The organism is Pseudomonas sp. CLCA07 (genome assembly GCF_053615335.1).
Genome location: NZ_CM132131.1, coordinates 4,065,753 through 4,295,269, shown reverse-complemented (window position 1 = coordinate 4,295,269; position 229,517 = coordinate 4,065,753). Strand labels below are relative to the sequence as shown.

Here is a 229,517-nt window from a genome sequence, read left to right as displayed (position 1 = left end):
CACGCTCAAAACTCGCTCCTTCCTTATTTCACACCATCCATCTTCCCCCGCCACAACCGGTTCCTCCACGCCATCATCCAAGCAAACCAAGCCTGGTTCTGCGCTCAGGACCTGGGACGTTTGATGGGCCGCCCGCTGGACCAAAGACTCACCCAAAAACTCGATCCCGATCAGCGCCGATATATCTGGCTGCTGAAAAACGGCAAACCGGTCGAATCACTCATGGTCAGCGAGTCCGGAATGTACGCTCTGCTGGTTCACCATTTCGTCCCGGAAAACCGCAACCTGCGCCAATGGCTGAGTAACGAAGTCATTCCTACGCTACGAGACACGAACGCGCCATCAGTGGAAAACATCCCGAGTCTGAGTTCGCTGCAATGGGGCGGGCTCTCGGTGCCGCTACTGCACTGGCAACATTCGGCGTGGATTAAATGGCGGGACATGCCGGATCTGGTGCAAGCACAGCGACCATTCCCGATCATGGGCACCTGCCGCTGAAGGTAGGATGAATCGGCGGGGATGCTTGGAAGGTTAGTCGGTCAACGGGTTTGCCCCGGTGCCACCAATGGCAGCGGGGCACTCATTGCATTTCGAAATACATCCCCTCCTCCCGTTCTTCGTTCGCCCGCTAAGGTTTCTTCAAACCAATGCAAAGCGATCGGTTGACGAACAAGCCAGTAAGACCTAGGGTGTTTACGTCGTTTACAACGTATACATTTCAAGGAAAGCCGCCATGGCCTCGCCCGTTTTGTCTTTTCGAGTTGAAGAAACGCTCGCCCAACAGCTTGATAGTCTGGCAGCGGCGACCGATCGCGACCGTCAGTACCATCTCAAGCGTGCATTAGTTCGATATGTAGAAGCCGAGTCATGGCATCTGCAAGCCATAAGCGACGGCATAAAAGACGCCGACGCAGGAAAACTCACCGATCTGGATGCCGTAAAGGCTAAGTGGGCAAAACGTGCCGAGCGTAGTACTGACTGAAAAAGCGGAAAGTGACCTTGATTCTATTCATGAGTATTACCAAGGTGCACTTGGTGCTGATGCCGCATTGGAGGTCATAGCGATTTTTCTACAATCCTTCAACCAACTGGAGCAGTTTCCAGGGTCAGGAAGGCCTTCAGTAGTACCGGATGTACGTGAATTGGTATTCGGTCGTTATCCATTCATTGCTCCCTATCGATTGATGCATGGCCAGATACAGGTACTGCGTGTTCTGCACCAGCGGGCAGAGCGATCGCAAAATTGGTAATCAGCGACATTCAGCCGCAACACTATCGCGGCGGCTGAACGTCGTACCTCCTTAAAACCGAGAAACACTGCGCATCGCATCCACCAGATACCGCATCGCAATCCGGTCGCTCTCCGACAGCTCTCGATACCGTTCCAACAACTTCATTTCATCCGGACTGAGCCGGCGCCTTCGCCGCCCGCTTGCCAAGCAAGGAAGGATTCCTAACATTTCGGTGATGCCTTGTACTTTTGTCATCGACGATGTCCTTCTATAAGCACGAGAAAACTTCAAAAACCGCATCGCCCTCTCCTTTTTGTTTGTCGCCGGCCTTAAGGGCAGAAGCCGGTCATGAGCACAGAATAGGAACATTCCCGGCGCTGAAAAGCGTTTTTTAGAGTAATTAGTCAAAAAAAGCACAAATGCCCTATAAATCAGAAAGTACTGTCGGAAAACTTAACCGACATTTCTTGTTTCATTGCCGAACTGTCAAAGTGCTATCCATCAATTTTTGTCTGCAATCGAACGGTTTAAGCTATCTGGCATCTGTTTAAAGTCCGTTGCGTTTGGTCGAAGGCATGTCCGAACCGTTATTTTTGATCCAGTACGTGCCAGGAACGGCGCGGGATTGCTCACGACAGGTTGTACTTATGCACCGCAGGAATTTGCTCAAAGCGTCCATGGCCATCGCGGCCTATACCGGTTTGTCGGCCACCGGACTGCTGGCCGCCCGTGCCTGGGCGGGCAACGATACGGCGGATGGCGTGGCCCAGGCGTTCGATTTCGAAGCGCTGAAGATTCAGGCCAAGCAACTCGCCAGCAATCGCTATCAGGACACCAAGCAGGTGCTGCCGCCGACGCTGGCGACCATGACGCCGCAGAATTTCAACGCGATCCGCTACGACGCGAATCATTCGCTGTGGAAGGATTTGAACGGTCAGCTGGACGTGCAGTTTTTCCACGTCGGCATGGGCTTTAAGCAGCCGGTGCGCATGTACAGTGTCGACCCCAAGACGCGTCAGGCGCGGGAGGTGCATTTCCGCCCTTCCCTGTTCAACTATGAAAAAACCACGGTCGACACTAAACAGCTCACGGGCGACCTGGGGTTTTCCGGGTTCAAGCTGTTCAAGGCCCCGGAGCTGGACAGGCACGATGTGTTGTCCTTCCTCGGCGCGAGTTATTTCCGTGCGGTGGATAACACCGGGCAGTACGGTCTGTCGGCGCGCGGGCTGGCGATTGATACGTATGGCAAGAAGCGTGAGGAGTTTCCGGACTTCACCAAGTTCTGGTTCGAGACGCCGGACAAAGACAGCACCCGCTTTGTGGTCTATGCCCTGCTGGATTCGCCGAGCGCCACCGGTGCTTACCGTTTCGACATCGATTGCCAGGCCAACCAGGTCGTCATGGGGGTCGATGCCCATATCAACGCGCGTACCGCCATCGAGCAACTGGGCATCGCGCCGATGACCAGCATGTTCAGCTGCGGCACCCACGAGCGGCGCATGTGCGACACCATTCACCCACAGATCCACGACTCGGATCGTCTGGCAATGTGGCGCGGTAACGGCGAGTGGATCTGCCGTCCGCTGAACAACCCGGCGACCCTGCAATTCAATGCCTTCGCCGACACCGATCCGAAAGGTTTCGGCCTGGTGCAGACCGACCATGAGTTCGCCAGCTATCAAGACACGGTCGACTGGTACAGCAAGCGCCCGAGCCTGTGGGTAGAACCTACAACCGCGTGGGGCGAAGGCTCTATCGATCTGCTGGAGATTCCTACAACCGGCGAGACGCTGGATAACATCGTCGCGTTCTGGACCCCGAAAAAACCGGTCGCGGCCGGGGATTCCCTGAATTACGGCTACAAGCTCTACTGGAGCGCGCTGCCACCGGTCGGCACGCCGCTGGCGCGGGTCAATGCGACCCGTTCGGGCATGGGCGGCTTCACCGAGGGCTGGGCGCCGGGCGAGCATTACCCGGAGGTCTGGGCGCGACGCTTTGCCGTGGACTTCACCGGTGGCGGTCTGGATCGCTTGCCGGAAGGGGCCGGGATTGAGCCGGTGGTGACGTGCTCGAACGGGCAGGTGAAAGACTTCAACGTCCTGGTGCTGGATGACATCAAGGGTTATCGCATTACCTTCGACTGGTTCCCGACCAATGACAGCGTGGAGCCGGTGGAGTTGCGGTTGTTCATTCGTACCAATGACCGGACGTTGAGTGAGACCTGGTTGTATCAGTATTTTCCGCCGGCGCCGGATAAGCGTAAGTACACCTGACAGTTATTGGGCGCCTGAACTGGCCCCTTCGCGGGCAAGCCCGCTCCCACATTTGACCGCATTCCACTGTGGGAGCGGCGGTGCGACAATTCGACTTGCCCGCGAAGGCGGCGTGATAGACAACAAAAATCCCGGCACAAAAACACAAAAGCCCCAATCACAACGATCGGGGCTTTTTGTTTTCACAGCCTCATTCAGTCACGCAAATCCGACTCATGTATCGGCTGTTCCCGATGCGTCGCTCGCTGGTACTGCGCTGGCCAGATAGCCTTGCGCCCACCCAGATCATCATCGGCATGCAGCGGCCAATACGGATCGCGCAACAGTTCTCGCGCCAGGAAGATGATGTCTGCCTGGCACGTGCGCAAGATGTGTTCGGCCTGGGCCGGCTCTGTAATCATGCCGACCGTGCCAGTGGCAATGCCCGACTCCTTGCGCACACGCTCAGCGAAGCGGGTTTGATAACCGGGACCTGTCGGAATTTCGGCATTGGCCGCGGTACCGCCTGACGAAACGTCGATCAAGTCCACGCCCAACGCTTGGAGGCGGCGCGCCAGCTCCACGGTTTCATCCGGGTTCCAGCCGTCTTCCACCCAATCGGTGGCCGACACCCGCACGAACAGCGGCAGCTCTTCAGGCCACACCGCACGCACCGCTTCGGTAACTTGCAGCACCAGCCGAATACGGTTCTCGAACGAACCGCCATATTGATCGCGCCGCTGATTGCTCAGGGGCGACAGAAATTGATGCAGCAGGTAACCGTGGGCGGCGTGTATTTCGACCACTTTGAAACCAGCTGACAGTGCGCGCTTGGCCGAGTCAACAAAGGCCTGAACGACCTCAGCGATCTCGCTTTCATCGAGTTGCCGTGGGTGGGTGTGCTGCGGGTCAAAGGCAATCGTCGACGGGCCCACCGGCACCCAACCGCCGTCTTCGGGTTTAACGCTGCCATGTTTGCCGAGCCACGGCCGATGGGTGCTGGCTTTACGCCCGGCGTGCGCCAACTGGATGCCGGCCACAGCGCCCTGAGCGGCGATAAAACGCGTAATGCGTTGCAGGGGTTCGATCTGTTCGTCGTTCCACAGGCCGAGGTCCTGGGCGGTGATGCGCCCGTCGGCGGTGACCGCCGTGGCTTCGGTAAACACCAGGCCGGCGCCGCCGACCGCGCGACTGCCGAGGTGGACAAGGTGCCAGTCATTGGCCAGCCCATCGACGCTGGAGTACTGGCACATTGGGGATACCGCGATACGGTTGAGAAGGGTCAATTGACGCAGGGTATAGGGTTCAAGCAGCAGACTCATGGGTCACCTCTCGTATCAGTGGGCAGGCTCCAGGGTTCTGTTTGAAAAGTCGACGAGTGACAGGAAAAAGGCGCAGCACCCGCCCCCGCGGGCAAAAAATTCGACAAGACGTCACAAGGATAATCAAGCAGTGATTAGAGCCTAGTCGACATCGGGGAGATGAGGGAGGGTTCCGGGGATAATTGGCGTCAGGACGATCGCTATCGCGGGCAAGCCTTGCTCCTGTAGGAGCAAGGCTTGCCCGCGATGGGGTCAACGCGGTTCGATGTGGGCAATCATCAGCTGCACGGTTTCGTTACCGCGAAACTCGTTGAGGTCGAGTTTGTAGGCCAATTCCACCCACTTGATCGTCGGGTTCGGCCAGATTTCGCGGTCGATGCCGAAGGCGATACCGTCCAGTTTCACCGAACCGCATTCGCTCTTCAGCACCACTTTCAGGTGTCGTTCGCCGACGACACGCTGTTCAACCAACTGGAACACGCCATGGAACAACGGCTCCGGGAAGTGCTGCCCCCACGGACCGGCATGACGCAGGGCACGGGCCAGTTCGAGGTGGAACTCTTCAACCGCCAGCGTGCCGTCCGACAGCAGGCGCCCGGTCAGGTCTTCTTCGCGCAATTGCCGACGCACTTCCGCATCAAAGGCTTCGGCGAACAACGGAAAATTCGCTTCCGGCAATGTCAGGCCCGCCGCCATGGCGTGGCCACCATATTTGCTGATCAGGTTGGGATGCTGCGCCGCCACCACGCTCAACGCGTCGCGAATGTGGAACCCCTGAACCGAACGCCCCGAGCCCTTGAGCATGCCATCACCAGCATCGGCAAAGGCGATGGTCGGCCGGAAATAGCGCTCTTTCATACGCGAAGCGAGGATACCGATGACACCTTGGTGCCACTCGGGATCAAACAGGCACAAACCGAATGGCATCGACTCGACCGGCAAATCCTTCAGTTGCGCCAGCGCTTCACGCTGCATGCCCTGCTCGATGGATTTGCGGTCCTGGTTCATACCGTCGAGTTGCACAGCCATTTCCCGCGCCAGCCCCGCGTCTTCAGTGAGCAGACACTCGATGCCCAGGCTCATGTCGTCCAGGCGTCCTGCAGCGTTCAGGCGCGGGCCGACAATGAAGCCCAAATCAGTGGAAGTAATGCGAGCATGGTCACGTTTGGCCACTTCAAGGATTGCTTTGATCCCCGCTCGCGCACGTCCGGCGCGAATCCGCTCCAGGCCTTGGTGCACCAGAATCCGGTTGTTGGCATCCAGCGGCACCACGTCAGCGACGCTGCCCAGTGCTACCAGGTCCAGCAACTCGCCAATGTTCGGCTGCGGCGTGCTCTCGTACCAGCCGAGGCTGCGCAAACGCGCGCGAAGCGCCATCAGCACATAGAAAATCACCCCGACGCCGGCCAGCGCCTTGCTCGGGAAGTCACACCCTGGCTGGTTAGGGTTGACGATGGCGTCGGCCAGCGGCAGTTCGTCACCGGGCAAGTGATGGTCGGTGACCAGCACCTTAAGACCATGTTTCTTCGCCGCAGCGACACCTTCGACACTGGAAATACCGTTGTCCACGGTGATCAGCAATTGCGGAGTGCGAGTCAACGCCACTTCGACGATTTCCGGCGTCAGGCCGTAGCCGTACTCAAACCGGTTCGGCACCAGATAGTCGACATGAGCCGCGCCCAACAGGCGCAATCCCAACACGCCCACGGTACTGGCCGTCGCACCATCGGCGTCAAAGTCGCCGACAATCAGAATCCGCTGCCGCTGATCCAACGCCGTCACCAGCAGATCCACGGCGGCATCAATGCCCTTGAGTTGCTGGTACGGAATCAGCCGCGCCAGGCTCTTGTCCAGTTCAGCCTCGGTCAGTACGCCCCGCGCCGCGTACAGGCGGGTCAGCAGCGGCGGCAGATCACCGAGAAATGGCAGAGTGTCGGGCAACAGGCGAGGTTCGATGCGCATGGGGTGACAGGTGCTTCTCTTGAATACGTAGGATAAAACCGGATGAAACGGGCTCGCAGCGAATAATCAGCCGCGTTCGCCGCTCAACCATTGCAACTGGACTTCGTGCTGACCACGGTCGTCGGTGACGAAAATCGTCCCTTCGCTGATCATCACGTCCCACTTGATCACCCGTGGCATGTCTTTGGCCAGGGTTTCCAGGATGTCCTGCGGCACGGCTGCGATGTGCACGTTTTTCAGGTTTTTGATGGCAGGGATCACTTTGGTTTCCCAAACGCGCAGGCTGCCGTAGGCCAGCAGGCTGGTGCGTTCGGTGCGACGCGAGCACCAGGTCAGTCGATCGGCGTCTGGCTGGCCGACTTCGATCCAGTGCAGGACGCGGTCGTCCAGGCTCTTTTCCCACAAGGCGGGTTCATCCACGTCTGACAGACCACGGCCGAATGACAGTTGCTCGTTGTACCAGAAGGCATAGGCCAGCAGCCGCACGGTCATGCGCTCTTCGGTTTCCGAAGGGTGACGGGCAATGGTCTGCTTCACGCTCTCGTAAACGCTGCGGTCGAGGTCGGTGAGGTTCAGTTCAAACTTGTAGGTCGTGGACGGCTGGGCCATGAACGGGCTTCTTGATACGAGGAAAGGCGGCAAGTCTAACCGATGCTGTAGGCAATCATCGAACTGAAGGCGTTTCTGCTTGGTCGTCTGACGTTCGGCTATGTTAAAACGGCGTATTCGCTCAGCCTTTGTCCTACAGGATCCCGCATGCCACTCTCCGGAAAACCACTCTCAGGTCTGAAAGTCATTGAATTGGGTACGTTGATCGCCGGGCCGTTTGCCTCGCGCATTTGCGGCGAGTTTGGCGCCGAAGTGATCAAGATCGAATCCCCCGACGGCGGCGATCCGTTGCGCAAATGGCGAAAAATGTATGAGGGCACCTCGCTATGGTGGTTCGTTCAGGCGCGTAACAAAAAGTCGCTGACCCTGAACCTGAAACACCCCGACGGCCTGACGATTCTGAAAAAACTGCTCAGTGAAGCGGACATCCTGATCGAGAATTTTCGTCCTGGCGTGCTGGAAAAGCTCGGCCTGGGCTGGGAAGTCCTGCACGCGCTGAACCCGAAACTGGTGATGGTGCGCCTCTCCGGTTTCGGTCAGACCGGGCCGATGAAAGATCAGCCAGGGTTTGGCGCCGTCGGTGAATCCATGGGCGGCCTGCGCTACATCACTGGGTTCGAGGATCGGCCACCGGTGCGCACCGGGATTTCCATCGGCGACTCGATTGCGGCGCTCTGGGGTGTCATAGGCGCGCTGATGGCCCTGCGTCATCGCGAAGTGAACGGCGGCCTCGGCCAAGTGGTCGACGTGGCGCTGTACGAAGCGATCTTCGCGATGATGGAAAGCATGGTGCCGGAGTTCGATGTGTTTGGTTTTATTCGCGAACGCACCGGTAACATCATGCCGGGCATTACGCCCTCCTCGATCCACACCAGCGCCGATGGCAAACATGTGCAGATCGGCGCCAATGGCGATGCGATTTTCAAACGGTTCATGCTGATCATCGGCCGCGAAGACCTGGCCAATGACCCGGTGCTGGCCAGCAACGACGGGCGTGACAGCCGCCGCGACGAGATTTATGGCGTGATCGACCGCTGGGTCAACTCGCTGCCGCTGGACACGGTCATCGAACAATTGAATCAGGCCGACGTGCCGGCCAGCCGGATTTTCAGCGCCGAAGACATGTTCAGCGATCCACAGTACCTGGCCCGGGAAATGTTCCTGCAGGCCAAGCTTCCGGATGGCAAAGATTTCAAAATGCCGGGCATTGTGCCGAAACTCTCAGAGACACCCGGCACTTCAGAATGGGTCGGGCCGCAACTGGGTGAGCACAACGCACAGGTGCTCCAGGAACTTGGCTATGACGCGCTGCAAATCGCACAGTTGCGCAAAGACGGGGCTATCTAAGGTGATGCGTTGACTATCCGATTCGTGGCACAGGCCGGGCGATTAGCCAAATGCAGGCAAAAAGAAACCCCGAGAAGTGGGGAGACGACTCGGGGTCAAACGTGGCCTACATAAAGACCCGTAGCAGCAAGCTACAAGCACCGGAGCACAATGCTTGATCTTGCTATTACGGGGTCTGACTGACCCTGGCGCAGGAAGGTTCCCACAAAAGTCACTTCAATTTCGTCTGGCCAGGATTTTGTCCTGGGCCGCATTGCGCAACGCCGCGATGACACAGGGCTCCAGCCGTCCTTCGGCAATGAGCACGTCGCGGTGCAATCCATCGACGACGTCGGTCAGCAGACGTTTGTCAGTCAGCTGAGCCTGATTGAAGACCCGTTCGACGACAATCGCGCCCGTCGTATTCTTCAGTGTCACCAGGCATTCACTGCGGGCACCCGACGGGGTCAGCGTGACCTGATAGGGGCTCAGCGCCTCACCGAGCAATAGACTGATACTTTCCATCTCGATCACCACTCAATAGTCCGAAAACAAAGTGCCTGGGGCCTGCTCACAATTAATGACCACTGGCCCGAGAAGAAAGTTCTGGATTTCAGGTGCAGGCGCGTCGGCGCCTCTGGTTGATAGAGCATGCACGTCGAAGATGACAAGGAGAAAACAACGGCTTCACTCTCCTCTTCGCCGACTTCTGTCGGTCCAGCCCCCCAATAAACCTCGCAATTGGCCGTCGGCGCTGTAGAACGGCACCGTCCATTGGTAAACGTTTCTGACGCCATTGTGGAACATCAATTGACGTTCAATGAATTGGGGCTTGCGCGTGGCAAGTTGGGCGATAAATTCGGCATGCAACTGTTCGGCGGTCGCTTTGGGCAGAAGGTCGAGTTCGATCAACTGTCGCCCCTGAACCTGATCGAAACGGGTCGACAAGCCTTCTTCATAACTCTTGTTGCACATGACCATCCGCCCTTCCAGATCACGCACAAACATCGGATCGGGCATCGCGTCCATCAACGCGTGCTGGAAGGCCAGTTGATCGCTGAGACTTTTCTCGGCCTTCAGTCGTTGCTGGATCAACACCGCCAGACGTCGATTCCAGAGCAAGGACAACAGGCCGAACACGCTGACGATGCAAACGCCCCAGCAACCCCACTGGGTGAACCGTTGCCAGGCAGTCGGCGCACGCACCGGGCCGATTCCGTTGAGCCACTTCAAGCGAATGGCGCGCAACTCGGCAGGCGGAAACGCCTCAAGCGCCTTGTTGAGGATGCTCAGCAACTGCGGCTGACCTTTGCGTATCGTCAGGTAGTCCGCTTCCCATTTGCCCTCAATCGTACGCCCCACCTTAAGTTGCCCCAATGGAAAGAGCTGCGCGCCGGTTTCGTTTTCGATGGTCGCGTAAGCTTCGCCGCTCTCGACCAGCGCCCGGGCCTCGGCATACGTTTTGACCGAACGCAGCTCGATGGATGGATAGTCACGACGAATCATCGACTCCAGCGCGTGCCTGGCCGGCAGCACCAGCACCCTTTTCATCAGTTGCTCCAGAGACTGGACCTCAGGCACTCCCGCCTGCCCGACGAACACCCACCCCGCCCCACCGAATGCATGACTGAAATCCAGGAACGTCTTGCGCTCGTCGTTCATCGCCAGTGTGGTGCTCATGTCCGCCGCGCCACTCTCCAGTCTTTCAAGCAACTGGGCGTTGGAGAACGACTCTTCGTGGACAAACTGCAACCCCGTCATCGCACTGATGCGGTTGAGGACATCATTGTTCAAACCGCTCCATTGACCGTGCTCATCCTTGAACAGATACAACGGGTATTGCGTGGACGCGACGATAACTTGGGGGTGTTCGGCCATCCATTTTTTTTCTTGGGCATCCAGCTCAATCATCGCGCCAATGACAGATCCCTTTGCCTCTGGAATCGCCAATTGTGCTGACAGCGCCGTTTGAACCAAGCCGATGGCACTGACTAAAAACACCCAGCACACGGCTGGTTTGAACCCTCTACAAAACCGCATTGCCACTTCCTTCGTGATCAACTCACCCTTTCCTCATGGGTGAAAACGCGACAAGTGTGGCATGCAGAAATGAGAAAGCCCGTCAGGAGACGGGCTTCAAAATGTGACAGCTTTTACCGGTTACAGGGGCTTGCCGCGGTTGCCATGCTGACTGACAAAGGCCTGCACGGCTTTCAGGTCGTTTGGCAACACGGTGCAACGCTCATCTCTCTCAAACAAATCAGAAAGATGTACAGGGAGCTCAAGCGCTTTTCCTACGCCAGCCTTCTCCACTGCGTCCGGGAATTTGACCGGATGCGCCGTGCCGAGGATCACCATTGGAATATCCAGACTGCGACGGCACTCGCGCGCAGCCTTCACGCCGATAGCGGTGTGCGGATCCAGCAGCTCGCCGGTTTGCTCGTACACTTCGGCGATGGTTTCGCAGGTTTGCACGTCGTCCACGGCCAGCGAATCAAACAGTTTGCGGGCTTCGGTCCAGCGCTCCTCTTCGACGCTGAAACCGCCGCCCTGCTTGAAGCTGTCCATCAGCCCGGCAATCGCCGCGCCGTTGCGACCGTGCAGGTCGAACAGCAGTCGTTCGAAGTTCGACGACACCATGATGTCCATCGACGGCGACAGCGTGGCGTGCAGGGTTTCCTTGACGTACTGATTGCCGCTCATGAAGCGGTGCAGGATGTCGTTGCGGTTGGTGGCGACGATCAACTGGTTGATCGGCAGGCCCATGTTGCGCGCCAGGTAACCGGCGAAGATGTCGCCGAAGTTGCCGGTTGGCACCGAGAAGGATACCGAACGCGCCGGGCCACCCAATTGCAGCGATGCGTGGAAGTAGTAGACGATCTGGGCCATGATCCGCGCCCAGTTGATCGAGTTCACCGCGACCAGACGCGTGCCTTTGAGGAAGCTCTGATCGGCGAAGCTCGCCTTGACCATTTCCTGGCAGTCATCGAAGTTGCCTTCGATGGCGATGTTGTGGATGTTCTCGCCGAAAATGGTGGTCATCTGCCGACGCTGCACTTCGGACACGCGGTTGTGCGGGTGCAGGATGAAGATGTCGACGTTTTCGCAATGCTTGCAGCCTTCGATGGCGGCCGAACCGGTATCACCGGAAGTAGCGCCGACAATCACCACACGCTCGCCGCGCTTTTCCAGCACGTAGTCGAGCAGGCGACCGAGCAGTTGCAGGGCGAAGTCTTTAAACGCCAGGGTCGGGCCGTGGAACAGCTCCAGCACCCATTCGTTGCCGTTCAACTGACGCAGTGGCGCGACGGCGTTGTGCGAGAACACACCGTACGTTTCTTCGAGAATCTTTTTGAAATCGGCATCGGGAATGCTGCCGGTCACGAACGGGCGCATCACCCGGAAGGCCAGTTCGTGATACGGCAGGCCAGCCCAGGAAGCGATTTCTTCCTGGGTGAAACGTGGCAGGTTTTCCGGGACGTACAAACCGCCGTCGGTGGCGAGACCGGCCAGCAGGACATCTTCGAAATTCAGGGCCGGTGCCTGGCCGCGGGTACTGATATAACGCATGACTGGCTCCAATGGACAGTGTTCGAAAACCCGGGCGCTATAACAACGCCCGGTGAACAAAAACGACTTAGTTCAGGTGCTCGACGCGGATCCGTACAACCGGACCGACAACACCGGTCAACGCTTCAAGGGCGGCAATCGCGTCGTTCATGTGCTGTTCCAGCACACGATGAGTCAGCAGGATCATCGGCACCAGACCGTCATGCTCTTCCACTTCTTTCTGCATGATCGATTCGATGTTGATGCCACGCTCCGACAGGATGCTCGCCACCTGGGCCAACACGCCCGGATGGTCCTTGGCCTGAATGCGCAGGTAGTAGGCGCTTTCGCAGGATTCGATCGGCAGGATCGGGTGCGCCGACAGCGAATCCGGCTGGAAAGCCAAGTGCGGTACGCGGTTTTCCGGGTCGGATGTCATGGCGCGAACCACGTCCACCAGGTCGGCGATCACCGACGAAGCGGTTGGCTCCATGCCAGCACCCGCGCCGTAGAACAACGTCGAACCGGCAGCGTCGCCATTGACCATGACCGCATTCATCACGCCGTTGACGTTGGCGATCAGGCGATCGGCCGGGATCAGCGTCGGGTGTACGCGCAGTTCGATACCGGCCGCAGTGCTGCGTGCCACACCAAGGTGCTTGATGCGGTAGCCCAGCGCTTCGGCGTAGTTCACGTCAGCGGTGGTCAGCTTGGTGATGCCTTCGGTGTAGGCCTTGTCGAATTGCAGCGGGATACCGAACGCAATGGAGGCCAGGATCGTCAGCTTGTGGGCTGCGTCGATGCCTTCAACGTCGAAGGTCGGATCGGCTTCGGCGTAACCCAGGGCTTGCGCCTCGGCCAGCACGTCTTCGAAGGTTCGGCCCTTTTCACGCATTTCGGTGAGGATGAAGTTGCCGGTGCCATTGATGATCCCGGCGACCCAGTTGATGCGGTTGGCAGACAGGCCTTCACGGATCGCCTTGATCACCGGAATGCCGCCGGCCACAGCCGCTTCGAACGCCACAATCACGCCTTTCTCGCGAGCCTTGGCGAAAATTTCATTACCGTGAACGGCAATCAGTGCCTTGTTCGCGGTGACCACATGCTTGCCATTCTCGATGGCCTTGAGTACCAGCTCGCGGGCAACGGTGTAGCCGCCCATCAGCTCTATAACGATGTCGATCTCAGGGTTCGTGGCCACTTCGAAGACATCGTTGGTAATCGCAATACCGGTCGTCTGGAACTGAGGCTTTGGCGTGCGCATGGCAATTTGTGCCACTTCGATTCCACGCCCGGCACGACGAGCAATTTCCTCGGCGTTGCGCTGAAGTACGTTGAAGGTACCGCCACCGACGGTTCCTAACCCACAGATGCCTACTTTGACCGGTTTCACTGTGAACTCCCCATAAAACGGCCGACTCAAGGTCGGCCGTGAAAACAACCGCGTGCTCGCGGTTCCCTATTAATGGCCCGGCGATAATGCTGCCGGACCATGATCGTCAATGGCTGACCGTGACGATACGAATTTACTTCGCGCTCAGTGCCAGTTTGGCGACTTGTGGCGCAGGCTGGTAGCCCGGAATGACCTGACCGTCGGCCAAAACGATGGCCGGTGTGCCGTTCACGCCAATCGACTGACCGAGGGCGAACTGCTTGGAAACCGGGTTATCGCACTTGGCGGCCTTGATTTCCTTGCCATCGACCATTTTGTCCATGGCCGCTTTCTTGTCTTTCGAGCACCAGACCGCTTGCAGCTGTTCGTCACCCGGCGAGCCCAGGCCCTGGCGCGGGAACGCGACATAACGTACTTCGATGCCGCGCTTGTTCAGCTCAGGCACTTCGGCGTGCAGTTTGTGGCAGTACGGGCAGGTGGTGTCGGTGAACACGGTGATGTGCGACTTGGTTTCGCCGATGGCTGGATACACCACGGTTTCCGCGACAGGAATGTCATTGACCAGTTTGGAAACGCCCAGGCGTTCGGTCTTCTCGGTCAGGTTGACCGGTTTACCATCCTTGAGCTGGAACAGGTAGCCCTGAACCACGTACTGGCCGTCGGCGCTGGCATACAACACGCGGCTGCCCTTGAGTTTGACTTCGTACATCCCTGGCAGCGGGCTGGCCGTGATGGTTTCGACAGGCACGTCGAGCTGGAGGTTTTCCAGGCTTTTACGAATGGCTTTGTCGGCCGCGTCATCGGCGACGGCAAAGGTGCTGACCAACGCAATGGCAGCGGCGGCGAAAATCTGGGTCAGACGCATGAGAACTCCTGAAGGCGGACAAATGAAACGATCAGAACGCCCGTACCGAAACACCGGGTCATAACCGCCCATCGTGCAAACCGACAAAGCCTACCACATAAGGCCCGTGTGGCGAGGGGGCTTGTCGGGTCGCCGCACCGCCCCGTTCGGCTGCGCAGCAGTCGTCCTGCGGTCTATTTTCCAGGTCGAAATAGCCAAGATGGGGCTGCTTCGCAACCCAACGGGGCGGTGCGGCGTTCCGACAAGCCCCCTCACCACAGGTCGGTATTCCATTTGAAGAACTGTATCAACCGCGCGGGTGGTGTTTTGCATGCAGATCCTGCAAGCGTGCACGAGCGACGTGAGTGTAGATCTGGGTCGTGGACAAATCGCTGTGGCCAAGCAGCATTTGCACCACGCGCAAGTCGGCGCCGTGGTTGAGCAGGTGCGTCGCAAAAGCGTGGCGCAAGGTGTGCGGCGACAGCGACTTGCTGATCCCGGCGACCTTGGCCTGGTGCTTGATGCGATGCCAGAAGGTCTGGCGGGTCATCTGCTCGCCGCGCAGACTGGGGAACAGTACATCGCTGGGACGCCCGCCGAGCAACTCTCCACGGGCGTCGCGCATGTAGCGCTCGACCCAGACAATCGCCTCCTCACCCATCGGCACCAGCCGCTCCTTGCTGCCCTTGCCCATCACCCTGAGCACACCTTGGCGCAAATTGACCTGTTCCAGCGTCAGGCTGATCAGCTCTGTCACTCGCAAACCACAGGCATAAAGCACTTCGAGCATGGCCCGGTCACGCTGGCCGATGGCTTCACTCAAATCCGGTGCCTTGAGCAAGGCTTCAACGTCTGCTTCCGACAGGGATTTTGGCAACGGCCTACCTAGCTGAGGCATGTCAACGCGCAAGGTCGGATCGACGGCGATCAACTTTTCCCGCAGCAAGTAGCGATAGAACCCACGCACACCCGAGAGGAATCGCGCCGTGGAACGGGGTTTGTAGTTCTGCTCCAGACGCCAGGCCAGGTGATCGAGGATCAATTCCCGTCCGGCGTTGACCAGTTCCAACCCCTTCTCCTGCAGCCAGCCGTTGAACAAGGCCAGGTCGCTGCGATAGGCATCGCGAGTGTTGTCGGAAAGGCCTTTTTCCAGCCAGAGGGCGTCGAGGAATTGGTCTATCAGTGGGTGATCAATGGCAGGCATAAAGGCTCAGGCAAGGCAGGGAACGACTGAAAAGTGACTGACAGTCTTTCATAGCACGCGCACTCGCGGAACCATTGCCGGCATAAATCGCAGGCAACAAAAAAGCAGCCCGTAGGCTGCTTTTTTCTGCATCGGAAGCTGGACTTAAGCCAGTTTTTCCTTGATGCGAGCTGCTTTACCGGACAGGTCACGCAGGTAGTACAGCTTGGCTTTACGTACGTCACCGCGACGTTTAACGGCCATGCTGTCGATTTGCGGGCTGTAGGTCTGGAAAGTACGCTCTACGCCAACACCGTTGGAGATTTTACGAACGGTGAAAGCACTGTTTACGCCGCGGTTACGCTTGGCGATAACAACACCTTCGAACGCTTGCAGACGCGAACGGTCGCCTTCCTTCACTTTCACCTGAACGACAATGGTGTCGCCCGGGGCAAAGGTAGGGATCTCTTTGGTCATCTGCTCTGCTTCGAGTGCAAGGATGATTTTGTTAGTCATGCTGTGCTCCTAAGGTAAATCGTCGGATCTACCATCGATACGTTGTTAACTATCGTCCCGCTCGCGGATGTATTCCTCGAGCAGCTTCTTCTCTTCTCCAGAAAGCGAGCGGCTTTCCAGAAGATCGGCGCGTCGTTCAAAGGTCCTACCAAGGGACTGCTGTAAACGCCAACGCCGGATATGCGCGTGATTGCCACTTAGCAACACGTCGGGAACACGCTGATCCGCATACACCTCCGGTCGGGTGTAGTGCGGGCAATCCAGCAGACCATCCGTAAAGGAATCTTCCTCGGCGGAGTCCGCATGCCCTAAAGCTCCAGGCAGCAGTCGTGTAACCGCATCGATCAGGACCATCGCCGGCAGCTCGCCGCCAGACAGTACATAGTCGCCAATCGACCACTCTTCATCGACATGAGTATCTATAAAACGCTCGTCAATGCCTTCATAGCGGCCGGCAATCAGGATCAATGCATCCAGATTCGCCAACTCGCGCACCGCCGACTGAGTCAGTTGACGGCCTTGGGGGGACAGGTAAATTACCTTCGCCGCCTCCCCGGCTGCTGCCTTGGCCTGAACCAGTGCATCTTCCAGGGGCTTGATCTTCATCACCATGCCCGGACCACCGCCAAATGGGCGATCATCCACAGTGTGATGTCGATCCGTCGTGTAGTCTCGCGGGTTCCAACAGGTGAGCTGCAAGAGCCCCTGTTTCACCGCCCGACTGGTGATGCCGTACTCGCTGATGGCGGAGAACATCTCGGGAAACAAACTGATCACTTCTACGCGCAAGTTAGCCACGCTTAGAAGTCCGCGTCCCAATCCACCTTCATCTCGCCTGCGGCCAGATCGACAGCCAACACGCATTGTTCCGTATAGGGCAACAGGCGTTCGCGATCATCCAGGCTGCCAGCGCAAGGCTTGACCACCATTACATCATTGGCGCCGGTTTCCAGAAGATGATCGATTTTCCCGAGCAGTTGCCCGAGTTGATCAATAACCTTCAGACCTTCCAGCTGGTACCAGTAGTACTCGCCGTCGGTCAATTCAGGGAACAGGTTGCGCGGCACACAGATCTCATAACCGGCCAGAAGACGTGCTTCTTCACGATCATCAAGACCTTTGAGCTTTGCGACCAGGAACTTGTCGTTCCCACGTCCGCTGACCAGCTCGACCTGTTTCACATTGCCTTCGCGCTTGAGCGTCCAGGTTTTGTACTGCAACAGGTTTTCAGTCGGATCAGTAAAGGAATACACCTTCACTTCGCCGCGAACGCCATGAACCGAATAAATTTTGCCGATAACGATCAAATCATCAGCAACAGCTGGCGTCGCGTTCATATTGCTCAGGCCGCAGCCTTAGCCGCGTCCTTCAACAACTGAGCAACACGCTCAGAAGGTTGTGCACCAACGCTCAGCCAGTAGGCTACGCGCTCTTGGTTCACGGACAGACGGACTTCTTGACCACGAGCAACAGGGTTGAAGAAACCAACCTGTTCCTTGTGCGAACCGTCGCGCGGGTTGCGGCTGTCGGTTACGGTCAAGTGGTAAAACGGGCGCTTTTTGGAGCCGCCAAGGGCAAGACGGATTGTTAGCATGTGAACATCGTTCCTGTAGTCGGTGCTGCAAATCTAAAGGCACAGCGGGCATAGGTGCCCGAAAGGCCGCATATTCTAAGGAATATCCGGACTTTTGCAAATGTCTTTTTCCGGCGGCCTATCGGACGCCATCCAGATTTGCTATAGAGCCGTCGTTGAAAACGGCCAGTCAGCTCCCGCCAAGTGCGGGTTTGCTGGAGATCCCACATTGCTGTGGTACTGCGCCGACATCACTGGCGGCGCGGATTCTTTACATTTTCGGCATGCCGCCGCCGGGCAACATACCGCCCATGCCGCGCATCATTTTGGCCATTCCGCCTTTGGCGGAGAATTTCTTCATCATCTTCTGCATCTGCTTGTGCTGCTTGATCAAGCGACCGATGTCCTGCACCTGAGTGCCGGAACCCATGGCGATCCGGCGCTTGCGCGAACCGCTGATCATCTCAGGGTCGCGGCGCTCGGCCGGGGTCATGGAGTTGATGATGGCTTCCATCTGCTTGAATTGCTTTTCTGCCGCACCCTGGGCATTGCCCATCTGCGCCAGGTTCACACCGCCCATGTTCGGCAGTTTGTCCATGAGCCCGCCGAGGCCGCCCATGTTCTTCATTTGTTGCAACTGATCGCGGAAGTCTTCGAGGTCGAAGCCCTTGCCCTTCTTCAGTTTCTTGGCCAGTTTGTCGGCCTTGTCTTTGTCGAGGGTCGCTTCGGCTTGTTCGATCAGACTAAGGACGTCGCCCATGCCGAGGATGCGCGAAGCAATACGCTCAGGGTGGAACGGATCAAGCGCTTCGCTCTTCTCGCCCATACCGATGAACTTGATCGGCTTGCCGGTGATGGCGCGAACCGACAGGGCGGCACCACCACGGGCATCGCCGTCGACCTTGGTCAGAATCACGCCGGTCAGCGGCAGCGCATCACCAAACGCCTTGGCGGTGTTGGCGGCGTCCTGACCGGTCATGGCGTCAACCACGAACAGGGTTTCGACCGGGTTGATTGCGGCATGCAGCGCCTTGATCTCGCCCATCATCTCTTCGTCGATGTGCAAACGACCGGCGGTATCGACGATGACCACGTCGATGAATTTCAGTTTTGCTTCTTTAATAGCCGCTTGCGCGATGTCGACCGGCTTCTGGCTCAGGTCAGACGGGAAGAAGGTAACACCGACTTCACCGGCGAGCATTTCCAGCTGTTTGATGGCCGCTGGACGGTAAACGTCCGCCGACACGACCATGACCGACTTCTTCTTGCGCTCTTTCAGGAAGCGCGCAAGCTTGCCGGCGGTGGTGGTTTTACCCGCACCCTGCAAACCGGCCATCAGGATCACGGCAGGTGGAACGGCGCTCAGGTTCAGGTCTTCGTTGGCCGCGCCCATCAGGCTTTCGAGCTCGGCCTGGACGATCTTCACAAAGGCCTGGCCCGGCGTCAGGCTGCGCGACACCTCGGTGCCGACAGCGCGTTCCTTGACCGAATTGACGAAGTCTTTGACCACTGGCAAGGCGACGTCGGCTTCGAGCAACGCCATGCGCACTTCACGCAGGGTGTCTTTGATGTTGTCTTCGGTCAGCTTGGCCTTGCCGGTGACATGGCGCAGCGTCTGCGAGAGACGGTCGGTTAAGTTTTCAAACATTGCGCGATCCTTTCAGGCCCTGTGTAGACCGGGATAATGGCGGCCCAGACCGGAATAAACATGTGCTCGGCGAGCCTGCGGCGTGGGCAGGTCGCGGATTATAGCGAAGACTGCGTCTGGCGGACACCTCACACTTTCGTGCAGCGGGGGTTCTATGCCAAACTCAGCGCCTTTCGGGCTTGCCTAACAGGATTTATGCTCCCCTTGTCACCCAGTTTGCTTACCACTCTCGCCGCCGCCTGCTTATATGCCGCTGCGACTCTTTATCAGGGCTCTCGTCTGGCCACCGGCGCCAAGGCGAACAAGCGCCTGCTGGTCACGCTCGGCGTTCTGGCTGTCCTGGCTCACAGCGCCAGCCTGTTCACCTACCTGCTGACGCCGATCGGCCTGGGCCTGGACTTTTTCAGCGCCGCCAGTCTGATTGCCGCCGCAGTCATCGCGCTGACCCTGCTGGCCTGCTCGCGAATCCCGGTGGAAAACCTGCTGATATTGCTGTTCCCGCTGGGGGCCACGACCGTGCTGTTGGCGCAGTTCGCCCCGGCCGGCACCGTACAGATCATCGACGAAGAGCCGGGCATCCTCGCCCATATCCTCTTGTCGATCCTCGCTTACGGCATGTTCACCATTGCGGTGTTCCAGGCGTTGCTGCTGCTGATTCAGGACCATCAGCTCAAGCACAAACATCCCTCAGGGCTGATCAAGAACTTCCCGCCGCTGCAAACCATGGAAAGCCTGCTGTTCGGTTTCCTGTGGGCCGGCTGGACCCTGCTATCGTTGTCATTGATCTCCGGCTGGCTGTTTGTCGACAACCTGTTCGCCCAGCACCTGATGCATAAAACCTTGCTGGCGTGCCTGGCCTGGATTGTCTTCAGTGTGCTGCTGTGGGGTCGTAACCGTCTCGGCTGGCGCGGACACAAGGCAATTCGCTGGACCCTGGCCGGTTTCTGCCTGCTGATGCTGGCGTATTTCGGCAGCAAGCTGGTTCGTGAATACATCCTGCATATCTGACGAGCGGCATTAATGGACGACTTGCCCCTAGGGCCGATGCTCGCGGTATTGGCCCTGCTGATTTTATGGTCGGGGCTGTTTACCGCCATCGAAGTGGCACAACAGCAGTTGCTGGCCCAGCGGACTGCCTCGCGTTCGAGCGACAAGCCGGTGGCGAAGCTGAGCTTTCCACTCAACAGCCTGATCTTCTGCAATACCCTGTGCCGTGCGCTGGTCATGGTCATCAGCACGTTGCTGGCGATTTTCACCTGGGCGGGCAACGGCCCATGGATCGCCTGCGCTGGCGCCGGCGCCGCGCTTCTGGTGTTCGCCGACTACCTGCCGCGCACCCTCGCCTCTCGCTATCCTGATGCGGTGCTGAACCTGGGCAACACCTTGCTCGGCGCGCCACTGAAAATCATCTACCCGGCCGCCTGGCTACTCAATGGCTTCAGCCAGTTGCTGATGCGACCGTTCGCCCGCAAAGTCAAAGTGGTGCAGCAGAGCGAAGACGAAACACCGGCGGATCGGCACGACGATCAGGACCATAGCGTCTGCCGCCCGCACCCGCTGTCCGGCATTCACGCGCTGGACAACATCACGGTCAACGACATTCTGGTGCCACGCAGTGACGTCGACGGCATCAACCTCGACGACCCGATTGAAGAAATCATCGAGCAATTGCGCCACAACAAACGCACGCGCCTGCCGGTATTCCACAGCGACATCAACCAGGTCGAAGCGGTCCTCAACACCCGATACATCCGTCACTTGCTGCCCGATGCCAGCCTGACGATGGAAGCGCTACGGGCGGCCAGCCATGACCCTTATTTCGTCCCGGAAAGCACTCCGCTGCAGCTGCAATTGCTGAATTTTCACAAGCAGCAGCGACGTTTGGGCATGGTGGTCGACGAGTACGGCGAAGTGCTCGGTATCGTCACCCTGGAAGACATTCTTGAAGAAATCGTCGGCGAATTCGAAAGCCAGCACAGCCTGGACAACCCGCACATCCATCCGCAAGCCGACGGGCGCCTGGTAATCGAGGGTGCGGCGTCGATTCGCGAACTGAACAAGAGCCTGGGCTGGCATCTGCCCAGCGATGGCCCGAAAACCCTTAACGGATTGGTGACCGAAGCCCTTGAGACGATTCCGGACAGCGCGGTATGCCTGAAGATCGGTCGTTATCGCCTGGAAATTCTGGAGACCGAAGACAATCGCGTCACGCGGGTGCTGATCTGGCATACCAGCTCAGTTCCAGTCGTCATCTAAAGCCCCCTCACCACAAAAGCCATCGCCAGCTCATGGCCCCTTGTTCAATCGTTAGGCACCTTCCTATAATCGGGGCGCTTACCCAAGCCCCGCCTCACTCCAGTGCCACCCGCACTCCGCAGCAAAACCCACATCCCTGGGTGTTCTACCATAATAATTCGCTCCACTGGGGCACATGACTGTCAGGGATAACCGCATGACGACCAGCACGACTTATACCGAAACCACGCCCGCGCAACCGACGAACTCCGCCACCCGGGTGGCCACTGCGAGTTTCATCGGCACCGCCATCGAATTTTACGATTTCTACGTCTACGCCACCGCAGCAGCGCTGGTGATCGGGCCGGTGTTCTTTCCGCAGACCTCCGGCACCGCCCAAATGTTGTCGGCGTTCCTCACCTTCGGCATCGCCTTTCTTGCACGACCGCTGGGTTCAGCGCTGTTCGGTCATTTCGGAGACCGCATCGGGCGAAAATCGACCCTCGTCGCCTCGCTGCTGCTGATGGGCGTCTGCACCACGCTGATCGGCGTATTGCCGGGTTACGACAGCATTGGCGCCTGGGCACCGATCCTGCTTTGTGTGCTGCGCTTTGGCCAGGGCCTGGGGCTGGGCGGTGAATGGGGTGGTGCGGCGCTGCTGGCCACGGAGAACGCGCCCAAAGGCAAACGCGCCTGGTTCGGCATGTTCCCGCAGCTTGGTCCTTCGATTGGCTTTCTGGCGGCAAACGGTCTGTTCCTGACCCTCGCAATGATGCTGAATGACGAACAATTCCGCTCATGGGGCTGGCGGATTCCATTCCTGCTCAGTGCCGTACTGGTGATGGTCGGGTTGTACGTGCGCCTCAAGCTCCACGAAACCCCGGTGTTCGCCAATGCCATGGCTCGCCAGGAACGGGTGAAAATCCCGCTGGTCGAGCTGTTCAGCCAATACTGGGCACCGATGCTGCTGGGGGCCGGCTCGATGGTAGTGTGCTATGCGCTGTTCTATATCTCGACAGTGTTTTCGCTGAGCTATGGCGTGTCGACCCTCGGCTACACCCGTGAAACCTTCCTCGCCTTACTGTGCTTCGCGGTGCTATTCATGGCCGCCGCAACGCCATTGTCGGCGTGGGCCAGCGACCGTTACGGGCGCAAACCGGTGTTGATCATCGGTGGCGTGCTGGCGATTTTGTCCGGGTTCTTGATGGAACCGCTGCTGACCCAAGGTTCGACCTGGGGCGTGGCGCTGTTCCTGTGCATCGAGTTGTTTCTGATGGGCGTGACGTTTGCGCCGATGGGTGCGTTGCTGCCGGAGCTGTTTCCGACCCATGTTCGCTATACCGGCGCATCGGCTGCGTACAACCTGGGCGGGATCGTCGGGGCCTCGGCGGCGCCGTTCTTCGCGCAGAAACTGGTGGCGATGGGTGGTTTGAGTTATGTCGGCGGGTATGTGTCGGTGGCGGCGGTGCTGAGTTTGATTGCGGTGCTGTGTCTGAAGGAGACGCGTCACAACGATTTGAATCGGGTGGCCTGACAGACCGCCATCGCGGGCAAGTCGAATCGTCGCACCGCCGGCTCCTACAGGGATCGAATGCGGTCCCTGTAGGAGCCGGCGGTGCGACGATTCGACTTGCCCGCGAAGGCCGCGCCTCGGTTACAGCTCTACAACAACAGCCTGAGAAGCACGGGTAGCCTTGGCGCGAGCCAATTCAATCGATTCATCCCGCGCCAACGTCACACCCATCCGGCGCTGACCATTCACCTCTGGCTTGCCAAACAGACGCAACGCTGTGTCCGGCTCGCTCAACGCAGCACCCAGGTTGGCGAAAGCGGTCTGGGTCGACTGACCTTCCACCAGAATTACCGCTGAAGCCGAAGGCCCGAACTGGCGGATCAACGGAATCGGCAGACCCAGAATCGCCCGCGCGTGCAGCGCGAATTGCGACAGGTCCTGGGAAATCAGGGTCACCAGACCAGTGTCATGCGGGCGCGGCGAGACTTCGCTGAACCACACCTGATCACCTTTGATGAACAACTCGACACCAAACAAACCACGACCGCCCAACGCCTCGGTGACAGCTTTGGCCACGCGCTCGGACTCAGCCAAAGCAATCGGGCTCATGGCTTGTGGCTGCCAGGATTCCTGATAATCGCCCTTCTCCTGACGGTGACCGACCGGCGCACAGAACGTGGTGCCGCCGACATGACGCACGGTCAGCAGGGTGATTTCGTAATCGAAGTCGATGAAGCCTTCGATGATCACACGCCCTTTACCGGCGCGACCGCCCTCTTGCGCGTAGTCCCACGCGGTTTTGACGTCATCGGCGCTGCGCAACAGGCTCTGGCCTTTGCCCGAGGAACTCATCACCGGCTTGACCACGCATGGGAAACCAAGGTCTTCGACGGCTTTGCTGTAATCCTCGAAAGTATCGGCGAAGTGGTATGGCGAGGTCGGCAGGTCCAGCTCTTCGGCGGCCAGGCGACGGATGCCTTCGCGGTTCATGGTCAGCTGTGCAGCCCGCGCGGTCGGAATCACGGTGAAGCCTTCAGCTTCCAGTTCGACCAGGGTGGCGGTGGCGATGGCTTCGATTTCCGGCACGATGAAGTGCGGCTTCTCGGCTTCGATCACGGCACGCAGGGCGGCGCCGTCGAGCATGTTGATCACGTGGCTGCGATGGGCGACTTGCATGGCCGGCGCGTTGGCATAACGATCCACGGCAATCACTTCAACGCCCAAGCGTTGCAGCTCGATCACCACTTCCTTGCCCAACTCACCACAGCCACACAGCAATACGCGGGTCGCGGTCGGCGACAATGGAGTTCCGATACGGGTCATCTCAGGTCCTCAAGAAGCGGATCATCGAGGGAAGCGCGCTTCCCATGGGGAGAAAGCGCGGCATTTTACATGAACCAGAGGGTTTGGCTTCAGCTGACGAGGGCCTGTTTGCGCAAGCGCCAGGCCATGATCAGCCACACGGCGGTCACGCCAGCGAACTTTGAACCCATCGCGGTGAGAATCACGCCCGGGGTGAAGGCGTCGATCATGCCGAAGAAGATGAAGGTATCGAGGGGGATGCTCAGCGCCGAACTTATCCACAGACGATCGTGCAACGGGCGTTTGGTGATGCTGAACACCAGCCAGTCGATGCACTCGGACACCGCGAACGCCGTGGCGCTGGCCAACGCGATGGACGGATCGGAGGTGACGTAGGACAACACCAACGCGGCCAGCATAGCTGCGATGGCGCCGTGGCCGAAGCGGGTCTGCACCATGTCGCGGAGCACGAACACCAGACCACCCCAGGCCGACCAGATGATGTCCAGGTGCGGGGCGGTGGAAAAGGCGTAGTTGATCAGCACGACGCTGCTGATGTAGGCGATCAGGAAGAGCATGGGGCGTGGGGATACCTGTCAATTTGGCGCACAGGGTACTTCATCCTGGGCTCACAATTAAGGATCACTGAGAACCTGTGGCGAGGGGGCTTGCCCCCGTTGCGCTGCTAAGCAGCGCTAAAACCAGTAATTGCATTCGGCCTGATTCACCGCGACTACTGATTTCACGACTGCTGCGCAGCCGAACGGGGGCAAGCCCCCTCACCACAAAAGCATCATTAGCTCAGGAATCGGTTTTTGAGGGCAGCATCCAGATCAACCCGCTGGATTTGGCACGCTCATGACACAACCCCAACACCTTACGGCGCTCTTCGTTGTCCATTCGGCTCCAACGGGTGATCTCTTCCACCGTGCGCTGACACCCGGTGCAAATGTCATCGTCATCCAATGCGCAAATATTCACGCAGGGCGATGGCACCGGTCGTTCAATGGCGCTCATTCTTCCTGCTCGACCAGATCACGGGCATAGCGCTGCGAGTTATGCACATAGTGGGCGGCACTGGCCTCCAGCATCTTTTTCTGCGGCTCAGTCAGTTCACGCACCACTTTGCCCGGCGAGCCCATGACCAGCGAACCATCGGGAATCTCCTTGCCTTCGCCAATCAGCGAATTGGCGCCGATGATGCAGTTTTTGCCAATTTTCGCGCCGTTCAGAATGACCGCGTTTATACCGATCAAGCTGTAATCACCCACGGTGCAGCCATGCAGCATGGCGTTATGGCCAATGGTCACGCCGGTGCCGATGGTCAGCGGGTAGCCCATGTCGGTGTGCATCACCGTGCCGTCCTGAACATTGCTGTTCTTGCCGATCAGGATCAGTTCGTTATCGCCCCGCAGCACGGCGTTGAACCAGACATTGGCGCCCTCTTCCAGTTTGACCTTGCCCACCAGCACAGCATTGGGTGCGACCCAGCTCTGCGGATGGGTTTCGACGCGGGCGTCGCCCAGGCGATATTTCATTCTTGTTGTCCTCAAGGCCAGGCAGGCTCATACACAGCACGGTTCACGCCATACGAACGATGGCTTCAGGTGTTGATAAAACTCTTGGGCGGTTGATGCAGGCTGATTTTCGCGTCATAGAGCAGGTTTATCAACTCGACGATCATAATCGCCGTCAGGCCCCAGATTTTGAATTCACCATAACGGTAACTTGGCACGTACCAGCTACGGCCCTGGTAATCGATGCGATGGGTGTGTTCGCGCGGGTCCTTGCGGAAGAATTCCAGCGGTACACTGAAGACGGCAGCTATCTCGGCATCGTTGGCCCGATACTCGACAAAATCCGGAATCACCCCGACATAAGGCGTGACCTTGATGCCGTGCAATGAGATCAGCGGGCTAAGCGGGCCGATCACTTCAACCAGACCTGGCGGCAGGCCGATTTCTTCTTCGGCCTCACGTAGCGCGGTGAAAATCAGGTCGGGGTCCTCGGGATCGCGACGACCGCCGGGAAAGGCCACTTCACCACCATGGGTCGAGAGCCCGCTGGCGCGCAGCGTCAGAACCAGTTCCGGTTCATCACTGCGAGTGATGGGCACCAATACCGCGGCTTCAGGGAAACGTTTGTCGGTTTCCAGTGTGCGTGGAGTGTGGTTGCTTACTCGATGCAGTAGCTCGTCCAGCATGAGACTTCTCGATTTATTAGCCGTAGGGTCTGTTGACGTTTACTGACGACCGCGTTGCGCGCCAACGCGGCTCGCCAGCAAACGTCAACAGACCCTATGCATCATGCACCAATCGAACCGACCGCCCAACCCCATAACCACTGCATGTCGCTAAACGACAACTTGCCGACAGACACCGCCGCACGCCAAGATAGGCGCAGCATTCAGGAACCCAAGCATGAAATTTTGCAGTCAGTGCGGCAACCCGGTGACCCAGCGCATTCCCGAAGGCGATTCGCGCCTGCGATTTGTCTGCGACAGCTGCCATACGATTCACTACCAGAACCCCAACATCGTCGCCGGTTGTGTTGCAACCTGGGGCTCGAAAGTGTTGCTGTGTCGACGCGCCATAGAGCCGCGGCTCGGTTACTGGACCCTGCCTGCCGGTTTCATGGAAAACGGTGAAACCATCGAGCAGGCGGCCATCCGCGAAACCGCCGAAGAAGCCTGCGCCCGGGTACGCAACCTGAGTATCTATACGTTGATCGACGTGCCGCACATTAGCCAGGTGCACGTATTCTTTCGCGCAGAGCTGGCGGACCTGGACTTTTCAGCCGGGCCTGAAAGCCTGGAAGTGCAGCTTTTCGAAGAAGCCGACATCCCTTGGTCCGACCTGGCTTTCCGCACGGTGGGCCGTACCCTAGAATGCTTCTTTGCTGACCGGAAGACCGAGGTCTACCCCGTGCGGTCCGAATCGATCCCGCCGCTGGCTCAGCATGCCATCACTTAAAACATCTATAACTAAAATAGCCGACACCTCTAGGGATATCGTTTCAATGCGCTGGTTGCTTGCCGTGTTTTGCTTGTCGTTCATTGCCATGTCACAGGCTTCCGTTGCGGAAACCCTGAATGGCAGAGCCATCGAAAAAATCCTGATCCTGAAATCCGCCCACCAATTGCAATTGATCAATGACGGCAAGCCGCTCAAGACCTATCGCATATCCTTGGGCAAGCGTCCCCAAGGCCCAAAACTGATGGAGGGTGACAAGCGCACGCCAGAAGGCCTCTATTGGGTGGACTGGCGCAAGGTTAGCGACCGCTTCAATCTGGCGATGCACATCTCCTACCCGAACATCAGCGACTCCGCCCGTTCGCGCCGAGAGGGTGTCGAGCCCGGGGGTATGATCATGATCCACGGTACGCCGGACACCGAGGAAAACCCTGAAAACCTGTTCCACACCCTGGACTGGACCGACGGCTGCATCGCCATGCGCAACATGGACATGCGCGAAGTCTGGAACCTGGTGCCGGACGGCACGATGATTGAAATCCGCCCGTAACACCCCGCTCTCTGGCAAAGGGGCTTTTGTGGCGAGGGGGCTTGCCCCCGTTGCGCTGCGAAGCAGTGCTAAAACCTGCAATTGCATTCTGTCTGGCTCATTGAGTTTGCAAATTTTGCGACTGCTGCGCAGCCGGACGGGGGCAAGCCCCCTCACCACAAATCACTACCTTCGGTCGCCAGCAAAAAATAATTTCAAAAGATCGCAGCCTGTGACTACGCCTGCCGGGGTGATACCAATTCCCCGCGCAAGCGTCACCGCAGACTGCGATCTTTGCGTTCAAAACCCCCATCGTTAATACCACTTCAATCCACCACCCTATAAGCCCGCTCATCAGGACGGGCTTGTGCACGCCTACAGCAAAGTACTGGCATTGACATGGTATTTAAGTGGTATTAGTTTCGCCCCACAACCGGGCGACAACAATCCTACATCCGCATCGGACCAAAACTACATGAACGACCTCCAGGCCCTACGCCCTGACGACACCCAACCCACGCCGTTGTACCTGCAACTGGCGCGTAATCTGGAAGCCGCGATCCATGCCGGCCAATGGAAAGCCGAGCAAGCGATGCCCTCGGAGCGCAATCTTAGTGAATTGCTGGGCATCTCCCGCGTCACCGCACGCAAAGCACTGGAAGTTCTGTTCGAACAAGGCCTGATCCGTCGCAATCAAGGTTCCGGCACCTTCATTACCCCTCGCCTGGAACAACCACTGTCGCGGCTCTCGGGCTTCAGCGAAATGCTCCGGCTCAAAGGCTTCGTTCCCGGCTCGCAATGGCTGGAACGTGAGATCACCCCGCCGACCCACGAAGAACTGATTCGCCTGGGCCTCTCGCCCAACGACAAGGTCGCGCGCCTCAAACGCCTGCGCAAAGCCGACGACACCGTAATGGCCATCGAGATGAGCACCCTGCCCGCATCGATCATTCCCAAGCCGCAAGCCGTGGGCGACTCCCTCTACGAATACCTCGATGGCATCGGCAAACCGGTCGTCCGCGCGTTGCAACACATCCAGGCGATCAACGCCTCGGACGAGTTCGCCTCTTTGGTCGGCATCGCCCCCGGCACCGCCATGCTGCTGATGACCAGGGTCGGCTACCTGGAAGACAACACCCCCATCGAAGTCACCGATACCTATTGCCGCAACGATTACTACGACTTTGTGGCAGAGCTGCGCCGCTAAATGAGAGAGCTGATCATGTCCGAAGACAACATCTTCACAACCCACGGCTGGGTTCGCGGCCGGCTGATTCACGAGCACGGTAAAGTCGTGTCGATCGAAGGTGCGCCCTGCGATCCGTTGGAAAACGATTTGCCTTACCTGCTGCCGGGTTTCATCGACCTGCACGTACATGGCGGCGGTGGCAAAGACATCATGGAAGGCGCCACTGCCTTCGAGACCATCACCAAAACCCACGTGCGCTTCGGAACCACCTCGCTGCTGGCGACCACCATGACTGCGCCGAGCGAAGAGATTTCCAGCGTGCTCAAAGCGGTCGGCGAGTTCTGTGAGCAGCGCCCGACCGGCAGCGCCCGCGTGCTCGGCGTGCACCTGGAAGGCCCGTACATCAACCCCGGCAAACTCGGCGCCCAGCCGAACTTCGCCCACACCGCATTGATGGCTGAGGTCGAAGAATACCTGGCGCTGGCACCCATCCGGGTGATCACAATTGCCCCGGAAATCGCGGGGCATGACGCTCTGATCCGCGCCCTCAGCGCTCGCGGCGTGCGCATGCAGATCGGCCATACCCTCGGCAGTTACGAGGAAGGCGTCGCTGCGCTGGCGGCCGGCGCCAGCAGTTTCACTCACCTCTACAACGCCATGAGCCCGCTGCATCACCGCGAGCCGGGCATCGTCGGCGCAGCACTGGCCCACGCCAAATACGCCGAGCTGATCCCGGACTTGCTCCACGTACACCCCGGCGCAATCCGCGTGGCCCTGCGCTCGATCCCTTGCCTGTATTGCGTCACCGATTCCACCGCCGCCGCCGGCATGCCGGACGGTGAATACAAGCTCGGCAGCCACACCGTGACCAAATGCCTGGGCGGTGTGCGCTTGCCCGACGGCACGCTGGCCGGCAGCACCCTGACCATGGATCAGGCATTGCGCAATCTGGTGAAAATCGGTTTGCCGATCAGCGAAGCCTCGCAGCGTCTTTCTCAATTCCCCGCCGATTACCTCGGCCTTCAAGAACGCGGCCGCCTCACCCCCGGCAGCTGGGCCGACTGCGTACGGCTGGATCGCTCACTCACACTGACCGCTGTCATGGTCGAAGGAGAAGACATTGACTTCAAAAATGCTTGAAGAGGCGCTGTCCTCGTTTGAGGCCGTGCAAGCCCAGCTGCAACAGCTCAACCCACAGATGATCGAGATCGCCGGACGCCTGCGTCGTCAGCCGCCGCAAGTGGTCATGACCGTCGCGCGCGGCAGCTCCGATCATGCCGCCAGTTACTTCGCTTACCTGACCATGCAACTGCTGGGCATTCCGGTGGCGTCGTTGCCGATGTCGGTGGTGACCATGCAGCAAGCGCCGTTGAAGGTCAGTGGCCAAGTGGTGTTCGCCTTCTCGCAATCCGGACAAAGTCCCGACCTGGTGAACAGCCTGCGCCTGCTGCGCAAACGCGGCGCCTTGAGCATTTCCATGGTCAACGCCGAAGGTTCGCCATTGGAAGCGGCGTGTGAATTCAGCCTGCCGCTGTTGGCTGGCACCGAAAGCAGCGTCGCCGCGACCAAAAGTTTTATCGCGACGCTTAGCGCCAGTGCCCGCCTGATCGCGCACTGGAAAGACGATGTCGAAATGCTGGAAGCGAGCAACGCCCTGCCGGAAGGTCTGCGTGATGCGGCGCAGCAGGACTGGAGCGCAGCCATCGACGCCCTGCGCGACTGCCAGCGCCTGATGGTGATCGGTCGTGGCGCCGGTTTCGCCATCGCCCAGGAAGCTGCGCTGAAGTTCAAGGAGACCTCGGCGATTCAGGCTGAAGCGTTCAGCAGCGCCGAAGTCCGCCACGGCCCGATGGCATTGATCGACGAAAACTATCCACTGCTGATCTTCGCCCCACGCGGTGCCGAGCAGGCCGGTTTGTTGAGCCTCGCCGCCGACATGCGCCAACGCGGTGCCCGGGTGTTGCTGGCAGCACCCGATGACATCGCCGAACGCGACCTCACCCTGACCCGCGCCGAACACCCGGCCCTTGATCCGATCCTGGCGATCCAGAGCTTCTATGTCATGGCCGCCGGTTTAGCGGTCGCCCGTGGAATGGACCCGGATCATCCCCGGCACTTGAGCAAAGTCACGCGCACCCACTAATCGAACGGCAAACGAATTACCCCGTAGCAGCTGTCGAGTGTAACGAGGCTGCGATCTTTTGATCCTGCTTTGAACCGATCGCAGCCTCGTTGCACTCGACAGCTGCTACAGGGCCAGTTGATCCGAACTGTTGTTTTTTAATGAGACCGAGCCATGCATAACAACAATAAAGAGCTGACCCTCAGCGCCCCGCTCAGCGGCCCGGTGCTCACGCTCGCCAAAGTCCCGGACCCGGTGTTCGCCAGCGGCGCCATGGGCGACGGGATCGCCATCGACCCGCTGAACGACACCCTTCACGCACCCTGCGCCGGCGTGGTGGTCCATGTGGCCCGGACCGGACACGCGATCACCTTGCGCGCCGACAACGGTGCCGAACTGCTGCTGCATCTGGGCCTCGACACGGTCGAGTTGCAGGGCGAAGGCTTCTCGATGTTGGTCAAGGAAGGCGCGCGAGTCAGCAATGGCCAGCCGCTGTTGCGCTATGACCTGGACAAGGTTGCGCAGCAGTGCAAAAGCCTGGTCAGCCTGATGATCCTGACCAACAGCGAGGATTTTCAAGCGCGGCCGATCACCCTCAAATCGGTGAAGGTCGGCGAGCCGCTGCTGCACATCATTCGGCGATTGGCACCCGGTGCGCAGGCTGACGCGGTGCCCTCGGGCGAAGAAATCGTCGGCCATGTGTGCATCGCCCATCGGGGTGGTTTGCATGCCCGGCCAGCGGCGCTGATCCGGCAAACGGCACAAGGTTTCAAAAGCAAATCGCACCTGCACTTCGCCGGCAAATCGGCGAGCTGTGACAGCTTGATCGGCTTGATGGCGCTGGCCGTCGGCGAACAGGACGAAGTGCAAGTCAGCAGCCGGGGACCGGATGCCGAAGCGGCACTGCAAGCGTTGCTGCTGGCCTTGTCCACGGCGCTGGCCGAAGACAACCACGCAGGCGCTCCCACACCGAGTGTCCATCGCCATCGAGCGCCCGAAGCCGGCGTGCTGCACGGTGTTTGCGCCGCACCAGGGTTGGTCGCCGGGCCGTTGTTCCGGTTGAACGCGATCAGCCTGCCGGTGGACGCCGGCCACCACGATCCCGAGCAACAACTGCTAGCCCTCGAGACTGCGCTGAATGTCGTTCGCAGCGACATCGGCCACACGCTGGCCCAGGCCAAGAAGCACAAGAACACTGACGAAGAGGCGATCTTCGCTGCACACCTCGCCTTGCTCGAAGACCCGGCACTGCTGGACGCGGCGAACACCTCCATCGACCAAGGCAAGGCCGCGACTCACGCCTGGAGCCAGTCGATCGACGCACAGTGCGAGGTCCTCCAGCAACTGGGCAGCCCGTTGCTGGCCGAACGCGCCAACGATCTGCGCGACCTCAAACAACGCGTGTTGCGCGCCCTGCTCGGCGAAACCTGGCATTACGACGTACCGGCGGGCGCCATCGTCGCCGCGCATGAACTGACCCCTTCCGATCTGTTGCAACTGAGCCAGCAAGGCGTCGCCGGGTTGTGCATGGCCGAGGGCGGCGCGACGTCCCACGTGGCGATTCTTGCCCGCGGCAAAGGTCTGCCATGCATGGTGGCGCTGGGTTCGACATTGCTTGCGCAACCGCAAGGCCAGGCGATGGTGCTGGACGCCGATGGCGGTCGCCTCGAACTGGCACCGACCACCGAACGCCTGGCTCAAGTGCACCAGGCACAGCTCGACCATCAACAACGTCGCGCCGAGCAACAGGCTCAGGCCCATACCCCGGCGTTGACCCGCGACGGTGTACAGATCGAAGTGGCCGCCAATGTTGCGTCCAGCGCTGAAGCCGCCGACGCACTGGCCAATGGCGCCGATGGCGTCGGTCTGCTGCGTACCGAGTTTCTGTTTGTCGACCGCCACACCGCGCCGGACGAAGAAGAACAACGGATCGCCTATCAAGCCGTACTCGATGCCATGGGCGATAAGTCGGTGATCATCCGCACCATCGATGTCGGCGGCGACAAGCAACTCGACTATTTACCCCTGCCGGCCGAGGCCAATCCGGTGCTCGGCTTGCGCGGCATTCGCCTCGCTCAAGTCCGCCCGGAATTACTCGATCAGCAATTGCGCGCGCTGCTGCATGTCAGCCCGCTGTCGCGTTGTCGCATCCTGTTGCCGATGGTCACTGAGGTCGACGAACTGCTGCACATCCGCCGACGCCTTGATGCGCTGTGTTCTGAGCTCGGTGTCAGTGAGCGACCGGAACTGGGGGTGATGATCGAAGTTCCGGCCGCGGCGTTGCTGGCCGAGCAGTTGGCAGAACACGCGGACTTCCTGTCCATCGGTACCAACGATTTGTCCCAGTACACCCTGGCCATGGATCGCGACCACGCCGGTCTCGCTTCGCGCGTCGACGCCCTGCATCCGGCGCTGCTGCGGCTGATTGCGCAAACCTGCGCCGGGGCGGCGGTGCATCAGCGCTGGGTCGGCGTCTGCGGCGCACTCGCCTCCGACCCGCTGGCCACGCCTGTATTGATTGGCCTGGGCGTGCGCGAGTTGTCGGTCAGCCCGGTGCAAATCGGTGAAATCAAAGACCGGGTCCGTCATTTGGACGCCAATGAATGCCGACGCATCAGCCACGACCTGCTCAAGTTGAGCAGCGCGGCGGCCGTGCGTCACGCCTGTCATCAGCAATGGCCTCTGAGCTGAAGAACAACTACAGCTCTAAAACAAAAAGAACACAGGGAAAACCGCCATGTACCAACTTTTCATCGAGGGCCTGCAACGCCTCGGCCGCGCACTGATGCTGCCGATCGCGATCCTGCCTATTGCCGGGTTGCTGCTGCGTCTGGGCGATACCGATTTGCTGAACATCGCGATCATCCACGATGCCGGCCAGGTGATCTTCGCCAACCTGGCGATGATTTTCGCCATCGGCATCGCGGTTGGTTTCGCCAAGGACAACAACGGCACCGCAGGCCTGGCCGGGGTGATTGGTTACCTGGTGATGATTTCCACGCTCAAGGTGCTGGATGCGAGCATCAACATGGGCATGCTTGCCGGGATCGTCAGCGGCTTGATGGCCGGCGCGCTGTACAACCGCTTCAAGGACATCAAGCTGCCGGAATACCTGGCGTTCTTCGGCGGCCGGCGCTTCGTGCCGATTGTTACCGGGTTTGCCGCTGTCGGGCTTGGCGTGGTGTTCGGTCTGATCTGGCCGCCGATCCAGCAAGGCATCAACAGCTTCGGCGCGCTGATGATGGAGAGCGGCAGCATCGGCGCTTTCGTCTTCGGTGTGCTCAACCGCCTGCTGATCGTCACTGGCCTGCATCACATCATCAACAACATGGCGTGGTTCGTCTTCGGTAACTTCACCGACCCGACTACGGGTGCACTGGTGACCGGCGATATCTCACGCTACTTTGCCGGCGACCCCAAGGGCGGCCAATTCACCACCGGCATGTTCCCGATGATGCTCTTCGGCCTGCCCGCCGCGTGCCTGGCGATGTACCGCAACGCACTGCCGGAACGGCGCAAGGTCATGGGCGGGATCTTCCTGTCGATGGCGCTCACCTCGTTCCTTACCGGCGTGACCGAACCCGTCGAATTCGCTTTCATGTTCCTCGCGCCATTGCTCTTTTTACTGCATGCGCTGCTGACGGGCCTGTCGATGGCAATCACCAATGCGCTGAACATCCATCTGGGGTTCACCTTCTCCGGCGGTTTCATCGACATGATTCTCGGCTGGGGCAAGTCCACCAATGGCTGGTTGGTGGTGCCCGTCGGACTGGCCTATGCGGTGATCTACTACGTGGTGTTCGACTTCTGCATTCGCCGCTTCAACCTCAAGACGCCAGGACGTGAAGAGGTGTCTGCCGGCGAGAAAGTCGTGGTCAATGAAAACGAACGGGCCGGGGCGTATATCAAGGCCTTGGGCGGTGCGCACAACTTGATCACCGTCGGGGCCTGCACCACGCGGTTGCGGTTGGACATGGTGGATCGCAACAAGGCAAACGATGCCGAATTGAAAGCATTAGGCGCGATGGCTGTAGTACGTCCGGGCAAGGGTGGGAGTTTGCAGGTGGTAGTCGGGCCGATGGCGGACAGCATTGCCGATGAAATTCGACTGGCAATGCCCGCGTTGGGGCGCGCCATTGTGTCTTCCCCTGCTGCTGTGATCGATGCGCCGAAACCTGCTGCGGTAGCCATTCCGGAAGCGCAGCAATGGCTGAATGCGCTGGGCGGTGGAGAGAACGTATTGAAGATGGACTGCATCGCCATGACCCGGATTCGGTTGCAACTGGCGGATGGCAAGGCGTTATCGGAATGTGATTTGAAGGCGCTGGGGTGTCAGGGTGTCAGTCAGTTGGAGGGTGGTATTTGGCACTTGCTGATTGGAGACAAAGCCGCGAATTTGAGCGATGCACTGGAAGCGATGGTGAATCGCAGCGAGGTGAGTGCCAAAGTTTAAATCGTTGGCGCCTGATAGTCAGTCTTCGCTGGCAAGCCAGCTCCTACAGTAGATCGGTGTACACCCGCCGTTCTTCACCACTCATCAGGCCGAGCGTTAGCTCGCCTGCAGCTTTTGATCTTGATCCACCCGCCCCTTCGGGAGGCTGAGTGGAGGTGTTCATCCGGGGAGTGGCGCGCAGCGCCGTTCGACGCAGTCGAACACGCTGCATGTAGGTCGTAGCGAAGCAGACCGGAGGGCAGTGTCCCCGGATGGATACCGAAGCGAAGGAACGCCGAGCCTTAGCGAGGGGCCGGACGCTCGGGGCGAGCCTTTTTTTGCTTACTTTTTTTTGGCGTTTGAAAAAAAAGTGAGTCGCCGTAAGGGCGAAACCCTAAGTGGCCGTTACCGCAGAAATGGATATGTACTCAGTCAACAACAGCATGGTCGGCCCGAAGGCCGCCATCGCAGGCAACAAAAAACCCGCTGAACGCAAATTCAGCGGGTTTTTCATTTCAGCAGTCAGGAAGATCAGAAGTCTTCCAACCGCCACACCTCGTAAGCCGGCGTCTCATAGGGATGGCTCTCTTTCAAAGCCACCACCACCGCCCGAATCAACTCATCGCTGACCACCAACTCAACCTTCCATTCCTCAACCTGCTCGACCTGTCCAGCTTCACCAATGAACGGCTGACTGCCGTCCAACGGGCGAAACTGGCCCAGGCCCAACACCTGCCAGGCGCAATGGTCGTAGGCGCAGATCCGTCCGCCACCGGCGGCGAATACGGCACTCTTGACCTGTTCTACATGACTGGCCGGAACAAAAAAACTGAGCTTGTACACAGCTGTCAGTTAACCCAGACGCGAGCGTTACGGAACATACGCATCCACGGCGCGTCTTCGTTCCAGTCTTCCGAACGCCACGAGTTCTGCACCGCGCGGAACACACGTTCCGGGTGCGGCATCATGATCGTTACGCGACCGTCGCGGCTGGTCAAACCGGTGATCCCGCGCGGCGAGCCATTCGGGTTGGCCGGGTATTTTTCGGTGACCTTACCGTGGTTGTCGACGAAACGCATCGCCACGCAACCCGACAGATCGGCTTCCAGCAGTGCTTCTTCGCTGGCGAATTCGGCATGGCCTTCACCGTGAGCGATGGCGATTGGCATGCGCGAACCGGCCATGCCTTGCAGGAAGATCGAGTTCGACTCCTGGACCTGCACCATCGCCACGCGCGCTTCGAACTGCTCGGAGCGGTTACGCACGAAGTGCGGCCAGAACTCGCTGCCCGGAATCAGCTCGTGCAGGTTGGACATCATCTGGCAACCGTTGCACACGCCGAGGGTGAAGCTGTCGTTACGTTCGAAGAAGCCCTGGAACGCATCGCGAGCGCGGCTGTTGAACAGCGCGGACTTGGCCCAGCCTTCGCCGGCACCGAGCACGTCGCCGTAGGAGAAACCACCGCACGCCACCAGACCTTTGAAGTCGTTCAGGTCGACACGGCCGGCCAGAATGTCGCTCATGTGCACGTCGATTGCGTTGAAACCAGCGCGATCGAACGCGGCCGCCATTTCCACCTGACCGTTGACGCCCTGCTCACGCAGTACGGCAACCTGTGGGCGGATGCCTTTTTTGATGTAAGGCGCGGCAACGTCCTGGTTGACGTCGAAGCTCAGCTTGACGCTCAGACCCGGGTTGTCTTCTTCCAGCAGCACGTCGAACTCTTGTTCGGCGCAGTCGGCGTTGTCACGCAGACGCTGGATCTGGTAGCTGGTTTCAGCCCACTGACGTTGCAGCAGACGACGCTGACCTTCGAACACGGTTTCGCCGTTGAAGGTGATGTTGATCTGGCCGTTGTTCATCGGCTGACCGACCACCGACACGCACTCGCCCAGACCGGCAGCGCTGAATTGCGCCAGGATGTCCGGCGTGGAGTCCTGACGAACCTGAATCACGGCGCCCAGTTCTTCGTTGAACAGAATCGCGGCGATGTCGGCAGAGGTTTCCGCGAGACCATCGAGGTTCAGGCTCAGACCGCAGTGGCCGGCGAAGGCCATTTCCACCACGCTGGTCAGCAGACCACCGTCGGAACGGTCGTGGTACGCCAGCAGGTGACCGTCGGCATTCAGGCCCTGGATCACCGCAAAGAAGGCTTTGAGGTCTTCGGAATCATCAACGTCCGGCGCTTGCGAGCCGAGCTTGCCGTGCACCTGGGCCAGGATCGAGGCGCCCATGCGGTTTTGACCACGGCCCAGATCGATCAGGATCAGGTCGGTGGTGCCCTTGTCCATGCGCAGTTCCGGGGTCAGGGTCTGACGGATGTCAGCCACTGGCGCGAAACCGGTCACGATCAGGGACATCGGCGAGGTCACGGTCTTGTCGACGCCTTCGTCGTTCCAGCGCGTGGCCATGGACATGGAGTCCTTGCCCACCGGAATGGTGATGCCCAGCTCAGGGCACAGCTCCATGCCGACCGCTTTCACGGTGTCGTACAGACGCGCGTCTTCACCCGGGTGACCGGCAGCGGACATCCAGTTGGCCGACAGTTTGATGTCGGAGATCTTGTTGATGCGCGAAGCCGCGATGTTGGTCAGGGTTTCGCCGATGGCCATGCGGCCCGACGCCGGAGCGTCCAGCAGCGCCAGCGGAGTGCGCTCGCCCATGGCCATGGCTTCACCGGTGTACACGTCGAAACTGGTGGCGGTGACGGCAACGTCGGCTACCGGAACCTGCCACGGGCCGACCATTTGGTCACGGGCCACGAGGCCGGTGATGGTGCGGTCGCCGATGGTGATCAGGAAGCTCTTGCTCGCCACGGCCGGGTGATGCAGAACGCGCTCTACGCAATCTGCAATCTCAAGCGTCGACGGATCGAAATCGTCGCCCAGTTCGTTTTCACGAACGGCCGAACGGTGCATGCGCGGGGCTTTGCCCAGCAGCACTTCCAGCGGCATGTCCACCGGGCTGTTGCCGAAGTGGCTGTCGGTGACGGTCAGTTGCGGCTCGGCAGTGGCTTCGCCGACGACAGCAAACGGGCAGCGCTCACGTTCGCAGATCGCCTGGAAGCGTTCGAAGTCTGCCGGGCCGACTGCCAGAACGTAGCGTTCCTGGGATTCGTTACTCCAGATTTCGTGCGGGGCCATGCCCGGCTCGTCGTTTGGAATGTTGCGCAGTTCAAAGCGGCCACCACGGTTGCCGTCGTTGACCAGTTCCGGGAAGGCGTTGGACAGACCACCCGCGCCGACGTCGTGGATGAAGCTGATCGGGTTTTTATCACCCAACTGCCAGCAACGGTCGATGACTTCCTGGCAGCGACGTTCCATCTCAGGGTTTTCGCGCTGTACGGAAGCGAAGTCCAGGTCCGCCGAACTGGTGCCGGTGGCCATGGAGGAAGCGGCGCCGCCGCCCAGACCGATCAGCATCGCCGGGCCGCCCAGCACGATCAGCTTGGAGCCAACAGTGATCTCGCCTTTTTGTACGTGTTCGGCACGGATGTTACCCATGCCGCCGGCCAGCATGATCGGCTTGTGGTAACCGCGAACTTCGTCGCCACGCGGGGTGGTGATCGACTGTTCGAAGGTACGGAAATAACCGGTCAGGGCCGGACGACCGAATTCGTTGTTGAACGCGGCGCCACCCAATGGGCCTTCGATCATGATGTCCAGCGCGGTCACGATGCGCTCAGGCTTGCCGTACGGCACTTCCCACGGCTGTTCGAAGCCCGGGATTTGCAGGTTGGACACGGTGAAACCGGTCAGCCCAGCCTTTGGCTTGGCGCCACGGCCGGTCGCGCCTTCGTCACGAATCTCACCGCCACTGCCAGTGGATGCACCCGGGAACGGGGCAATCGCGGTCGGGTGGTTGTGGGTTTCGACTTTCATCAGAATGTGCACCGGTTCCTGCACCGCGCCGTACTGGCGGGTTTCAGGGTCCGGGAAGAAACGGCCGGCGACGTTACCGACGATCACCGAAGCGTTGTCCTTATAAGCCGACAGAACGCCTTCGCTGTGCATCACGTAGGTGTTCTTGATCATGCCGAACAGGCTTTTTTCCTGACTCTGACCGTCGATGTCCCAACTGGCGTTGAAAATCTTGTGACGGCAGTGCTCGGAGTTCGCCTGGGCGAACATCATCAGTTCGATGTCGTGCGGGTTGCGCTTCAAGCCGACGAAGGCGTTGACCAGGTAGTCGATTTCGTCTTCGGCCAGGGCCAGGCCCAGCTCGGTGTTGGCTTTTTCCAGCGCGGCGCGGCCGCCACCCAACACGTCGATCGCAGTCAACGGCTTCGGTTCGGCGTGGCTGAACAGGCCGGCGGCTTGTTCAAGGTTGGCCAGAACGATCTGCGTCATGCGGTCGTGCAAGGTGTCGGAAATCAGCTGTGCCTGGGCGTCGCTGAACTGGCCGGCGACGTAGAACGCAATGCCGCGCTCCAGGCGCTGGATCTTGCTCAGGCCACAGTTGCGGGCGATGTCGCTCGCTTTACTGGACCACGGCGAGATGGTGCCGAAACGCGGCAACACCAGGAACAGACGACCGGTCGGCTCTTGTACCGGAACACTTGGGCCGTACTTCAGAAGGCGCGCGAGCACCTGCTGTTCGTCGCCGGTCAGGACGCCGGTAACTTCGGCGAAGTGAGCGAATTCAGCATACAAGCCGCTGACAGCCGGGACCTTCTGGCTCAGTTGCTCAAGGAGTTTGCTGTGGCGAAAGGCAGAAAGGGCAGGAGCGCCGCGCAGGATCAACATCTTCGGGACAGCCTCGGGAGGGGTGTGCTTTGAGGCCGTGCATTCTAGCCTAAACCGCCCGCGACATCACCCGAAACGGTACAGGCGGCTGCACCTGGATGTCGGACCGCAGATCCGGGCCTGAAAACGGCACTCAAAAAGGGTTATTTTTTTCGCTCAAAAAATGCTGTCAAGGCCCATTCCTGCGGGCTCTGGAGCGCTTTTCAATTGCCTAGCAGACAAGCCCTTCTCTGTCGAGATATGGCGCTCGTGGTCCTTTGCGTATACTGCGCAGATGTTTTCCCCAACGGCTTTGCGTCCGCGGTACGCCAAATGGCTGATCGCAACCGGACTCTTCCTGCTGCTCAATGGCTGTGTTGATAAACCCAACACGCTGGAGCGCGTAAAGGAGGATGGCGTGCTGCGCGTGGTTACCCGAAACAGCCCCGCCACCTACTTTCAGGATCGCAACGGTGAAACCGGATTCGAATACGAACTGGTGAAGCGCTTCGCCGACGATCTGGGGGTGGAACTCAAGATCGAGACTGCCGACAACCTCGACGACCTGTACAGCCAGGTCGGCAAGCCTAACGGTCCGGTATTGGCTGCGGCCGGCCTGGTCGGCAGCGAAGAACGTAAAAAGCAGGTCAGGTTTTCCCACTCCTACCTGGAAGTCACCCCTCAGATCATCTACCGCAACGGCCAATCGCGGCCAACCGACGCCGGTGATCTGGTCGGCAAGAAGATCATGGTGCTCAAAGGCAGCACCCACGCCGAACAGTTGGCAGAACTGAAAAAGAAATACCCTGGCATTGAGTATGAAGAATCCGACGCGGTTGAAGTCGTCGACCTGCTGCGCATGGTCGATGAAGGCCAGATCGATCTGACCCTCGTCGACTCCAACGAAGTCGCGATGAACCAAGTGTACTTCACCAACATACGGGTCGCCTTCGACCTCGGCGACGCCAGCAACCAGAGCTGGGCCGTGGCCGCTGGCGAAGACAACAGCCTGCTCAACGAAATCAACGACTACCTCGACAAGGTGCAGAAAAACGGCACCCTGCAGCGCCTCAAAGACCGCTATTACGGGCATGTAGACGTTCTCGGCTACATGGGCGCCACCACTTTCGCCCAGCACTTGCAGCAGCGCCTGCCCAAGTACGAACAGCACTTCAAGGCATACGCAAAGAAAGAAAAAGTCGACTGGCGCCTGCTGGCAGCAATCGGTTATCAGGAATCGTTGTGGCAACCGGCGGTCACGTCCAAGACCGGCGTGCGCGGCCTGATGATGCTGACCCAGAACACTGCGCAGGCGATGGGTGTGTCCAACCGCCTCGACCCCAAGCAAAGCATCATGGGTGGGGCCAAGTACCTGGCCTATATCAAAGATCAACTGGACGAGTCGATTCAGGAGCCGGATCGCACCTGGTTTGCCCTGGCGGCTTACAACGTCGGCACCGGTCACCTGGATGACGCGCGAAAACTGGCGACGAAGGAAGGACTGAACCCTGACAAGTGGCTGGACGTGAAGAAAATGCTGCCGCGCCTGTCAGAGAAAAAGTGGTACAGCAAGACGCGTTATGGCTACGCCCGGGGCGGCGAGCCAGTGCATTTCGTGGCGAACATCCGTCGTTACTACGACATCCTGACGTGGGTCACGCAGCCACAGCTTGAAGGTGACCAGGTGGCCGAAGGCAATCTGCATGTGCCGGGGATCGACAAGTCGAAACCGGCTCAAGAACCCGCGCCGCTCTAACAGGAACACCTAAATCGAATGTGGGAGCGAGCTTGCTCGCGATAGCTTTCTTACAGTCAATATCTTCGTTGAATGTTAAGACGCCATCGCGGGCAAGCCCGCTCCCACAGGGTTTTGTGTTTGCTCTTTAAGCTTTTGCGGCGGCCAGGATCAGTGCTTTCATTTCAGACACCGCCGACTTGAAGCCGACAAACAACGCATGCGCCACCAGCGCATGGCCGATGTTCAGTTCATTGATGCCTTTGATTGCCGCCACAGCTTCTACGTTGTGGTAATGCAACCCGTGTCCGGCATTGACGATCAGCCCTTGAGCCAAACCGAACGCTACGCCATCGGCTACACGCTTGAGCTCTTCAGCCACATCCGTCGGCGTCTCGGCATCGGCGTAACGACCAGTGTGAAGCTCGATGGCAGGCGCACCGACGCGGCGGGACGCTTCGATCTGCCGCTCATCCGCGTCGATGAACAGCGACACTTCGCAGCCAATCTTCGACAAGCGATCTACGGCGGCTTTGATCCGCGCTTCCTGCCCTGCCACGTCCAGGCCACCTTCAGTGGTCAGTTCCTGACGGGTTTCCGGGACCAGGCAAATGTGCGCCGGGCGGATGCGTTCAGCGAACACCATCATTTCTTCGGTAACACCCATTTCGAAGTTCATGCGGGTTTGCAGCACGTCCTTGAGCAACAGAACGTCGCGTTCCTGGATGTGCCGACGGTCTTCGCGCAAATGCACGGTGATGCCGTCAGCGCCCGCCTCTTCCGCGTCCAGTGCTGCCTTGACCGGATCCGGATAGCGAGTGCCCCGGGCCTGACGCAGGGTGGCAACGTGGTCGATGTTCACGCCAAGAAGAATGCGATTGCTGGTGGTCACGGAAGCGCTCCTGAAGAGGGGAAAGTTCGGAGCACAGCATACCCTATGGCTTTCGAAACAACTCTCGGGAAACCAACGGACGACCACCCAGATGCACAGCCAATGCTTGACGCATCAGACGCTTGGCGGCGGACAACGCCCCGGTCGCAGTCCAGTCGGCATCGGCCATGGCCAACAGCTCGGCACCATTGAACAGTCCGGGTTGCAGCAGATAGACCTGCTCCAGGCCAGCATCCACCTGCAAACGGTAGAGACCGTCCGGGGCGATGGGCTCGCCGTGGATGTCCGTGGTCAGAGCAAAACCGTAACCGAGGTCGTCTAGCAAGCGCCATTCGAAAGAGCGCAACAACGGCTCCAGCGGACGGCCTTCGGCCAGTGCGAGCAAGGTGGCGGCGTAGTGGTCGAACACGGCGGGGTGCGGGTCTTCGGAGGGCAGCAGACGGATCAGCAGTTCATTAAGGTAGAGACCGCTAAACAATGCCTCACCGCTGAGCCAGGTTGAAACACCGGCGGCTTCCATCCGCCCGACGTTCTTCAATTCACCGCGCCCCCGGAACTCGACTTCCAGGGGTACGAACGGCCGCGCCAATGTCCCGGCCTTACCCCGCGCACTGCGCAACACCGCCCGCAGCCGACCTTGCGGCGTGAGGAAATCCACCAACGCACTGTTTTCGCGGTAGGCGCGACTGTGGAGCACGTAGGCGAGTTGGGCGGTAGGGGTTTGAGACATGGAAGTCAGGGTACTCAATGGCAGCGCGCAGTCTTGCATACAACCCAAAACAATGTGGGAGCGAGCCTGCTCGCGAAAGCGGTGTGACAGTCAACATCAATGCTGAATGTTACAACCTCTTCGCGAGCAGGCTCGCTCCCACAAGGGTTTTTCAGTGTATCGGGAGCCGGGGTTTACAGGTCGCCGTAACCCAACGAACGCAATGCACGTTCGTCATCGGACCAGCCACCTTTCACTTTCACCCAGAGGTTGAGCATGATCTTGGAGTCGAACAGCAGCTCCATGTCCTTGCGCGCCTCGGTGCCGATACGCTTGATGCGCTCGCCCTTGTCGCCAATGATGATTTTCTTCTGGCCGTCACGTTCAACGAGGATCAAGGCATGGATGTGCAGGGTTTTGCCCTGCTGCTTGAACTCTTCGATTTCCACGGTGATCTGGTACGGCAGCTCGGCGCCCATCTGGCGCATGATTTTCTCGCGCACCAGTTCAGCGGCGAGGAAGCGGCTGCTGCGGTCGGTGATCTGGTCTTCCGGGAAGAAGTGATCGTTTTCCGGCAGGTAACCGGCAATCACACGCTCCAGCGCTTCGAGGTTGTGCCCGTGCTGGGCCGAGATCGGCATGATCTGCGCGTTCGGCAGCTGCTCCTGCAACCAGGTCAGGTGCGGCATCAGTTCGGCTTTGTCTTCGATGCGATCAGTCTTGTTCAGCGCCACGATCAACGGACCGGTCACGTACTGGACGCGCTCGAGGACCATCTGGTCTTCGTCAGTCCACTTGGTGCGGTCAACGACGAAGATCACCACGTCAACGTCTTTCAACGCCGCCGACGCAGTCTTGTTCATGTAACGGTTCAGCGCTTTTTCGCCACCCTTGTGCATGCCCGGGGTATCGACGTAGATCGCCTGCACGGCACCTTCGGTCTTGATGCCCAGCATGTTGTGACGGGTGGTTTGCGGTTTGCGCGAGGTGATCGCCAGTTTCTGACCCAGGATGTGGTTCAGCAGCGTGGACTTGCCCACGTTGGGACGGCCGACGATGGCAACATAGCCACAGCGAGTTGCAGTTGAATCAGTCATTGCCATTCTCCACACCCAGGGCAATCAGTGCTGCGGCGGCCGCTACCTGTTCGGCAATACGACGACTCACACCCTGACCTCGGCTTTTTTCATTCAGTAAGGTGATTTCACATTCGACGAAGAACGTCCGGCAATGCGGCTCACCCTGGATATCCACCACTTCGTAACGTGGCAGCTCACAACCACGCGATTGCAGAAATTCCTGCAGGCGGGTTTTTGGATCTTTGTTGGTGTCGACCAATGTCAGGCCTTCGAACTCACCGGCCAGCCAGGCCAGCACGCGCTCGCGCGCCATGTCCATACCGGCATCGAGGTAGATCGCACCAATCAGCGCTTCCAGGGCATCGGCCAGAATCGACTCGCGACGAAAACCGCCGCTTTTCAGTTCACCGGAGCCCAGGCGCAAGTAGTCGCCCAGATCAAAACCGCGGGCCAGTACGGCCAGGGTCTCGCCTTTCACCAGGCGCGCGCGCAAACGCGACAACTGGCCTTCACGCGCCAGCGGGAAGCGATCGAACAGCGCCTCGCCAGCGACGAAATTAAGGATGGCATCACCGAGGAATTCCAGGCGTTCGTTGTTACGCCCGGCAAAGCTGCGGTGAGTCAGGGCCAGGACCATCAGTTCCTGATCCTTGAAGGTGTAGCCGAGCTGACGCTCGAGACGGCTTAAGGAGACGCTCACGGTTTACCCACGCTGAGTTCGTGGTTGGATTCCACCGCCATCGCCGAGAGTCGGCGCAGGCCTGGGACAATTAACGCTGTGTTCAAAAATAACGTCCTGAATATCATTGGCTTCATGCTTGCGGTACCGATTGTGTCGGTTCCAGAAAAGCATTCGGCGCTGTGTTCAACAGCGCCGTGTGTGATTACTTGATCAGGCCAACCCGCGAAAAATTCGGCAGGTGACTGAGTTTAGGTTCCGGCCAGCTCATCCAGACTGCGAAGGCCTTGCCGACGATATTCTTGTCGGGAACCATGCCCAGCAGATCTTTGGGAATACTTGGATCATCCCAAAAGCGACTGTCGTTGGAGTTGTCGCGGTTGTCGCCCATCATGAAGTAGTGCCCGGCCGGCACGGTCCACGAATGATCCGGGGTCGCGCGATAGCGGCTCATTTCCTTGCGGATCAGGTGCTCGGCAGCGCCGAGTTTTTCCTTATAAAGCTCAGCACTGCCCAACGTGCCCGGCTCGGAGCCGACCATCTGTTCAGCAATCGACTCGCCGTTGACGAACAGACGCTTGTCAGCGGTATAACGAATCTTGTCACCCGGCAGGCCCACGACTCGCTTGATGTAGTTGACGTTCGGATCGCTCGGGTAGCGGAACACCATCACATCGCCGCGTTGTGGATCACCCACTTCGATGACTTTCTTGTCGATCACCGGCAGGCGGATCCCGTAAGAAAACTTGTTCACCAAAATGAAGTCGCCAACATCCAGGGTCGGTTTCATCGAGCCGGAAGGAATCTGGAACGGTTCCACCAGGAACGAACGCAGAACCAGCACGATGAACAACACCGGGAAGAACGACTTGCCGTACTCGACCAGCAGCGGCTCTTTGTTCAGTTTCTCGACCACCACCACATCAGGCTGGCTGACGCTGCCCTGATAGGAGGCAATGGCAGCACGCCGACGCGGTGCCAGAAAAACCAGATCAAGCAACGCCAACAGGCCGCAGACGAACACGGCGATGACCAGCAACAGCGGGAAATTTAGTGACATAGGACCTAACTATCCAACCTGAGCACTGCAAGGAAGGCTTCTTGTGGAATTTCCACGTTGCCGACTTGCTTCATGCGTTTTTTACCGGCCTTTTGCTTTTCAAGCAGTTTCTTCTTACGGCTAACGTCACCGCCGTAGCATTTGGCCAATACGTTCTTTCTGAGTGCCTTGACGGAGGTTCGCGCAATGATCTGCCCGCCAATGGCGGCCTGGATCGCGACATCGAACATCTGGCGCGGAATCAGTTCTTTCATCTTCTCGGTCAACTGGCGACCTTTGTAGTGCGCGTTATCCTTGTGCACGATCAGCGCCAGGGCGTCGACCTTGTCACCGTTGATCAGCACGTCCAGTTTCACCAGACTAGCCGATTGATAACGGTCGAAATGGTAATCCAGCGACGCATAACCACGGCTGGTCGATTTCAGACGGTCGAAGAAGTCCAGGACCACTTCGTTCATCGGCAAATCGTAGGTCACCTGAACCTGGGAACCGAGGAACAACATGTCGTGCTGCACGCCACGCTTTTCGATGCACAGGGTAATGACGTTGCCCAGGTGCTCTTGCGGCACAAGAATATTGGCCCGCACGATCGGCTCACGCATGTCTTCGATTGAGGACAGGTCTGGAAGCTTCGACGGGTTATCGACGTAAATTGTTTCACCGGTTTTCAGCAACAGCTCAAAAATTACTGTCGGCGCTGTGGTGATCAGGTCCAGGTCGTACTCGCGCTCCAGGCGCTCCTGGATAATCTCCATGTGCAGCATGCCGAGGAACCCGCAACGGAAACCGAAGCCCAGGGCGTCGGAGCTTTCCGGGGTGTACTGCAGGGACGAGTCATTGAGCGTGAGCTTTTGCAGGGCCTCACGGAAGTCTTCGAAGTCGTCGGAGCTGACCGGGAACAGACCGGCGTAGACCTGCGGCTGAATGCGCTTGAACCCTGGCAACACGTCGACGTCTGGCGTCGAACTCAAGGTCAGGGTATCGCCCACTGGCGCACCGTGAATGTCCTTGATGCTGGCAATGATGAAGCCCACTTCACCGGCCTTCAGGTCAGCGGTAGGGGTGTGTTTCGGGTTGAATACACCGACGCTGTCCACCAGGTGGATCTTGCCGGTGGATTTGACCAGGATCTTGTCGCCCTTCTTCACACGACCGTGGCGCACGCGTACCAGGGAAACAACGCCCAGGTAGTTGTCGAACCACGAATCGATGATCAACGCTTGTAGCGGATCTTCGTAGTTGCCAGTCGGTGCAGGAATGGTGGCGACCAGCCGCTCGAGCACTTCATCGACGCCCAGACCGGTCTTGGCAGAGCACTCGACCGCGTCGGTGGCATCGATGCCGATGATTTTTTCGATTTCTTCTTTAACGCGGTCCGGATCGGCCTGTGGCAGGTCGATCTTGTTCAGGACCGGCATGACTTCCAGGCCCTGCTCGATCGCCGTGTAGCAGTTGGCAACCGACTGCGCTTCAACGCCCTGACCGGCATCGACCACCAGCAAAGCACCCTCACAGGCCGCCAGCGACCGGCTGACTTCGTAGGTGAAGTCAACGTGGCCGGGGGTATCAATGAAGTTCAGCTGGTACTTGATGCCATCGCGAGCGGTGTAATAAAGGGTGACGCTGTGGGCCTTGATGGTGATCCCGCGTTCACGCTCCAGGTCCATGGAGTCCAGCACCTGGGCTTCCATTTCGCGCTCGGCAAGGCCGCCGCACATCTGGATGAATCGATCAGCCAGCGTCGACTTGCCATGGTCAATGTGGGCGATGATGGAGAAATTGCGGATATGACTCAAATCACTCACGGATCAACACTCAAAAAGGCTGCAGGCATAGCCCGCCGAAAAATAGCCGGGAATTGTACCTGATCCACGGCGCAAGCGTCACGTTTGCAGGTCAGACGGCAGGTACAAAAACGCCCCGGTCTTGCGACAGGGGCGTTTTGAGTGACCGGCAAGGTCAGGAAAAACCCTTAATCAGCCGGCCCGGCGCAACAGCCAGACACCGGCCAGGGCACAAACACCAGCCGGAATGAGCACCGCAAACAGCGGCGAGAAACCGAACACCAGGCTCGAAGGCCCCAGCAAATCCTGAACGATACGGAAGGTGAAGCCCACCAGAACGCCGGTGAACACACGCTGACCGAGGGTCACGGAGCGCAAGGGACCAAAGATGAAGGAAATCGCCATCAGTACCAGCGCGGCAGTTACCAGGGGCTGCAACACCTTGACCCAAAACGCCAGCCAGTAGCGGCCATTGCTCAGGCCCTGGTCTGCCAGATAGTGGATGTAATTCCACAGACCGCTGATTGACAGCGACTCAGGCGCCATTACCACGGTGTCCAGCAACTGAGGGCTCAGGGCAATTTCCCAACGCTCGACAGGAGTGACGACCACTTCGGTGCTCTTGTCATGGAACACCGTGGTCGTGACGTCGCTGAGTTGCCAGTGATCCTTGTCGAACTCGGCACGCTTGGCAAAGCTTGACGACAGCATGTGTCGCTCTTTGTCGAAGCGATAGCGGGTCACGCCATACAGAAGTCCATTGGGCTGCACGGAGTTAACGTGAATGAACTCGTCACCCTGGCGGTGCCAAAGGCCGTGTTTGGCGCTTTGCGCATCGCCACTGCCCTGAGCCAGCGAGCGATTGGCCTGAGCAGTGACTTCGGTGGCCGGCGCAACGTATTCGCCGATCAGCACCCCCACTAACATCAGGATCAGCATCGGCTTCATGACCGCCCAGACGATTCGACCGATCGACACGCCGGCGGCGCGCATGATGGTCAGCTCACTGTTGCTGGCCAGACTGCCGAGGCCAATCAGGCATCCGATCAGTGCCGCCATTGGCAACATGTCGTAAAGACGGCGCGGGGCCGTCAGCAAGACGTAACTGGACGCATCCAACAGGGTATAGGTGTCGCTGACTTCGCTCATCTCGTCGATGAAGGCGAACAGCGTCGCCAGGCCGAGAATGATCCCCAGTACCGCCAGGATCGCCATGAATACGCTGCTACCGATGTAGCGATCGAGCTTAACCACGAGCCACCTCCAGCGCACTGCGGCGACTCGCCATCTTCAAGCGCAACGGCTCCCAGTAAAGCAGCCCGAGACCGATGATCAGAAACAACCCATGAACCCACCATAACCCCAGGGCAGGCGGGATCTTGCCCTTATCGAGGGCGCCGCGGGCGGCAATCAGGATGGTCAGGTAAATCATATAAAGAAGAATCGCCGGCAGCAGCTTGAGGAAACGGCCCTGGCGCGGGTTGACCCGCGACAACGGCACCGCCATCAGGGTCACGATGAACACCAGCAACGGCAAGGACAGACGCCATTGCAGTTCAGCGCGCAGGCGAGTGTCGTTGCTGTCGATCAAGGTACGAGTGCTCATTGCATCACGATCAGTCACTTCGTCACTGACATCCGGTTTTGGCAGCAATACCCCGTACTCGTCGTATTTGATCGCCCGATAGTCAGCCTGCCCTGGATTACCGTCATATCGATAACCGTTGTCGAGAATCAGGTAGCGGTTGCCGTCCGGACGAATTTCCTGGCGACCCTTCTCGGCCACCAGCACGGAAATCCCGCGATCTTTCTGGTCGGAGTTAATATTTTTTTGCGAAATGAACACACCCGCCAGATTGATGCGGTCATCGGTCAGTTGCTCGGTATAGGTCACACGAGTCCCATCACGCAACGCCTGGAAGCGACCCGGCTCCAAGGTATCGAACTCGGTGAGCGCATCCTGTTTGTTCAGCAGCAGCTGGAACTGATTGGCACCTTGTGGCGCCAGGCTCAGGCTCAGCCAGGCCACGACCAGCGCAACCAGCGTGGCCGGAAACAGGGTAATGACAAACAAACGCTGCTGGCTCATACCGGTGGCCGACAGCACGGTCATTTCGCTTTCGAGGTACAGGCGACCGTACGCCAGCAGGATCCCGAGAAACAGGCCCAGTGGCAGGATCAGTTGCAGGAAACCCGGCAGACGGAAGCCCATGATCAGGAACAGCGAGCCCGGATCCAGCAGGCCCGCGGCCGCCTGGGCAAGGTATTTGATGAAGCGACCGCTCATGATGATGACCAGCAGCACGGCGCTGACTGCGCTCAAGGTCAACAGGACTTCGCGGGACAGATATCGGAAGACGATCAAACCAGAGACTCCAGGGTTGTCAGGCTTAGGCGGCCAAACAAGCAAACGTATCAGACAGCCCGCAGGGCAGAGCTGCCGAAAAAGATGGCGCATTATCCTGTGATTGGGTGCACCTGTCACTGCGCATACTCAAGCTGACGGTCAATGCGCTGAAGATCGTACAACCGAGGGTTGTCAGGCGCAGGGAGCGAGGTTCAAACTGCGGCCTTTGTCGTGGGCCGTGACCTGCGTCTTTCTATTTATATAAGCAAGCGTCTGTGCGTCGCCGTTTTGCCCACGCACGTTGACCATTATTCAGGGACCCGGACATGGAACTGGTTGTAAAAAGCGTTAGCCCAGAAACGTTGAAGACCGCCACTCTGGTCGTCGCCGTCGGCGAAGGCCGCAAGCTCGGCGCCGTGGCCAGACAACTGGACGAACTGAGTGGCGGCGCCATCAGTGCAGTGCTCAAGCGCGGCGACCTCGCCGGCAAGGTTGGCCAGAGTCTGTTGCTGCATAGCTTGCCGAACCTCAAGGCTGAACGCGTTCTGCTGGTAGGCGTGGGCAAGGATGAAGAACTCGGCGACCGTCCGTTCCGCAAAATCATTGCCAGCGTACTCAACACCCTCAAAGGCCTGGGCGGCAGCGATGCGGTACTGGCGCTGGATGAAGTCGTGGTCAAAGGCCGCGACAGCTATGGCAAAACCCGCCTGCTGGCGGAAACCCTGGTGGACGGTGAATACACCTTCGACCAGTTCAAGAGCCAAAAAGCCGAACCTCGCACCCTGAAGAAAGTCACCCTGCTGACCATCAAGGCTGCACAGGCTGAAGTCGAGCGCGCCGTGGCCCACGCCTCCGCTATTGCCAACGGCATGGCCTTTACCCGCAACCTGGGCAATCTGCCGCCGAACATCTGCCACCCGACATTCCTCGGCGAACAAGCGAAGAACCTCGGTAAAGAATTCAAAACCCTGAAAGTCGAAGTCCTTGACGAAAAGAAGATCAAGGATCTGGGCATGGGTTCGTTCTACGCCGTCGGCCAGGGCAGCGCCCAGCCGCCACGCCTGATCGTCATGCAATACAACGGCGGCAAGAAATCCGAGAAGCCGTACGCACTGGTCGGCAAAGGCATTACCTTTGACACCGGCGGCATCAGCCTGAAGCCGGGCGCCGGCATGGATGAAATGAAGTACGACATGGGCGGCGCTGCCAGCGTGTTCGGCACCCTGCGTGCCGTGCTTGAGCTGAAACTGCCGATCAACCTGGTGTGCATCCTGGCCTGCGCCGAGAACATGCCGAGCGGCAACGCTTCGCGCCCGGGCGACATCGTCACCACCATGAGCGGCCAGACCGTGGAAATCCTCAACACCGACGCCGAAGGCCGTCTGGTGCTGTGCGACGCCCTGACCTACTCCGAGCGCTTCAAGCCGCAAGCCGTGATCGATATTGCCACCCTGACCGGTGCTTGCGTCGTAGCCTTGGGTTCCCACACTTCGGGCCTGCTGGGCAACAACGATGAACTGATCGGCCAACTGCTGAGCGCCGGCCAAACGGCTGACGACCGCGCCTGGCAACTGCCGTTGTTCGACGAATACCAGGAGCAACTGGACAGCCCGTTCGCCGACATCGCCAACATTGGTGGCCCGAAAGCCGGCACCATCACCGCCGCCTGCTTCCTGTCACGCTTCACCAAGAACCTGAACTGGGCGCACCTGGACATCGCCGGTACCGCATGGACCAGCGGCGGCAAAGACAAGGGCGCCACTGGCCGTCCTGTGCCATTGCTGACCCAATACCTGCTGGACCGCGCCAAAGCCTGAAACCGATGACCTGGGGCGGCGTCACTTTCGGGTGACGCCGTTTCTGGCTCAGGAACCGCAATGACCAAAGTCGACTTCTACATCCTGCCCAGCGCCGATCCTTCGGCACGGCTGGATTTCGCCTGCAAGCTCACCGAAAAAGCCTGGCGTATGGGCCACCGCATTTACCTGCATTGCAGCGATGCCGCTCAGCGACAGGATCTCGATGCCCGCTTGTGGGCCTTCAAGGGCGAAAGCTTCGTGCCTCATGGCCCTGCCGAAAGCGAACCAGACGGTCTGATCGTCCTGGGTCTTGGCGATGACTGCGGTCAGCACCAGGATTTGCTGGTCAATCTCGACCTGAAAGTCCCGACATTTGCCAAACAATTCGCCCGCGTGGCGGAAGTGGTAGTAGAAGATCCGACGATTCGTGCGGCTGCGCGGGAGAGTTTCCGTTTCTACCGCGAACAGGGCTATCCTCTGCAAGACCACCGTTTACAGCGACTCTGAGCATTCCGATGGACACTCCGAAACCGCAACAACAGTCCGCGCACTTACTGGACGACCTCGAGTCGATCCGCCAACTGCTCGGCGATGACAACCTGCAACCACCGCTGCTGACCGACACGGTCATCGACGGTGACCAGGAACAGATTCCCATGTTGTTCGAGGCTGTCGGCAATGCGCCGCAGCCGGTCGAACCGACACCGCCACCCGCCCCTGCCGCGCAACCTTCGCCGGAACCCGGCAAAGGCCCCGACGCCCTGCTGCATCTGGACAGCGAACTGCGCGCCGCCGCGTTATTGATCATGCAAGACGTGATTGATGACTTCGCCCCGCACATCGAAACTGAAATCAAACGTCGCCTTGATGCGCGGATGGAGCGATTGCTCAGCCAATACGAATAACCCCGCCCCTCTGTGGAGGCAGGCTTCTGTGGCGAGGGGGCTTGCCCCCGTTCGGCTGCGAAGCAGTCGTAAAACCTGAGCATGCGGTCCGCCAGACACACCACGCTGGCAGGTTTCAGGGCCGCTTCGCGACCCAACGGGGGTAAACCCCCTCGCCACAGTCGCCCTGCGCCCCATGCCCCGCTATACTTGCCGGCTTTTCCTGAATAAATGCCAATAGGGTCCCGCCGCGCATGGATAAGACCTACCAGCCGCACGCCATTGAAGCTTCCTGGTACAACACCTGGGAGTCAGAGAATTACTTCGCCCCGCAAGGCGCGGGCGAGTCCTACACCATCATGATCCCGCCGCCGAACGTCACCGGCAGCCTGCACATGGGTCACGGTTTCAACAACGCGATCATGGACGCCCTGATCCGTTTCCGCCGCATGCAGGGTCGCAACACCCTGTGGCAGCCGGGCACAGACCACGCCGGTATCGCCACGCAAATGCTGGTGGAGCGCCAACTGGAAGCCAAAGGCCAGAGCCGCCACGACCTGGGTCGCGAGAAGTTTCTCGAGAAAATCTGGGAATGGAAAGATGAATCCGGCGGCAACATCAGCCGTCAGATCCGTCGCCTCGGCTCGTCCGTAGACTGGAGCCGTGAGCGCTTCACCATGGATGACGGCCTCTCGGAATCCGTGAAAGAAGCCTTCGTGCGCCTGCATGAAGACGGCCTGATCTACCGCGGCAAGCGTCTGGTCAACTGGGACACCAAGCTGCACACAGCGATTTCCGACCTTGAAGTGGAAAACCACGACGAGAAAGGTTTCCTGTGGAACCTCAAATACCCGCTGGCCGACGGCGTAAAAACCGCGGAAGGCAATGACTACCTGATCGTCGCGACCACTCGCCCGGAAACCATGCTCGGCGACGCCGCCGTGGCCGTTAACCCGAACGATGAACGCTACAAAGCCCTGATCGGCAAATTTGTCGAGCTGCCGCTGGTTGGCCGCCGCATCCCGATTATCGCCGACGATTACTGCGACCCTGAATTCGGCACCGGCTGCGTGAAAATCACCCCGGCCCACGATTTCAACGACTACGAAGTCGGCAAGCGCCACAACCTGCCGCTGCTGAACATCTTCGACAAGAATGCTGTCGTGCTGCCGGCCTGCCAGGTGTTCAACCTCGACGGCACGCTCAACGAAAGCATCGACGGCAAGATCCCGGTCGAATACGCCGGCCTCGACCGTTTCGAAGCCCGTAAACAAATTGTTGCTGCATTCGACACCACGGGCCTGCTGATCAGCGTCAATGATCACGCGCTGAAAGTGCCGAAAGGCGACCGCTCCGGCACGATCATCGAGCCGTGGCTGACCGACCAGTGGTACGTGTCGACCAAACCATTGGCCGAACCTGCGATTGCTGCCGTTGAAGACGGCCGCATCCAGTTCGTGCCTAAACAGTACGAAAACATGTATTTCTCGTGGATGCGCGACATCCAGGATTGGTGCATCAGCCGTCAGTTGTGGTGGGGCCACCGGATTCCGGCCTGGTACGACGAGTCGGGCAAAGTCTACGTCGGTCGCGACGAAGCCGAAGTGCGTGCCAAGAACAACCTCGGCCCGGACGTTGCGCTGCAACAGGACAACGACGTTCTCGACACCTGGTTCAGTTCGGGCCTGTGGACCTTCTCCACACTTGGCTGGCCTGAGCAGACCGAATTCCTGAAGAAATTCCACTCCACCGACGTGCTGGTGACCGGTTTCGACATCATTTTCTTCTGGGTTGCCCGGATGATCATGCTCACTATGCACTTGGTGAAGAACGAAGACGGCACACCGCAGGTTCCGTTCAAGACCGTCTATGTTCACGGCCTGGTGCGTGATGGCCTGGGCCAGAAGATGTCCAAGTCCAAGGGCAACGTCCTGGACCCGCTGGACATCATCGACGGCATCGAACTGGAAGATCTGGTGCAGAAACGCACCTCCGGCATGATGCAGCCGAAACTGGCGAAGAAGATCGAGAAGCAGACCCGCGACGAGTTCGCCGACGGTATCGCCAGCTATGGCACCGACGCCCTGCGTTTCACCTTCTGCTCGCTGGCGTCCACCGGTCGTGACATCAAGTTCGACATGGGCCGCGTCGAAGGCTATCGCAACTTCTGCAACAAGATCTGGAACGCCGCGCGTTATGTTCTGGACAAGGGTGAAGACTGCGGCCAGAACGGCGAAGCCTACGAACTGTCCCTGGCGGATCGCTGGATCATCTCGCAGCTGCAACGCACTGAAGCCGAAGTGACCCGTCAACTCGACCAGTTCCGTTTCGACCTGGCGGCACAAGCCTTGTACGAGTTCATCTGGAACCAGTATTGCGACTGGTACCTGGAACTCTCAAAGCCTGTGCTGTGGGACGAAAACGCGCCGGTCGAGCGTCAGCGCGGCACCCGCCGTACGCTGGTTCGGGTACTGGAAGTTGCGTTGCGCCTGGCGCACCCGTTCATGCCGTTCATCACCGAAGAAATCTGGCAGCGCATCGCGCCGCTGGCCGGTATCGAAGGCAAGACGATCATGCTACAACCTTGGCCAGTGGCCAACGAAGCGCGCATCGATCAGGGCGCCGAAGACGACATCGAATGGCTCAAGGGCCTGATGCTCGGCACGCGTAATATCCGTGGCGAAATGAACATCGGTCCGGGCAAGCCGCTGAACCTGTTCCTGAAAAACGTCAGCGCCGAAGACCAGCGTCGCCTCACCGAGAACGAAGCCCTGTTGAAGAAACTGGCTCGTCTCGAATCGATCACTGTGTTGGCTGCCGGCGAAGAAGCACCGCTGTCCGCCACCGCACTGGTCGGCGAGATGGAAGTGCTGGTGCCGATGGCCGGCCTGATCGACAAGGACGCCGAACTGGCGCGCCTGGACAAGGAAATCCTGCGCTTGCAGGGCGAAGTTCAGCGTGTGGGTGGCAAGCTGTCCAACGCTGGTTTCGTGGACAAGGCCCCGGCCGAAGTCATCGAGAAAGAACGTGCCAAACTGGCCGAGGCCGAACAGGCTTTGGGCAAGCTGGCCGAGCAACATGCGCGGATTGCCAGCCTGTAACGGCGAACCGCAATGAAAACGGGAGGCTCTGGTGGCCTCCCTTTTTTATGCCCGTCACTTTATAACTAACAACGACAATCCCTGTAGGAGCCGAGCTTGCTCGCGATGGCGGCTGAACATTCGACATTGATGTAGCCTGAGCGTCCGCCATCGCGAGCAAGCTCGGCTCCCACAGGGATCTGTGTCGCTTCTGATATTGCGTTCCCAAGAGCTGGATGTGGGACAATACCCGCCACTTTTAGCCATACCCGAATCGACCACGCCCATGAACGCCCCCCGCACACCAAGACCTGCGCGCAAAAAGCCTGACACCGCCACCCCGGCCAAAGCCGTGGAGCCGCGTGAAAAGGCCAGCCTGCACCCGCGCAATCGCCATCAGGGTCGTTACGACTTCCCGGCACTGATCAAAACCACGCCGGAACTGGCGAAGTTCGTGATCATCAATCCGTACGGCAAGGAAAGCATCGACTTCGCCAGCCCCGACGCAGTACGGGTGTTCAACCGGGCGTTGCTCAAGTCGTTTTACGGCATCGCACATTGGGACATCCCGGCTGATTACCTTTGCCCGCCCGTTCCTGGTCGTGCCGACTACGTGCACTTCCTCGCCGACCTGCTGGCCAGCGTCAACGATGGCGAAATCCCTCGCGGCGCGCCGGTCAAGGTGCTCGACATCGGCATGGGCGCCAACTGCGTCTATCCGCTGATCGGCTATAGCGATTACCGCTGGCACTTCCTCGGCTCGGAAATCGACCCGACGGCCGTCGCCGCCGCCAAAGCCATCGTGCAGTCCAACGGGCTGAACAAAGCCATCCAGTTGCGCCAGCAAAGTAATCCCAAGCACATTCTGCTGGGCCTGCTCGAGCCGGGCGAACGTTTTGACCTGACCATGTGCAATCCGCCGTTCCACGCCTCGATGGACGAAGCGACCAAGGGCAGTGAGCGTAAATGGCGTGCTCTGGGCCGTGCCGACCCGAAACGCAAACTGCCGGTGCTGAACTTCGGCGGTCAATCGGCTGAGTTGTGGTGTGAAGGTGGTGAAGCGCGGTTTGTGACGCAATTGATCGCCGAGAGTGCGCACTTCCAGCACAAAGTGCTGTGGTTCAGTACCCTCGTGTCGAAAGCCTCTAACTTGCCTGCGATCCAGACAGCCTTGAAAAAGGCTGGCGTGCTGGAAAGTCAGGTGGTGGAAATGTCCCAAGGCCAGAAGCAAAGCCGCTTCGTCGCGTGGACTTTCCAGACCAAATCCGAGCAACAGGTCTGGCGCGAACGCTGGGCCCGCAAAAGCTGAGTAACTGCTGACAAGCCAAATTTCTGAGCGCTGAAATCCCTGTAGGAGCGGCGGTGTTTGAAGAATTTATGGCACAAAAAAACCGTGCCCGGATTGCTCCGGAGCACGGTTTTTTTTAACAAGTCTTACTTGTTAACAGCGTCGGTCAGGCCTTTGGCCACAACCAGCTTGATAACTTTCTTGGCAGCGATTTCGATGGCAGCGCCAGTCGAAGGGTTACGGCCAGTACGGGCAGGACGCTCAGTCACTTTCAGTTTGCCGATACCTGGCAGAGTGATTTCGCCGCCGTTTTCCAGCTGATCAGCAACGATTTGGCCCAGTTGGTCCAGAGCGTTACGCGCGGTGGTTTTTGGCGCGTCGATAGCTTCAGCGATGTCGGCGATCAGTTGGTCTTTAGTAAGAGCCATGTAGTGTTCCTTCCCTATCAAATTCATGTGGATTGCAGAGTGCAGTGTCAGCCATCGAGCCCGATCTTCTGGATCTGGCACCCTCGGCCAATAACCACTGGATCGGGGTTATAGATACCGAAATCAGGGTTTGGTTCGACCTGACAAATGCTGAATGCACGCTTAACGCAGTGACTTCGCGTAAGACGGGGCAAAACTAGCACAGAGACGGGGAAATATCCGCCTCTAGCTACCCATTTGGTCAGCTTTATTGCTCTAAATCGGGAAAAAAACGCATAAGCACCGTCGGTCGCCCGGGATTTGCCCTTCATGCCGCGCCAAAACCAGTGGTTGCGGTACACTTGGCACTTTTTCGGGGAGCACGCCCTCCTCTCTTCATTCAGCCGAGAAGCCCATGCCGATCCGTCATTGCATCGTCCACCTGATCGACAAAAAACCCGACGGCACGCCAGCAGTTCTTCACGCCCGCGACTCTGAACTGGCCGAGTCGAGCGCCATCGAGAACATGCTTGCCGACCTCAACGAGAGTTACAACGCCAAACAAGGCAAGGCCTGGGGATTTTTCCATGCCGAATCAGGGGCGCACCCGTTCAGCGGCTGGCTGAAGGAGTACTTCGAGGGCGGCAAGGATTTCACGGCGTTCAGCCGGGTAGCGGTGGAACATCTGCAAAAGCTGATGGAAGAGTCGAACCTCTCAGTGGGCGGCCACGTGCTGTTCGCCCATTACCAGCAGGGCATGACCGATTACCTGGCCATCGCCCTCCTGCACCACAGTGAAGGCGTTGCAGTGACCGATCAACTGGACGTGACCCCGTCCCGGCATCTGGATCTGGGCCAGTTGCACTTGGCGGCGCGGATCAACGTTTCCGAGTGGCAGAACAACAAGCAGTCCAAGCAGTACATTTCGTTCATCAAAGGCAAGAACGGGAAAAAGGTTTCGGAGTATTTCCGCGACTTCATCGGTTGCCAGGAAGGCGTCGACGGCCCCGGCGAAACCCGCACCCTGCTCAAGGCGTTCAGCGACTTCGTTGAAAGCGAAGACCTGCCGGAAGAGTCCGCCCGCGAGAAAACCAAAACCCTGGTCGATTACGCCAGCAGCCAGGCCAAGCTCGGCGAGCCCATGGGCCTGGAAGAACTCTCGGAGCTGATCGACGAAGAACGCCCGAAAGCGTTCTACGATCACATCCGCAACAAGGATTACGGCCTGTCCCCGGAAATTCCGGCGGACAAACGCACCCTGAATCAATTCCGTCGCTTCACTGGCCGCGCCGAAGGCCTGTCCATCAGCTTTGAAGCGCACCTGTTGGGCTCGAAGATCGAGTACGACGAAGAAGCCGGCACGCTGATCATCAAGGGCCTGCCGACGCAGTTGACCGATCAACTCAAGCGACGCAACTGATGCTGAACGGCATCCTGAAGAAATTCCTGCTGATCTTGCTGGTGGTCGTGGTTTATCAGAACTGGGGCAAGATCGAGCGGGTGTTCAACCCTTCACAAGTGGTGTCAGAGCAGACACAGGCCAAGGCCAACGTCGTGCTCTACGCGACGGACTGGTGCGGCTACTGCAAACTGACCCGACGTTTTCTCGATCAGAAAGGCATTCCGTACAAGGAATTTGATATCGAGAAAGATACCGAGGCGCGCACGGCTTATGAAGCGCTGGGTGGTGGCGGGATTCCGATCCTCGACGTGAACGGCACGCTGATGCGCGGGTATGACCCGGACGCAATCCTCGCCGCCCTGTAGGAGCCGGGCTTGCCCGCGATGGCCGCGACCCGGTGTAACCGTCACACCGTGTAATCGTTCATCGCGGGCAAGTCGGATCGCCGCACCGCATGCTCCTACAGGAGTGGGGTTCAGTGTTTTTCGATACGGAATCCAAAGCGCGGAAAGTGCACATGCACCACGCCGCCGCGCTCGTCTTCACGGCGCAGAATCAGTTCTTCGCTGCCCGCGAACAGCAACTCGCCCGCCACCGGATCAACGCCATAATCGGTTGCGGCAATCACCACCTGCTGGCCAGCCTCAAAGCCATTTGGCTCGTCGAACTGCTCATCCGGCAATGCGGCCGGTGTGGCATTGCGGGCCACCTCCAGCGCCTCCTCAGACGTCATCTCGCTGGACGCACCGTGACCGAAGCCCATCACCCGACCCAACCACGCCGAAACCGCTGGATAAGCATCAACCAGCGGTGAAGTCACCGGCGTCGCTTTGAGGAACCACAATGGATGGGCCAGTGCGAAGTCAGCAATCGACGGCTCGCCAAACAGGAAGTCACCCTCCTCGCGCTGTAGCTGCTGTTCCAGCCGCGCCATGATCGTCGGCCATTGATGCTTGGCCTGCTCGGCGGACAACTTGGTAGCGCTGCCACCGCTGAACAGTCCAGCGCGGTCGGCGAGGAACGCCTTGATCGCTTCTGGCGGCAAATTGCCGAAGCGCACAGCGATCGATTCCGGCTGAAATACCAGGCTGACTGCATGTTGGAACACCACCGAATCAGCCCAGGCAGCGAAGGTCGCGGCAATCATTTCCTGACCTTCCGGGAAAAACGCTGGCAGGGCTTTTTCCTGCTCCAAGCGATGGGCGATCAATGACGTGTCGCAGTAAATATCCGCGCCAATCTGCAACACAGGCGTTTTGCGGTAGCCGCCAGTCAGGGCTGTCAGATCGGGTTTTGGCATCACCGGCGAGATTTTCACCGAGCGCCAGGACAGACCTTTGAAACCCAACAGCAGGCGAGCCTTTTCAGCAAAAGGGGACGTCGGGTAATGATGGAGAATCAACTCAGACATGCTCGGCTCCGCCGCACGGACTAGGAATCCGCAGCTTAGCGCGCAATCGGCAAGCGGCCTACAGATCTGCCTGATGGGCACTTATCAGTCAGGTTGATAAGCCCGCGGCGGCACTCGCCACCAGACACTCCTTGGCGCTTTTCTTGAGTTTTTTGATCAGGCGCTCCTGACGCAGCGCTTCACTTTTGTCGCGGCAGACTTCGGTGTAAACCAGGGCCACGGCAGGGCTGGAGAGGAAAAACCGCGCGCCCTTGCCGCTCTGGTGACAGGCGAAGCGGCGCACGGGATCGTCGCTGATCCCGCAGTAGAGCGAGCCATTGGCCGCGCGCACCAGGTAGACGAACCAGGGTTTGCTGACGGGCAGCGCGGGTTCGGCGGCAATGTCGGAAGATTCGCTCAGGGTGTTCACGTAACGATCAAGGCTTGTAGGAAACAAGCCGCGATCTTATCAGCGACTGGCCTGGAATGCCTTCAGCCCCTTCAAGGCTTGAGCGCGAACGGCGTTTCTGACCAGTGGCGTCCACCCCAGAATCAGCCCTTTGAAACCCAGCGCCTGCCGGGACCAGGTCCACAGGTCGAAGCTATCGTGATGCTCGCAAATCTTGCCATCGCGAAACACAAAACGCGCCTGAATGTCGTTGATCACCGTGTTGCCGGTCTGGCTGAACAGATACGTCGCGACCCAATGCGCACCACCCGTGCGCTCGTCGGCCCGCACGTTATCGAACGTCAGGGAAAAATCCTTCGCCCGAGTGGTAAGCATGCGCCACATGTCGCCGGCGTCACGGCCGCGCAGTTCACCGAAGGCCGGATCACTGAACACCACATCGTCGGTGTAGCAGGCGCTCATGGCTTCGGCATCCAGGCGCTGGAACGCTTGATAGAACAGGGTGATCAACGCGCTATGGGCATCACTCATGGGCAGACTCCCTGTGCTTGCAACAATGACTTCGTAAGATTGCCTGCACGATAGTCTGCGACGGTGCGAAACACTATCGACATTCGTGGGCCGAATACCGACAGTGCGGGGGCATCAGACTTTTTCGCTTTCGACTTGAACGTACAGCGAACGTCCGGCGCCGAGGCCGGCGATGATTGCACTGAGGCCGATCACACCGAAGATCCAGCCCACCGCTGTCCAGCCGCCGGTCCAGTCATGCACGATACCGACCGCGAACGGTCCCATCGACGCCAGGGTGTAGCCGAAGCCCTGGGCCATGCTCGACAGGTTGGCCGCGACATGAGAATCGCGCGAACGCAGCACGATCAAAGTCAGCGCCAGGCTGAACGTAGCGCCCTGCCCCAGACCGAGCAGAATCGCCCAGCCCCAAAGGCCTTCAATCGGCGCATAAAGACAGCCGAACAATCCGCCGAGGGTCAACAACATGACCACGACAATGGCCAACCGCTGATCCTTGCCGCGTGTCGCCAGCCAAGGCGCCACGAGTGAACTGGCCAACTGGACGATAACCGAACCGGACAACACCAGACCGGCCTGAGTCGGTGTCAGACCGCGACCAATCAGGATCGACGGCAACCAGCCAAACACGATGTAGGCCAGGGACGATTGCAGGCCCATGTACAAGGTCACTTGCCAGGCCAGCGGATCGCGCAACAGTCCGCGAACGCGGTACGCGACGTTGTGCGAGCCGTGCTTCTGTCCACCCACTTGCGGCAGCCAGAAGATCGCCGCGATCAGCGCCGGCAGCCCCCAGAAGCCCAGGCCCATCGCCCAGCTCTTGTCGAAATGTTCACTCAGCGGCACGGTTGCACCGGCAGCCATCGCGGCGCCCAGACACAACGCCATGGTGTAGACACCGGTCATGGTGCCGGCCTGTTTCGGGAAGTCGCGCTTGACGATGCCCGGCAACAACACACCGATCACACCGATGCTCGCACCCGCCAGCACGCTACCGGCAAACAAGCCGATCTCGCCAAACGAACTGCGCAAAATGATCCCGCCCGCCAGCGTCAACAAAATCCCCAACACCACCCGCTCTGCGCCAAAACGGCGCGCCAGCACCGGAGCCAATGGCGCGAACAAGCCTAGGCACAACACCGGCAATGTCGTCAGCAAACCGGCTTGCGCAGCCGACAAACCGAGGGTCTTTGAGATCTCGCTGAGCATCGGCGCCATGCTCGACAGTGCCGGGCGCAGGTTCAACGCCACCAAAATCAGGCCCAGCAACAACAGCCATGGTCGGCGCAGCAGCGGGTGGCTCTGCTGGACCTGTTCGTCATCAGCCTCGGCGTCGATCAGCAGCTCTTCGAGCTCCGCCGTGCGCTTGGACGGAGTGAGGTTGCGATCGCTGCTGGACATGGATTTCTCGGTTTCAAGGTTCATTGATCAACTGCCTCGACAGGGCTTTGGCCCGTTCCGGGTCCCGTTGCTCGACGGCATCCAGCAGTTCGATGTGCAGGTCGAACACTTCCTGGCGTCGCGGAGTGATATTCAAGGTCTGGCGCAATTGCGCGCCAACGACGCTGGAAAAATAGCGGTACAGCTCGCTGAGCGTCGGGTTGTGCGCGGCGTCCACCAGACGGCGGTGAAACACCAGATCGCAGGCGATGTAACTGTCGAGATCGCCGTGGTAGTGACTGCCGCTCACGCCGAGCGCTTCGCGCAAGGCCACCAGGTCTTCATCGGTTCGGCGCAATGCCGCGAGGCCGATGGCTTCGACTTCAAGGATGTGCCGAGTCTCTCGGGCCTGCTCGTGGGAGCAGCGCGACAGCGCTTTCAGGGTGTCCAGCGGATCGATCACGGCCCGCAGGTAGCTGCCGTCGCCCTGACGGATTTCGATCAACCCGGAAAACGCCAACACGCGCATGGCTTCGCGCACGGTGTTACGGCTGATGCCCAACTCGGTCGCCAGTTCCGGCTCGGTAGGCAAACGCTGGCCGACGACCCAGACGCCTTTATTGATGCGCAGGCGCAGCTGGTCCAGCGCTTGGTCGACCAAGGATCGCTTAGTCAATGGAGAAATGTCTGACATGGAATTCGCCCTTTCATCCAATCATAGGATGAATTTTCTGACATGTTAGTCAGCTTCGTGTAGGACGGCAACCACCTACCGTCTAAGGGCAGGAAAAGGAGCGGGATTTTCGATTGGTCAAAATTACCCTTTAAGGGTAATTTTAGGGACAGGGCTTATGGTTTCTTATGGAAAAGAACACACCCCACTATGACTTGGCGGTGGTCAAGGCAGAGGTCTTGCGCCTTGGGGCATCTGCATTCACTAGCGCGGCCAAAACAAGCGGCAGAAAAATTGGCTTGAGCCTTACAGAGATGCAAGAGGTCATCTTTGAGCTACGTAGCAAGATGCTCTACAAGTCGATGACTACCTACGCCGACCATCGAGTATGGCAAGACGTTTACCACCTCTATTCACACGGTCTGGAGATTTACATCAAGGTGACTTACCGCCCCGGCGGTGGCCCTCCAGTAATCTCCTTCAAGGAGAAAAACCAATGAAGACTCAACAGTGCGTCAGCTGTGGCGAGCTAGAAGGAATGACACATTTTGAGGGGCGCGGCGAAACCTTGAGCGTCAAAGGTATGGAGCGCCGCATTGATGACTTGTCCGGCTGGGAATGCCAGATGTGCGGCGAGGTCGAACTCGACGCCAGTTGCTCAGAGCGTCATTCAAACGCAGGTGATGAACTGGTCATTGCCGGCAGGCAGATGATCGGTGCAGAGATGAAACGTATTCGCCGCAAGCTGCACCTATCGCAAAAAGACGCAGTGCTGCTGTTGTCCGGTGGCGGGCATAACGCGTTCTCCCGGTACGAGCGCGGTGAAATACTCCCGCCGAAGGCGTTGGTACTGCTGATGCGCCTGCTTGACCGGTATCCGTATTTGCTCGCCGACGCACACGTCTTGAGTGAAGGCGCGGATTTGAGGGGTTTCAAAGAGACCGTGCACAAAGAGCACGAAACACTCACGGTTTCCTGACCTAAAAAACCGAGGCAAAAATAAACCCGGTGCCAGGCCGGGTTTATTTACTACGGGTCAGCTTGGCATCAATGCAAAATCTGGCTCAGGAACATCTTGGTCCGCTCATTCTGCGGGTTATCGAAGAAGTCGTTCGGCGCCGCCTGCTCGACGATTTCGCCCTTGTCCATGAAGATCACGCGGTTGGCCACGGTCCGGGCGAAGCCCATTTCGTGGGTCACGCAGAGCATGGTCATGCCGTCTTCAGCCAGGCCGATCATGGTGTCCAGCACCTCTTTCACCATCTCGGGGTCGAGTGCCGAAGTCGGTTCGTCGAATAGCATGATTTTCGGCTTCATGCACAACGCGCGGGCAATCGCCACACGCTGTTGCTGGCCACCGGACAGTTGCCCCGGGAATTTATGCGCCTGCTCCGGAATGCGTACGCGCTCCAGGTAATGCATGGCGATTTCCTCGGCCTGACGCTTGGGCATTTTACGTACCCACATCGGCGCCAAGGTGCAGTTCTGCAGGATGGACAGGTGCGGGAACAGGTTGAAGTGCTGGAACACCATGCCGACTTCACGGCGGACCGATTCGATCTGCTTGAGGTCGTTGGTCAGCTCCACGCCATCGACCACGATGCGGCCCTGCTGGTGTTCTTCCAGGCGATTGAGGCAGCGAATGGTGGTGGATTTACCCGAACCTGACGGGCCGCACAGCACGATACGCTCGCCCTGTTTGACGTTCAGGTTGATGTCTTTCAATACGTGGAACTGGCCGTACCACTTGTTGACGCCCTGCATCTGAATAATGCCTTCAGGGCTCGCAGGCTTTTTGATTGCTTCGCTCATTACAGAACTCCTAACGCTTGTGGCCAGTGTCGAGCTTGCGTTCCAGATGCATGGAATAGCGCGACATACCAAAACAGAAAATCCAGAACACCAGGGCCGCGAACACATAGCCTTCAGTGGCCATGCCCAACCATTTCGGGTCGGCAGCAGCTTGTTTGACACTGTTGAGCAAGTCGAACAGGCCGATGATGATCACCAGGCTTGTGTCCTTGAACAGCGCGATGAAGGTGTTGACGATGCCAGGGATTACCAGCTTCAGGGCTTGCGGCAGAATCACCAGGCCCATGCTGCGCCAGTAACCGAGGCCCATCGCTGCAGCCGCTTCGTACTGACCTTTTGGAATCGCTTGCAGACCACCGCGCACCACTTCGGCCACGTAGGCCGACTGGAACAGGATCACGCCGATCAGCGCCCGCAGCAATTTGTCGAAGTTCATGCCTTCGGGCAGGAACAACGGCAACATCACCGACGACATGAACAGCACCGTGATCAACGGCACACCGCGCCAGAATTCGATAAAGGTCACGCAGACCACTCGAATTGCCGGCATGTTCGAACGACGGCCCAACGCCAGGACAATACCCAGCGGCAGAGCGCCAGCGATACCGACAGTCGCAATCACCAGGGTCAGCATCAGGCCGCCCCACTGGCTGGTCGCCACGGCGCTCAAGCCAAACACGCCGCCGTGCAGCAAGCACCAGGAAATGATCGGGTACAGCACCAGAAAGCTCAGGCCATAGACCGCTTTATGGTGAAAGCGCGAGATGAACAGGGGTGCCACGCCGATGACTGCCAGCCACACGGTCAGGTCCACGCGCCAGCGCAGATCCGGCGGGTAGTAGCCGTACATGAACTGGCCGAAACGCTGTTGGATGAACACCCAGCAGGCGCCCTCCTTGGTGCAGTCGGTCTGGCTGGTGCCAACCCAATTGGCATCGAGGATCGCCCAATGCAAGATCGGCGGGACAACCAGGTAAATCAGGTAGAACGCAAACAGGGTCAGCAGGGTGTTGAGCCAGCTGGAGAACATGTTGGCGCGCATCCACGCCACGACACCGATGCTGCGGTTCGGTGGCGGCATGTCAGGTTTGAAAGTATGTGTGCTCATGCGCTTTTCCTTACCGCTCGATCAGCGCAATGCGCTTGTTGTACCAGTTCATCAGCAGGGAAATGCTGATACTGATCGCCAGGTACACGCTCATGGTGATCGCAATCACCTCGATCGCCTGCCCGGTCTGGTTCAGCACCGTACCGGCAAACAACGAAACCATTTCCGGATAACCGATACCGGCCGCCAGCGAGGAGTTCTTCGCCAGGTTCAGGTATTGGCTGGTCAGCGGTGGAATGATCACGCGCAGCGCTTGCGGGATGATGACCTTGCGCAGGGTTGGACCGTTGCGCAGGCCGAGCGAATGGGCCGCTTCGGTCTGGCCGTGGCTGACCGACTTGATGCCCGAGCGCACGATCTCGGCGATGAACGCCGCGGTGTACACCGTCAAGGCCAGGGTCAATGCCAGCAGTTCGGGAATCAGCACCCAGCCACCAACGAAGTTGAAGCCTTGCAGCTTCGGCATTTCCCAGTGCAACGGCGCGCCGAAGATCAAGGCGCACAGCGCAGGGATCACCAGAAACAGTGCCAGACCAACCCAGAACTTGTGGAACGGCACGCCCGTCGCTTCGAAGCGTTTGGTCGCCCAGCGGCTCATCAGCACGATGGCGACAATGGCCACAACGATGCTGACCACAAACGGCCAGAAACCGTCCGCTACCAACGCTGCGGGCATGTTCAGACCGCGGCTGCTGACAAAGAAGGTGTCGCCGAAGTTATGGCTGTTGCGCGGCCCCGGCATGGTCAGGAACACCGCGAAGTACCAGAACAGGATTTGCAGCAGCGGCGGAATGTTGCGGAAGACTTCCACATAAACAGTTGCCAGCTTGGCGATGATCCAGTTCTTCGACAGCCGTGACACACCGACGATGAACCCGAGGATCGTCGCCAGGATCACGCCGATGAAGGTCACCAGCAGGGTGTTTAGCAGGCCGATGACAAACACCCGGGCATAGCTGTCCGATTCGGTGTAGTCGATCAGGGTTTGAGCGATGCCGAAACCGGCACTGCGCTCCAGAAAGTCGAAACCGGAGGTAATGCCCCGGTGTTGGAGGTTGGTCTGCGTGTTGTCGAACAGATACCAGCCCATCGAGACCACCGCCACAATGGTGATGATCTGAAATACCCACGCACGCACTTTGGGATCGCTGAGGCTGAGCCTCTGCTTTGGTGCGCCGATTGAATTTTGCATGAAGTGCCCCGGATGTAATGGAACAGAACATCACCCGGCGGTTGGCCCGCCGGGTGATAGAACCATCAGCGCACTGGTGGTGCGTATTGAATGCCGCCAGCGTTCCACAAGGCGTTCAGCCCGCGGTCGATTTCCAGCGGAGTGTTCTTGCCGAGGTTTTTCTCAAACACTTCGCCATAGTTGCCGACTTGCTTGACGATCTGGACGACCCAGTCCTTTTTCACTTTCAGGTCTTTGCCGTATTCGCCATCGGTACCCAGCAGACGGGCAACGTCAGGGTTCTTGGTGGACTTGGCTTCAGCTTCGACGTTCTTCGAAGTGATGCCTGCCTCTTCAGCGTTGAGCATGGCGTAGCCAACCCAGCGCGCGATAGCCAGCCACTCGTCGTCGCCATTACGCACGACCGGGCCCAGAGGCTCCTTGGAAATGGTTTCCGGCAGTACCACGTAATCCTTCGGCGAGGCCAGCTTGCTGCGCTGGGCGAACAGCTGGGACTTGTCGGAAGTCAGAACGTCGCAACGACCGGATTCCAGCGACTTGGCGCTTTCGTCGGAGGTGTCGAAAGTGATCGGGGTGTATTTCAGACCATTGCCGCGGAAGTAGTCGGAAACGTTCAGCTCGGTGGTGGTACCGGCCTGGATGCAGATGGTTGCACCGTCCAGTTCCTTGGCACTCTTCACGCCCAGCTTGTTGTTAACCAGGAAGCCGATGCCGTCGTAGTAAGTGATAAAGCCAGGAAACTTCAGGCCCATGCCCGAGTCACGAGAGCTGGTCATGGTGGTGTTGCGCGACAGAATGTCGATTTCGCCCGACTGCAGCGCGGTGAAACGCTCTTTGGCGTTCAACTGACTGAATTTGACTTTGGTCGCGTCGCCGAAAACGGCAGCCGCTACAGCACGGCAATAGTCAGCATCGATGCCAACGATCTTGCCGGTGGAGTCCGGAACCGAGAAACCCGGCAGACCGTCACTCACACCACACTGTACGAAACCTTTTTTCTGCACTGCATCCAGGGTTGCACCCGCCTGAGCGAACCCGCTGACACCGAGTACTGCGGCTGCAGTCACGATAGCCAGGGTGGATTTCAACATCTTCATTCAAACCTCCAGTTTTGCTCTTGTTGTGTCGGAGCTGAATCCTGCCGCACCCTTTTGAGGCGTAATCGACCCTTATTGATTTTTTTTAGGGTCAACCGGCGTAGGACCTGCGCTATGAGTCTAGTAGGAGAAAATCCACATCATGGATAACTCACTTCTCACCAATCGGCCGAACGGGCGGTAGCCCTTTCACGTTCGCGAAGCCCGTAACGGCCACTGGCGAACATCCATCACCGGATTCTTTGCTATCCCGCGGTCAGCAGTACACTGATAGTGTTACCGCAAGGCGCGAGATGGGTTGCACCGTTTCCCCTTAGCAAAGCCCGTACCAGACCGCTTGCTGAAGCAATTGCGCGACAGGTCAATAGCAAAACTTGTAGCCTTGCGACATCTTATTAACAGATCAACCAGACGCGTACTCGGGTCTCGCACCCAATGAGAGAGCGCGCGCACAACATTGGAGCAGCCATGACCGAGCCCCTTATTCTTCACCCCGTAAAGCCCGCAGATGCTTGCGTTGTATGGCTTCACGGCTTGGGTGCCGATCGTTACGACTTCCTGCCAGTCGCCGAAGCCTTGCAGGAAACCCTGCTGAGCACCCGCTTCGTTCTCCCGCAGGCACCGACTCGCGCGGTCACCATTAATGGTGGCTACGAGATGCCGAGCTGGTACGACATATTGGCCATGAGCCCGGCGCGAGCGATCAACCGCGATCAGCTGGAAGCGTCCGCGCAGCGGGTCTTGGATTTGATCGAAGAGCAGAAGGCCAGCGGAATAGACGCCTCGCGGATATTTCTGGCAGGTTTTTCCCAGGGCGGTGCCGTGGTGTTGCACACCGCATTCCTGAAATGGCAGGGGCCACTGGGTGGCGTACTTGCCCTCTCCACTTATGCCCCGACGTTCAGCGATCAGCTTGAGCTTTCCGCCAGCCAGCAGCGTATTCCGGTGCTGTCCTTGCACGGTCAATACGATGACGTGGTGCAAAACTCCATGGGCCGCTCTGCCTATGAGCATTTGAAGCAGCGTGGTGTCACCGCGACATGGCAGGAATACCCAATGGGCCACGAAGTGTTACCCGAAGAGATTCGCGACATCGGCGTCTGGCTTGCCGAGCGTTTGCGTTAACTGTGATGCGAAACGCAGCCCATTGATCATCCCACTACGCCGCGCCCGATTCTTGCATTACACTGGCCGGCGTACATTCCTTAACCAATTGATGAGATGACCGTGCTCAAAGCACTCAAGAAAATGTTCGGTAAAAGCGAGACTGAGCAGCTCGCGCCAGTTCCCAGCGCTCCGTCTCATACCCCCAGCCACCGCACCGACGGTAATCAGCCTGGCCGGACCGCAACCGCAGCGGTACCGAAACACGAGCCGATGACCACACCGGCCAACCAACCAGCCCCGGTCGTTGCCTCTGAACAGCCGCGCAGCGAAGCGCCGAAACCGGCAAAACCGCGTCGCGAACCCAAGCCCAAGGCACCTGTCACCCCCTGGAAACTCGAAGACTTCGTCGTCGAACCCCAGGAAGGCAAAACCCGCTTCCACGATTTCAAACTCGCCCCGGAACTGATGCACGCCATCCAGGACCTGGGCTTCCCGTATTGCACGCCGATCCAGGCGCAGGTGCTTGGCTTCACCCTGGCGGGCAAAGACGCCATCGGTCGCGCCCAGACCGGCACCGGCAAAACGGCCGCGTTCCTGATTTCGATCATCACCCAGCTGCTGCAAACCCCACCGCCGAAAGAGCGTTACATGGGTGAACCGCGGGCGCTGATCATTGCTCCCACCCGCGAACTGGTGGTGCAGATCGCCAAGGATGCGGCCGACCTGACCAAATACACCGGCCTCAACGTGATGACGTTTGTCGGTGGCATGGATTTCGACAAACAACTCAAGCACCTCGAAGCCCGTCACTGCGACATCCTCGTGGCCACCCCGGGCCGTTTGCTCGACTTCAACCAGCGCGGCGACGTGCACCTGGACATGGTCGAAGTGATGGTGCTGGACGAAGCCGACCGGATGCTCGACATGGGTTTCATCCCACAAGTGCGTCAGATCATTCGCCAGACGCCGCCGAAGAACGAGCGTCAGACGCTGCTGTTCTCGGCGACCTTCACCGAAGACGTGATGAACCTCGCCAAGCAATGGACCACCGAGCCGTCGATCGTCGAGATCGAAGCGCAAAACGTGGCTAGCGAAAACGTCGAGCAGCACATCTACGCCGTTGCCGGTGCCGATAAATACAAACTGCTCTACAACCTGGTCAACGACAACGGTTGGGAGCGGGTGATGGTGTTCGCCAACCGCAAGGATGAAGTACGCCGCATTGAAGAACGCCTGGTGCGTGACGGCGTCAACGCCGCGCAACTGTCCGGCGATGTGCCGCAGCACAAGCGCATCAAGACCCTGGAAGGCTTTCGCGAAGGCAAGATTCGCGTACTGGTCGCCACCGATGTCGCCGGTCGCGGCATTCACATCGACGGCATCAGCCACGTGATCAACTTCACCCTTCCGGAAGTCCCGGACGACTACGTACACCGTATCGGTCGTACCGGTCGGGCAGGCGCCGATGGCGTGTCCATCAGCTTCGCCGGTGAAGATGACTCTTACCAGCTACCGTCCATCGAGGCGTTGCTGGGTCGCAAGATCAGCTGTGAAACACCACCGACGCATCTACTGCGGGCGGTTGAGCGCAAACGCCCGTAACCGGGGATTTGCAGAAAGAGGCGCAGCCGGAAACGGACTGCGCTTTTTTTTCGTCTGGTTTTTTCAACAGAAGCTTGCCCAAGACAACTAAAAGTCCATAATGGACAAATTAGTTTAATTCAGCGCCCGGAGCCGGCCATGTCCAGTACGCCTTACGTGATCACCCAATCTCAGGCCCGCGAGCTGCTGGCGAAAGTTGACGTGCCGCAGATCCTGCGCAAGCTGTTCCGCGACCTGGCCGCGGGCCAAGCCGTACAACCGGCGCAGCAACTGGTGGAATTCCCCCAGGGCGCTGGCGACTTCATCAACTACCTCGGCGTACTGGCGCAAGACGGTGTCTACGGGGTTAAAACTTCGCCGTACATCGTGCGTGAACAAGGCCCACTGGTCACCGCGTGGACCCTGCTGATGTCGATGCAGACCGGCCAGCCGTTGCTGCTTTGCGATGCCGGTGAATTGACCACCGCACGCACAGCCGCAACCACCGCCGTAGCAGTCGATGCACTGGCGCCTTTAAAGGCGCAGCGTCTGGCGATCATCGGCAGCGGCAAAGTCGCCCAGGCGCACCTGCATTACGTCAAGGATCTGCGTGATTGGCAAAGCATCACCCTGTATTCACCGAGCCTGAGCGACAAGCAAACAGACACATTGGATCAGCTCAAAAGCCTCGACCCACGGCTGACCATCGTCGACAGTCATGAAGCGGCGATTCAGGACGCCGACGTGATCATGCTGTGCACCTCGTCCGCAGGCCCGGTGATCGACCCGTCGAAGTTGAGCAAACCAGCGCTGATCACCTCGATCAGCACCAACGCCCCGCGCGCCCACGAAGTGCCGCCGCAAAGCCTCAATGACATGCAGGTGTTCTGCGACTATCGCCTGACAACGCCGGGCTCGGCGGGTGAGATGCTGATTGCTGGTGAGCAACATGGCTGGGACAGCAGTGCAATAGTCGGCGACCTGCCCGATCTGCTGAGCGGCAAGGTGCAGCGCCCCGATTACAACCGGCCGGTATTCTTCCGCTCCATCGGCCTGGGCCTGGAAGACATCGCGCTGGCCAATGCCATCTACCACCTACAGCACTGACACCACAACTCACTGTGGGAGCGGGCTTGCCCGCGATGCAGGCGCTTCGCTCCGTCAGGCACACTGCGGTGATGCAATCGCGGGCAAGCCCGGCTCCCACAGGGTTCCTCTATATCAATGGCATTTGCGCCCCATCAGGAGACGTTCATGAGCCAGGCAGATTTCATCATCATCGGCGGCGGGATTGCCGGGGCTTCCACCGGTTTCTGGCTGTCGCAAAAGGCCAGGGTGATTGTGCTCGAACGCGAATCGCATCCGGCCTATCACTCCACCGGACGCTCCGCCGCGCTCTACACCGCCGCCTACGGCACACCTCAGGTTCGCGCACTGACCCAGGCCAGCCGCGATTTTTTCGACGCACCGCCCGCCGGTTTCTGCGAACACCCGTTGCTAACGCCGCGCGGTGAGATGACCGTGGACTTCACTGGCGACCCCGCCGAACTGAACAATCAGTACCTCAGCGCCAAAGCCACGGTGCCCGAGATGCAACTGCTCAACGCCGATGAAGCCTGTGCTCGCGTTCCGATCCTGCGCCGGGAAAAAGTCCATGGCGCGATCTATGACCCGACCGCCAGCGACATCGACACCGATGCCCTGCATCAGGGTTACTTGCGCGGTATCCGTCGCAACAAAGGCGAAGTCATTACCGACACCGAAGTGCTCGGCCTGGCCCGTGATGCCGAGGGTGTGTGGCAGGTAACCACCAACGGCCAGACTTTCAGCGCCCCCGTCATCATCAATGCGGCAGGCGCGTGGGCTGACAAAATCGGCGCACTGGCCGGCGCCCGGCCGCTGGGCCTGCAACCGAAACGGCGTGCGGCCTTTATCTTCGCCGGCCCTGAGGGCGTAGATATCCATAATTGGCCAATGCTGGTCAGCCTCGACGAATCTTTCTACATGAAACCCGACGCCGGCATGTTCCTCGGCTCACCCGCTAACGCCGACCCGGTTGAACCGCACGACGTACAGCCAGAAGAACTGGACATCGCCATGGGCATTTACCAGATCGAAGAGGCCACCACCCTGACCATTCGCCGACCGACCCGAACCTGGGCCGGGTTGCGCAGCTTTGTCAGCGACGGTGATTTACTGTCCGGATTCGATCCAAATGTGCCCGGCTTCTTCTGGGTCGCGGCACAAGGCGGCTACGGCATCCAGACTTCGCCGGCCATGGGGCAGGCCAGTGCTGCGCTGGTAAGCGGTGAAAGTTTGCCCGAGCAGCTCACGCGTTTCGGGCTGGACGCCAGCATGCTCTCCCCCGCACGCCTGGGCTGATCGCCTGGTCAGGTGACGTGTCGACACGATTACGGCAAACTTCCAGCGCCCCTTTTGCAGGGCGCTGACGCTGCCTGGAGCTCCACTGTATGAACGCACCTGAAAAAGACCCGGCGCTGGACAATTACCGAGCGATTGCCGATGCCATCGCCACGCTGTTTTTTCCCCATGCCGAGGTGGTGCTGCACGACCTGCGCACGCAAAAGATCGACTACATCGCCAACAACCTGTCGAAACGCGAAATCGGCGATGACGCCGCACTGGAGGACATGCTCAGCGACGATATCAGCGAAACCAACATTGGGCCGTACGAAAAGCTCAATTGGGATGGTCAGAAGATTCGCAGCTTGAGCACGGTATTGCGCGACAGCGAAGGTCATCCGCTCGCGGTCCTGTGCGTCAACCTGAACATCTCGCTGTTCGAAAATGCAAAAGCTGCGCTCGACCTGTTCCTGTCGCCCAGCAAACTGATTCCGCAACCGGACTCACTGTTTCGTGATGACTGGCAGGAGCGGATCAATACCTTCCTGCACGCCTGGCTGCGCGAACGTCAACTGAGCCTGAACCTGCTGACACGCGACCACAAACGCGAACTGGTTTTGGCGCTGCACGCCGAAGGGGCTTTCAAGGGCAAGAGCGCATCGAACTATGTGGCCAATGTGCTGAACATGGGGCGGGCGACGGTTTACAAGCATTTGAAGGAATTGAAGGGCTAGGATCTGAGGTTTGTGGTGCTTGATCTGGCCTCTTCGCGAGCAGGCTCGCTCCCACACTGAATCTGCGCCATGTGGAGATCAAATGTGGGAGCGAGCCTGCTCGCGAAAGCGGTTTTTCAGTCGCCGTAGATATCCGACTTGAAGTACTTGTCCGAGATTTTCTGGTATTCGCCATTGGCGCGAATGCCATCAATGGCCGCGTTCAGTTCGCTCACCAACTCGGCATTGCCCTTGCGCACAGCAATCCCGGCGCCCTCGCCCACGTATTTCGGGTCCTTCAACTCCGGTCCGACAAACGCGTAACCTTTGCCCCGTGGCATCGACAGGAAGTCATTCAGCGGAATGGTGTCGGCAAAAATGGCATCAAGACGACCGGCTGCCAGGTCCATGTAGATTTCTTCGTTGTTGCCATAGCGCTTGACGTTAATGCCCTTCGGTTCGAACACCTCGGTGGCGTAACGGTCGGTGGTGGTTGCGCGCTGCACACCTACGGTTTTGCCTTTGAGGCTGGCGTACTGGTCATCGACCACCGCTCCGTCCTTCATCACCAGACGCGATGAGGTGAAGTAATACTTGTGGGTGAAATCCACCGACTTCTTGCGGTCTTCGTTGATGGTCATGGACGACAGGGCCATGTCGATTTTCTTCACTTTCAGGGAAGGAATCAGACCGTCGAATTCGCCTTCGACCCACACGCATTCGACCTTCATCTGCGCACACAGGGCATTGCCGATCTCGTAGTCGAAACCGACAATCTTGCCCTCGTCGGTTTTGGAAGCAAACGGTGGGTAAGCGGCTTCAATACCGATGCGCAGGGCTTTCTCGGCGGCAAACACGCTGCTGCACGCCAACAGACTCAGAGCCAGACCAGTGATGAGGGGGAATTTCTTCATGTTCGTTCTCTCGCGGGTTGTTGTTGGTTTGGCAAGACAGAAGAAAGAGCTGAAACGGGGAACGTCTTTTTGTACTTGGAATTCCATACTGGACTTTTATGTATTATCCGTCAATCGGACAAGCGGGATCATGCCTGGCCGATGGTCGGGTGGCGAGTCAGGAGGTTATTGGGTGAAGCGAATGGCCCTATCGCGAGCAGGCTCGCTCCCACAGGGGATCTTTGTCATACACAAATTTGGTGTTCATGAAGATCTACTGTGGGAGCGAGCCTGCTCGCGAAGGCGGCAGAGCAGACAACAAAGAAACAACAAGTTGTTTACTGCTTCCAGCGATCCGCCGCCGCATGATCACTGTCACGCCCTTCCACCCAACGTGCGCCATCGCTGGTGACTTCTTTCTTCCAGAACGGCGCACGGGTTTTCAGGTAATCCATGACAAACGCACAGGCATCGAAGGCTGCCTGGCGGTGGGCGCTGGCGGCGCCGACGAAGACGATCGGTTCTCCCGGTTCCAGAGCGCCGATGCGATGCAGCACTTCCAGCTTCAACAGCGGCCAGCGCTGCTCAGCCTCCAGGGCGATCTTGCCCAGGGCCTTCTCGGTCATGCCTGGGTAGTGCTCAAGAAACATCCCGGCCACATCAAGTCCGTCATTGAAGTCGCGCACGTAGCCGACAAAACTCACCACCGCGCCCACGCCCACATTGGCGGCGTGCATGGCGTTGACTTCGGCACCAGGATCGAACGCCGTGGACTGCACGCGAATCGCCATGGATCAGCCCCCGGTCACGGTCGGAAAGAACGCCACTTCATCGCCATCGCTGACCGGTTCGTCGAGCTGGCAAAGGTCTTCATTGCGGGCGCACATCAGGTTCTGCTCGCTCAGCACATCGGCACCGTCGCGCTGAGCCAGCAGCGCGCGCACGTCATCGACCGTGACGAAATCACCTTCAACCTTGACCGAGTCCACGCCAAGCGCTTCGCGATATCGAGCGAAAAACTTCACGGTGACGTTCATGGTTGATCCGCCTGGAAATGCCCGCTCTTGCCACCGACCTTCTCCAGCAGCCGCACGCTTTCGATGGTCATGCCGCGATCCACGGCCTTGCACATGTCGTAGATAGTCAATGCCGCCACGCTGGCGGCGGTCAGCGCTTCCATTTCGACGCCGGTCTGCCCGGACAACTTGCAACGCGCGACGATGCGCACGGTGTCGTCACCTTCGGCACTGAGCTCGACTTTGACGCCGGTCAGCATCAGCGGATGGCACAGCGGAATCAGATCGCTGGTTTTCTTCGCCGCCTGAATGCCGGCAATACGCGCCACGGCAAACACATCACCCTTGGGGTGACCGCCACTGACGATCATCTGCAGGGTGTCGGGCAACATGCGCACCAGCGCTTGGGCCGTCGCTTCACGGAACGTCACGGCTTTTTCGGTGACGTCGACCATGTTGGCGCGACCTTGGGAATCGAGATGAGTCAGCACAGGGTTACTCCTGATCAGGAGCGTCGATTGTAAACCTGCAGGTCAATTTTCCGCACGCGATTATCCAGTCACTTTGATCCTTGTGGGAGCGTGGCTTGCCCGCGATGGGATCTGCGCGGTGTGCCTGATGCGCCGCGGTGTCTGCATCGCGGGCAAGCCACGCTCCCACAATAGATTTGTGATGGCCATAAAAAAACCGGGCGACCTGTGAAGGCCACCCGGTCTGGGTGAAGCAGTTACAAATGCGACTCTGCGTATTCGGCCAGAATCGAACGAGGCACCCCTTGCAGGGTGATGTGCACACCGTTGGGGAAGTCTTTGAAGCGTTCGGTCAGGTATGTCAGCCCGGAGCTGGTCGCGGACAGATAAGGGGTGTCGATCTGCGCCAGGTTGCCCAGGCATACCACTTTGGAACCGGCGCCCGCACGGGTGATGATGGTTTTCATCTGGTGCGGGGTCAGGTTCTGGCATTCATCGATCAGGATTCTCCTCCTCTTGGCCAATATTTTTTGGTATTGGCTGAAGCGGCCCCCAAAGAAGCCATTACGTAACTAAATACTACCGATTAAGACTTTCTCAGAATGCATCGAAGCAAATGTAGTTGAAGTGTATATCTGCAACAACCTGATTAACTTAATAAAACAGCTGCAAGTAGGAGTTCGGTGTAAGACTTATAAACCACCCAGGCACGAACCATCCTACAAGCCCAGTTATTGACTAGCAAATACAACGCGATTAGTTTCGCCAATGAAGTCCTATGACTTCAATCCATACAGACTAAAACTCAAGAGGTTCTTATTATGCGCAAAGCAAATCTGCAAACTCGATTAACAGCTCTTTCCAATAACGCTTACAACATCCTGATTACACCGGCAAAACCGGAATCAAAACTGGTCAGTTAATTTTGGCCAATGCCGAGAGAGCCTCCAGACTCTCTCGGCACAGTTTTACGGAGCATGTAAGATGAGTGAGTTTAAAGTTAATGAAAACCTGACAATTACCTTAAACGAAGGGATTTTCGGATTATGGAACTTGGAAACAGGTGAACAGTACGAGATATTCGAACGACGCTATCTTGACAGAATTTTCGAACTCAACGAATTAGTTGGTATGCCTTACACATCAAAACCCGAGGATGGAATACTGATTGAAGCAGAAATATTACTAATAGGCGAAAAAGCTGAACAATATCAAAATACGCAAAAAGCTAATGGTCCTTGGGGTTGGGACCCTATTTCAAAAATATTTCATCTTGGAAGCAAGCACAACTTTCCAAGCGACTTGAAAAACACTGAAGAAAACAAAGAGATAGGCTATGTGAGCTTTTGCGAAAGCATCGCAGAAAGCGCCCCAACTCTCGACATTGAACGAGAAGGAGAGCTAATAAAACTTCCATCATGGAACAGCAACACAATTGATACTTATAGTCTGAAGAAAGCACTATGGGAGAGGACAACAAGTAGAAATTTCAATGGGGAGCCTGTCCCACTGGAAATGGTATCTAATATTTTATTCACTACATTCGGAAAAATCCACGGCGACTCGCATAAAAAAAATCTCGCAGAACGCGGCATTTCGACGGTTGGCTATCGTAGATCCTCACCAAGTGCCGGGTGCTTACAAGCAACCGAGGCCTACTTGATTGCTTTAAATGTTAGCAACCTAGAGCGAGGCATCTATCACTATAGGTCCCACCAGCATGTGTTAACAAAATTGGATAGTGGAATAAACGCCGACTTATCACAAATATTATGCCATCAAAACTTCGCAGTGGAAGCGGGCTTCCTGATAGTAATGAGTTCGCGATTTGATAAGCTTTGGTGGAAATACCCACATTCACGTGCTTATCGATCAGCTTTAATGGATGTTGGACATTTATCTCAGACATTCAATCTCGTAGCCACAGCTCACAAACTTAACACCTGGCTAACCGGATACTTTATAGACAACCTACTAAATGAACTTATAAAGATTGATGGATTTAATGAACATTCGTTATTTGTTTTAGCAGGTGGACATGGCCTGCAAGATCCTCTTAGCCCCGGAGTAGTAAAACTTTTGAAGGCAGTAAAATAAAACAAATTATTCTTAGGTGCTCACATGCACGATGATACGTTGAGAAAAAAAGAATACTCCGAAAAAATCAGAGAAATGGCAGATTCCAGCTTTAACAACAACAAACTCCAAGAAGCTGCACGGCTATACGAATTGAGTATAAAGAACGATTCAAAAAACGTAAAAGCGTTGAACAATTTTGCGGCTTTATACGAAGAACTGGGTGACAAAAATAAGTCAGAACGCCTTTACAAGCTTGCTTGCGCCTTACCAGGAGCTTCAGAAGCGGACAAACTTAAGTTCCATCAAAACCTAGCATCCATTCAAGAAAAAAATGGAAAAACCAATGCTGCACTCTGGACATACCAATCAGCCGCAAAAATAGAAGGCTTCACAAAAAGCAGAATTGCCTTTAACTATCTTGATTTACTTCAGTCGGTCCACCTTACCTCATTTGATGCAGCAACATTCGCCAGTCTAGCGACACTTTTTAATACAGAAGGAATAGACATTGACACACTAACCCGAGTGTACTTTTCACAGCTAGCACTCAAATTTGCAAAGATGACACATACAAAAGAAGAGTGCGCCATACTTATTCTGGACATAATCGAATCGGAGCAAATTGCTTTAGAACTTTTGAGTAACAGCCTAATTTCGAACCACATCATAGAGGAAGCCATTATAACCATAAGAAAAAAACTTATAGAGTCCATACTCAGCAACAACTACAAAAAAACACACCCAGCATTCCTTCGCGCCCTAAAAAAACAATGCAAGCTAAATGATTTCATCTATCTGACTGATAAAGAAGAACTGTCAAATGTAGAAAAACTAAAAGAAAAAGCCCTAAAAGTGTCATCAACAATAAAAATTGATGCGCAGTTAATACTTGAATCCTACTCAGATACAAACGTTATAAACACATTAAAAAGCCAAAACCATTTAAATTGCCGGATTACTAAAAAGCAAAACAAAGAAGTTACATTACCAGTCCTTCAGAAAAGCAGAACGCTTATCCAGAATTTTTATGAATCAAATCCATATCCAACATGGACATCCAAACCAAAACATTCTGAATCGACACTCGATGAGCTTTTCATAAAGCTAAACCTAAAGCAAGCACCGCCAAACAATAACAACATATTAGTTGCAGGATGTGGAACTGGACGTCATGCGATTCAACTCGCCTTAACTTACCCACACACAAATATCATAGGACTGGATGTTAGCAAAGCAAGCTTGCAATATGCCACACGAAAGAGGGAAGAATACAACATTAGAAACTTGGAGTTCATCCACGGCGACCTAAATAACATTCTCTCTTTAAATATGAGGTTCAGCCTTATTGAGTGCATTGGTGTTCTACATCACTTACAAGATCCTTTGAAAGGATGCCAAGCAATTCTCTCCGCCCTCGAAAATGGTGGTATTGCTAAAATAGGACTGTATAGCACATACGCTCGAACTCCTATTGCAGAATTGGCAAACCTTGCGTCCAAAAACGAAATCCTCTACACACCCAGCAATTTAGAAAGAATACGGGATTTGTCAATTCAAAACTATAAATACAAAAGAATAAGCGAAATAGTTAACTCACAAGATTTCTTTAGTAGAAGTGGGTGCATGGATTTACTTTTCAACCCGCTGGAAAAAACGTTCACAACCCGTGACATTCACTCATTAATAAGAACCTTAAATTGTGAATTTGCAGGCTTTGAAAAGGAAGGACAAAACAAATCCCCTGCGTTTAGAAAATTCAACGAGCATTCGAACCTGGATTCTCTTTTTAGCGCTTGGGAGTTATTTGAAAACTTTAACCCAAATTTTTTCAGTGAAATGTACCTATTCTGGTTAAAACCCATAAGGAATCACCAATGAAAATACTAGGCGTAAACACGGGCCATGACGGTCACATATGTCTCATTGAAAATGGAAAATTAGTCTTCAGTTATGAATCGGAAAAAAATGGCGGCAACAGGTATGCCCCTCTTTCCCTGAGCTCAGCAATAACCCACGCCGTTCAAAACATAGAAGATCTTGACGCAATCGCTGTAAGCGGATGGGCTGAAGGTATGGACCCCAGAAATCATCCAACTGAAGGCGGTTATCTTGGTCTTAATATCGAACAATCAACCTGAAATTTTGCTGGGAAAAATATAGCGTGGATAAACTGCAGCCATGAAATATCACACATATTCGCCTCTTACGCACTGTCCCCCTATGCGGAAAAAACATCTTGCTACGTATTACTTTGGGAGGGCTTCATAGGCAATTTTTATAAAATCAACTCTGACATGACGATTCAAACTATAGGCAATATTCTGCAAGGGCCGGGTCTTCGTTATGCATTTACCTACGGCTTAGCCGATCCAACTTTCAATTTAAAAAAAGGTTATTGCAGGCTCGGTGACGCGGGAAAAATGATGGCGTTAGCTGCATTTGGAACAAATGGTGAACCAGATGCATCCGAGTCAAAGGTTATTGACTACATAATCAACTGCAACTCAGCAATAGACACACTCAACAAACTTGACTTAAAAGATAGCGGCTTTTACAACATAGGTGTCAACACAACGAAATTTTGCAACCTGGCAAGAAAGCTATCAGACAAGCTTTTTAACGAATTTTATGATTTCATCAGTACACACATTACAGAAAAGCTTCCGCTTTTAATTGCAGGCGGCTGTGGCTTGAACTGTGAATGGAACAAAAAATGGGAAACCTCCGAATTATTCGACGGGGTTTTTGTTCCACCGTGTACAAATGATACAGGTGTCGGGATCGGGGCGTCCGCGATTGCCCAAAATTTATTAACTGGTAAAGCAAAACTTGAATGGTCCGTATATTCAGGACAACCTTTTATTTTCAACCCCACAAAAAACTCCTCATTTTCACCAAGTCCATTGGTACTCGAACACGTGTGCGAAGCGCTTATTTCTGGAGAGATTATTTGTTGGGTACAGGGAAATTGTGAAATAGGACCCAGAGCCCTAGGCAATAGATCAATAATAGCGGCACCATTTTCTGCGAACACAACTGAAAAGCTTAACTCCATAAAAAAAAGAGAGCACTATCGCCCAGTAACTCCCATCTGCATAGAGGAGGATGCCAATCTTTACTTTGAAAACTGCATTCAAAGCAAATTCATGCTGTCATTTCATCATGTAATTGACAAACGACTTAAAGCAATTACTCATATCGATGGAACAGCAAGAGTTCAGACAGTCAGCCTTCAAGACAACATTAAAATGTACAAGCTTCTACTCGAGTTCAAAAAACAGTCGGGCGTCAGCGTCCTTTGCAATACCTCGCTGAATTTCAAAGGCAAAGGTTTTATAAACACACTTTCAGATCTTGAGTTATTTTGCTCAACCAATAATATATCCACATTTGTTGTAGATGACGTAATGTACCACGCTAAGGGGATAGCGCAGTGAGCGTTCCCCACGTGAAAGGGTACGGTTATTTATGTGGAGTACGATTTAGTAGCTCTGTAACACTGTGGGTAGACTTCATTTTAATTTTTACTGTCCTTACATTCGCATATGACGCTTCCCCACAAACTTTGGGATATGCAGCGGCGCTGTACGGCTTACCGACACTGTTCCTGGGGCCATTAATCGGTACGCTTGCAGACCATACTAGTCCTATAAAATTTTTACTAGTAAGTTTCACCTTCAGATTTATCGTTGCCTGCCTCTTATTTGGAGCGAGTTCTGAATCTATTTTCTTAACATTAGTCTTCCTTAAGGGAGTATCGAACCTTGGTTCTGGTGCGGCAGAAATAATCTTGACGAGGAAGCTTCTTACAAACAAAGACCTGATCAGCAATATTTCACTAATCACGGTAATGGATCAATTTATCAAGGTCTGCTCACCTTTAGCTGCAGGTATTATTGCAAGCATGTCAGACAAAGCGTATGGCTTTTTAATTTCCGCGCTTTTTTCACTATTAGGGATATTCTGCGTGATTTTGCTTTCTATGAGTAACCGGCAAAAAAATATACACACATCTGATAAGCGGTCCTTTGGGAGTTTAAAGGCCCTGAAAGTATTACTAAGCTCCGGCCCATCCACACAACTATTTTTTATCTGTGCCTTAATCCAATCCGCTGTACTGGGATGCTATGACTCGCTACTGAGTCTGCATATAAAAAACCTGGGGCTCGAAGAATACGTATTTGGCGTTGTCGTTAGCTCTACCGCACTAGGTGGAATTATTGCAGGTTTGAGTTTTAAATTAGTTTACCCCCATAAAATTTTCTTCTGCTCTACGTTCTCCCTGTTTACATTCGGTGTAATGGTAGTAATGGCGGGATCATTAACTGAACCAAGTAATCTGACAACACTCGCAATACTAATACTAGTATTCTCCATTGCAGGGTATGCCTATGGATTGACATCTTTAGGGTTTGGCGTAACCCTACAGAAATACTGCCCTTTATCTAATTTGGGAACAGTATCAGCATCCAGCCGCAGTTTGATGTTGATATTTATGATTACAGGACCAATTTTTGGGGCATGGCTTTCAACGCTCTTGTCAATCGGAGGCGTTCTTGTTGCTTCAGGTGCTAGTGCAATATTGTTCGGTGCGTTTTTACACATAAAATACCGCGACATTTTTTTCGCAGAGACAAGTCGCATCATCAACGAATAAATAGTTACGCCCCCCAAACTCTACTGCCTTGGCTTAGAAAACGTGGAGTATTGTAAATTTAGATTTTGAAAATATACAGAAATAGACTTCTGAAGGGCCGTTAGGAGTACAAGCAAGTTTAATACTAGATAAAGGCAGCGGATAAAAACCGGGCGACTTTGAGCTCGCCCGGTTATCAGAGGGTTTACAAATGCGATTCAGCGTATTCAGCCAGAATCGAACGAGGTACCCCTTGCAGGGTGATGTGCACACCGTTGGGGAAGTCTTTGAAGCGTTCGGTCAAGTACGTCAGCCCGGAGCTGGTCGCGGACAGGTAAGGGGTGTCGATCTGCGCCAGGTTGCCCAAGCACACCACTTTGGAACCGGCGCCGGCACGGGTGATGATGGTTTTCATCTGGTGCGGCGTCAGGTTCTGGCATTCATCGATCAAAATCAGACTCTGCTGAAAGCTGCGACCTCGGATGTAGTTGAGGGATTTGAACTGCAACGGCACTTTGCTGAGGATGTAGTCGACGCTGCCATGGGTGTTTTCGTCATCCATGTGCAAGGCTTCGAGGTTGTCGGTGATGGCGCCCAGCCAAGGCTCCATTTTTTCTGCTTCGGTACCGGGCAGGAAGCCGATCTCCTGGTCCAGGCCCTGCACGCTCCGGGTGGCTATGATCCGGCGATAGCGTTTGCTGACCATGGTCTGCTCGATCGCCGCCGCCAGGGCCAGGATGGTTTTACCCGATCCGGCCGCACCGGTCAGGTTGACCAGGTGAATATCCGGGTCCAGCAAGGCAAACAGCGCCAGGCTCTGATAGATGTCACGGGGTTTCAGGCCCCAGGCTTCCTGATGCAGCAGCGGTTCCTGATGCAGGTCGAGGATCAGCAATCGGTCTTCTGAAATTTCCTTAATCCAGCCGACAAAACCCTGTTCATCAATGATGAACTCATTGACGTGCACCGCCGGCAGGTTGTCGATCAGTTGCACCTCGTGCCAGGTGCGGCCATGGTCCTGCCGGGTTTCGACCTTGCTTACACGGTCCCAGAAGGAGCCGGTCATGTTGTGGTAACCGTTGGGTAGTAATGAAACGTCGTCAACCAGCTGGTCGGTGCTGTAGTCCTCGGCCGCGATCCCGCACGCCCGGGCCTTGAGGCGCATGTTGATGTCTTTGGTGACCAGCACGACGGGCAACTTGGGTTCGCGTGCGTGCAGATCGATCAACTGGTTGATGATGATGTTGTCGTTCAGGTGTTCGGGAAGAATGATGTTTGGTTCGGCGCGTTTGCTCATCAGAATTGACAGCAAACCCTTTGGCCCACTCTTGCCACGCTGGATCGGTACACCCAGCTCTACATCTTCAGGACTGGCATCACCCAGCGTCTTGTCAATCAGGCGAATCGCCTGACGGCATTCCGCAGCCACGTTGTGATGCCCGCTCTTGAGCTTGTCGAGCTCTTCAAGGACGGTCATCGGGATGGCAACGTGGTGTTCTTCGAAGTTGAGCAGCGCGTTTGGATCGTGAATCAATACGTTGGTATCGAGTACATAAAGGATTGGCTGGTTGGAGGAAGAACTACGTCCGTGATCATCCATACTCGGTCACCTTTGTGGGAGCCATTCGACGCAATACCGTGACAGTGCTGCGCCTCGAAGTGACTACCGAATTCACCCCGCCCTACCGACAAAGAGCTGACTCAAGTGAACTGCATCAAGCGGGGTCTTGGGAGACGCCACCTGTGTTGCAGGTTTCGGCGGTCTGCCTTCGTAATACTCCAAAACGTGTGACAGAAAAAAGTACTTTGACGCTTTTTTGAAGTTTATTTTTCAGAGTGACCAAAAACACTTGGCGGACTGCCATCACCCCGTTAAAGTCGGAAGTCCGCCTGCATCGAAATCTCTCCCAAAAATGCCCAAAACCCAATGATTACGGGGTTTGTGCGTTTCAGCGAAAACCGTCCTGACAGTCTTCCCAACCGATCCCGCTTTGCGCCGTTTGCGTGATGAGCCAGGGCATCGCCGTTTTCACCGCGTCCTGCTTCACATTGAAATTGATCACGCCGTGGCGCCACAGCAACATCAGCGTCAACACCCGTTGTGCACTTGGATTGCCCTTGAGCTTGCCCGCCCCGTCCTGCGCATCGATATCCCATAGCGCTACCCGCAAGCCCTGAGCATTGAAGAAGCCTTCGGCATCGGAGCGACGTTGGCCATCGGGCGGACGAAACAGTGGCACGTAATTCTCCGGCAACTTGCTTTTGACCAGTTCAACGCTGCGTCGTACCGAGTCCTGCCAGTCCTGCCAGTGGCTGTGGGAGCGGAACTCCCAGCCCTGGACGCCGATGCATTGCTGCGAGTACATCGCTTGCAGGCTAGCCACTGATTGTTCGGCCAGACGCGTCTGAATGTCCTTGCCGAGGACGAAAAACGTGCCGCTGATGTTCGACTTGCGCAGGTACTCGGCGACCCAACCGGTGTTGTCTGGTACGACGTTGGCGGCGCTGTCGAAGGTCAGCAAAAACAAGCGGTCATGCATCCCGTCGCCGTTGCGCTCATAGTCGCCAAAACGATCGACTTCGCTGCTGGTCTGCGGAAACAGGGCGGCCTTGCGCAGTTGCTCGTCCAGGTACTGGGCGTGGAACAATCGGCTCGGCTCGGCCCATTTGATGTAGTAGCTCTCTTCGCTGACCTGGAACTTGGCCGCTTGCCCGCGCAAGGTGTCCATGTCCTCGACCAGGAAACAGAAGGACGCATCCTGATCGCAGCTTTGCTGGGCGAAGTTGTAGTTGGTCAGCAAGCGCTGCCACAGGCGCTGGCGCAGTTGGCTGACCGCTTCCAGATTGATTTTGCGTAACCCAAGATGCTGGGCCAGGGCGGGTTCATCCAGCGATTCGCTGGCCAGCAGCACACGGGCAAACATGAGGATTTCGGCCCGAGACGCCACGTCGAACAAGGTCGGGCTACTGAGCTTCTCTGGCCAGGTACTGCGATCCAGCGTCACCACATCGCCGGGCGCCGCCATGGCGCCAAAGCTCAACAACCAGGCCGAGAATAGAAAAACGATACGCAATGGGATGTCTCCATAACAAAACCCGCGCGGCACTATATATCGAGACGTTCAAAAGATCGCAGCCTCGCGTTGCTCGGCAGCTGCTACACAATCCAATCCCAACTCGGTCCCTGTAGGAGCTGTCGAGCAACGCGAGGCTGCGATCTGCCCCATGACACCACCCATCACCTATGACACCCATAGCTGGAGTCAACACAGACAACCCCCTAGAATCGCGCCCACGATTAAAGGAGACGACTTCATGCTGATGGTGATTTCCCCCGCCAAGACCCTCGATTACGAAACACCGCCCGCGACCCAGCGCTTTACCCAACCGCAGTACCTCGATCACTCCCAAGAGTTGATCATGCAGCTGCGCGACCTGACACCGGCGCAAATCAGCGAGTTGATGCACGTTTCCGACAAGATCGGCGGGCTCAACGCCGCACGTTTCGGCAGCTGGACTCCCGCATTCACACCGGAAAACGCCAAGCAAGCGCTGCTGGCCTTTAAAGGCGACGTGTACACCGGCCTTAATGCACAAACCTTCAGCGAAGCCGATTTCGATTACGCCCAACAGCATCTGCGCATGTTGTCCGGCCTGTATGGCCTGCTGCGGCCTCTGGACCTGATGCAACCGTATCGGCTGGAGATGGGCACCAAACTGGCGAATGCCCGTGGCAAGGACCTGTATGCCTTCTGGGGCACGCGAATCAGCGAATGGCTGAACGAAGCGCTGGCCGATCAAGGCGATGACGTGCTGCTGAACCTGGCGTCCAACGAGTATTTCTCGGCGGTCAAACGCAACGCCTTGAACGCGCGCATCATCAATACCGACTTCAAGGACCTGAAGAACGGCCAGTACAAAATCATCAGTTTCTACGCGAAAAAAGCCCGCGGCATGATGAGCCGCTTCGTCATCGAAGAGCGCATCAACAACCCTGCCGACCTCAAGCAATTTGACGTTCAGGGTTACCGCTACAGCGCCGAGCAGTCCAAACCGGACAATCTGGTTTTCCTGCGCGACCACGCGCCCGAATAGATGCACGTATAGGGTGCACGACATCGACAACCTCGTCGTGCACCCACCGCAGATCGTCCAACAATCTCCCTCCCGCTTTGCCGATTTATTGGCGCCAAAAAAACATCACTCGCTTTTTCTAACTTTAGTTTCACTCGACTTCGATCTTTTTTTTCAGTAGTGGCACTGAAAATATTTATCGGTAGTGGCATAAAACTATCGAGCTCGGTAATCACCCTATGTATCAAGGGTGAAACTGCTAGTGCCATCAATATGAAAGCAGTGCCATCTTTCTCAATATTTCAAGAAATTTCAGGTTTCGCGATGGGCGGACTGGAACTATGTCCAAATGCGTAGCTCATACCACCGGTAACGATTATCAACGTGCTTGTACGAGATAACTTACGCAGACAAGAGATTCACGTAGCGAAGTTGTCACATTAACTTCCGATCATGAGTCGCTTATTTGGGCAACACACAAAGGACAGGATATATGCACCATTAATATCCCCTTACAAGGCCAAGGCAGCGCCCCTATAAACGTGCTCACCTGAGCACCCAACCGCTTGATTTACAGGCATATTGCCTGGCATTGAGCGTGCAAGATCCTTGCACCAGCGTCCTCAGGCCAGAGGATTGGATGCATAACAGGGCACGTCACAACAATAAGGCCTAGTTGCGCACATCTTGAGTGCACTTATTTAGACACTCGAAACTTAATATGCCTGCACACGGCATTGTGGTGCCTGCAAGCCACACTTTCGAGTGCCCTATGACCGCTGAACACCCTTAACTCCGGCCATCTAATGGCTTGTGAATACAGTCTTGATAACAGTGAGGTAATTGCGATGCGCATCAGCATATTTGGTTTGGGTTATGTCGGCGCTGTTTGTGCCGGTTGCCTGTCTGCACGGGGCCATGACGTCGTTGGCGTCGATGTTGCCAAAGACAAAATCGATATGATCAACGCCGGTAAATCACCGATTGTTGAACCGGGTCTGGGCGAGCTTCTGCGCAAGGGTATCGATACCGGCAAACTGCGCGGCACGACCAACTTCGCCGAGGCGATTCGTGACACCGACCTGTCGATGATCTGCGTTGGTACGCCGAGCAAGAAGAACGGCGACCTGGAACTGAACTACATCGAAGCCGTGTGCCGCGAAATCGGTTTGGTCCTGCGTGACAAGACCACCCGCCACACCATCGTGGTTCGCAGCACCGTGCTGCCGGGCACCGTGGCCAACGTGGTGATCCCGATCCTCGAAGACTGCTCCGGCAAGAAAGCCGGCGTTGATTTCGGTGTTGCAGTGAACCCTGAGTTCCTGCGTGAAAGCACCGCAATCGCCGACTACGATCTGCCGCCAATGACCGTCATCGGCGAATTCGACAAAGCGTCGGGCGACGTTCTGCAATCGCTGTACGAAGAGCTCGACGCACCGATCATCCGCAAGGACATCGCCGTCGCCGAGATGATCAAGTACACCTGCAACGTGTGGCACGCCACCAAGGTCACCTTCGCCAACGAGATCGGCAACATCGCCAAGGCTGTCGGCGTCGATGGTCGTGAAGTGATGGAAGTGGTCTGCCAGGACAAAACCCTGAACCTGTCCCAGTACTACATGCGCCCAGGCTTCGCGTTCGGCGGCTCTTGCCTGCCAAAAGACGTGCGTGCCCTGACCTACCGCGCCGGTTCCCTGGATGTGGAAGCACCGCTGCTGAACTCGCTGATGCGCAGTAACGAGTCCCAGGTGCAGAACGCCTTCGACATCGTTTCCAGCCACGACAAACGCAAAGTGGCCCTGTTGGGTCTGAGCTTCAAGGCCGGTACTGACGACCTGCGCGAAAGCCCGCTGGTTGATCTGGCGGAAATGCTGATCGGCAAGGGTTACGACCTGAGCATCTACGACAGCAACGTCGAATACGCCCGTGTCCACGGCGCGAACAAGGATTACATCGAGTCGAAAATCCCCCACGTCTCGTCCTTGCTCAATTCCGACTTCGACGACGTGATCAACAACTCCGACGTGATCATCCTCGGCAACCGTGACGAAAAATTCCGCGCCCTGGCGCAGAACGCTCCGCACGGCAAGCAAGTGGTCGACCTGGTGGGCTTCATGACCAAAGCCACCAGCGTCAGCGGCCGCACCGAAGGCATCTGCTGGTAATACGGAATCCCGTCTCCGACACCGCGCTTTTGCGGATGAAACACCTGTAGGAGCACAGCTTGCCGGCGATGACGCATTTGAGATCGCCATCGCCGGCAAGCCGTGCTCCTACAGGGGCGCGGGGCTTGTAACTGACTTTAGGATTCCGATTATGCACAGGCTAAAGCACGGCCTCCTTCAGGCCGCCGGTTGGCTGTTTTACCTAAGTTTATTGATGGGCATCGCCATGGCGTTGCCTGCGTCCACGTTCGACTCCGAGTCGAAGGACTTCATCTTCCTGATTGGTTTCATCGGGATCTGGCGTTACTCGATGGGTGCCACGCACTTTCTGCGCGGCATGCTGTTTCTGTACGTGGTCTACCCGCACCTGCGGCGCAAAGTGCGCAAGCTGGGCAAAGCGGCAGACCCGTCCCATGTGTTTTTGATGGTCACCAGTTTCCGTATCGACGCGTTGACCACCGCGCAGGTTTACGCCTCGGTGATCCGCGAAGCCATCGACTGCGGCCTGCCGACCACCATGGTCTGCTCCATCGTGGAAATGTCCGATGAGAAGCTGGTGAAGAGCCTCTGGTCGCGAATGAATCCGCCGGCCCGGGTCAAACTCGACTTCGTGCGCATTCCCGGCACCGGCAAGCGCGACGGCCTGGCCTACGGTTTCCGTGCCATCTCCCGCCACTTGCCGGACGACCGTGCCGTGGTGGCCGTGATCGATGGCGACACCGTGCTCGGCGAAGGCGTGGTGCGCAAGACCGTGCCTTGGTTCCAGCTGTTCGGCAATGTCGGCGGCCTGACCACCAACGAGTTCTGCGAAGTGCGCGGTGGTTACATCATGAGCGAATGGCACAAGCTGCGTTTCGCCCAGCGTCACATCAACATGTGCTCGATGGCCCTGTCCAAGCGCGTGCTGACCATGACCGGGCGCATGTCGGTGTTCCGTGCCACTGTGGTCACCAACCCGGAATTCATTGCCGACGTGGAAAGCGACTCGCTGCAACACTGGCGCCTGGGTCGTTTCAAGTTCCTTACCGGCGACGACAAGTCGAGCTGGTTCAGCCTGATGCGTCTGGGCTACGACACCTTCTACGTGCCGGACGCCGCGATCAACACCGTCGAGCATCCGCCAGAAAAGAGCTTCATCAAGGCCAGTCGCAAGCTGATGTTCCGCTGGTACGGCAACAACCTGCGGCAGAACTCCCGCGCCTTGGGTCTGGGGATAAAGCGCCTCGGCCTGTTCACTTCGGTGGTGCTGTTCGATCAGCGCGTCTCGATGTGGACATCGTTGCTGGGCCTGACGGTCGCGCTGATTGCCAGCTTCAAATACGGCACCGCGTTCATCCTGGTTTACCTGCTGTGGATCGGCATTACCCGCCTGATCCTGGCCGTGCTGCTGTCCCTCTCCGGTCACCGGATCGGCCCGGCTTACCCGGCGATTCTCTATTACAACCAGATCGTCGGCGCGCTGGTGAAGATCTACGTGTTCTTCCGCCTCGACCAACAGTCCTGGACTCGCCAGCCCACTGCTCTGACCCGTGATCTCGCCAGCTTTCAACGTTGGTTCAACACCTGGTCGTCTCGGACCATGACCTTCTCCGCCGGCAGCATTTTTGTCGCCGTGCTGCTGATGATGGTCTGACCGCCCCCTTTTTGAATTAACCAGGAAATCGCCCTTATGAATACCGCCGTCAACTCCAACGTAGTGCATGAATCCGAAGCCCAGCGCCAACACGCCCGAGTGAAAATCCCGGCCAAGCTGCGTTTCTTCGGCCCCGACCGGACACCGGTCGAAGCGCGAGTGATCGACCTGTCCGCCGGTGGCCTGGCCTTCAATGCCGGGCAACTGCCACTGAAGATCGGCGACAAGTACAAGGCCCGTCTGCAATTCGTCATCGACAACCTCGGCCTGGCCATGGACGTGGAGTTGCAGGTGCGCTCGTACGACCGCGAGACCGGTCGTACCGGTTGCCAGTTCCAGAACCTGGAACCGCGAGACATCTCGACCCTGCGTCACCTGATCACCTCTCACCTGGCCGGCGACATCGTCAGCATGGGTGAAGTGCTGGCGACCCTGCAGCGCGATAACTTCACCAAGGCGCGCAAGGTCAAGGATGGCGGCCACGGCATGACCGCATTCGGTCGTCTGCGTGCAGTGACCTTCAGCCTGGGGATTTTCATCGTCGGCGTGGCGGCATTCGGTTTTATTTTCAAATCGGTGTACGGCATGTACTTCGTCAGCCATGCCCAGGCCGGTCTGGTCAGCGTGCCGGGCATGAACATCACCATGCCGCGCGATGGCACCGTGCAAAGCCTGATCAAGGCCGATGGCGTTGCCGCCAAAGGCGCCCCGCTCGCCACTTTCAGCACCAGCATGCTCGATGTTCTCAAAGGGCATCTGGACGAAAACCAACTGCAACCGGCCAAAGTTGAAGAACTGTTCGGCAAGCAAATGACCGGCACCCTGACCTCGCCGTGCGATTGCACCGTGGCGCAACAACTGGTTGCCAACGGTCAATACGCCAACAAGGGCGACGTGATCTTCCAGCTGGTGCCGCGTAACAGCGAAGCCAATGTTGAAGCGCGCTTCTCCTATCGCCAGTTCCGCGATGTGCGTCCAGGTACTCCGGTCAGCTTCCAGATCGCCGGCGAAGACAAGAGCCGCACCGGCAAGATCGTCAGCAGCACCAGCCTGAAAAGCGCTGACCTGTCGTCCGACATCCGCGTACTGATTCAGCCTGATGAAACCCTGGACAGCAGCCTCGCCGGTCGCCCGGTAGAAGTGAACAGCGATCGTGGCCCGAACCTGAACTGGCTGATCGAAAAAGCCATGGCTGCTGGTCTTTAAGTCGAGGACATGCCTGTGACTATCACAAAAATCTCGAACACACCTCAGTCCCTGTGGGAGCGAGCCTGTGTGGGAGCGAGCCTGCTCGCGAAAGCATCGGCTCGATCTACCTGTGATACCGAGTCGTCTGCATCGCGAGCAAGCTCGGCTCCCACAAAAGCTCACTCCCACAGGGGATATGCAGTGTGTGCACTAGCTTTGGCAGTCAGCCTCAGCGGTTGCGCCGGCCTGCCCGATCAGCGTCTGGCCAATGAAGCCCTCAAGCGCGGTGACACGGCGCTGGCTCAGCAGAACTACAAGCAACTGGCCGACCTCGGCTACAGCGAAGCGCAAGTGGGCCTGGCGGATATCCAGGTCGACAGCCGTGACCCGGCGCAGATCAAACAAGCCGAGGCGACTTACCGCGCCGCGGCCGACGTCTCGCCGCGCGCTCAGGCTCGCCTGGGTCGTCTGCTGGTGGCCAAGCCCGGTTCCACTGAAGCCGAACAGCACGAAGCCGAAGCCCTGTTGAAAAAAGCCTCGGCCAATGGCGAAGGCAACACCCTGATCCCGCTGGCCATGCTGTACCTGCAATACCCGCACAGTTTCCCTGACGTCGATGCGCAGAAGCAGATCAGTCAATGGCGCGCCGAAGGCAAACCGGAAGCTGGTCTGGCGCAAGTGCTGCTCTATCGCACCCAGGGCACTTACGACCAGCATCTGGACGAAGTCGCCAGCATCTGCAAAGCCGCACTGAACACCACCGACATCTGCTACGTCGAACTGGCCACGGTTTATCAGAAACAGGCCAAGCCCGAGCTACAGGCCGAGCTGATCAAGCAGATGCAAGCCGCACACGCTCGCGGCACCGTTTCCGCGCAGCGGGTGGACAGCGTCGCCCGTGTGCTTGCGGATCCGACCCTGGGCAAGACCGACGAGAAAACCGCGCAGTCCCTGCTCGAACCCATCGCTGCGGGTTACCCGGCGTCGTGGGTCACCCTCGCACAATTGATCTACGACTTCCCTGAACTGGGTGATGTCGACCAGATGATGAAGTACCTGGACAACGGCCGCGCCGCTGACCAGCCACGCGCCGAACTGCTGCTGGGCAAGCTCTACTACGAAGGCAAAATGGTCCCGGCCGACGCCAAGGTCGCCGAAGAACATTTCAAGAAAGCCGTCGGCCGCGAAGTCGCCGCCGATTACTACCTCGGCCAAATCTACCGCCGTGGCTACCTGGGCAAAGTCTATTCGCAGAAAGCTCTGGATCACTTGCTGACCGCTGCGCGCAACGGCCAGAACAGCGCTGACTTCGCCATCGCCCAACTGTTTTCCCAAGGCAAGGGCACCAAGCCCGACCCGCTTAACGCTTATGTCTTCAGCCAATTGGCCAAGGCACAGAACACCCCGCAAGCCACCGAGCTTGCGCAAACACTCGAAGCACAACTGCCGCCTGCCCAGCTCGCCGAGGCCCAACGCCTGTTGAAACAAGAACAGGCCGTTCGTGGTGCCTTGAGCCAGAACACGCTGGAACTGCATGCCCTGCAAGAAGAAGACGGCGAGGAATCCCTATGAAGTTGAATCCATTCGTTCAGGCCGGTATTGGCCTGACATTCGCCCTGTTGTGGTCGTGTCCGACCCTGGCGGCATTGACCGAAACCAAGAACTACGGCCTTGACGTGAAAATAACCGGTCAGTCCGAAGGTGACACTGACCTGGGCACGCAAAGTGGCGGCACCGTCAATGGCGTCGGCCTCGACCTGCGTCCGTGGATCTATGGCGAGAGCGGCGCATGGAGCGCCTATGCCATGGGGCAAGCGGTAACCTCCACCGACATCATCGAAACCGACACCCTGCAACAGGGCAATGGCACCGAGTCCACCGATGTCGGCGGTCGCAAAGCGGAGAAAAACTACCTGTCGATGCGCGAGTTCTGGGTCGGCTATAGCGGCTTCACGCCGTACCCCGGCGAGAACCTCAAGCTCGGTCGCCAGCGCCTGCACAATGATGACGGCCAGTGGCGCGACACCAACATCGAAGCGCTGAACTGGACCTTCGACACCACCCTGCTGCGCGCCAACGCCGGTATTGCCGAACGCTTCAGCGAGTACCGTACCGACCTGACAGAGCTGGCACCGGATGACAAGGATCGCCAGCACGCTTTCGCCGATGCGGCGTATCAGTGGACACCGGGTCACTGGGTCGGCATCCGCGGTCATCACGTCCACGATAACGGCAAGCTCGATTTCCCGACACCGGGTGAGCCCAGCGACTCTCTGGACAAGAAACAGAACGGTAACATCAGCTGGCTCGGCCTCAACGCCGATAGCGACGCCTATAACTGGCGCAATACCAGCACGGTCAATTACTGGGCCAGCGTCACCGGCATGAGCGGCGAGCGCGACACGGTCAACCCGTTGAACGCCAATGGCACCGCACCGGCACAACCCAAGAGCAGCGGTGACGTCGATGGCTGGGCCACCGACCTGGGTGTACGCCTGCGCCTGGATCCGCAATGGCAAGTCGGTGCGGCTTATGCCCGCGCCAGCGGCGATTACGAACAGAACGGCCTCGAAAGCAACCGCTCGAACTACACCGGCACGCGCTCGCGGGTTCACCGTTTCGGCGAGGCCTTCCGTGGCGAGTTGAGCAACCTGCAGAGCGGCACATTGTTCGGTTCGTGGATGCTCAACGACGAGTACGACGCCACCCTGATTTACCACAAATTCTGGCGTGTCGACGGCAACAAGCCGATCGGCAGCAACGGCATCAACGCCGTCGAGAACAACATCGACGACGCCACCGGCGCAATTCTCTCCACCACGTCCCTGCCGCTGAACGATGGCGAAAAAGACCTCGGTCAGGAAATGGACCTGGTCGTCACCAAGTACTTCAAGCAAGGCCTGTTGCCGGCATCGTTGAGCCAGTCGATCGATGAGCCTTCGGCGCTGGTGCGTTTCCGTGGTGGCGTGTTCAAGCCGGGTGATGCCTACGGCAACAACGTCGATTCGTACATGCACCGTGCGTTCATCGACGTGATCTGGCGCTTCTGATGCGAACCGCGAAGGGAGTGCCCGATATGAACAATTCGAAGCGAGGTTCGATCTCCTTGCTGGCCGGCGCGATGCTGCTGGCCAGCGCGGCTGCCTTCGCCAATGTGGAGCCGGTCGTGCCCGTCCAGAAAGGGCAACCGGCGACCCTTGCCAAAGGTTTGCAACAGGCCAAGACCTACACCGTCAGCAGCGCGCCAACCGCGCCGCTGGAGCTGGCCAAGCCAAAACTTCCAGACCTGTCCGGCTACACCGCCGAGGCCATCGCCGCGAAAATCGTGCGCACCAAGGCCGGCAAAATCAGCGTGCGCCGGATGATGCAGGAAGACGCCCTGAAGGACTTCATCGGCGGCGACAACAAGATGGCCGAATGGGTGGTGCGTCAGCACGGCATCCCACAGGCAATCTTCGTCGACGACGGCTACATGAACCTCAAGGACCTGGCGAAGAAGCTGCCCAAGCAGTACTTCAGCGAAACCTCGCCGGGGGTGTTCCTGGCGAAGTTGCCGATTGTAGTCGGCCGCCACGGCATCCTTGAAATCGACAAACAGACCCAGGAATTGCGCCTGTCGCAAGAGGCCGGTTCGTTCCTGGTCAACGACGGTCAGCTGTTTGTGCGTGACACCAAAATCACCGGCTGGCGCGAGAAGGACAATGGCCCGGCGACGTTCACTTCGCCGAAGGAGTTCCGTCCGTTCCTGCTGGCCTGGGGTGGCACCGAAACCTACATCGCCAACAGCAAGATCGCCAGTTTCGGCTACGCCAACAGTAAGTCCTACGGCGTGAGTATTTCCCAGTACACGCCAAACATGGCCAAGGTCTTGAAGCGCCCTGAACCGACTGGCTGGATCGTCGGCTCCGAGTTCTCGGACATGTGGTACGGCTTCTACTGCTACGAAACCCGCGACTTCGTGGTCAAGGGCAACACCTACAAAGACAACATCGTCTACGGCATTGACCCGCATGACCGTTCCCACCGTCTGATCATTGCCGACAACACCGTCTATGGGACGAAGAAAAAGCACGGGATCATTATTTCCCGTGAGGTCAACGACAGCTTCATCTTCAACAACCGCAGCTACGACAACAAGCTCTCGGGGCTGGTGATCGACCGTAACAGCGTAAACAACCTGATCGCCTACAACGAGATCTACAAGAACCACACTGACGGCATCACCCTCTACGAGAGTGCCGACAACCTGATCTACGGCAACAAGGTGATCAGCAACAAACGCCACGGCATCCGTATTCGTAACAGCGTGAATATTCGCCTCTACGAAAACCTGTCCCTGGCCAACGGCCTGACCGGTGTCTACGGCCACATCAAAGACCTGAGCGACACCGACCGTGACATCAAGCTCGACCCGTTCGACGCCCAGGTGTCGCTGATCGTGGTCGGTGGCGAACTGTCCGGCAACGGCAGTGGCCCGCTGTCCATCGACTCGCCGCTGAGCGTCGAGTTGTATCGCGTGTCCATGCTCGCCCCGACCAAAGCCAGCGGCATCAGCTTCAGCGGGATTCTCGGCGAGCGTCAGGATGAAATTCTCGACCTGCTGGTGCGCCAGCAGAAAGCCGTGCTGATCGACCCTGTCGAACGCCAGACCGAAATGCGGGACTGAGGATAATTTTATGCACCCACACTTGATCAAATTACTCAGCCTGTCGGCCCTGACCGCCGGCATTCTCGCGGCCAGCGCCGGCGTCCGTGCCGATGAAGCCAAGGCTCCCAGCTTCAGCGCCGAACCGTGCTGCAACCTGTGCCCCGAAGCCCATGACGCGAAGAATTACACCACGCGTTATCAGCAGAACTTCACCACGCTGGTCCAGGCTCAGGGCGATTGGTTGTTCCGTACCCAGGAAGACTTGCGCACCGAGTTCGACACCACCCCCGCCGGCTACAAACGCATGAAAGAACTGCACGATGCGTTCAAGAGCAAAGGCGTGGAACTGGTGGTCGTCTACCAGCCGACCCGTGGCCTGGTGAACCGCAACAAGCTCAACCCGGAAGAAAAGGCCAAGTACGATTTCGACAAGGCACTGAAGAACTATAAGTCCATGCTCGGGCGTTTCGCCGCCATGGGTTACGTAGTGCCGGACCTGTCGCCGCTGACCAACGAATCGCTGCCCGACACCCTGCCCGCCCACGATTTCTACTTCCGTGGCGACCAACACTGGACGCCGTATGGCGCCCAGCGCACGGCGAAAATCGTCGCGGAAAAGGTCAAGCAGATCCCGGCGTTTGCTGGCATTGCGAAACGTGAATTCGAGACCCATAAGTCAGGTCGCATGGGCAAGACCGGAACGTTACACAACATGGCCGGTCAACTCTGTGGCACCAGCTACGCGATCCAGTACATGGATCAATTCACCACCGAGCCCAAGGGCGAAGCCGCCGACGGCGATCTGTTCAGCGACGCCGGTAATCCGGAGATCACCCTGGTCGGCACCAGCCACAGTGGCAAGAACTACAACTTCTCCGGTTTCCTCGAAGAGGCCATCGGCGCCGACATCCTCAACGTGGCGTTCCCCGGCGGTGGCCTGGAAGGTTCGATGCTGCAATACCTGGGCAGCGAAGAGTTCCAGACCAAGCCGCCAAAGATTCTGATCTGGGAATTCTCGCCGCTCTATCGCCTCGACCAGGAAACCATCTACCGCCAGATGATGGCGCTGCTGGACAACGGTTGCGAAGGCAAGGATGCACAGATGTCCGGCAGCACCACGCTGAAACCGGGCAAGAACGAATTGATGGTCAACAGCAAGAACCTGAACCTGCAAAACAGCAGCCACCAGGTCGACATCCGCTTCGCCGATCCGTCGGTGAAAACCCTGCAAGCCACCCTCTGGTACATGAACGGTCGCCACGAGGACATCAAGATCGATAAACCGGAAACCTCCGACACCGACGGGCGTTTCGCCTTTGAGTTGCGCACGGACGAAGACTGGGCCTCGCAGAATCTGCTGGCCGTCGAAGTCCAGGGCCCTGAAGCAGGCGCCGCGCCGCAGAAAGTCGAAGCGAAAATCTGCAAACGCAACGTGTTCCCGAGTGCCGAGCAGCGTACTGCTTCGGTCGGGCAATGAGGTCTGCCATGCAAAACCGAACGTTGAAAAATCTACTCGCGCCATCGCTGTTGACGCTGGCGATGTTCGCCGGTGCCACTCAGGCCGCCGCGCCCCTGCGTCCGCCACAGGGTTACTTCGCACCGATCGAAAAAGTCAAAACCGGCGACAACAGCAAAGGCTGTGATGCTATGCCGACGCCGTACACCGGCTCGCTGCAATTTCGCAGCAAATACGAAGGCTCCGACAAGGCCCGTTCGACCCTGAACGAGCAATCGGAAAAAGCCTTTCGCGAAAGCACTGCCGACATCACCAAAATCGAGCGCGGCACCAGCAAGCGCGTGATGCAGTTCATGCGTGACGGTCGCCCGGAACAACTCGAATGCACATTGAATTGGCTGACGGCCTGGGCCAAGGCCGATGCGTTGATGTCCAAGGACTTCAACCACACCGGCAAGTCCATGCGCAAATGGGCGCTGGGCAGCATGGCTTCGTCGTATATCCGCCTGAAGTTCTCCGACTCGCATCCGCTGGCCAACCATCAGCAAGAGTCGCAGTTGATCGAAGCCTGGTTCAGCAAAATGGCCGATCAGGTAGTCAGCGACTGGGACAACCTGCCGCTCGAGCAAACCAACAACCACTCGTACTGGGCCGCCTGGTCGGTGATGGCAACGTCGGTCGCGACCAACCGCCGCGACCTGTTTGACTGGGCCGTGAAGGAATACAAGGTCGGCGCCAACCAGGTCGACGCGCAAGGTTTCCTGCCGAACGAACTCAAGCGCGAGCAACGCGCCCTCGCCTACCACAACTACGCCCTGCCGCCACTGGCGATGATCGCCAGTTTTGCTCAGGTCAACGGTGTGGACGTGCGCCAGGAAAACAACGGCGCGCTGAAACGCCTGGGCGATCAAGTGCTGGCCGGGGTTAAAGACCCGGACATCTTCGAGAAGAAGAACGGCAAGGAACAGGACATGACCGACCTCAAGATCGACTCGAAATTTGCCTGGCTGGAACCGTTCTGCACGCTCTACACCTGCTCGCCGGATGTACTGCAGAAGAAGCACGGGATGCAACCGTTCAAGAGCTTCCGCCTCGGCGGGGATCTGACCAAGGTCTACGACCCGGCCAACGAAAAAGGCAAAGGTTCCTAAGACCTGAAATGGCACGACACGGTGTACCTGACGCACCGCTAACCCTGTAGGAGCCAGCTTGCTGGCGAATGGCATGACACGGTGTATCTGACGCACCGCTAACCCTGTAGGAGCCGGCTTGCTGGCGAATGACTCGGTGTGACTGACACACCGCTTTCGCTGGCAAGCCAGCTCCTACACATTAAACATGGAGAGATCGGGATGGTATTTTCATCCAACGTGTTCCTGTTTCTGTTCTTGCCGATCTTTCTCGGCTTGTACTACTTGAGCGGAATACGCTATCGCAACCTGCTGCTGCTGATCGCCAGCTACGTGTTCTACGCCTGGTGGCGTGTGGACTTCCTGGCGCTGTTCGCCGCCGTCACGCTGTGGAACTACTGGATCGGCCTCAAAGTCGGTGCAGCAGGCGTGCGCACCAAACCGGCCCAGCGCTGGCTGCTGCTCGGCGTCGCCGTCGACCTGTGCATCCTGGGCTACTTCAAGTACGCCAACTTCGGCGTCGACAGCATCAACGCCATGATGACGTCGGTCGGCCTGTCGCCGTTCATCCTGACCCACGTGCTGTTGCCGATCGGCATCTCGTTCTACATCTTCGAGTCCATCAGCTACATCATCGATGTCTATCGCGGTGACACCCCGGCGACCCGCAACCTGATCGACTTTGCGGCGTTCGTGGCGATCTTCCCGCACCTGATTGCCGGCCCGGTTCTGCGTTTCCGCGACCTCGCCGACCAGTTCAACAACCGCACCCACACCCTCGATAAATTCTCCGAGGGCTGCACGCGGTTCATGCAGGGTTTCATCAAGAAAGTCTTCATCGCCGATACCCTCGCGGTGGTGGCCGACCATTGCTTCGCCCTGCAAAACCCGACCACGGGCGATGCCTGGCTTGGCGCACTGGCCTACACCGCGCAACTGTATTTCGACTTCTCCGGCTACAGCGACATGGCCATCGGCCTGGGCTTGATGATGGGTTTCCGCTTCATGGAAAACTTCAAACAGCCGTACATCAGCCAGTCGATTACCGAGTTCTGGCGGCGCTGGCACATCAGCCTCTCCACCTGGCTGCGTGACTACCTGTACATCACGCTGGGCGGTAACCGCAAAGGCACGCTGATGACCTATCGCAACCTGTTCCTGACCATGCTGCTCGGTGGTCTGTGGCACGGCGCGAACATCACCTACATCGTCTGGGGTGCGTGGCACGGCATGTGGCTGGCGATTGAAAAAGCGCTGGGCCTAAACACCTCGCCGCGCAGCATCAACCCGATCCGCTGGGCGCTGACGTTCCTGCTGGTGGTGATGGGCTGGGTGATCTTCCGCGCAGAAAACCTGCACGTCGCCGGCCGTATGTATGGCGCGATGTTCAGCTTCAGCGAATGGTCGCTGTCGGAACTGAATCAGGCCAGCCTCACCGGCCTGCAAGTGGCAACCCTGGTGGTGGCTTACGTGACGCTGGCGTTCTTCGGTATCCGTGATTTCTACACCAACCGTCCGCCTGAGAAGACCAAGCCTGCCGTCAACGTCGAGGCCGATGGCCCCGCCACTGCGACCCCTGGAATGATCAAAGCCGTACCGGGCGATAACCCGGCCAGCATCCACCAACCGGGTTACACCGTCGGCGTTGAAGCGACCGTACAACCGGCTTACTGGACCGCTGACTGGCCGCGTTACGTGATGCGCACGCTGGTACTGGTGCTGTTCATCGCTTCGATTTTCAAACTCTCGGCGCAAAGCTTTTCGCCGTTCCTTTACTTCCAGTTCTGAGGGATCTGACCATGACCCGCTCATTACGCATCTTCTACATCGCCCTGTTCCTGCTGACCTTGTTGGCACTGGGCCTGTGGTCCACGCGCAGCTTCTTCGGCTTCAGCACCAACGCCGACGCGACGGTGCTCAACGGCCGCTGGACCAAAGCCGTGGAGACGCACTACGACGACGAGTTTCCGATCAAGCGCCTGGGCACCAACCTCTGGGCCGCGCTGGATTTCAAACTGTTCAACGAAGGTCGACCGGGCGTTGTGCTCGGTCGCGATCAGTGGCTCTACAGCGATGAAGAGTTCAACCCGATCGTCAACGAAGAGCTGAACCTGCAAGGCAACTACGCGCTGGTCGAAGGCGTGCGCCAGACCCTGAAGGCGCAAGGTGTGCAACTGGTGATGGCCATCGTGCCAGCCAAGACCCGTCTGTACCCGGAACACTTGGGTGAGGTGAAGCCTTCGAGCATTCACGCCAACCTCTATCAGGACTTCCACGCCCGTGTGGCGGCCAACAAGATCCTCGCCCCCGACCTGCTCGGCCCGTTGCAAAAGGCCAAACAGAACGGTCAGCAAGTATTCCTGCGCACCGACACTCACTGGACCCCGGAAGGTGCGCAAATCGCCGCCGAGGCCCTGGCCAGCACCATCGCCGACAAACTCCCGCTGAGCGGCGAGCCGCAAAATTTCGTCACCGAACCTGCGGAAAAAATCACGCACAAGGGCGACCTGCGCTTGTTCCTGCCGCTGGACCCACTGTTCGAAAACCTGATGCCGGCGCCAGAACCCCTGCAAAAACGCAACACCGTGGCAGCTGAAGATCAGCCGGCCGGTGACGACGCGCTGTTCGCCAACACTGAAGTGCCGGTGGCCCTGATCGGCACCAGCTACAGCGCCAACCCGAACTGGAACTTCGTCGGTGCGCTGAAACAAGCGCTGCACAGCGACGTGGTCAATTACGCCGAAGACGGCCACGGCCCGATTCTGCCGATGCTCAGCTACCTGAAAAGCGATGCTTTCAAGAACAGCCCGCCACAGGTGCTGATCTGGGAGTTTCCTGAACGTTATCTGCCTGTGAACAACGAAATCGGCGACGCCGACCCGCAGTGGGTCGCAGAGCTCAAAGAAGCCGGCGCCCGCCAACAAAACGTAGCCGCAAACACTAAATCCGAGACGCCCGACCGGGCGCAAAACTGAAAGAGAGAGGTACTTCCATGACTTTCACTACAACTCCTCGCCGTCTCGCCAAGACCTTTGCACTCGTTGCAGGCATGAGCGTTCTGTCGATGCACGCCTTCGCCGCTGGCGATGCCGCACTCTACGGCCCGACTGCACCGAAAGGTTCGAGTTTCGTGCGTGTCTACAACGCCGGCAACGCTGAAGTCAGCGCCACTGTCGGCAGCACCAACCTGAGCGAAGTTGCGCCGCTGTCCAGCACCGACTTCAGCTTCATGCCGGGCGGCGATTACAGCGCCAAGGTCGGCAGCCAGACCCTGCCGGTGAAACTGGCCGGTGACCACTATTACACCCTGGTCAACAACGCCAGCGGCGCACCGCAACTGATCGAAGAGCCGCCGTTCAAGAACAAGCAGAAGTCCCTGGTGCGTCTGCAGAACCTGAGCGACAAGTCCCTGACCCTGAAAACCGCTGACGGCAAGACCGACGTGGTACCGAGCGTGGCCGCCAAGGGCCGTGGCGAGCGTGAAATCAACCCGGTGAAAGTCAGCCTGGCGCTGTTTGAAGGTGACAAGAAAGTCGGCGACGTCAAACCGGTTGCCCTGGAACGCGGTGAAGCGGCCGTGCTGTACGTCACCGGCAACGGCAGCAGCCTGTCGCCAGTCTGGGTAAAACGCCCGGTTTCGACACGCTAACCAATTTGCCTGACTGACACGTGCCCTGTAGGAGCACGGCTTGCCGGCGATGAGGCCCTTGAGACCGCCATCGCTGGCAAGCCAGGCTCCTACAAGGGACCGAGGTGTCAGTCGGGATACGGAATAAGAACAAGAGTGAAACGACAGAACGTTCGTAGCTCTAACCAATCGATTTTAAAGGAGTAACAACATGATTCCGGTGATCTTGTCAGGTGGTAGCGGCTCACGTCTTTGGCCGCTTTCGCGTAAGCAATTCCCTAAGCAATTCCTTGCCCTGACCGGCGAACACACGCTGTTCCAGCAAACCCTGGAACGCCTGGTGTTCGAAGGCATGGACACGCCGATTGTGGTGTGCAACAAGGACCACCGCTTTATCGTCAACGAGCAGCTGAGCAACCGCAAACTGGAAGCCCAGCGCATCCTGATGGAACCCTTCGGGCGCAACACCGCGCCGGCCGTGGCGTTGACCGCGATGATGCTGGTCAATGAAGGTCGCGACGAGCTGATGCTGGTGTTGCCGGCCGACCACGTGCTGGAAGACCAGAAAGCCCTGCAACGCGCCCTGGCCCTGGCCACCGTCGCTGCCGAAAACGGCGAAATGGTGTTGTTCGGCGTCCCGGCCACCAAACCGGAAACCGGTTATGGCTACATCAAATCGACCAATGATTCGCTGCTGCCGGAAGGCGTCAGCCGCGTCTCGCACTTCGTCGAAAAACCGGATGTCAAACGCGCCACCGAGTTCGTCGCGTCCGGCGGTTACTTCTGGAACAGCGGCATGTTCCTGTTCCGCGCCAGCCGCTTCCTCGAAGAACTGAAAAAGCACGACCCGGACATCTACGACACCTGCCTGCTGACCCTTGAGCGCAGCGTACACGACAACGACACCATCACCCTCGACGAAGCCACCTTCGCCTGCTGCCCGGACAATTCCATCGACTACTCGGTGATGGAAAAAACCCAGCGCGCCTGCGTCGTACCGCTGACCGCCGGCTGGAGCGATGTTGGTTGCTGGTCGTCACTGTGGGAAGTGAACGAAAAAGACGCCAACGGCAACGTCACCAAAGGCGACGTGGTCATTCAGGACAGCAAAAACTGCATGATCCACGGCAACGGCAAACTCGTGTCGGTGATCGGCCTGGAAAACATCGTGGTCGTCGAAACCAAAGACGCCATGATGATTGCGCACAAGGACAAGGTCCAAGGTGTGAAACAGATGGTCAACACCCTCAACGAACTGGGCCGCAGCGAAACCCAGAACCACTGCGAAGTCTATCGTCCGTGGGGTTCCTACGACTCGGTAGACATGGGCGGCCGCTTCCAGGTCAAGCACATCTCGGTCAAACCGGGCGCGTGCCTGTCGCTGCAAATGCACCACCACCGCGCCGAACACTGGATCGTGGTCAGCGGCACCGCCGAAGTGACCTGCGACGACAACGTGTTCCTGCTCTGCGAAAACCAGTCGACCTACATCCCGATTGCTTCGGTCCACCGTTTGCGCAACCCGGGCAAGATTCCACTCGAGATCATCGAAGTGCAATCGGGCAGCTACCTGGGTGAAGACGATATCGAGCGGTTTGAAGATATCTACGGTCGCTCAACCCCGATCGAGCGCGGCGTGTCGGTGAAAACCATCGCCCAGTGATTGATCGGTAACACAAGAAGCCCCCGTCCAGCCCGCTGCGTTCCCTATCCGCAGTGGGTTGGGCGGGGGCTTTTTTATGGGTGCCAGCCTTGTGACTACCGCCGAGCCGGAGCTGAGCCGGACCGTCCATTGAGCGATTGCCGTCTACCCGCATAAGGTTTAGGCGCGAGAAGCCCCATCAAGTCCTGGTTTCTATTCAACTGCTGAACCATCGCCCCTGTCTGCGTCGAAAGATCGGAAATTCGCTCAAAGGTTTCCGGGTTCGAGCTACCGGATTCGGCGAATTCAGTCTTGATCGCCTGCATTCTGAACTCCAGCATATCGATCACCGCTGGCGTATCGTCGAAAACCTCGCTAAGCGACGCGGCATTCAGTCCTTGAGAGGCTTTGTAAAAATCGCGCCCCGTATTAATCAGCCCTTGCGCCTCCGATCCCAGCTTGCTGGCGACCGTTTCGACAATTTTCTCGACAATGGCGGTAGCGGCTTTCCTCCCCAGCTGAGTTCGCCCCTCCTGTGTTCGCGGGTCTATTGCCGATAGCTGAAATTTTACCGCCTGGAGGTTGGTTTTCTTTTTCGGTTCAACGCCCTCAATGAATGATTTCGGGTTCATTTCATTGCCCTTGAAGTTGATCGGCCGCTCCAGTCGAAAGGTGTCCACCACCTTGGAAATCAGAGCATTTGCCGCCTTGGCGCCGATAGCCGCCCCCGCTTTTCGTCCCAAAGCGCCAACCACAGGACCTGCCAACCCACCAATGGCACCGCCGGCCTCGGCCCCCGCCGCCGTACCGGCGGCGCTGGTAGCACTACTGGCAAGTTGAGTTGCTACACGTCGACCCAAGGCTTTAAACCGATGTTGCGCATAGGCGTGATTGAGCAGCGAATTCTTGAAGTCACCGGCTCCGTCCGCAACCGATGACAACAGAGCGTTTTGTTTATCCAGGCTGTCGTTCAGCTCCGAAGCTTCAGTCAACTCGCCACCGTCGCTATCGACATACGTCATGGGGGAGTTTGCGACCATTTGATAAACGTTCGGCCCATCAACAAACCCTTTGGGATCAGGATTGAGCCAACGGAACAACCACGGGATGTAATAACGCAGGCCAAAGTAGTAGAGCCCCGTTGCATCCTGCTCCTTTCCCGAATAGCGAACGGTTTTATAGTCGACGTCAATCACATCCGGGCCGGCATACCACGCGGTCTGGCCGAAAGGATAAAAGACTTCCTGGCTGATGATTTGCGCGTCAATGGCCAGTTCCAGGGTGCAGGAGTTCAGGTGATCGACCAGGTTGAACCGATATTGGTCGTTGACCCCTGACCGCGGAACGCTCTCCCAATGCAACACCCGCACAGTGTTGAGCCCGGCCTCCACGGTAATGACTTGCAGCACCTCCCCAGTGCCACTGTCGGTGCGAATTTCCAGCCCCGGCAAGTAACGCACCTGCGCCACTACCGTCCGGGCGCGGATCCGCAACGAGCGAATTTTACGTACCCGCTGACCGGTCCCATCGTAAAAGTAGGCCTCCTGGTCATTGACCCCTGAGGCGCGCACAACCGGGCTGACCGACTGCAATTGATTGCGCAGATCCCACGTCAAAAGACGCCCCTGATCGAGCTCCAGTAAATTGCCGTTGGCATCGAACGCGGCAGCGATTTCCGCTTCGGTCGGTGGCACGCTGTTACGCCACGGCAGACAGCGATTGCTGAACTGTGCGGCCTTCAGTTCACGCCCTGGACTTTGCGCGCCACTGTGCGTCAGCTTCAGCAGATTGCCGCCCGTGTCATAGCGATAAGTCTGGCGGTAGTTGCTGAGTGCCGCCGGGTCATTACGACCGACTGACTCCGGGCCCTGAATCGGGCCACCCGCCTCCCAGCCAGATGCCGCGATCAATTGATAAAGACTGTCGTAGATAAATCGACTGACGGGTTCGATGCGTTGATTGTTGAAGTACCGCACCGGCATCGCCTTGTCTTCGATGCTCAGCACATTGCCCATTCGGTCATAACGGTAAATCAGATATTGCAGCAATCCGGCCCCATCGCTGTACGCCCGTCGCTCCAGCAGACGACTGTCTTCAGGCCGGTATTTCAGACTCGTCTGCACCCCGCTGCCCGCGACTTCCCGTTCGACTTGCCCCTCGGCGTTGTACTCAATTCCACTGACGAGCTTTTGCCAGGATGTCTGGTTTGCCAATTTCAACGCGCTGAGGCGCAGCCGCCCATCTTGCGTGTAGTTGAAGGTCTGGTGGTTTTTCCTGGCATCGACCGTTTCCAACACAACACCCTGCGGACCGTAGCGCCACGTGGAGTTCGCGCCCGCGCCGGGTTCCAGTAATCGCTGGCGTTCGGCCTCCGCCTCCGGCCAATCAGGCGCAACAAGGTCCAGTGTGAAGTGACGGATTTGTTCGAGGCATTGACCGATGACCGAAAATGACTCAAACAACACGGTTCCCGCCGGATCATCATGACGAATCAATTGACCGCACAGGTTCCGCAGGTCTTGGTCGGGCCCGCCATACGTCATGCGTTCAACACAACGGCGTGGCTCCGCCCTCCCCTGTTCAAACACCGAAACGGGACGAAGCAAGGCGTCGTAGAAGATTTCGCGTTGGGTATCGCGGCCATCCCATCCGTGCAAAATCTCATGGCCCAGTCCCGGCAGGCTGAGTCGCCATCCGGCATCGACACTGATCGTGCGCAACGCCTCACCGGACAGCGAATGCACGGTGACAAGGTTGGCGGGCGCCAGCGGATCTTGGTCCTGTAGCAACCAAAGCCGTGGGTCCCACTGTTTGACGGCGTGCCCGGCGGCATTGTGGAGGGTACGGTTAATGCGGGCCTGAGTCCGTTCGCCTTCAACCTCGCGCCAATAATCAATCGAACGGATTGGCAACTCTCGCGGATCGACGACGGACAGTGTGGGGGTTTTGTAATGCATGCCAGCGCGTCCCTGTAAGCCAACGGTTATCTAACCGTTCGAGGCAATGACGGTCTACTGTCAGAAATTACAGTACCGACCAACGGCAACAGACCTGAACCAAGAATGTCCATTCCCACAGCCGTTCGGTAGGATGGTGGTCATGAGTTCAAGGAGCGTTCAAGCATGTTCATCGGCGTCCTGCTGGTCATTACCTGGCTGATTTTGCTGCTGCGCTACCCGGCAAAGGCGTTTCCCGTTTCTGTGGCGGCCGCAGTCGGTTTGGGGCTTGTGGCCACGTGGGTGATCTGGCTGGACAACCGCGAGATCAAGCAACTCGCACGCCTGGAGCTGCGCATTACCTATGCGCCGGAGCAGTGCCCGGCGGACCGCCCTTTGCAACTGAAAATGAACAATGGCAATAACGTGCCGCTGACCGAACTGCGCTGGCGCATCGCGGCGTATGCACCGGGTGATACGGTCAATCTGGCCGACAACCAGTACGACGCCCCGCGTTATCGTGGCCCCGGCGAATTGCAGGCCGGCGGCAATTGGGAAGACTGTTTGCCACTGCCGCCGCTGCGCCCTGGCTACCGCCCACAAACCCTGGAGTTTCGCGCCGAGCGATTGCAGGGTAGTTTTTCCGACTGATCCCCTTCTTTTTGTTGCACAAGGACCGCGCCATGCCCGTTGCGTTGATTACCGGTTGCTCCAGCGGCATTGGCCGCGCCCTCGCAGATGTGTTCAAAAATGCCGGATACGAGGTCTGGGCCAGCGCCCGCAAAGCTGAAGACGTGGCCGCATTAGCCGCCGCCGGTTTTACCGCCGTGCAACTGGACGTCAATGACAGCGCGGCCCTCGAACAGTTGAGTGAACAGATCAACTTGCAACATGGCGGCCTCGACGTGCTGATCAACAACGCCGGTTATGGCGCCATGGGCCCGCTGCTCGACGGCGGTGTTGCGGCCATGCAGCGGCAGTTCGAAACCAATGTGTTTGCGATAGTCGGCGTCACCCGCGCGCTGTTTCCGGTGCTGCGTCGCGCCAAGGGATTGGTGGTGAACATCGGCAGCGTTTCAGGGATTTTGGTCACGCCGTTCGCCGGCGCCTACTGCGCTTCAAAAGCCGCCGTTCATGCGTTGAGCGATGCGTTACGCATGGAGCTGGCACCGTTCGGAATCCGCGTGATGGAAGTCCAGCCGGGCGCCATCGAATCCAGCTTCGCTAAAAATGCCGGGCATGAGGCAGAACAATTGATCACCGAACAATCGCCGTGGTTTCCACTGCGCGAAGGCATTCGTGCGCGGGCCAAGGCTTCGCAGGACAAACCGACACCGGCCAGGGAGTTTGCAGAGGGTTTGCTCAAGGCTGTGCAGCAGAGCAAACCACCGCGTTTGATTCGATTGGGCAATGGCAGCCGGGCGTTGCCGTTGTTGGCGGGGTTGTTGCCCAAAGGGTTGTTGGAGATGGGGTTGATGAGGCGGTTCGGGTTGCGTGGGCAGCTCTGAGACCTAGTCGACACCATCGCGAGCTGGCTCACTCCTACAGGGATCTTGGGTGTGAATACTATCTATGCCACCCAACAGAACCTTGTAGGAGTGAGCCTGCTCGCGAAGGCGTCAGAACAGACACCGAAATATTTCAGGACACACTTCCATGACCGACTACACCGACTACTTCGACGAAGTCATCCAGGCCCACATCGCCATCGAGCAATGGCTGGCCGAAGAGCAAGACACGTCCGCGCTTGAACAACTGCTGACCCGATTTTCGCCACAGTTTTCCATGGTCTCTCCGTTGGGCCGGGTGCTGGATTTCGAGGCGTTGAGCGAGTTGTTTCAGATGGCGGGCGGGAAGAAGCTCGGGTTCAGGATCGAGCTCAGCGAATTGCGCGGTGTTGCGCTGTACGACGGTGGCGCGGTAGTGAGTTATCGCGAGCAGCAGACCGATGCCACCGGGCTGCATTCGGATCGGCGTTCGACGGTGGTGTTTGAGAAGGACGCCGATGGCGGGATTATTTGGCGGCACTTGCATGAGACGTTTTGCAAGGCATGAAACCGAGTCGCTCCATTCGCGAGCAAGCTTGCTCCTACACTTGATCTGCGTCGATCACATCTTCGGTGTTCACAGCAGATCTGATGTAGGAGCAAGCTTGCTCGCGAAGGCCGCGACTCGGTCTAACGGCTAGTTAACCACCACCGTACAAGTAATCCCCGCCGCCAACAGCACCCCCTCCGGCACTTCATCAATGTGAATCCGCACCGGCACTCGCTGCGCCAAACGCACCCAGTTAAACGTCGGGTTCACATCGGCAATCAGCTCGCGACTTTCCGGGTTATCCCGGTCGTAGATGCCGCGAGAAATACTCTCCACATGCCCCTTCAGCACTTCGCCGCTCATCAATTGCATGTCGGCCTTGTCGCCCACCCGAACATGCGGCAGTTTGGTTTCTTCGAAGAAGCCGTATACCCAGAACGAGTTCATATCGACCACGGCCATCTTCGCTTCGCCGATGCGTGCGTAGTCGCCGCGATGGACGTTGAGGTTGGTCACGTAACCGTCTACCGCGGCGCGGACTTCGGTGCGTTTCAAGTTCAGTTCAGCGGCTTCGAGTTGCGCTTGTGCATGCTGATAATCAGCCAGTGCCGAGTCGGCAATGTTGCTGGCGTCGTCACGGTTTTCCCGGGAGATCACCAGGTTGTCCATGTCGGCGCGGCGACGGGCGTTGACCTTGCGCATCTCCCAGGTCGACTTGCGTGAAGCCACCAGCGCCTGCGCCTGTTTGACCGCAATGCGGTAGTGCTCCGGGTCGATCTGCATCAGCAAGTCGCCCTTCTTCACCTGCTGGTTGTCGCGCACCGGCACTTCCACCACTTCCCCGGTGACGTCGGCGGCGACGTTGATGATGTCGGCGCGCACCCGGCCGTCGCGGGTCCACGGGGTGTCCATGTAATGCACCCACAGGGTCCGGCCGATCCATATTGCGAGAGCCAGCACCAGCAGGGTCGCGAGCAGGCTGAAAAGCTTTTTCATCAGGGCCTTCTTCAGAGATAGAGAGTCAGAGATAGAGAGTCAAAGATAGAGAGTCAACGGTAAACGGTCAGCGCCAACGCGCCGAACAGACAGGTAAACAGACTCAGGCGCAGCAGCGCCGGGTGCCAGAAGAAGCGGTACAGATCGAACCCGGACAGAAACCGGTCCAGCGCCCAGGCCAGTGCGGCGGCGATGAAAAACATCAGGGTCATGGTTGGCATGTACACGCCGTGGAAGGCGATTTCACGAGGCATGTTCAAGTCCTTGGGGCTTGGTGTAGGTCGCGAGTGGCGATTGCGGGTCCAGCAACGAGGTGCGAATGAAGTGCAGGTAGCTCTTCACCCGGCGCAATGCCGAGGTGTCGAAGTGCGGCGCGAAAGGTTCGTCGGTGGCTTGCACGCGGCTGATCGCATGGTCGACCGCGATCAGACTGCGCTCCAGATTGCTCTGGCTCGGTTGCAGGAACAGCCGCATCAGTGAACGGCCCATCACGCGGATTGCCTGGCGCCACGGCTGCGATTCGGCATAGGCCGGATGCACCGGGAGAATCGCCTGCTCCTTACGCAACTCGATGATCGCGTGGCCGACTTCCAGCACCACAAACATCCAGCGCAGCAAGTCTCGCTGCACCTGCGGCTGACCAGCGGCCAAGCCATAAGCCTGATGCAGCAAGTCCCGCGTGCGGCTCTCAAAACTCGACGCCAACCCCTTGAGTTTGCCGCTGATCGCATACACCACTTGCCCGCGCAGGTCCTGCTCCAGCCGACGCCACAACCAGCGGCTGTTCGGCGGCAGAATGATTGCCCCGGCCGCCGCGCAGACCAGCATGCCGAGCACCATGGCGATGTAGTCGTTGATGAAGGCGTAAGGGTTGTAGACCGTGAGGTTGTCCGGCACCGAACCGGTGCTGAAGAAGATCAGCAAGCCGAGACCGACACCGGCGTATTGCGGTCGCGACGTGAGGAACGAGCCGAGCACGATCACCGGTGCGAGCATCACGCACAGCAACGGGAAACCGTCGATCCACGGGAAGATGAAAAACATCTCGACGAAGCCGATCAGTGCGCCAAGAAACGTCCCGCAGGCCATCTGAAATGCCATGCGTTTCGGATTCGGCGTTGCGGCTGAAAGGCCGACGGTGGCGGCGGCAATCAAGGTCATCGTCGCCCCGCTCGGCCACGCCGTCGCCACCCAATAGCTGCCGAGCACCACCAGAATGAACGCCGCGCGAATCCCTGACGCCGCCGAGGCCATCCAGTTGGTTTGCGGGGTAAACGGCTCGTCCCATTGCTCGCGCGCATGGGTGTGATCGGCCAAGGACGCGTGAGTCTGTGCATAACTGTGCAAGTCGTCGACGAAGCGATAGAGCAGCTCGTAGGCGGTGTGGAAATCGAGTTGCTCGGCGTCGCTGGGATGGCTCTCTTGAAAGATCGTGCGCAGGCTTCGAACCCGCGCTGGCAAACCTTCTTTGTAAGCGCTCAACTCGATAACCAATCGTGCCGCATCCGCGTGGGTCAGGGCCCGACCGCTGAAACCGTCGAGCACTTCTGCCAGGTCTTGCAAACCCGGTTTGATTGCCGCGACCACGTGATCCGCCCCGCTGCTGTCCAAGCGTTCGAGCAACTGATGCAAGGCGTTGAATCGCGTGGTGATGCCCATGAACTCGCTGTTCAAACGATTGAGCCGACCGTTGCGCCGACGCATGTGCGGGTCTTCAAAAACGGTGACGCTACGTAGCCCTTCCAGCCCCACCGCTTCGGCGATGAAGCGCACGTTGCTGGCTTCAAACGCGTCCCGCTTGCTACGACCGCGCAAACCATCGGTCACGAACAACGCGAACACGCCAAATCGCTGGTACAAGGCATTGCGCATCGCGGCGCTGGCGGTTTGCGGCAGGATGGCGGCACTGACCAACGTCGAGCAGAGAATGCCGAGGGAGATTTCCAACACTCGCCAGACCGCCGCCATGAAAGCGCCGTCGGGGTGCGCCAATGCGGGCAAACCGACCATCGCGGCGGTGTACCCGGCCAACACGAAACCGTACGCACGAAAGTTGCGACACCGCGCGGCACCGGCCGAGCAAATTCCGACCCAAATCGCCAGCGAGCCGAGGAACAGTTCAGTGTTCTGAGCGAACAAGGCAATCAGCGCAACCATCACTGCCGAGCCGGTCAAGGTGCCGAGAAAGCGGTAAAAACTCTTGGCAAACACCTGACCGCTTTGCGGCTGCATGACAATGAACACGGTGATCATCGCCGTGCGCGGTTGCGGCAATTCCAGACGCATCGCCAGCCACAACGTCAGGAACGCCGCGAACAACACCTTGAAGATGTAAACCCAGGTCACGCCATCGCTGCGTGCCCAGTCGAAGAAACCCCGGCGCCATTCAAGGGAATACAGCCAGCGCAAAGGTGCGGGCAAGGGAGTCATGAAATCCTGCCTGGAAAATGTCCGTGGAGACTTGAACCCGTGGGAGACCTAGACCCTGTAGGAGCCGAGCTTGCTCGCGATAGCGGCGTATCAGGCAACACAAGCATCGACTGACACTCCGCTATCGCGAGCAAGCTCGGCTCCTACAGGGTCCGTGTTCAATTTGCGATGGTCTGAAGAAGCACCGGGGTTTTCGGTGCAGCGGTCTGGCTGTCTTTCGGTACATCGTTGCCCGCTTCGAGCCCACCACCGAGCGCCGTCACCAATTCGGCATGAGCACTGAGCCTCGCCGCCTGCACCTGCTGCTGAACCTGCTGCTGCTTAAACAGCAACGTCTGCGCGTTAAGTACGTTGAGGTAGTCCGTGAGCCCACGCTGATACGCAATCATCGCGATGTCGTAAGTCTTCTGCGCGGTGGCCACCGACTCAGCGGCGAAGACTTGCTGCTTGTCCATGGACTCCCGGCGGATCAACTGGTCGGAGATGCTTTTCAGCGCGTTGACCAGCGTCTGGTTGTATTTGGCCACGGCAATGTCATACCCCGCCGACGCTTCACCCAACTCCGAGCGCAAACGCCCGCCGTCGAAAATCGGCAACGAGATCGCCGGGCCGACGCTGTAGTTGAGTTTCTTGCCGGTCAAAAACTCCAGCGCCCCGCCGCCCGTGGCCATGTAGCCGAGGCTGCCGACCAGATCGACGTTGGGATAAAAACCGGCGTGGGCGACATCAATGCCCCGCGCCTGAGCCGCCACTTGCCAGCGACTGGCAACCACGTCCGGGCGTTGACCGAGCAATTGCGCGGGCAACGACGACGGCAATTTCAGCGCCGCGCCCAGCGACAGCGTTGGCCGCTGCAACTGCGCGCCCTCCCCCGGACCAAAACCTGCGAGGGCCGCGAGCTGGTTGCGGCTCAGCGCGATTTCTTCGTCCAGCGCATCGATTTGGCGATGGGTTTCCGGCAACGGTGTTTGTGCCTGACTCACTTCAAAGTGCGTACCGATGCCTCCGTCCAGACGCTTCTGTGCGAGGTCGAGAATCTGCTGTTGCTGCTTAAGCGTCGCTTCGACGATGTCGCGTTGCGCGTAATGCAGCGACAGTTCGATGTAGGCGCGCACGATGTTGTTCTGCAATTCGAGCTGCGCCAGGCGCGCTTCGGCGGCGCTCATGTGTGCCATGTCCACGGCGCGCTCAGTCGCATTGCTTTCACGGCCCCAGAGGTCGAGCGCATAGCTGAAGCCCAGTGCGGCGTTGTTGTCCCACGTGGTCGTGTTGGCCAGCTCACCCGGCCCGTAGAACTGATCGGTCGGCCAGTTGTGGCGTTTGAGGGTTGCTTCGCCATTCACCTGCAGCGACTCGGCGGACTCGGCAATACCGGCCATGGATTTGGCCTGACGAACCCGCGCTGCCGCCATGGCCATGCTCGGGCTGCCTTGCACGGCGAGGTCGATCCAGCGGTTCAGTTGCGGGTCGCCATAGACCTGCCACCAGTGTGCGGTGGGCCAGTGCGCGTCCTGCGCCGCGTTTTGAATGGCTTCGTCGGTGGCCAGTGAATCGGCCTCCAGTGCCTTGCCCTGCGGGGCAATACCTCCAGTTCCGATGCAGCCGCTGATTGCCAGGGTTAAAGCCAAAACACTGAGCGTCTGAAGCGCTCTGCTGATGCGACGCGGCACTGCTGCGATTTCCTGAAGTAGGGGAAGTACAAAATCCTGTAGGAGCCGGGCTTTGTGGCGAGGGGGCTTGCCCCCGTTGGGTTGCGAAGCAACCCTAAAACCGGTCACCGCGTTCTTCAATCAGAATGCGGTGACCGGTTGACGACTGCTTCGCAGCCGAACGGGGCGGTGCGGCGTTCCGACAAGCCCCCTCGCCACAAAAGCCCGGCTCCTACAGTGGCGCAATTCTAGGGGTGGGTCTGGTTGGCGATAAGCCGGGATTCTTGTGAATCTTTGTTACCGTTAACGCGATAATCCCTTCGTCGGGGTCACCGCCCCCGTAACTTCGTGTCACAATTTGCCATCGCCCTCGAGAGCACCCCATGGACACTTTGCAAAACATGCGCGCCTTCAGTTACGTGGCCGAGGCCGGCAGTTTCACCGCCGCCGCCGTGCAACTGGACACCACCACCGCCAACGTCTCGCGCGCGGTCTCCAACCTGGAAGCCCACCTGCAAACCCGCCTGCTCAACCGCACCACCCGCCGCATCGCCCTGACCGAGGCCGGCAAGCGCTATCTATTGCGCTGCGAGCAGATCCTGGCCTACGTCGAAGAAGCCGAAGCCGAGGCCAGCGACGCCCATGCGCGACCGGCCGGGCAGCTCAAGGTGCACACCATGACCGGCATCGGTCAGCACTTCGTGATCGACGCCATCGCCCGTTATCGCAAAACGCACCCGGACGTAACCTTCGACCTGACCATGGCCAACCGCGTGCCGGACTTGCTGGATGAGGGCTACGACGTGTCCATCGTGCTCGCCCGCGAACTGCCGGATTCTGGCTTCGTGTCCCAGCGTCTGGGTATCACCTACAGCATCGTCTGCGCCTCGCCGGCGTACGTAAAAGCCAACGGCTGCGCACAGAAGCCCAGCGATTTGCTGAACCACATGTGCCTGCGACTTGTGAGCCCGGTGATCCCGCTGGAAAAATGGGCCTTCGACGGTCCGGAAGGACAGGAGACCGTGACCATCAATAGCTCACCGTTTCTGGTGAACTCGGCGGACGCGATGAAGACCGCGATCACCAGTGGCATGGGCGTTGGCGTGTTGCCGGTGTATGCGGCGATTGAAGGATTGCGCAATGGCTCGCTGGTGCGGGTGATGCCGAACTACCGCTCGCAGGAACTGAACCTGTATGCGATTTACCCTTCGCGGCAATATCTGGACGCAAAGATCAAGACGTGGGTCGAGTACTTGCGCGGATCGTTGCCGGAGATACTGGCGGCGCATCAGGCGGAACTGGCGGCTTATGATTTGAGTGGGAATCTGGGCGGGATCCGGCTGGCGAACTGATTTCACGGTCCTACAGACGCGCTGATTTTGGGGAAGGATTCCGACGAGTTCTGTCGGTTGTTGGGTCGGACGGGAAATGGGTAGGCTTTGTGGGTCGCTGGCATTTCAGCGATCGGGTCTGGAAAACCCGAAGATAGGATCCCTCGACTTTAAGGATCTTTTTGCCAATGATTAAAGACACTCCGAATCCTCCGGAAACCGACGACGTTTCCCCCTACGAATCCGTTGATTCAAAAAAATTCCACGACGCCGCCGAACGCGCGCTGAATCACTACCTCAATCCCTCAGCGCTCAAATCCCCCGTGGCCCGCAAGCCAAGCACGATGTTCATGCTTGCACCCGATCTCAGAGACGAAGACCTCTTGGCCCACACCTGTGAATCGCTGGCCCAGGCCAGTGTGATGGCCAGCGATTTTGCCGGCTATCTGGAAGGCCCGCACCGCAACACCGCCATGGCCATCCAACAAATCGTCATGCTCGCCGAACTGGCGGCGAACCGAATGCTCGATAACCTCGAACTACCCAAAACCACGCCACACCGCTGATCCCCCGGCAGAAGCCAATCCCCTGTAGGAGTGAGCCTGCTCGCGATAGCGGTCGTACATTCAAAATTGATGTCGACTGACACACCGCTATTGCGAGCAGGCTCACTCCCACAGTTTTGGAGGGTGTACCAGATGGGCATTGGCTCCCGCATTGAGCATTGAGTTATTTCGCCTAGAGCTTGAAGCCCTGCGCCAGATAGAAAACAGCCCGCCAGTTGGCGGGCTGTTTTTATGGTTATTCACCAGCTTCCGTAGGGGATACCGTATTTTTCGACATAGCGTTTGGAAACTTCTTCCAAAGGGAAATAACTTCCATGGGAGAGTCCTAAACCAGGTCCCTTGGGTTCAATCTCGGCCTGGTAGTGTGCAACCTTGATTGCTCGTCGGCACTCATCCAATGCCCAAACTTGCACCACACCGCCCGGGGCAACTCCTATCCGTACAGACGCGAGCGGGTCTAAAAAAGCTGCTTCAGGAACGCTTGTGCACTCCTTGGTCAACGCATTACGCATGACCTGCCTCGCATCTTCCGGAATTTCAAACCAGCCCTGATAGGTTTGCGGCTCGGCCAGTGATTGCCAGCGGACATAGATGCGTACCGGAAGCTTGGCGTCCCTTACATCCCTCTCGGTGCCGCCACCGGTTACCAGCCAACCGTTGGCCCCCGGCATGCCATTTTTCCGTCCGCCGGAAGCCACGCCACTGCCGATTCGGCGGTAAAAAGTCCCATGGGTGTCAATAGTGGCTGCCTCCTCAACCCAGGCTTCCATGGCATAAGGCGTGACAAAACCCAACGCCCACGGCCCTGCATCGGGATCTGAACGTCCCCTGGACTGACCTGAAGCTTGGCAACCGCTCACCAGCAGAACCCCCAACAAGATCCATAGTGTTCGCATATTCGTGACTCCTAGTCGAGTATATGGGGATGCTGTACGCGGATCCCATCCGTTGTTGGGGCATTAAAGTAGAGTAAGCCTGCGCTGGTTCGAGGTATTGAACCTTGCAAGATTGTCGGTGGATTCCAGTTGGCCGAGGTGTGAATGTACTGCAATTTGAGCAGTTGCTCTTCGGGGCGAGTTGTACTGTAGTCACCCGCGACAAAGCGGTCACACAGTGCCTGCAGCTCAGATGGGATGGTGTACGACGGGTACTGCTCATCTAGGGGCTTAAACCTCACTCCCCGTTCCTTGGCCAGTGCGTACATGACTCGCAGGTAAACCCGCGACAACTCACCTCGTACCGGGCGCTTGAGCTGCAACGCCGCGTAGACCCGCTTGGTTGGGTTCAAGCGGTCTTGCTGGGAGGGAGGCAAGCCTCGAACATAGGGTGTCACGACCGTCAGCATTTCGGACGGCCAACCTTTGGCCTCCCACTGGGCCTTCACCTGTTGCGCATCGCGGTAGATCGAGGTGTATTTCACGTCCGTCGTGACGGGGACATCCAGCGCCTGCATCGGACTGATCAGCAGGTTCTCTTCGGATTCAGGGAAGTAGCCGCCGCCAAGGTCCGAGTGGACACCAGGCAGTGTGATTTCCAGGTGATCGGGTTTGACTCGGGTCAAGGCGAAGTTGGCGCGGATTTCGTCCCGGGCTGTCAATTGGACGACATTGGGAAACAGGCTGCGTGGCAGGTACAGTTTGAGCCCCGGTTGTGTTTGGCTGCGCACATAGCCCAGATTGGCCAAGCCGCCTACCGACGGTACGGTATCGAACAAGCCGATAAAACCCATTTGGACGTCGTGCTGATATTCGACGTTACAGGTTTGGTGGAAAGCCCCACGAAATATCTTGGAGATATCGCCCAGCGCACCATTCTGTCCCAGCGCGACTTCATTGGAAAAATGTCGCGCAGCCGCTGCACCTCGGCTGAAGCCAAACGTATCGAATGTTAAGTTAATGATCTTTGAATCGGGATAGCTTTGGGAAAAGTCATAGATAGTTCGCCCGATTTTTTTAAATGCCTCCTCTACTTTCGCAGTGACGCCCATCGCGCCGCGCCCCATCCCGGCCCCAAGCATACTATCGGCTTGACCGGATGATGTACCTATACCATCCACATAGACTGATTCAAATCTTAGATGCAACTCTCCATCATCCAGGATATCGGGAGGGGCAAAATACAAGTCGCTCAGTTTTTTGATGTTCGACTCATCATTTGCATAACTGCTGTCCGAGTCGGACATATAAGGTTTACAACTGGCGTCCAAATCGTCGGGCTTGATGGGGTGGACAGCACCACAGAGCAGTCCCATCTCACCGTTATTGGCATTGTTCAACGTCCCATCAAAGAACACGCCGATCCGCAGCGTGATACCCACCGGCTTCTCTTCATCCAGCTCCTCTTCCTCTTCTTCCTCCTCTAAAACCAAGTCGTCAGCAGCAACGGTCGGCGCAGGCGAGGGGGTAGGTGCAATAACCGAGGGCTGGTAACTGGAAGGCTCCACCAAATGCGCAGGCATCGGACTAACCAGGGAAACAGGCGCAGGCGTGAAGTTGTTCCCGATGATGATGCTCGATGACCCACCCGTAATGGTGTCGCCATGCGTACCTTGCGAGCCGGTGACCAGCGCGGCCTGGCCATTGATCTGTACCGAGGACATGGCGCCCATGGTCAAGACACTGCCGCAGGTGGTGCAGTCGGTTACCCGAGCAGCGGGCAGACCATCAAAAAATACATTGGGTGACCCGAATTCGATGGCTGTTCCACCGCAGCGGGGACAGCTCACGGAATCGGTCTTTCGCGCAGCAGGCTTGCCGGACATTTTTGACTTCCCTATCAGTGTTCAGAGGCAGCACCATGCTGACGCTCTTTATAGAAAACAATCAGACGTTTCCCAAAGTACTCGACCACGTAAATAGGTCGTGGCCAGGATGTTAGAACACATGAGCGTGCAAAAAAAACCAACCCACAAAAAATCATCGGAAAAGCACTCGTCTCCTCCCGCCGACGGGATTCGTGTCCCTTCGGGTCTGGGCATCGCCATTAGCATCGCTTACGCCTCGCCGGCCAAGTGGGCCGACAACGGCCCGGAAAGCCGGGAGACGTTCGGCTGGCGAACTGATTTCACGGTCCTACAGACGCGCTGATTTTGGGGAAGGATTCCGACGAGTTCTGTCGGTTGTTGGGTCGGACGGGAAATGGGTAGGCTTTGTGGGTCGCTGCAAAATCAGCGATCAGGTCTGGAAAACTTGGCGAACACTTACCACACCCCATGGCATACTGCGGCGCTTTTTTCTGCACGCAAATCCTTGTTATGGCGGCTGTGCGCGGGAGACCTTCGGGTCTACCGGTTTTTGGTGGGTGTACCGGTTTTTCCAGTCCGCGCATGGCTGCCACCCCTTTCGTCTGGAAAACGAAAGATGGCAGTTCCACTTCATCTGCCAATGAGTAACTTCCGCATGATTAAAGAAACACCGAACCCTCCGGAAACCGACGACGTTTCCCCCTACGAATCCATCGATTCCAAAAAATTCCACGATGCCGCCGAACGCGCGCTGAATCACTACCTCAATCCCTCAGCGCTCAAATCCCCCGTGGCCCGCAAGCCAAGCACGATGTTCATGCTTGCACCCGATCTCAGAGACGAAGACCTCTTGGCCCACACCTGTGAATCGCTGGCCCAGGCCAGTGTGATGGCCAGTGATTTCGCCGGTTATCTGGAAGGCCCGCACCGCAACACCGCCATGGCCATCCAACAAATCGTCATGCTCGCCGAACTGGCGGCGAACCGAATGCTCGATAACCTCGAACTACCAAAACCCACGCCACACCGCTGATCTATGTGGGAGCCGGGCTTGCCCGCGATGGCGGTTTACCATTCAACATTGATGTTGACTGACACTCCTCTATCGCGGGCAAGCCCGGCTCCCACAGTTTGAATAGGGGTAACTCCAATGTCCGGGCACTCGCACAACAGCCGGGAAGAATGTTAGCGTGCTTGGCATTCTCCACGCCCGACGAGCCCTCCTCCCATGAAAAAGACCGTCCTCGCCTTCAGCCGCGTCACCCCTGAAATGGTTGAACGCCTGCAACAAGACTTCGACGTGATCGTGCCGAACCCGAAAAACGGCGACATCAATGCCCAATTCAACGAAGCCCTACCCCACGCCCACGGCTTGATCGGTGTCGGTCGCAAACTCGGTCGCGCGCAATTGGAAAACGCCGCCAAACTGGAAGTGGTCTCCAGCGTCTCGGTCGGCTACGACAACTACGATGTTGCCTACTTCAACGAACGCGGGATCATGCTCACCAACACTCCCGACGTGCTTACCGAAAGCACCGCCGACCTGGCCTTCTCCCTGCTGATGAGCAGCGCCCGTCGCGTTGCCGAGCTGGACGCCTGGACCAAGGCCGGCCAATGGCAAGCCACCGTCGGCACACCGTTATTCGGCACCGATGTACACGGCAAAACCCTGGGCATTGTCGGCATGGGCAACATCGGCGCGGCCATTGCCCGCCGGGGTCGTTTGGGCTTCAACATGCCGATCATTTACAGCGGCAACAGCCGCAAGACCGAGCTGGAACAAGAACTCGGCGCGCAGTTCCGCACGCTGGATCAACTGCTGGCCGAAGCCGATTTCGTCTGCCTGGTCGTGCCGCTCAGCGAAAAAACCAAACACCTGATCAGCCACCGCGAACTGGCACTGATGAAGCCAAGCGCCATCCTGATCAACATTGCGCGCGGCCCGGTCGTCGACGAACCGGCCCTGATCGAAGCGCTGCAAAACAACCGCATTCGCGGCGCCGGTCTGGACGTCTACGAAAAAGAACCGCTGGCCGAGTCGCCGCTGTTCCAACTGAAAAATGCGGTGACATTGCCGCATATCGGTTCTGCCACTCACGAAACCCGTGAAGCCATGGCCAATCGCGCGTTGGCCAACCTGCGCAGCGCCTTGCTGGGCGAGCGACCGCAAGATCTGGTCAACCCGCAAGTCTGGAAAGGCTAACTAAAACGGGCAGATACTTTTAACGTATCTGCCCGTTTGTTACACAACTTGCAATTCAGTCCAGCGACGAAAAAAAGTTAAGCGTTATACACTCCAGACTACTTATCCGACCCACGGAAAAACAGTAATGGAGTACATTAATCTTGAACAACCTCACCACCGACAAAACCATCAGATACTGCAAGTTCTCACTAATGGCTTATATAAGCTTTTTTGGTCTTTTGGTTATGTACAGCAACTTCACCGACTACTCATCCAACTATGAATATGTCGGTCATATCCTGAGCATGGACACCACTCGGGAAAACCTCAACCTGAGCTACAGGGCCATCACCTCGCCCATGCTCCACCACCGGATCTACTGGTTCATTATTACCCTGGAAGTTATCTATACGGCTTTTTGTCTGGTAGGCGCCTATCACCTTTACCGGAACATAAACGCGCCTGCCGAGGTTTTCCATGAGGCCAAAAAATTTTCCATAATCGGATTACTGATCGCCATATTTGTCTATTACATCTGTTTGCAAGTGATCGGCGTCGAATGGTTCAACATGGATGCATCACAAGTCTGGAACGCCAAGGACTGGGCTCGGCATATTGTCGATTTCATACTTCCGTTGCTGATATTCGTAGCCCTCAGGACCGAGCGCTGAGTGGCCTCAACGCTCGTCCCAAGCCTTTCAAGCGAGCTTGCCAGTGCCTTGCGCCATCGGCGCCTTGGGCTTACGAAACACCAGGACATTGCCGAGCATCACCAGCACCAAACCCACTAGTGCCGGTGCGGTCCATTGATAGCCTTCGACAAACGCCGAGACGTTCAGCGCCACCACCGGGAACAACACGGTGCAATACGCCGCGCGCTCGGGCCCCATGCGACCGACCAGTGTCAGGTAAGCGGTGAAACCAATCACCGAGCCCGGAATGACCAGGTACAGCAGTGAGCCGATGTAACGCGAACTCCATTCGATGTCGAACGGAATGCCTTTGACCAGGCACCACACCGACAACATTGCCGCGCCATAGGCCATGCCCCAGGCGTTGGTGGTCAGCGGCTTCAGCCCGGCCTTCTGTTGCAGGCTCGACAGCATGTTGCCCGCCGAGAAGCACAGGGTTCCGAGCAGCGCCAGGCCCAGGCCGAGCAACGTTTGCGGGCTGGCGGTGTGTCCGGCCAGTTCAGGCCAGAACAACAGACCAAGCCCGAACAAGCCCAGAGCGCCGCCCATCAGCACATTGCGGGCAATTTTCTGGCCGAAGAACACCCGCGCATTCAGCGCGTTCCACAGGGTAGCGGTGGAAAACACCACGGCGACCAGGCCGCTGGGAATCCACTGGCTGGCGGTCAGGAAGCACATGAAGTTGACGCAGAACAGGCACAACCCTTGCGCCAGGCAGATCAAATGCCCGCGACGGTTCATCACTTGCAGGCGCCGACTCAACAGCAGCAGGGCAAACAGCACCAGCGCCGCGAGACCGAAGCGATAGACAATCGATACTGGAATCGCCACCACGCCCAGCTGCCATTTCAAGGCAATCCAGGTGGTGCCCCAGATCAGCACAGTCAGCAAGTACAACGACAGGTTCATGGCAAACACTCCTCAATAGAGGCTCAGTGTCCTGCGCCGCACCTTTTCGCACTTGCATAAACTTGCGCTTTTGTCTGCGCAGAGGCTGGCAGGCCAACGTCTACGGAGTAGGATGCAAAGCGTTGGAGAGAACCGATCATGCCCGCACTGGAAACGCTACAAGTCTTTCAAGCCCTGAACCGCTCGCCCAATGCTCGCCTGGAGCACAGCGCCGAGCTCGGTGACGGCATGGCTGCTGCCTTGTGGAGCAACCATCACGACGCCCAGGACTACGAAGCGCCGAGCCATCACACGCTGTCGTGTTACATCGCCGGCGGCACCGGCACCTTCCGCCGCGACCAGCCCGGCACCAAGGGCGGCCCGGACAAGCTGTGCATCCTGCCCGCCGAGCATCAATCGGGCTGGGTGATCAACGGCGACATTCGCCTGGCCCACCTGTATTTCAGCCCCGAACAATTCGCCCTCGGCTGCGTCACGCTGCTGGACCGCGAACCGCGCGAACTGCAATTGCGCGAAGGGACCTTTCTCGACGATCCGGCGCAAGCGCGACGCTTTCGGCACATGCTCACCCTCAACTGGGATGAACCCGGCGAACGCTTGCTGACCAGCAGCCTGGCCCACGAAATGCTCAGCCACGTGTTGCTTGGCCAAGTCGGCATGCGCGAGGGATTGCGGCTCAAGGGTGGATTGGCGGCGCATCAACGGCGGCAGTTGGTGGACTTCATCGATACCCAGTTGGCCGAAGCCATCAGCCTTGGACAGTTGGCTGCGTTGTGCGCGCTGTCGGAGTACCACTTTGCGCGGATGTTCAGGGAGAGTTTTGGCTTGCCGCCGCATCAATATGTACTGGCACGCAGACTGAGCCGGGCGCAGGAGCTATTGCGTTTGACGTCGCAGCCGTTGGGGGAAATTGCATTGGCGTGCGGGTTTGCCAGTGCCAGTCATTTCACCAATCGGTTTCGGCAGGCTTTGGGGGGAACGCCTGGGGAGTATCGGCAGGCGTTTTTGCGCTAATCCTCAAGATAGTCGGTGCTTGTAAGGACGCCATCGCGGGCAAGTCGAATCGTCGCACCGCCGCTCCCACAGGTACAGCGTGATCCTGTGGGAGCCGGCGGTGCGACGATTCGACTTGCCCGCGATGAACGATGACGCGGTCTTCGATCAGAGCACACTCAGATCTGCAAACCCTGAAACAAGAACGGGCCTGCATCAGCAGGCCCGTTGTCAGTGGTGGAAAGATAAAAGTGAATCGACGTCAGCCGTTCTGTGCAGCCTGTTCGTTCTCGAGAAACTCGTCTTCCAGCAGCGCATCGGCTGCGGCTCGCTCGAACGGCACCACCGCGGCACGTGGTTTGCCCCGCAGTTTGCCGAACAGGTGTTCCAGTGCATGTTCGAGTTTTTCGGCCGCACCGTCGATCGCCAGTTCCAGGTTAGCGGCTTTATGGGTGACAGAAATCGGTTGGTGGCCTTTTGGCCGCGCTTCCAGCTGGCAGCGCATGTCGTGCGGTCCGGGCTTGTCGCCGTTTTCGTCCCGCAGGTGAACCTCGACGCGGGTCAGGTCCTCTTCATAACGTTCGAGCGTGCTCTCAATGGTAGTACGTACCCACTCCTCCAGTCGGATGCTGCTTTGAATATGGTTATCGCTGTTGACTTGGATTTGCATAGTTCATCCCTTATTTCAGCTAGCTCGCGAGAGGCCCTTCGGCTAGCCCTTGGGCGTCGTCACCGTGACCTCTTACTTACACAATCGGTCTGTGCGCAGAACATTTCAACCCCTAAAAAAAGATAAATATGGTTTAGCAAAAAAACCCGGACAACGAGCAAAAGCGCTGCTAAGGTCGGGAGTTGGGTCCGCTCGCTTCTTTGTCACAATTGCTCACATCTGTTGCTCTGCCAGCGGGTGCAAACTTCGAAAGATCCCCGCCTCCTCCACCAGCCAGTCATGCACCGCGCGCACACCCGGATGGCTCAAAGCCCCCGGCGCATACAGCAACATGTAGCGCTTGTGATTGGGCACCGCCAACCCGAACGGCACGATCAATGCCCCCCGTTCCAGCTCATCGTTGAGCAACGTGCGGCGTGCAATCGCCACGCCCATCCCGGCAATGGCCGCTTCGATGGTCAGGTGATTGCGATTGAAGGTATGCCCGCGTCGCACGTCAGCACCCTCGAAGCCAATGGCATCGAGATAGAACTCCCATTCCGCGTATTCATAGCTGCCGCGCCAGGCGGTGATGTCGTGCAACAACGGGAAATGCATCAGGTCCGCCGGACCATGTAGCGGCGGTCGGCCTCGTAGCAGGCTTGGGGCACAGACCGGGAAGATCTGCTCGTCGAGCAAGGCTGTGGATAACAGGCCGGGGTAGCTGCCATCGTTCAGGTCGATGGCCAAATCGAAGTCGCCCTCATGCAGCGGCACGCTGCTGTCCTCGGCCACCAGACGCAACTGAATGTCCGGAAAGCGCTGCTGCAAGCGTGGCAGGCGCGGGGTCAGCCATTTGCTCAGGAAAGACGGAATCGAGCGTACTCGCAAAATTCCGCTGATCATTCCGGCGTCGAGACGACGCAACTCTGCATCGATGCTGCCGTAAGCCTCGTTGACCGTAATGGCCAGGCGCTGGCCTTCAGCGCTCAGCTCCACGCCCCGGGCACGACGGTGAAACAGGCGAAAGCCCAAACGCTCTTCCAACTGCCGAATCTGCTGACTGACCGCCCCCGGCGTGATGTGCAGTTCTTCGGCGCAACGGGTGAACGACAAGTGCCGCGCGGCACAGGAAAACACGTGCAGCCAGACATAGGTCTGGGCATGCAATTGACGGCTCATCGTTTAGTCCTGCTAAAGGCTGTCTTAGGAAGTTTCGTTGGTCACGTAGGACCGAGGTTGTCAGTATCACCGAGATTGCGCTTGTCCTACAAAAATGGCAGCGATTTCTCTCCCATTGCGTGTATAGGCTTTAGCATGGCTATCAGTGTTTTCGATCTCTTCAAAGTCGGCATCGGTCCGTCCAGTTCCCACACCGTCGGCCCGATGCGCGCCGCTGCGACCTTCGCCCAGGCATTGATGGACCAAGGTTTGCTCGACGCCGTACGCCGGGTGGAAATCCGCCTGTATGGCTCACTTTCCGCCACCGGTGTCGGCCACGCGACCGACCGCGCTTGTGTCATGGGCCTGATGGGCGAATGGCCGGACAGCATCGACCCCACGTCTATCGACAGCCGCATCCAGACCCTGCGCGAAACCGGTGAATTGTCCCTGGCTGGCAAAACGACGATCGCCTTCAACTGGCAGCGTGATCTCCTGCTGCTGGACGAGAGCCTGCCCTACCACCCCAACGCGATGTCTCTGACAGCCTTTGGCGAAACCGGCGAACTCTACGAGCAAACGTACTACTCGATCGGCGGCGGTTTTATCGTCGAAGCGGCGCAAGCCGAGTCCGGCATCGCGCCCGCCAGCGATGTAGTGCTGCCGTATGATTTCTCCAGCGCTGCCGAATTGCTGCGACTCTGCAATCAGCACGGCCTGCGGGTTTCTGAATTGATGATGGCCAACGAATTGGCCTGGCGCAGCGAAGCCGAGATCCGCCAGGGCTTGCTGCACATCTGGTCGGTGATGCGCGAGTGTGTCGAACAAGGTCTGCGCCACGAAGGCATCCTGCCGGGCGGCCTGAACGTGCCGCGTCGCGCCGCAAAACTGCACCGCAGCCTGCTGGAAATCGGTAAGCCGAATGTCATCACATCCACCCTGTCGGCCATGGAGTGGGTCAACCTGTTCGCCCTCGCTGTGAACGAGGAAAACGCGGCGGGCGGGCGTATGGTCACGGCACCGACCAACGGTGCGGCGGGGATCATTCCGGCGGTGCTGCATTACTACATGAAATTCAATCCGGACGCGTCGGACGATGACGTGGTTGCGTTCTTTCTGGGTGCGGCGGCGGTCGGCATTCTGTGCAAGAAAAACGCCTCGATCTCTGGCGCTGAAGTCGGTTGCCAGGGCGAAGTCGGTTCGGCCTGCGCGATGGCCGCCGCCGGTCTGGCCGACGTGCTCGGCGCTACCCCAGAGCAATTGGAAAACGCTGCCGAAATCGGCCTGGAGCACAACCTCGGCCTGACCTGCGACCCGGTCGGCGGCCTGGTGCAAGTGCCTTGCATCGAGCGTAATGCGATTGCCGCTGTGAAGGCGATCAACGCCACGCAAATGGCCCTGCGCGGCGACGGTAAACACTTCATTTCCCTGGACCGGGTGATCCGCACCATGCGCGATACCGGCGCCGACATGCATGACAAATACAAAGAGACTTCACGGGGCGGCCTGGCGGTGAGCTGGGTGGAGTGCTGATTGCACTGTCTGCGATCATCTCTTCATTCATGCCCTGAAACGGGCAGGCGCAATCGCACTTTGTAATTGAATGGACTCGCCCAAGCCGAGGCGTCTTCGCGCCACGGTGGCATTCTATGAAAGCCAACGACAGCGAGGGCGAGGCCATGAGCAAGCATACGACGATAAACAAATCCTTGTCGCCAGCCGATCTTGCGGCGTGCACGACAGTAGCGGTGGATCTTGCGAAGAATGTGTTTCAGGTCGCGGGGGAAAATTCCCTTGGCCAGGTGGTCCACGAGCAACGGATCAAGTCTCGTGAAGCTTTTCACGTGTTCCTGCGCCAGTTGTCGGCGGATGTGACGGTACTGATGGAGACCGGGCCGGGCGCGCAAGCGTGGGCACGGCTGTTACAGGCGCAAGGCAATCCAGTGCGGATACTGCCTGCACAACGTGTGGCCGAACACCGTAGCGGAGCGAAGAATGACCGCAACGATGTGCTGGCGATATTACGTGCAGGCCGAGACCAAAAAATTGCAGCCGTACCGGTCAAGAGTGAGTCGGCGTTAGCGATGCAAGCGCTGCACCGCGTCCGGCAGGGATGCGTGCGACGGCACACGGCCTTGGGTAACCAGATGCGTGGCTTGCTGCTGGAACACGGCATTGCCTTGGCGCAGGGCGAGATGGCCCTCAGCCGAGATGTGCCACGGGTACTGGAAGACCCCAGCCAGCCGCTGCCGGATATGTTGCGCGAGCTGATCGACGAAATACTGGCTGAGTGGGGCCAACTGGGCGAACACATCAACGTGCTGACGGGGCGCCTGGAAGCCAGTGCTCGCGCGGACGAGACGGCGAAACGGTTGATGACGATACGGGGGGTCGGCCCGATCTTCTCCACGGCGATGCTAGCCAAACAGACTGAGCCTGAACGCTTTGCCAACGCGCGCCAGTTCGCCGCCTATTTCGGCACGGTGCCCGAACAGCACAGCAGCGGGCAAAAGATTCGACTGGGCAATATGTGCAAGCGCGGTGATGCCTATCTGCGCAGCTTGGCGATTCAAGGTGCGCACTCTGTATTGAGGCAGGTGCGGCCAGATTCGGAACATCCAGATGACCAGCGTCTGCGACGCTGGTTGAGCCGTCACGGTCAAAAAGGCGCGGCGGTGCGGTTGGCCAACCGCAACCTGCGCATCATGTGGGTGCTGCTGCAAAACGAGCAGACCTATCATCGCCAACCGGCCACTGGTCAGAGGCCGTGATGAGGGGCTGATCAAGAGTCATTGACAGAGTTCTGCCACCGGGGCGCTGAGCCGCCTCAACCCTTGCTGAAGAACATTGACCCCAGGTCAGACCGTCGCGGATAGATGCCTGAGCTGCTACCGGCCCTTGAGGCCTAAATGTAATAGGCATACCGCGAGCTCACCCAATGTTGGCCAGAAGCCGATGAAGGCTTCCTCGAATAGGCCTTATACATAGATGCAACCGGGTAGCAGTGTTCAAAAGCGGGTTGAAAGTGGGGGCGAGTCCATACATAGCAGCTGGCGAAGCCTGCGTCCGGCTGCTACGGTTTGCGGTGCGGCTTAGTGAGTTTGCATTAGCCACAACGTCCGTCGCTTTTTTGCCGTGATTGTTGTTCAACAATTTTTTGCGGCATGCCCCTTGCTACGTCACCTCTGAGGCAAAAGGACTGTTGAAACCTCAGCGAGCGATCTGCCGATAGTCTGGAGTTGCGAACCAACCCGATCATGGCCGGTCAATAACTGCACGTTCAATCAGGCGGTGACGCATCATGGACAACCCATTCCAGGTTATTACCGATGCCTTTGCACCGGAATACCAGATCAACCTGAGCATTCAAGGTCTGGATGGCAGCATCATGCTGACCCTCTCCAACGACGGCCGCGTGGTCGCCAAACGCATGATCAGCGCCGAGCAGCGCAATGACCCCAAACGCCTCAATCGGCTGGTGCAAAGCATTCAATTCGGCATCGCCATCGAACAAGGCCACAGTGCCATGACCCTCCTCGAAGCCATGACCGACGGCGACAATCGATCCCTGCCGCCGCCCCCGCTCAAAGGCCAGCACCGACCTGCCATCAGGCTTTAAAGCTCGCCTTTCTCCACTTCGGGATGTTCACTGGAACCCGCACCAACCTTGCGTTGCGGGTGTTCGATCTTCACCGAAGGGAATTGCGACGAGGCGTAACGCACCACCAGAATCGAAAACGCCAGCAGCAGAATCCCGCCGCACAGGTAGATGATCCCGACATCCGGCGGATTGTGGTGCGAGACATTCGAGATCAGCAGCCGCGTCAATGCGGTGATCGCCACGTAGATCAGGAATCGCACCGGCATGTGATTGGTCTTGAAGTAAATCCCGACCATCGCCCCCAATTCCAGGTAGATGAACAGCAGCAAGATGTCGTCGATCTTGATGTGTCCTGCTTCGATCATCCCCAGAAATTCCATCACCGCTGCCCACGCGGTCACTGCACCAATGGCGAACAGCGCCAGGTAGTGGAAAGTCTCGACGAACAGGTTGCCCAGGGACTCGGCCAGTTGATGCACGTTCTGCCGCAGATTCTCGGCCCAGTTGATTTTCACGATGATGCTTCCTTAGCTCGATTTGAGCGGATGATGCGGGATTGACGTGACGGTTGTTCTGCATGCAGAAAAAAGGCCAGAGGCTGTGGGTGAGATGGTGATGGGTTGTTGCTGGACACTTCTGTAGTGTTTTCACTGACGCCATCGCGGGCAAGTCGAATCGTCGCACCGCCGGCTCCTACAGGTTATCGGTGATCCTTGTGGGAGCGAGCCTGCTCGCGAAGGGAGCGCCGCGGTTTAGCTGACAAACGCCAATTTCGGTCTACATTAAAAAGCCACTACCCAAAGCGCAGGGATTCGCTTATCCTTTTCGCTGTATATAAATACAGTAGTCGAAACAGACAACCAATGTGAAGGCATGTGAGGTGGTGAATGGCCGTCGAAGTGGTATACCGCAGCAGCCGAGATCTGGAGCGCTTGTTCATGGATAAAGCCGAAGCTGACCGTCATGACAAAATGCTCGAACTGGCCGAATTGCTGGCTGAAGTGTTGCAAAAAGCCGTTCCGTCCCTGACCGAGCAGCAAGTGGAAGAAGCCGGGATCTACATGGCGAAAAACCGCGATGTGTTCGCCAAGGCATTCAAGAGCCAACCGGATGCGTTGTCCGAACTGCTGAATGCGCCGGTTGAAGTGGTTGAGCAAGCTGAACCTGTCGAGGTCATTGAAGCCGCTGAGCCGACCAAGCCAGCCAAAGCGGCCAAGACGCCGAAGTAAGCAACGCCCGAATTGAATAGGCCCTGAGTCGACTGACTCAGGGCCTTTTTCATGTCAGGGATAACAGAACGACTCAGCGGTACAAGACCTTCTCTGCCAATTCGTCCGCCACCCGCGCAGGCGAACGTTTTTCCGCCTGGGCATGGGCGAAGACTTCGGTCAGGCGTGAGGCGATTTTCGACAGGTGAGCCGTGATAGTCGTGAGCTCTTCGCCGCGGTGTTTAAGCGAAACGTAGATCAGCCCGCCCGAATTGATCACGTAATCCGGCGCATACAGAATGCCCCGACGTTCCAGTTGATCGGCGACTTCCAGGTGCGTCAGTTGATTGTTCGCCGAGCCGGCCACCGCCGAGCAGCGCAGTTGCGTCACGCTGTGGCTGTTGAGCACGCCCCCCAAACCGCACGGCGCGAGGATGTCGCATGGAGTGCTGAGCAGTGCCTCGTTGGCAATCGGGTGAGCACCCAGTTGCTCCATCGCCAGTTGCACTTTGCCGTGGTCAATATCGCTGACCAGCAGTTCCGCGCCCGCCGCGTGCAGTTGTTCGGCGAGTGCATAACCGACATTGCCCAAACCTTGAATGGCCACGCGCAGGCCTTCCAGATTATCGCTACCCAGACGGGCCATCGCGGTCGCTCGAATGCCGGTGAACACGCCCATGGCGGCATGCGGCGCAGGGTCGCCCGCCGATGTGGTGCTGGTGACGTGTTGGGTCTGCTGGGCGATGCAATCCATATCGGCCACAGAAGTGCCGCTGTCGATGGCGGTGATATAGCGACCGTCGAGCTGATTAATACAGCGCCCGAAGGCTTCGAACAGCGCGGCACGATTTTCCACATGAACCGGGCGAACAATCACCGCCACGCCGCCACCCTGGGCCAGCCCGGCGAGAGCAGCCTTGTAACTCATGCCTTGCGCAAGGCGTATGGCATCCTCGACCGCCGATTCGTCGCTGGGGTAGGCAAGGTAACGACAACCGCCCAGGGCAGGCCCAAGCCGGCTGTTATGAATGGCAATGACCGCCTTCAACCCGGTGACCGAGTCGACGCTTAGATGTAGCGATTCAAGGCGAGTGCTTTGCATGAGAGCGAACATCGTGGGGCTCCCGAATCACTTCTTGTAGTCGCCAGTATAGGCTTGCGCCTAAAAATTGCAGAAGCGCACCGGAATAAGCGACGTTAATTTGCAGCCTTTCGGACATAACCTGAAACCGCATGTGTGCAGCACTGGACGAATGCCGGAGACGGGGCTAAAACGAGGCATTCGCCGGAGATTTTGATGACGCCCCGCCAATGCTTCTTCGATTGCCTGCAACGTTCACCGCCCGCGCTGTTCGAAGCGGCGCTGTGGATGGCGGCCGAGCACGATACCAAGCTGAATACCGAGGCGGTGTTGGCCGACTTCAACGGCCTGACACAGAAGGTCAGCTATGGCTTGCCGATGTTACCGGTCAGCGAACTGGCTCAGCCGTTGTTGCGGCGGATGAATGACCTGGGGTTCGCCCAGGACGACTTCACACCGCTGCGCCCACAAGTGGCCTTGCTCAATAAAGTTCTGGAACTGCGACGCGGCCAGCCGCTGTCTCTTGGGCTGATTGCGCTGGAGTTGGCCAAGCGCCTGGAAATCCCGCTGGTCGGGGTCAATTTCCCCGGGCATTTCCTGCTGCGGGTTCCGGGCGCCGACCACTTGCTCGACCCCTGTGGCGGGCGTCGGTTGTACCCCAACGACTGCCGGGAACTGCTGCAACGCCAGTACGGCCCGAACATGAAACTCAGTGCAGACCATTTACTGACGGCTGATCCGGTGCAGATGCTGCAACGCCTGTCGCGAAACCTGCGTCAACTGCACCTCTCCCACGATGACTACATCGGCGCCCTGATCGACGCCGAACGGGTGCTGGAGCTGGGCAACGCCAACGCCGCCGATTACCTGGCCAGAGCCAGCCTCTATCAGCGACTGGACTGCCCGAATGCCGAACGCTTTGACCTGGAGCATGCGCTGTTGCTCAGCGACGACCCGATCCAGCGGATTCGCCTGACTGAGCGCCTGGGGCATCTTCCACCCAACGCAATCGTCCACTGAACCCTGTGGGAGCGAGCCTGCTCGCGATGACGGCAGGACAGACATCTTTAAAGTGACAGTCAGACCGCTATCGCGAGCAGGCTCGCTCCCACATTTTGATTTCGGCATGCCCCGTATTTATGTCTGCCATCGCACCTTGTGGGAGCCGGGCTTGCCCGCGATTCAGGCGACGCGGTTTATCAGGTAAACCGCGTTATCGTTCATCGCGGGCAAGCCCGGCTCCTACAGGGTTCAGTGGTTAGCGTTATGGAGTGTCTGGCTGGTTGGCCGGGTGGGCTTTTATGAACGCAGGATGTGTGGCCGTCAGCGCCGCCACCCGGCGAATCCGTGGATACGCCTCAAGGGAGATGTTGAATCGCTCGGCCGCGTACAGCTGCGGGATCAGGTAGACATCCGCCAATCCCGGTTCGTCGCCAAAGCAATAACCGCACTCCCCGATCAACTGTTCCACCGTCGCCAGCCCCTGGCTGATCCAGTGCCCGATCCACTCGACCACTTGCGCTTCGTCATGACCCAGTTGGCGCAGCTTGTTGAGCACGCTGACGTTGTGCAGCGGATGCACGTCGCAACCAATCACCGCCGCCGCGCCGCGCTCGTGAGCGCGGGCGACGAGGTCTTTGGAGAGCAGCGGCACCTGTGGATAACGTTCTTCCAGATACTCGATGATCGCCGGCGACTGAATCAACAGATCGCCTTCATCCGTGCGCAAGGCCGGCACTCGGCCTTGCGGGTTGATGCCCAGGTACGCCGGCTGGCGGTGTTCGCCACCTGGCGGTGCAATCAGATTGACCGACAGGGCCTGGTAATCCAGGCCCTTGAGCGCCAATGCGATACGCACCCGATAAGACGAGGTCGAACGGTAGTAGGTATAGAGTTCCATCACCCAATCCTCTTAACGCGCCGGCAGTACTTTGCCGCGGCATTCACCGAAACCTATGGAGGCAAAACCCTCGCGGCTGCAACGGGCACGCAGGATGATTTCGTCGCCGTCTTCCAGGAATTTACGCACCTCGCCCGACGCCAGCTCAATCGGCTTTTTACCGCCCTCGGTGATTTCCAGCAGGCTGCCGAACTGACCGTTTTCCGGCCCCGACAAGGTGCCCGAACCGAACAGGTCGCCGGCCTGCAACTGGCAGCCGTTGACGCTGTGGTGCGCAACCATCTGCGCCACGGTCCAGTACATGTGTTGGGTATTGCTGAGCGTCAGACGATGGGCCGGCAGGTTTTGCTCGCGCAGGCCTTCGGTGAGCAGCAACACTTCCAGTTCGATGTCGAAACCGCCCGCGGCTTGATCGCGCTTGTCGAACAGGTACGGCAGCGGCTGCGGATCGCCTTCAGGGCGGGCAGGCTGGGCGCGACGGAACGGTTCCAGCGCTTCGGCGGTGACGACCCATGGCGAGATGCTGGTGATAAAACTTTTCGACAGGAATGGCCCCAATGGCTGGTATTCCCAAGCCTGAATGTCACGCGCCGACCAATCGTTCAACAAGCAGAAACCGGCGATGTGATCGGCGGCGTCACCGATGGCGATCGAGTCACCCATCTCGTTGCCCTGACCAATCCAGATGCCCAGTTCCAGTTCGTAATCCAGACGTGCGCACGGACCAAACGTCGGCTCGGTCTGACCGGCCGGCAAGGTCTGCCCTTTCGGACGGCGAACGTCGGTGCCGGACGGACGGATGGTCGAAGCGCGACCGTGGTAGCCGATGGGCACGTACTTGTAGTTCGGCAGCAGCGGGTTGTCGGGGCGGAACAGTTTGCCGACGTTTTGCGCGTGCTCGATGCCGACGTAGAAGTCGGTGTAATCGTTGATTTTTGCCGGCAGATGCATCACGCAATCAGCCGCCAATGGCAGCAGTTTTGCGCCCTGGGCTTCGATCTTGCCGTGCAGGGTGCTGCCTTCTTTGAACAGTTCGATCAAGCGCTCACGCAGGGCAACACGAGCATCGCGGCCCAGCTCGAAGAACGCATTCAACTGACCGCCACGGGTCGCTTCAACAGCGGTACGAGCGGCGCCATCGAACAGGCCCGCTTCCAGCGCCGCCTCCAGATCAAAAATATGCTCGCCAATCGCCACGCCGCTGCGCGGGGCAGAGCCGTTTACGCTGAACACACCCAAGGGCAGGTTTTGCAGCGGGAAATCGGCATGGCCATTGGCGGAGGCAACCCAGCTACGAGTGATGGTTGTCTGAGTCATGGGTTATCTCCGGGTCGGGTCGAAAGTGGCGGGCAACGTGGCCCAGCAGGCATCGTAATTAGTTTGCAGTTGCGGGCAATCCAGTGCGAAACGGCTCGGGCGTAATACCTGGCTGGTCTCGAACATGAAGGCCATGGTGTTGTCGATTTTCGCCGGTGCCAGTTCCGCGTTGATCGCCTTGGTGCAGGTTTCGCCATCAGGGCCATGAGCGCTCATGCAACTGTGCAAGGACGCACCGCCGGGCACGAAGCCTTCGGCCTTGGCGTCGTACTCGCCTTTGATCAGCCCCATGAATTCGTTCATCAGGTTGCGGTGGAACCAAGGGGGACGGAAGGTTTTCTCGGCGACCATCCAGCGTGGCGGGAAGATCACGAAATCCAGATTGGCCAGGCCATGCACACTGGTTGGCGACGTGAGGACGGTGAAAATCGACGGGTCCGGATGATCGAAACTGACCGTGCCGATGGTGTTGAAACGGCGCAGGTCATATTTGTACGGCACGTTATTGCCGTGCCAGGCGACGACGTTGAGCGGTGAATGATCCAGCTCGCAGCCCCACAACTGGCCAAGGAATTTCTGCACCAGCGTGGTCGGTTGTTTGAGGTTTTCGTAGTGCGCAACCGGCGTCAGGAAGTCTCGCGGGTTGGCCAGGCCATTGCTGCCGATCGGCCCCAGGTCTGGCAGACGCAGCGGTGCACCGTGGTTCTCGGCGATGTAACCGCGGGCTTGCGGGTCGAGCAGTTCGACGCGAAATTTCAGCCCGCGTGGCAGCACGGCGATTTCCAGCGGCGCAAGCTCCAGCACGCCGAGTTCGGTGGCGATGCGCAAACGGCCGAGCTCCGGCACCAGCAGCAATTCGCCGTCGGCGTTGAAGAACACGCGCTCCATGGAACGGTTGGCGCGGTAGCTATGGATGCTGATTCCGGCCGGTTTTTCCGCACCTGAGTTGGCGGCCATGCTCACCAGACCGTCGATGAAGTCTGTCGGCTCGGTCGGAATGTCCAACGGGTTCCAGCGCAGGCGGTTGGGGGTTACTTCACCCAAGGGGCCGCCAGCCAGTTGCCGATCCAGTTTGACGAACGCCGGGTGATTGGCCGAGGGCTGAATGCGGTACATCCAGGTACGCCGCGCTTCACTGCGGGCCATGGTGAACGCGGTGCCGGAGAACAATTCAGTGTAGAGGCCATAGGGGGCTTTTTGCGGGGAGTTCTGGCCAACGGGCAATGCGCCGGGCAACGCTTCACTGCTGAACTCGTTGCCGAAGCCAGACTGATAAGCCAGCGCTGGCGCGGTTGAATCAGGGTTCATGGAGCCTCCTGAACAGGGAGAAGGCGATGACCTGTCACTCTATTGCAGAGGTTCGGCACGCCCGGGTTATTTTTATCGTAATTTGATTACGCATAACGTAATTTGATTGGTATTGACCGTCAAGCTATAAAGATGCCCATTCGTCCCGGGATCAGACTGCCTCCATGGAAACGCCGCGCAACAACGACAAGCAAAAAGTCCGCTCGGCCGAGGTCGGCACCGACATTCTCAAGGCCTTGGCCGAGTTGTCGCCCTCGACCTCGCTTTCGCGCCTGGCTGAACACGTGCAGATGCCGGCGAGCAAGGTTCACCGCTATTTGCAGGCGCTGATCGCCAGCGGATTTGCCGAACAAAACACCGCCACCAACCACTACGGCCTGGGCCGTGAAGCATTGCGCGTGGGGCTGGCGGCACTCAACAGTATGGACGTGCTGAAAGTCGGCGCCCTGCCCTTGGCCGAGCTGCGCGATGAACTGAACGAAACCTGCTTTCTGGCGGTGTGGGGCAATCAGGGTGCGACCGTGGTGCACATCGAACCCGCCGTGCGCGCGGTGACGGTGGTGACGCAATTGGGGTCGGTGTTGCCGTTGCTCAGTTCATCTACCGGGCTGGTGTTCGGTGCTTTTCTGCCGAAACGGGAAACCGTCGACTTGCGCGCGCAGGAACTGCAAACCGGCAGCCTCCATGCTCTGGCGGATGACCAGACATACTCGGCATTGTGCGAACAGATTCGCGAACGCGGCCTGCACCATGTGCATGGTTTGCTGATGCCCGGGGTCGATGCATTGTCGGCACCGGTCTTCAACGCCATCGGGAACGTGGCAGCGGTCATGACCATTGTCGGCCCGGCCTCATTGTTTCACGCCGACGAGAACGGCCCGGCGGCGCAGCGTTTGCTGACGGCGACACGGGCCGTGAGTTGGCGGATGGGGTATCAGGCCGATGATGTCAGTCGCTGAGCCCGGCAGGACATCGGCGATCAGCCATTGCCATTAGCGGATGGTGGTTTTACTGGTGATGCTCTCAGGGTCGTCGAGAACTTCCTGAATGACCTCCAGCGCCCGCTCATGTAATCGGGGCTGCCCGGATATTTCAGCAAACAGTTTTTCCACGGTGTACACATCCCCCAGCAATCCGATCAGGCTTTTCTGCACTGCAGTAGCACCCGACTTTCCCAGACCTGCCTTGCCCAAGGCCGCCAACTCAATCACCGCCTTCACGAAATGACTCAGGGCTTTGGACCGATTACCCTCGGTATAGGCGTGAACGCCTTGCACCAGATTCTGAGCCAGCAAGGCGACACTCAATGCGATACCGACGGGGGCGTAGACAATGGCAATGACGCTCACCGCCGATACGACGGCGTTGTACACCAGGCCGGTGATAATCTCTTCAAGGCTTTGCGTCTTTTCGTCGACATCAGAAATGACCTTGGTCACCACGTCGTAATAGCACCAGTACAAATCCGTGATCCGACTGTTACGCTCCAGTGTCGGCACCTCGGTGAAGTTGGCAACCTCCTCTAGATCCGTCAGATAAGTACCGACCTGCGGCTGGTACTTCCCATATACCCGATCGTAAAAATAGTCACCAAGGCCGCGGGTTTTCACCGCGCTCACGAAGTCCTTGAACGGCCGTAGTTCGCAGCCGTCCGGTGCATCCGGCGTATACAGATATTCCTCGATCTTCCCGTCAACATGCACCCTGAAGACAAACACCCCGACGACTAAACGTCCCTTCAGATGAAGTTTGTACAGCGCACTGTGGCGCACCTGGTCAGGCGCCTCGCCCACCGGGCTGGTCGCTTGCGGATGATTGAACGCCTCAACAACCTTCAAAAGTTCATCGACGTGTTGCTTCACCAACCGACCGGTAAACAGCGCCTGCGTGACTGCCACGCGCATCTGGCGCTGCATGATCCCCTTGTATAACTGCTGCTTGTAGTAGCCATTGGAGCGGTCGATGTAGGTTGCACGCAACATGTCGATGTACTTCTCGCCCGGACGCAGCGTTCTCGACCATCCAGCAACGTGGTGAATGGAGAGTTGGTTGATGGGTGGATGGTCCGTCGCCACCGTGAAACGCGGGTAGCCGTCTCTATCGGCGTTATCAGAGTAAAAATGCACTTCGTCGGCAATCAGCCGGGTCAGTGTCATCTGTTGGCCACGTTCGATTTCCACAAAAATCCGGTCAGGGTTGACAGCAACTTGTTCACCTCTGGACAAGAGCACTTCTTCAATCTGTCGTTTGATCAGCTGGTGGCAAAAACGCTCGTAGCTGACAAATCCGCCCTCTCGCACTTCAATTGTTTTCAGTGCCCGAAGTTCGCAAGTCATCCGGGTAAAGTTCTGGCGCTGCTGATTTGTAGCGGTGCGATAACCATAGGGCGTGTGGTGTTCTTCTTGAGCCACCAGCCAGGCCCGATGGTTATAAACAAGGGTATTCAGTACTTCTGCCCCCGTGTAAGGGGTCGGCGCGAGTGCCACACCTCGCCATAGATTTGGCAGATTGACCTGTTTCAGATAACCGCCGATTGCCTCGCGATCCAATGCGTGGGAGCGCCATAACAAGTAGTCTCGCCCCTCGGAAGTTTCCGTCCAACCGCCAATTTCGAAGCTCAGTTGCCGTAGCGTCGATAACTTGTACCAGTCCTGCCCGCCAGGCGATTGCGGAGCATACAGAAGCCAGTCGTCTTGGCTGGGGCTGCGGCTGGCGATGGCAACCAGCCCCAGGAGTGGTCGAGTATCATCACGCAACTGCAGTGGCGCGATGATCAAACTCGCATCCCCGTCCACAGCACGTTGAACCCGTTGAAGACTGGTGTCGTCGAGATGCCCCTGGAGCTTCGCGGCAAATGCACTCAACTGCAATTGATCCCGGGTGATGCTGTTCATGGCGGTGAGCACCGCGCTGCGCTGGAACAGATCCCGGAATGCAGCGCCGTAGGCGGCGCGCACGTCCTCGGTCAATAAATGCTCCAGCCATTGCTGGTTCAATCCGAGAGGAAGGTCTTCACCTTCAAATGTGATGCTTCCCCGCACACCTTCCTCGTGCAGGCCGCACAGGAGCATATCCGTCAGGGACCGTTTGTCCTCCTGCATGACCCGACGCCCGGCCGCATCGAAGATATAACGGCTGGTAGTTATCAGATTGTCGGGGTCCAGCGTGCTGCCAAATTCCAGCTGCAGCAACTGACTGGCAATACTTTTTGCGTAGGTCTGCAGACTGCTGTGTGTTCCCAGTTGTTTATCCAGTTCGGCCTGACTTGCAATCAACTGTTGTTCCAGTTCAACATAATTAAGTTGCTCGCTAACATCGGCACGCTCAAGCCACTGCGGACGACTGCCAATACTAACGGGTATGTATTTGTTCATGACGTTCATATTGCTGCCCTTGGTTAATAAAAATGACGGAACGAAAAAGTCGCCCCGCCTAAATTAGCCCAAGACCAAAAAACACCAAAGCCACTAAGCAATACCAACTATTTACAATTCAAACCACATGTAAAAATCCAGATTTTGAACATCAAGCCAGGGACTTGGTTGACCGCCTAAATTAATCCCACAAGCCCAACAACTTCGCCTTCGCCACCGCTTGCGTCCTGCGTTCAACCCGTAACTTTCCATGTATGCGCCGGCTGTGGGTTTTAACGGTATGTAACGATATAAACAGTGCATCGGCAATTTCTTGATTGGAATGACCAAGCGCAATCAGCTTTAAAACTTGCAGCTCACGCTGACTTAATGTTTCCGTTGCATCCGCACGACCGCAAAGTTCATTGCAAGACAACAGCGAAGTCTGCTCATCGTGCAACCACAAGGGCTGACGCAGGTTTAACTCATTTAACGCCTGGAATGCTTGATACCGGGCCACGTTGCGTACGCCCTCCTGCAACACGTCACTGGCCTTCGTGGTTTGACCGCCAAGCCAAAACACTTCGGCCAAAGCCAGTTCTAATTCGGTAGCGAGCGCCCACATTCCGCGCGTCTGCGCTTGTTTCATCAATGATTCAACCTGTGCTGCTGCATCGATTGCATCCAGCTCTGAGCGAGTTCGGGCGAGGATCAACAAATACTCGATGCGCGGGATCAGCTCAAGTGTGGCCGGTGGCGCCTGCCGCGCCTGCGGCCCGCGATAGTGCTTGAGTACCCGGCTCAAGGCTTCGCACGCCAGTTCGGCGCGTCCCTGTTGCAACCAGAAATGGCTACTGACTTGTAGCAGCACGCCTCGATAAACCGTGTCTGGAATATGCCGTTGCTGCATCAGTCTCTCTGCGTCGCGCAGCAGGACGAACGCCTGAGCATAATCGCGCTGATTAGCCGCCACTTGTGCCAGACCAAGAAAGCCGTACAGCACGCGCTTGTCGTGGCTGCGTAAGCACTGCTGCAGACCGACCTGAAAAAATGCCTCGGCGCGTTTATCGTGCCCTTGGCACAATGCAAGCCGCCCCCGACGTAACGCGATTCGACCGAGCAATGGCACTGGTCGCTCGACTGGCTGACTCAGTAACTCATGGATGTTGGCGAGTAGGCTTTCCGCGCGCTGGGGAGCGCCACGCTGTTCAAGCAATTGCGCATGATCGAGCTCCAGGAGCCCTTCGAACACCAGCGAGTCCTGCGCACGCGCCAGGCACAACGCCTCACGATTCAACGCTTGCGCCACATCAAGCTCGCCCCGCAACAATGCCTGCTGAGTCAACCCCGACAAGCACATCACGCGCACCGTCCAGAGTTCGGGGCCGAGGTCGTTCAACGCATCGAAAAAATGTGCGCGCGAACCGTCCAACCGTCCCTGCAAATGCAGGAGCCACCCCTGTTGCGCCTGCCACCGTGCAACCAGTTGCCGCTGCAGAGTCGCCGACGGCTGCGGAGTGAATCGCGACAACTGTTCGATGCACACGGCGGCTTGTTCAAATCGCCCGGCAAACAACGAGGCCGCCGTGATCAAGCCGACCAGTTGCGGTGAGCCGAACATAAGCTCTTCGCCTTGCTGCTCATACAAACGCAATAACAGCACGACGGTCTGTTCCTCGAACAAGTGCTCGAAACTGAAGTGCTGCAACAAGCTCACGGCGACTTCGAATTCTTCAGCCAGCAATGCCTGTTCAAACGCTGCTTTCCAGTCCAGTTCAGTGGCGAACCACTGGCAGGCACGACGATGCCAGGAGCGCCCGGCAGGCCATTGTTCATCGCGCATCAATTGCGTAAGCGGCGGGAAAATCTGTAGCCAGTCGGTCGAATCTTGCCAAGGTTCGATAAAGCACCCCAGTTCCTGCAAGGTCTTGAGGCATTGCGCGCCCTCACCCGCGCCAAACAGGTGATCGCACAGCCGTGCATTGAATCGTGGCAAATGCGCGAGCACTCGCCAGACCTCGGTCAATTCCGGGGTCAGGGAGGTGAACAGTTCATGTTCAAGGTAATCGAGCAACGTGTCCGGTCGACCGTGCAGCGAGTCGTTGCGTGACCAGTCGCACTTTTGCAGCAGCGCCACACGAACCCCGGCGCACCAGCCGCCGTTGTGCTGGATGATCTTGCTGGCGACGGTGTGGGCATCGGCTGGCGTCAGGTGGTGCAACAGCGAGGCGATTTCAGCCTGATTGAAGGCCAGCGTGGAGCACTCACATTCGAACAGTTCGTCATCAAGCAACAACCGTGGCCAATTGCATTGCGGGCGACGGCGGGTCCCCAACCACCAGGTCAACATCGGGCTGCTGACGGCCAGCATGCGATCCAGCAGCAGGTCGAGTTCCGGGTTCGGTACGCGGCAATAATCGTCAAGAAACAGCCAGGTCGGCGATTGCAAACGCGCCAGCGCGCGGAGCATCGCGGTCTCCTCCGATGACGCCAGCCCCAGTGACTCCGCCAGACGCTGACGAAAGTCCTCCACGCTCATGGCGACACCCGACAGTGGCAACCAGCACACCCGGCACTGCGGCGGTGCCTGCAACAGGCAGTCGGCGAGCAGCGCCGATTTGCCACTGCCGGCGGGAGCGCAAATTAATTTCACCCGCGCGGCCGACGCCAGCAACGGCTCGCTCAAGCGATCACGCGACAGGTGATGCGAAGAAAGACGGGGCAAAAATCCAGATCGGTCCAGACACGGAGTCATGGCGGTCATTACGGCGTGCCTTTTTATAATTGTGGGGCAACCCTAGACCTGTCTAACCCGCTTGTTGAGAAGTATTCAGGACATTGATCGACAGCCATAAAAAAGGCGACCACCCGGTCGCCTTTTGTCCAGCGTCTATACCTACCGCCTTACCGGACACCCTCGGCACGCAACGCCGATGGCGTGAAGTCGGCAGCCTTGGCGACGAAGCCAAACTCGTAACTGTGTTTCTCTTCGTTCTTCATTCCAAGCGCGATGTATCGGCCGGCAATAATGTCGTAGAGCGCTTCCAGCGTATAAGCCTGAGCCTGGTGATCGTATACGTACTCAGAATGCCCCTCAGCCACTCGCCACAATTGACCGCGACCGTCGTAGTGATCCACCAGCGCTGCTTGCCAGCTGTCTTCGTCGATGTACATGTGGCGCTTGGCGTAGATGTGGCGCTCACTCGGCTTGACCGTGCCGATCACTTCCCAGACACGGTGCAGTTCATAACGGGTCAGGTCTTGATTGATGTGGCCGGCCTTGACGATGTCGTCGTATTTGAGGCTCGGCGAGTCGAGTTTGTAGCTGTTGTAGGGAATGTACATTTCCTTCTTGCCGACCAGTTTCCAGTCGTAGCGATCTGGCGCACCGGAGAACAGGTCGAAGTTGTCGGACGTGCGCAGACCATCAGATGCGGTGCCCGGTCCGTCATAGGCCACTTGCGGGGCGCGACGTACACGACGCTGCCCGGCGTTGTAGATCCACGCCAGACGCGGTTCCTTCACCTGATCGAGGGTTTCGTGCACCAGCAGCACGTTGCCCGCCAGACGCGCCGGCGCGGTGACCGACTGTTTGAAGAAGGTCAACACGTTGGCAGCTTTGTCCGCGTCCAGATCCTTCATCAGTACCGGGACGGAGATTTCTTCCTCGAAGCGGATCGGCGTGTAGCTGCCGTTCGTTTGCGGGGTCACTTGGGTGATGATGCGTTTGATGTTGCCACCGTGGTAACGGGTGATGTGGTTCCACAACACTTCGACGCCGTTCTTGGGAATCGGGAACGCGTAGTAACGTTCGCCCGTGAAACCCGCCAGGCCGTTACCGTCGTTGATGGTGGTCGTATTCAGCGCACTGCGCTTGGCCGACTCGTAAATTTCCGGCGGCACAGCCACGGTGCGGTGGGTCGGGTAAACCGGAATCCTGTAGGTTTCCGGATAGCGCTTGAACATCGCCACCTGGCCTTCTGACAACTTGTCCTTGTACTTGTCGACGGTCGCGGCGGTGATGACAAACAGCGGTTTTTCGCTGGCGAACGGGTCAGACAGGAAGCCTTTGCTGTCAACGGCGCCAGCGTTTTTCGGGATGCCGCCGGTCCAGGCGGGGATCGAGCCGTTGGCGTTGCCAGCCTTCTCGGCGCCCAGCGGCGTAAGGCTGGTACCGAGTTTGTTGGCTTCATCCGGCGAGACTGCCGCCATCACGTTGACAGCCAGCAAGCTCAGGGCCAGGGCGCCGCATTGCAGAATCATCTTACGCATTGAAATCATCCTTCTCAGCCAGATCAGAAGTTCACGCCGAAGCTCAGCGCCACGAAGTCGCGGTCTTCGAGGACGTTGAAATCACCGCCAAAGAAGTCGGTGTAACTCAGGCTCGCGGTATAGGTGTTGCGGTAGTCCGCATCGACGCCGACGCTGACCGCCTTGACGCCTTTGTTGAACAGCCCGTTGGGACCATAGCCAGCGACGTCGTGCGCCCAGGACAAGTTGGGTTTGAGGTTGATTCCGCCGATCACGTTGGCGTAGTCAAGGATTGCCCGGGCGCGGTAGCCCCAGGAGGTCGAGGTCACGAAACCTTCGGTTTCACCAGCGAAGCCGTACTGGCCGTAGACCGAGTCGCGGCCATAACGCAGTTCGCTGCGCCGCTCCAGACCACCGACGAATACCGCTGCCGCTTCACCGACCACGGTCAGTCGTTGCGCGCCCAGTACCTGGTCGAAGAACTGCGTCATGGTGCTCTGGATTTGCGTGACTTCCTTGCGGCGGTAGCCTTTGTTGTCGCCGCCAGGCGTCGTGACGATGGGCGATGCGGCACCGCCGGCAATCGGGTTAAGCAAGGCCAGGGTCAGGTCGTTGGTGTTGACCTGCACCGGAGCATTAGGGCGATAGCTGATCTCCCCGCTCCACGCGGTGCCGGTCGGTAATGTCGTAGCGAAGCTCGCGCCATACAGACGAATGTCTTCCGGGTAATCGAGGTAATACTGACCGCGACCCAGCATCACACTTTGGGCCAGACCCGCACCGCTACCCGGTGCCAGACGGTTGGCGACGGCGACCATGCCCGGCAGGCTGGCCAGTGTCGATGCGCCGGCCGTGACGGTACCCACCGTCGGTGTGCGGCTGTGGTAGTTGATGAAATACAGGCCGTACTCGGTGTCATCACCGAGCCAGCGCAAGGCCGTGCCCCACTGCCCGGAATCCCTCGCATCGCGGTCGCCGCCACGGGGAACGACTACACCTTCGCGGGTCACTAGAATCGGCTGGCCAAACGCGGCTGCCACCGGCGCCAACGGCGCAATCGCGGGGCTGCCGACGGTGTAGTTGTTGTTGCAACCATCCGCCGCTACGTCGACAGCGAAGAACGTGCCGCAGTTGTCGAGAACGGTCTGGTCCCACTCCAGTTGGTAGAACCCGTCGACCGAGAGCTGATCCGTCAGGCCTTGGGAGACGTACAGCATGTTCACCGGAATCAAGCCTTCCTTGATCTCGGCACCCGGACGACGAAACGCAGAAACGTCCACCGGGTTGATGCTGTTGATCGAGTTGCCGATGAAGGTACTTTCACCCCAGCTCACCACTTGCTTACCGGCGCGCACGCTGCCTGGAAGATCGGCGATGGCATAGTTGTGATAAACGAAGGCGTCGAGGATTTGCGAGCCTGCGGACTTCGCGCCTTCCTTGCGGCCGTGGTCGCTGATTGGCTTGAACGGGCGAGTTTCGTCCTCCAACTCGAAGTCGTACCAGTACTTGCCACGAACGAACACACCGGTGTCGCCATACTTCAGTTCGAGGTCGTGAATGCCTTTGAAGATTTTGGAAAAGGTTTCGCCTTTCGAGAAGTTCTGCCGCCCGTCATCACCGGTCGATGACTGTCCGGTCCCGCCGTTGACAATGCCCACCAAAGAATCATCGGCATCGCGCATGCCCCAACTCGCGCCGACGGACAGTGAGGAGTCAAACGTCCCCTCGATCTCCCCGATACTGAATGAAACAGCCTGCGCCTGGGCACAGCAACCCAAGGCAACCGCAGCGGCCAGCGCTTGCGGTGTGAAGATGGCGCGCATTGTTGTTTTTGTCATGCGTCTTCCCCGGTGAGTGACAGAAGGCCCCACCCTACTGCCGCAACCCGGGAGCGATAAGCGCACCAAGGAGGTATTCGCGGTGTACCTCTAAAGGATGAATGGCCAGACAGGACGCGGGTTTGCGCGGGGCATGAATGGGCTGGATGGAGGGTTATCAGTCAGATGCATGGGTGAGGTGAATGCCGACTTGTAGCAGCTGCCGAGCAACGCGAGGCTGCGTCCGGCTGCTACAGGTCATGACAACACGGGACTGTTGCCCAGACTGCAACACTGCATGTCGCGAATCGCTATTTTTCCTTTGGGCTCAGCGACTTATTCTTGCCGGGCTTTCACGGTGAACAGCCGGGCAGCACGACGTGATGGTGTGTGATCAGTCCACTCCATTGGCGACAGATTTCAGATGAATCGACGCTCTATCGATTGATCGCCCTGTGTTCACTGACGTTGATTTGTAGCTCCTGATCCAACGTCTTACTTTGGCCGCTGCGTTTGCAGCGGCCTTTTTTATGGGCGATGGTTTTGTGGCGCTGGTGATCGGGATTTTCGCTCAAGACACTCTGGCGAGATATTTCCTATAACGGGATAAGAAATCTCTCTTTATCAGAGAGACATTCGCGCCTTTGTACCTTTCACAACGAAATTCCTCTCAACTCTATATGTAATAACCCACACATCTCTCGGACCCAAATACTGAGTTTTCGTTGTAACTTTTAATGGCACGAAGCAATAACCGACTAACCGCCGACACGTTATTCCTCAGCCCCTATGCACATTCAAAAGGATATGAATATGCAAAAGCCACCCAAGCCTGGCTTTCTTGATATCGACACCCCTATTCATACGATAGGCATTGCACCCGACCACATGATTCCCGCACCACGAACATCAGACACATTGAATGTCGGCCCGCACGGCCACGGCATACCGGTTTATTACCAGAATCACAACACAATCAAAGCCACGACAAAAGCACTGGAACAGGAATATCAAATCAAGTCCATCCAACTGCCGCAAACAATTGAAATTGAACTCGCCGCCACACGACTTGAGGGTTCAACCGATCCACTTCCGCCTGTCCAATCGATTATTCGAGAATTGGACGTACGAAACAAACTTACATTACGTAAAGCCGCTGAGTTCCACAGCAAAACAGCTATTGCCCATTCATTTTATGGAGGAGATCCATTTAACCGACATATCAACGAGTTCATGAAAAAAGCGACAACCATTGAAAAGAGGCCGGTGCCAAACGGCGTCGCCATGCAGGCGCTGTTTCAGTCCATGCGGGCAGCTCACGATGCAAGGTTGCTGTCTCAAGGCCTCGAAATGCTCAGTCAGCAACACGTCAATGTGCAGAATTTTCTCACGACCGTGCAGGCCAATGAGCAAGCCCAGACATTTGCAGCAGAGCTGGCGCGCGTAAATGAAGAGGCTGCGGCAAGAGCTCGAGAGCAAACAAGACTTGCTGCACTGGAAAACGCACGGCGAGTGGCAGCGGAACAGGCTCAAGAGCAAGCGCGACTTGCCGCCTTGGAAAACGCGCGGCAAGTGGCGGAGGAACAGGCTCGGATTGCGGCGCAAGCGGCAGCACGGCAGGTCGCTGCGGAACAGGCTCTTCTAGAAGCACAAGTCGAGGTCAAACGGCAGGAAGAAAAGGCGCGCGAGGCGAAAGAGCGAGAGGAGGCTATCGCCAAAAAGCAGGTGGAAAACCTCGCAAGATTGAATGAGACGGCTGCGATGTACAAAGCGTGGGAAGCCTCCCGTGCTAGCCGGCCGTTTCCTGTATTAGGCTGGTCCGCGGCAGCGGGCCCGGTGTTCACCTTGGAAAACGGGCGCCTGGCCGCCGGCGCCGCAACTACTCAAGCAGTCAGGACAGCTCTGCAAACCTCAGTTACCACTGTGGTCACGGCAAGCACCGCAGCGGCAAGCGCGGTGATGGTTGGATTTGCCGCGCTGTTGTTTCCTTCACCGTTGGATAATGGCGAGCGCCGCCAATTGAGTGCCCGCCTGTCGAGCTTGGTGCCCGACAACGTGCATACCTGGGATCTCTCGATCACGGAATACGAGCCCGACAACCTCCACGCCTTGAGCATCCCTCTCTCGGATCTCACCACAGATATTGACGACTTGCATGCCGTTGCCCAAGCCAATGGGAAAGTCAGATTGCCGATCGCTATCGGCTCAAGAAAGGAGGGGAACTCAACTGAGTACTTTGTCGTAACTACCATTGGCACATCGGTGCCGGGCGACGTGCCGGTACGACTGGCCACTTTCGATTCAGACCTGAATGTCTACAGGTCTTACAACCCGGATGCCCCATCAATCGGCATAGCCTGGACGCCGATTGTCAAGCCTGGCGATGCGTCAACCACCCTCCCCGCAAGTGAACCGAACATAGCCGTTTATGACGGAACTGCCTTAACCGCCTTAGAAGGAAGGCTTGATGAATTTCCGGAGCTGGATCTATACAGCTTTGGCGGCTTTATTACAGTCTTCCCGACAGAGTCGGGGCTTCCTCCGATCTTCACGATGTTCAGGGATCGGCGGGATGAGCCCGGTGTAGCTAGTGGTTATGGCGACCCCGTATCGGGCATTTGGCTGGAGCCCGCTTCAAAAGGCATTGGTGCGGTGATCCCCAATCAGATTGCAGGCAAGCTTCGAGAGCAGAATTTTTCGAATTTCAGATCTTTTAGAGAGACGTTTTGGAGATCTATAGTTGAAGATCCTACATTGGCTAAACAGTTCACTACCCAAAACATTCAACAAATGAAAAAAGGAAGAGCCCCTTTCTCGCATAAAAAGGACTGGGTAGGAGGTAAAATAAAATTCGAACTACATCATCTCCATTCTGTTTCCGACGGTGGCGATGTCTACGATTTTGACAACATACGAGTCGTCACTCCAAAACTACATACCGAGCTTCACAAAGGAGGAAACTAATATGAGCAAGCTTAATATTTCCGACTATACCGAAACGGCGTTTCTCGAGTTTTTAAACAAAATTTGCCGCTCTGAATACACTACGGAAAAAGAACTAATACGCGCAGTACTCTTGTTTGATGAGTTGACAGAGCATCCAGACGGAGCTGACTTAATTTACTACGCAGAGTCAGACGAAGATTCCACACCCGAAGCTATCATTGAAAAAGTAAAAGCGTGGCGAGCTGCGAACGGAAAGCCAGGCTTTAAAATAGAAGAATAGAGATAAAACTGTGGAGCCGGCAGACGTGCTTGGCTCCACTTTCCGGTATGTCACCTCCTAAAGCGACAATCTAGAGTCGTCAAAAAGAAACCTATTCAAATGGGACTGTCACCAACCACGCCCCCATCCGAGCAAGTGGGTAAACGGCAAAAGTATGAAATTCACCACATCAAGCCAATCAGCGAGGGTGGCTCGGTCTACGACCTAGACAATCTTCAAGTACTGACACCAAAGCAGCACATTGAAACCCACTCCAAAAAAGGAGACAAACAAGATGAACTTTAAAAACAAATTTGAAGAATATACAGAATCTGAATATATAAGCCTTATAAACCGATTAGTTATAGGCGATTACTCATCAGAGAAAGAACATGACGCAATTGTTGACAATATCGTAAGCACTTCAGAACATCCAAACGGAACAGGCATCCTGTATTACCCCGAACCGGGTGTCGAAGACAGCCCTGCCGGCGTATTAGCAGCTATAAAGCAATGGCGAGCCGCCAACGGAAAACCAGGCTTTAAAACAGAATAATAGAGATAAGACTGTGGAGCCAGCAGACGTGCTTGGCTCCACTTTCCGGTCTATCCTTTCAAAGCGACTGTCTGAACACCCTACGAAAAAAGATCAAACACGCGCAGTACATTTTTTTGAGGAGTTCACAGTTATCCCGACCAAGCAAAATCGAAACTGAAAAGGGTTCTCTGCAAGAGCACCTCAAGTGGATCACGTAGGGAAGAAGATAAAGTACGATCTTCATCATGTGAAACCTATCAGTGAAGATGGAGCGGTCTACGATATGGATAACATCCGGATACTAGCACCGAGACAACATATCGAAACCCACTCCAGCAAGGGGGGGAGAATTAAGATGAGCTTTAAAAATAAACTTGAAGAATACACAGAGTCCGAATACAAGAAACTGATACAGCGCTTGTTCGACGGCGACTATTCATCGGAAGGCGAACTCGATGACATTATTGAGATCATTGTAAAAACATCGGAACATCCCGACGGATCAGAAATTTTGTACTTTCCAGAGGAAAGTATCGAAGACAGTCCGGACGGTGTTTTGAGCGTGATTAAGCTATGGCGAGCAGCTAACGGAAAACCAGGCTTCAAAATAGAAGAATAGAGATACGACAGCGAAGCAAGCAGACGTGCTCGGCTCCATTTCCCGGTCTATCACTCCAAAACGACAATCCTGGAGCCATAAAGGAGAAATAAAGCATGATTCTTAAAAGCAAACTTGAAAACTACACAGAATCTGAATATGCAGCCCTTATTAATCGCCTATTCCAAGGAGGGTTTTCTTCGGAAGAGGAGCATGACGCAATTGTTGACAACATCGTAAGCACTTCAGAACACCCCAACGGAACAGGCATCCTGTATTACCCCGAACCGGGTGTCGAAGACAGCCCTGCCGGCGCATTAGAAGCTATAAAGCAATGGCGAGCAGCCAACGGAAAGCCAGGTTTTAAAAAAGAAGAATATAGATAAAACAGTGGAGCAGGCAGACGTGCCTGGCCCCACTTTCAAAGTTGCCACGCCTCAACCCAGACTTCTACTGCCTACGCATTCTTCGGAAATCGACTACAGCATTCTGTAACCACGCGAACCGCCCCCGTCATTAATGTTAATTACAAGTCATTCATCCACGCCTATGCCGCGTTGACTTCAACTTAACTATTAACGAGCAAACCTTCATGAAACCTATCCTCTATAACAAATTTCATTCCACCCAGAGTTCCAACAGCTGCATACGCTTTCTGATTTTCCACTACACAGCGGGCAACTTCTCCAGTTCGGTCAATGCATTGACCGGCCCGAATGTCAGCGCACATTATCTGGTTCCCGACATCACCGATCCAAGCTACTTGAGCGCAGGCTACACCGGGCAGGAGGTCTTTAGTCTTGTCGACGAAACCAGGCGCGCCTGGCATGCAGGCGTCAGTCAGTGGGGTAACCGCAGCAATCTGAACGACACGTCTATCGGTGTCGAAATCGTTAACCTGGCAACGTTCAGCCAAGGGGTTTTCAATTTTCCGCCGTATCAGCCAGAGCAAATTGCCGCGATTGAAGAGCTGGCGCTGAACATTCTTGAACGCTATCCGGATATCAGCCCGACCCAAGTCCTGGGCCACTCTGATGTTGCGGTCGGTCGCAAGAGTGACCCAGGGCCGAAATTCCCTTGGCATGCACTTTATTTGAAAGGCGTTGGCGCCTGGTTCGACGATGCCACCCGCGACACCTATTTGCAGCAATACAACGAAACCGGCATTCCTACCCGAACCGAATTGCTGAAACTGTTCAAAACCTATGGCTATGACGTTTCAAATGCATCAACCGATCAAGGTTTCGCACAACTTGTTCGAGCCTTTCAGTTGCACTTCCGCCCTGAAAATTACGACGGGATCATGGATGCGCAAACGGCAGCGAATCTGGCGGCATTGGTTTGCAAGTATTTTCCTTGATAGCCACCGCAAACTAAAACGCTCTGAACATTAACAACCAGCAAGGTCGAGAGACCTTGCTGGCTTCGATTAAAGCGAATACTTCTGCAAATTCCCCATCATTTCCTTCAGCGCTTCAATATTGTCCTTCGGATGCGCTGCTCCCTCAAAATCACAAATCTGTTCCCACTGCGCCGCCACGTCTTCCGGTGAGAACCCCACCCGCGGATCAAACCCGGCACCCAGGCTGCGCTCCCAACGCACCTTGCCCATCCAGCCGCCGCCAACTTCAAACAACCCGGAAGTCTCTTTGCAATTTTCACTGGCCAAATACACCACCAACGGGCTGACCAGTTCCGGTTTGAGTTGCTCGAATACTTGCGGCGGGATCAGGCCTTCGGTCATGCGAGTGCCGCCGGTAGGCGCGATGGCGTTGACCAGGATGTTGTTCTTGCGGCCTTCAATGGCGAGTGTACGAGTCAGGCCGTAGAGGCCGAGTTTGGCCATACCATAGTTGGACTGGCCGAAGTTGCCGTAAATGCCCGATGTCGACGCAGTGAAGATCACGCGGCCGTAGTTTTGCTCACGCATGTGCGGCCAGGCTGCGCGGGTGACCTTGTAGGCACCTTCGACGTGGACACGGTAAACCAGATCCCAGTCGGCATCCTCCATTTTGTGGAAGGTCTTGTCGCGCAGGATCCCGGCGTTATTGACTACTACATCGATACGACCGAAAACGTCGAGCGCGTGCTGGACGATTTTATCGCCGTCAGTGACGGAATCGTGGTTGGCCTCGGCAGTCCCGCCGGCCTCGCGAATTTCTGCCACTACGCGGTCTGCTGCCGACGCGTTGGCGCCCTCACCTTGCGCTGAGCCGCCGAGATCGTTGACCAGTACTTTGGCGCCCTGTTTGGCGAACAGCAGCGCATGTGCCCGACCCAGGCCGCCGCCTGCACCAGTGACGATCACGACTTTATCTTCGAAGCGCACAGACTCATTCATGGGGGAACTCCAGCAGGCCAATGGACGATAAACCCGAGTGTCGGGCACGGCGCTGCTGGTCACAATGAACAAGGGTCGGGCTGAATGGTGCCCGATAAGGCTGGGGGATAATCAGGAACAGGCGGCCCTGCGCGGGGGTAATGCCTGCCGATCACGGAACTCCAGATAGTGCTTGAGTACCTGCCCCGGCGCTTCGATCTGGGGGTAATGGCCAATTTCGGCCAGCAGGATCGTGTCCGGATTGGGGATCAGTTCGCGATAGCGCGCGACCATGTGTGCACCGGAAATCGGATCGACCTCGCCATCAATGACGCGCAGCGGCACTTCACCGCGCTGCATGGCGCCGACCCAACGCTCGCGCTGGACACGCCGCTCTGGAATATACGTGATGAGCCTGTGCATGATTCGCTGGCCTTGATTGCTGTCGATCAGCCCCCAGAAATCATCCATCTCACTTTCGGTCGGCCGGGTCATCCGACCGAAAATCTGCCGAAAACTCCTCACCAGCGCGTCACGGGTGAACGCACGGCCAATCATCCAGCCCAAGGGGCTGAGCAACAATTTTTGCGCCAGTAGCGGACGATGGGTTTCCGGAAACAGGCCACCGTTGAGGAACACACAACTGGCGATGTGAATGCAGGTTTCGTAATGTCGGGCCAACAGCTCCTGCGCCACGCTGTCGCCATAATCGTGGGCCAATACGTGCACCGGTTGCGTGACACTCAAATGCGCCAGCAACGCCTGTTGCAAGTCGGCCTGTTCGATCAGGCTGTATTCATGGTTCACCGGTTTGGCCGAGTCGCCGAAGCCGAGCATGTCGCAAGCAATTACCCGATAGCGCTGCGCCAGTGGTTGCCACAGGTAATGCCAATCCCAACTGGCGGTCGGAAAGCCGTGGATGAGCAACAGCGGCTCACCCTGCCCGGCCGTCCAATAGCGGATAGTCTGGCCATGGAATACAAACGTCTGGCCGCGTTTGCGCCAGACACACAGGGGGATCTCGGCGAGTGGCATTAGAGTTTATAACCCGGGTTTTGTTGATCGAGTTTACGTAGCAGCGCTGGCCAGGCCAACGCGCCACCCATCCCTTGAGTACTTTTGGTCACGCCGGCGATCATCGCCTTGGCGCCCGCTAGAATCTGCGGTTCGATGGCGATCAGTTCGGCGCCGCCGTTCTGTGCCATCACCTGGATATCGCAGGCGCGCTGGAAGGTAAACATCATCAGGAACGTATCGGCGATGGTGCTGCCACAGGTCAGCAAACCGTGGTTGTGCAGCATCAGGAAATTGTTTTCACCGAGGTCGGCTTGCAGACGCGCCTTCTCTTCATGATTCAGCGCAACGCCTTCATACGCGTGGTAAGCCAGGCTGGACAGGACAAACAAGGATTGCTGGCTGATCGGCAGAACGCCCTGCTTTTGCGCCGACACCGCAACGCCGGCAGCGGTGTGGGTGTGCAACACGCAGACCACATCGTGGCGAACTTCATGCACGGCGCTGTGAATGGTGTAACCCGCCGGGTTGATGTCGTATGGACTGTCCATCAACTTGTTGCCGGCCTGATCAACCTTGACCAGGCTCGACGCCGTGATCTCATGAAACATCAGCCCGAACGGGTTGATCAGAAAATCTTCGGTACCGGGCACTTTGGCCGAGATGTGCGTAAAGATCAGATCGTCCCAGCCATGCGCGGCGACCAGACGATAGCAGGCCGCCAGATCGACGCGGGTCTGCCACTCGGCGGCACTGACTTTACCTTTGACACTGTGGGGCGACTGGACGGGGGCAACATTCACGGCATGACCTCCTGTTCTTATTGTTCTGCTGTCGTCACAGCAGTCTAGTCAGCCCCCGGTCTTCGTGTAGTTGCATTGGCAGCCAGCTTGATGGCCGAGCGAGTCAGTGGCGCAATGAACCTGGATCCATGTCAAAGGACCGACGCCAATAACCATATTCAGCAGTTTCATCAGAACCATGACGAACCCGATTTTCACCGCAATTTGCTGACCAAATCTGCCAGCCAGGGCTCGGCATCGGTTTCGGGTGTCACAGTTTCGCTGGCGTCCAGGCGCAGCATGGGCAGCACTTCGCGCAGACCCAGTTCACCGAACAATTCCCGCATTTGCTCGCCGCCGCCACAGAAGGTATCTCCATAGCTCGCATCGCCCAGGCCGATGACCGCTCCCGGCAGACCGCGCCAGGCAGCGGGTAACTGATCACGAATCATCGAATACAAGGGTTGCAGGTTGTCCGGCAATTCACCCATGCCGGTGGTCGACGTCACCGCCAGAAACGCTTGCGGTTCGAAAGCCAGGACATCGGCCAGTGACGCGCGTGGGTTGTGCATTGTTTCGAAACCGGCGGTCTTCAAAATACTCGCGGCGTGACGGGCGACTTCTTCGGCCGTGCCGTATACGGAGCCGGAAAGGATGGCGACTTTCATCAATCTGATCCTGAAACTGAGTGAAAACCGGATATTAACAGCAGGACCTGCATTGTTCTTTTAGAATGCAGCACTCAATCACTGCGGAAAGGATTCTCCGATGATCAATGCTCAGCTGCTGCAAATGGTGATCAATGCTTCTAACGACGGCATCGTGATTGCCGAAAAGGAAGGCGAGCAGGACAACATCCTGATTTACGTCAACCCGGCATTCGAACGTCTGACGGGGTACACCAACGAAGAAATCCTCTATCAGGATTGCCGCTTCTTACAGGCCGGCGACCGGGATCAGGCAGCGCTTGCCACCATTCGCGAAGCGTTGGACAAAGAAGGATCCTGCCGGGAAATCATCAGGAACTACCGCAAGGACGGCACTCCCTTCTGGAATGAACTCTCGCTGTCGACGGTGAAAAACCCGAACGACGGGCAGACTTACTTCGTCGGTGTACAGAAGGACGTCACGACCCAGGTCAAAGCGCAGTTACGTGTTGTGCAACTGGAAGCCCAGTTGGCCAAGGCACACGCCGAGCTTTCTTCGCTGAAGCGACGAACGGCAAAAACAAAACGGTGAATTAATGGTCATTAACTACAATCACCAATGATTTCGTAACTATACCTTTCGAGCAAGCCATGCAGCGCGACGCACTCCTGACTCAGGACGAACTGGATTTCATCCAGACCATGCAACATAACCCACAGCTCAATGTGCGGGATGCGACGTCGAGCCTGCTCGTTAATAGTGGTTCGCAGATACGTGATTTGCTCACGCGCCTCGCGGCTCATGAGCAAGTCACCATTCAGGCCAACTTCGAAAATCAGCAAATGACCTTTCCGCTGCACCTGGTGGAAGACGAGTTTCATGCGCTGCATTTGCGTTTGGGCGTGCCAAGCATTTACGAGGACGGGCCAATGGTTCGTCCTTGGCGCCTGGCACTTGAAGAACCGGTGGCGCTGGAGAATGCCAAAGGCCAGCCAGGCACAATGTATGTGCACGAAATCTCGTTCAAAGGAGTTTTGCTGGAAGTCCGCAACAAGACCAAGCCACCCAAACACTTTGCCTTGTGGTTCAGCCCGTCAGGCTACGAACGGATTGCATTGCGCGGCACCTTTGAGCGTGAAACCGAGCAAGGTTTCTTCGCCTACGAATTGAGTCAGTCTGACAAGGACGAAACCGAGCGTCTGCGCCAGTACATCCTTCAGCAACATCGCCTGACACACCCCGCGCTGCACATCTGAGTTTCAGGTATCAAGGTTTCCCGCCAGGAACTGTTTCAGACGCTGGCGCATTACCCTTGCGTCGTTCCCCAGACACCCGATCGATGATCCGGCCAGGCTCTCTTGCGCCAGGTCCGACGCGTCCCCCGCCAGCAATAACTGACAGTCGAGGCTCATGGCCAGTCGACTCAACCGACGCGGCAGCTCCGGGGCGGGTGCATGATTGGACACCAGCACCAGCGCCGCAGGTTTGACCCTCTCGCAGACCAGCGTCAACTCGTCGCAGGGTTGACCAATAGCGAGTAGTTGAATCGCCAAATCGACACTGCTCAGGTACAGCCCGGTAACCAGGACATCCAGTTCACGGGCGTGATCGGCCAGGGCGCAGACAATCACTCGGCGCGGTTGCATGACGCGCACCAGCAGCAGGCGTTGCAATACCCGGGAACGCAGAAAGGCATCCAGAAACAGCCACTCGCTGGCCTGACCGAACGCTTCATGGCGCTGAAGCAATTGCTTCCAGACCGGAAGCAAAATGTCCTGAAACACGACCGTCAGCGGGTAACTGGAAAAAATCTGACCATAGAGTTGTTCCAGTTGAACCTCGTCAAAGGCGCTGACCACCGCCTGAACTTGCTGTTGCCATTGGGCGTAATCAGCCTGAACGAGTTCGGTGGGAATGATTCGCGCCAGCACCTTGAGCGGTTCGGTTCTGGCCAGGATCTTGCCGACTTTGCTGACCGCAACACCGCGGTCGATCCAGTCGAGGATGCTGCGAACCTTATCGATATCATGCATCGAGTACAGACGATGCCCACTTTCGGTGCGCGTAGGCTGGATCAAACCATAACGCCGCTCCCAGGCGCGCAGCGTAACCGGGTTGATGCCCGTCAGACGCGCTACCTCACGAATAGGAAAGAGTTCTTCCCGATCTAGGGACAGATCCGATTGCGGGGTAGAAGTAACGTCAGTCAGGACAGGCATCAGATAGTCGACGTCCATGGATAAAATTGGATCCCATTCTAACTCTCCCTCCGACTATTCAACACTGTGATAATCGACGCATCATGCTGGTGTATTGGCCAGAATCAGGAATAATCCTTGCTTGTCTCAAAGCGCAGCCCACCACCCCGGCGTTGTGCCTGGCGAAACTCCTACCCGGAGTAACGCAACTGTCATATGGAGATACACAATGTCTACCTCACCCGTCACGCTGATGGTTGCGCGTCGCGTTGCCGAAGGGCGCTATCAGGACCTTATGGTCTGGTTGCGCGAAGGCGAACAATTGGCCACCGATTTTCCCGGCTATCTTGGCTCTGGCGTGCTCGCTCCGCCGCCCGACGATGACGAATTCCAGATTATTTTCCGCTTTGCCGACGAGCAGACCCTGCACGCTTGGGAACACTCTGCGTCACGCACGGCCTGGCTGGCGCGCGGCAGCGACCTGTTTGGCCACAACACGGAACATCGCGTCAGCGGAATCGAGGGCTGGTTCGGCGTGGTCGGTCAGCGCCCGCCACGCTGGAAACAGGCGGTGGCGATCTGGTTGGCATTCTTTCCGGTGTCCCTGTTGTTCAATTTTGTCCTCGGGCCTTTGCTGGCCGAAATGAGCCTCCTGCCACGGGTGTTCATCAGCACGCTGTGCCTGACGCCGTTGATGGTCTACTTCTTCATTCCATTGTCGACCCGTCTACTGGCCAACTGGCTGAACAGCGCGGTACCACGGCCGTTGCCCTCCGAGCCCCTCCCACAAAATCAATGATCCCAATGTTGGGGTGAGCCCCACGGTAGGTGAATGCCGCCGCGCGCTGGTATAGTTTTGCTCTTACCGCGACGCGAGCTATTCATGACTTCTTCCGCAGCCCCCATCCTCATCACCGGTGCCGGCCAGCGTGTTGGCCTGCATTGTGCGCAGCGTTTGATTGAAGACGGCCAGCGGGTGATCTTCAGCTACCGCAGCGAACGCCCTGGCGTCCAGACATTGCGCGATCTGGGCGCCACCGCGGTGTTTGCCGACTTCTCCACTGAAGCCGGGATCCTCGCATTCATCGCCGCCCTGAAAACCCAGACTAATAGCCTGCGGGCGATTGTCCATAACGCCTCCGAATGGCTGACCGAAACGCCGGACACCGACGCCGCCGCATTCACCCGCATGTTCAGCGTGCACATGCTTGCGCCTTACCTGATCAACCTGCACTGTGCCGACTTGCTGCAACGCTCACACCCTGCGGACATTGTGCACATCAGCGATGACGTGACCCGCAAAGGCAGCAGCCAGCGTATTGGCTACTGCGCCAGCAAAGCCGGGCTCGACAGCCTCACCCTATCCTTCGCTGCGAAATACGCGCCGACAATCAAGGTCAACGGAATCGCGCCCGCCCTGCTAATGTTCAACCCCGAGGATGACGCGGCTTACCGCGCCAAGGCGCTGGCCAAATCCGCGCTGGGCATCGAACCCGGCAGCGAAGTGATCTACCAGAGCCTGCGCTATTTGCTCGACAACCCTTATGTCACCGGCACCACCCTGACCGTCAACGGCGGACGGCACATCAAATAAGATGCCCCGCGAGGATGCTACATGTCGCTAACCCTGCCCCAGAACGCCCTGTCCCAGAGCTACCGCGAGATTATCATCGGTCTCGGTGAGAACCCGGATCGCGAAGGCCTGATCGACACCCCGCTGCGGGCGGCCAAAGCCATGCAGTACCTCTGTCATGGCTACGAACAAAGTGTCGAAGAGATCGTCAACGGCGCGCTGTTCGCCTCCGACAACGATGAAATGATCATTGTCGACAACATCGAGTTGTACTCGCTCTGTGAACATCACCTGCTGCCCTTCATCGGCAAGGCCCATGTGGCTTATATTCCAACGGGCAAGGTGCTGGGCCTGTCGAAAATTGCGCGGCTGGTGGACATGTTCGCCCGTCGCCTGCAAATCCAGGAAAACCTCACCCGGCAAATCGCCGAGGCGGTGCAACAGGTGACCAATGCCGCCGGCGTAGCGGTGGTCATCGAAGCCCGGCACATGTGCATGATGATGCGCGGTGTAGAGAAACAGAATTCGACCATGAACACCTCGGTGATGCTCGGCGCCTTCCGCGAGTCGAGCAACACCCGCCAGGAGTTCCTGCAATTGATTGGACGGAGCACGTCGTAATGCCACAACTTCAACCAGGAATGGCACGCATCCGGGTCAAGGACCTGTGCCTGCGGACCTACATCGGAATCAACGAGGATGAAATCCTCAACAAGCAGGATGTGCTGATCAACCTGACCATCCTGTATGCGGCCCAGGAAGCGGTGCGTGACAACGACATTGATCATGCGCTGAACTACCGCACCATCACCAAGGCAATCATCGCCCACGTAGAGGGTAATCGTTTCGCCCTGCTCGAACGGTTGACTCAGGAGTTGCTGGACTTGGTGATGGCCAACGAGTCGGTGCTGTACGCCGAGGTTGAGGTCGACAAACCTCACGCGCTGCGATTCGCCGAATCGGTGTCGATTACGCTCGCGGCAAGCCGCTGACCGCGTCTGGCACATTGTTCGCCAGACTTTTATCATCCGCGCCACGAAATGACCGAACAGAGGCCCCCATGACCGATCAACAACGCCTGGAACTTGAAGCCGCCGCCTTTCGCCGGCTGGTGGCCCATCTGGACAGCCGCAAGGATGTACAGAACATCGACCTGATGAACCTCTCCGGTTTCTGCCGCAACTGCCTGTCCAAGTGGTACAAGGCCGCCGCCGACGAACGCCAGATCGACGTCAGCCTCGATGACGCCCGTGAAGTGATTTACGGCATGCCGTACGCCGAATGGAAAGCCCAATACCAGCAAGAAGCCAGCGCCGAACAACAAGCGGCGTTTGCCAAAGGAAAACCCAATGAGTGATTTGAATACCCTGCGCGCCAGCCTCAAGAGCGGCGAACACGTCTTTGCCGATACGCTGGCCTTCATCGCCGCCGGTTACGACTATCAACCGCAGGCTTTCAACAACGGTGGCGTGGAAAACGCGGCCGGTCAGAACGAAGGTTCGTGCAAGACCCTGGGTCTGGCGCTGCTGGAAGGTCTGAGCGATGAAGAAGCGCTGCTGGCGTTTGGCGAGCATTACCGTTCGGTGGTCGCAACGCCTGATGGCAGCGACCACGGCAATATCCGCGCATTGATTGCTCATGGGTTGGCCGGGGTGAAGTTCACTCAACAACCACTCACTCGCCGCTAAACGCTTTTTCTGTAGGAGCAAAGCTTGCTCGCGATGGCGATCTCAGAGACGCCATCGCCGGCAAGTCGGAACGCCGCCCGCGTGCTCCTACAAGAGTCACACCACATCCCGACTTTTAAGATTGACCCGGCAACTTTATTTCGTTTGCCGGGTAACGCTGCTCACGGCTTAGATAAAAAGAAGCATCCCTTCTTCAGAGTCGGTCCCCCATGAGCAGCGAATCCATAAGCCAGTCGATCAACATCGTTCATCCTGTCACGCTCAGCCACGGCAAAAATGCCGAGGTCTGGGACACCGATGGCAAGCGTTACATCGACTTCGTCGGCGGCATCGGCGTACTGAACCTCGGCCATTGCCACCCGCGCATCGTCGAAGCCATTCGCGAACAAGCCACACGACTGACCCACTACGCATTCAACGCCGCCCCGCATGTGCCCTACCTCGAACTGATGGATCGCCTGACTGCGTTCATTCCGGTGGACTACCCGGTCAGCGGCATGCTCACCAACAGCGGCGCGGAAGCGGCGGAAAATGCCCTGAAGATCGTCCGTGGTGCAACCGGCCGCACCGCCGTGATCGCCTTCGACGGTGCCTTCCACGGCCGTACCCTCGCCACCCTCAACCTCAACGGCAAGGTCGCCCCCTACAAACAGAAAGTCGGCGTGCTTCCGGGCCCGGTGTTTCACTTGCCGTACCCGAGCAAAGACAACGGCGTGACCTGCGCCGAAGCCTTGAAGGCCTTGGACCGACTGTTCAGCGTCGAGATCGACGTCGATGACGTGGCGTGTTTTATCGTCGAACCGGTGCAGGGCGAAGCGGGCTTCCTGGCGATGGACGTGGAGTTCGCCCAAGCGCTGCGAAAGTTCTGCGATGAAAAGAACATCCTGTTGATCGCTGATGAAATCCAGTCCGGTTTCGGCCGCACCGGCCAGCGTTTTGCGTTCTCGCGACTGGGCATCGAGCCGGACTTGATCTTGCTGGGCAAAAGCATTGCCGGCGGTGTGCCGCTCGGTGCGGTGGTCGGGCGCAAAGGGTTACTCGACACCTTGCCCAAGGGCGGTCTGGGCGGTACTTATTCGGGCAACCCCATCGCCTGCGCCGCCGCGCTGGCGACGCTGGATGAAATGACGGATGCCAACCTGCAAGCCTGGGGCGCGCAGCAGGAAGAAGCGATTGTCAGCCGTTACGAAGCCTGGCGCGACAGCAAACTTTCACCGTATCTGGGTCGTTTGACCGGCGTGGGTGCGATGCGCGGCATCGAGCTGATCAATGCCGATGGCACGCCGGCGTCGGTCCAGTTGACGCAACTATTGGCATTGGCACGAGACGCCGGTTTGCTGTTGATGCCCAGCGGCAAGTCGCGCCACATCATCCGACTGTTGGCGCCATTGACCACCGAAGCGGCGGTGCTGGAGGAAGGGCTGGACATCCTTGAGGCGTGCCTGAAGAAATTGGACTGAACCCAAAATCCCTGTGGGAGCGAGCTTGCTCGCGATGGCGGCCTGTCAGTCAACATCAATGCTGAATAATAAATAGCCATCGCGAGCAAGCTCGCACAGGTTATTGGGTCGGCCACAAAATCGCGGACATAAAAAAACCGGCTGCAAAGCCGGTTTTTTCATTTCAACGATCTCAGAACTTGGCGTTCTGCAGGTCGTCCAGGTAACGCTCGGTGTCCAGTGCGGCCATGCAGCCAGCGCCGGCCGAGGTGATGGCCTGGCGGTAAACGTGGTCAGCCACGTCACCGGCGGCAAAGATACCTTCGACGCTGGTCGCCGTTGCGTTGCCTTCACGGCCGCCCTGCACCACCAGGTAGCCATCTTTCAACGTCAGCTGACCTTCGAACAACGAGGTGTTCGGGGTGTGGCCGATGGCGATGAACACGCCGTCGACTTTCAGCTCGTCGAAGCCGCCGTCGTTGTTCTTCAGGCGAGCACCGGTCACGCCCATGTTGTCGCCCAGTACTTCGTCCAGGTTCGAGTTCAATTTCAGCTCGATCTTGCCTTCGGCAACCCGGGCATTGAGCTTGTCGATCAGGATCTTCTCGGCGCGGAACGTTTCGCGACGGTGGATCAGGGTCACTTTGCTGGCGATGTTGGCCAGGTACAGGGCTTCTTCAACAGCGGTGTTGCCGCCGCCGACCACAGCCACAGGCTTGTTGCGATAGAAGAAACCGTCGCAGGTCGCACAGGCCGAAACGCCTTTGCCCATGAACGCTTCTTCGGACGGCAGGCCCAGGTAACGAGCGCTGGCGCCGGTCGCGATGATCAGAGCGTCACAGGTGTACGTCGCGCTGTCGCCGACCAGGGTGTACGGTTTGGAGGCGAAGTCCACCGCATTGATGTGATCGAAAACGATCTCGGTTTCAAAGCGCTCGGCGTGTTCTTTCATACGCTCCATCAACGCCGGGCCGGTCAGACCGTGGACGTCGCCCGGCCAGTTGTCGACTTCGGTGGTGGTGGTCAGTTGACCGCCGGCTTGCATGCCGGTGATCAGCAGTGGCTTGAGGTTGGCACGGGCGGCATAGACCGCAGCGCTGTAACCGGCAGGGCCGGAACCGAGAATAATCACTCGCGAATGACGGGCTTCAGACATGACCTGCTCCTGTTGACCGGCCCTGAACACCGGGCGCGGAACGCCGGGTTGCCGGCGGGAATAAAAAAGGACCGTGGTTGACCTTGGGGAAGGTTTGAGAACGACAGTCCTGCAAAAAGATTGGGTGCAGCGTATCGAGGGGGCGAAGATTAAGGAAATACGGTTTAACAATCCAGCTCATAGGTGGTCTCTATCCCACCGCCGCGACTATAAAGACGTCTTTGTTACAGTGAATGTCGATTCCACTGCCGCGCTTTCCCCCTTCTGGCAAAGCCGGTAAGGTCGGCGCGTTTACCTCTGCCCGGAGCACGTTATGCCCGCACCTGTCCTGTCCGGACCGCAATACCTGCGTGAAGGCCTCAAGCTGGTTCTGAGCCCCAGCCTGCGTTTATTCGTGTTATTGCCGCTGGCAATCAACCTGGTGCTGTTCGTCGGATTGATTTATCTGGCCGGCCATCAATTCAGCCTGTGGGTCGATACGCTGATGCCGACCCTGCCCGACTGGCTGAATTTTCTCAGCTATATCCTCTGGCCGATTTTTGTGGTGCTGGTGGTGTTGATGGTGTTTTTCACCTTCACCATGCTCGCCAATGTCATCGCCGCACCGTTCAACGGCTTCCTCGCGGAAAAAGTCGAAGTGGTGGTGCGTGGTACCGACGATTTCCCGGCCTTCAGCTGGGGTGAGCTGACCGCCATGATCCCGCGCACCCTGGCCCGGGAGATGCGCAAACTCGGCTATTTCCTGCCACGGGCAATCGGGCTGTTCATCCTGTCCTTTATCCCGGTGGTGAACATCATTGCCGCACCGCTGTGGCTGCTGTTCGGGGTGTGGATGATGGCGATCCAGTACATCGACTACCCGGCGGACAACCACAAGCTGGGCTGGAACGAAATGCTCGCCTGGTTGCGGCAGAAACGCTGGCAGAGCATGAGCTTCGGCGGCAGCGTGTATCTGGTGCTGCTGATCCCGGTGGTGAACATCCTGATGATGCCGGCCGCCGTGGCGGGGGCGACGTTGTTCTGGGTGCGTGAGCGCGGCGCGGAAAATCTGGTGACCCAGCGCTGATCGGGTCACAAATCCATCATCAAAGCGCCACAATGACGACATGGCCTCAGCCGACACTGAGGCCATGACGACAGCTCTGCATATCACCCTGATCACTGAAACATTCCCACCGGAAATCAACGGCGTGGCCAATACCCTTGGTCGCTTGTGCGATGGCTTGCGCGCGCGCGGGCATCAGGTGGAATTGGTGCGGCCGCGTCAGGTGTGTGATCAGCTGTTGAGCAGTGACGATGATTTGCTGTTGTGTCGCGGCTGGCCGCTGCCAGGTTATCCCGGTTTGCAATGGGGCCAGTCGTCGATGCACAAGCTGCTAAGGCGCTGGACGCGGCATCGCCCGGACGTGCTGTACATCGCCACCGAAGGGCCACTGGGCTTGTCTGCGTTACGCGCAGCACGGCGACTGGGGATCTCGGTGGTCAGCGGTTTTCACACCAACTTTCAGCAATACTCCAGCCAATACGGGCTGGGGGTCCTGACCCGATTGCTGACTCACTACCTGCGCTGGTTCCACAACCGCTCGACCCTGACACTGGTGCCGAGCCCCAGCCAGCGGATGGAGCTTGAGCGTCGGCAATTCGAACGTTTGGCATTGCTCTCTCGGGGTGTCGACAGCCAATTGTTTCATCCGAGCAAAAGGCTGATATCGCTGCGCGAACAGTGGGGATTGGCCGAAGATGACATTGCAGTCATTCATGTCGGGCGCTTGGCCCCCGAGAAAAACCTGGGCTTGCTCAAGCGCAGTTTCGACGTGCTGAAATCCACTTATCCACAGCGCAACCTACGCTTGATCGTGATCGGCGACGGCCCGCAACGAACGGCGCTGGAGCAGGAACTGCCCGAGGCTGTTTTCTGCGGTTCACAACGGGGCGAAGCGTTGGCCAGTCACTATGCGTCAGGCGATGTATTTTTGTTTCCGAGCATGACCGAAACCTTTGGCAACGTGGTGCTTGAAGCACTGGCGTCGGGATTGGGTGTGGTCGCGTACGACCAGGCGGCTGCGGCCCAGCATATTCGCCATGGCTACAGCGGCGTGCTGGCAATGCCGGGGGATGAAGAGGCGTTCTTCGAGGCGGCAGTGTGGCTGCTGGAAGAGCGCGAGACTTTGCGTTGCGTGCGGTTGAATGCGCGCCAGCATGCGAGCCGGCAGGGTTGGGCGGCGATTATCGAGCAGTTTGAAGGGCAGTTGCGGGGGGCTTGTCATGATCCTCGTGGCGAGGGGGCTTGTCGGAACGCCGCATCGCCCCGTTCGGCTGCGGAGCAGTCGTAAACCCAGCACACACCGCATGCCCGATGAAACATATTTTCAGGTTTCAGGTTTCAGGTTTCAGGTTTCAGGTTTCAGGTTTCAGGTTTCAGGTTTCAGGGCCGCTTCGCGGCCCAACGGGGGCAAGCCCCCTCGCCACATTAAACCAGGGTCATCAACGCCTCACGGCTGAATGGCAGGATGTCTTCTTCACGACCGTCGCGTACTTTCTGCGCCCAGTCCGGGTCTACCAACAACGCACGACCGACGGCCACCAGGTCGAATTCGTCATTGTTCAAACGCTCCAGCAGTTTTTCCAGGCTGGCCGGTTGGGCGATCTTGTCGGTGTTGACCATGAACTGCAGGAACTCGCCATCCAGGCCAACGCTGCCCACGGTGATGGTCGGCTTGCCGGTGAGTTTACGGGCCCAGCCCGCCAGATTCAGCTCGGAACCGTCGAATTCAGGCTCCCAGAAACGGCGTGTCGAGCAGTGGAAAATGTCCACGCCGGCATCGGACAACGGCTTTAGGAATTCACCCAGTGCTTGCGGGGTTTGCACCAGACGCGCGGTGTAATCCTGCTGCTTCCATTGGGAGAAGCGGAAGATGATCGGGAAACCTTCGCCGACCGCCGCGCGCACGGCTTGAATCAGTTCGATCGCGAACCGTGAACGGTTCGCCAGATCGCCACCGTACTCGTCGGTGCGCTGGTTGCTGCCTTCCCAGAAGAACTGGTCGACCAGATAACCGTGGGCGCCGTGGATTTCCACGCCGTCCATGCCAATGCTCTGGGCATCTTTGGCGGCTTGGGCGAACGCGGCGATCACGTCCTGGATGTCTTGCCTGGTCATGCCGTGAACCACGACCTGACCGTCTTTCAATTTTTCCGACGGGCCGTAACCCGGAACGCTGGCGTCCGGTTCGGTGCCGATACGGCGCACACTGCCGACATGCCACAGTTGTGGAACGATCTTGCCGCCTTCGGCATGCACGGCGTCGACGACTTTCTTCCAGCCGGCCAGCGCCGCTTCTCCGTAGAAGTGCGGTACGTTCGGGTAGCCGTTCGAGGCCTTGTGACCGACGGTCGTGCCTTCGGTGATGATCAAACCCACACCGGCAGCGGCGCGACGACGGTAGTACTCGATCACGTTGGAATCAGGTACGCCACCCGGCGAAAACGAACGGGTCATCGGCGCCATGACGACGCGAGTCGGCAACTCGAGAGCGCCTAGGTGAAAAGGCTTGAACAGGGCTTTGACAGGCATGGGACGCTCCACGGGGAATGATTTTATGACGGCGATAATATTGGGAGCGCAGCGTATTGAATAGCACTATTGATTGCAGTGATTAAGGCCTAAAAGTTCGTAAATATTGTAGGAGCCGGCTTGCTGGCGAATCAGGCGATGCGGTGTGTCAGATACGCCGCGTTCGCTGGCAAGCCAGCTCCTACAAGGAGGATGTCAGCTCAGTGCTTTTTCGATGGCATGAACGACGGTCGGATCATCCGGCGCCGTTCGAGGCGAGAACCGCGCCAGTACGCGCCCATCCTTGCCCAGCAGGAATTTTTCGAAGTTCCAGGTAATGTCACCCGGGAATTCCGCACCCTCACCCGCCAGCAGGCGATACAACTGATGACGCTCATGACCGTTGACTTCCAGCTTGCTGGACAACGGAAAGGTCACGCCATAGTTGAGGCTGCAAAACTCCTGAATATCTTTCTCGGAACCTGGCTCCTGCCCGGCAAACTGGTTGCAAGGCAAGCCCAGCACGCTGAAACCTTTACCTTTGTATTGCTGGTAAAGGTTCTCCAGCGCCGCGTACTGTGGGGTCAAGCCACATTTGGAGGCGACATTGACCACCAGCACGACTTGCCCCTTGAAGGGCGCCAGCGGTAGTTCCTGTCCATCCAAGGCTGTCAACTTAAGGTCGTGAAAAGCACTCATGACGAACTCCAAATTCCCGTGTTCTTCTCGAAACAGCCACTTGGTATGCCACCAAGGACAGCCGCGGACTAAAAAGGCGCCCTCGGGCGCCTCTCCAGTTCTCTGAGCTTAGCGCAGAAAATCAGTGGTGATGGCCACCTTCGCCATGGACGTGACCATGAGCGATTTCTTCCTGGCTAGCATCACGGATGTCGATGATCTTGACCTGGAAATTCAGGCGCTGACCGGCCAATGGGTGGTTGCCGTCAACGGTGACTTCGTCGCCGTCCAGATCGCGAATGGTGACGATCTGCATCTGGCCGTCCGGAGCGGAAGCGTGGAACTGCATGCCCACTTCCAGTTCATCGACGCCTTCGAACATGCTGCGGCTCAGGGTGCTGACCAGTTCGGCAGCGTATTCGCCGTAGGCATCTTCAGGTTCAACGGCTACGGTCAGCTCGTCGCCGACGGTTTTGCCTTCCAGTGCCTTTTCCAGGCCCGGGATGATGTTACCTGCGCCTTGCAGGTAGACCAGCGGCGCGCCACCGGCGGAGCTGTCGATGACCTCACCAGCGTCGTTGGTCAGGGTATAGTCGATGGAGACAGCCTTATTGGCGGCGATCAGCATGGGGCGAGACCTTTTGCATAAGAATGAAGAAAGGCCAAGTTTAGCGAAGCAATCGTCCGAAAGCGAACACAACCCAGACAGAAGGTTCGAGGCGCCTGGCGTAACGGTCACCGGATTCCATCAGGATGAGGACGGGCATTGGGTGGCCGAGCTTTCCTGCGGCCACACCCAGCACCTGCGCCACCAGCCACCGTGGCAATCGCGCGCCTGGGTCCTGGACCCCGCGCAACGTATTGAAAAAATAGGCCAGCCCTTTGAATGCGGTTGGTGCGCACAAGGCCCGGTTAGCGATAACCTTGACGACTGAATTTCGGTAGATCGTCAGGTATAAACGATCGCCTTTGCCATGCTCCCTTAGAGAATCCGCATGCAAACTTTTTTTATTGCACCCACCGACTTTGGTGTGGGTCTGACCTCCATCAGCCTAGGGCTGGTACGCACGCTTGAGCGTGCGGGCCTCAAGGTCGGTTTTTTCAAACCGATTGCCCAGCCACATCCGGGTGACACCGGACCGGAACGCTCCACCGAACTGGTGGCCCGTACCCACGGCTTGAAACCGCCTCAGCCGCTGGGTCTGGCACATGTCGAGCGCATGCTCGGCGATGGTCAGCTGGATGAGCTGCTCGAAGAAATCATCACGCTTTATCAGCAAGCCGCCGTCGGCAAGGATGTGCTGGTCGTCGAAGGCATGGTCCCGACCCGCAGCGCCAGCTACGCCGCGCGGGTAAATCTGCATTTGGCCAAGAGCCTGGATGCCGACGTGATTCTAGTCTCTGCGCCGGAAAGCGAAGCCCTGACCGAACTCTCCGGTCGCGTGGAATTGCAGGCGCAATTGTTCGGCGGGCCGAAAGACCCGAAAGTCCTCGGCGTGATCCTGAACAAGGTCAAGACCGATGAAAGCATGGACGTCTTCGCCACGCGCTTGAAGGAACACTCGCCATTGCTGCGCAGCGGTGATTTCCGACTGCTGGGCTGCATTCCGTTCCGGCCGGAATTGAACGCCCCGCGCACTCGCGATGTTGCGGATTTGATGGGCGCACAAATCCTTAATGCCGGAGATTACGAAACCCGGCGCATGACCAACATCATCATCTGCGCCCGCACCATGCGCAATACCGTGGAGCTGCTCAAGCCCGGCGTGCTGGTGGTAACACCCGGTGATCGCGACGACATCATTCTTGCCGTCAGCCTCGCCGCCATGAACGGCGTGCCATTGGCCGGGCTGCTGCTGACCAGCGACACCCTGCCCGACCCGCGCATCATGGACCTGTGCCGTGGCGCGTTGCAGGCGGGTTTGCCGGTGCTGTCGGTGAGCACCGGCTCCTACGACACCGCCAATCAGTTGAACGGTTTGAACAAGGAAATCCCGATCGACGACCGCGAACGCGCGGAGATCATCACCGATTTCGTCGCCAGTCACCTCGATGCCAACTGGCTGCACCAGCGCTGCGGCACCCCGCGTGAGATGCGCCTGTCGCCCGCCGTATTCCGCTACCAATTGATCCAGCGCGCCCAGGCGGCCAACAAACGCATTGTGCTGCCAGAAGGCAGCGAGCCGCTGACCGTGCAAGCGGCGGCGATTTGTCAGGCGCGTGGCATTGCCCGTTGCGTGCTGCTGGCCAAACCGGCGGACGTCGAAGCCGTGGCTCGCGCTCAGGGTATCGAGTTGCCACCGGGGCTGGAGATTCTTGACCCGGACTTGGTCCGCGAACGCTACATCGAGCCGATGGTTGCCCTGCGCAAAAGCAAAAGTCTCAACGCGCCGATGGCCGAGCAGCAACTGGAAGACACCGTGGTGATCGGCACCATGATGCTGGCGCTGGATGAAGTCGACGGCCTCGTGTCTGGGGTCATTCACTCCACGGCCAACACCATTCGCCCGGCCCTGCAGCTTATTAAAACGGCACCGGGATGCACCTTGGTGTCGTCCGTGTTTTTCATGCTGTTTCCGGAAGAAGTACTGGTCTACGGCGACTGCGTGATGAACCCGCATCCGAGTGCCAGCGAACTGGCCGAAATCGCCCTGCAAAGCGCCGACTCGGCTGCCGCGTTTGGCATCACTCCGCGCGTGGCAATGATCAGCTACTCCAGTGGTGAATCGGCCAGCGGCGAGGAAGTCGAGAAAGTGCGCGAAGCAACGCTGCTCGCCCACGAACAGCAACACTCGCTGCTGATCGACGGCCCATTGCAGTACGACGCCGCCGCCAACGAAACCGTGGCCCGGCAATTGGCACCCAACAGCCAGGTCGCCGGTCGCGCCACGGTGTTCGTGTTCCCCGATCTGAACACCGGCAACACCACCCACAAAGCCGTGCAACGCAGTGCCGACTGCGTGAGCCTCGGCCCGATGCTGCAAGGCCTGCGCAAACCGGTGAACGACTTGCCGCGCGGTGCGCAAGTCGATGACATCGTCTACACGATCGCATTGACCGCGATCCAGGCAGCCAACCGACCTATGGATGTTTAAATGCTGGATCTCCTGCCTGCCGCCGTGCGCGGCGTGATTGCATCGTTGTTGCTGGCCCTCAATACCATTGTGCTGTGCTCGTTTCTATTCTGCGTGGCGATTTTCAAGGCGCTGCCGTTCGCCATTACCCAACGCTTCACACTCTGGCTGATGAATCACACCCATGAGGCCTGGATCAGCAACAACAAAGCCTGGATGAACCTGGTTTGCCGCACCCGCTGGCACCTCAGCGGCCTGGAAGGCCTGGACTATCAGCACTCGTACCTGATCACCAGCAACCACCAGAGCTGGGTCGACATCATGGTGCTGCAATACGTGCTCAACCGACGCATCCAGCCGCTGAAGTTTTTCCTCAAGCAAGAACTGATCTGGGTGCCGGTGATTGGTCTGGCGTGGTGGACGCTGGGCTTTCCGTTCATGAAGCGCTACTCCAAGGCGTATCTGGAAAAGCACCCGGAGAAAAAAGGCAAAGACCTGGAAACCACCCGCAAGACCTGCGCAAAGTTTCGCAACAACCCGGTGGGGATTTTCAATTTCGTTGAGGGCACCCGCTTCACCGAAGGTAAACATGCGCAGCAGAAATCACCGTTCAAGTATTTGCTGAAACCCAAGGCTGGCGGCATTGCGTTTGTGCTGGATGCGATGGGTGAGCAGCTGGAGTCCATCGTCAACGTAACGATTCACTATCCGGGCGGGCGTCCGGGGTATTGGGATTTGCTCTGTGGAAATGTGAAGGATGTTGTCGTGCATTTTCAGGATCTGAAGATTCCGCCGCAGTTTATCGGCAAGAACTACGACCAGGATGGGGAGTATCGATTGCAGTTTCAGGGGTGGATCAATCAGTTGTGGCTGGACAAGGATGCGTTGCTGGAGCAGATGCATCGGGAGTATCCACCTAAGCAATAGAGTGCCTGTTCGGGCCTCTTCGCTGGTAAGCCAGCTCCTGTAGGAGCGGGCTTGCCAGCGAAGGCGTCCGACCCGACACAAAAAAAACCGCCGATGATCACTCATCGGCGGGTTTTTTATGACCGGCTAACGCTTAGATCGCGCCGCGACTACGCAGCAGATCCAGCACCTGCTTGACGCTTTCTTCCAGCGACAGCGATTGGGTGTCGACCACAAGGTCGGCGTCCAGCGGCACGTCGTACGGGAAGGAGTCGCCCGGGATGTTGTCGCCACCAGCGGCGTACAACCCTTGCGGATCACGTTCAGCACAAACGGTCGGCGAGGCCTGGACGTAAACGGTCAGCAAACGCTCCTTGCCGATCAGTTCCCTGGCCTGCTCACGACCTTCAGCATTTGGCGCAACGAATGCAGCCAGGGTCAACAGACCGGCTTCGTTGAACTGACGTGCAACGTGCGCCGCACGACGCCAGTTCTCGGTACGCCCGGCGCGATCCTGTGGCAGACCTTTGTTCAGGTCGTGACGCAGGTTCTGGCCATCCAGCACAAACACCGCTCGGCCCATGTCGAACAGCTTGCGTTCAACCGCGTAAGCCAGGGTGCTTTTGCCAGCGCCCGACAAGCCGCTGAACAACACGGTGGCCGGTTGCTGGCCGAAGCGCTGGGCGCGTTCTTCGGTGGCGACGTGAGCGAGTTTGCCATGGTGCGTGCTGCTGCCATGCGCCACTGGCTGAGCGATGATCATCCCGGCGGCGACGGTGCCATTGGTCAAACGATCAATGACAATGAACGAACCCGTGGTGCGGTTGCTCGCGTAACCGTCCAGCGCGATGGCCGCATCGAGGCTGATCTTGACCCGACCGATCTCGTTCAGTTGCAAGGCACTGGCAGGACCTTCTTCCAGGGTGTTCACGTCAACGCGGTTGACGATGCTGGTGATCGAACCCGGCACGTACGTCGTGGCGCGTTTGATGTCGTATTTCTTGCCCGGCAGCATCGGCTCTTCGGCCATCCACACCAGCATGGCGTCGAAGCCGTCAGTCACTTGCGGCAGGTTGTCGGCGTGTACCAGCAAATCGCCGCGGGAGATGTCGATCTCGTCTTCCATGGTCAGCGTCACGGCCTGACCTGGACCTGCGTGCTCCAGTTCACCTTCGAAGGTGACGATGGATTTCACGCGGCTGCTCTTGCCCGACGGCAGCACAACCACTTCGTCACCCTTGTGCACGACGCCGCTGGCCAAGGTACCGGCGAAACCACGGAAGTTCAGGTTCGGACGGTTGACGTACTGCACCGGGAAACGCAGGTCGGTGTAGTTGCGGTCGCTGGCGATTTCGACGGTTTCAAGAATTTCCATCAGCGACTGGCCGGTGTACCACGGCGAGCGCTCGGACTTGTTCACCACGTTGTCGCCCTTGAGCGCCGACATCGGCACGAAGGCCATCGTGGTCGGCTTGAAGGCGATGCCTTCGGCGAACTTCAGGTAATCGGCCTTGATCGACTCGAAGACTTTTTCGTCGAAGCCATTGAGGTCCATCTTGTTGATGGCGACCACGATGTGTTTGATGCCCAGCAACGAAGCAATGAAGCTGTGGCGACGGGTCTGGGTCTGCACGCCGTAACGGGCGTCGACCAGGATGATCGCCAGGTCACAGGTGGACGCACCGGTGGCCATGTTGCGGGTGTACTGCTCATGGCCGGGGGTGTCGGCGATGATGAATTTGCGTTTGGCGGTGGAGAAGTAACGGTAAGCGACATCGATGGTGATGCCCTGCTCACGCTCGGCCTGCAGGCCATCGACCAGCAAGGCCAGGTCGATGTCATCGCCGGTGGTGCCGACTTTTTTCGAGTCGCGGGTAATGGCTTCCAGGTGATCTTCGTAGATCATTTTGGAGTCGTGCAGCAGGCGCCCGATCAGGGTGCTCTTGCCGTCATCGACGTTGCCACAGGTCAGAAAGCGCAGCATTTCCTTGCGTTCGTGCTGGCCCAGGTAGGCGAGGATGTCCTCGCTGATCAAATCAGATACGTGCGACATGACAACCCCTTAGAAATAACCCTGACGTTTCTTTTCTTCCATCGAGCCTGCGCCATCGTGGTCGATGACCCGGCCCTGGCGTTCGGAAGTTCGCGTCAGGAGCATTTCCTGAATGATGTCGGTCAGGCTGGTCGCCTCGGACTCGACCGCACCGGTCAGCGGGTAGTCGCCGAGCGTACGGAAACGGACCTTCTTCTTGACGATGCGCGCCTTGTCTTCATCGCTCAGGTGATTGAGCAGGCGTTCGTCGTCGATCATGATCCAGGTGCCGTTCATCTCGATAACGTCGCGTTCGGCAGCGAAATACAGCGGCACAATCGGGATGCCTTCGAGGTAGATGTACTGCCAGATGTCCAGTTCGGTCCAGTTCGACAACGGGAACACCCGGATCGATTCGCCCTTGTTGACGTTGCCGTTGTAGACGTTCCACAGCTCCGGGCGCTGGTTTTTCGGGTCCCAGCGGTGCTTGGTGTCGCGGAAGGAATACACGCGCTCTTTGGCACGGGATTTCTCTTCGTCACGACGGGCACCACCGAAAGCGGCATCGAAACCGTACTTGTCGAGGGCCTGCTTGAGACCTTCGGTTTTCATGATGTCGGTGTGCTTGGCACTGCCGTGGGTCAGCGGGTTGATGCCCTGCGCAACTCCGTCAGGGTTGACGTGCACCAGCAGGTCAAGGCCGAGTTCTTCAACCATGCGGTCGCGGAACGCGTACATTTCCTTGAACTTCCACTGGGTGTCGACGTGCATCACCGGAAACGGAAGTTTGCCCGGGAAGAATGCCTTGCGCGCAAGGTGCAGCATCACGGCGGAGTCTTTACCGACGGAGTACAGCATCACCGGGTTATCGAACTCGGCGGCGACCTCGCGGATGATGTGGATGCTTTCGGCCTCCAGCTGTTTCAGATGCGTCAGTTTGTCGACCATGGCTACTCACGAAAACGATCTTATGGACGGCCAGCGGGCCGTGTTCGAGCGAGGAATCCTAGCACAGCGACCTCTTCTAATCAGGACGCCAGCTAGATCGAAAGGGTATATGAATATACCCCCTCGTTTGGGCCGTTGAATGGCTATCCCTTGTAGGCGCGGGGCTTGCCCGCGATAGAGATCTCAAGGACGCCATCGCGGGCAAGCCCTGCTCCTACAGGGGAAGTCGGTCATCAGATAGGATTCGGGCAATCGATGAAGATGTGTTCGAGGGCAAACCGGCGCGCCAGATAATCGCCCAGCGCCTGTACGCCATATCGCTCGGTGGCGTGGTGGCCGGCGGCGATGAAGCTGATGTCGTTTTCCCGAGCGCTATGGAAAGTCTGCTCGGAGGCCTCGCCACTGAGGTACAGATCGACACCGGCCAAAATCGCCTGGTCGATGTAACTCTGGCCGCCACCGGTGCACCAGCCTACCCGGCGAATCGTCGCACTGCCTTCGATCAACAGCGGCTCGCGGCCCATGACTTCCTGGACACGACGGGCGAAATCACGCGCCGTCATCGGCTCGCTCAACGAACCGACCAGGCCGACGACTTTAAGGTTGTCTGGATCCAGCGGGCCTTCGACGGTGATATCCAACTGCCGGGCCAACTGCACGTTGTTACCGACTTCCGGGTGCAGATCCAGCGGCAAATGGTAGGACAGCAGGCTGATATCGTGCTTGAGCAAGGTTTTCAACCGACGCTGCTTCATGCCGGTAATACACGGGTTTTCGCCCTTCCAGAAATAACCGTGATGCACCAGCACCAGATCGGCCTGGGCTTCGACGGCAGCGTCCAGCAGCGCCTGGCTGGCGGTGACGCCACTGACAATGCGCATCACTTGCGGCCGGCCTTCGACCTGCAGGCCGTTAGGGCAGTAATCGGCAATTTTGGCGCTGGCGAGGTAACGGTCGGCTTCTTCGACCAGGGTGCTCAGGGCGACGGCCATAAAAGACTCCTAAATATCCCGTTCAGAGGCGCGCATGGCCTCGTATAATGCGCGACATTATGGGCGGTCTCATACCGCCTGCAACCTTTCAGGACGTGCTTAATGCTCAAGGCGCTGCGTTTTTCCGGCTGGCCGCTGTTGGCCGGTGTGCTTATCGCTCTTTTGATAATTCAGCGTTACCCACAGTGGGTCGGGCTTCCAAGCCTCGACGTGAATTTGCAGCAAGCACCGCAAACCACCAGCGTGCAACAAGGGCCGGTGTCTTACGCCGATGCCGTCACCACGGCCGCGCCGTCGGTGGTCAACCTGTACACCACCAAAGTCATCAACAAACCGAGCCATCCGCTGTTTGAAGACCCGCAGTTCCGCCGCTTCTTCGGCGACAATTCGCCCAAGCAGAAGCGCATGGAATCGAGCCTCGGTTCCGGTGTGATCATGAGCCCGGAAGGCTATTTGCTGACCAACAACCATGTGACCATGGGTGCCGACCAGATCGTGGTGGCGCTCAAGGATGGCCGCGAAACCCTGGCCCGTGTGATTGGCAGCGACCCGGAAACCGACCTCGCGGTCCTGAAGATTGATCTGAAGAACCTTCCTTCCATCACTGTCGGCCGTTCCGACAACATCCGCATCGGCGACGTGGCGTTGGCCATTGGCAACCCGTTCGGTGTCGGCCAGACCGTGACCATGGGCATCATCAGTGCCACTGGGCGTAACCAGTTGGGCCTGAACAACTACGAAGACTTCATCCAGACCGACGCCGCGATCAACCCCGGCAACTCCGGCGGCGCGCTGGTGGACGCCAATGGCAACCTGACAGGCATCAACACCGCGATTTTCTCCAAGTCCGGCGGTTCACAAGGCATCGGGTTTGCGATCCCGGTCAAACTGGCCATGGAAGTGATGAAGTCGATCATCGAACACGGCCAGGTGATTCGTGGTTGGCTGGGCATTGAAGTACAGCCGCTGAGCCAGGAACTGGCGGAGTCGTTTGGCCTGTCGGGACGTCCGGGGATTGTGGTCGCGGGGATTTTCCGGGATGGTCCGGCGCAGAAGGCCGGCCTGCAATTGGGTGATGTGATTCTCAGCATAGACGGTGAGCCAGCGGGTGATGGTCGCCGCTCGATGAACCAGGTCGCACGGATCAAGCCGATGGACAAGGTCACTATTCAGGTGATGCGCAACGGCAAGGAACTCAAGCTCAGCGCTGAGATTGGCCTGCGCCCGCCACCGGCGCCGGTCAAAGAGAAAGAAGAAGAGTAACAACCACCCCAAAACACTTGTGGGAGTGTGCGGTGCGGCGATCCGCCTTGCCCGCGATGGGAACACCGCGGTGTATCAGGTACACCGCGTTATCGTTCATCGCGGGCAAGCCACGCTCCCACAGGGTCAGTGTTGATTTAGAGGTCGCCGAGACCATCGATCAGTGCCTGATTCTGCTCTGGCGTGCCAATGCTGATCCGCAGGAACTGGGCAATCCGCTCCTGTTTGAAGTGCCGAACGATCACGCCTTGCTCACGCAACTTCGCCGCAAGCCCCGCAGCATCGTGCTGCGGGTGACGGGCGAAAATGAAGTTCGCCGCCGACGGCAATACCTCAAAGCCCTTCGCCTCCAACTGCCCGACGACCTTGTCACGGCTATCGATGACCAACCGGCACGTCTTGTCGAAGTACTCGCGATCCTCAAACGCCGCCGCAGCTCCCACAATCGCCAGACGATCCAGCGGATAAGAGTTGAAGCTGTTCTTGATCCGTTCCAGCGCCTCGATCAGGTCCGGATGCCCCACCGCCAGGCCAACCCGCAGGCCGGCCAGCGAACGGGACTTGGACAGGGTCTGCGTCACCAGCAGGTTTGGATAACGGTCGACCAGGCTGATGGCCGTCTCGCCGCCGAAGTCGATGTAAGCCTCATCCACCACGACCACCGAATCCGGGCTGGCCTTGAGAATTTGCTCAACGGCGTCCAGCGCCAGCAGGCAACCCGTGGGGGCGTTCGGGTTCGGGAAGATGATCCCGCCGTTCGGCTTGGCATAGTCGGCCGGGTTGATCTGGAATTGCTCGTCCAGCGGCACGGTGTCGAACTTGATGCCATACAACCCGCAATAAACCGGATAGAAGCTGTAGCTGATGTCCGGGAACAGCAGCGGCTGATCGTGTTGCAGCAATCCGTGAAAGATGTGCGCCAGGACTTCATCGGAACCGTTACCGAGAAACACCTGATTGCCCTGGACGCCGTAGTACTTGGCAACAGCCTGCTTGAGCACATCGCTGTTCGGGTCCGGGTACAAACGCAGGTTATCGTTCAGTTCGGTCTGCATGGCGGCCAACGCTTTGGGCGATGGTCCGTATGGATTTTCGTTGGTGTTGAGCTTCACCAGTTTCGTCAGTTTCGGCTGCTCGCCCGGCACGTAAGGCACCAGGCTCTTGACGAAGGGGCTCCAGAATTTACTCATCTTCAGTTCCCCTGCTTGTCGTCAATGATGCGGTATTCGGCGCTGCGGGCGTGCGCGGTCAGCGACTCGCCACGGGCCAGTACGGAAGCGGTCTTGCCTAGTTCGGACGCACCCTGCTCGGAGCAGAAGATGATCGACGAGCGTTTCTGGAAGTCGTACACACCCAGCGGCGACGAGAAACGCGCGGTGCCGGAAGTCGGCAACACGTGGTTCGGACCAGCGCAGTAGTCGCCCAGCGCTTCGGATGTGTGGCGACCCATGAAGATCGCGCCTGCGTGACGGATGTGCGGCAACCAGGCTTGCGGATCAGCGACCGACAGCTCCAGGTGTTCCGGGGCAATGCGATTGGCCACTTCGATGGCTTGTTCCATGTCACGGACCTTGATCAGCGCACCGCGGCCATTCATCGAAGTTGCGATGATCTCGGCACGTTCCATGGTTGGCATCAATTTGTTGATGCTCGCGGCAACCTTGTCGAGGAATTCGGCATCCGGACTGACCAGAATCGCCTGGGCGTCTTCATCGTGTTCGGCCTGGGAGAACAGGTCCATGGCGATCCAGTCCGGATCGGTCTGGCCGTCGCACACCACGAGAATCTCGGACGGACCGGCGATCATGTCGATACCGACCTGACCAAATACGTGACGCTTGGCGGTGGCGACATAGATGTTGCCCGGGCCGACCACTTTGTCGACCTTCGGCACGCTTTCGGTGCCGTAGGCCAACGCGGCAACCGCTTGCGCGCCGCCGATGGTGAATACGCGGTCGACGCCGGCAATGCAGGCCGCGGCCAGCACCAGTTCGTTGATTTCACCGCGAGGGGTCGGCACCACCATGACCACTTCGGCCACACCAGCCACTTTGGCCGGGATCGCGTTCATCAACACCGAGGACGGGTACGACGCCTTGCCGCCCGGTACATACAGACCGGCGCGGTCCAGCGGCGTGACCTTCTGGCCGAGCACCGTGCCGTCGGCTTCGGTGTAGGTCCAGGAATCCTGTTTCTGTTTTTCGTGGTAGTTGCGCACGCGGGCTGCGGCTTTTTCCAGGGCTTCGCGCTGAGGCACGGTGATCCTGGTCAGCGCCAGTTCCAGACGTTCGCGCGGCAGGATCAGGTCGGCCATCGAGGCGACTTCCAGGCCATCGAACTTCTGGGTGAATTCCACCAGCGCCGCATCGCCACGCTCGCGCACGGCTTTGATGATGTCCAGCACTCGCTGATTGACCGAGTCGTCAGACACACTTTCCCAGCTCAGCAGATGATCCAGATGATGTGCGAAATCCGGGTCAGCAGCGTTGAGTCGGCGAATTGCAGTCGGTGCGGTCATAGCGAGAGCCTCATAGGAATGGCAAAAACTCAGGTGCCCTAACTTAGCAGTCGTTTCCGCTTGGGCACCTGAGATTCTGGCTATGAGGCGGATAGACGGGCGCGACTTAACGTCGCGCAGGTAAATCAGCCGCGGTGTCGAGACTCCACTGCCTTGCGCAGGGTGTCGATCAACGCCTGGATTCGGGCGTGCTGCATTTTCATCGAAGCTTTGTTGACGATCAGCCGGGAGCTGATTTCGGCAATGAAATCCTGGGGTTCCAGGCCATTGGCGCGCAGGGTGTTGCCGGTGTCGACCACGTCAATGATCTTGTCCGCCAGACCAATCAGCGGCGCCAGCTCCATCGAGCCGTAAAGCTTGATGATGTCGACCTGGCGACCCTGCTCGGCGTAGTAACGCTTGGCAACGTTGACGAACTTGGTCGCCACCCGCAGGCGGCCCTTAGGCTCGACATCGCCGACACGGCCGGCAGTCATCAGCTTGCAGAGGGCAATTCGCAGGTCCAAAGGCTCGTACAGGCCCTGGCCGCCATATTCCATCAGCACATCTTTACCGGCGACGCCGAGGTCCGCGGCACCATGCTCGACGTAGGTCGGCACATCGGTGGCGCGCACGATCAGCAGACGTACGTCAGGCTGAGTCGTGGGAATGATCAGCTTGCGGCTCTTGTCCGGATTCTCGGTCGGCACGATGCCCGCTTCAGCCAGAAGCGGCAGGGTGTCGTCAAGGATACGGCCCTTGGACAGTGCGATGGTCAACATGGGAAGCGTCAGTCCTTAATCAGGAATCTTATGCCCGGTCGCAAACGGCGCCGGACACACATCGAGCCGGGACGGCTCGACTTGAAACGAATTCATCCATGTGGAGTAACAGCTACTGCGCTCTGCAATCCTGCGTTGAAAACCGGCTCGAAATGCTCATTGACTAAAGTCAACTCCGCTTTCTCGCCAGTTTTCGCCTTGTCTTGCATTCGCTCGTGACGCTGTTACACCACATGGAGGGCACGTCCGTGTGCCCATGCAGCAGAAACTAGCCCGGTACGCGGCGGATCTTGGCGCCGAGCATCTGCAGTTTCTCTTCGATGCACTCGTAACCACGGTCGATGTGGTAGATGCGGTCGATCAGGGTATCGCCTTCGGCGATCAGCGCCGAGATCACCAGGCTGGCCGAAGCACGCAGGTCGGTGGCCATGACTGGCGCGCCCTTGAGCTTTTCGATGCCGGTGACGATGGCGGTGTTGCCTTCGACCTGGATATGAGCGCCCATGCGGTGCAGTTCGTATACGTGCATGAAGCGGTTTTCGAAGATCGTCTCGATCACCGCACCAGTGCCTTCGGCAATGGCGTTGAGGGAGATGAACTGCGCCTGCATGTCGGTTGGGAACGCCGGGTATGGAGCGGTCCGCACGTTAACGGCTTTTGGCCGCTTGCCGTGCATGTTCAGCTCGATCCAGTCTTCGCCGCAGGTGATTTCAGCGCCCGATTCCTTGAGCTTCTCAAGCACGGCTTCGAGGATGGTCGGATCGGTATCCTTGACCTTTACACGGCCGCCGGTCACGGCAGCAGCGACCAGGTAAGTACCGGTTTCGATTCGGTCGGGCATCACCTTGTAAGTGGTGGTGTGCAGACGCTCGACGCCATCGATGGTGATGGTGTCGGTGCCAGCGCCGGAAACCTTGGCACCCATGGCGTTCAGGAAGTTGGCCAGGTCGACCACTTCTGGCTCGCGTGCGGCGTTTGCCAACACACTGCGACCCTTGGCCAGGGCTGCGGCCATCATGATGTTTTCGGTACCGGTCACGCTGACGGTATCGAAGAAAAAGTTCGCGCCGCGCAAGCCGCCTTCTGGCGCCTTGGCCTTGATGTAGCCGCCTTCGACATCGATGACCGCGCCCATGGCTTCAAGGCCACGGATGTGCAGGTCAACCGGACGCGAACCGATGGCACAACCGCCAGGCAGTGCGACTTCGGCTTCGCCGAAACGGGCAACCATCGGGCCGAGTACCAGGATCGACGCACGCATGGTTTTAACCAGTTCGTACGGTGCGATCAGGGTCTTGATGGTGCGTGGGTCGATTTCGACGCTGAGCTTCTCGTCGATCACCGGCTCAATGCCCATGCGACCGAACAGCTCGATCATCGTGGTGATGTCGTGCAGGTGCGGCAGGTTGGCCACTGTAACCGGGCCATCACACAGCAGGGTGGCAGCCAGGATTGGCAGGGCAGAGTTCTTTGCCCCGGAGATGCGGATTTCGCCATCAAGACGAACGCCACCGGTAATAATCAATTTATCCATAAGAATCTCGACGCCCTTGGGCTCAGGTGCGCTCGGCCCAGGCCGCGCTGCTGAAAAATTTCATAGTGACCGCATGGATGCTGCCATCGGTGATCCATGGGTTCAAATGGGCATAGATCTGCTGCTGACGCTTCACCGGGCTCAATGCCGCCAGTTCATCGCTAATCACGTTCAGCTGGAAATTGCAGCCTTCGCCCTCGACTTCTACTTTCGTTCCGGGCAGCTTTCCTTCAAGGAAGCTCTTCACTTCTACGGCCTGCATGCTCAACCTCAATCGGCGCCCTGTGCGCACGGGTCGGACATCATACAAAAAAGCCCCGCGCCTGCGAACCCCGCTAAGCAGGACTCTGACGGGGGGCTTCTTTATAGATGCGGTCAGGGGTGCGCCAATAGCTCGGTCAATTCGCTGACCTGAGCGATTTCACGCATGTCTTCGGGCATCGCGCGAATGCTCAGCGCCTTACCGGCCGCCTCTGCATCACGCATGAAGCACAGCAACAGCGACAAGCCGACGCTGCTGGACTTCGATACTGCCGAACAATCGACCACCAGTTCAGTCGCGGTGCTGGACTTGATCAACGCCTGCCCCTGCTTGCGCAGATCCGGGCCGGTGCGATAGTCCAGCATGCCACTCAACTGCAGTTCGCCGGATTCGCTCATGCGAATGGCCGACACACTCATTGGGCGTTAGTCTCGGTGGATGCCTTGGCTTTGGCGACTTCCCCGGCCCAGTTGTTGATGGTCTGGTCCAGGTTGTTGCCATTGCGCTGCATCGCATCAGCGAACTGATCACGGAACAGCTTGCCGATGTTGATCCCGTTGATGATCACGTTACGCAGCTTCCACTCGCCATTGATCTTTTCCAGTGTGTAAGACACAGGATAGATCGCACCGTTACTGCCTTTGACGGTCATGCCAACGCTGGTGCGATTGCCGGACTCGTCTTTGGCAGGATCAACGGTGATGCCCTGGTTGTTGTATTCAAGCAAAGCATTGCCATAAAACTGGAACAGACCCTTCTTGAAGTTTTCTTCAAAGGTTTTCATCTGCGCCGGCGTGGCTTTCTTTGAATACTTGACCGTCATGATGCTCTTGGAAATACCCTCGGCATCCACCACAGGTCCGACGATCGTGTTCAGCGCCGTATAAAAGTCCTGCGGGTCCTGCTTGTACTTCTCTTTATTGGCCTTCAGATCGGCCAGCATACGGTTGGTGGTGTCTTGTACCAGTTCGTGCGCGGAAGGCGCCGCCACGGCGTGGGACACCAACGGAAACACCGCGAGCATTACCAACAGGCCACGTCGCAAGGTAGAGATCATTTAACAGTTCCTCATTTAGCTTCTTTGCTAACGGTATTGAGCAGGAATTTACCGATCAGGTCTTCGAGCACCAGCGATGACTGCGTGTCATGGATGGTTCCACCATCCTTGAGCAAGGCTTCTTCGCCGCCCACGCTGAGACCGATGTACTTCTCGCCCAACAGGCCAGCGGTCAGAATAGATGCAGTGGAGTCAGTCGGCAGATTATCTACGCGCTTTTCCAGTTGCATGGTCACCCGACCGGTGAAGCTGTCGCGGTCCAGATCGATCGCTGTGACCTTGCCGATGGTCACACCGGCCATTGTCACTTTGGCTCTGACAGTCAAACCGGCGATATTGTCGAAGTAGGCATAAAGTTTATAGGTGTCGGTGCTCGGGCTCGGGGACAGTCCACTGACCCGCAACGCCAGCAACAGCAAAGCCAGGATGCCAGCCAGCAAGAAAAGGCCGACACCGATTTCCAGGGTGCGGTTTTGCATCAGAAATCTCCAAACATCAAAGCGGTCAGAATAAAGTCCAGGCCGAGTACAGCCAATGAGGCATACACCACGGTCTTGGTAGTGGCACGACTGATCCCCTCGGAAGTGGGCTCACAGTCATAGCCTTGGAATACGGCGATCCAGGTCACGACGAACGCGAAGACGATGCTTTTGATGATGCCATTGAGCACATCGTCAGTGAACGTCACGCTGTTTTGCATGTTCGACCAGTAGGAGCCTTCATACACACCCAGCCAGTCGACTGCCACCCACGAGCCACCCCAGATACCTACCACGCTGAAGATCATCGCCAGCACCGGCAGGGAAATGAAGCCGGCCCACAGGCGCGGGGCAACAATGTATTTGAGCGGATCGACACCAATCATTTCCAGACTGGACAACTGTTCGGTGGATTTCATGTTGCCGATTTCGGCCGTCAGCGCCGAACCGGCACGCCCGGCGAACAACAACGCCGTCACAACGGGACCCAATTCACGTAGCAGCGTGAGCGCCACCATCTGCCCGACCGCCTGCTCCGAGCCGTAGCTCGACAGAATGTTGAAGCCTTGCAGCGCCAGCACCATCCCGATGAACACCCCGGAGACCACAATGATCACCAGGGACATCACGCCCACTGAATGCAGTTGCTTGATCAGCAGGCCAAAACCGCCACCGATGCCACCGCGACCGAGCAAGGCATGAAACAGGAATATCGTCGAACGACCGAACACCGCCAGCACATCGATGCCGGCGTGGCCAAACCGGCGCACGCGTTCTATTAATGAAATCTTGCGCATCAACGCTTCCCCAGAAGATCTGCGCGGTAATCCGTCGCTGGAAAGTGGTATGCGACCGGACCGTCGGGTTCGCCGGTCATGAATTGACGGATCCGAGGCTCCTGCGAGTTCATCAATTCCTCGGGAGTCCCCTGCCCCAATACCTGGCCTTCGCCGACGACATAGATGTAGTCGGCGATGCTCGCGGTTTCGGCCAGATCGTGGGAGACCACGATACTGGTGATGCCCAGCGCATCGTTGAGCAGGCGGATCAGGCGCACCAGCACGCCCATGGCGATGGGGTCCTGGCCGACAAAGGGCTCGTCGTACATGAGGATCTGCGGGTCGAGGGCAATCGCCCGGGCCAGCGCAACACGACGCTTCATGCCGCCGGACAATTCGTCAGGCATCAGGTCGATAGCACCACGCAAGCCCACGGCCTGCAATTTAAGCAGGACGATGTCACGGATCATTTCTTCCGGCAGCTCGGTATGAACACGCAGCGGGAAGGCGACGTTCTCGAACACGTCAAGGTCGGTAAACAGGGCGCCGCTCTGGAACAGCACTCCCATGTGCTTGCGCGCATCGAACAGATCACTGCGCGACAATTTCGGCAGGTTCTGGCCGTTGACCCAGACTTCGCCCTTTGTTGGACGCAATTGTGCGCCCATCAATCGTAACAGCGTGGTTTTGCCACACCCGGACGGTCCCATGATGCCGGTGACCTTGCCACGCGGGATACGGATATCGACGTTATTGAAAATGCTGCGCGTACCGCGCTTGAAGGACAGTCCCTTCAGCTCGACCGCGTAGGCGTTATCGGCACTCATCTAAACTCCTTGCGATGCAGCCTCTCACTCGGACGCCCGACTCTCTGACGAAAGCACATACCTCCCCGGGCAGGCCGAACTGGCCGCGAACTATATCACTGCAAAGGCCCGGCGCCCAAGGCCAAAGCCAGCCCATCTTCAGTAACATCATCGGCAAAAAGCCTTGTTTAGAGGGGATTGCATTATCGGGAATGACAAAGCGCAACGAACTTGCGTGAGGGTTTTGATCATTACCGCTATAATCGCCGCCTTTCATCAGGCTATACGATTTCCGACATGAGCCAATCCAGTGACCTGATTCAATCAGCACAACGCACCATCCGCCTCGAACTGGAAGCCGTAGAAGGCTTGCTGCCCCACATCGACGCAGATTTCGTACGCGCTTGCGAGATGATTCTGGCCAGCAAAGGCCGCGTGGTTGTGGTCGGCATGGGTAAATCAGGACACATCGGCAACAAGATCGCCGCGACCCTGGCCAGCACCGGCACCACGGCTTTTTTCGTCCACCCCGCCGAAGCCAGCCACGGCGACATGGGCATGATCACGCGGGATGACATCATCCTGGCCCTGTCGAACTCCGGCTCCACCAATGAAATCCTGACCTTGCTGCCCCTGATCAAGCGCCTGGGCATTCAATTGATCAGCGTGACCGGCAACCCCGATTCCCCGCTGGCCAAGGCCGCCGAGGTCAACCTCAATGTTCACGTCGAACACGAGGCCTGCCCGCTGAACCTGGCACCCACCTCCTCCACCACGGCTGCCTTGGTGATGGGCGATGCCCTGGCCGTCGCGCTGCTGGAAGCTCGTGGCTTTACCGCTGAAGACTTCGCCTTTTCCCACCCCGGTGGCGCGCTTGGCCGACGCCTGCTGTTGAAAGTGGAGAATGTCATGCACGCCGGTCAAGATTTGCCACAGGTTCAGCGCGGTACCCTGCTTAAAGACGCATTGATGGAAATGACCCGCAAGGGCTTGGGCATGACCGTCATTCTGGAAGCTGATGGCAAACTGGCCGGGATCTTCACCGACGGTGACTTGCGTCGCACACTGGATCGCAGCATCGACATCCACAGCGCCACCATCGAACAGGTCATGACCGCTCATGGCAAGACCGCCCGCGCCGAAATGCTCGCCGCCGAGGCCCTGAAAATCATGGAAGATCACAAAATCAACGCGCTGGTCGTGGTCGACAGCGAAGACCGTCCGGTCGGCGCCCTGAACATGCACGACTTGCTGCGTGCGGGAGTAATGTAATGAACACGGACCTGCTGCAACGCGGCCAACAGATCAAACTCGCGGTGTTCGACGTCGATGGCGTGCTGACCGACGGGCGCCTGTACTTTCTCGAAGATGGCAGTGAATTCAAGACGTTCAATACGCTCGACGGCCAAGGCATCAAGATGCTGATGGCAGCGGGCGTGCAGACCGCTATCATCAGCGGCCGCAAAACCCCGGTGGTCGAACGGCGAGCGAAAAACCTCGGCATCCCCCACCTTTATCAGGGGCGCGAAGACAAACTGGTGGTGCTGGACGAGCTTCTGGCTCAACTCAACCTAAGCTATGAACAAGTTGCCTATCTCGGTGACGACTTGCCGGACCTGCCGGTGATTCGCCGCGTCGGCCTGGGCATGGCGGTAGCCAACGCCGCCAGTTTCGTCCGTGAAAACGCCCATGGCATTACCGTTGCCCGGGGTGGCGAGGGTGCCGCTCGCGAATTCTGCGAATTGATCCTGCGCGCCCAGGGCCGCCTCGATGCGGCCAACGCTGCGTACCTGTGAGCCGACTATGCTGAGCAAAAAGTTTCGTAACATCCTGCTATTCAGCTGCATCGCCGCGCTGTTCGCTGCGGTCGGCTACTGGAACATCAGCCCGGAACGCTTCCTCGACAAACCTGTGGTCAAGGTCGATGAAAGCGCGATCGACTATTACGCGACCAACGCCCACAGCGTGCAGTTCCTGCCGGACGGCAAATTGCAGTACGAAATGACGTCCGACAAGGTCGAACACCTGAAAGCGTCCGAGGTCACACTGCTGACCAATCCGGACCTGAACATGTTTCGCGGCACCGAGTTCCCCTGGCACGTCCAGAGTGAACACGGGGAAGTCAACCCGGACGGCACCCAGGTCGAGCTGATCGATTCGGTACGCATCACCCGTTTCGACGAAAAAAACCGCAGGACCCTGATTACCACCACCCGTATGACTGTGTTCCCGCAGCAGCAATATGCGCAGACCGATCAACCCGTTAGTATCGACGGCGCTGGCGGTGTATCGACAGGCATCGGAATGAAAGCGTACTTGAAAGAAAGCAGGATACACCTGCTATCTAACGTAAGAGGACAGTATGAGGCTCGTTAAAACCCTCCCTATTTTGCTCAGTCTGGGCGCAGCACTGGGAAGCGTGAGCGCCTGGGCTCTGCCGAACGATCAAGCGCAGCCTATCCGCATACAAGCCGACGACGCCCAGCTGGACGACAAGAACGGCGTTGCTACTTATACGGGCGACGTGATCATCACCCAGGGCTCGATGAAGGTTACCGGCAATAAAGTGACCATGACCCGCACCCCGACTGGCGACATTGACGTGGTGACCTCGGTGGGCAATCTGGCCTACTTCGAGCAACTGCAAACTGAAGGCGACCCCAAGCCTGTCCAGGGCTGGGGTGTGACCATCCAGTACCACGCCACGCAAAATCGCGTAGTACTGATCGACAAGGCCAAGGTTATCGACAAGGACAACAACATCACCCAAGGCGAGAAAATCGTCTACGACACCGAGAAAAAGCTTGCCAGCGCCGGTCGCGCTACCGGCAGCAAGGTGACCGAGTCGCGTCCGCGTATCGACATGGTGATCCAGCCGAAGAAGAAAACCGACGAGCAAAAGGCCCCGTAATGGCAACTCTGAAAGCTCAGCATCTGGCCAAGAGCTACAAGAGCCGCCAGGTCGTGCGTGACGTCAGCCTGTCGATTGACAGCGGTCAAATCGTCGGCCTGCTGGGTCCCAACGGCGCCGGCAAGACCACCTGCTTCTACATGATTGTCGGCCTGGTGCAGGCCGATCAGGGCCGTGTGCTGATCGACGATCTGGACGTCAGCCACCAGCCAATGCACGGTCGTGCAAAGGCCGGTATCGGCTATCTGCCGCAAGAAGCGTCGATCTTCCGCAAACTCTCGGTCGCCGACAACATCATGGCGATCCTCGAGACGCGCAAGGAACTCGACAAGGCCGGACGTCGCAAAGAGCTGGAAAGCCTGCTGCAGGAATTCCACATCAGCCACATCCGCGACAACCTCGGCATGAGCCTGTCGGGCGGTGAACGCCGCCGCGTGGAAATCGCCCGAGCATTGGCTACCAACCCGAAATTCATCCTGCTCGACGAACCCTTCGCCGGCGTGGACCCGATTTCGGTCGGCGACATCAAACAGATCATCTACCATCTCAAGGCCAAGGGCATTGGCGTGCTGATCACTGACCACAACGTCCGTGAAACCCTGGATATCTGCGAAACCGCCTACATCGTCAACGATGGCCAGCTGATCGCCGAAGGCGATGCCGCCACTATCCTGGCCAACGACCTGGTTAAAGAAGTCTATCTGGGCCATGAGTTCCGCCTGTAAGCGTTGAGGTGTCTGGCTAGTCGACTGAGCGCTTATCACAGTAAAAATCAACAGGTTTTTATTGTTACAGCGCTCTAGGCAAACACTTCAGTTTCAGGCATATAATTTGCTTATGTTTGGCGCTCCGGCGCCCTGTAGTGGATGGCGCATGTGCGCCGGCGAAATAAGGTGTTAAGCCCCTGCCATGAAACCATCGCTAGTCTTGAGAATGGGCCAGCAGCTGACGATGACACCGCAGCTGCAACAGGCCATCCGCCTGCTCCAATTGTCGACCCTGGACCTGCAACAGGAAATCCAGGAGGCCCTGGAGTCCAATCCGATGCTCGAACGCCAGGAAGAGGGCGACGACTTCGACAACGTCGACCCCTTGGCCGACAAAGCCGAGCAGCAACCCAACGCCGACATTCAGGAACCCTCCTACCAGGAAACCGCCCCCACGGTGGACAACCTCGAGGAAGGCGACTGGAACGAGCGCATTCCCAATGAACTGCCGGTCGATACCGCATGGGAAGACGTTTACCAGACCAGCGCCAGCAGCCTGCCGAGCAACGATGACGACGAATGGGATTTCACTACTCGCACATCGGCCGGCGAGAGCCTGCAAAGCCACCTGTTGTGGCAACTGAACCTGGCACCGATGTCCGACACCGATCGCCTGATCGCCGTGACTCTGATCGACTGCATCAACAATCAGGGCTATCTGGATGAAACTCTCGAGGAAATCCTCGAAGCCTTCGATCCGGAACTGGACATCGAACTGGACGAAATCGAAGCCGTCCTGCACCGCATCCAGCAATTCGAGCCGGCCGGTATCGGCGCTCGTAACCTGGGCGAATGCCTGCTGCTGCAATTGCGCCAATTGCCAGCCAATACGCCTTGGCTCGCCGAAGCCAAGCGCCTGGTCAGCGACTACATCGATCTGCTCGGCAGCCGCGACTACTCCCAGCTGATGCGCCGGATGAAGCTCAAGGAAGACGAACTGCGCCAGGTCATCGAACTGGTCCAGAGCCTCAACCCGCGCCCCGGCTCGCAGATCGAATCCAGCGAAGCCGAATACGTCGTTCCCGACGTTATCGTGCGCAAGGACAACGAACGCTGGCTGGTGGAACTGAATCAGGAATCAGTGCCACGACTGCGGGTCAACGCCCAATACGCCGGATTTGTCCGTCGCGCCGACACCAGCGCCGACAACACCTTCATGCGCAATCAGTTGCAAGAGGCCCGCTGGTTCATCAAGAGCCTGCAAAGCCGTAACGAAACACTGATGAAAGTCGCCACCCAGATCGTCGAGCATCAGCGCGGCTTCCTGGAATACGGCGACGAAGCCATGAAACCACTGGTCCTGCATGACATTGCCGAAGCCGTGGGCATGCACGAGTCGACGATTTCACGGGTGACCACGCAAAAATTCATGCATACCCCACGGGGTATTTATGAGCTGAAATACTTTTTCTCCAGCCACGTCAGCACCTCCGAAGGCGGTGAATGCTCGTCCACAGCGATCCGCGCGATCATCAAAAAGCTGGTTGCCGCGGAAAATCAGAAAAAGCCGTTGAGTGACAGCAAGATCGCTGGTTTACTGGAGGCACAAGGCATTCAGGTGGCTCGCCGCACCGTCGCCAAGTACCGCGAGTCCCTCGGGATCGCGCCTTCGAGCGAACGCAAGCGGTTGATGTAGAGCCACGCCACAGCGTTCCAGTGGTAGATCATTTGATCTACCGCTTTATGCACTGGCAACGAAGGAGAAGCTGTATGCAAGTCAACATCAGTGGACACCAACTGGAAGTGACCGAACCTCTTCGCACCTACATCGGCGAAAAACTCGAACGATTAGAGCGGCATTTCGACAAGATCACCAACGTGCAGGTCACGATGACGGTCGAGAAGCTGAAGCAGAAAATCGAAGCCACCCTGCATATTCCCGGCAATGAAGTGGTCGCAAACGCGGAACATACCGATATGTACGCGGCGATCGACGCACTGACCGACAAGCTGGATAAACAACTCAAAAAGCATAAGGAAAAGACCCAGAGCCTCCTCCAGGGTGCGACCGGTCGTTAACACTCCCAACCCATGATCCGACTTGAAAACATCCTGACCCCCGGCCGTTCCCTCGTGAACGTGCCGGGCGGCAGTAAAAAGAAAGCCCTCGAGCAAATTGCCAACCTGATCGCCCGGGAAGTGCCGGATCTGGAGATGCAAGATGTCTTCGAGGCATTGATTGCCCGTGAAAAACTCGGCTCGACCGGTTTTGGCAACGGCATCGCCATCCCCCACTGTCGCCTGAAGGGCTGCGAGTCACCCATCAGCGCCTTGATGCACCTTGACGCTCCCATTGATTTCGACGCCATCGACGGCGCCCCGGTTGACCTGCTGTTTGTACTGCTGGTCCCGCAAGCGGCTACCGATGCGCACCTGGAACTGCTCCGCCAGATCGCCAGCATGCTCGATCGCAAGGAAGTCCGTGATCGTCTTCGCAGCGCCCCGAGCAACGAAGCCTTGTATCAGGTTGTCCTGGACGAGCAAAACGGTCAGTAATCATGCGCTTGATCATCGTCAGCGGCCGCTCCGGCTCAGGTAAAAGCACCGTCCTCGATGTTCTCGAGGACAATGGCTACTACTGCATCGACAACCTGCCCGCCGGCCTGCTGCCGGAGTTGGCGGAACGCGCACTGATTCATACCGAACTGGCACAACCGCTGGTCGCCGTGTCCATTGATGCGCGTAACTTGCCGAGCCACCTTTCGCGGTTTCCCGAACTACTGGATGAAGTCCGGAGCCGGCATATCAAGTGCGATGTGCTGTACCTGGACGCCGACGTAGAAACCCTGCTCAAGCGCTTTTCCGAAACCCGCCGTCGTCACCCGCTGAGCAACGCCAACCGTTCGTTGGCCGAGGCAATCGAGGACGAAAGTAATCTGCTGGGGCCGATCGCCGATCTGGCAGATCTCAAAATCAATACCACCCACCTGAACCTGTATCAGCTGCGCGATACCATCAAGCTGCGCCTGTTGAACCAGCCGGAGGCCGGTACTGCGTTCCTGGTCGAATCATTTGGATTCAAACGTGGCATGCCGGTCGACGCAGACCTGGTGTTCGACGTGCGCTGCTTGCCCAACCCTTATTGGAAACCGGAATTGCGCGCTCAGTCCGGGCTTGATCAACCGGTGGCCGAGTACCTGGCAGCCCAACCGGACGTCGAAGAGATGTTCCAGGACATATCATCGTATTTGCTCAAGTGGCTGCCGCGCTTTGCAGCGAGCAACCGCGCTTATGTCACCATCGCCATTGGCTGCACCGGAGGACATCATCGCTCCGTCTACCTGACCGAACGTCTGGGCCAGGTTCTGCAACAATCCCTGAAGAACGTCCAGGTCCGCCACCGCGACCTCAGCTAAAGGATTCACATCGCGATGCCTGCTCTGGAAATCGAAATCATCAACAAATTGGGCCTGCATGCTCGCGCTTCTGCAAAATTCGTTGGAGTGGCGGGTCAGTATCCATGCCAGATCAGAGCCGGGCGGACGCCAGAATCGATGGTCGACGGTAAAAGCATCATGGCCATGATGATGCTCGCGGCCGGCAAGGGCACCACAATCCACCTGAGTACCGAAGGCGAGCAAGAACAGGAAGCGCTGGATGCGCTGGTGGCGTTGATCAACAACTTCTTCGACGAAGGCGAGTAAAAACTGCCCTCTGTAGCAGCTGCCGCAGGCTGCGTCAGGCTTCGCCAGCTGCTATGTATGGACTCGCCCCCACAGGGGACGGTGCAAGGCGCATAAAAAAGGCGCGCCACCCAATTGGGTGGCGCGCCTTTTTTTGAAGCGGTAAGGGTTAGCTACCCGCCACTGTCATCCGCTCGATCAGCACCGACCCCGTGCGAATGTTGCTGCGCAACTCCAGGTCATTACCGACCGCAACGATCTGTTTGAACATGTCACGCATGTTGCCGGCGATGGTGACTTCCTGCACCGCGAACTGGATCTCACCGTTCTCGACCCAGAAACCCGCCGCACCTCGGGAGTAATCGCCGGTAACCATGTTCAGGCCCTGGCCCATCAGTTCCGTGACCAACAAGCCACGACCCATACGGCGCAACAACGCGGCCTGATCTTCGTCCCCATGGGTGACGAACAGGTTGTGCACGCCGCCGGCGTTGGCGGTGCTTGGCATGCCGAGCTTGCGCCCGGAGTACGTGCCGAGGATGTAGGAGACCAACTCACCCTTTTCGACGAACGGTTTGGCGTAAGTCGCCAAGCCATCGCCATCGAATGCGGAACTGCCCAAGGCGCGCATCAAGTGCGGACGCTCGTCGATGGTCAACCATTCCGGGAACAGCTTCTGACCCAGCGTGCCTTCCAGAAACGATGATTTTCGATACAGACTGCCGCCGGAAATGGCCGAGAGGAAGCTGCCAAACAAACCACCGGCCAACTCAGCGGAAAACAGCACCGGCACTTCGCAGGTCGGCACCGGACGCGCACCCAGACGGCTCGCCGCCCGTTGCGCGGCACGCTGACCAATGCTCACCGGGTCGGCCAGCAAATTGCCCTGACGGTTTACGTCGTACCAGTAATCGCGCTGCATCTGACCATCGGCCTCGGCGATCATCACGCAGCTCAAGCTGTGGCGCGTCGACGCGTAGCCGCCGATAAATCCGTGGCTGTTGCCGTACACGCGGCAACCCTGATGGGTGCTGAGCGTGGTGCCGTCAGCGTTCTTGATCCGGCTGTCGGTGGCAAACGCGGCGGCTTCGCAAGCCAACGCTTGTTCGATGGCTTGCTCCGGCGTGATATCCCATTGGTGGAACAGGTCGAAATCCTGCAGATCGCGAGCCATCAGCGCGGCATCAGCCAGGCCCGAGGCTTCGTCTTCGGAAGTGTGTTTGGCGATGGCCAGCGCCGCAGCGACGGTCTCGCGAATCGCCTCAGGACCGCTCGCCGAGGTACTGGCCGAACCTTTTCGCTGGCCGACGTACAAGGTGATGCCAAAGCCCTGATCGCGGTTGAATTCGACGGTTTCGACCTCACGCTGACGCACCGACGTTGACAGGCCCTGCTCCAGGGACACGGCAACTTCGCAGGCGCTGGCGCCCTGACGCTTGGCTTCAGCGATGATCTGCTCGACTTGTTCTTGCAGTGCCGGCAACGCTTGTGGGCCGACGCTTTCAACTGCACTCATGCTGTTCTCCACTCAAATTCTGCTTTCGGTATGGCCTTCGAGCGACCGGGCCGGACAAGCGGCCCCCGACTGGTTATCATGGCGGCGTTTCTTTGCGGACGGCCACCATGGTTGATTCTTACGACGACTCCCTCGATACGGGAGAAAAAAGCAAATCCCAGGTTAAACGCGAGCTTCATGCTCTGGTTGACCTTGGCGAGCGCCTTACAACACTCAAGCCTGACTTGCTGGCAAAACTGCCGTTGACCGACGCTATGCGCCGGGCCTTGGCCGATGCGCCCAAGCACACCGCGAATATCGCGCGTAAACGGCACCTTATGTTCATCGGCAAACTGATGCGCGATCAGGACACTGACGCCATTCTGACTTTGCTCGATCAACTCGATGCCTCCACCCGGCAGTACAACGAACGTTTCCATGGCCTGGAACGCTGGCGCGATCGCTTGATCGCGGGCGACGATGCAGTCCTGGAGAAGTTCGTGCTCGACTACCCGGAGGCTGATCGTCAGCAATTGCGCTCCCTGATCCGTCAGGCCCAGCACGAACTGGCGACCAACAAGCCACCGGCATCGAGCCGTAAAATCTTCAAGTACATCCGTGAACTGGACGAGACTCAACGCGGTCTGCGTTAAGTCCCTTCTCGGGTGAGTCGCCAAGCGGCTCACCCGAAGCTTCACTGTTTCAAAAGCCACTTATGCGCCTGTGCCACCCACAGTGATCGCATCGATTTTCAGCGTTGGCTGGCCGACACCCACAGGCACCGACTGCCCATCCTTGCCACACGTCCCCACGCCGCTGTCCAGCGCCAGATCGTTACCGACCATCGACACCTTGCTCATGGCTTCCGGACCGTTGCCAATCAATGTCGCGCCTTTGACCGGCGCAGTAATCTTGCCGTCTTCGATCAGATACGCTTCGCTGGTGGAGAACACAAACTTGCCGCTGGTGATGTCCACCTGCCCCCCGCCGAGGTTGGCGCAGTAGATGCCACGCTTCACCGAGGCGATGATTTCTGCCGGATCGCTTTCGCCCGCCAGCATGTAGGTGTTGGTCATGCGTGGCATTGGCAGGTGTGCGTAGGACTCACGTCGACCGTTGCCGGTACGGGCCACGCCCATCAGGCGGGCGTTGAGCTTGTCTTGCATATAGCCTTTGAGTACGCCGTTTTCGATCAGCGTGGTGCACTCGGTCGGGGTGCCTTCGTCATCGACGCTCAGGGAGCCGCGACGGCCTGCCAACGTACCGTCATCAACGATGGTGCACAGTTTGGACGCAACCATTTCGCCCATGCGCCCGCTGTAGGCAGAGCTGCCCTTGCGGTTGAAGTCGCCTTCCAGACCGTGGCCGACCGCTTCGTGCAGCAGCACGCCGGACCAGCCGGAACCCAACACTACCGGCAGCGTACCGGCCGGTGCCGGAATGGCTTCAAGGTTGACGAGTGCCTGACGCAACGCTTCACGGGCGTAGCCCATGGCGCGGTCGTCACCGAGGAAATAGCGGTAATCGGTACGCCCGCCGCCACCATGTCCACCGCGCTCGCGGCGACCGTTTTGCTCAACGATCACGCTCACATTGAAGCGCACCAGCGGTCGTACATCGGCGGCCAGGCTGCCATCAGTGGACGCGATGAGGATACGTTCCCAGACACCGGCCATGCTCACGGTCACTTGCTGGATACGTGGGTCGAGGGCGCGAGTGGCTGCATCGATGCGCTTGAGGAGTTCGACTTTTTCGGCGCGGGTCATCACTTCCAGCGGGTTATCGGGCCCGTACAGCTGGGCGATGTCCTGCGTGGTGAACGCCTGCACCGTACCATTCTGCCCGGTGCGGGAGATCGAACGCGCGGCACGGGCCGCCGCACCGAGGGCTTCCAGAGTGATGGCATTGCTGTAGGCAAAACCGGTTTTTTCACCCGATTGCGCACGCACGCCGACGCCTTGGTCGAGGTTGAAGCTGCCTTCCTTGACGATCCCGTCCTCCAGCGCCCAGGACTCGGAAATCTGCCCCTGGAAATACAGGTCGGCGGCATCGATGCCCGGGCCGGCCAGATCGCCGAGCACGCCTTGCAGGCTCTCGATCGTTACGCCGCCGGGCGCCAGGAGGTGTTCACTGACTGAGGACAACAACTCGCTCATATGCTTTACGCCTTAAATTCATCGTTCTGAGGCAGGTCGCTGAGCGCCCTGCGAGAAAAAGCGCCGGTGACTGGACACCGGCATCCGCGCCCTGATGGACGCCTGTTCGCTGCTATCGCGTTCGGCCAGCAGCACGGCCTCGCCTTGATCCTGTTGCGCCAGCACCCGACCCCAGGGGTCGATGATTGCGGCATGCCCCCAGGTTTCTCGCGGCCCTGGATGAGTCCCACCCTGAGCGGCCGCCAGCACATAACATTGCGTCTCGATGGCGCGGGCGCGAATCAGCACATCCCAATGCGCCGCACCGGTCACCGCCGTAAACGCCGACGGCGCGGTAATCAGCTCCGCTCCGGCAGCGCGTAATTCGCTGTACAGCTCCGGGAAGCGCAGGTCATAACACACCGTCAGCCCGACTCGACCGACCGGTGTATCCGCCACCACCACCCCACTGCCATAAGCATAGTCATCGGACTCGCGGTAACGCCCACGATTATCCGCCACGTCCACGTCGAACAAATGCAGCTTGTCGTAGCGCGCCACCGTCTCGCCATGATCATTCACCAACAGCGAGCAGGCATGCACTTTCGCTGTCGGTTGATCCACCGGCGGCAACGGCAACGTGCCGGCCACTATCCATAACTTGAGGTCGAAGGCGGTCTGTTTCAACCATGGCAGGATCGGGCCGTCGCCCAACGCTTCGGCACGGCCGATGTCGGCGATGTCGCGACGGCCCATCGCGGCGAAGTTTTCCGGCAATACGGCGAGTTGCGCACCGCCGGCCGCCGCCTGTTCGAGCAGCCGGCGTGCCTGAGTCAGGTTGGCCAGCACGTCGCTCTGGCTGACCATTTGAATCACCGCTACCGACATGGTCTTTCCTTACTTGAGAAGTGTCCGCCTGTAGCAGCTGGGGGAGTCTGCGTCCGGCTGCGCAGCAGTCGTAAAATCGGTCGACATGGTCTTTCAGATAAACCGTGCAATCCGGATTTACGACTGCTGCGCAGCCGGACGCAGGCTTCGCCAGCTGCTACACGACCTGCGTTTGGCCATGCTACTCCATCGGCCCGGGACATGGCTTTTGAAAAAGAGCGTCAAAAAGGCTTGTCGAAGGTGATTTTCGGATCTTTCCACGGGCCTTTGACCGTGTATTGGACACTGGCAAAACGGGCCATGCGGTCACCGATCAGTTTGTCGATCAGGAACAGCGCGCCGCCGACAGCCGGAGCGCCGACAAGCAACGCCGCGATCGGCAAGTTATTGGTCACCGGCAACGTCACCAGCATCTTGGCGTCGATCCGGTCACCCACCAGGTTCAAGGTGCCATCAAGTTCAAGGTTAGTGGACGGACCGGTCATCCGGATCGGTTCACGGGTGACGTAGACGCCATTGGTCCCGACCAGCACACCTTTGACCCGGTCATAACTCAGGCCTTTGCCGAACAAGTCGGAAAAGTCCAGGCGCAAGCGTCGACCGATGGAGTTGAAATTAAGCAGGCCGAAGACCTTCAGGGCCTGGGCACTGGCGTCGACCTCAACAATCTGGCCCTTGGTAATCGTCGCATCAAGGGTGCCGGAGAAACGCTTGGTGGCCAGCCAGGCCGGCGAACCGGGCCAGCGACCGTCAACGTCTGTATGAAATTTTTCACTGGTGACACTCGGCGCAAAGCCCCAGGCTTTGAGCACATCGGCAAGATTCTTGCCGCTGATCCGCCCCTTGTACCAACTGTTGGAGTTACCGGGCACGCCTTCCCAGCCGCCACTGCCTTGCAACAGAATCCCTTTGAGGCCCATGTCCAGCGCATTGAGCGCAATACCCTTCCCGGTCGGACGGACTTTCATTGACCAGCCGCCCACCAGATCCTGCCCCAGGAACAGCTGGTTGATGGTGATGTCCAGCGCCGGAATTTTGGTCGGGTCCACCGTGACCAATGGATCGGGCGCGTTCTCATCGGTCACTACCTTGGGATCCGCTACGGGCAGGCGCACGTATTGCAAATTGACCGTGATCGGTGCGCCTTTCGCATCCGGAACACCGACGGTGCCTTTGATCTGCTGACTGTCGAGTTGCAGAGCCCAACTGGCGGGCTTTCGGTTCAGTTGCACTGAAGCCTGATCGAGGGTAGTGCCCAGCGCACTGAGCTTGCCAACCTTGAAGTCCGCACTGCTGAGCAACTGTTTGGCACTGTCGCCCGAAACCTGGCCGGCGTACTTGTCGACCAAATCCTTCCACGGGCCGACATCCAGCTCCGACAGCACGCCCCGCACCCGAAGACCTTTGGTACCGGGCAATACGGCATCACCACCACCGAGGAACAGCTCACCGCGCCCCTCGGCAAAATTGTCATTCGGAGCTACAAACGTAAAGTTCGCCAACTGACCATAGTTGACCCAGTAGCGCCGCTCCGGACCTTGCAAGGTCATGCGAAACGACGTGTCGCGGCACGCATCGGCCGTCAGGCCGAACGGGGCCGGTAGATCGACTGTCGCGCCTTTGAGACAGGAGTTGACCATCAACTGACTGTCAGCGCCGTCCAGGTTCAGTTGCAACTGATACGGGATCACCCCGGAAACCGGCAACGGCTGGGTCACGTGCAACCAGTCAGTGAGTTTTTTGACCTCTACCTGACCGGAAGCCGTGACGCGTGTCTTGAGGTTACTCGCATTGCCGTCGGCGAAAATCTGCGCAGTGACAGGCTTATCAAAGGCGCGTGCGCTGATGTGCTGCCCGCTCAACCCCTTGGTGCTATCAAAGCGGAAATCGCCCTTGAGTTGAGTCAGCTCCAGCACTGGCTCAGCCAGTTTCAGACGTGCCTTGGCGGTCTTGAAGTCGACGATTATCTTCGGCTGCTCGCCTTTGGCCAGCGGGATATCCAGTTTCAACTTGCCCTGTAGATCGCCCTCACCTTCCCAACCGGCGAAGGTTGCAGCAGTGCCTATCGGCGCTTCCTGAAGAATTTTCAGGCCATCGCGCAAGCCGCCGGCGAATCCACCGTCGAGGAATAGATGGACGTTTTTTCCATCAGGGACATGGGGAATATCGACGTAAATATCGCGAACCTGCGTGTCGAGCAGCTGGCCCTTGCTGGCCAGAACCCGCACGCCACTGTCTTCAACAAACACATCACCTGTGACCTTACTGACATGCGGCCAGCCCGGCTGGAAAGCCAGCTCGGCATCGTGCACCTTGAAGAACAGACTGATGCTGCGGTCGGTATCGCCGGCGCCAGGTTTCAGCGACCCCTGATACTGGAAGAAACCTTCGTCCACAGCGCCCTTGATAATGGCCGTACGCAGCCATTCGTCCAGCGCCGGGCTGAGCATTGTCGGCAGGTACTTGGCGGTGTAACTGCCATCCCCATCGACCATTCCGACCCGCAGATCCATGTAGTCATCCTGAGTGGGATCGAAATGCAGGCGAATCAGGAAGTCGCCGGCAATCTTGCCCTCTTCACCGAGCACCTTGAGGTACGGCGCGATCAGGGTGAAGCCTTCTTTGTCGAGCTTCCAGGTCAGCGTCGCGTTGGCCTGAAGGTATTGCCATGGCTTGGCGAAAATGGGGGTCAGGTGCAGGACAAAGTCCTTGCTGTCCATGCGCAGCTCGCCCTTGCCGAGGTCACCGCTGATGCTGCCGCTGACATTTCGCGCCGCCGGAGCGCCGTAATAGGCATCAAAACCTACCCGGTCGAGGTTCGCGGCAAAGCTGAACTTGCTGTCGTCAGTGGCATTGGGTCTAAAGTCGATCAGCACATTGCGCAGCCCGCCGGTCACCTTGAGCTTTTCGACCGCCGTGGCAACACCTTCGGGCAGTGGACCCAAGGCGTTCAGCAGCGGCGTAAGCGGGGTGAGGTCGAGGCGGTCGGCTTGCAAGTGCCAGAGCTCTTCGACCTTGTCGGTCGCTGAAGTTTGTTTGAGTTGCAGATGCGATTCCCAGCGCGTCTCGCCGAAGCTCATGGCCAGGGGATCCAGCGTCACCACGACGCCTTCGGCGTTGCGCTGGAAAAAGCCAGTGAGCGCCAGATTGTTGATCTGGATCGGCTTGCGTTCGGCGTAAGCTCCTTTGAGCTGCAGTGCGTTCAAGCGGATTGCAGCGCTTTGCAGCGTGCCTTGGCCCCAATTGATCCAGAGCTCGCCACCGGCCTTGATCTCGGAAAAATTCCATTGCTGGGTAAGGCGTTCGGGCAGCCACTTCGACCAATCACTTTGCGGCAGGCTCAGGTAAGCCTCGGCTTCACCATCGCGCCATTCACTGGCGCGGATATGGGTGCGCAGGCTCATGGCCACTGGTTGGCCGTCAGGCAGGGTCAACCGGGCATCAAGGCGCTGGCGGGCAGCACCGACTTTCAGATTAAGGCCGACGTAGGTCAGGGTCAGCGGCGGAGAATCCAGTGGTTGCAAGGTCACCTGACTGTCAATCACCGACAACTGCTGGACCATCTGCAGGCGGTTGAGCAGTTGTTCAGGATCAAGCGGCTGATCCTTCTGCACCGGTAAACCTTCCAGCGCCCACTTCCCGTCGTCGCCTTCCTTGAGGCTGATCTTCAGGCCGTTCAGCTCCAGGTGAGCGATGCGCACCTGACGAGCCAATAAACTTTCCAACAGATCCGGCACCGCACGCACCTGGTCCAGGCGCAGGGCATTGGAGCCCTCTCCGACTGTCACATCATGAGCCAGCAAGATCGGCGCAAAACCACTCCAGTTACCTTCCAGCTTGCCGATTTTCAGCGGCATGCCCAAGGCTTCGCTGGCTTTGGTTTCGGCTTCTGTACGGTATTCGGCCACCAGAGGCGTCAGTTCACGACCAAGGCTGACGTACAACGCCATCAACACCAATACCAACGCGCACAGGCCCAGACCCCAGCGGGTCAGTGCGACCAATATGCGTGTCAGACGCTCCATGTCAGGTGGCTCCCATGGCAAAAATGCTGCAAAAAGCTGAGGCCAGCCGTTCTAGTAAGGATGAAACACAGCGATTCAGAGCAACACCACGTCGTATTGTTCCTGGGAATACATGGTTTCCACCTGGAATCGAATCGTGCGTCCGATAAATCCTTCCAGTTCGGCAACATTACCTGACTCTTCATCGAGCAATCGGTCGACAACTTTCTGGTTCGCCAATACACGATAGCCTTCCGCTTGATAGGCGCGCGCCTCGCGGAGGATTTCTCGAAAAATTTCGTAGCAGACCGTTTCCGGCGTCTTCAGTTTGCCTCGCCCCTGGCAGCTGCTGCACGGTTCGCACAGTACCTGTTCAAGACTTTCGCGGGTGCGCTTGCGGGTCATCTGCACCAGGCCCAACTCGGTAATGCCAATGATGTTGGTTTTAGCGTGGTCGCGCTCCAGTTGCTTCTCGAGCGTGCGCAATACCTGGCGCTGGTGTTCCTCGTCTTCCATGTCGATGAAGTCGATGATGATGATCCCGCCCAGATTGCGCAGGCGCAGCTGTCGGGCAATGGCGGTGGCGGCTTCAAGGTTGGTCTTGAAGATGGTTTCTTCAAGATTGCGATGGCCGACAAAAGCCCCGGTGTTGACGTCAATGGTGCTCATGGCTTCCGCCGGATCGACCACCAGGTAACCGCCCGACTTGAGCGGGACTTTGCGTTCCAGGGCTTTCTGGATTTCGTCTTCAACGCCATACAAATCGAAAATAGGCCGCTCGCCCGGATAGTGTTCAAGACGATCGGCGATTTCCGGCATCAGTTCGGCAACGAACTGTGTGGTTTTCTGGAAGGTTTCCCGGGAGTCGATGCGGATCTTCTCGATCTTCGGGCTCACCAGGTCACGCAAGGTCCGCAACGCCAGGCCGAGGTCTTCGTAGATCACACTCGGTGCGCTGATGGTTTTGATCTGCTCGTTGATCTGATCCCAGAGCCGGCGCAGGTAGCGGATGTCCATGAGGATCTCATCGGCGCCCGCCCCTTCGGCAGCGGTGCGCAAAATGAAGCCGCCAGCCTCTATGATGCCTTCTTTGGCCACGCAATCGGTGACCACCTGCTTGAGGCGTTCGCGCTCGGCCTCGTCTTCTATCTTCAGCGAAATACCGACGTGAGCGGTGCGCGGCATGTACACCAGATAACGCGATGGAATCGACAGCTGAGTCGTCAGGCGTGCGCCTTTGGAGCCGATCGGGTCTTTGGTGACCTGGACCACCAGGCTCTGGCCTTCATGGACCAAGGCACTGATGCTTTCGACCGCCGGACCTTCGCGCAGGGAAATTTCCGAGGCGTGAATGAACGCCGCGCGGTCCAGACCGATGTCGACGAACGCCGCCTGCATGCCTGGTAAAACCCGTACGACCTTGCCTTTATAGATGTTGCCGACGATCCCGCGCTTTTGCGTTCGCTCGACGTGGACCTCTTGCAGAACACCGTTTTCGACCACCGCCACGCGCGATTCCATCGGCGTGATGTTGATCAGAATCTCTTCACTCATGGCAGGGTCTCGTTCAGGCGTATTCACGATAATGGCTGCATCTTGTCAGTACGACGCTCAGCGCGCGTTAAGTGTTTGCCAACAGGGTATGCCGAAATGGCTGAGAAGTTCTGCGGTTTCGCACAGCGGCAATCCGACCACAGCCGAGTAACTGCCGTTGAGCCCGGCAACAAATACCGCCCCCAGTCCCTGAATTCCGTAACCACCCGCCTTGTCGCGAGGCTCACGACTGGCCCAATAGGCCGCCGCTTCTTCGCGACTGATGTTGCGAAACCGCACCAGACTGCGCACAACCCGAGACTCGCAGCGCTCTGCGTCGAGTACGGCGATGGCGGTCAGCACCTCATGTTCACGACCGGCCAACAGCATAAGCATGGCGCACGCATCGGCTTCGTCCACCGGTTTGCCAAGAATTTTGCCGTCCAGCACCACAGCGGTGTCAGCTCCCAGCACGCAAAAATCGGCATCGGACACGACGGTTCCGTGCCCGGCCTCGGCCTTGCCGCGCGCCAGGCGATCGACATAAGCCGACGGGGATTCTTGAGGTAATGGGGTTTCATCGATGTCCGCGCTGATGGCGGAGAATGGCACGCCGATCTGCGTGAGCAGTTCACGCCGACGCGACGAGCCAGAGGCGAGGTATAGCTGTTTCATCAAGACATCTCCCTGTCTGGTGCAGGTGCGGGCAAATGCCTGACCGAATTAATTGATTTTGTAGCGCCGACGCAGACCACGCAAACCGTAGCTGACCCATGGCCACAGCAACGCACTGACCAGGGCCGGCAGTACCAGCGCCAGCGTTGGTTGACGATTACCGGTCAAGGCACTCAGCCATAGTTGAACAAGCTGTGCGAGGCCGAAGATCACCAGAATCACCAGGCTCTGCTGCCACATCGGGAACATGCGCAAGCGCTGTTGCAGCGACAGCACCAGGAAGGTGATCAACGTCAGGATCAGCGCATTCTGGCCAAGCAACGTGCCATAAAGCACGTCTTCAGCCAGTCCCAGGCACCAGGCGGTGAGCATGCCGACTTTTTGCGGCATGGCCAGCGCCCAGAATGCGAGCAGCAACGCCAACCACAGCGGGCGGAGAATTTCCATGAATTGCGGCAACGGCGAGACGCTGAGCAACAGGCCTACGGCAAACGTTACCCAGACCATCCAGCCGTTTCGGGAGGCTTTGACACCGACCATTATTCTTGTCTCCCAGTGGTAGCCGGCGCGGGGACAGGCGGTTTGGCAGCAGGCTTCACGACGGTGGGTGGCGTTGCCGGCGGTTTAGCGGCTGCAGGTGCTGCCTCCGGCGGCTTTTTAGCGCCCGGTTTCACAGCAGCAGGCTTGGCCGGAGTTGCAGTAGCCGGGGCAGCGGGCGCGACAGGTGCGGCAGCAGGTGCAACCGTTGCAGCAGGTGTCACAGGAACCGGTTTGGGTACAGTCGCCGGAATGATCGGGCCACCGCCGTGCTGGTCCAGTGCTTCCTGCACCTGGGCCGCTTCGTTGGCGCGCTCCTCGGCCGTGCGGCCGTCACTGTACACCAGCAGCAAATAACGGCTGCGGTTCAACGCGGCGGTCGGTACGGCGCGAACGATGGCAAACGGCTGTCCGGAGTCGTGAATCACTTCCTTGACCGTCGCCACCGGGTAACCCGCCGGGAACCGCTGACCAAGGCCGGAGCTGACCAGCAGATCACCTTCCTTGATGTCGGCGGTATCGGCTACGTGACGCAACTCGAGGCGTTCCGGGTTGCCGGTGCCGCTGGCAATCGCCCGCAGACCGTTACGGTTCACCTGCACGGGAATACTGTGGGTAGTGTCAGTCAGCAGCAATACGCGGGAGGTGTAGGGCATCAACTCGACCACCTGCCCCATCAGGCCACGCGCATCGAGCACCGGCTGACCGAGGATCACACCGTCGCGCTCACCTTTGTTGATGATGATGCGATGGGTGAAGGGGTTCGGGTCCATGCCGATCAACTCGGCCACTTCGACCTTCTCGTTAACCAACGCGGAGGAGTTGAGCAACTCGCGCAACCGAACGTTCTGCTCGGTGAGGGCGGCAAGCTTCTGCATGCGGCCTTGCAACAGCAGGTTTTCGGTTTTGAGTTTTTCGTTTTCCGCGACGAGTTCGGTACGGCTGCCAAATTGGCTGGCCACACCCTGCCATAGCCGCTGCGGCAGGTCGGTGATCCAGTAAGACTGCATCAGCACCAGCGACATTTGGCTACGCACTGGCTTGAGCAGTGTGAAGCGGGCATCGACCACCATCAGCGCGACCGATAGCACGACCAGCACCAACAAGCGCACGCCCAGTGAAGGCCCTTTGGTGAAAAGCGGTTTAATAAGCCGCTCCTCCCAGGCAAATGTTCTCTTTATTCATACGGCATCAAACCGGCCTGGATGCAGACTGACAGAAGATAAACGCCAACAGGCAGCACTGCAAAGTGCTACCTGCGCGCCAACAGCATAGATGCAACCGGCGAAATCACTCGCTGGAAAGCAGGTCCATGGTGTGTTTATCCATCATTTCCAACGCACGGCCACCGCCGCGAGCAACGCAGGTCAGCGGGTCTTCGGCGACGATCACCGGCAGACCTGTTTCCTGGGCCAGCAACTTGTCGAGGTCACGCAGCAAGGCGCCACCACCGGTCAATACCAGACCGCGCTCGGCGATATCGGACGCCAGCTCAGGAGGCGATTGCTCCAGTGCACTTTTCACAGCCTGCACGATGGTGGCCAGGGACTCTTGCAGAGCTTCCAGCACTTCATTGGAGTTCAGGGTGAAAGCACGTGGAACGCCTTCGGCCAGGTTACGGCCACGCACGTCGACTTCACGTACTTCGCCGCCTGGGTAGGCTGTACCGATTTCCTGTTTGATGCGTTCAGCGGTGGACTCACCGATCAGGCTGCCGTAGTTGCGACGCACGTAGGTGATGATCGCTTCGTCGAAGCGGTCGCCGCCAACCCGTACGGATTCGGCGTAAACCACACCGTTCAGGGAGATCAGTGCGATTTCGGTAGTACCACCACCGATATCGACCACCATCGAACCGCGTGCTTCTTCAACCGGCAGGCCGGCACCGATCGCGGCAGCCATTGGCTCTTCGATCAGGAACACTTCACGAGCACCGGCACCAAGGGCCGATTCACGGATGGCACGACGCTCAACCTGAGTGGATTTGCACGGAACGCAGATCAACACACGAGGGCTAGGCTGCAGAAAGCTGTTTTCGTGAACCTTGTTGATAAAATATTGCAGCATCTTTTCGCAGACGCTGAAATCGGCAATCACGCCGTCCTTCATCGGACGAATGGCAGCAATGTTGCCCGGCGTTCGGCCGAGCATGCGCTTCGCTTCGGTGCCGACAGCAACGACACTTTTCTGGTTACCGTGTGTCCGAATAGCCACAACCGATGGCTCATTCAGGACGATACCGCGCTCGCGCACGTAAATAAGGGTGTTGGCAGTGCCCAGGTCAATGGAAAGATCGCTGGAAAACATGCCACGCAGTTTCTTGAACATGGGAAAGGGACCCTAGGCAACGCGTGGGTAAAAAAGTGCGGCAAACTCTAACAACGACAGGGATTTTGGGCAAGGCGCCAATATGTTAAATTGGCCGCTTTTCTGTGCACCAACCCCCACAATCGCGGCCTTATGACCGTAGAAATGCGGTAGTGTTCAGACAATCTAACACACGGACGCCGTCCGTTCTGTTTTCCACTGGAGAATCGCAATGACGCTTGAACGCTCCGACGTGGAAAAAATCGCTCATTTGGCCTGCCTTGGCCTCAATGATGCCGATCTTCCACAAATCACCTCAGCCCTGAACAGCATTCTGGGTCTGGTCGACGAAATGCAGGCGGTCAATACCGACGGTATCGAGCCGCTGGCCCACCCACTGGAAGCCAGCCAGCGCCTGCGTGCAGACGTCGTGACCGAGACCAATCATCGCGAGGCCTATCAGTCCATCGCACCAGCGGTCGAAAACGGCCTGTACCTGGTTCCGAAAGTCATCGACTAAAGGGAAAGAGCCTGCAATGCATCAATTGACTCTGGCCGAGATCGCCCGCGGACTCGCCGATAAAAAGTTTTCTTCCGAAGAGCTGACCAAGACCCTGCTGGCGCGTATCGCCCTGCTCGATCCCCAGCTCAACAGCTTCATCAGCCTCACCGAAGACCTGGCGCTCCAGCAGGCGAAAGCCGCTGACGCACGCCGGGCCAATGGCGAGAGCGGCGCCCTGCTCGGCGCGCCGATTGCGCACAAAGACCTGTTCTGCACCCAGGGCATCCGCACCAGCTGCGGCTCGAAGATGCTCGACAATTTTAAAGCACCATACGACGCCACCGTTGTTGCCAAGCTGGCCGCTGCCGGGACCGTAACCCTGGGCAAGACCAACATGGACGAATTCGCCATGGGGTCGGCCAACGAGTCGAGCTACTACGGCCCGGTAAAAAACCCGTGGAACCTGGAACACGTGCCTGGCGGTTCGTCCGGCGGTTCGGCGGCTGCGGTTGCCGCGCGCCTGCTGCCTGCGGCCACAGGTACCGATACCGGCGGCTCCATTCGCCAGCCCGCTGCGCTGACTAACCTCACTGGCCTGAAACCGACGTACGGCCGCGTTTCGCGCTGGGGCATGATTGCCTACGCCTCCAGCCTCGATCAGGGCGGGCCGATGGCGCGCACCGCCGAAGACTGTGCAATATTGTTGCAAGGTATGGCCGGCTTCGATCCAAATGACTCCACCAGCATCGACGAGCCTGTGCCTGATTACAGCGCCAGCCTTAACGGTTCGCTGCAAGGCCTGCGCATCGGTGTGCCGAAAGAGTATTTCAGCGCCGGTCTCGACCCGCGCATTGCCGAGCTGATTCACAACAGCGTCAAGGAGCTGGAAAAGCTCGGCGCCGTGATCAAGGAAATCAGCCTGCCGAACATGCAGCACGCGATTCCTGCGTACTACGTGATCGCTCCAGCGGAAGCTTCGTCCAACCTGTCGCGTTTCGACGGCGTGCGTTTCGGCCATCGCTGCGAAAACCCGAAAGACCTGATCGATCTGTACAAGCGCTCCCGTGGCGAAGGTTTCGGCCCGGAAGTGCAGCGCCGGATCATGGTCGGTGCCTACGCGCTGTCGGCCGGTTACTACGACGCCTACTACCTCAAGGCGCAGAAGATTCGTCGCTTGATCAAGAACGACTTCATGGCAGCCTTTAATGAGGTCGACATCATCCTCGGCCCAACCACGCCGAACCCGGCCTGGAAGCTGGGCGCCAAGAACAGCGACCCGGTCGCTGCGTACCTGGAAGACGTCTACACCATCACCGCCAACCTCGCCGGCCTGCCAGGCTTGTCCATGCCAGCCGGTTTCGTCGATGGCCTGCCGGTGGGCGTGCAACTGCTCGCCCCGTATTTCCAGGAAGGTCGCCTGTTGAACGTTGCCCACCAGTATCAGCTAAACACTGACTGGCACACCCGCACCCCGCAGGGGTTTTGAAACTGCTGCGCTCGGTAATGCGGCGTTGAAAACTGGCTCGTAATGCTCATTGACTAAAGTCAACTCCGCTTACTCGCCAGTTTTCGCCTTGCCTTACCTTCGCTCGCGACGTTTCAAAATCCCCAGCAAAGGCTTCTGAGGAGACACACATGCAATGGGAAGTCGTGATCGGGCTGGAGATTCATACCCAGCTCACCACCCGGTCGAAAATCTTTTCCGGTAGTTCGACCACGTTCGGTTCCGAGCCGAACACCCAGGCCAGCCTGGTCGACCTGGGCATGCCCGGCGTACTGCCGGTGCTGAACCAGGAAGCAGTGCGCATGGCGGTGATGTTCGGTCTGGCGATTGACGCCGAGATCGGCCAACACAACGTGTTCGCCCGTAAAAACTATTTCTATCCGGACCTGCCCAAGGGCTACCAGATCAGCCAGATGGAATTGCCGATCGTTGGCAAGGGCCACCTGGACATCGCCATGGAAGACGGCACGATCAAACGTGTCGGCGTGACCCGTGCGCACCTGGAAGAAGACGCCGGTAAAAGCCTGCACGAAGAATTCAACGGCGCCACCGGCATCGACCTGAACCGTGCCGGCACACCGCTGCTGGAAATCGTGTCCGAGCCGGACATGCGTAGCGCCAAGGAAGCCGTGGCTTACGTCAAGACCATCCACGCACTGGTGCGCTACCTGGGCATCTGCGACGGCAACATGGCCGAAGGCTCGCTACGTTGCGACTGCAACGTGTCGATCCGTCCGAAAGGCCAGGTTGAATTCGGCACTCGCTGCGAGATCAAGAACGTCAACTCGTTCCGCTTCATCGAGAAGGCGATCAACAGCGAAGTCCAGCGTCAGATCGAGCTGATCGAAGACGGCGGCAAAGTGATCCAGCAGACCCGTCTGTACGATCCGAACAAGGACGAAACCCGTCCGATGCGCAGCAAAGAGGAAGCCAACGACTACCGTTACTTCCCCGATCCGGACCTGCTGCCAGTGGTCATCGAAGACTCGTTCCTCGACGACGTGCGGGCCACCCTGCCGGAATTGCCGCCGCAAAAACGCGAGCGTTTCCAGGAGCAATTCGGTCTGTCGGTCTATGACGCCAGCGTGCTGGCGACCAGCCGCGAGCAAGCCGATTACTTCGAGAAAGTCGCGAGCATTGGCGGCGACGCCAAGCTGGCGGCTAACTGGGTGATGGTCGAGTTGGGCAGCCTGCTCAACAAGCAAGGCCTGGATATCGAACAGTCGCCGGTTTCCGCCGAGCAACTGGGCGGCATGCTGTTGCGCATCAAGGACAACACCATCTCCGGCAAGATCGCCAAGGTGGTGTTTGAAGCGATGGCCAACGGCGAAGGCAGCGCGGACGAAATCATCGACAAGCGCGGCCTCAAGCAAGTCACCGACAGCGGCGCCATCTCGGCGGTGCTGGACGAGATGCTCGCGGCCAACGCCGAACAGGTTGAACAGTACCGCGCGGCAGACGAAGCCAAACGCGGCAAAATGTTCGGCTTCTTCGTCGGCCAGGCCATGAAAGCCTCCAAAGGCAAGGCCAACCCGCAACAAGTGAACGAATTGCTCAAAAGCAAGCTCGAAGGCTGATGACAATGGAGCCAGTTTTAACGCCTGGCTCAAATCCTTGTAGGAGCGAGCTTGCTCGCGAAGGGGGCATCACATTCAACATTTCTGTTGACTGTCATGGCGCTTTCGCGAGCAAGCTCGCTCCTACAGTTAGTTTCGGAAACCTTTGAATGAAGCGTCTACTTAGCGCCTGCGCCCTGCTCGCTCTGCTGGCCGGTTGTGCCAGTAACGATGTCGTCGATCCACACGGCTACGACAAAACCGGCACGGCGTCCTATTACGGTGCCAAACACCAAGGCAAACGCACCGCCAGTGGCGAGCGTTTCGACAAGAACTCCATGACCGCCGCCCATCGCCAGTTGCCCTTCGGCACGCGGGTGAAGGTCACCAATCTGAACAACGACAAGTCCTGCGTGGTCCGCATCAACGATCGCGGGCCGCATACCCGCGGACGTCTGATCGATCTGTCCCATGAAGCCGCCGAGCGCTTGGGCATGATCAAAAGCGGCACCGCCAAGGTTCGCGTGCAAGCCCTCGACGACTGACAGACGGAGCACCAACCATTTTCGGACTTGCCGATTTACCCCTGATCAGTGTGGTTGAACTGCTCAGCGGCCTGGTTTTACTGATCGCAGGCGCGGAGCTGATGGTGCGTGCCGCCGTGCGCCTCGCGGCGCGGTGGCATGTGCGGCCGCTGATCATCGGCTTGACCATCGTCGCTCTCGGCAGCAGCGCACCGCAGATGGCGGTCAGCCTGCAAGCCACCCTCGCGGAAAATGCCGACATCGCCGTCGGCAGCGTGATCGGCAGCAGTATCTTCAACATTCTCGTCACCCTCGGGCTCTCGGCGCTGATCATTCCGCTGCGCGTTTCGCGGCAACTGGTGCGCCTGGATATTCCGCTGATGATCGGCGCCAGCCTGCTGGTGTTCGTCCTGGCCTGGAATGAAGAACTGACCCGAACGGATGGCGTAATACTGCTGGCCGCACTGGCGCTATACCTGGGCTTGCTGCTGCGCCAGTCTCAGCACTCGGCTCGTCCGCTATCGAGCGATCCGCTAAGCCGTCCGCCCCCCTGGTTCGTCAGCCTGCTGATGATCGTGGCCGGGCTGGCGATGCTGATTTACGCCGGGCATCTGCTGTTGGGGGCTGCAGTAGAGGTGGCGACCGACCTAGGGTTGTCGGAACGGATCATCGGCCTGACCATTGTTGCCGTCAGCACGTCCCTGCCAGAGCTGGCCACCTCATTGATCGCAGCCCTGCGTGGTGAGCGGGAGATTGCCGTGGGCAACGTGATCGGCAGCAACCTGTTCAACCTTCTGGGTGTACTGGGCGTGACGGCACTGATCGCGCCGTCGCCCCTGTCGGTCTCACCCAACGCCCTGGATTTCGACTTGCCGGTGATGCTCGGTGTCGCGGTGTTTTGTCTGCCGCTGTTCTACACCGGCTACCGGGTGACCCGGGCCGAAGGTTTGCTGTGTCTGGGTTTGTACCTGGCTTACGGGCTGCACGTGGTGTCGTTCACCACCGGCATGCCACTGGCCGCCAAGCTTGAACACCTGATGCTGTTTTTCGTCCTGCCGACGCTGGTGGCGTTTCTGCTGTTCACGTCCCTGCTCGCCTGGCGTCGCCAACACCACAAGAAGGATGTGCCATGACCGACAATAAAAAACCTGGCGTTGAAGTCCGCCGCCAAGTGATGGGCGACGCCTTCGTCGACCGCGCACTGGGCAATGCCACTGAGTTCACCCAACCGTTGCAGGATTTCGTCAATGAACACGCCTGGGGCGCTGTCTGGAACCGAGATGGCCTGGCGCTGAAAACCCGCAGCCTGATCACCCTCGCCGCGCTGACCGCGCTCAAATGCCCGCAAGAATTGAAAGGCCACGTGCGCGGTGCACTAAACAACGGCTGCACGGTGGAGGAGATTCGTGAAACGCTGCTGCATTGCGCGGTGTATGCCGGCGCCCCGGCGGCGATTGATGCGTTTCGGGCGGCGCAGGAAGTGATTGAGAGCTATCAGAAGCCGGAGTAAAAATCCGGCATTTGTGGTGACAATTCAGCCGTCTTCGCGGGCAAGTCGGATCGCCGCACCGCCGCTCCTACAGTGATCTTCGGTGTTTACACATTGTGTGGCACAAAGGAGATCCACTGTGGGAGCGAGCCTGCTCGCGATGAGGCCCTGAAGAACAACCCAAAATCCCAGGGCTAGATCCACCCACCCCACTGCAACAAAAAGATCCCGATGTTGGTGGTCACCGCCGCCATCAACGTGGTGATCACAATGATCGCCGCCGCCAGTTCGTGATTGCCATTGGCCTGCCGCGCCATGACAAAACTGGCCGCTGCGGTCGGGCTGCCGAAGTACAGAAACAGAATCCCCAGCTCCGCCCCCCGAAAGCCCAAGAGCCAGGCGCCAAGGGTTGTCAGTACCGGCAGGCCGATCATCTTCACCAGGCTTGAGCTGAGCGCCATGTTGCCGCTTTTGCGCAACGCCGCCAGCGACAGCGTGCCACCAATGCAGATCAACGCCAGTGGCAAAGTGGTTTGCGCCAGGTATTGGCCGGATTTCTCCAGCCAGCCCGGCAAGCCAATATTGAAATAGGCAAACGGCGCCGCCGCAAACACGCTGAGGATCAACGGATTGCCCATCACGCTTTTGCAGATGCTCCACGGATCGGACTTGATCACCGGGCTGTACACCGCCAGCACAATAGTCGAGAGCGTGTTGTAAAACAGAATCACCAGCGCTGCGAGAATCGCGCCCAGGGATATCCCGTAATCGCCGTACATACTCGCCGCCAGCGCCAGGCCGATCACCCCGTTGTTGCCGCGAAACGCGCCTTGGGTATAGATCCCCCGATCTTCACGCGGGCACTTCCAGATCGCCCAGCCCCAGGCAATGGCGAAACTCACCAGCGTGGCAATCGAGAAGTAGATCAGCAGCGCCGGTTGTAGCGCGGCGTTGAGGTCGGCATGCAGGATGCCCAGAAACAACAACGCCGGCATGGTGACGTTGAACACCAGGGCCGACGCGGTGTGGATGAAGTTGTCGTTGATCCAGTCGATGCGCTTGAGCAACGCCCCCAGAAACAGCATGGCAAACACCGGCGCGGTGATGTTCAGGGTTTCGAGGAAGATAGCCAGCATGCCGGGGGGAACCTTGGGTGAGCGTCGTTAGGGGGCTAATGATAAGCCACTGAGGACCCCGGCGTCTGGTAGACCGCTATCGCTGGCAAGCCAGCTCCTACAAATTTGTTGCGTACACAGATTTAGTGGTCGGCGAAATCCTGTAGGAGCTGGCTTGCCAGCGATGCAGGCGACGCGGTATCAGGTGATCGGCGCCGGGTTGAACAGGGTGATGTCGTTATGCAGTTTGTGCTGCTCGGCCCACGTCTGTTTCTTACCGCTGGCCACATCCAGGTAGTAGTGAAACAACTCCCAGCCGAGGTCTTCAATCGAAGCGCGCCCGGTAGCAATCCGCCCGGCATCGATATCGATCAAATCCGGCCAGCGCTGCGCCAGCTCGGTACGGGTCGAGACCTTCACCACCGGAGCCATCGCCAAACCATACGGCGTGCCGCGACCGGTAGTGAACACATGCAGGTTCATCCCTGCCGCCAATTGCAACGTCCCGCAGACAAAGTCACTGGCCGGGGTCGCGCAGAAGATCAGCCCTTTGCGCTTGAAACGCTCGCCAGGGCCAAGCACCCCATTGATCGCGCTGCTGCCGGACTTGACGATCGAACCCAGGGACTTCTCAACAATGTTCGACAACCCGCCCTTCTTGTTGCCCGGCGTGGTGTTGGCGCTGCGATCCGCTTCGCCCTTGGCCAGATAACGGTCGTACCAATCCATTTCCCGCACCAGCTCCTGAGCGACTTCCTCGGTCTCCGCGCGGGAAGTCAGCAAGTAGATGGCGTCGCGCACTTCAGTGACTTCGGAAAACATCACCGTCGCACCGGCACGCAGCAACAGGTCCGAGGCATAACCCAGCGCCGGGTTGGCGGTGATCCCGGAAAACGCATCACTGCCACCGCACTGCATGCCAAGGATTAGCTCGGACGCCGGCACGGTTTCCCGGCGACGCTGATCAAGCTTCTTCAGACGGGTTTCGGCCAGCACCATGATCTGCTCGATCATCTCGGTGAAACCGTGACTCGAATCCTGCAAGCGGTACAACCACGGCTCGCTCAGATCCACCGAACTGTCGTTCTCGTGCATTACCTGCCCGGCCTGCAACTTCTCGCAGCCCAGGCTGATCACTAACGCTTCGCCGCCCAGGTTCGGGTTGCGCGCCAGGTTGCGCACGGTGCGGATCGGGATATACGCGTCGGTCGCCGTAATCGCCACACCACAGCCGTAACTGTGGGTCAGCGCCACCACGTCATCGACATTCGGGTACTTGGGCAGCAGCTCGTCCTTGATGCGCTTGACCGCATGATCGAGCACGCCGGTGACGCACTGAACAGTCGTGGTGATCCCAAGAATATTGCGCGTGCCTACAGTGCCATCGGCGTTGCGATAACCCTCGAACGTAAAGCCTTCCAGCGGTGCCTGCGCCGCCGGCACTTCGGTAGACAGCGGCAAGCTGTCCAGCGGTGGCGCGGTGGGCATGCGCAGTTGATCTTCCTTGACCCAGCTGCCGCGCGGAATCGGCTGCAACGCGTAGCCAATGGTCTGGCCGTAACGAATCACCTGGCCGCCTTCAGGAATGTCTTCCAGCGTGACTTTGTGGCTCTGTGGCACGAAGTCCACAGTCACCAGGCCATCCGGAAACTCAGTGCCGGCTGGCACGCCTTGGTCATTGACCACGATCACTACGTTGTCCCGCTCGTGCAGGCGGATGTAGCGCGGCGAGTCGGAATGTTCAATCAACTGCATGACGCCGCTCCTCAGGAATGCGCTTGTGACAATTTGTTGTTTGTTTCAGGACCGCTGACAGGCGGCTCCTTGAGTACCACACGTTTGATCGGACCGACGATCACCAGGTAGCTGAACACCGCAACCAGTGCGTTGCAACCGACAAACACAAGCGCCCATTTGAACGAACCGGTGGAGCTGATGATGTAGCCGATCACGATTGGCGTGGTGATCGACGCGATGTTGCCGAACATGTTGAACAGGCCGCCACTCAAACCGGCGATCTGTTTCGGCGACGTGTCGGAAACCACCGCCCAGCCCAGTGCGCCCACGCCTTTGCCGAAGAATGCCAAAGCCATGAAGCCCACGACCATCCATTCGATATCGACGTAGTTACAGGCCACGATGCTGCTGGACACCAGCAAGCCCGCGATGATCGGCGCTTTGCGGGCGAACGTCAGGGAATGGCCTTTGCGCAGCAGGTAATCGGAAATCACACCGCCCAACACACCACCGATAAAACCGCAGATCGCCGGCAACGAGGCAATAAAACCGGCCTTGAGGATGGTCATGCCGCGTTCTTGCACCAGGTACACCGGAAACCAGGTCAGGAAGAAATAGGTAATTGCGTTGATGCAGTACTGGCTCAAGTACACGCCCAGCATCATGCGATTGGTCAGCAGCTGACGCACGTAGTCCCACTTCGGACCTTCAGCAGGTTTGTCGGCAGCTTTCCCTTTGCCTTTGTCCTGGTCCATGTCGACCATGCCGCCGTTCTCGGCGATGTGCTTGAACTCGGCCTCGTTGATCATCGGGTGCTGGCGCGGACTGTGGATAACTTTCAGCCAGATCAGCGAGAACACGATGCCTATGCTGCCCATCACCACAAACACGTGCTGCCAGCCAAAGGTGTAAACGATCCAGCCCATCAGCGGGGCGAACAGCACGGTGGCGAAGTATTGCGCCGAGTTGAAGATCGCCGAAGCCGTACCGCGTTCAGCGGTCGGGAACCAGGACGCAACAATGCGTGCGTTGCCAGGAAAGGATGGGGCTTCGGCCAGACCGACGAGGAAACGCAGCATGAACAGCGCAACAATCGCCGTGGACATGCCAAATTCGCCGACGTAGCCCTGGAGCACGGTGAACAGCGACCAGGTGAAGATGCTCAGTGCATACACTTTTTTCGAGCCGAAACGGTCCAGCAACCAGCCACCGGGAATTTGCCCGGCCACGTAGGCCCAACCGAATGCAGAGAAGATATAGCCGAGAGTGACCGCGTCGATACCGAGGTCTTTTTGCAGGCTGGAGCCCGCGATGGCGATAGTGGCCCGGTCGGCGTAGTTGATCGTGGTCACCAGAAAAAGCATGAGCAGGATCAAATAGCGGACGTGAGTCGGCTTGGTCGCTTGCATGTAGATGTACTCCCACTGATTATTTTTATGCGCGGGTGAAACGGGTGTGTTCCCTGTAGGAGCTGTCGAGTGAAACGAGGCGGCGATCTTTTGATGTTTCGCAGCCTCGTTTCACTCGACAGCTCCTACAGGGGTTTGCGGTATCCGGAAAATCCGGATATCGCAGTGCAGCGGCTTAGGAACCGATGTAAGAGGTCTTCACCACGGTGTAGAACTCTTGCGCATAGCGACCTTGCTCGCGGGATCCATAGGATGAACCTTTACGCCCGCCGAATGGAACGTGGTAATCCACGCCAGCGGTCGGCAGGTTGACCATCACCATCCCGGCCTGGGAGTGGCGTTTGAAGTGGTTGGCGTACTTCAGCGACGTAGTGGCGATACCCGCCGACAGACCGAATTCGGTGTCGTTGGCCATGGCCAGCGCGGCTTCGTAATCGGCAACGCGAACCACGTTGGCTACCGGGCCAAAGATTTCTTCGCGGCTGATGCGCATCGCGGCTTCGCTGTCGGCAAACAGCGTTGGCGCCAGGTAGTAGCCTTCGGTGTCACACGTCACCAGACCGCCGCCGCTGACCAGACGAGCACCTTCGGACTGGCCGATGTCGATGTACTTCATGTCTTGTTCAAGCTGAGCTTGCGAGACGACCGGACCAATGTCGGTGCCGACTTTCAGCGCGTGGCCGACCTTGATCGACTTCATGCGTTCGGCCATGGCTTCAACGAACTTGTCGTGAATGCCGGCGGTAACGATGAAGCGGCTCGAAGCGGTGCAACGCTGGCCAGTGGAGTAGAACGCGCTCTGTACCGACAGCTCGACCGCTTGCTTGAGATCAGCATCGTCGAGAATGATCTGTGGGTTCTTGCCACCCATTTCCAGCTGAACCTTGGCCTGACGCGAGACGCAGCTGACCGCGATCTGACGACCAACGCCAACAGAACCGGTGAAGCTGATGCCGTCGACTTTCGGGCTCTGCACCATCGCATCGCCAACCACACGACCGCTGCCCATCACCAGGTTGAACACGCCGGCCGGGAAGCCTGCGCGGGAGATGATTTCAGCCAGGGCCCAGGCGCAACCCGGCACCAGATCGGCTGGCTTCAGCACGACGCAGTTACCGTAAGCCAGGGCCGGGGCGATTTTCCACGCAGGAATTGCGATCGGGAAGTTCCACGGCGTGATCAGGCCAACCACGCCCAATGCTTCGCGGGTCACTTCAACGTTCACTCCCGGGCGTACCGACGGCAGGTAGTCGCCGGACAGACGCAGGGTTTCACCAGCGAAGAACTTGAAAATGTTACCGGCACGGGTCACTTCGCCGATGGCTTCAGGCAAGGTCTTGCCTTCTTCACGGGCCAGCAAGGTGCCGAGTTCTTCGCGACGGGCGAGGATTTCAGTGCCGACTTTGTCCAGCGAATCGTGACGAGCCTGAATGCCCGAGGTCGACCAGGCCGGGAACGCGGCGCGAGCGGCGTCGATGGCGGCGTGGACCTGAGCCAGATCGGCTTTGGCGTAGTTGCCAATGGTGTCGGTCAGTTCGGACGGATTGATGTTGGCGCAGTAATCACTGCCCGCTACCCATTCCCCATTGATGTAGTTATCAAAACGCTTTGCATCTGCCACGGAATGTTCTCCTCACACAAAAGGCCGCTGATCACTCCGCGGCCAATTTAAATCGGATGTGTTATTGCGCACCTTGCTTGTCGATCAGCGCGGCGAGCATTTCGTACTCTTCGGCCGTCAGATCGGTCAGTGGTGCACGCACAGGACCTGCGTCATAGCCGGCAATTTTTGCCCCGGCCTTGACGATGCTCACTGCGTAACCGGCTTTGCGGTTACGGATGTCCAAGTACGGCAGGAAGAAGTCGTCGATGATCTTGCCGACGGTGGCGTGATCTTCGCGAGCGATGGCGTGGTAGAAATCCATCGCGGTTTTCGGGATGAAGTTGAACACCGCCGAGGAGTAAACCGGCACGCCCAGAGCCTTGTAAGCCGCTGCGTAAACTTCGGCGGTCGGCAAACCACCCAGGTAGCTGAAACGATCACCGAGGCGGCGACGGATCGACACCATCAGCTCGATATCGCCCAGGCCATCCTTGTAGCCGATCAGGTTCGGGCAGCGCTCGGCCAGACGTTCCAGCAAAGGTGCGGTCAGGCGGCAGACGTTACGGTTGTAAACCACCACGCCGATTTTTACCGATTTGCACACGGCTTCAACGTGGGCGGCAACGCCGTCCTGGCTGGCTTCGGTCAGGTAGTGCGGCAGCAGCAACAGGCCTTTGGCGCCCAGGCGCTCGGCTTCCTGTGCGTATTCGATGGCTTGACGGGTCGAACCGCCCACGCCTGCCAGAATCGGCACGCTGGTTTCGCAGGTGTCGACGGCAGTCTTGATGATTTCCGAATATTCGCTGGCCGCCAGAGAGAAGAACTCACCGGTGCCGCCCGCGGCGAACAATGCCGAGGCGCCGTATGGGGCCAGCCATTCAAGACGCTTGATGTAGCCCGCGCGATTGAAATCGCCCTGAGCATTGAAATCGGTAACCGGGAAAGACAACAGGCCGGAAGAGAGGATGGACTTCAGTTCTTGTGGATTCATTATTCGAACACCCTGGGTAGCAACGTTTGTGTGTGTGAGGAAACCGTTCAGCTTTCGCCGAGTTGTAGGTCATCGTACAACTTAAATAACAACCGTCAACTGCATTTCATCGCCGTCTGCTGATTTTGTGTGGGACGAGTATTTTCTTGACGTAGGAAATTTCTCATCTATGATCGAAATTACTGTATATGCATACAGCTAAATAAGTTCGTACCGATGACATATCAAGGAGAAAGAAATGTCAGGTCTACACACAAAACCGCAGGAAACCCCCAATCAGGTCATTGCCAATCTGGATGATCTTTTTACCGAGGACGGCATTACCATCCGCGCCAACGAACACTTGGTTCTGCGCCTTGGCGAGCAACACAATGCTGCACCTCCAACGCCCGTCTCAGCATCCGTATATGCCCTGAAAGGCCAGCCTCAGCTGCGTTTCGAGGGGGGTGAGCACACCGCAATCGGCGACACCACGCTGCTGCGTTTCGTCAAGGATGCCCCCGCCATTCCAGCGGCACAGGTTGAGCTGCACCTGCCCAACGGCCTGGCCCTGACCTATGGTCAGGTCGTTGCGTTGGGGGGTGATTTTTATGGCATTCCCGATCAGCCCATCAGTGATGGTGCGACGCCTGCAGATCGTCTCCAGCGGTTTAGCAATGCCTTCAACTCACTCGCTGTGTTGCCGGCCGCCAATGCCGAGGCCAAGCAGATCCTCGCGGTGATGCAGAAGGAAATCGCCGCCGTTAATCAGGCGATCCGCGACGGTAAACAACCTCACGAGGCCTATGACGCCCTCGGAGATACGTTGTCGGAAGAGTGGAACAAGATTACCGGCGGCGGCAGTTTTGTCTCGGCCCTGTTCCCGTTGGGGCGCTATCTGAAATTGGCCGCCAACAACACCGACCACTTTGCCGAAGGAGCACTGGCGGCTTACATCGCCGGGCACACCGCGGCGGTGCAGCAAGCCGTGCTGGCGAAAAACAGTGGCGATGAAAAGCAGCTGGAAATCGCCTACGCCATGAACGCCTTTGCTGATCACTACCTGACTGACCTGTTCTCCGCTGGCCACTTGCGCGTACCGCGCAAGCAGTTGGCAGCGGTAGTCACTCCCAGCGACCTGGGCTCGTTGATCACCCGTTTCATGCACGATGAAGACAGCAAGTTCGGCCTCAATGTGCGCAACGGCAACGGCGACCAATGGCGAGCCTACGGCGACAAGCGTTATTTCGATGCGATCGACAGCGCCAACCGCCTCCAGGTTAATCAAGCGGTACAGCTTTCTGCGGATGAAATCTTCGCGGCGTATCTCAGCGGCGTCGCAGCGCTGCCCGGCAATTTCAGCGCCTTGAAAAAGTTGCCGGACCTGCAAGCCGTGCTGAACCCTGCTGGCAATTTCTCGCCACTGTTCAAGGTCGAGGGCAACAAAGTGCTGCGACGCAAGGACGTCAACAACCTGAACGACACCGCCACCATCGACGACTGGTGGGGCTGGAGCACTTACTTGCTGCTCAAGGACTACACACCCACTGGCAACGTTGCCTGATAAGGAGATCGATGATGACTATCAAATTGACGCTGGAACTGGCTTCGGGGCAATCGCTTAAGGGGGCACCGCTGGAGTTGTTGTCCAAGGGCGTGGTGATTGGGCGGACGGTGGTGGATGAGCGTGGGGATGTAGTGTTCGATGCCAAACCGGCAGCGACTGGTTTGGCAGTGCGGGTGGATCGTTCGATTCTGAAGTCAGGTTGAATCAGCAGCCACAGTGGCTGAATGCGCTGATCGGCCACTCATCTGAACTGGTATTTCTGACAGTAGATCATGGATTGACGTCGGTTTAGTGTCCGGCTTGAGCGGGTCACGAACTGCTCAAGCCATTCCACGCTCCCCCCCAAAAAGAAGGATTTTTTAACATGGATTCGAAGCAAAAAAAATATTCCAAACCTTTGATTCAAAACATCAACCATGTGGATCTCGGCAACAGGATTTCTGTAGCAGAGAACCCAGGAGACATTTGGATTCGCGTCGATACCGTGGGCATGCCGCCAGACACTAAAGTGGCTGTGTTCTTTTCCACCCAGTGGGGTAGTCATGACCATACTATTGGGGAGGACAACCCGGGTTACGTTGACACCAGAATCGAGCACCGCCGCTTCGAAAACCAAATAGGAAGCACCGTAATCGCTCACTACCAAGTGAAGCTCCCGAGCGATCCAGACTCAATTAAATCCGAAGATACAGTGGCAAACGTAGTGAAGTAGTCAAACCTGGCACAACAGCGGTAGTTAATAATTCTTCTACCGCTGAACGAGCAAAAACCTACCCCCGCTGCGCCTCAGCCTCTTCATGCGCATGTCGCAACCGCTCGCGGCTGTTGGTCAGGTGCAAGCGCATCGCCGCCCGCGCTGCATCCGAATCCTGGCGGGCGATGGCGTCGTAAATTTCTTCATGTTCTCGGCTCAGGCGATTCATGTAGTGCTGCTGGTCGTCATGGGCCAGGCGTGCCGAATTCAGCCGCGTGCGCGGAATGATGCTGGTTCCCAGGTGGGTCATGATGTCGGTGAAGTAGCGGTTACCGGTCGCCAGCGCGATTTGCAGGTGGAACTGGAAGTCCGAGGCGACCGCATCGCTGGCATGGGAAGCGCTTTCGTTGAGGGCGTCCAGCGCGGCACGCATCAATGCCAACTGCTCGGCGCTGCGGCGTTGCGCGGCGAGACCGGCGGATTCCACTTCGAGGCTGATGCGCAATTCCAGAATGGCCAACACGTCACGCAGGGTGACCACCGTCGCCGGGTCGATACGGAAACCGCTTGGGCTCGGGGTATCGAGCACGAAGGTGCCGATGCCATGGCGGGTTTCAACCTGCCCGGCTGCCTGCAAGCGGGAAATCGCTTCGCGCACCACGGTGCGGCTGACGCCATGGGCGTCCATGATCGCCGACTCGGTGGGCAATTTGTCGCCGCGCTTGAGGTGACCGTCGCGGATCTGCTCGGACAGCACCGTCACCAATTCCTGTGCGAGGCTGCGGCGCTTGCGAGGGAGGCGTGGTGTGTCGATCGGGTTTTCCATGGTGAACTTCTGTCTCGAAAATTCGGCTGAAACCGCATCATAGCTCAACGCGGTTGTACGATCACCGTCGGTGTAGGAGCAAGGCTTGCCCGCGATGAACGATAACGCGGTCGTGCGGATAGACCGAGTTGTGGCCATCGCGGGCAAGCCTTGCTCCTACAGGGATTGCGGTGTTTATGCGGTCACGGTCTGGTCCACCAAATGGCCGTTCTCGATACGAACATGCCGTGGGTGGAAACGTTTCAAGCTGCTACGATGCCCGACGCTGACAATGCTCAAGCCCGGTATTTCATCGATCAACGCCTGATACAGCGATGCCTCATCCTCTTCATCCATCGCCGAGGTCGCTTCATCCATATACAGCCATTGCGGTGCATACAGCAGCGCACGGGCAAACGCCAAACGTTGCTGCTCGCCGGGCGAGAGCATGCGTTGCCAGTGGTTCGCTTCATCCAGACGTGAAACGAGGTGCGGCAAACGGCAGGTTTCCAACACGTGTATGTAACGTTCCTGCGAATAGGTATCGCCGGCCTGTGGATAACTCAGCACTTCACGCAGGCTGCCAATCGGCAAGTACGGCTTTTGCGGCAGGAACAGGTAGCGCGCCGACGGCAGACGAATACTGCCGTGACCCGCCGGCCACAGATGCCCCATCGCACGCAACAAGGTCGACTTGCCGCTGCCGGAACGACCGCTGAGCATGACACGCTCGCCCTCTTCCACCGCCATGTCGGCGTTGGTCAGCAGATGACGGCCGTCCGCCAAATCCAGACCGAGGTTGTGGATCTTCAGTTCATCACCCTGATTCTGTACGTCGATGGCCGGCTGGCGCTCTTCGTTGTCAGTCATGGCCTGACGGAAACTCAGCAGACGATCACAAGTGGCGCGCCATGAAGCGAGGTTCTGGTACGCACTGATAAACCAGCTGAAACTCTCTTGAACATTGCCGAACGCCGAACTGATTTGCATCAGTTCACCGAGCTCGATTTTGCCGGCGAAGTAACGCGGCGCGGCGACCATGAAGGGGAAAATGATCGCGGCCTGGCTGTAACCGGCCGTGAAGAACGTCAGGCGCTTGGACACTTTCATGATGTCCCAGAAGTTGTGCCAGACCAACCCGAAACGGCTGCTCAAACGACGATTTTCGTTCGGTTCGCCGTTATACAGCGCAATACTTTCGGCATTCTCGCGAACCCGGACCATGGAGAAACGCAGGTCGGCTTCAAAGCGTTGTTGTTGGTTGTTCAGGCCGATCAGGCGACGACCGATCAAGTGCGTCAGCCAGCTACCGACCACGGCATAAACCAGCACACACCAGAACATATAGCCGGGAATGGTAAAACCAAACACCTCGATACTGCCCGACACGCCCCACAGAATGATCGAGAACGACACCAGACTGACAATGTTGCGCAGTAAACCAATGCCCAGTTCCAGCGTGTTCGAAGTGAAGTTGTTGAGGTCTTCGGAAATCCGCTGGTCCGGGTTATCGGTGTAACCGCCCTGCTCCAACTGGTAGTAGTTTTTGTTGCCCAGCCAGCGGGCAAAGTGCTTCTCGGTCAGCCAGGCTCGCCAGCGGATGGTCAGCATCTGCGTCAGATAAAGCCGGTACACCGCGCCGACAATCGCCACGGCCGCAATCGCGCAGAAATACAGAATCAGCTGCAAAAACGCCGCTTCATCCTTCTTCTGCAAGGCATTGTAAAAATCCTTGTACCAGGTGTTGAACCACACCGAGATGCCCACGCTGATCAGCGACAACGCAATCACCGCGATCAGCAGGGTCCAGGCCTTGACCTTCTCTTCACTTCGCCAATAGGGCGTGATGATCGCCCAGACCTTGCGGAAAAACTGCCCGCGCACGGCATCATTGACCGCGGAATATTCAGCGTTCTGATTCATGGATAAGGCTCGATAGGGAAAAGAACACACACGAACCGATCATAGTTGATCGGTTCGGGTTATCGCGAGGGCTGGCGATGATCGTTCAGCGTCCGTTCAGCGGCGGACCGGACGTTTCTGCAGTTTGCGCTGCAGGGTTCGGCGGTGCATGCCCAAGGCGCGGGCCGTGGCCGAGATGTTGCCTTCGTGCTCGGTCAGCACGCGCTGAATGTGTTCCCACTGCAAACGGTCCACCGACATCGGGTTTTCCGGTACCAGGGTATCGAGGTCGGCGTGTTCGGACAGCAGCGCGGCCAGCACGTCGTCGGCGTCGGCCGGTTTGCACAGGTAATTGCAGGCGCCGCGCTTGATCGCCTCGACGGCGGTGGCGATGCTCGAATAACCGGTGAGGATCACCACGCGCATTTCCGGGTCCAGCTCAAGCAACTTGGGCAACAAGACCAAACCCGAGTCACCGTCCATTTTCAGGTCCAGCGCGGCGTAATCCGGCAGATCGGCCTGGGCGATGGTCAGGCCTTCTTCGGCAGAGCCTGCGGTGCTGACGCGAAAACCACGGCGGGCCATGGCACGGGCCATCACGCGGGTGAAGGTTGCATCGTCGTCGACTAACAGCAAATGCGGCAGTTCTTCGCCTTCTACTTGGATCTCGTCACTCATGTTCGTCTCCTCGGGCGACACGGGGCAGGCGCAGCTCGGTGAGCGTGCCGCCTTCCTCATGACTGTAGAGTTTCACTGAGCCGCCGGCGCGTGTCACGCTGGCCTTGCTCAAAAACAGGCCCAGGCCGAAACCTTTGCCCTTGGTGGTAAAAAATGGTTTGCCGATCTGTTCGGCGATGGCCAGTGGCACACCGGCGCCGTGGTCGCGAATGCTGATGGTCAGATCTTCGGCGTTCCAGTCCAGCGTCACTTGCAGCCCTTCCGGGCACGCATCGGCGGCGTTATTCAGCAAATTCAGCAGCGCTTGGGTCAGGTCCGGCGGCGGCGCCATGCGCGGCACGGTGCCCTGACCCAGACGCTGGAAGCGGTAACTGGCTTCCGGGCGCATCAGGTGCCAGCGGTTCAGCGCTTCGTCGAGCCAATCGGTGACGTCCTGCATCTCCACCGCCAAGCGGCGATTGGCCTCGGCGGCACGCACCAGTTGCTGCAAAGTCTCTTTGCAGAGCTTGACCTGATCCTGCAACACGCTCAAATCGTCCTGCAACAACGGGTCGTGATGGTCCTGACGCATCTCCTTGAGCAACACGCTCATGGTCGCCAGCGGCGTGCCCAGTTCATGAGCCGCGCCTGCCGCTTGCGTCGCTACGGCCAGCAATTGCTGATCACGCAGGCCTTCTTCACGACGAATGGCGCGCAGCTCTTCCTGACGACGCAGCTCTTCAGCCATGCGCGCGGCGAAAAATGTAATCACCGCCGCGGCCAGCGCGAAACTCAGCCACATCCCGTAGACCTGCAGGTTTTCCCGAGCGATCGGGAAGGTTTGCAGTGGATAGAAACGCACGAGCAGCAAGGTGTACATCGTCAACGCAATACCGGACAGAATCACCGAATAGCGCCATGGCAACGTCACCGCGGCGATGGTCAGCGGCACCAGGTAATAAGAGACGAACGGGTTGGTCGAGCCACCGGAGAAATACAGCAGGGCACTGTGGATAAACAAGTCGCAGGCCAGTTGCAGCGCGTATTCGAGCTCGGTCACTGGCCATGACGTACGCAGTCGAACCGCCGTGAACACGCACAGCAGCATCGAACACCCGAGGGTCATTGCCAACTGCACCCACGGCAGCGGCAGCAGGTCGAACCAGTAGGCCAACCCCACTGAACCGGCCTGAGCGGCGAGTACTAAAGTGCGGATGAACGTCAGCCGCCAGAGGTTCTGGCGAGTGGCAGAAGTGATTTGAACGGGGGCGAGCATGAGCTCTCCTGATGAGCGCTCCAGGCGGATCGCACGGAGTATAACCAAGCGCGGGGGCTGACAGGCAAAAGTGCGGCAAAGCGCCACATGGCAGAAAGTATTGTGGCGTCTATAAGACCGCCTTCGCGAGCAGGCTCGCTCCCACATTGAAATGCACTCCTCTGTAGGAGCGTGGCTTGCCCGCGATTGGCCGCGAAGCGGTCACCTGCAATCCATCTGTATAGAAGTTGTAACTGTGCGAACCGGATCATCAAAGCTAGAGTCTGATGGTTTCACGCAGGCTCGGACCCAACACCTGCGCACCGCCCAAGGAGCTTTCATGCACACATTGCGCCGCTGCACCGCCCTTCTCGCCCTGAGTGTCGGCACCCTCGCCAGCCTCCCGGCCCTGGCCGCCGACGAGTTGCACTACAACCAGATTTCCCTGCGCGCCGAAGTCAGCCAGGAAGTGGCGCGCGACCTGATGATCGTGACCCTCTACACCGAAGACCAAAACACCGACCCGGCCAAACTCGCCGCCGACGTCAGCACCACCATGAACAAAGCGCTGGCCCAGGCCAAAAAGGTCAAAGACATCACCCTGCGCCAGGGCAGCCGCAACAGCTACCCGATCTACGACACCAAAGGCCAGAAAATCACCGGCTGGCGTGAACGCGCCGAACTGCGCCTGGAAAGCTCGGACTTCGCCGCTCTGTCGAAACTGACCGGCGAACTGCTTACCGACCTGAAAATGGGTGGCATGGACTTCGCCATCGCCACGCCGACGCGCAAGGCCAGTGAAGATGCGCTGCTGAAAGAAGCCGTGACCGCCTTCAAGGCTCGCGCGCAATTGGCGACGGATGCGTTGGGCGGCAAGAGCTACAAAATCGTTAACCTGAACCTGAACAGCAACGGTTATCCACAACCATACATGCGCGGACCGATGATGATGAAAGCCGCCGCGATGGATGCAGCGCCGGTGACACCGGATGTTGAGGCGGGCACGAGTCAGGTCAGCATGACGGCGGATGGGGCGATTGAAGTGTTGATGCCTTGATCTGATAGCCCGTACACAAAAACGGCGATCACTGGAGTGATCGCCTTTTTTTTGCCTGCCAAAAGCCAGGGTGAACCCTTCAGTCTTTTGGCGAGTGATCTGTCGCCATCGCGAGCAAGCTCGCTCCCACAGTTGATATGCGTCGTACGCCGACTTCGCGAACGACAACACCCCCTCTGGGAGCGAGCTTGCTCGCGATGAACGATAACGCGGTCTTGGATCAGCCCTGCGGATCCACGTTATCCAACGCCCGATTCACAGCCAACTCCGCCAGCATGATGATCTGCTGAATCGCCAACACCGTATTACGCTGCGGGCCGATCAGGTTGGCGGCGAAATCACTGGTCATGACGCTGGCGGATGCCAGTGACTCGCAGGCTTGGGCCAGGAGGCTTTCGGTGTCCATGTTCGGGGCGATCATGTACATCGTGCTGGGGCGGCGAGGTTTTTCGGTGTATTGCGAGGGGGGATCGAGGTAGTAATCGAGTGCGCGTTTTATGGCTTCGCGGTCTTTGAGCAACGTCTCGGCGCGTAAGTCTTCGGCTTCGGCTTCGGGTGTGGTGGGCGGATCGGGGATTAACTTATCCATGGAATACTCCTACTGGTAACGGGAGCCATCCCTTCGCCGGATCTCAAGCGGCGAAGAGGTGGCAGCTATGTGCAGAGTGAGATCACCGGTAGTAGGCACCCGGCCAGACCGAAGTCTGCCCGCACACAGCCGCCATAACGCATTTACAGGCAGCAGATAAGCTGGCGCCAATTATGGTGGCATTGGCGCTAGATGAATACTAATTGCCGGGGATCTCACGCCCGGTCGCTGATTTTGCAGCGACAGCTAGAGGTTAGAGACAGGGCTTCCTACCCGGCAACCTGAAAAATGCGTGGGAAAGCTCTGTGTTTTTTACACACTGCTAAACACATAAAAGCAGGATGAATATAAATCGGGGATAGCAGAAAGGGCTGGTTGGCTGTCAGGTTGTCATCGCGAGCAGGCTCGCTCCCACAGGGAACTGTGTACATCTGCTAGAGATTAGTCGGCTGCCTGGCCGCCTTCGCTGGCAAGCCAGCTCCTACAAGGGAATGGTGTACACCTGCTGGAGACTGGTCGGCTTTCAGGCCGCCTTCGCTGGCAAGCCAGCTCCTACAGGGGAATGGTGTACACCTGCTGGAGATTGGTCGGCTGTCAGGCCGCCTTCGCTGGCAAGCCAGCTCCTACAGGGGAATGGTGTACATCTGCTGGAAATTGGTCGGCTGTCAGGCCGCCTTCGCTGGCAAGCCAGCTCCTACAGGGGAATGGGGTATATCTGCTGGAGATTGGTCGGCTGTCTGGCTGCCTTCGCTGGCAAGCCAGCTCCTACAGGGGAATGGGGTATATCTGCTGGAGATTGGTCGGCTTTCAGGCCGCCTTCGCTGGCAAGCCAGCGCCTACAGGGGAATGGTGTACATCTGTTGGAGATTGGTCGGCTGTCTGGCCGCCTTCGCTGGCAAGCCAGCTCCTACAGGAGAATGGTGTACATCTGTTGGAGATTGGTCGGCTGTCTGGCCGCCTTCGCTGGCAAGCCAGCTCCTACAGGAGAATGGTGTACATCTGTTGGAGATTGGTCGGCTGTCTGGCCGCCTTCGCTGGCAAGCCAGTTCCTACAGTAGATCGGTGTACACCCGCCGCTCTTCACCACTCATCAGGCCGAGCGTTAGCTCGCCTGCAGCTTTTGATCTTGATCCACCCGCCCCTTCGGGAGGCTGAGTGGAGGTGTTCATCCGGGGAGTGGCGCGCAGCGCCGTTCGACGCAGTCGAACACGCTGCATGTAGGTCGTCGCGAAGCAGACCGGAGGGCAGTGTCCCCGGATGGATACCGGAGCGAAGGAACGCCGAGCCCAGGCGAGGGGCCGGACGCTCGGGGCGAGCCTTTTTGGTTCCTTTTGTGGCGTTTGACAAAAGGGACTCGCTGTAAGAGCGAAACCGCCGGCGGCCGTTGCCGCAGGAATGGATATGTACACCTGCAAGAGACTGGTCGGCTGTCAGGCCGCCATCGCAGCGATGCGGCGACCCAACAAACCAGCTCCCACCTTTTGGATGTGGACACAAACAAATACGGGGTAACAGTCCTGTTCTATCATCCCTAAGGCGCTACCGAAAGCACCGGCGGTTGCACCCCCAAACCGAGGGTATAAATAAGTAACACCGCGCGCCATCCGAGTGCGCAACACGAAGCAATTGCCCTGCACCGGTGCGCCCGGTTGCACCGAAAAAAACCTGCGCAAACGGTCAATTGCGCCTGAATTTATACATATGCGACATTAAGGTACGTACGTGCCACTGTTTAACGCCTATGCTCGATCAGGATCTTGCATTGGGTATGGCCCCTGCATAAGTATCCGCAGGGTCGACTCACGAGGTCGTCCTATAATTCCAAAAAAGCCACAATCATGAGGCCACCATGCTTAAACACGCGGTCATTCCGTTTTTAGTCGGCGCCAGCTTATTAGCCAGCGCACCCTTCGCCCAAGCCGCGACTAACCTGGTGTTCTGCTCCGAAGGGAGCCCGGCCGGTTTCGATCCAGGTCAATACACCACCGGAACCGACTTCGACGCCTCTGCAGAAACCATGTTCAACCGTCTGACCCAGTTTGAGCGCGGCGGCACCGCCGTGATTCCTGGTCTGGCGACCAGTTGGGACATCTCCCCGGACGGCCTGACGTACACCTTCCACCTGCGCGACGGCGTCAAGTTCCACACCACCCCGTACTTCAAGCCGACTCGTGATTTCAACGCCGACGACGTGCTGTTCACCTTT

211 protein-coding genes and 5 pseudogenes (2 of these 216 cut by a window edge) are annotated in these 229,517 nt (G+C 58.1%); 109 read left to right on the top strand and 107 right to left on the bottom strand.

Translation table 11 applies throughout. The features are described 5' to 3' along the window. From ACWGZX_RS19685 to ACWGZX_RS19675, 3 genes are all read left to right on the top strand, one after another. A protein-coding gene (locus tag ACWGZX_RS19685) for a BRO-N domain-containing protein (protein WP_452625086.1) crosses the window boundary here: on the top strand, positions 1 to 498 show its 3' portion. It extends 9 nt beyond the left edge of the window; only the last 498 of its 507 coding nucleotides appear in the window; its start codon lies beyond the left edge, outside the window; its stop codon occupies positions 496 to 498. Positions 499 to 733: 235 nt separating this feature from the next. Then, entirely contained in the window at positions 734 to 982 is a 249-nt protein-coding gene (locus tag ACWGZX_RS19680; protein WP_414923805.1) for a CopG family ribbon-helix-helix protein, read from the top strand. Beyond that, positions 960 to 1,250, top strand: a complete 291-nt coding sequence (locus ACWGZX_RS19675; RefSeq protein WP_452625085.1) for a type II toxin-antitoxin system RelE/ParE family toxin — start codon at positions 960 to 962, stop codon at positions 1,248 to 1,250. Before ACWGZX_RS19680 ends, ACWGZX_RS19675 begins: the two co-directional genes overlap by 23 nt. 51 nt (positions 1,251 to 1,301) lie before the next feature. Here the strand turns inward: ACWGZX_RS19675 and ACWGZX_RS19670 are convergent, their stop codons facing one another. Then, positions 1,302 to 1,487 carry a hypothetical protein gene (locus tag ACWGZX_RS19670; RefSeq protein ID WP_452625084.1) on the bottom strand — a complete coding sequence of 62 codons (186 nt, stop codon included), beginning with the start codon at positions 1,485 to 1,487 and terminating at the stop codon, positions 1,302 to 1,304. Between the two features lie 392 nt (positions 1,488 to 1,879). Between ACWGZX_RS19670 and ACWGZX_RS19665 the strand changes: the two genes are divergently transcribed. Next, positions 1,880 to 3,505, top strand: a complete 1,626-nt coding sequence (locus ACWGZX_RS19665; protein ID WP_452625083.1) for a glucan biosynthesis protein D — start codon at positions 1,880 to 1,882, stop codon at positions 3,503 to 3,505. Positions 3,506 to 3,699: 194 nt separating this feature from the next. Here the strand turns inward: ACWGZX_RS19665 and ACWGZX_RS19660 are convergent, their stop codons facing one another. The 3 genes from ACWGZX_RS19660 to ACWGZX_RS19650 all read right to left on the bottom strand — a co-directional run bounded on the left by ACWGZX_RS19660 (position 3,700) and on the right by ACWGZX_RS19650 (position 7,377). Beyond that, positions 3,700 to 4,806 carry an NADH:flavin oxidoreductase/NADH oxidase gene (locus ACWGZX_RS19660; protein ID WP_452625082.1) on the bottom strand — a complete coding sequence of 369 codons (1,107 nt, stop codon included), beginning with the start codon at positions 4,804 to 4,806 and terminating at the stop codon, positions 3,700 to 3,702. A gap of 252 nt (positions 4,807 to 5,058) precedes the next feature. Further along, positions 5,059 to 6,768 (bottom strand): single-stranded-DNA-specific exonuclease RecJ, encoded by a 1,710-nt coding sequence (gene recJ / locus ACWGZX_RS19655; protein WP_452625081.1) that lies wholly within the window; start codon positions 6,766 to 6,768, stop codon positions 5,059 to 5,061. Between the two features lie 66 nt (positions 6,769 to 6,834). Beyond that, positions 6,835 to 7,377 carry a YaeQ family protein gene (locus ACWGZX_RS19650; RefSeq protein ID WP_010462971.1) on the bottom strand — a complete coding sequence of 181 codons (543 nt, stop codon included), beginning with the start codon at positions 7,375 to 7,377 and terminating at the stop codon, positions 6,835 to 6,837. Between the two features lie 147 nt (positions 7,378 to 7,524). On the opposite strand from ACWGZX_RS19650, the gene ACWGZX_RS19645 reads away from it, so the two are divergent. Then, on the top strand, positions 7,525 to 8,724 hold the full coding sequence (locus ACWGZX_RS19645; protein ID WP_452625080.1) for a CaiB/BaiF CoA transferase family protein: 1,200 nt from the start codon (positions 7,525 to 7,527) through the stop codon (positions 8,722 to 8,724). Between the two features lie 216 nt (positions 8,725 to 8,940). Here the strand turns inward: ACWGZX_RS19645 and ACWGZX_RS19640 are convergent, their stop codons facing one another. The 11 genes from ACWGZX_RS19640 to ffh all read right to left on the bottom strand — a co-directional run bounded on the left by ACWGZX_RS19640 (position 8,941) and on the right by ffh (position 19,409). Continuing rightward, positions 8,941 to 9,228 (bottom strand): DUF3509 domain-containing protein, encoded by a 288-nt coding sequence (locus tag ACWGZX_RS19640; RefSeq protein ID WP_452625079.1) that lies wholly within the window; start codon positions 9,226 to 9,228, stop codon positions 8,941 to 8,943. Between the two features lie 162 nt (positions 9,229 to 9,390). After that, positions 9,391 to 10,743, bottom strand: a complete 1,353-nt coding sequence (locus tag ACWGZX_RS19635) for a transporter substrate-binding domain-containing protein (RefSeq protein ID WP_452625078.1) — start codon at positions 10,741 to 10,743, stop codon at positions 9,391 to 9,393. A gap of 120 nt (positions 10,744 to 10,863) precedes the next feature. Next, positions 10,864 to 12,273, bottom strand: coding sequence for a threonine synthase (gene thrC, locus ACWGZX_RS19630; RefSeq protein WP_223512009.1), 1,410 nt, complete (start codon positions 12,271 to 12,273; stop codon positions 10,864 to 10,866). Between the two features lie 67 nt (positions 12,274 to 12,340). Beyond that, positions 12,341 to 13,645, bottom strand: a complete 1,305-nt coding sequence (locus tag ACWGZX_RS19625) for a homoserine dehydrogenase (protein ID WP_452625077.1) — start codon at positions 13,643 to 13,645, stop codon at positions 12,341 to 12,343. 133 nt (positions 13,646 to 13,778) lie between these two features. Further along, positions 13,779 to 14,510, bottom strand: a complete 732-nt coding sequence (gene dsbC, locus ACWGZX_RS19620) for a bifunctional protein-disulfide isomerase/oxidoreductase DsbC (protein WP_223512013.1) — start codon at positions 14,508 to 14,510, stop codon at positions 13,779 to 13,781. 286 nt (positions 14,511 to 14,796) lie between these two features. Beyond that, positions 14,797 to 15,693, bottom strand: coding sequence for a site-specific tyrosine recombinase XerD (gene xerD, locus ACWGZX_RS19615; RefSeq protein WP_452625076.1), 897 nt, complete (start codon positions 15,691 to 15,693; stop codon positions 14,797 to 14,799). A 144-nt stretch (positions 15,694 to 15,837) separates the two neighbouring features. Continuing rightward, the gene (gene rplS, locus ACWGZX_RS19610) at positions 15,838 to 16,188 is read right to left on the bottom strand and encodes a 50S ribosomal protein L19 (protein ID WP_003175895.1); all 351 of its coding nucleotides are present in this window, start codon (positions 16,186 to 16,188) and stop codon (positions 15,838 to 15,840) included. A 45-nt stretch (positions 16,189 to 16,233) separates the two neighbouring features. Continuing rightward, positions 16,234 to 16,944, bottom strand: a complete 711-nt coding sequence (trmD, locus tag ACWGZX_RS19605) for a tRNA (guanosine(37)-N1)-methyltransferase TrmD (protein WP_238543929.1) — start codon at positions 16,942 to 16,944, stop codon at positions 16,234 to 16,236. 44 nt (positions 16,945 to 16,988) lie between these two features. Then, positions 16,989 to 17,525 (bottom strand): ribosome maturation factor RimM, encoded by a 537-nt coding sequence (gene rimM / locus ACWGZX_RS19600; protein WP_007944873.1) that lies wholly within the window; start codon positions 17,523 to 17,525, stop codon positions 16,989 to 16,991. A gap of 5 nt (positions 17,526 to 17,530) precedes the next feature. Next, positions 17,531 to 17,782, bottom strand: coding sequence for a 30S ribosomal protein S16 (rpsP, locus tag ACWGZX_RS19595; RefSeq protein ID WP_007944872.1), 252 nt, complete (start codon positions 17,780 to 17,782; stop codon positions 17,531 to 17,533). A gap of 250 nt (positions 17,783 to 18,032) precedes the next feature. Beyond that, positions 18,033 to 19,409: a signal recognition particle protein gene (gene ffh / locus ACWGZX_RS19590; protein ID WP_034149000.1), complete on the bottom strand. Its 1,377-nt coding sequence runs from the start codon at positions 19,407 to 19,409 to the stop codon at positions 18,033 to 18,035. A gap of 195 nt (positions 19,410 to 19,604) precedes the next feature. Here ffh and ACWGZX_RS19585 point away from each other — a divergent pair, with 195 nt between their 5' ends. The 3 genes from ACWGZX_RS19585 to ACWGZX_RS19575 all read left to right on the top strand — a co-directional run bounded on the left by ACWGZX_RS19585 (position 19,605) and on the right by ACWGZX_RS19575 (position 23,178). Continuing rightward, the gene (locus ACWGZX_RS19585) at positions 19,605 to 20,417 is read left to right on the top strand and encodes a cytochrome C assembly family protein (protein ID WP_452625075.1); all 813 of its coding nucleotides are present in this window, start codon (positions 19,605 to 19,607) and stop codon (positions 20,415 to 20,417) included. Positions 20,418 to 20,429: 12 nt separating this feature from the next. Next, a complete protein-coding gene (locus ACWGZX_RS19580) occupies positions 20,430 to 21,665 on the top strand; it encodes a transporter associated domain-containing protein (protein ID WP_452625074.1) in 1,236 nt (411 codons plus the stop codon). Positions 21,666 to 21,861: 196 nt separating this feature from the next. Continuing rightward, positions 21,862 to 23,178 carry an MFS transporter gene (locus ACWGZX_RS19575; protein ID WP_452625073.1) on the top strand — a complete coding sequence of 439 codons (1,317 nt, stop codon included), beginning with the start codon at positions 21,862 to 21,864 and terminating at the stop codon, positions 23,176 to 23,178. 120 nt (positions 23,179 to 23,298) lie between these two features. On the opposite strand, the gene purT is transcribed toward ACWGZX_RS19575, so the two are convergent. From purT to ACWGZX_RS19550, 5 genes are all read right to left on the bottom strand, one after another. Continuing rightward, positions 23,299 to 24,480 (bottom strand): formate-dependent phosphoribosylglycinamide formyltransferase, encoded by a 1,182-nt coding sequence (purT, locus tag ACWGZX_RS19570; RefSeq protein ID WP_452625072.1) that lies wholly within the window; start codon positions 24,478 to 24,480, stop codon positions 23,299 to 23,301. A gap of 89 nt (positions 24,481 to 24,569) precedes the next feature. Further along, complete coding sequence (locus ACWGZX_RS19565) at positions 24,570 to 25,037, bottom strand: VUT family protein (protein ID WP_223512022.1); 468 nt, start codon at positions 25,035 to 25,037, stop codon at positions 24,570 to 24,572. A 223-nt stretch (positions 25,038 to 25,260) separates the two neighbouring features. Next, positions 25,261 to 25,476: a DUF1289 domain-containing protein gene (locus ACWGZX_RS19560; RefSeq protein WP_452625071.1), complete on the bottom strand. Its 216-nt coding sequence runs from the start codon at positions 25,474 to 25,476 to the stop codon at positions 25,261 to 25,263. Next, entirely contained in the window at positions 25,473 to 25,997 is a 525-nt protein-coding gene (locus ACWGZX_RS19555) for a gamma carbonic anhydrase family protein (RefSeq protein ID WP_007954617.1), read from the bottom strand. Before ACWGZX_RS19555 ends, ACWGZX_RS19560 begins: the two co-directional genes overlap by 4 nt. 65 nt (positions 25,998 to 26,062) lie before the next feature. Beyond that, positions 26,063 to 26,662: a CoA pyrophosphatase gene (locus tag ACWGZX_RS19550; RefSeq protein ID WP_452625070.1), complete on the bottom strand. Its 600-nt coding sequence runs from the start codon at positions 26,660 to 26,662 to the stop codon at positions 26,063 to 26,065. A 217-nt stretch (positions 26,663 to 26,879) separates the two neighbouring features. Between ACWGZX_RS19550 and ACWGZX_RS19545 the strand changes: the two genes are divergently transcribed. The 7 genes from ACWGZX_RS19545 to nagE all read left to right on the top strand — a co-directional run bounded on the left by ACWGZX_RS19545 (position 26,880) and on the right by nagE (position 35,724). Then, entirely contained in the window at positions 26,880 to 27,431 is a 552-nt protein-coding gene (locus ACWGZX_RS19545; protein WP_452625069.1) for an NUDIX hydrolase, read from the top strand. Positions 27,432 to 27,477: 46 nt separating this feature from the next. Then, on the top strand, positions 27,478 to 27,981 hold the full coding sequence (locus ACWGZX_RS19540; protein WP_452625068.1) for a L,D-transpeptidase family protein: 504 nt from the start codon (positions 27,478 to 27,480) through the stop codon (positions 27,979 to 27,981). A gap of 454 nt (positions 27,982 to 28,435) precedes the next feature. Then, positions 28,436 to 29,167 carry a GntR family transcriptional regulator gene (locus tag ACWGZX_RS19535; protein ID WP_223512030.1) on the top strand — a complete coding sequence of 244 codons (732 nt, stop codon included), beginning with the start codon at positions 28,436 to 28,438 and terminating at the stop codon, positions 29,165 to 29,167. Positions 29,168 to 29,182: 15 nt separating this feature from the next. Next, positions 29,183 to 30,289, top strand: coding sequence for an N-acetylglucosamine-6-phosphate deacetylase (gene nagA, locus ACWGZX_RS19530; RefSeq protein ID WP_452625067.1), 1,107 nt, complete (start codon positions 29,183 to 29,185; stop codon positions 30,287 to 30,289). Then, on the top strand, positions 30,282 to 31,292 hold the full coding sequence (locus ACWGZX_RS19525; protein ID WP_452629036.1) for an SIS domain-containing protein: 1,011 nt from the start codon (positions 30,282 to 30,284) through the stop codon (positions 31,290 to 31,292). The genes nagA and ACWGZX_RS19525 overlap by 8 nt, the downstream gene beginning before the upstream one ends. 153 nt (positions 31,293 to 31,445) lie before the next feature. After that, positions 31,446 to 33,962 (top strand): phosphoenolpyruvate--protein phosphotransferase, encoded by a 2,517-nt coding sequence (gene ptsP, locus ACWGZX_RS19520; RefSeq protein WP_452625066.1) that lies wholly within the window; start codon positions 31,446 to 31,448, stop codon positions 33,960 to 33,962. Positions 33,963 to 34,008: 46 nt separating this feature from the next. After that, positions 34,009 to 35,724, top strand: coding sequence for an N-acetylglucosamine-specific PTS transporter subunit IIBC (gene nagE, locus ACWGZX_RS19515; protein ID WP_452625065.1), 1,716 nt, complete (start codon positions 34,009 to 34,011; stop codon positions 35,722 to 35,724). Positions 35,725 to 36,234: 510 nt separating this feature from the next. On the opposite strand, the gene ACWGZX_RS19510 is transcribed toward nagE, so the two are convergent. Together ACWGZX_RS19510 and purL are read right to left on the bottom strand one after the other, a co-directional pair. Beyond that, positions 36,235 to 36,546 (bottom strand): NGG1p interacting factor NIF3, encoded by a 312-nt coding sequence (locus ACWGZX_RS19510; protein WP_452625064.1) that lies wholly within the window; start codon positions 36,544 to 36,546, stop codon positions 36,235 to 36,237. Between the two features lie 5 nt (positions 36,547 to 36,551). Beyond that, positions 36,552 to 40,448, bottom strand: a complete 3,897-nt coding sequence (gene purL, locus ACWGZX_RS19505; RefSeq protein ID WP_452625063.1) for a phosphoribosylformylglycinamidine synthase — start codon at positions 40,446 to 40,448, stop codon at positions 36,552 to 36,554. Between the two features lie 274 nt (positions 40,449 to 40,722). Between purL and mltF the strand changes: the two genes are divergently transcribed. Continuing rightward, the gene (mltF, locus tag ACWGZX_RS19500) at positions 40,723 to 42,183 is read left to right on the top strand and encodes a membrane-bound lytic murein transglycosylase MltF (protein ID WP_452625062.1); all 1,461 of its coding nucleotides are present in this window, start codon (positions 40,723 to 40,725) and stop codon (positions 42,181 to 42,183) included. 127 nt (positions 42,184 to 42,310) lie between these two features. On the opposite strand, the gene pdxJ is transcribed toward mltF, so the two are convergent. From pdxJ to lptF, 8 genes are all read right to left on the bottom strand, one after another. After that, positions 42,311 to 43,054: a pyridoxine 5'-phosphate synthase gene (gene pdxJ, locus ACWGZX_RS19495; protein WP_219095821.1), complete on the bottom strand. Its 744-nt coding sequence runs from the start codon at positions 43,052 to 43,054 to the stop codon at positions 42,311 to 42,313. A 43-nt stretch (positions 43,055 to 43,097) separates the two neighbouring features. After that, the gene (recO, locus tag ACWGZX_RS19490; RefSeq protein ID WP_452625061.1) at positions 43,098 to 43,784 is read right to left on the bottom strand and encodes a DNA repair protein RecO; all 687 of its coding nucleotides are present in this window, start codon (positions 43,782 to 43,784) and stop codon (positions 43,098 to 43,100) included. A gap of 173 nt (positions 43,785 to 43,957) precedes the next feature. After that, positions 43,958 to 44,860, bottom strand: coding sequence for a GTPase Era (gene era, locus ACWGZX_RS19485; protein ID WP_007944847.1), 903 nt, complete (start codon positions 44,858 to 44,860; stop codon positions 43,958 to 43,960). Continuing rightward, positions 44,853 to 45,542 carry a ribonuclease III gene (rnc, locus tag ACWGZX_RS19480; RefSeq protein ID WP_027924885.1) on the bottom strand — a complete coding sequence of 230 codons (690 nt, stop codon included), beginning with the start codon at positions 45,540 to 45,542 and terminating at the stop codon, positions 44,853 to 44,855. Before rnc ends, era begins: the two co-directional genes overlap by 8 nt. Before the next feature lie 184 nt (positions 45,543 to 45,726). Then, complete coding sequence (lepB, locus tag ACWGZX_RS19475) at positions 45,727 to 46,581, bottom strand: signal peptidase I (RefSeq protein ID WP_223512044.1); 855 nt, start codon at positions 46,579 to 46,581, stop codon at positions 45,727 to 45,729. Positions 46,582 to 46,586: 5 nt separating this feature from the next. Beyond that, positions 46,587 to 48,386, bottom strand: coding sequence for a translation elongation factor 4 (gene lepA / locus ACWGZX_RS19470; RefSeq protein WP_223512046.1), 1,800 nt, complete (start codon positions 48,384 to 48,386; stop codon positions 46,587 to 46,589). A 171-nt stretch (positions 48,387 to 48,557) separates the two neighbouring features. Continuing rightward, positions 48,558 to 49,619, bottom strand: coding sequence for an LPS export ABC transporter permease LptG (lptG, locus tag ACWGZX_RS19465; protein ID WP_452625060.1), 1,062 nt, complete (start codon positions 49,617 to 49,619; stop codon positions 48,558 to 48,560). Then, a complete protein-coding gene (gene lptF, locus ACWGZX_RS19460) occupies positions 49,612 to 50,730 on the bottom strand; it encodes an LPS export ABC transporter permease LptF (protein WP_452625059.1) in 1,119 nt (372 codons plus the stop codon). The genes lptG and lptF overlap by 8 nt, the downstream gene beginning before the upstream one ends. A gap of 308 nt (positions 50,731 to 51,038) precedes the next feature. Here lptF and ACWGZX_RS19455 point away from each other — a divergent pair, with 308 nt between their 5' ends. From ACWGZX_RS19455 to rlmF, 5 genes are all read left to right on the top strand, one after another. Beyond that, positions 51,039 to 52,529: a leucyl aminopeptidase gene (locus ACWGZX_RS19455; RefSeq protein WP_452625058.1), complete on the top strand. Its 1,491-nt coding sequence runs from the start codon at positions 51,039 to 51,041 to the stop codon at positions 52,527 to 52,529. A 60-nt stretch (positions 52,530 to 52,589) separates the two neighbouring features. Then, complete coding sequence (locus ACWGZX_RS19450; protein WP_223512054.1) at positions 52,590 to 53,018, top strand: DNA polymerase III subunit chi; 429 nt, start codon at positions 52,590 to 52,592, stop codon at positions 53,016 to 53,018. 8 nt (positions 53,019 to 53,026) lie between these two features. Beyond that, positions 53,027 to 53,416 carry a DNA polymerase III subunit chi gene (locus ACWGZX_RS19445; protein WP_452625057.1) on the top strand — a complete coding sequence of 130 codons (390 nt, stop codon included), beginning with the start codon at positions 53,027 to 53,029 and terminating at the stop codon, positions 53,414 to 53,416. Positions 53,417 to 53,649: 233 nt separating this feature from the next. Next, positions 53,650 to 56,496 carry a valine--tRNA ligase gene (locus ACWGZX_RS19440; RefSeq protein WP_452625056.1) on the top strand — a complete coding sequence of 949 codons (2,847 nt, stop codon included), beginning with the start codon at positions 53,650 to 53,652 and terminating at the stop codon, positions 56,494 to 56,496. A gap of 265 nt (positions 56,497 to 56,761) precedes the next feature. Continuing rightward, on the top strand, positions 56,762 to 57,784 hold the full coding sequence (rlmF, locus tag ACWGZX_RS19435; RefSeq protein ID WP_452625055.1) for a 23S rRNA (adenine(1618)-N(6))-methyltransferase RlmF: 1,023 nt from the start codon (positions 56,762 to 56,764) through the stop codon (positions 57,782 to 57,784). Positions 57,785 to 57,909: 125 nt separating this feature from the next. Here rlmF and ACWGZX_RS19430 read toward each other — a convergent pair whose 3' ends face one another. Continuing rightward, entirely contained in the window at positions 57,910 to 58,191 is a 282-nt protein-coding gene (locus ACWGZX_RS19430; RefSeq protein ID WP_007905514.1) for an HU family DNA-binding protein, read from the bottom strand. A gap of 394 nt (positions 58,192 to 58,585) precedes the next feature. Here ACWGZX_RS19430 and yejK point away from each other — a divergent pair, with 394 nt between their 5' ends. Both yejK and ACWGZX_RS19420 read left to right on the top strand, forming a co-directional pair. Next, entirely contained in the window at positions 58,586 to 59,590 is a 1,005-nt protein-coding gene (gene yejK, locus ACWGZX_RS19425) for a nucleoid-associated protein YejK (protein ID WP_007944833.1), read from the top strand. Next, positions 59,590 to 59,937: a glutaredoxin family protein gene (locus tag ACWGZX_RS19420; protein WP_452625054.1), complete on the top strand. Its 348-nt coding sequence runs from the start codon at positions 59,590 to 59,592 to the stop codon at positions 59,935 to 59,937. The genes yejK and ACWGZX_RS19420 overlap by 1 nt, the downstream gene beginning before the upstream one ends. 110 nt (positions 59,938 to 60,047) lie before the next feature. Here the strand turns inward: ACWGZX_RS19420 and ACWGZX_RS19415 are convergent, their stop codons facing one another. The 5 genes from ACWGZX_RS19415 to ACWGZX_RS19395 form a co-directional block, all read right to left on the bottom strand. Beyond that, the gene (locus tag ACWGZX_RS19415) at positions 60,048 to 60,983 is read right to left on the bottom strand and encodes a glutathione S-transferase family protein (protein ID WP_452625053.1); all 936 of its coding nucleotides are present in this window, start codon (positions 60,981 to 60,983) and stop codon (positions 60,048 to 60,050) included. Positions 60,984 to 61,071: 88 nt separating this feature from the next. Next, positions 61,072 to 61,392: a GIY-YIG nuclease family protein gene (locus tag ACWGZX_RS19410; protein ID WP_452625052.1), complete on the bottom strand. Its 321-nt coding sequence runs from the start codon at positions 61,390 to 61,392 to the stop codon at positions 61,072 to 61,074. A gap of 39 nt (positions 61,393 to 61,431) precedes the next feature. Then, positions 61,432 to 61,902 carry a nuclear transport factor 2 family protein gene (locus ACWGZX_RS19405; RefSeq protein WP_452625051.1) on the bottom strand — a complete coding sequence of 157 codons (471 nt, stop codon included), beginning with the start codon at positions 61,900 to 61,902 and terminating at the stop codon, positions 61,432 to 61,434. A 114-nt stretch (positions 61,903 to 62,016) separates the two neighbouring features. Continuing rightward, positions 62,017 to 63,327 carry a CynX/NimT family MFS transporter gene (locus tag ACWGZX_RS19400; protein WP_452625050.1) on the bottom strand — a complete coding sequence of 437 codons (1,311 nt, stop codon included), beginning with the start codon at positions 63,325 to 63,327 and terminating at the stop codon, positions 62,017 to 62,019. Beyond that, positions 63,317 to 63,976 carry a FadR/GntR family transcriptional regulator gene (locus ACWGZX_RS19395; protein ID WP_452625049.1) on the bottom strand — a complete coding sequence of 220 codons (660 nt, stop codon included), beginning with the start codon at positions 63,974 to 63,976 and terminating at the stop codon, positions 63,317 to 63,319. Before ACWGZX_RS19395 ends, ACWGZX_RS19400 begins: the two co-directional genes overlap by 11 nt. 167 nt (positions 63,977 to 64,143) lie before the next feature. On the opposite strand from ACWGZX_RS19395, the gene ACWGZX_RS19390 reads away from it, so the two are divergent. Further along, complete coding sequence (locus tag ACWGZX_RS19390; RefSeq protein WP_452625048.1) at positions 64,144 to 64,455, top strand: type II toxin-antitoxin system MqsR family toxin; 312 nt, start codon at positions 64,144 to 64,146, stop codon at positions 64,453 to 64,455. After that, a complete protein-coding gene (locus ACWGZX_RS19385) occupies positions 64,452 to 64,934 on the top strand; it encodes a type II toxin-antitoxin system MqsA family antitoxin (RefSeq protein WP_452625047.1) in 483 nt (160 codons plus the stop codon). Before ACWGZX_RS19390 ends, ACWGZX_RS19385 begins: the two co-directional genes overlap by 4 nt. Before the next feature lie 68 nt (positions 64,935 to 65,002). Here the strand turns inward: ACWGZX_RS19385 and ACWGZX_RS19380 are convergent, their stop codons facing one another. The 4 genes from ACWGZX_RS19380 to ACWGZX_RS19365 form a co-directional block, all read right to left on the bottom strand. Continuing rightward, a complete protein-coding gene (locus ACWGZX_RS19380; protein WP_223521449.1) occupies positions 65,003 to 65,767 on the bottom strand; it encodes an amino acid ABC transporter ATP-binding protein in 765 nt (254 codons plus the stop codon). Between the two features lie 10 nt (positions 65,768 to 65,777). Further along, positions 65,778 to 66,875, bottom strand: a complete 1,098-nt coding sequence (locus ACWGZX_RS19375) for an amino acid ABC transporter permease (RefSeq protein WP_223521451.1) — start codon at positions 66,873 to 66,875, stop codon at positions 65,778 to 65,780. Positions 66,876 to 66,885: 10 nt separating this feature from the next. After that, on the bottom strand, positions 66,886 to 68,067 hold the full coding sequence (locus ACWGZX_RS19370) for an amino acid ABC transporter permease (protein ID WP_223521453.1): 1,182 nt from the start codon (positions 68,065 to 68,067) through the stop codon (positions 66,886 to 66,888). A gap of 65 nt (positions 68,068 to 68,132) precedes the next feature. Then, positions 68,133 to 69,164 (bottom strand): amino acid ABC transporter substrate-binding protein, encoded by a 1,032-nt coding sequence (locus ACWGZX_RS19365; protein WP_452625046.1) that lies wholly within the window; start codon positions 69,162 to 69,164, stop codon positions 68,133 to 68,135. Positions 69,165 to 69,632: 468 nt separating this feature from the next. On the opposite strand from ACWGZX_RS19365, the gene ACWGZX_RS19360 reads away from it, so the two are divergent. The 5 genes from ACWGZX_RS19360 to ACWGZX_RS19340 all read left to right on the top strand — a co-directional run bounded on the left by ACWGZX_RS19360 (position 69,633) and on the right by ACWGZX_RS19340 (position 74,950). Continuing rightward, complete coding sequence (locus ACWGZX_RS19360) at positions 69,633 to 70,289, top strand: alpha/beta hydrolase (protein WP_452625045.1); 657 nt, start codon at positions 69,633 to 69,635, stop codon at positions 70,287 to 70,289. Between the two features lie 96 nt (positions 70,290 to 70,385). Continuing rightward, the gene (rhlB, locus tag ACWGZX_RS19355; protein ID WP_452625044.1) at positions 70,386 to 71,873 is read left to right on the top strand and encodes an ATP-dependent RNA helicase RhlB; all 1,488 of its coding nucleotides are present in this window, start codon (positions 70,386 to 70,388) and stop codon (positions 71,871 to 71,873) included. Positions 71,874 to 72,011: 138 nt separating this feature from the next. After that, positions 72,012 to 72,959: an ornithine cyclodeaminase family protein gene (locus ACWGZX_RS19350; RefSeq protein ID WP_452625043.1), complete on the top strand. Its 948-nt coding sequence runs from the start codon at positions 72,012 to 72,014 to the stop codon at positions 72,957 to 72,959. 147 nt (positions 72,960 to 73,106) lie between these two features. Continuing rightward, complete coding sequence (locus ACWGZX_RS19345) at positions 73,107 to 74,234, top strand: NAD(P)/FAD-dependent oxidoreductase (protein WP_452625042.1); 1,128 nt, start codon at positions 73,107 to 73,109, stop codon at positions 74,232 to 74,234. Between the two features lie 89 nt (positions 74,235 to 74,323). Beyond that, on the top strand, positions 74,324 to 74,950 hold the full coding sequence (locus tag ACWGZX_RS19340) for a helix-turn-helix transcriptional regulator (RefSeq protein WP_452625041.1): 627 nt from the start codon (positions 74,324 to 74,326) through the stop codon (positions 74,948 to 74,950). 116 nt (positions 74,951 to 75,066) lie between these two features. On the opposite strand, the gene ACWGZX_RS19335 is transcribed toward ACWGZX_RS19340, so the two are convergent. The 5 genes and pseudogenes from ACWGZX_RS19335 to ACWGZX_RS19315 all read right to left on the bottom strand — a co-directional run. Then, complete coding sequence (locus ACWGZX_RS19335) at positions 75,067 to 75,843, bottom strand: ABC transporter substrate-binding protein (protein ID WP_452625040.1); 777 nt, start codon at positions 75,841 to 75,843, stop codon at positions 75,067 to 75,069. 317 nt (positions 75,844 to 76,160) lie between these two features. Beyond that, positions 76,161 to 76,613: a molybdopterin synthase catalytic subunit MoaE gene (gene moaE / locus ACWGZX_RS19330; protein WP_452625039.1), complete on the bottom strand. Its 453-nt coding sequence runs from the start codon at positions 76,611 to 76,613 to the stop codon at positions 76,161 to 76,163. A 3-nt stretch (positions 76,614 to 76,616) separates the two neighbouring features. Next, positions 76,617 to 76,859, bottom strand: a complete 243-nt coding sequence (locus tag ACWGZX_RS19325; RefSeq protein WP_452625038.1) for a MoaD/ThiS family protein — start codon at positions 76,857 to 76,859, stop codon at positions 76,617 to 76,619. Next, a complete protein-coding gene (gene moaC / locus ACWGZX_RS19320) occupies positions 76,856 to 77,329 on the bottom strand; it encodes a cyclic pyranopterin monophosphate synthase MoaC (RefSeq protein WP_162437327.1) in 474 nt (157 codons plus the stop codon). The genes ACWGZX_RS19325 and moaC overlap by 4 nt, the downstream gene beginning before the upstream one ends. Before the next feature lie 236 nt (positions 77,330 to 77,565). After that, positions 77,566 to 77,814: pseudogene (locus tag ACWGZX_RS19315) on the bottom strand (PhoH family protein); the annotation flags it as partial. A 478-nt stretch (positions 77,815 to 78,292) separates the two neighbouring features. On the opposite strand from ACWGZX_RS19315, the gene ACWGZX_RS19310 reads away from it, so the two are divergent. The 5 genes from ACWGZX_RS19310 to ACWGZX_RS19290 are packed head-to-tail and all read left to right on the top strand — an operon-like array spanning position 78,293 to position 84,044. Continuing rightward, positions 78,293 to 79,405 carry a SagB/ThcOx family dehydrogenase gene (locus ACWGZX_RS19310; protein ID WP_452625037.1) on the top strand — a complete coding sequence of 371 codons (1,113 nt, stop codon included), beginning with the start codon at positions 78,293 to 78,295 and terminating at the stop codon, positions 79,403 to 79,405. A gap of 24 nt (positions 79,406 to 79,429) precedes the next feature. Then, on the top strand, positions 79,430 to 81,265 hold the full coding sequence (locus ACWGZX_RS19305; protein WP_452625036.1) for a methyltransferase domain-containing protein: 1,836 nt from the start codon (positions 79,430 to 79,432) through the stop codon (positions 81,263 to 81,265). Next, entirely contained in the window at positions 81,262 to 81,525 is a 264-nt protein-coding gene (locus ACWGZX_RS19300) for a hypothetical protein (protein ID WP_452625035.1), read from the top strand. Before ACWGZX_RS19305 ends, ACWGZX_RS19300 begins: the two co-directional genes overlap by 4 nt. A gap of 18 nt (positions 81,526 to 81,543) precedes the next feature. Then, a complete protein-coding gene (locus ACWGZX_RS19295) occupies positions 81,544 to 82,824 on the top strand; it encodes a carbamoyltransferase C-terminal domain-containing protein (RefSeq protein WP_452629035.1) in 1,281 nt (426 codons plus the stop codon). Beyond that, positions 82,821 to 84,044 carry an MFS transporter gene (locus ACWGZX_RS19290; RefSeq protein WP_452625034.1) on the top strand — a complete coding sequence of 408 codons (1,224 nt, stop codon included), beginning with the start codon at positions 82,821 to 82,823 and terminating at the stop codon, positions 84,042 to 84,044. Before ACWGZX_RS19295 ends, ACWGZX_RS19290 begins: the two co-directional genes overlap by 4 nt. 184 nt (positions 84,045 to 84,228) lie before the next feature. Here ACWGZX_RS19290 and ACWGZX_RS19285 read toward each other — a convergent pair whose 3' ends face one another. After that, positions 84,229 to 85,623 (bottom strand): PhoH family protein, encoded by a 1,395-nt coding sequence (locus tag ACWGZX_RS19285; protein WP_452625033.1) that lies wholly within the window; start codon positions 85,621 to 85,623, stop codon positions 84,229 to 84,231. Between the two features lie 349 nt (positions 85,624 to 85,972). Further along, positions 85,973 to 87,097, bottom strand: a complete 1,125-nt coding sequence (locus ACWGZX_RS19280; RefSeq protein WP_452625032.1) for a polysaccharide deacetylase family protein — start codon at positions 87,095 to 87,097, stop codon at positions 85,973 to 85,975. A 241-nt stretch (positions 87,098 to 87,338) separates the two neighbouring features. Here ACWGZX_RS19280 and yaaA point away from each other — a divergent pair, with 241 nt between their 5' ends. The 13 genes from yaaA (at position 87,339) to ACWGZX_RS19215 (ending at position 105,608) form a co-directional block, all read left to right on the top strand. Next, positions 87,339 to 88,118 (top strand): peroxide stress protein YaaA, encoded by a 780-nt coding sequence (gene yaaA / locus ACWGZX_RS19275; protein ID WP_027924847.1) that lies wholly within the window; start codon positions 87,339 to 87,341, stop codon positions 88,116 to 88,118. A gap of 827 nt (positions 88,119 to 88,945) precedes the next feature. After that, on the top strand, positions 88,946 to 90,262 hold the full coding sequence (locus tag ACWGZX_RS19270; RefSeq protein ID WP_452625031.1) for a nucleotide sugar dehydrogenase: 1,317 nt from the start codon (positions 88,946 to 88,948) through the stop codon (positions 90,260 to 90,262). 151 nt (positions 90,263 to 90,413) lie between these two features. Further along, positions 90,414 to 91,895, top strand: coding sequence for a mannuronan synthase (gene alg8 / locus ACWGZX_RS19265; protein WP_452625030.1), 1,482 nt, complete (start codon positions 90,414 to 90,416; stop codon positions 91,893 to 91,895). A 36-nt stretch (positions 91,896 to 91,931) separates the two neighbouring features. Next, positions 91,932 to 93,101 (top strand): PilZ domain-containing protein, encoded by a 1,170-nt coding sequence (locus ACWGZX_RS19260; RefSeq protein ID WP_452625029.1) that lies wholly within the window; start codon positions 91,932 to 91,934, stop codon positions 93,099 to 93,101. Positions 93,102 to 93,110: 9 nt separating this feature from the next. Beyond that, positions 93,111 to 94,655: an alginate biosynthesis TPR repeat lipoprotein AlgK gene (gene algK, locus ACWGZX_RS19255; RefSeq protein ID WP_452625028.1), complete on the top strand. Its 1,545-nt coding sequence runs from the start codon at positions 93,111 to 93,113 to the stop codon at positions 94,653 to 94,655. After that, positions 94,652 to 96,133, top strand: a complete 1,482-nt coding sequence (locus ACWGZX_RS19250) for an alginate export family protein (protein WP_452625027.1) — start codon at positions 94,652 to 94,654, stop codon at positions 96,131 to 96,133. The genes algK and ACWGZX_RS19250 overlap by 4 nt, the downstream gene beginning before the upstream one ends. A gap of 26 nt (positions 96,134 to 96,159) precedes the next feature. Then, positions 96,160 to 97,749, top strand: a complete 1,590-nt coding sequence (algG, locus tag ACWGZX_RS19245; protein WP_452625026.1) for a mannuronan 5-epimerase AlgG — start codon at positions 96,160 to 96,162, stop codon at positions 97,747 to 97,749. A gap of 10 nt (positions 97,750 to 97,759) precedes the next feature. Continuing rightward, positions 97,760 to 99,208: an alginate O-acetyltransferase gene (locus ACWGZX_RS19240; RefSeq protein WP_452625025.1), complete on the top strand. Its 1,449-nt coding sequence runs from the start codon at positions 97,760 to 97,762 to the stop codon at positions 99,206 to 99,208. 8 nt (positions 99,209 to 99,216) lie between these two features. After that, positions 99,217 to 100,338 (top strand): mannuronate-specific alginate lyase, encoded by a 1,122-nt coding sequence (locus ACWGZX_RS19235; protein WP_452625024.1) that lies wholly within the window; start codon positions 99,217 to 99,219, stop codon positions 100,336 to 100,338. A 201-nt stretch (positions 100,339 to 100,539) separates the two neighbouring features. Continuing rightward, positions 100,540 to 102,105 carry an MBOAT family O-acyltransferase gene (locus tag ACWGZX_RS19230; RefSeq protein WP_452625023.1) on the top strand — a complete coding sequence of 522 codons (1,566 nt, stop codon included), beginning with the start codon at positions 100,540 to 100,542 and terminating at the stop codon, positions 102,103 to 102,105. An 11-nt stretch (positions 102,106 to 102,116) separates the two neighbouring features. Continuing rightward, positions 102,117 to 103,292 carry an alginate O-acetyltransferase gene (locus tag ACWGZX_RS19225; RefSeq protein WP_452625022.1) on the top strand — a complete coding sequence of 392 codons (1,176 nt, stop codon included), beginning with the start codon at positions 102,117 to 102,119 and terminating at the stop codon, positions 103,290 to 103,292. Between the two features lie 17 nt (positions 103,293 to 103,309). Next, complete coding sequence (locus ACWGZX_RS19220; protein WP_452625021.1) at positions 103,310 to 103,966, top strand: alginate O-acetyltransferase AlgF; 657 nt, start codon at positions 103,310 to 103,312, stop codon at positions 103,964 to 103,966. Positions 103,967 to 104,156: 190 nt separating this feature from the next. Further along, positions 104,157 to 105,608: a mannose-1-phosphate guanylyltransferase/mannose-6-phosphate isomerase gene (locus ACWGZX_RS19215; RefSeq protein ID WP_223516667.1), complete on the top strand. Its 1,452-nt coding sequence runs from the start codon at positions 104,157 to 104,159 to the stop codon at positions 105,606 to 105,608. 95 nt (positions 105,609 to 105,703) lie between these two features. Here ACWGZX_RS19215 and ACWGZX_RS19210 read toward each other — a convergent pair whose 3' ends face one another. Continuing rightward, positions 105,704 to 108,544: an RHS repeat domain-containing protein gene (locus ACWGZX_RS19210; RefSeq protein ID WP_452625020.1), complete on the bottom strand. Its 2,841-nt coding sequence runs from the start codon at positions 108,542 to 108,544 to the stop codon at positions 105,704 to 105,706. Between the two features lie 165 nt (positions 108,545 to 108,709). On the opposite strand from ACWGZX_RS19210, the gene ACWGZX_RS19205 reads away from it, so the two are divergent. The 3 genes from ACWGZX_RS19205 (at position 108,710) to ACWGZX_RS19195 (ending at position 110,578) form a co-directional block, all read left to right on the top strand. After that, on the top strand, positions 108,710 to 109,174 hold the full coding sequence (locus ACWGZX_RS19205; protein WP_452625019.1) for a multidrug transporter: 465 nt from the start codon (positions 108,710 to 108,712) through the stop codon (positions 109,172 to 109,174). 32 nt (positions 109,175 to 109,206) lie between these two features. Beyond that, positions 109,207 to 110,031 (top strand): SDR family oxidoreductase, encoded by an 825-nt coding sequence (locus ACWGZX_RS19200; protein ID WP_452625018.1) that lies wholly within the window; start codon positions 109,207 to 109,209, stop codon positions 110,029 to 110,031. A gap of 148 nt (positions 110,032 to 110,179) precedes the next feature. Further along, the gene (locus ACWGZX_RS19195) at positions 110,180 to 110,578 is read left to right on the top strand and encodes a DUF4440 domain-containing protein (RefSeq protein WP_452625017.1); all 399 of its coding nucleotides are present in this window, start codon (positions 110,180 to 110,182) and stop codon (positions 110,576 to 110,578) included. 129 nt (positions 110,579 to 110,707) lie between these two features. On the opposite strand, the gene ACWGZX_RS19190 is transcribed toward ACWGZX_RS19195, so the two are convergent. The 4 genes from ACWGZX_RS19190 to ACWGZX_RS19175 form a co-directional block, all read right to left on the bottom strand. Continuing rightward, positions 110,708 to 111,556 (bottom strand): efflux RND transporter periplasmic adaptor subunit, encoded by an 849-nt coding sequence (locus ACWGZX_RS19190; RefSeq protein ID WP_452625016.1) that lies wholly within the window; start codon positions 111,554 to 111,556, stop codon positions 110,708 to 110,710. 53 nt (positions 111,557 to 111,609) lie between these two features. Beyond that, complete coding sequence (locus ACWGZX_RS19185) at positions 111,610 to 111,810, bottom strand: DUF1656 domain-containing protein (RefSeq protein ID WP_007896379.1); 201 nt, start codon at positions 111,808 to 111,810, stop codon at positions 111,610 to 111,612. Then, a complete protein-coding gene (locus ACWGZX_RS19180) occupies positions 111,800 to 113,986 on the bottom strand; it encodes an FUSC family protein (RefSeq protein WP_452625015.1) in 2,187 nt (728 codons plus the stop codon). Before ACWGZX_RS19180 ends, ACWGZX_RS19185 begins: the two co-directional genes overlap by 11 nt. Before the next feature lie 158 nt (positions 113,987 to 114,144). Next, positions 114,145 to 115,656 (bottom strand): efflux transporter outer membrane subunit, encoded by a 1,512-nt coding sequence (locus ACWGZX_RS19175; RefSeq protein ID WP_452625014.1) that lies wholly within the window; start codon positions 115,654 to 115,656, stop codon positions 114,145 to 114,147. A 362-nt stretch (positions 115,657 to 116,018) separates the two neighbouring features. On the opposite strand from ACWGZX_RS19175, the gene ACWGZX_RS19170 reads away from it, so the two are divergent. After that, positions 116,019 to 116,987 (top strand): LysR family transcriptional regulator, encoded by a 969-nt coding sequence (locus ACWGZX_RS19170; RefSeq protein WP_452625013.1) that lies wholly within the window; start codon positions 116,019 to 116,021, stop codon positions 116,985 to 116,987. A gap of 167 nt (positions 116,988 to 117,154) precedes the next feature. Then, positions 117,155 to 117,532 (top strand): DUF6124 family protein, encoded by a 378-nt coding sequence (locus ACWGZX_RS19165; protein WP_452625012.1) that lies wholly within the window; start codon positions 117,155 to 117,157, stop codon positions 117,530 to 117,532. Between the two features lie 239 nt (positions 117,533 to 117,771). On the opposite strand, the gene ACWGZX_RS19160 is transcribed toward ACWGZX_RS19165, so the two are convergent. Beyond that, positions 117,772 to 118,428 (bottom strand): DUF2931 family protein, encoded by a 657-nt coding sequence (locus ACWGZX_RS19160; RefSeq protein WP_452625011.1) that lies wholly within the window; start codon positions 118,426 to 118,428, stop codon positions 117,772 to 117,774. 11 nt (positions 118,429 to 118,439) lie between these two features. After that, positions 118,440 to 120,293: a PAAR domain-containing protein gene (locus ACWGZX_RS19155; protein ID WP_452625010.1), complete on the bottom strand. Its 1,854-nt coding sequence runs from the start codon at positions 120,291 to 120,293 to the stop codon at positions 118,440 to 118,442. Between the two features lie 121 nt (positions 120,294 to 120,414). On the opposite strand from ACWGZX_RS19155, the gene ACWGZX_RS19150 reads away from it, so the two are divergent. The 4 genes from ACWGZX_RS19150 to ACWGZX_RS19135 all read left to right on the top strand — a co-directional run bounded on the left by ACWGZX_RS19150 (position 120,415) and on the right by ACWGZX_RS19135 (position 123,131). Further along, the gene (locus tag ACWGZX_RS19150; RefSeq protein ID WP_452625009.1) at positions 120,415 to 120,618 is read left to right on the top strand and encodes a hypothetical protein; all 204 of its coding nucleotides are present in this window, start codon (positions 120,415 to 120,417) and stop codon (positions 120,616 to 120,618) included. A 312-nt stretch (positions 120,619 to 120,930) separates the two neighbouring features. Continuing rightward, positions 120,931 to 121,308: a DUF6124 family protein gene (locus tag ACWGZX_RS19145; RefSeq protein WP_452629034.1), complete on the top strand. Its 378-nt coding sequence runs from the start codon at positions 120,931 to 120,933 to the stop codon at positions 121,306 to 121,308. 195 nt (positions 121,309 to 121,503) lie between these two features. Then, positions 121,504 to 122,478 carry a 2-hydroxyacid dehydrogenase gene (locus ACWGZX_RS19140; protein WP_452625008.1) on the top strand — a complete coding sequence of 325 codons (975 nt, stop codon included), beginning with the start codon at positions 121,504 to 121,506 and terminating at the stop codon, positions 122,476 to 122,478. A gap of 143 nt (positions 122,479 to 122,621) precedes the next feature. Then, entirely contained in the window at positions 122,622 to 123,131 is a 510-nt protein-coding gene (locus tag ACWGZX_RS19135; RefSeq protein WP_452625007.1) for a DUF2165 family protein, read from the top strand. A gap of 27 nt (positions 123,132 to 123,158) precedes the next feature. Here ACWGZX_RS19135 and ACWGZX_RS19130 read toward each other — a convergent pair whose 3' ends face one another. Next, positions 123,159 to 124,061: a DMT family transporter gene (locus ACWGZX_RS19130; RefSeq protein ID WP_223516632.1), complete on the bottom strand. Its 903-nt coding sequence runs from the start codon at positions 124,059 to 124,061 to the stop codon at positions 123,159 to 123,161. Positions 124,062 to 124,199: 138 nt separating this feature from the next. On the opposite strand from ACWGZX_RS19130, the gene ACWGZX_RS19125 reads away from it, so the two are divergent. After that, positions 124,200 to 125,075, top strand: coding sequence for a helix-turn-helix domain-containing protein (locus ACWGZX_RS19125; protein ID WP_452625006.1), 876 nt, complete (start codon positions 124,200 to 124,202; stop codon positions 125,073 to 125,075). A gap of 241 nt (positions 125,076 to 125,316) precedes the next feature. On the opposite strand, the gene ACWGZX_RS19120 is transcribed toward ACWGZX_RS19125, so the two are convergent. Further along, a complete protein-coding gene (locus ACWGZX_RS19120) occupies positions 125,317 to 125,724 on the bottom strand; it encodes an HPF/RaiA family ribosome-associated protein (protein ID WP_452625005.1) in 408 nt (135 codons plus the stop codon). Between the two features lie 213 nt (positions 125,725 to 125,937). After that, positions 125,938 to 126,885, bottom strand: a complete 948-nt coding sequence (locus ACWGZX_RS19115; RefSeq protein WP_452625004.1) for a LysR substrate-binding domain-containing protein — start codon at positions 126,883 to 126,885, stop codon at positions 125,938 to 125,940. Between the two features lie 135 nt (positions 126,886 to 127,020). Here ACWGZX_RS19115 and ACWGZX_RS19110 point away from each other — a divergent pair, with 135 nt between their 5' ends. The 3 genes from ACWGZX_RS19110 (at position 127,021) to ACWGZX_RS19100 (ending at position 130,483) form a co-directional block, all read left to right on the top strand. Next, the gene (locus ACWGZX_RS19110; protein WP_452625003.1) at positions 127,021 to 128,397 is read left to right on the top strand and encodes an L-serine ammonia-lyase; all 1,377 of its coding nucleotides are present in this window, start codon (positions 127,021 to 127,023) and stop codon (positions 128,395 to 128,397) included. A gap of 146 nt (positions 128,398 to 128,543) precedes the next feature. After that, positions 128,544 to 129,635: an IS110 family transposase gene (locus ACWGZX_RS19105; protein ID WP_452629004.1), complete on the top strand. Its 1,092-nt coding sequence runs from the start codon at positions 128,544 to 128,546 to the stop codon at positions 129,633 to 129,635. Positions 129,636 to 130,165: 530 nt separating this feature from the next. Continuing rightward, the gene (locus ACWGZX_RS19100; RefSeq protein WP_452625002.1) at positions 130,166 to 130,483 is read left to right on the top strand and encodes a DUF3509 domain-containing protein; all 318 of its coding nucleotides are present in this window, start codon (positions 130,166 to 130,168) and stop codon (positions 130,481 to 130,483) included. Here ACWGZX_RS19100 and ACWGZX_RS19095 read toward each other — a convergent pair. After that, positions 130,480 to 130,980: a phosphate-starvation-inducible protein PsiE gene (locus tag ACWGZX_RS19095; protein WP_223516618.1), complete on the bottom strand. Its 501-nt coding sequence runs from the start codon at positions 130,978 to 130,980 to the stop codon at positions 130,480 to 130,482. The genes ACWGZX_RS19100 and ACWGZX_RS19095 overlap by 4 nt on opposite strands. Before the next feature lie 372 nt (positions 130,981 to 131,352). Between ACWGZX_RS19095 and ACWGZX_RS19090 the strand changes: the two are divergent. Continuing rightward, positions 131,353 to 131,592, top strand: a pseudogene (locus ACWGZX_RS19090) (YebG family protein); the annotation flags it as partial. A gap of 175 nt (positions 131,593 to 131,767) precedes the next feature. Here the strand turns inward: ACWGZX_RS19090 and ACWGZX_RS19085 are convergent. Beyond that, positions 131,768 to 132,787, bottom strand: coding sequence for a Glu/Leu/Phe/Val dehydrogenase family protein (locus ACWGZX_RS19085; RefSeq protein WP_223516616.1), 1,020 nt, complete (start codon positions 132,785 to 132,787; stop codon positions 131,768 to 131,770). A 183-nt stretch (positions 132,788 to 132,970) separates the two neighbouring features. On the opposite strand from ACWGZX_RS19085, the gene ACWGZX_RS19080 reads away from it, so the two are divergent. Next, positions 132,971 to 133,774, top strand: a complete 804-nt coding sequence (locus ACWGZX_RS19080; protein ID WP_452625001.1) for a SirB1 family protein — start codon at positions 132,971 to 132,973, stop codon at positions 133,772 to 133,774. A 244-nt stretch (positions 133,775 to 134,018) separates the two neighbouring features. Here the strand turns inward: ACWGZX_RS19080 and maiA are convergent, their stop codons facing one another. From maiA to hmgA, 3 genes are read right to left on the bottom strand one after another with little or no spacing between them, the layout of a single operon-like run. Beyond that, positions 134,019 to 134,654 (bottom strand): maleylacetoacetate isomerase, encoded by a 636-nt coding sequence (gene maiA, locus ACWGZX_RS19075; protein WP_452625000.1) that lies wholly within the window; start codon positions 134,652 to 134,654, stop codon positions 134,019 to 134,021. Positions 134,655 to 134,666: 12 nt separating this feature from the next. After that, complete coding sequence (gene fahA / locus ACWGZX_RS19070) at positions 134,667 to 135,971, bottom strand: fumarylacetoacetase (protein WP_452624999.1); 1,305 nt, start codon at positions 135,969 to 135,971, stop codon at positions 134,667 to 134,669. Between the two features lie 3 nt (positions 135,972 to 135,974). Beyond that, positions 135,975 to 137,279, bottom strand: coding sequence for a homogentisate 1,2-dioxygenase (gene hmgA, locus ACWGZX_RS19065; protein ID WP_452624998.1), 1,305 nt, complete (start codon positions 137,277 to 137,279; stop codon positions 135,975 to 135,977). Between the two features lie 164 nt (positions 137,280 to 137,443). Between hmgA and ACWGZX_RS19060 the strand changes: the two genes are divergently transcribed. After that, a complete protein-coding gene (locus ACWGZX_RS19060; RefSeq protein WP_452624997.1) occupies positions 137,444 to 138,238 on the top strand; it encodes an IclR family transcriptional regulator in 795 nt (264 codons plus the stop codon). Between the two features lie 33 nt (positions 138,239 to 138,271). Here ACWGZX_RS19060 and ACWGZX_RS19055 read toward each other — a convergent pair whose 3' ends face one another. From ACWGZX_RS19055 to ACWGZX_RS19040, 4 genes are all read right to left on the bottom strand, one after another. Then, the gene (locus ACWGZX_RS19055) at positions 138,272 to 140,662 is read right to left on the bottom strand and encodes a dermonecrotic toxin domain-containing protein (protein WP_452624996.1); all 2,391 of its coding nucleotides are present in this window, start codon (positions 140,660 to 140,662) and stop codon (positions 138,272 to 138,274) included. A 172-nt stretch (positions 140,663 to 140,834) separates the two neighbouring features. Continuing rightward, complete coding sequence (locus ACWGZX_RS19050) at positions 140,835 to 143,396, bottom strand: LuxR C-terminal-related transcriptional regulator (RefSeq protein ID WP_452624995.1); 2,562 nt, start codon at positions 143,394 to 143,396, stop codon at positions 140,835 to 140,837. Positions 143,397 to 143,536: 140 nt separating this feature from the next. Continuing rightward, positions 143,537 to 144,904 carry a DUF1329 domain-containing protein gene (locus ACWGZX_RS19045; RefSeq protein WP_452624994.1) on the bottom strand — a complete coding sequence of 456 codons (1,368 nt, stop codon included), beginning with the start codon at positions 144,902 to 144,904 and terminating at the stop codon, positions 143,537 to 143,539. A gap of 23 nt (positions 144,905 to 144,927) precedes the next feature. Further along, positions 144,928 to 146,721, bottom strand: coding sequence for a DUF1302 domain-containing protein (locus ACWGZX_RS19040; protein ID WP_452624993.1), 1,794 nt, complete (start codon positions 146,719 to 146,721; stop codon positions 144,928 to 144,930). 792 nt (positions 146,722 to 147,513) lie between these two features. Between ACWGZX_RS19040 and ACWGZX_RS19035 the strand changes: the two genes are divergently transcribed. The 8 genes and pseudogenes from ACWGZX_RS19035 (at position 147,514) to ACWGZX_RS19000 (ending at position 152,401) form a co-directional block, all read left to right on the top strand. Next, entirely contained in the window at positions 147,514 to 149,664 is a 2,151-nt protein-coding gene (locus ACWGZX_RS19035) for an S-type pyocin domain-containing protein (protein ID WP_452624992.1), read from the top strand. Position 149,665: 1 nt separating this feature from the next. Then, positions 149,666 to 149,926 (top strand): bacteriocin immunity protein, encoded by a 261-nt coding sequence (locus tag ACWGZX_RS19030; RefSeq protein ID WP_452624991.1) that lies wholly within the window; start codon positions 149,666 to 149,668, stop codon positions 149,924 to 149,926. Between the two features lie 87 nt (positions 149,927 to 150,013). Next, positions 150,014 to 150,211: pseudogene (locus ACWGZX_RS19025) on the top strand (HNH endonuclease signature motif containing protein); the annotation flags it as partial. Beyond that, the gene (locus ACWGZX_RS19020; RefSeq protein WP_452624990.1) at positions 150,201 to 150,461 is read left to right on the top strand and encodes a bacteriocin immunity protein; all 261 of its coding nucleotides are present in this window, start codon (positions 150,201 to 150,203) and stop codon (positions 150,459 to 150,461) included. The pseudogene ACWGZX_RS19025 and the gene ACWGZX_RS19020, both read left to right, overlap by 11 nt. Positions 150,462 to 150,648: 187 nt before the next feature. After that, positions 150,649 to 150,714 (top strand): annotated as a pseudogene (locus ACWGZX_RS19015) (hypothetical protein); the annotation flags it as partial. 84 nt (positions 150,715 to 150,798) lie between these two features. Then, positions 150,799 to 151,062, top strand: coding sequence for a bacteriocin immunity protein (locus ACWGZX_RS19010; protein WP_452629033.1), 264 nt, complete (start codon positions 150,799 to 150,801; stop codon positions 151,060 to 151,062). Positions 151,063 to 151,157: 95 nt separating this feature from the next. Then, entirely contained in the window at positions 151,158 to 151,427 is a 270-nt protein-coding gene (locus ACWGZX_RS19005; RefSeq protein ID WP_452624989.1) for a bacteriocin immunity protein, read from the top strand. A gap of 206 nt (positions 151,428 to 151,633) precedes the next feature. Then, positions 151,634 to 152,401 carry an N-acetylmuramoyl-L-alanine amidase gene (locus tag ACWGZX_RS19000; protein WP_452624988.1) on the top strand — a complete coding sequence of 256 codons (768 nt, stop codon included), beginning with the start codon at positions 151,634 to 151,636 and terminating at the stop codon, positions 152,399 to 152,401. A 69-nt stretch (positions 152,402 to 152,470) separates the two neighbouring features. Here ACWGZX_RS19000 and ACWGZX_RS18995 read toward each other — a convergent pair whose 3' ends face one another. The 4 genes from ACWGZX_RS18995 to ACWGZX_RS18980 all read right to left on the bottom strand — a co-directional run bounded on the left by ACWGZX_RS18995 (position 152,471) and on the right by ACWGZX_RS18980 (position 155,825). After that, positions 152,471 to 153,382, bottom strand: a complete 912-nt coding sequence (locus tag ACWGZX_RS18995) for an SDR family oxidoreductase (protein ID WP_452624987.1) — start codon at positions 153,380 to 153,382, stop codon at positions 152,471 to 152,473. 111 nt (positions 153,383 to 153,493) lie between these two features. Beyond that, positions 153,494 to 154,396 carry an alpha/beta fold hydrolase gene (locus ACWGZX_RS18990; protein ID WP_452624986.1) on the bottom strand — a complete coding sequence of 301 codons (903 nt, stop codon included), beginning with the start codon at positions 154,394 to 154,396 and terminating at the stop codon, positions 153,494 to 153,496. Next, positions 154,396 to 155,178 (bottom strand): class II aldolase/adducin family protein, encoded by a 783-nt coding sequence (locus tag ACWGZX_RS18985; protein WP_452624985.1) that lies wholly within the window; start codon positions 155,176 to 155,178, stop codon positions 154,396 to 154,398. The genes ACWGZX_RS18990 and ACWGZX_RS18985 overlap by 1 nt, the downstream gene beginning before the upstream one ends. A 194-nt stretch (positions 155,179 to 155,372) precedes the next feature. Continuing rightward, the gene (locus ACWGZX_RS18980; protein WP_452624984.1) at positions 155,373 to 155,825 is read right to left on the bottom strand and encodes a flavodoxin; all 453 of its coding nucleotides are present in this window, start codon (positions 155,823 to 155,825) and stop codon (positions 155,373 to 155,375) included. A gap of 100 nt (positions 155,826 to 155,925) precedes the next feature. Between ACWGZX_RS18980 and ACWGZX_RS18975 the strand changes: the two are divergent. After that, a pseudogene (locus ACWGZX_RS18975) lies at positions 155,926 to 156,401 on the top strand (PAS domain-containing protein). Positions 156,402 to 156,455: 54 nt separating this feature from the next. Beyond that, a complete protein-coding gene (locus ACWGZX_RS18970; protein WP_452624983.1) occupies positions 156,456 to 157,061 on the top strand; it encodes a hypothetical protein in 606 nt (201 codons plus the stop codon). A 3-nt stretch (positions 157,062 to 157,064) separates the two neighbouring features. Here the strand turns inward: ACWGZX_RS18970 and ACWGZX_RS18965 are convergent, their stop codons facing one another. Continuing rightward, on the bottom strand, positions 157,065 to 158,042 hold the full coding sequence (locus ACWGZX_RS18965; RefSeq protein WP_452624982.1) for a MerR family transcriptional regulator: 978 nt from the start codon (positions 158,040 to 158,042) through the stop codon (positions 157,065 to 157,067). Between the two features lie 190 nt (positions 158,043 to 158,232). On the opposite strand from ACWGZX_RS18965, the gene ACWGZX_RS18960 reads away from it, so the two are divergent. The 7 genes from ACWGZX_RS18960 to ACWGZX_RS18930 all read left to right on the top strand — a co-directional run bounded on the left by ACWGZX_RS18960 (position 158,233) and on the right by ACWGZX_RS18930 (position 162,724). Next, positions 158,233 to 158,802, top strand: coding sequence for an antibiotic biosynthesis monooxygenase (locus ACWGZX_RS18960; protein ID WP_452624981.1), 570 nt, complete (start codon positions 158,233 to 158,235; stop codon positions 158,800 to 158,802). A gap of 84 nt (positions 158,803 to 158,886) precedes the next feature. Then, positions 158,887 to 159,597, top strand: a complete 711-nt coding sequence (gene folM, locus ACWGZX_RS18955; RefSeq protein WP_452624980.1) for a dihydromonapterin reductase — start codon at positions 158,887 to 158,889, stop codon at positions 159,595 to 159,597. Positions 159,598 to 159,618: 21 nt separating this feature from the next. Then, positions 159,619 to 160,197: a GTP cyclohydrolase I FolE gene (gene folE / locus ACWGZX_RS18950; RefSeq protein ID WP_452624979.1), complete on the top strand. Its 579-nt coding sequence runs from the start codon at positions 159,619 to 159,621 to the stop codon at positions 160,195 to 160,197. After that, on the top strand, positions 160,197 to 160,568 hold the full coding sequence (gene folX / locus ACWGZX_RS18945) for a dihydroneopterin triphosphate 2'-epimerase (protein ID WP_008054404.1): 372 nt from the start codon (positions 160,197 to 160,199) through the stop codon (positions 160,566 to 160,568). Before folE ends, folX begins: the two co-directional genes overlap by 1 nt. A gap of 68 nt (positions 160,569 to 160,636) precedes the next feature. Continuing rightward, the gene (locus tag ACWGZX_RS18940) at positions 160,637 to 160,933 is read left to right on the top strand and encodes a DUF1244 domain-containing protein (RefSeq protein ID WP_452624978.1); all 297 of its coding nucleotides are present in this window, start codon (positions 160,637 to 160,639) and stop codon (positions 160,931 to 160,933) included. Continuing rightward, on the top strand, positions 160,926 to 161,264 hold the full coding sequence (locus tag ACWGZX_RS18935; RefSeq protein ID WP_007944631.1) for a HopJ type III effector protein: 339 nt from the start codon (positions 160,926 to 160,928) through the stop codon (positions 161,262 to 161,264). The genes ACWGZX_RS18940 and ACWGZX_RS18935 overlap by 8 nt, the downstream gene beginning before the upstream one ends. Before the next feature lie 209 nt (positions 161,265 to 161,473). Continuing rightward, positions 161,474 to 162,724, top strand: coding sequence for a 2-aminoadipate transaminase (locus ACWGZX_RS18930; RefSeq protein ID WP_452624977.1), 1,251 nt, complete (start codon positions 161,474 to 161,476; stop codon positions 162,722 to 162,724). A gap of 172 nt (positions 162,725 to 162,896) precedes the next feature. Here the strand turns inward: ACWGZX_RS18930 and trxB are convergent, their stop codons facing one another. Then, entirely contained in the window at positions 162,897 to 163,859 is a 963-nt protein-coding gene (trxB, locus tag ACWGZX_RS18925; protein ID WP_452624976.1) for a thioredoxin-disulfide reductase, read from the bottom strand. A gap of 313 nt (positions 163,860 to 164,172) precedes the next feature. Between trxB and cysZ the strand changes: the two genes are divergently transcribed. Both cysZ and ACWGZX_RS18915 read left to right on the top strand, forming a co-directional pair. Then, a complete protein-coding gene (gene cysZ / locus ACWGZX_RS18920) occupies positions 164,173 to 164,925 on the top strand; it encodes a sulfate transporter CysZ (protein ID WP_452624975.1) in 753 nt (250 codons plus the stop codon). A 40-nt stretch (positions 164,926 to 164,965) separates the two neighbouring features. Next, positions 164,966 to 166,192 carry a glycosyltransferase family 4 protein gene (locus tag ACWGZX_RS18915; protein ID WP_452624974.1) on the top strand — a complete coding sequence of 409 codons (1,227 nt, stop codon included), beginning with the start codon at positions 164,966 to 164,968 and terminating at the stop codon, positions 166,190 to 166,192. Between the two features lie 137 nt (positions 166,193 to 166,329). On the opposite strand, the gene ACWGZX_RS18910 is transcribed toward ACWGZX_RS18915, so the two are convergent. The 3 genes from ACWGZX_RS18910 to ACWGZX_RS18900 all read right to left on the bottom strand — a co-directional run bounded on the left by ACWGZX_RS18910 (position 166,330) and on the right by ACWGZX_RS18900 (position 168,718). Continuing rightward, positions 166,330 to 167,433, bottom strand: coding sequence for an NADH:flavin oxidoreductase (locus ACWGZX_RS18910; protein WP_452624973.1), 1,104 nt, complete (start codon positions 167,431 to 167,433; stop codon positions 166,330 to 166,332). 195 nt (positions 167,434 to 167,628) lie between these two features. Further along, the gene (locus ACWGZX_RS18905) at positions 167,629 to 168,111 is read right to left on the bottom strand and encodes a glutathione peroxidase (RefSeq protein WP_452624972.1); all 483 of its coding nucleotides are present in this window, start codon (positions 168,109 to 168,111) and stop codon (positions 167,629 to 167,631) included. A gap of 121 nt (positions 168,112 to 168,232) precedes the next feature. Then, positions 168,233 to 168,718 (bottom strand): FKBP-type peptidyl-prolyl cis-trans isomerase, encoded by a 486-nt coding sequence (locus ACWGZX_RS18900; protein WP_223516524.1) that lies wholly within the window; start codon positions 168,716 to 168,718, stop codon positions 168,233 to 168,235. On the opposite strand from ACWGZX_RS18900, the gene ACWGZX_RS18895 reads away from it, so the two are divergent. From ACWGZX_RS18895 to ACWGZX_RS18885, 3 genes are read left to right on the top strand one after another with little or no spacing between them, the layout of a single operon-like run. Continuing rightward, positions 168,687 to 169,025 carry a DUF3565 domain-containing protein gene (locus ACWGZX_RS18895; RefSeq protein WP_452624971.1) on the top strand — a complete coding sequence of 113 codons (339 nt, stop codon included), beginning with the start codon at positions 168,687 to 168,689 and terminating at the stop codon, positions 169,023 to 169,025. The two genes, ACWGZX_RS18900 and ACWGZX_RS18895, sit on opposite strands and share 32 nt — an antisense overlap. A 60-nt stretch (positions 169,026 to 169,085) precedes the next feature. Next, on the top strand, positions 169,086 to 171,185 hold the full coding sequence (gene pta / locus ACWGZX_RS18890; protein WP_452624970.1) for a phosphate acetyltransferase: 2,100 nt from the start codon (positions 169,086 to 169,088) through the stop codon (positions 171,183 to 171,185). Next, positions 171,186 to 172,091 (top strand): acyltransferase, encoded by a 906-nt coding sequence (locus ACWGZX_RS18885; protein ID WP_452624969.1) that lies wholly within the window; start codon positions 171,186 to 171,188, stop codon positions 172,089 to 172,091. Between the two features lie 133 nt (positions 172,092 to 172,224). Here the strand turns inward: ACWGZX_RS18885 and cysN are convergent, their stop codons facing one another. The 3 genes from cysN to ACWGZX_RS18870 all read right to left on the bottom strand — a co-directional run bounded on the left by cysN (position 172,225) and on the right by ACWGZX_RS18870 (position 176,042). Then, positions 172,225 to 174,123: a sulfate adenylyltransferase subunit CysN gene (cysN, locus tag ACWGZX_RS18880; RefSeq protein WP_452624968.1), complete on the bottom strand. Its 1,899-nt coding sequence runs from the start codon at positions 174,121 to 174,123 to the stop codon at positions 172,225 to 172,227. A gap of 9 nt (positions 174,124 to 174,132) precedes the next feature. Next, positions 174,133 to 175,050, bottom strand: a complete 918-nt coding sequence (gene cysD / locus ACWGZX_RS18875; RefSeq protein ID WP_007942729.1) for a sulfate adenylyltransferase subunit CysD — start codon at positions 175,048 to 175,050, stop codon at positions 174,133 to 174,135. A 233-nt stretch (positions 175,051 to 175,283) separates the two neighbouring features. Beyond that, the gene (locus tag ACWGZX_RS18870; protein WP_452624967.1) at positions 175,284 to 176,042 is read right to left on the bottom strand and encodes a Nif3-like dinuclear metal center hexameric protein; all 759 of its coding nucleotides are present in this window, start codon (positions 176,040 to 176,042) and stop codon (positions 175,284 to 175,286) included. Between the two features lie 102 nt (positions 176,043 to 176,144). Between ACWGZX_RS18870 and algW the strand changes: the two genes are divergently transcribed. Continuing rightward, on the top strand, positions 176,145 to 177,305 hold the full coding sequence (gene algW, locus ACWGZX_RS18865; protein WP_452624966.1) for a Do family serine endopeptidase AlgW: 1,161 nt from the start codon (positions 176,145 to 176,147) through the stop codon (positions 177,303 to 177,305). Positions 177,306 to 177,442: 137 nt separating this feature from the next. On the opposite strand, the gene hisC is transcribed toward algW, so the two are convergent. From hisC to ACWGZX_RS18815, 10 genes are all read right to left on the bottom strand, one after another. Then, positions 177,443 to 178,495, bottom strand: a complete 1,053-nt coding sequence (gene hisC / locus ACWGZX_RS18860) for a histidinol-phosphate transaminase (protein WP_452624965.1) — start codon at positions 178,493 to 178,495, stop codon at positions 177,443 to 177,445. A 2-nt stretch (positions 178,496 to 178,497) separates the two neighbouring features. Then, positions 178,498 to 179,823: a histidinol dehydrogenase gene (hisD, locus tag ACWGZX_RS18855; RefSeq protein ID WP_452624964.1), complete on the bottom strand. Its 1,326-nt coding sequence runs from the start codon at positions 179,821 to 179,823 to the stop codon at positions 178,498 to 178,500. Positions 179,824 to 179,948: 125 nt separating this feature from the next. Then, positions 179,949 to 180,584, bottom strand: coding sequence for an ATP phosphoribosyltransferase (gene hisG, locus ACWGZX_RS18850; RefSeq protein ID WP_452624963.1), 636 nt, complete (start codon positions 180,582 to 180,584; stop codon positions 179,949 to 179,951). A gap of 268 nt (positions 180,585 to 180,852) precedes the next feature. Further along, entirely contained in the window at positions 180,853 to 182,118 is a 1,266-nt protein-coding gene (murA, locus tag ACWGZX_RS18845; RefSeq protein WP_150782105.1) for a UDP-N-acetylglucosamine 1-carboxyvinyltransferase, read from the bottom strand. A gap of 22 nt (positions 182,119 to 182,140) precedes the next feature. Then, positions 182,141 to 182,380 (bottom strand): BolA family protein, encoded by a 240-nt coding sequence (locus ACWGZX_RS18840; protein WP_008054378.1) that lies wholly within the window; start codon positions 182,378 to 182,380, stop codon positions 182,141 to 182,143. Between the two features lie 113 nt (positions 182,381 to 182,493). Continuing rightward, the gene (locus ACWGZX_RS18835) at positions 182,494 to 182,799 is read right to left on the bottom strand and encodes an STAS domain-containing protein (protein ID WP_452624962.1); all 306 of its coding nucleotides are present in this window, start codon (positions 182,797 to 182,799) and stop codon (positions 182,494 to 182,496) included. Further along, the gene (locus ACWGZX_RS18830; protein ID WP_452624961.1) at positions 182,796 to 183,437 is read right to left on the bottom strand and encodes an MlaC/ttg2D family ABC transporter substrate-binding protein; all 642 of its coding nucleotides are present in this window, start codon (positions 183,435 to 183,437) and stop codon (positions 182,796 to 182,798) included. Before ACWGZX_RS18830 ends, ACWGZX_RS18835 begins: the two co-directional genes overlap by 4 nt. Positions 183,438 to 183,448: 11 nt before the next feature. Next, on the bottom strand, positions 183,449 to 183,916 hold the full coding sequence (gene mlaD, locus ACWGZX_RS18825; RefSeq protein ID WP_452624960.1) for an outer membrane lipid asymmetry maintenance protein MlaD: 468 nt from the start codon (positions 183,914 to 183,916) through the stop codon (positions 183,449 to 183,451). Further along, positions 183,916 to 184,713, bottom strand: coding sequence for a lipid asymmetry maintenance ABC transporter permease subunit MlaE (gene mlaE / locus ACWGZX_RS18820; protein WP_007942748.1), 798 nt, complete (start codon positions 184,711 to 184,713; stop codon positions 183,916 to 183,918). Before mlaE ends, mlaD begins: the two co-directional genes overlap by 1 nt. After that, a complete protein-coding gene (locus ACWGZX_RS18815) occupies positions 184,713 to 185,522 on the bottom strand; it encodes an ATP-binding cassette domain-containing protein (protein ID WP_007942749.1) in 810 nt (269 codons plus the stop codon). The genes mlaE and ACWGZX_RS18815 overlap by 1 nt, the downstream gene beginning before the upstream one ends. 276 nt (positions 185,523 to 185,798) lie before the next feature. Between ACWGZX_RS18815 and ACWGZX_RS18810 the strand changes: the two genes are divergently transcribed. The 10 genes from ACWGZX_RS18810 (at position 185,799) to ACWGZX_RS18765 (ending at position 192,823) form a co-directional block, all read left to right on the top strand. Further along, positions 185,799 to 186,773 carry a KpsF/GutQ family sugar-phosphate isomerase gene (locus ACWGZX_RS18810; protein ID WP_452624959.1) on the top strand — a complete coding sequence of 325 codons (975 nt, stop codon included), beginning with the start codon at positions 185,799 to 185,801 and terminating at the stop codon, positions 186,771 to 186,773. Next, the gene (locus ACWGZX_RS18805) at positions 186,773 to 187,297 is read left to right on the top strand and encodes a KdsC family phosphatase (RefSeq protein WP_452624958.1); all 525 of its coding nucleotides are present in this window, start codon (positions 186,773 to 186,775) and stop codon (positions 187,295 to 187,297) included. Before ACWGZX_RS18810 ends, ACWGZX_RS18805 begins: the two co-directional genes overlap by 1 nt. A 7-nt stretch (positions 187,298 to 187,304) precedes the next feature. After that, entirely contained in the window at positions 187,305 to 187,877 is a 573-nt protein-coding gene (gene lptC / locus ACWGZX_RS18800) for an LPS export ABC transporter periplasmic protein LptC (RefSeq protein ID WP_452624957.1), read from the top strand. Continuing rightward, entirely contained in the window at positions 187,864 to 188,412 is a 549-nt protein-coding gene (gene lptA / locus ACWGZX_RS18795) for a lipopolysaccharide transport periplasmic protein LptA (RefSeq protein WP_452624956.1), read from the top strand. The genes lptC and lptA overlap by 14 nt, the downstream gene beginning before the upstream one ends. Next, complete coding sequence (gene lptB, locus ACWGZX_RS18790) at positions 188,412 to 189,137, top strand: LPS export ABC transporter ATP-binding protein (protein WP_007942755.1); 726 nt, start codon at positions 188,412 to 188,414, stop codon at positions 189,135 to 189,137. The genes lptA and lptB overlap by 1 nt, the downstream gene beginning before the upstream one ends. Before the next feature lie 184 nt (positions 189,138 to 189,321). Beyond that, positions 189,322 to 190,815, top strand: a complete 1,494-nt coding sequence (locus ACWGZX_RS18785) for an RNA polymerase factor sigma-54 (protein WP_452624955.1) — start codon at positions 189,322 to 189,324, stop codon at positions 190,813 to 190,815. A 74-nt stretch (positions 190,816 to 190,889) separates the two neighbouring features. Further along, entirely contained in the window at positions 190,890 to 191,198 is a 309-nt protein-coding gene (gene hpf / locus ACWGZX_RS18780; RefSeq protein ID WP_007941242.1) for a ribosome hibernation-promoting factor, HPF/YfiA family, read from the top strand. 12 nt (positions 191,199 to 191,210) lie between these two features. Beyond that, positions 191,211 to 191,675, top strand: coding sequence for a PTS IIA-like nitrogen regulatory protein PtsN (gene ptsN, locus ACWGZX_RS18775; protein ID WP_223516504.1), 465 nt, complete (start codon positions 191,211 to 191,213; stop codon positions 191,673 to 191,675). 2 nt (positions 191,676 to 191,677) lie between these two features. Continuing rightward, entirely contained in the window at positions 191,678 to 192,535 is an 858-nt protein-coding gene (rapZ, locus tag ACWGZX_RS18770) for an RNase adapter RapZ (protein WP_223516503.1), read from the top strand. A 15-nt stretch (positions 192,536 to 192,550) separates the two neighbouring features. Next, on the top strand, positions 192,551 to 192,823 hold the full coding sequence (locus ACWGZX_RS18765; protein WP_452624954.1) for an HPr family phosphocarrier protein: 273 nt from the start codon (positions 192,551 to 192,553) through the stop codon (positions 192,821 to 192,823). A 148-nt stretch (positions 192,824 to 192,971) separates the two neighbouring features. On the opposite strand, the gene pmbA is transcribed toward ACWGZX_RS18765, so the two are convergent. Continuing rightward, positions 192,972 to 194,318: a metalloprotease PmbA gene (pmbA, locus tag ACWGZX_RS18760; RefSeq protein WP_027924526.1), complete on the bottom strand. Its 1,347-nt coding sequence runs from the start codon at positions 194,316 to 194,318 to the stop codon at positions 192,972 to 192,974. 107 nt (positions 194,319 to 194,425) lie between these two features. On the opposite strand from pmbA, the gene yjgA reads away from it, so the two are divergent. Continuing rightward, positions 194,426 to 194,950, top strand: coding sequence for a ribosome biogenesis factor YjgA (gene yjgA / locus ACWGZX_RS18755; RefSeq protein WP_007901505.1), 525 nt, complete (start codon positions 194,426 to 194,428; stop codon positions 194,948 to 194,950). A 60-nt stretch (positions 194,951 to 195,010) separates the two neighbouring features. Here yjgA and tldD read toward each other — a convergent pair whose 3' ends face one another. The 8 genes from tldD to mreB form a co-directional block, all read right to left on the bottom strand. Next, complete coding sequence (tldD, locus tag ACWGZX_RS18750) at positions 195,011 to 196,453, bottom strand: metalloprotease TldD (protein ID WP_452624953.1); 1,443 nt, start codon at positions 196,451 to 196,453, stop codon at positions 195,011 to 195,013. Positions 196,454 to 196,471: 18 nt separating this feature from the next. Beyond that, complete coding sequence (locus ACWGZX_RS18745; RefSeq protein WP_452624952.1) at positions 196,472 to 197,320, bottom strand: carbon-nitrogen hydrolase family protein; 849 nt, start codon at positions 197,318 to 197,320, stop codon at positions 196,472 to 196,474. Positions 197,321 to 197,541: 221 nt separating this feature from the next. Further along, on the bottom strand, positions 197,542 to 201,345 hold the full coding sequence (locus tag ACWGZX_RS18740) for a YhdP family protein (protein ID WP_452624951.1): 3,804 nt from the start codon (positions 201,343 to 201,345) through the stop codon (positions 197,542 to 197,544). A gap of 75 nt (positions 201,346 to 201,420) precedes the next feature. Continuing rightward, positions 201,421 to 202,878, bottom strand: a complete 1,458-nt coding sequence (gene rng / locus ACWGZX_RS18735) for a ribonuclease G (protein WP_223516498.1) — start codon at positions 202,876 to 202,878, stop codon at positions 201,421 to 201,423. Between the two features lie 57 nt (positions 202,879 to 202,935). Then, positions 202,936 to 203,532, bottom strand: coding sequence for a Maf family protein (locus tag ACWGZX_RS18730; RefSeq protein ID WP_452624950.1), 597 nt, complete (start codon positions 203,530 to 203,532; stop codon positions 202,936 to 202,938). Between the two features lie 48 nt (positions 203,533 to 203,580). Next, a complete protein-coding gene (gene mreD, locus ACWGZX_RS18725) occupies positions 203,581 to 204,072 on the bottom strand; it encodes a rod shape-determining protein MreD (protein ID WP_223516488.1) in 492 nt (163 codons plus the stop codon). Continuing rightward, positions 204,072 to 205,181 carry a rod shape-determining protein MreC gene (gene mreC, locus ACWGZX_RS18720; protein WP_452624949.1) on the bottom strand — a complete coding sequence of 370 codons (1,110 nt, stop codon included), beginning with the start codon at positions 205,179 to 205,181 and terminating at the stop codon, positions 204,072 to 204,074. The genes mreD and mreC overlap by 1 nt, the downstream gene beginning before the upstream one ends. A 178-nt stretch (positions 205,182 to 205,359) precedes the next feature. Continuing rightward, on the bottom strand, positions 205,360 to 206,397 hold the full coding sequence (gene mreB / locus ACWGZX_RS18715) for a rod shape-determining protein MreB (protein ID WP_002555108.1): 1,038 nt from the start codon (positions 206,395 to 206,397) through the stop codon (positions 205,360 to 205,362). Positions 206,398 to 206,608: 211 nt separating this feature from the next. Here mreB and gatC point away from each other — a divergent pair, with 211 nt between their 5' ends. From gatC to ACWGZX_RS18685, 6 genes are all read left to right on the top strand, one after another. Beyond that, positions 206,609 to 206,896: an Asp-tRNA(Asn)/Glu-tRNA(Gln) amidotransferase subunit GatC gene (gene gatC / locus ACWGZX_RS18710; protein WP_452624948.1), complete on the top strand. Its 288-nt coding sequence runs from the start codon at positions 206,609 to 206,611 to the stop codon at positions 206,894 to 206,896. A gap of 16 nt (positions 206,897 to 206,912) precedes the next feature. Further along, the gene (gene gatA, locus ACWGZX_RS18705) at positions 206,913 to 208,364 is read left to right on the top strand and encodes an Asp-tRNA(Asn)/Glu-tRNA(Gln) amidotransferase subunit GatA (RefSeq protein WP_452624947.1); all 1,452 of its coding nucleotides are present in this window, start codon (positions 206,913 to 206,915) and stop codon (positions 208,362 to 208,364) included. A gap of 149 nt (positions 208,365 to 208,513) precedes the next feature. Continuing rightward, entirely contained in the window at positions 208,514 to 209,959 is a 1,446-nt protein-coding gene (gene gatB / locus ACWGZX_RS18700; protein ID WP_150782085.1) for an Asp-tRNA(Asn)/Glu-tRNA(Gln) amidotransferase subunit GatB, read from the top strand. 149 nt (positions 209,960 to 210,108) lie between these two features. Continuing rightward, a complete protein-coding gene (locus ACWGZX_RS18695; protein WP_452624946.1) occupies positions 210,109 to 210,483 on the top strand; it encodes a septal ring lytic transglycosylase RlpA family protein in 375 nt (124 codons plus the stop codon). A 50-nt stretch (positions 210,484 to 210,533) separates the two neighbouring features. After that, on the top strand, positions 210,534 to 211,595 hold the full coding sequence (locus ACWGZX_RS18690; protein WP_452624945.1) for a calcium/sodium antiporter: 1,062 nt from the start codon (positions 210,534 to 210,536) through the stop codon (positions 211,593 to 211,595). Continuing rightward, positions 211,592 to 211,972 (top strand): carboxymuconolactone decarboxylase family protein, encoded by a 381-nt coding sequence (locus ACWGZX_RS18685; RefSeq protein WP_452624944.1) that lies wholly within the window; start codon positions 211,592 to 211,594, stop codon positions 211,970 to 211,972. Before ACWGZX_RS18690 ends, ACWGZX_RS18685 begins: the two co-directional genes overlap by 4 nt. Positions 211,973 to 212,145: 173 nt before the next feature. Here the strand turns inward: ACWGZX_RS18685 and ACWGZX_RS18680 are convergent, their stop codons facing one another. From ACWGZX_RS18680 to kdgD, 5 genes are all read right to left on the bottom strand, one after another. Beyond that, the gene (locus tag ACWGZX_RS18680; protein WP_452624943.1) at positions 212,146 to 213,087 is read right to left on the bottom strand and encodes an AEC family transporter; all 942 of its coding nucleotides are present in this window, start codon (positions 213,085 to 213,087) and stop codon (positions 212,146 to 212,148) included. Positions 213,088 to 213,267: 180 nt separating this feature from the next. After that, on the bottom strand, positions 213,268 to 214,821 hold the full coding sequence (garD, locus tag ACWGZX_RS18675; protein ID WP_452624942.1) for a galactarate dehydratase: 1,554 nt from the start codon (positions 214,819 to 214,821) through the stop codon (positions 213,268 to 213,270). Positions 214,822 to 214,832: 11 nt separating this feature from the next. Then, positions 214,833 to 216,212 carry an MFS transporter gene (locus ACWGZX_RS18670; RefSeq protein WP_452624941.1) on the bottom strand — a complete coding sequence of 460 codons (1,380 nt, stop codon included), beginning with the start codon at positions 216,210 to 216,212 and terminating at the stop codon, positions 214,833 to 214,835. Between the two features lie 175 nt (positions 216,213 to 216,387). Further along, entirely contained in the window at positions 216,388 to 217,833 is a 1,446-nt protein-coding gene (locus ACWGZX_RS18665) for an aldehyde dehydrogenase family protein (protein ID WP_452624940.1), read from the bottom strand. A 61-nt stretch (positions 217,834 to 217,894) separates the two neighbouring features. Continuing rightward, on the bottom strand, positions 217,895 to 218,806 hold the full coding sequence (kdgD, locus tag ACWGZX_RS18660; protein ID WP_452624939.1) for a 5-dehydro-4-deoxyglucarate dehydratase: 912 nt from the start codon (positions 218,804 to 218,806) through the stop codon (positions 217,895 to 217,897). A 238-nt stretch (positions 218,807 to 219,044) separates the two neighbouring features. On the opposite strand from kdgD, the gene ACWGZX_RS18655 reads away from it, so the two are divergent. The 3 genes from ACWGZX_RS18655 (at position 219,045) to ACWGZX_RS18645 (ending at position 221,064) form a co-directional block, all read left to right on the top strand. Further along, positions 219,045 to 220,349, top strand: coding sequence for a phospholipase (locus ACWGZX_RS18655; RefSeq protein ID WP_452624938.1), 1,305 nt, complete (start codon positions 219,045 to 219,047; stop codon positions 220,347 to 220,349). A gap of 14 nt (positions 220,350 to 220,363) precedes the next feature. Continuing rightward, positions 220,364 to 220,555, top strand: a complete 192-nt coding sequence (locus ACWGZX_RS18650; RefSeq protein ID WP_452624937.1) for a hypothetical protein — start codon at positions 220,364 to 220,366, stop codon at positions 220,553 to 220,555. A 161-nt stretch (positions 220,556 to 220,716) separates the two neighbouring features. Continuing rightward, positions 220,717 to 221,064 (top strand): hypothetical protein, encoded by a 348-nt coding sequence (locus ACWGZX_RS18645; RefSeq protein WP_452624936.1) that lies wholly within the window; start codon positions 220,717 to 220,719, stop codon positions 221,062 to 221,064. 58 nt (positions 221,065 to 221,122) lie between these two features. Here ACWGZX_RS18645 and ACWGZX_RS18640 read toward each other — a convergent pair whose 3' ends face one another. From ACWGZX_RS18640 to ACWGZX_RS18625, 4 genes are all read right to left on the bottom strand, one after another. Then, positions 221,123 to 221,872, bottom strand: a complete 750-nt coding sequence (locus ACWGZX_RS18640) for a FadR/GntR family transcriptional regulator (protein WP_452624935.1) — start codon at positions 221,870 to 221,872, stop codon at positions 221,123 to 221,125. Between the two features lie 174 nt (positions 221,873 to 222,046). Continuing rightward, positions 222,047 to 223,774, bottom strand: a complete 1,728-nt coding sequence (locus ACWGZX_RS18635; protein ID WP_452624934.1) for an ABC transporter ATP-binding protein/permease — start codon at positions 223,772 to 223,774, stop codon at positions 222,047 to 222,049. Between the two features lie 96 nt (positions 223,775 to 223,870). Beyond that, the gene (locus tag ACWGZX_RS18630) at positions 223,871 to 224,431 is read right to left on the bottom strand and encodes a response regulator transcription factor (protein WP_007942792.1); all 561 of its coding nucleotides are present in this window, start codon (positions 224,429 to 224,431) and stop codon (positions 223,871 to 223,873) included. Further along, on the bottom strand, positions 224,424 to 225,686 hold the full coding sequence (locus ACWGZX_RS18625) for an ATP-binding protein (protein WP_223516454.1): 1,263 nt from the start codon (positions 225,684 to 225,686) through the stop codon (positions 224,424 to 224,426). The genes ACWGZX_RS18630 and ACWGZX_RS18625 overlap by 8 nt, the downstream gene beginning before the upstream one ends. A 319-nt stretch (positions 225,687 to 226,005) precedes the next feature. Between ACWGZX_RS18625 and ACWGZX_RS18620 the strand changes: the two genes are divergently transcribed. Beyond that, on the top strand, positions 226,006 to 226,722 hold the full coding sequence (locus ACWGZX_RS18620) for an SIMPL domain-containing protein (protein ID WP_452624933.1): 717 nt from the start codon (positions 226,006 to 226,008) through the stop codon (positions 226,720 to 226,722). Between the two features lie 220 nt (positions 226,723 to 226,942). Here ACWGZX_RS18620 and ACWGZX_RS18615 read toward each other — a convergent pair whose 3' ends face one another. Next, complete coding sequence (locus tag ACWGZX_RS18615; RefSeq protein WP_452624932.1) at positions 226,943 to 227,311, bottom strand: DUF6124 family protein; 369 nt, start codon at positions 227,309 to 227,311, stop codon at positions 226,943 to 226,945. A 1,849-nt stretch (positions 227,312 to 229,160) separates the two neighbouring features. Between ACWGZX_RS18615 and ACWGZX_RS18610 the strand changes: the two genes are divergently transcribed. Continuing rightward, positions 229,161 to 229,517, top strand: partial view of an ABC transporter substrate-binding protein gene (locus ACWGZX_RS18610; RefSeq protein WP_452624931.1) — the 5' end (the start) only. It continues 1,269 nt past the right edge of the window; only the first 357 of its 1,626 coding nucleotides appear in the window; its start codon is at positions 229,161 to 229,163; the stop codon falls past the right edge of the window.

Bases quoted from the DNA above. Each gene is read 5' to 3' on its own strand.
- ACWGZX_RS19680 (WP_414923805.1), top strand. From the start codon at position 734: ATGGCCTCGCCCGTTTTGTCTTTTCGAGTTGAAGAAACGCTCGCCCAA.
- ACWGZX_RS19670 (WP_452625084.1), bottom strand. From the start codon at position 1,487: ATGACAAAAGTACAAGGCATCACCGAAATGTTAGGAATCCTTCCTTGC.
- ACWGZX_RS19665 (WP_452625083.1), top strand. From the start codon at position 1,880: ATGCACCGCAGGAATTTGCTCAAAGCGTCCATGGCCATCGCGGCCTAT.
- ACWGZX_RS19660 (WP_452625082.1), bottom strand. From the start codon at position 4,806: ATGAGTCTGCTGCTTGAACCCTATACCCTGCGTCAATTGACCCTTCTC.
- recJ (WP_452625081.1), bottom strand. From the start codon at position 6,768: ATGCGCATCGAACCTCGCCTGTTGCCCGACACTCTGCCATTTCTCGGT.
- ACWGZX_RS19650 (WP_010462971.1), bottom strand. From the start codon at position 7,377: ATGGCCCAGCCGTCCACGACCTACAAGTTTGAACTGAACCTCACCGAC.
- ACWGZX_RS19645 (WP_452625080.1), top strand. From the start codon at position 7,525: ATGCCACTCTCCGGAAAACCACTCTCAGGTCTGAAAGTCATTGAATTG.
- ACWGZX_RS19640 (WP_452625079.1), bottom strand. From the start codon at position 9,228: ATGGAAAGTATCAGTCTATTGCTCGGTGAGGCGCTGAGCCCCTATCAG.
- ACWGZX_RS19635 (WP_452625078.1), bottom strand. From the start codon at position 10,743: ATGCGGTTTTGTAGAGGGTTCAAACCAGCCGTGTGCTGGGTGTTTTTA.
- thrC (WP_223512009.1), bottom strand. From the start codon at position 12,273: ATGCGTTATATCAGTACCCGCGGCCAGGCACCGGCCCTGAATTTCGAA.
- dsbC (WP_223512013.1), bottom strand. From the start codon at position 14,510: ATGCGTCTGACCCAGATTTTCGCCGCCGCTGCCATTGCGTTGGTCAGC.
- xerD (WP_452625076.1), bottom strand. From the start codon at position 15,693: ATGCCTGCCATTGATCACCCACTGATAGACCAATTCCTCGACGCCCTC.
- rplS (WP_003175895.1), bottom strand. From the start codon at position 16,188: ATGACTAACAAAATCATCCTTGCACTCGAAGCAGAGCAGATGACCAAA.
- trmD (WP_238543929.1), bottom strand. From the start codon at position 16,944: ATGTTCTCCGCCATCAGCGAGTACGGCATCACCAGTCGGGCGGTGAAA.
- rimM (WP_007944873.1), bottom strand. From the start codon at position 17,525: ATGAACGCGACGCCAGCTGTTGCTGATGATTTGATCGTTATCGGCAAA.
- rpsP (WP_007944872.1), bottom strand. From the start codon at position 17,782: ATGCTAACAATCCGTCTTGCCCTTGGCGGCTCCAAAAAGCGCCCGTTT.
- ffh (WP_034149000.1), bottom strand. From the start codon at position 19,409: ATGTTTGAAAACTTAACCGACCGTCTCTCGCAGACGCTGCGCCATGTC.
- ACWGZX_RS19585 (WP_452625075.1), top strand. From the start codon at position 19,605: ATGCTCCCCTTGTCACCCAGTTTGCTTACCACTCTCGCCGCCGCCTGC.
- ACWGZX_RS19580 (WP_452625074.1), top strand. From the start codon at position 20,430: ATGGACGACTTGCCCCTAGGGCCGATGCTCGCGGTATTGGCCCTGCTG.
- ACWGZX_RS19575 (WP_452625073.1), top strand. From the start codon at position 21,862: ATGACGACCAGCACGACTTATACCGAAACCACGCCCGCGCAACCGACG.
- purT (WP_452625072.1), bottom strand. From the start codon at position 24,480: ATGACCCGTATCGGAACTCCATTGTCGCCGACCGCGACCCGCGTATTG.
- ACWGZX_RS19565 (WP_223512022.1), bottom strand. From the start codon at position 25,037: ATGCTCTTCCTGATCGCCTACATCAGCAGCGTCGTGCTGATCAACTAC.
- ACWGZX_RS19560 (WP_452625071.1), bottom strand. From the start codon at position 25,476: ATGAGCGCCATTGAACGACCGGTGCCATCGCCCTGCGTGAATATTTGC.
- ACWGZX_RS19555 (WP_007954617.1), bottom strand. From the start codon at position 25,997: ATGAAATATCGCCTGGGCGACGCCCGCGTCGAAACCCATCCGCAGAGC.
- ACWGZX_RS19550 (WP_452625070.1), bottom strand. From the start codon at position 26,662: ATGCTGGACGAGCTACTGCATCGAGTAAGCAACCACACTCCACGCACA.
- ACWGZX_RS19545 (WP_452625069.1), top strand. From the start codon at position 26,880: ATGAAATTTTGCAGTCAGTGCGGCAACCCGGTGACCCAGCGCATTCCC.
- ACWGZX_RS19540 (WP_452625068.1), top strand. From the start codon at position 27,478: ATGCGCTGGTTGCTTGCCGTGTTTTGCTTGTCGTTCATTGCCATGTCA.
- ACWGZX_RS19535 (WP_223512030.1), top strand. From the start codon at position 28,436: ATGAACGACCTCCAGGCCCTACGCCCTGACGACACCCAACCCACGCCG.
- nagA (WP_452625067.1), top strand. From the start codon at position 29,183: ATGTCCGAAGACAACATCTTCACAACCCACGGCTGGGTTCGCGGCCGG.
- ACWGZX_RS19525 (WP_452629036.1), top strand. From the start codon at position 30,282: ATGCTTGAAGAGGCGCTGTCCTCGTTTGAGGCCGTGCAAGCCCAGCTG.
- ptsP (WP_452625066.1), top strand. From the start codon at position 31,446: ATGCATAACAACAATAAAGAGCTGACCCTCAGCGCCCCGCTCAGCGGC.
- nagE (WP_452625065.1), top strand. From the start codon at position 34,009: ATGTACCAACTTTTCATCGAGGGCCTGCAACGCCTCGGCCGCGCACTG.
- purL (WP_452625063.1), bottom strand. From the start codon at position 40,448: ATGTTGATCCTGCGCGGCGCTCCTGCCCTTTCTGCCTTTCGCCACAGC.
- mltF (WP_452625062.1), top strand. From the start codon at position 40,723: ATGTTTTCCCCAACGGCTTTGCGTCCGCGGTACGCCAAATGGCTGATC.
- recO (WP_452625061.1), bottom strand. From the start codon at position 43,784: ATGTCTCAAACCCCTACCGCCCAACTCGCCTACGTGCTCCACAGTCGC.
- era (WP_007944847.1), bottom strand. From the start codon at position 44,860: ATGACTGATTCAACTGCAACTCGCTGTGGCTATGTTGCCATCGTCGGC.
- lepB (WP_223512044.1), bottom strand. From the start codon at position 46,581: ATGTCACTAAATTTCCCGCTGTTGCTGGTCATCGCCGTGTTCGTCTGC.
- ACWGZX_RS19455 (WP_452625058.1), top strand. From the start codon at position 51,039: ATGGAACTGGTTGTAAAAAGCGTTAGCCCAGAAACGTTGAAGACCGCC.
- ACWGZX_RS19450 (WP_223512054.1), top strand. From the start codon at position 52,590: ATGACCAAAGTCGACTTCTACATCCTGCCCAGCGCCGATCCTTCGGCA.
- ACWGZX_RS19445 (WP_452625057.1), top strand. From the start codon at position 53,027: ATGGACACTCCGAAACCGCAACAACAGTCCGCGCACTTACTGGACGAC.
- ACWGZX_RS19440 (WP_452625056.1), top strand. From the start codon at position 53,650: ATGGATAAGACCTACCAGCCGCACGCCATTGAAGCTTCCTGGTACAAC.
- rlmF (WP_452625055.1), top strand. From the start codon at position 56,762: ATGAACGCCCCCCGCACACCAAGACCTGCGCGCAAAAAGCCTGACACC.
- ACWGZX_RS19430 (WP_007905514.1), bottom strand. From the start codon at position 58,191: ATGGCTCTTACTAAAGACCAACTGATCGCCGACATCGCTGAAGCTATC.
- yejK (WP_007944833.1), top strand. From the start codon at position 58,586: ATGCCGATCCGTCATTGCATCGTCCACCTGATCGACAAAAAACCCGAC.
- ACWGZX_RS19420 (WP_452625054.1), top strand. From the start codon at position 59,590: ATGCTGAACGGCATCCTGAAGAAATTCCTGCTGATCTTGCTGGTGGTC.
- ACWGZX_RS19415 (WP_452625053.1), bottom strand. From the start codon at position 60,983: ATGTCTGAGTTGATTCTCCATCATTACCCGACGTCCCCTTTTGCTGAA.
- ACWGZX_RS19405 (WP_452625051.1), bottom strand. From the start codon at position 61,902: ATGAGTGATGCCCATAGCGCGTTGATCACCCTGTTCTATCAAGCGTTC.
- ACWGZX_RS19400 (WP_452625050.1), bottom strand. From the start codon at position 63,327: ATGAACCTTGAAACCGAGAAATCCATGTCCAGCAGCGATCGCAACCTC.
- ACWGZX_RS19395 (WP_452625049.1), bottom strand. From the start codon at position 63,976: ATGTCAGACATTTCTCCATTGACTAAGCGATCCTTGGTCGACCAAGCG.
- ACWGZX_RS19390 (WP_452625048.1), top strand. From the start codon at position 64,144: ATGGAAAAGAACACACCCCACTATGACTTGGCGGTGGTCAAGGCAGAG.
- ACWGZX_RS19385 (WP_452625047.1), top strand. From the start codon at position 64,452: ATGAAGACTCAACAGTGCGTCAGCTGTGGCGAGCTAGAAGGAATGACA.
- ACWGZX_RS19380 (WP_223521449.1), bottom strand. From the start codon at position 65,767: ATGAGCGAAGCAATCAAAAAGCCTGCGAGCCCTGAAGGCATTATTCAG.
- ACWGZX_RS19375 (WP_223521451.1), bottom strand. From the start codon at position 66,875: ATGAGCACACATACTTTCAAACCTGACATGCCGCCACCGAACCGCAGC.
- ACWGZX_RS19370 (WP_223521453.1), bottom strand. From the start codon at position 68,067: ATGCAAAATTCAATCGGCGCACCAAAGCAGAGGCTCAGCCTCAGCGAT.
- ACWGZX_RS19365 (WP_452625046.1), bottom strand. From the start codon at position 69,164: ATGAAGATGTTGAAATCCACCCTGGCTATCGTGACTGCAGCCGCAGTA.
- ACWGZX_RS19360 (WP_452625045.1), top strand. From the start codon at position 69,633: ATGACCGAGCCCCTTATTCTTCACCCCGTAAAGCCCGCAGATGCTTGC.
- rhlB (WP_452625044.1), top strand. From the start codon at position 70,386: ATGACCGTGCTCAAAGCACTCAAGAAAATGTTCGGTAAAAGCGAGACT.
- ACWGZX_RS19350 (WP_452625043.1), top strand. From the start codon at position 72,012: ATGTCCAGTACGCCTTACGTGATCACCCAATCTCAGGCCCGCGAGCTG.
- ACWGZX_RS19345 (WP_452625042.1), top strand. From the start codon at position 73,107: ATGAGCCAGGCAGATTTCATCATCATCGGCGGCGGGATTGCCGGGGCT.
- ACWGZX_RS19340 (WP_452625041.1), top strand. From the start codon at position 74,324: ATGAACGCACCTGAAAAAGACCCGGCGCTGGACAATTACCGAGCGATT.
- ACWGZX_RS19335 (WP_452625040.1), bottom strand. From the start codon at position 75,843: ATGAAGAAATTCCCCCTCATCACTGGTCTGGCTCTGAGTCTGTTGGCG.
- moaE (WP_452625039.1), bottom strand. From the start codon at position 76,613: ATGGCGATTCGCGTGCAGTCCACGGCGTTCGATCCTGGTGCCGAAGTC.
- ACWGZX_RS19325 (WP_452625038.1), bottom strand. From the start codon at position 76,859: ATGAACGTCACCGTGAAGTTTTTCGCTCGATATCGCGAAGCGCTTGGC.
- ACWGZX_RS19310 (WP_452625037.1), top strand. From the start codon at position 78,293: ATGAGTGAGTTTAAAGTTAATGAAAACCTGACAATTACCTTAAACGAA.
- ACWGZX_RS19305 (WP_452625036.1), top strand. From the start codon at position 79,430: ATGCACGATGATACGTTGAGAAAAAAAGAATACTCCGAAAAAATCAGA.
- ACWGZX_RS19300 (WP_452625035.1), top strand. From the start codon at position 81,262: ATGAAAATACTAGGCGTAAACACGGGCCATGACGGTCACATATGTCTC.
- ACWGZX_RS19285 (WP_452625033.1), bottom strand. From the start codon at position 85,623: ATGGATGATCACGGACGTAGTTCTTCCTCCAACCAGCCAATCCTTTAT.
- yaaA (WP_027924847.1), top strand. From the start codon at position 87,339: ATGCTGATGGTGATTTCCCCCGCCAAGACCCTCGATTACGAAACACCG.
- ACWGZX_RS19270 (WP_452625031.1), top strand. From the start codon at position 88,946: ATGCGCATCAGCATATTTGGTTTGGGTTATGTCGGCGCTGTTTGTGCC.
- alg8 (WP_452625030.1), top strand. From the start codon at position 90,414: ATGCACAGGCTAAAGCACGGCCTCCTTCAGGCCGCCGGTTGGCTGTTT.
- ACWGZX_RS19260 (WP_452625029.1), top strand. From the start codon at position 91,932: ATGAATACCGCCGTCAACTCCAACGTAGTGCATGAATCCGAAGCCCAG.
- algK (WP_452625028.1), top strand. From the start codon at position 93,111: ATGCCTGTGACTATCACAAAAATCTCGAACACACCTCAGTCCCTGTGG.
- ACWGZX_RS19250 (WP_452625027.1), top strand. From the start codon at position 94,652: ATGAAGTTGAATCCATTCGTTCAGGCCGGTATTGGCCTGACATTCGCC.
- algG (WP_452625026.1), top strand. From the start codon at position 96,160: ATGAACAATTCGAAGCGAGGTTCGATCTCCTTGCTGGCCGGCGCGATG.
- ACWGZX_RS19240 (WP_452625025.1), top strand. From the start codon at position 97,760: ATGCACCCACACTTGATCAAATTACTCAGCCTGTCGGCCCTGACCGCC.
- ACWGZX_RS19235 (WP_452625024.1), top strand. From the start codon at position 99,217: ATGCAAAACCGAACGTTGAAAAATCTACTCGCGCCATCGCTGTTGACG.
- ACWGZX_RS19230 (WP_452625023.1), top strand. From the start codon at position 100,540: ATGGTATTTTCATCCAACGTGTTCCTGTTTCTGTTCTTGCCGATCTTT.
- ACWGZX_RS19225 (WP_452625022.1), top strand. From the start codon at position 102,117: ATGACCCGCTCATTACGCATCTTCTACATCGCCCTGTTCCTGCTGACC.
- ACWGZX_RS19220 (WP_452625021.1), top strand. From the start codon at position 103,310: ATGACTTTCACTACAACTCCTCGCCGTCTCGCCAAGACCTTTGCACTC.
- ACWGZX_RS19215 (WP_223516667.1), top strand. From the start codon at position 104,157: ATGATTCCGGTGATCTTGTCAGGTGGTAGCGGCTCACGTCTTTGGCCG.
- ACWGZX_RS19210 (WP_452625020.1), bottom strand. From the start codon at position 108,544: ATGCATTACAAAACCCCCACACTGTCCGTCGTCGATCCGCGAGAGTTG.
- ACWGZX_RS19205 (WP_452625019.1), top strand. From the start codon at position 108,710: ATGTTCATCGGCGTCCTGCTGGTCATTACCTGGCTGATTTTGCTGCTG.
- ACWGZX_RS19200 (WP_452625018.1), top strand. From the start codon at position 109,207: ATGCCCGTTGCGTTGATTACCGGTTGCTCCAGCGGCATTGGCCGCGCC.
- ACWGZX_RS19195 (WP_452625017.1), top strand. From the start codon at position 110,180: ATGACCGACTACACCGACTACTTCGACGAAGTCATCCAGGCCCACATC.
- ACWGZX_RS19190 (WP_452625016.1), bottom strand. From the start codon at position 111,556: ATGAAAAAGCTTTTCAGCCTGCTCGCGACCCTGCTGGTGCTGGCTCTC.
- ACWGZX_RS19185 (WP_007896379.1), bottom strand. From the start codon at position 111,810: ATGCCTCGTGAAATCGCCTTCCACGGCGTGTACATGCCAACCATGACC.
- ACWGZX_RS19180 (WP_452625015.1), bottom strand. From the start codon at position 113,986: ATGACTCCCTTGCCCGCACCTTTGCGCTGGCTGTATTCCCTTGAATGG.
- ACWGZX_RS19170 (WP_452625013.1), top strand. From the start codon at position 116,019: ATGGACACTTTGCAAAACATGCGCGCCTTCAGTTACGTGGCCGAGGCC.
- ACWGZX_RS19165 (WP_452625012.1), top strand. From the start codon at position 117,155: ATGATTAAAGACACTCCGAATCCTCCGGAAACCGACGACGTTTCCCCC.
- ACWGZX_RS19160 (WP_452625011.1), bottom strand. From the start codon at position 118,428: ATGCGAACACTATGGATCTTGTTGGGGGTTCTGCTGGTGAGCGGTTGC.
- ACWGZX_RS19155 (WP_452625010.1), bottom strand. From the start codon at position 120,293: ATGTCCGGCAAGCCTGCTGCGCGAAAGACCGATTCCGTGAGCTGTCCC.
- ACWGZX_RS19150 (WP_452625009.1), top strand. From the start codon at position 120,415: ATGAGCGTGCAAAAAAAACCAACCCACAAAAAATCATCGGAAAAGCAC.
- ACWGZX_RS19145 (WP_452629034.1), top strand. From the start codon at position 120,931: ATGATTAAAGAAACACCGAACCCTCCGGAAACCGACGACGTTTCCCCC.
- ACWGZX_RS19140 (WP_452625008.1), top strand. From the start codon at position 121,504: ATGAAAAAGACCGTCCTCGCCTTCAGCCGCGTCACCCCTGAAATGGTT.
- ACWGZX_RS19130 (WP_223516632.1), bottom strand. From the start codon at position 124,061: ATGAACCTGTCGTTGTACTTGCTGACTGTGCTGATCTGGGGCACCACC.
- ACWGZX_RS19125 (WP_452625006.1), top strand. From the start codon at position 124,200: ATGCCCGCACTGGAAACGCTACAAGTCTTTCAAGCCCTGAACCGCTCG.
- ACWGZX_RS19120 (WP_452625005.1), bottom strand. From the start codon at position 125,724: ATGCAAATCCAAGTCAACAGCGATAACCATATTCAAAGCAGCATCCGA.
- ACWGZX_RS19115 (WP_452625004.1), bottom strand. From the start codon at position 126,885: ATGAGCCGTCAATTGCATGCCCAGACCTATGTCTGGCTGCACGTGTTT.
- ACWGZX_RS19110 (WP_452625003.1), top strand. From the start codon at position 127,021: ATGGCTATCAGTGTTTTCGATCTCTTCAAAGTCGGCATCGGTCCGTCC.
- ACWGZX_RS19105 (WP_452629004.1), top strand. From the start codon at position 128,544: ATGAGCAAGCATACGACGATAAACAAATCCTTGTCGCCAGCCGATCTT.
- ACWGZX_RS19100 (WP_452625002.1), top strand. From the start codon at position 130,166: ATGGACAACCCATTCCAGGTTATTACCGATGCCTTTGCACCGGAATAC.
- ACWGZX_RS19085 (WP_223516616.1), bottom strand. From the start codon at position 132,787: ATGTTCGCTCTCATGCAAAGCACTCGCCTTGAATCGCTACATCTAAGC.
- ACWGZX_RS19080 (WP_452625001.1), top strand. From the start codon at position 132,971: ATGACGCCCCGCCAATGCTTCTTCGATTGCCTGCAACGTTCACCGCCC.
- maiA (WP_452625000.1), bottom strand. From the start codon at position 134,654: ATGGAACTCTATACCTACTACCGTTCGACCTCGTCTTATCGGGTGCGT.
- fahA (WP_452624999.1), bottom strand. From the start codon at position 135,971: ATGACTCAGACAACCATCACTCGTAGCTGGGTTGCCTCCGCCAATGGC.
- hmgA (WP_452624998.1), bottom strand. From the start codon at position 137,279: ATGAACCCTGATTCAACCGCGCCAGCGCTGGCTTATCAGTCTGGCTTC.
- ACWGZX_RS19060 (WP_452624997.1), top strand. From the start codon at position 137,444: ATGGAAACGCCGCGCAACAACGACAAGCAAAAAGTCCGCTCGGCCGAG.
- ACWGZX_RS19055 (WP_452624996.1), bottom strand. From the start codon at position 140,662: ATGAACGTCATGAACAAATACATACCCGTTAGTATTGGCAGTCGTCCG.
- ACWGZX_RS19050 (WP_452624995.1), bottom strand. From the start codon at position 143,396: ATGACCGCCATGACTCCGTGTCTGGACCGATCTGGATTTTTGCCCCGT.
- ACWGZX_RS19045 (WP_452624994.1), bottom strand. From the start codon at position 144,904: ATGCGTAAGATGATTCTGCAATGCGGCGCCCTGGCCCTGAGCTTGCTG.
- ACWGZX_RS19040 (WP_452624993.1), bottom strand. From the start codon at position 146,721: ATGACAAAAACAACAATGCGCGCCATCTTCACACCGCAAGCGCTGGCC.
- ACWGZX_RS19035 (WP_452624992.1), top strand. From the start codon at position 147,514: ATGCAAAAGCCACCCAAGCCTGGCTTTCTTGATATCGACACCCCTATT.
- ACWGZX_RS19030 (WP_452624991.1), top strand. From the start codon at position 149,666: ATGAGCAAGCTTAATATTTCCGACTATACCGAAACGGCGTTTCTCGAG.
- ACWGZX_RS19020 (WP_452624990.1), top strand. From the start codon at position 150,201: ATGAACTTTAAAAACAAATTTGAAGAATATACAGAATCTGAATATATA.
- ACWGZX_RS19010 (WP_452629033.1), top strand. From the start codon at position 150,799: ATGAGCTTTAAAAATAAACTTGAAGAATACACAGAGTCCGAATACAAG.
- ACWGZX_RS19005 (WP_452624989.1), top strand. From the start codon at position 151,158: ATGATTCTTAAAAGCAAACTTGAAAACTACACAGAATCTGAATATGCA.
- ACWGZX_RS19000 (WP_452624988.1), top strand. From the start codon at position 151,634: ATGAAACCTATCCTCTATAACAAATTTCATTCCACCCAGAGTTCCAAC.
- ACWGZX_RS18995 (WP_452624987.1), bottom strand. From the start codon at position 153,382: ATGAATGAGTCTGTGCGCTTCGAAGATAAAGTCGTGATCGTCACTGGT.
- ACWGZX_RS18990 (WP_452624986.1), bottom strand. From the start codon at position 154,396: ATGCCACTCGCCGAGATCCCCCTGTGTGTCTGGCGCAAACGCGGCCAG.
- ACWGZX_RS18980 (WP_452624984.1), bottom strand. From the start codon at position 155,825: ATGAAAGTCGCCATCCTTTCCGGCTCCGTATACGGCACGGCCGAAGAA.
- ACWGZX_RS18970 (WP_452624983.1), top strand. From the start codon at position 156,456: ATGCAGCGCGACGCACTCCTGACTCAGGACGAACTGGATTTCATCCAG.
- ACWGZX_RS18965 (WP_452624982.1), bottom strand. From the start codon at position 158,042: ATGGACGTCGACTATCTGATGCCTGTCCTGACTGACGTTACTTCTACC.
- ACWGZX_RS18960 (WP_452624981.1), top strand. From the start codon at position 158,233: ATGTCTACCTCACCCGTCACGCTGATGGTTGCGCGTCGCGTTGCCGAA.
- folM (WP_452624980.1), top strand. From the start codon at position 158,887: ATGACTTCTTCCGCAGCCCCCATCCTCATCACCGGTGCCGGCCAGCGT.
- folE (WP_452624979.1), top strand. From the start codon at position 159,619: ATGTCGCTAACCCTGCCCCAGAACGCCCTGTCCCAGAGCTACCGCGAG.
- folX (WP_008054404.1), top strand. From the start codon at position 160,197: ATGCCACAACTTCAACCAGGAATGGCACGCATCCGGGTCAAGGACCTG.
- ACWGZX_RS18940 (WP_452624978.1), top strand. From the start codon at position 160,637: ATGACCGATCAACAACGCCTGGAACTTGAAGCCGCCGCCTTTCGCCGG.
- ACWGZX_RS18935 (WP_007944631.1), top strand. From the start codon at position 160,926: ATGAGTGATTTGAATACCCTGCGCGCCAGCCTCAAGAGCGGCGAACAC.
- ACWGZX_RS18930 (WP_452624977.1), top strand. From the start codon at position 161,474: ATGAGCAGCGAATCCATAAGCCAGTCGATCAACATCGTTCATCCTGTC.
- trxB (WP_452624976.1), bottom strand. From the start codon at position 163,859: ATGTCTGAAGCCCGTCATTCGCGAGTGATTATTCTCGGTTCCGGCCCT.
- cysZ (WP_452624975.1), top strand. From the start codon at position 164,173: ATGCCCGCACCTGTCCTGTCCGGACCGCAATACCTGCGTGAAGGCCTC.
- ACWGZX_RS18915 (WP_452624974.1), top strand. From the start codon at position 164,966: ATGGCCTCAGCCGACACTGAGGCCATGACGACAGCTCTGCATATCACC.
- ACWGZX_RS18910 (WP_452624973.1), bottom strand. From the start codon at position 167,433: ATGCCTGTCAAAGCCCTGTTCAAGCCTTTTCACCTAGGCGCTCTCGAG.
- ACWGZX_RS18905 (WP_452624972.1), bottom strand. From the start codon at position 168,111: ATGAGTGCTTTTCACGACCTTAAGTTGACAGCCTTGGATGGACAGGAA.
- ACWGZX_RS18895 (WP_452624971.1), top strand. From the start codon at position 168,687: ATGGAGACAGCCTTATTGGCGGCGATCAGCATGGGGCGAGACCTTTTG.
- ACWGZX_RS18900 (WP_223516524.1), bottom strand. From the start codon at position 168,718: ATGCTGATCGCCGCCAATAAGGCTGTCTCCATCGACTATACCCTGACC.
- pta (WP_452624970.1), top strand. From the start codon at position 169,086: ATGCAAACTTTTTTTATTGCACCCACCGACTTTGGTGTGGGTCTGACC.
- ACWGZX_RS18885 (WP_452624969.1), top strand. From the start codon at position 171,186: ATGCTGGATCTCCTGCCTGCCGCCGTGCGCGGCGTGATTGCATCGTTG.
- cysN (WP_452624968.1), bottom strand. From the start codon at position 174,123: ATGTCGCACGTATCTGATTTGATCAGCGAGGACATCCTCGCCTACCTG.
- cysD (WP_007942729.1), bottom strand. From the start codon at position 175,050: ATGGTCGACAAACTGACGCATCTGAAACAGCTGGAGGCCGAAAGCATC.
- ACWGZX_RS18870 (WP_452624967.1), bottom strand. From the start codon at position 176,042: ATGGCCGTCGCCCTGAGCACCCTGGTCGAAGAAGCCGACCGTTACCTC.
- algW (WP_452624966.1), top strand. From the start codon at position 176,145: ATGCTCAAGGCGCTGCGTTTTTCCGGCTGGCCGCTGTTGGCCGGTGTG.
- hisC (WP_452624965.1), bottom strand. From the start codon at position 178,495: ATGAGTAAATTCTGGAGCCCCTTCGTCAAGAGCCTGGTGCCTTACGTG.
- hisD (WP_452624964.1), bottom strand. From the start codon at position 179,823: ATGACCGCACCGACTGCAATTCGCCGACTCAACGCTGCTGACCCGGAT.
- hisG (WP_452624963.1), bottom strand. From the start codon at position 180,584: ATGTTGACCATCGCACTGTCCAAGGGCCGTATCCTTGACGACACCCTG.
- murA (WP_150782105.1), bottom strand. From the start codon at position 182,118: ATGGATAAATTGATTATTACCGGTGGCGTTCGTCTTGATGGCGAAATC.
- ACWGZX_RS18840 (WP_008054378.1), bottom strand. From the start codon at position 182,380: ATGCAGGCCGTAGAAGTGAAGAGCTTCCTTGAAGGAAAGCTGCCCGGA.
- ACWGZX_RS18835 (WP_452624962.1), bottom strand. From the start codon at position 182,799: ATGAGTGTGTCGGCCATTCGCATGAGCGAATCCGGCGAACTGCAGTTG.
- ACWGZX_RS18830 (WP_452624961.1), bottom strand. From the start codon at position 183,437: ATGATCTCTACCTTGCGACGTGGCCTGTTGGTAATGCTCGCGGTGTTT.
- mlaD (WP_452624960.1), bottom strand. From the start codon at position 183,916: ATGCAAAACCGCACCCTGGAAATCGGTGTCGGCCTTTTCTTGCTGGCT.
- mlaE (WP_007942748.1), bottom strand. From the start codon at position 184,713: ATGCGCAAGATTTCATTAATAGAACGCGTGCGCCGGTTTGGCCACGCC.
- ACWGZX_RS18815 (WP_007942749.1), bottom strand. From the start codon at position 185,522: ATGAGTGCCGATAACGCCTACGCGGTCGAGCTGAAGGGACTGTCCTTC.
- ACWGZX_RS18810 (WP_452624959.1), top strand. From the start codon at position 185,799: ATGAGCCAATCCAGTGACCTGATTCAATCAGCACAACGCACCATCCGC.
- ACWGZX_RS18805 (WP_452624958.1), top strand. From the start codon at position 186,773: ATGAACACGGACCTGCTGCAACGCGGCCAACAGATCAAACTCGCGGTG.
- lptC (WP_452624957.1), top strand. From the start codon at position 187,305: ATGCTGAGCAAAAAGTTTCGTAACATCCTGCTATTCAGCTGCATCGCC.
- lptA (WP_452624956.1), top strand. From the start codon at position 187,864: ATGAGGCTCGTTAAAACCCTCCCTATTTTGCTCAGTCTGGGCGCAGCA.
- lptB (WP_007942755.1), top strand. From the start codon at position 188,412: ATGGCAACTCTGAAAGCTCAGCATCTGGCCAAGAGCTACAAGAGCCGC.
- ACWGZX_RS18785 (WP_452624955.1), top strand. From the start codon at position 189,322: ATGAAACCATCGCTAGTCTTGAGAATGGGCCAGCAGCTGACGATGACA.
- hpf (WP_007941242.1), top strand. From the start codon at position 190,890: ATGCAAGTCAACATCAGTGGACACCAACTGGAAGTGACCGAACCTCTT.
- ptsN (WP_223516504.1), top strand. From the start codon at position 191,211: ATGATCCGACTTGAAAACATCCTGACCCCCGGCCGTTCCCTCGTGAAC.
- rapZ (WP_223516503.1), top strand. From the start codon at position 191,678: ATGCGCTTGATCATCGTCAGCGGCCGCTCCGGCTCAGGTAAAAGCACC.
- ACWGZX_RS18765 (WP_452624954.1), top strand. From the start codon at position 192,551: ATGCCTGCTCTGGAAATCGAAATCATCAACAAATTGGGCCTGCATGCT.
- pmbA (WP_027924526.1), bottom strand. From the start codon at position 194,318: ATGAGTGCAGTTGAAAGCGTCGGCCCACAAGCGTTGCCGGCACTGCAA.
- yjgA (WP_007901505.1), top strand. From the start codon at position 194,426: ATGGTTGATTCTTACGACGACTCCCTCGATACGGGAGAAAAAAGCAAA.
- tldD (WP_452624953.1), bottom strand. From the start codon at position 196,453: ATGAGCGAGTTGTTGTCCTCAGTCAGTGAACACCTCCTGGCGCCCGGC.
- ACWGZX_RS18745 (WP_452624952.1), bottom strand. From the start codon at position 197,320: ATGTCGGTAGCGGTGATTCAAATGGTCAGCCAGAGCGACGTGCTGGCC.
- ACWGZX_RS18740 (WP_452624951.1), bottom strand. From the start codon at position 201,345: ATGGAGCGTCTGACACGCATATTGGTCGCACTGACCCGCTGGGGTCTG.
- rng (WP_223516498.1), bottom strand. From the start codon at position 202,878: ATGAGTGAAGAGATTCTGATCAACATCACGCCGATGGAATCGCGCGTG.
- ACWGZX_RS18730 (WP_452624950.1), bottom strand. From the start codon at position 203,532: ATGAAACAGCTATACCTCGCCTCTGGCTCGTCGCGTCGGCGTGAACTG.
- mreD (WP_223516488.1), bottom strand. From the start codon at position 204,072: ATGGTCGGTGTCAAAGCCTCCCGAAACGGCTGGATGGTCTGGGTAACG.
- mreB (WP_002555108.1), bottom strand. From the start codon at position 206,397: ATGTTCAAGAAACTGCGTGGCATGTTTTCCAGCGATCTTTCCATTGAC.
- gatC (WP_452624948.1), top strand. From the start codon at position 206,609: ATGACGCTTGAACGCTCCGACGTGGAAAAAATCGCTCATTTGGCCTGC.
- gatA (WP_452624947.1), top strand. From the start codon at position 206,913: ATGCATCAATTGACTCTGGCCGAGATCGCCCGCGGACTCGCCGATAAA.
- gatB (WP_150782085.1), top strand. From the start codon at position 208,514: ATGCAATGGGAAGTCGTGATCGGGCTGGAGATTCATACCCAGCTCACC.
- ACWGZX_RS18695 (WP_452624946.1), top strand. From the start codon at position 210,109: ATGAAGCGTCTACTTAGCGCCTGCGCCCTGCTCGCTCTGCTGGCCGGT.
- ACWGZX_RS18685 (WP_452624944.1), top strand. From the start codon at position 211,592: ATGACCGACAATAAAAAACCTGGCGTTGAAGTCCGCCGCCAAGTGATG.
- ACWGZX_RS18680 (WP_452624943.1), bottom strand. From the start codon at position 213,087: ATGCTGGCTATCTTCCTCGAAACCCTGAACATCACCGCGCCGGTGTTT.
- garD (WP_452624942.1), bottom strand. From the start codon at position 214,821: ATGCAGTTGATTGAACATTCCGACTCGCCGCGCTACATCCGCCTGCAC.
- ACWGZX_RS18670 (WP_452624941.1), bottom strand. From the start codon at position 216,212: ATGCAAGCGACCAAGCCGACTCACGTCCGCTATTTGATCCTGCTCATG.
- kdgD (WP_452624939.1), bottom strand. From the start codon at position 218,806: ATGAATCCACAAGAACTGAAGTCCATCCTCTCTTCCGGCCTGTTGTCT.
- ACWGZX_RS18655 (WP_452624938.1), top strand. From the start codon at position 219,045: ATGTCAGGTCTACACACAAAACCGCAGGAAACCCCCAATCAGGTCATT.
- ACWGZX_RS18650 (WP_452624937.1), top strand. From the start codon at position 220,364: ATGACTATCAAATTGACGCTGGAACTGGCTTCGGGGCAATCGCTTAAG.
- ACWGZX_RS18645 (WP_452624936.1), top strand. From the start codon at position 220,717: ATGGATTCGAAGCAAAAAAAATATTCCAAACCTTTGATTCAAAACATC.
- ACWGZX_RS18640 (WP_452624935.1), bottom strand. From the start codon at position 221,872: ATGGAAAACCCGATCGACACACCACGCCTCCCTCGCAAGCGCCGCAGC.
- ACWGZX_RS18635 (WP_452624934.1), bottom strand. From the start codon at position 223,774: ATGAATCAGAACGCTGAATATTCCGCGGTCAATGATGCCGTGCGCGGG.
- ACWGZX_RS18630 (WP_007942792.1), bottom strand. From the start codon at position 224,431: ATGAGTGACGAGATCCAAGTAGAAGGCGAAGAACTGCCGCATTTGCTG.
- ACWGZX_RS18625 (WP_223516454.1), bottom strand. From the start codon at position 225,686: ATGCTCGCCCCCGTTCAAATCACTTCTGCCACTCGCCAGAACCTCTGG.
- ACWGZX_RS18620 (WP_452624933.1), top strand. From the start codon at position 226,006: ATGCACACATTGCGCCGCTGCACCGCCCTTCTCGCCCTGAGTGTCGGC.
- ACWGZX_RS18615 (WP_452624932.1), bottom strand. From the start codon at position 227,311: ATGGATAAGTTAATCCCCGATCCGCCCACCACACCCGAAGCCGAAGCC.